At 67.6% G+C, this 230686-nt stretch carries 200 protein-coding genes, 3 tRNA genes and 13 pseudogenes (2 of these 216 running past the window's edge); 177 read left to right on the forward strand and 39 right to left on the reverse strand.

The features are described 5' to 3' along the window. Positions 1-24: the 5' end (the start) of a Na+/H+ antiporter NhaC family protein gene (locus tag ACOGXI_RS02455; protein ID WP_419937322.1), read on the reverse strand. The gene continues 1962 nt to the left of window position 1, outside the view; the window shows 24 of its 1986 coding nt (coding positions 1-24); the start codon lies at positions 22-24; its stop codon lies beyond the left edge, outside the window. On the opposite strand from ACOGXI_RS02455, the gene pyrR reads away from it, so the two are divergent. From pyrR to ACOGXI_RS02470, 3 genes are read left to right on the forward strand one after another with little or no spacing between them, the layout of a single operon-like run. After that, positions 6-752: a bifunctional pyr operon transcriptional regulator/uracil phosphoribosyltransferase PyrR gene (pyrR, locus tag ACOGXI_RS02460; RefSeq protein ID WP_419937323.1), complete on the forward strand. Its 747-nt coding sequence runs from the start codon at positions 6-8 to the stop codon at positions 750-752. The genes ACOGXI_RS02455 and pyrR overlap by 19 nt on opposite strands. Further along, on the forward strand, positions 749-1723 hold the full coding sequence (locus tag ACOGXI_RS02465; protein ID WP_419937324.1) for an aspartate carbamoyltransferase catalytic subunit: 975 nt from the start codon (positions 749-751) through the stop codon (positions 1721-1723). The genes pyrR and ACOGXI_RS02465 overlap by 4 nt, the downstream gene beginning before the upstream one ends. Then, complete coding sequence (locus tag ACOGXI_RS02470) at positions 1720-3033, forward strand: dihydroorotase (protein ID WP_419937325.1); 1314 nt, start codon at positions 1720-1722, stop codon at positions 3031-3033. Before ACOGXI_RS02465 ends, ACOGXI_RS02470 begins: the two co-directional genes overlap by 4 nt. A gap of 14 nt (positions 3034-3047) precedes the next feature. On the opposite strand, the gene rpsT is transcribed toward ACOGXI_RS02470, so the two are convergent. Further along, positions 3048-3302: a 30S ribosomal protein S20 gene (gene rpsT / locus ACOGXI_RS02475; RefSeq protein WP_419937326.1), complete on the reverse strand. Its 255-nt coding sequence runs from the start codon at positions 3300-3302 to the stop codon at positions 3048-3050. Positions 3303-3549: 247 nt separating this feature from the next. Between rpsT and ACOGXI_RS02480 the strand changes: the two genes are divergently transcribed. The 19 genes from ACOGXI_RS02480 (at position 3550) to ACOGXI_RS02570 (ending at position 22801) form a co-directional block, all read left to right on the forward strand. Then, on the forward strand, positions 3550-4326 hold the full coding sequence (locus tag ACOGXI_RS02480; RefSeq protein WP_419937327.1) for a segregation and condensation protein A: 777 nt from the start codon (positions 3550-3552) through the stop codon (positions 4324-4326). Then, a complete protein-coding gene (scpB, locus tag ACOGXI_RS02485) occupies positions 4323-4901 on the forward strand; it encodes an SMC-Scp complex subunit ScpB (RefSeq protein WP_419937328.1) in 579 nt (192 codons plus the stop codon). Before ACOGXI_RS02480 ends, scpB begins: the two co-directional genes overlap by 4 nt. A gap of 14 nt (positions 4902-4915) precedes the next feature. Continuing rightward, positions 4916-5656, forward strand: coding sequence for a pseudouridine synthase (locus tag ACOGXI_RS02490; protein ID WP_419937329.1), 741 nt, complete (start codon positions 4916-4918; stop codon positions 5654-5656). Positions 5657-5705: 49 nt separating this feature from the next. After that, a complete protein-coding gene (locus tag ACOGXI_RS02495; RefSeq protein WP_419937330.1) occupies positions 5706-6728 on the forward strand; it encodes an AAA family ATPase in 1023 nt (340 codons plus the stop codon). Then, on the forward strand, positions 6725-7657 hold the full coding sequence (locus ACOGXI_RS02500) for a DUF58 domain-containing protein (protein ID WP_419937331.1): 933 nt from the start codon (positions 6725-6727) through the stop codon (positions 7655-7657). The genes ACOGXI_RS02495 and ACOGXI_RS02500 overlap by 4 nt, the downstream gene beginning before the upstream one ends. Then, the gene (locus tag ACOGXI_RS02505) at positions 7654-8580 is read left to right on the forward strand and encodes a hypothetical protein (protein WP_419937332.1); all 927 of its coding nucleotides are present in this window, start codon (positions 7654-7656) and stop codon (positions 8578-8580) included. Before ACOGXI_RS02500 ends, ACOGXI_RS02505 begins: the two co-directional genes overlap by 4 nt. Further along, the gene (locus tag ACOGXI_RS02510) at positions 8577-9569 is read left to right on the forward strand and encodes a VWA domain-containing protein (protein ID WP_419937333.1); all 993 of its coding nucleotides are present in this window, start codon (positions 8577-8579) and stop codon (positions 9567-9569) included. Before ACOGXI_RS02505 ends, ACOGXI_RS02510 begins: the two co-directional genes overlap by 4 nt. 2 nt (positions 9570-9571) lie before the next feature. Then, complete coding sequence (locus ACOGXI_RS02515; protein ID WP_419937334.1) at positions 9572-10561, forward strand: vWA domain-containing protein; 990 nt, start codon at positions 9572-9574, stop codon at positions 10559-10561. A 10-nt stretch (positions 10562-10571) separates the two neighbouring features. Further along, a complete protein-coding gene (locus tag ACOGXI_RS02520; protein ID WP_419937335.1) occupies positions 10572-11264 on the forward strand; it encodes a hypothetical protein in 693 nt (230 codons plus the stop codon). A gap of 43 nt (positions 11265-11307) precedes the next feature. Further along, on the forward strand, positions 11308-12369 hold the full coding sequence (selD, locus tag ACOGXI_RS02525; protein ID WP_419937336.1) for a selenide, water dikinase SelD: 1062 nt from the start codon (positions 11308-11310) through the stop codon (positions 12367-12369). 118 nt (positions 12370-12487) lie between these two features. Next, positions 12488-12561: transfer RNA gene (locus ACOGXI_RS02530), tRNA-Ile, on the forward strand. 66 nt (positions 12562-12627) lie between these two features. Beyond that, on the forward strand, positions 12628-15708 hold the full coding sequence (locus ACOGXI_RS02535; RefSeq protein WP_419937337.1) for a TonB-dependent receptor: 3081 nt from the start codon (positions 12628-12630) through the stop codon (positions 15706-15708). 4 nt (positions 15709-15712) lie between these two features. Continuing rightward, positions 15713-15994 (forward strand): AbrB/MazE/SpoVT family DNA-binding domain-containing protein, encoded by a 282-nt coding sequence (locus tag ACOGXI_RS02540; protein ID WP_419937338.1) that lies wholly within the window; start codon positions 15713-15715, stop codon positions 15992-15994. After that, complete coding sequence (locus tag ACOGXI_RS02545) at positions 15991-16128, forward strand: PIN domain-containing protein (protein ID WP_419937339.1); 138 nt, start codon at positions 15991-15993, stop codon at positions 16126-16128. Before ACOGXI_RS02540 ends, ACOGXI_RS02545 begins: the two co-directional genes overlap by 4 nt. A gap of 255 nt (positions 16129-16383) precedes the next feature. Further along, positions 16384-16815 (forward strand): Hsp20/alpha crystallin family protein, encoded by a 432-nt coding sequence (locus ACOGXI_RS02550; protein WP_419937340.1) that lies wholly within the window; start codon positions 16384-16386, stop codon positions 16813-16815. 316 nt (positions 16816-17131) lie between these two features. Beyond that, on the forward strand, positions 17132-20404 hold the full coding sequence (locus ACOGXI_RS02555; protein ID WP_419937341.1) for a SusC/RagA family TonB-linked outer membrane protein: 3273 nt from the start codon (positions 17132-17134) through the stop codon (positions 20402-20404). 21 nt (positions 20405-20425) lie between these two features. After that, entirely contained in the window at positions 20426-21757 is a 1332-nt protein-coding gene (locus ACOGXI_RS02560) for a hypothetical protein (protein ID WP_419937342.1), read from the forward strand. After that, complete coding sequence (locus ACOGXI_RS02565) at positions 21754-22230, forward strand: hypothetical protein (RefSeq protein WP_419937343.1); 477 nt, start codon at positions 21754-21756, stop codon at positions 22228-22230. Before ACOGXI_RS02560 ends, ACOGXI_RS02565 begins: the two co-directional genes overlap by 4 nt. 61 nt (positions 22231-22291) lie before the next feature. Continuing rightward, the gene (locus ACOGXI_RS02570; protein WP_419937344.1) at positions 22292-22801 is read left to right on the forward strand and encodes a hypothetical protein; all 510 of its coding nucleotides are present in this window, start codon (positions 22292-22294) and stop codon (positions 22799-22801) included. A gap of 76 nt (positions 22802-22877) precedes the next feature. Here ACOGXI_RS02570 and ACOGXI_RS02575 read toward each other — a convergent pair whose 3' ends face one another. Further along, entirely contained in the window at positions 22878-25400 is a 2523-nt protein-coding gene (locus ACOGXI_RS02575) for a zinc-dependent metalloprotease (protein ID WP_419937345.1), read from the reverse strand. Positions 25401-25659: 259 nt separating this feature from the next. Here ACOGXI_RS02575 and ACOGXI_RS02580 point away from each other — a divergent pair, with 259 nt between their 5' ends. Continuing rightward, complete coding sequence (locus ACOGXI_RS02580) at positions 25660-26571, forward strand: DUF4440 domain-containing protein (RefSeq protein ID WP_419937346.1); 912 nt, start codon at positions 25660-25662, stop codon at positions 26569-26571. Positions 26572-26671: 100 nt separating this feature from the next. Here ACOGXI_RS02580 and ACOGXI_RS02585 read toward each other — a convergent pair whose 3' ends face one another. Next, positions 26672-28222 carry an SLC13 family permease gene (locus ACOGXI_RS02585; protein WP_419937347.1) on the reverse strand — a complete coding sequence of 517 codons (1551 nt, stop codon included), beginning with the start codon at positions 28220-28222 and terminating at the stop codon, positions 26672-26674. Positions 28223-28513: 291 nt separating this feature from the next. Between ACOGXI_RS02585 and secD the strand changes: the two genes are divergently transcribed. The 9 genes from secD to ACOGXI_RS02630 are packed head-to-tail and all read left to right on the forward strand — an operon-like array spanning position 28514 to position 38279. Beyond that, on the forward strand, positions 28514-30196 hold the full coding sequence (gene secD, locus ACOGXI_RS02590; RefSeq protein WP_419937348.1) for a protein translocase subunit SecD: 1683 nt from the start codon (positions 28514-28516) through the stop codon (positions 30194-30196). A 13-nt stretch (positions 30197-30209) separates the two neighbouring features. Further along, positions 30210-31142, forward strand: a complete 933-nt coding sequence (secF, locus tag ACOGXI_RS02595; RefSeq protein ID WP_419937349.1) for a protein translocase subunit SecF — start codon at positions 30210-30212, stop codon at positions 31140-31142. 16 nt (positions 31143-31158) lie between these two features. Further along, on the forward strand, positions 31159-31944 hold the full coding sequence (locus ACOGXI_RS02600; protein WP_419937350.1) for a TatD family hydrolase: 786 nt from the start codon (positions 31159-31161) through the stop codon (positions 31942-31944). Further along, the gene (mutL, locus tag ACOGXI_RS02605; protein ID WP_419937351.1) at positions 31941-33734 is read left to right on the forward strand and encodes a DNA mismatch repair endonuclease MutL; all 1794 of its coding nucleotides are present in this window, start codon (positions 31941-31943) and stop codon (positions 33732-33734) included. Before ACOGXI_RS02600 ends, mutL begins: the two co-directional genes overlap by 4 nt. A 26-nt stretch (positions 33735-33760) precedes the next feature. Then, positions 33761-34690 carry a tRNA (adenosine(37)-N6)-dimethylallyltransferase MiaA gene (gene miaA, locus ACOGXI_RS02610; protein ID WP_419937352.1) on the forward strand — a complete coding sequence of 310 codons (930 nt, stop codon included), beginning with the start codon at positions 33761-33763 and terminating at the stop codon, positions 34688-34690. A gap of 33 nt (positions 34691-34723) precedes the next feature. Continuing rightward, a complete protein-coding gene (gene bshA, locus ACOGXI_RS02615) occupies positions 34724-35881 on the forward strand; it encodes an N-acetyl-alpha-D-glucosaminyl L-malate synthase BshA (protein ID WP_419937353.1) in 1158 nt (385 codons plus the stop codon). Then, complete coding sequence (locus tag ACOGXI_RS02620) at positions 35878-36678, forward strand: undecaprenyl-diphosphate phosphatase (RefSeq protein ID WP_419937354.1); 801 nt, start codon at positions 35878-35880, stop codon at positions 36676-36678. The genes bshA and ACOGXI_RS02620 overlap by 4 nt, the downstream gene beginning before the upstream one ends. A 7-nt stretch (positions 36679-36685) precedes the next feature. Further along, positions 36686-37504 carry a biotin--[acetyl-CoA-carboxylase] ligase gene (locus ACOGXI_RS02625; protein WP_419937355.1) on the forward strand — a complete coding sequence of 273 codons (819 nt, stop codon included), beginning with the start codon at positions 36686-36688 and terminating at the stop codon, positions 37502-37504. A 4-nt stretch (positions 37505-37508) separates the two neighbouring features. Continuing rightward, complete coding sequence (locus ACOGXI_RS02630) at positions 37509-38279, forward strand: type III pantothenate kinase (RefSeq protein WP_419937356.1); 771 nt, start codon at positions 37509-37511, stop codon at positions 38277-38279. 3 nt (positions 38280-38282) lie between these two features. Here the strand turns inward: ACOGXI_RS02630 and ACOGXI_RS02635 are convergent, their stop codons facing one another. Next, positions 38283-38507: a hypothetical protein gene (locus ACOGXI_RS02635; protein WP_419937357.1), complete on the reverse strand. Its 225-nt coding sequence runs from the start codon at positions 38505-38507 to the stop codon at positions 38283-38285. Between the two features lie 277 nt (positions 38508-38784). On the opposite strand from ACOGXI_RS02635, the gene groES reads away from it, so the two are divergent. The 24 genes from groES (at position 38785) to recN (ending at position 67547) form a co-directional block, all read left to right on the forward strand. Further along, on the forward strand, positions 38785-39093 hold the full coding sequence (groES, locus tag ACOGXI_RS02640) for a co-chaperone GroES (protein WP_419937358.1): 309 nt from the start codon (positions 38785-38787) through the stop codon (positions 39091-39093). Between the two features lie 71 nt (positions 39094-39164). Further along, positions 39165-40808, forward strand: coding sequence for a chaperonin GroEL (groL, locus tag ACOGXI_RS02645; RefSeq protein WP_419937359.1), 1644 nt, complete (start codon positions 39165-39167; stop codon positions 40806-40808). Between the two features lie 115 nt (positions 40809-40923). Then, the gene (locus ACOGXI_RS02650; protein ID WP_419937360.1) at positions 40924-42819 is read left to right on the forward strand and encodes a hypothetical protein; all 1896 of its coding nucleotides are present in this window, start codon (positions 40924-40926) and stop codon (positions 42817-42819) included. Positions 42820-42971: 152 nt separating this feature from the next. Then, complete coding sequence (locus tag ACOGXI_RS02655) at positions 42972-44915, forward strand: hypothetical protein (RefSeq protein WP_419937361.1); 1944 nt, start codon at positions 42972-42974, stop codon at positions 44913-44915. Further along, entirely contained in the window at positions 44915-46774 is a 1860-nt protein-coding gene (locus tag ACOGXI_RS02660) for a hypothetical protein (RefSeq protein WP_419937362.1), read from the forward strand. The genes ACOGXI_RS02655 and ACOGXI_RS02660 overlap by 1 nt, the downstream gene beginning before the upstream one ends. Beyond that, a complete protein-coding gene (locus ACOGXI_RS02665) occupies positions 46771-47325 on the forward strand; it encodes a hypothetical protein (RefSeq protein WP_419937363.1) in 555 nt (184 codons plus the stop codon). Before ACOGXI_RS02660 ends, ACOGXI_RS02665 begins: the two co-directional genes overlap by 4 nt. A 121-nt stretch (positions 47326-47446) precedes the next feature. Beyond that, positions 47447-49390, forward strand: coding sequence for a threonine--tRNA ligase (gene thrS / locus ACOGXI_RS02670; protein WP_419937364.1), 1944 nt, complete (start codon positions 47447-47449; stop codon positions 49388-49390). Positions 49391-50061: 671 nt separating this feature from the next. Next, on the forward strand, positions 50062-52539 hold the full coding sequence (locus ACOGXI_RS02675) for a putative Ig domain-containing protein (protein WP_419937365.1): 2478 nt from the start codon (positions 50062-50064) through the stop codon (positions 52537-52539). Positions 52540-52670: 131 nt separating this feature from the next. Beyond that, the gene (locus ACOGXI_RS02680) at positions 52671-53090 is read left to right on the forward strand and encodes a hypothetical protein (RefSeq protein WP_419937366.1); all 420 of its coding nucleotides are present in this window, start codon (positions 52671-52673) and stop codon (positions 53088-53090) included. A 64-nt stretch (positions 53091-53154) separates the two neighbouring features. Beyond that, positions 53155-54129: a hypothetical protein gene (locus tag ACOGXI_RS02685; RefSeq protein WP_419937367.1), complete on the forward strand. Its 975-nt coding sequence runs from the start codon at positions 53155-53157 to the stop codon at positions 54127-54129. 271 nt (positions 54130-54400) lie between these two features. Then, positions 54401-54913, forward strand: coding sequence for a translation initiation factor IF-3 (gene infC, locus ACOGXI_RS02690; RefSeq protein WP_419937368.1), 513 nt, complete (start codon positions 54401-54403; stop codon positions 54911-54913). 66 nt (positions 54914-54979) lie between these two features. Continuing rightward, the gene (rpmI, locus tag ACOGXI_RS02695) at positions 54980-55174 is read left to right on the forward strand and encodes a 50S ribosomal protein L35 (RefSeq protein WP_419937369.1); all 195 of its coding nucleotides are present in this window, start codon (positions 54980-54982) and stop codon (positions 55172-55174) included. Positions 55175-55235: 61 nt separating this feature from the next. After that, the gene (gene rplT / locus ACOGXI_RS02700; protein WP_419937370.1) at positions 55236-55592 is read left to right on the forward strand and encodes a 50S ribosomal protein L20; all 357 of its coding nucleotides are present in this window, start codon (positions 55236-55238) and stop codon (positions 55590-55592) included. Continuing rightward, positions 55589-56623, forward strand: a complete 1035-nt coding sequence (gene pheS / locus ACOGXI_RS02705; protein ID WP_419937371.1) for a phenylalanine--tRNA ligase subunit alpha — start codon at positions 55589-55591, stop codon at positions 56621-56623. The genes rplT and pheS overlap by 4 nt, the downstream gene beginning before the upstream one ends. Beyond that, the gene (gene pheT, locus ACOGXI_RS02710) at positions 56620-59097 is read left to right on the forward strand and encodes a phenylalanine--tRNA ligase subunit beta (protein WP_419937372.1); all 2478 of its coding nucleotides are present in this window, start codon (positions 56620-56622) and stop codon (positions 59095-59097) included. The genes pheS and pheT overlap by 4 nt, the downstream gene beginning before the upstream one ends. After that, positions 59075-59335 (forward strand): hypothetical protein, encoded by a 261-nt coding sequence (locus tag ACOGXI_RS02715; protein ID WP_419937373.1) that lies wholly within the window; start codon positions 59075-59077, stop codon positions 59333-59335. The genes pheT and ACOGXI_RS02715 overlap by 23 nt, the downstream gene beginning before the upstream one ends. Then, on the forward strand, positions 59332-59637 hold the full coding sequence (locus ACOGXI_RS02720) for a cell division protein ZapA (RefSeq protein WP_419937374.1): 306 nt from the start codon (positions 59332-59334) through the stop codon (positions 59635-59637). Before ACOGXI_RS02715 ends, ACOGXI_RS02720 begins: the two co-directional genes overlap by 4 nt. A 254-nt stretch (positions 59638-59891) precedes the next feature. Next, the gene (rny, locus tag ACOGXI_RS02725; RefSeq protein WP_419937375.1) at positions 59892-61463 is read left to right on the forward strand and encodes a ribonuclease Y; all 1572 of its coding nucleotides are present in this window, start codon (positions 59892-59894) and stop codon (positions 61461-61463) included. A 76-nt stretch (positions 61464-61539) separates the two neighbouring features. Further along, entirely contained in the window at positions 61540-62457 is a 918-nt protein-coding gene (locus tag ACOGXI_RS02730) for a bifunctional 5,10-methylenetetrahydrofolate dehydrogenase/5,10-methenyltetrahydrofolate cyclohydrolase (protein WP_419937376.1), read from the forward strand. A 2-nt stretch (positions 62458-62459) separates the two neighbouring features. After that, the gene (gene xseA, locus ACOGXI_RS02735) at positions 62460-63794 is read left to right on the forward strand and encodes an exodeoxyribonuclease VII large subunit (protein WP_419940139.1); all 1335 of its coding nucleotides are present in this window, start codon (positions 62460-62462) and stop codon (positions 63792-63794) included. Beyond that, the gene (gene xseB, locus ACOGXI_RS02740; protein ID WP_419937377.1) at positions 63791-64072 is read left to right on the forward strand and encodes an exodeoxyribonuclease VII small subunit; all 282 of its coding nucleotides are present in this window, start codon (positions 63791-63793) and stop codon (positions 64070-64072) included. Before xseA ends, xseB begins: the two co-directional genes overlap by 4 nt. Then, positions 64069-64974 carry a polyprenyl synthetase family protein gene (locus tag ACOGXI_RS02745; protein ID WP_419937378.1) on the forward strand — a complete coding sequence of 302 codons (906 nt, stop codon included), beginning with the start codon at positions 64069-64071 and terminating at the stop codon, positions 64972-64974. The genes xseB and ACOGXI_RS02745 overlap by 4 nt, the downstream gene beginning before the upstream one ends. Before the next feature lie 7 nt (positions 64975-64981). Then, positions 64982-65878, forward strand: coding sequence for an NAD(+)/NADH kinase (locus tag ACOGXI_RS02750; protein ID WP_419937379.1), 897 nt, complete (start codon positions 64982-64984; stop codon positions 65876-65878). Positions 65879-65882: 4 nt separating this feature from the next. Beyond that, positions 65883-67547: a DNA repair protein RecN gene (gene recN / locus ACOGXI_RS02755; protein ID WP_419937380.1), complete on the forward strand. Its 1665-nt coding sequence runs from the start codon at positions 65883-65885 to the stop codon at positions 67545-67547. Positions 67548-67597: 50 nt separating this feature from the next. On the opposite strand, the gene ACOGXI_RS02760 is transcribed toward recN, so the two are convergent. Next, on the reverse strand, positions 67598-69259 hold the full coding sequence (locus tag ACOGXI_RS02760; RefSeq protein ID WP_419937381.1) for a hypothetical protein: 1662 nt from the start codon (positions 69257-69259) through the stop codon (positions 67598-67600). Between the two features lie 82 nt (positions 69260-69341). Here ACOGXI_RS02760 and ACOGXI_RS02765 point away from each other — a divergent pair. Further along, positions 69342-69412, forward strand: a tRNA-Cys gene (locus ACOGXI_RS02765). A gap of 58 nt (positions 69413-69470) precedes the next feature. Further along, positions 69471-70598: a calcium/proton exchanger gene (gene cax, locus ACOGXI_RS02770; RefSeq protein WP_419937382.1), complete on the forward strand. Its 1128-nt coding sequence runs from the start codon at positions 69471-69473 to the stop codon at positions 70596-70598. A 214-nt stretch (positions 70599-70812) separates the two neighbouring features. Here the strand turns inward: cax and ACOGXI_RS02775 are convergent, their stop codons facing one another. The 3 genes from ACOGXI_RS02775 to ACOGXI_RS02785 form a co-directional block, all read right to left on the reverse strand. Next, positions 70813-71241 carry a type II toxin-antitoxin system VapC family toxin gene (locus tag ACOGXI_RS02775; protein WP_419937383.1) on the reverse strand — a complete coding sequence of 143 codons (429 nt, stop codon included), beginning with the start codon at positions 71239-71241 and terminating at the stop codon, positions 70813-70815. Between the two features lie 9 nt (positions 71242-71250). Beyond that, complete coding sequence (locus ACOGXI_RS02780; RefSeq protein ID WP_419937384.1) at positions 71251-71448, reverse strand: hypothetical protein; 198 nt, start codon at positions 71446-71448, stop codon at positions 71251-71253. Between the two features lie 71 nt (positions 71449-71519). Beyond that, positions 71520-71837 (reverse strand): hypothetical protein, encoded by a 318-nt coding sequence (locus tag ACOGXI_RS02785; protein ID WP_419937385.1) that lies wholly within the window; start codon positions 71835-71837, stop codon positions 71520-71522. Between the two features lie 280 nt (positions 71838-72117). On the opposite strand from ACOGXI_RS02785, the gene ACOGXI_RS02790 reads away from it, so the two are divergent. The 8 genes and pseudogenes from ACOGXI_RS02790 (at position 72118) to ACOGXI_RS02825 (ending at position 84423) form a co-directional block, all read left to right on the forward strand. Beyond that, positions 72118-73734: an amidase gene (locus tag ACOGXI_RS02790; RefSeq protein WP_419937386.1), complete on the forward strand. Its 1617-nt coding sequence runs from the start codon at positions 72118-72120 to the stop codon at positions 73732-73734. Between the two features lie 75 nt (positions 73735-73809). Next, a pseudogene (locus ACOGXI_RS02795) lies at positions 73810-75797 on the forward strand (type I restriction-modification system subunit M). Continuing rightward, complete coding sequence (locus ACOGXI_RS02800; protein WP_419937387.1) at positions 75794-77041, forward strand: restriction endonuclease subunit S; 1248 nt, start codon at positions 75794-75796, stop codon at positions 77039-77041. Before ACOGXI_RS02795 ends, ACOGXI_RS02800 begins: the two are co-directional and overlap by 4 nt. Next, on the forward strand, positions 77038-78291 hold the full coding sequence (locus ACOGXI_RS02805; protein WP_419937388.1) for an AAA family ATPase: 1254 nt from the start codon (positions 77038-77040) through the stop codon (positions 78289-78291). Before ACOGXI_RS02800 ends, ACOGXI_RS02805 begins: the two co-directional genes overlap by 4 nt. Then, on the forward strand, positions 78288-78950 hold the full coding sequence (locus ACOGXI_RS02810) for a retron system putative HNH endonuclease (RefSeq protein ID WP_419937389.1): 663 nt from the start codon (positions 78288-78290) through the stop codon (positions 78948-78950). Before ACOGXI_RS02805 ends, ACOGXI_RS02810 begins: the two co-directional genes overlap by 4 nt. Further along, a pseudogene (locus tag ACOGXI_RS02815) lies at positions 78947-81952 on the forward strand (type I restriction endonuclease subunit R); the annotation flags it as partial. The gene ACOGXI_RS02810 and the pseudogene ACOGXI_RS02815, both read left to right, overlap by 4 nt. A gap of 120 nt (positions 81953-82072) precedes the next feature. Then, positions 82073-82498: pseudogene (locus tag ACOGXI_RS02820) on the forward strand (S24 family peptidase); the annotation flags it as partial. A 422-nt stretch (positions 82499-82920) separates the two neighbouring features. Further along, on the forward strand, positions 82921-84423 hold the full coding sequence (locus ACOGXI_RS02825) for a protein kinase domain-containing protein (protein ID WP_419937390.1): 1503 nt from the start codon (positions 82921-82923) through the stop codon (positions 84421-84423). A 425-nt stretch (positions 84424-84848) separates the two neighbouring features. On the opposite strand, the gene ACOGXI_RS02830 is transcribed toward ACOGXI_RS02825, so the two are convergent. Next, complete coding sequence (locus tag ACOGXI_RS02830) at positions 84849-86192, reverse strand: HNH endonuclease family protein (RefSeq protein WP_419937391.1); 1344 nt, start codon at positions 86190-86192, stop codon at positions 84849-84851. Positions 86193-86298: 106 nt separating this feature from the next. Between ACOGXI_RS02830 and ACOGXI_RS02835 the strand changes: the two genes are divergently transcribed. The 5 genes from ACOGXI_RS02835 to ACOGXI_RS02855 all read left to right on the forward strand — a co-directional run bounded on the left by ACOGXI_RS02835 (position 86299) and on the right by ACOGXI_RS02855 (position 94093). Further along, on the forward strand, positions 86299-87573 hold the full coding sequence (locus ACOGXI_RS02835; RefSeq protein ID WP_419937392.1) for a serine hydrolase domain-containing protein: 1275 nt from the start codon (positions 86299-86301) through the stop codon (positions 87571-87573). Positions 87574-87617: 44 nt separating this feature from the next. After that, positions 87618-87701, forward strand: a tRNA-Leu gene (locus ACOGXI_RS02840). 139 nt (positions 87702-87840) lie between these two features. After that, entirely contained in the window at positions 87841-91167 is a 3327-nt protein-coding gene (locus ACOGXI_RS02845; protein WP_419937393.1) for a VPS10 domain-containing protein, read from the forward strand. A gap of 117 nt (positions 91168-91284) precedes the next feature. Continuing rightward, positions 91285-92769 (forward strand): hypothetical protein, encoded by a 1485-nt coding sequence (locus ACOGXI_RS02850; RefSeq protein ID WP_419937394.1) that lies wholly within the window; start codon positions 91285-91287, stop codon positions 92767-92769. A gap of 157 nt (positions 92770-92926) precedes the next feature. Continuing rightward, positions 92927-94093 carry a pyridoxal phosphate-dependent aminotransferase gene (locus ACOGXI_RS02855; RefSeq protein ID WP_419937395.1) on the forward strand — a complete coding sequence of 389 codons (1167 nt, stop codon included), beginning with the start codon at positions 92927-92929 and terminating at the stop codon, positions 94091-94093. A gap of 85 nt (positions 94094-94178) precedes the next feature. On the opposite strand, the gene ACOGXI_RS02860 is transcribed toward ACOGXI_RS02855, so the two are convergent. Both ACOGXI_RS02860 and ACOGXI_RS02865 read right to left on the reverse strand, forming a co-directional pair. After that, the gene (locus ACOGXI_RS02860) at positions 94179-94523 is read right to left on the reverse strand and encodes a hypothetical protein (RefSeq protein WP_419937396.1); all 345 of its coding nucleotides are present in this window, start codon (positions 94521-94523) and stop codon (positions 94179-94181) included. A 120-nt stretch (positions 94524-94643) separates the two neighbouring features. After that, positions 94644-94952 (reverse strand): hypothetical protein, encoded by a 309-nt coding sequence (locus ACOGXI_RS02865; RefSeq protein WP_419937397.1) that lies wholly within the window; start codon positions 94950-94952, stop codon positions 94644-94646. 577 nt (positions 94953-95529) lie between these two features. On the opposite strand from ACOGXI_RS02865, the gene ACOGXI_RS02870 reads away from it, so the two are divergent. The 4 genes from ACOGXI_RS02870 to ACOGXI_RS02885 all read left to right on the forward strand — a co-directional run bounded on the left by ACOGXI_RS02870 (position 95530) and on the right by ACOGXI_RS02885 (position 100710). Further along, a complete protein-coding gene (locus tag ACOGXI_RS02870; RefSeq protein ID WP_419937398.1) occupies positions 95530-96579 on the forward strand; it encodes a hypothetical protein in 1050 nt (349 codons plus the stop codon). Between the two features lie 162 nt (positions 96580-96741). Then, on the forward strand, positions 96742-98451 hold the full coding sequence (locus tag ACOGXI_RS02875; protein ID WP_419937399.1) for an alkaline phosphatase D family protein: 1710 nt from the start codon (positions 96742-96744) through the stop codon (positions 98449-98451). A 277-nt stretch (positions 98452-98728) separates the two neighbouring features. Beyond that, positions 98729-99196 (forward strand): hypothetical protein, encoded by a 468-nt coding sequence (locus ACOGXI_RS02880; protein ID WP_419937400.1) that lies wholly within the window; start codon positions 98729-98731, stop codon positions 99194-99196. Then, the gene (locus ACOGXI_RS02885; RefSeq protein WP_419937401.1) at positions 99193-100710 is read left to right on the forward strand and encodes an FAD-binding protein; all 1518 of its coding nucleotides are present in this window, start codon (positions 99193-99195) and stop codon (positions 100708-100710) included. The genes ACOGXI_RS02880 and ACOGXI_RS02885 overlap by 4 nt, the downstream gene beginning before the upstream one ends. A gap of 514 nt (positions 100711-101224) precedes the next feature. Here ACOGXI_RS02885 and ACOGXI_RS02890 read toward each other — a convergent pair. Further along, positions 101225-101386, reverse strand: coding sequence for a hypothetical protein (locus tag ACOGXI_RS02890; protein ID WP_419937402.1), 162 nt, complete (start codon positions 101384-101386; stop codon positions 101225-101227). A gap of 247 nt (positions 101387-101633) precedes the next feature. On the opposite strand from ACOGXI_RS02890, the gene istA (ACOGXI_RS02895) reads away from it, so the two are divergent. The 3 genes and pseudogenes from istA (ACOGXI_RS02895) to ACOGXI_RS02905 all read left to right on the forward strand — a co-directional run. Continuing rightward, complete coding sequence (gene istA / locus ACOGXI_RS02895) at positions 101634-102518, forward strand: IS21 family transposase (protein ID WP_419937403.1); 885 nt, start codon at positions 101634-101636, stop codon at positions 102516-102518. 45 nt (positions 102519-102563) lie between these two features. Continuing rightward, a pseudogene (gene istB, locus ACOGXI_RS02900) lies at positions 102564-103278 on the forward strand (IS21-like element helper ATPase IstB). Between the two features lie 610 nt (positions 103279-103888). Further along, positions 103889-104239 (forward strand): annotated as a pseudogene (locus ACOGXI_RS02905) (integrase core domain-containing protein); the annotation flags it as partial. 332 nt (positions 104240-104571) lie between these two features. On the opposite strand, the gene ACOGXI_RS02910 reads toward ACOGXI_RS02905, so the two are convergent. Both ACOGXI_RS02910 and ACOGXI_RS02915 read right to left on the reverse strand, forming a co-directional pair. Beyond that, the gene (locus tag ACOGXI_RS02910) at positions 104572-105594 is read right to left on the reverse strand and encodes an IS110 family transposase (protein ID WP_419937404.1); all 1023 of its coding nucleotides are present in this window, start codon (positions 105592-105594) and stop codon (positions 104572-104574) included. A 38-nt stretch (positions 105595-105632) separates the two neighbouring features. After that, positions 105633-105758 carry a hypothetical protein gene (locus ACOGXI_RS02915; protein ID WP_419937405.1) on the reverse strand — a complete coding sequence of 42 codons (126 nt, stop codon included), beginning with the start codon at positions 105756-105758 and terminating at the stop codon, positions 105633-105635. Positions 105759-106277: 519 nt separating this feature from the next. Between ACOGXI_RS02915 and ACOGXI_RS02920 the strand changes: the two genes are divergently transcribed. Further along, positions 106278-106946, forward strand: a complete 669-nt coding sequence (locus tag ACOGXI_RS02920; RefSeq protein WP_419937406.1) for a DsbA family protein — start codon at positions 106278-106280, stop codon at positions 106944-106946. Between the two features lie 1874 nt (positions 106947-108820). Here ACOGXI_RS02920 and ACOGXI_RS02925 read toward each other — a convergent pair. Then, a pseudogene (locus ACOGXI_RS02925) lies at positions 108821-109696 on the reverse strand (transposase). A 323-nt stretch (positions 109697-110019) separates the two neighbouring features. On the opposite strand from ACOGXI_RS02925, the gene ACOGXI_RS02930 reads away from it, so the two are divergent. Next, a complete protein-coding gene (locus ACOGXI_RS02930) occupies positions 110020-110313 on the forward strand; it encodes a hypothetical protein (RefSeq protein ID WP_419940246.1) in 294 nt (97 codons plus the stop codon). Between the two features lie 45 nt (positions 110314-110358). Here ACOGXI_RS02930 and ACOGXI_RS02935 read toward each other — a convergent pair. The 3 genes and pseudogenes from ACOGXI_RS02935 to ACOGXI_RS02945 all read right to left on the reverse strand — a co-directional run. Continuing rightward, positions 110359-110940, reverse strand: a pseudogene (locus tag ACOGXI_RS02935) (transposase); the annotation flags it as partial. Positions 110941-110965: 25 nt separating this feature from the next. Continuing rightward, the gene (locus tag ACOGXI_RS02940; RefSeq protein ID WP_419937407.1) at positions 110966-111103 is read right to left on the reverse strand and encodes a hypothetical protein; all 138 of its coding nucleotides are present in this window, start codon (positions 111101-111103) and stop codon (positions 110966-110968) included. Positions 111104-113026: 1923 nt separating this feature from the next. Then, on the reverse strand, positions 113027-113977 hold the full coding sequence (locus ACOGXI_RS02945) for an IS5 family transposase (protein ID WP_419937408.1): 951 nt from the start codon (positions 113975-113977) through the stop codon (positions 113027-113029). Positions 113978-114225: 248 nt separating this feature from the next. Here ACOGXI_RS02945 and ACOGXI_RS02950 point away from each other — a divergent pair, with 248 nt between their 5' ends. Further along, a complete protein-coding gene (locus ACOGXI_RS02950; RefSeq protein WP_419937409.1) occupies positions 114226-114483 on the forward strand; it encodes a hypothetical protein in 258 nt (85 codons plus the stop codon). 307 nt (positions 114484-114790) lie between these two features. Here ACOGXI_RS02950 and ACOGXI_RS02955 read toward each other — a convergent pair. From ACOGXI_RS02955 to ACOGXI_RS02965, 3 genes and pseudogenes are all read right to left on the reverse strand, one after another. Continuing rightward, a pseudogene (locus ACOGXI_RS02955) lies at positions 114791-115618 on the reverse strand (IS3 family transposase); the annotation flags it as partial. Positions 115619-115848: 230 nt separating this feature from the next. Further along, a complete protein-coding gene (locus ACOGXI_RS02960) occupies positions 115849-116868 on the reverse strand; it encodes an IS110 family transposase (protein WP_419937410.1) in 1020 nt (339 codons plus the stop codon). 150 nt (positions 116869-117018) lie between these two features. Continuing rightward, positions 117019-117327, reverse strand: coding sequence for a transposase (locus ACOGXI_RS02965; RefSeq protein ID WP_419937411.1), 309 nt, complete (start codon positions 117325-117327; stop codon positions 117019-117021). Between the two features lie 55 nt (positions 117328-117382). On the opposite strand from ACOGXI_RS02965, the pseudogene ACOGXI_RS02970 reads away from it, so the two are divergent. From ACOGXI_RS02970 to ACOGXI_RS02980, 3 genes and pseudogenes are all read left to right on the forward strand, one after another. Next, a pseudogene (locus ACOGXI_RS02970) lies at positions 117383-117671 on the forward strand (transposase); the annotation flags it as partial. Between the two features lie 672 nt (positions 117672-118343). Further along, positions 118344-118880 (forward strand): PDZ domain-containing protein, encoded by a 537-nt coding sequence (locus ACOGXI_RS02975; protein ID WP_419940140.1) that lies wholly within the window; start codon positions 118344-118346, stop codon positions 118878-118880. An 11-nt stretch (positions 118881-118891) separates the two neighbouring features. Further along, positions 118892-119272 carry a hypothetical protein gene (locus ACOGXI_RS02980; RefSeq protein ID WP_419937412.1) on the forward strand — a complete coding sequence of 127 codons (381 nt, stop codon included), beginning with the start codon at positions 118892-118894 and terminating at the stop codon, positions 119270-119272. Positions 119273-119882: 610 nt separating this feature from the next. Here the strand turns inward: ACOGXI_RS02980 and ACOGXI_RS02985 are convergent. From ACOGXI_RS02985 to istA (ACOGXI_RS02995), 3 genes and pseudogenes are all read right to left on the reverse strand, one after another. Beyond that, positions 119883-120287 carry an ATP-binding protein gene (locus ACOGXI_RS02985; protein WP_419940141.1) on the reverse strand — a complete coding sequence of 135 codons (405 nt, stop codon included), beginning with the start codon at positions 120285-120287 and terminating at the stop codon, positions 119883-119885. A gap of 285 nt (positions 120288-120572) precedes the next feature. Next, on the reverse strand, positions 120573-120743 hold the full coding sequence (locus ACOGXI_RS02990; protein ID WP_419940142.1) for an ATP-binding protein: 171 nt from the start codon (positions 120741-120743) through the stop codon (positions 120573-120575). Positions 120744-121308: 565 nt separating this feature from the next. Beyond that, positions 121309-122064: pseudogene (gene istA, locus ACOGXI_RS02995) on the reverse strand (IS21 family transposase); the annotation flags it as partial. On the opposite strand from istA (ACOGXI_RS02995), the gene ACOGXI_RS03000 reads away from it, so the two are divergent. The 4 genes and pseudogenes from ACOGXI_RS03000 to ACOGXI_RS03015 form a co-directional block, all read left to right on the forward strand. Then, complete coding sequence (locus ACOGXI_RS03000) at positions 121977-122201, forward strand: DsbA family protein (protein ID WP_419937413.1); 225 nt, start codon at positions 121977-121979, stop codon at positions 122199-122201. The pseudogene istA (ACOGXI_RS02995) and the gene ACOGXI_RS03000 sit on opposite strands and share 88 nt — an antisense overlap. Before the next feature lie 74 nt (positions 122202-122275). Beyond that, positions 122276-122440, forward strand: a pseudogene (locus ACOGXI_RS03005) (transposase); the annotation flags it as partial. 753 nt (positions 122441-123193) lie between these two features. Next, the gene (gene ltrA, locus ACOGXI_RS03010; RefSeq protein ID WP_419937414.1) at positions 123194-124480 is read left to right on the forward strand and encodes a group II intron reverse transcriptase/maturase; all 1287 of its coding nucleotides are present in this window, start codon (positions 123194-123196) and stop codon (positions 124478-124480) included. A gap of 235 nt (positions 124481-124715) precedes the next feature. Further along, positions 124716-125360: pseudogene (locus ACOGXI_RS03015) on the forward strand (transposase); the annotation flags it as partial. A gap of 217 nt (positions 125361-125577) precedes the next feature. Here the strand turns inward: ACOGXI_RS03015 and ACOGXI_RS03020 are convergent. Together ACOGXI_RS03020 and ACOGXI_RS03025 are read right to left on the reverse strand one after the other, a co-directional pair. Further along, positions 125578-127087, reverse strand: a pseudogene (locus ACOGXI_RS03020) (IS1380 family transposase). 244 nt (positions 127088-127331) lie between these two features. Next, positions 127332-128138 carry an enoyl-CoA hydratase/isomerase family protein gene (locus ACOGXI_RS03025; protein ID WP_419937415.1) on the reverse strand — a complete coding sequence of 269 codons (807 nt, stop codon included), beginning with the start codon at positions 128136-128138 and terminating at the stop codon, positions 127332-127334. Between the two features lie 322 nt (positions 128139-128460). Between ACOGXI_RS03025 and ACOGXI_RS03030 the strand changes: the two genes are divergently transcribed. From ACOGXI_RS03030 to ACOGXI_RS03060, 7 genes are all read left to right on the forward strand, one after another. Further along, positions 128461-129711: an efflux RND transporter periplasmic adaptor subunit gene (locus tag ACOGXI_RS03030; RefSeq protein ID WP_419937416.1), complete on the forward strand. Its 1251-nt coding sequence runs from the start codon at positions 128461-128463 to the stop codon at positions 129709-129711. Continuing rightward, on the forward strand, positions 129708-131105 hold the full coding sequence (locus ACOGXI_RS03035) for a TolC family protein (RefSeq protein ID WP_419937417.1): 1398 nt from the start codon (positions 129708-129710) through the stop codon (positions 131103-131105). The genes ACOGXI_RS03030 and ACOGXI_RS03035 overlap by 4 nt, the downstream gene beginning before the upstream one ends. 13 nt (positions 131106-131118) lie before the next feature. Continuing rightward, positions 131119-134529, forward strand: a complete 3411-nt coding sequence (locus ACOGXI_RS03040; protein ID WP_419937418.1) for an efflux RND transporter permease subunit — start codon at positions 131119-131121, stop codon at positions 134527-134529. Further along, positions 134526-137630, forward strand: a complete 3105-nt coding sequence (locus tag ACOGXI_RS03045; protein ID WP_419937419.1) for an efflux RND transporter permease subunit — start codon at positions 134526-134528, stop codon at positions 137628-137630. The genes ACOGXI_RS03040 and ACOGXI_RS03045 overlap by 4 nt, the downstream gene beginning before the upstream one ends. 207 nt (positions 137631-137837) lie before the next feature. Continuing rightward, a complete protein-coding gene (locus ACOGXI_RS03050) occupies positions 137838-138386 on the forward strand; it encodes a peptidylprolyl isomerase (protein ID WP_419937420.1) in 549 nt (182 codons plus the stop codon). A 58-nt stretch (positions 138387-138444) separates the two neighbouring features. Beyond that, on the forward strand, positions 138445-139548 hold the full coding sequence (locus ACOGXI_RS03055) for a P1 family peptidase (RefSeq protein ID WP_419940143.1): 1104 nt from the start codon (positions 138445-138447) through the stop codon (positions 139546-139548). Next, positions 139545-141251 (forward strand): 4Fe-4S dicluster domain-containing protein, encoded by a 1707-nt coding sequence (locus ACOGXI_RS03060; RefSeq protein ID WP_419937421.1) that lies wholly within the window; start codon positions 139545-139547, stop codon positions 141249-141251. Before ACOGXI_RS03055 ends, ACOGXI_RS03060 begins: the two co-directional genes overlap by 4 nt. A gap of 28 nt (positions 141252-141279) precedes the next feature. Here ACOGXI_RS03060 and ACOGXI_RS03065 read toward each other — a convergent pair whose 3' ends face one another. Next, complete coding sequence (locus ACOGXI_RS03065; protein WP_419937422.1) at positions 141280-142524, reverse strand: hypothetical protein; 1245 nt, start codon at positions 142522-142524, stop codon at positions 141280-141282. Positions 142525-142720: 196 nt separating this feature from the next. Here ACOGXI_RS03065 and ACOGXI_RS03070 point away from each other — a divergent pair, with 196 nt between their 5' ends. The 21 genes from ACOGXI_RS03070 (at position 142721) to secG (ending at position 161151) form a co-directional block, all read left to right on the forward strand. Then, entirely contained in the window at positions 142721-143374 is a 654-nt protein-coding gene (locus ACOGXI_RS03070) for a lysophospholipid acyltransferase family protein (protein WP_419940144.1), read from the forward strand. 57 nt (positions 143375-143431) lie between these two features. Further along, complete coding sequence (locus tag ACOGXI_RS03075; protein ID WP_419937423.1) at positions 143432-143569, forward strand: hypothetical protein; 138 nt, start codon at positions 143432-143434, stop codon at positions 143567-143569. Positions 143570-143728: 159 nt separating this feature from the next. Next, complete coding sequence (locus tag ACOGXI_RS03080) at positions 143729-143980, forward strand: hypothetical protein (RefSeq protein ID WP_419937424.1); 252 nt, start codon at positions 143729-143731, stop codon at positions 143978-143980. Positions 143981-144124: 144 nt separating this feature from the next. After that, positions 144125-145249, forward strand: a complete 1125-nt coding sequence (locus tag ACOGXI_RS03085) for a citrate/2-methylcitrate synthase (RefSeq protein ID WP_419937425.1) — start codon at positions 144125-144127, stop codon at positions 145247-145249. Positions 145250-145406: 157 nt separating this feature from the next. Next, entirely contained in the window at positions 145407-146852 is a 1446-nt protein-coding gene (locus ACOGXI_RS03090) for a leucyl aminopeptidase (protein WP_419937426.1), read from the forward strand. Next, entirely contained in the window at positions 146849-148681 is a 1833-nt protein-coding gene (locus tag ACOGXI_RS03095) for a TonB-dependent receptor plug domain-containing protein (protein WP_419937427.1), read from the forward strand. The genes ACOGXI_RS03090 and ACOGXI_RS03095 overlap by 4 nt, the downstream gene beginning before the upstream one ends. Positions 148682-148712: 31 nt before the next feature. Beyond that, the gene (locus tag ACOGXI_RS03100) at positions 148713-149594 is read left to right on the forward strand and encodes a YicC/YloC family endoribonuclease (RefSeq protein ID WP_419937428.1); all 882 of its coding nucleotides are present in this window, start codon (positions 148713-148715) and stop codon (positions 149592-149594) included. Beyond that, positions 149591-150256, forward strand: coding sequence for a guanylate kinase (gene gmk, locus ACOGXI_RS03105; protein WP_419937429.1), 666 nt, complete (start codon positions 149591-149593; stop codon positions 150254-150256). Before ACOGXI_RS03100 ends, gmk begins: the two co-directional genes overlap by 4 nt. A gap of 100 nt (positions 150257-150356) precedes the next feature. Continuing rightward, complete coding sequence (locus ACOGXI_RS03110) at positions 150357-150578, forward strand: hypothetical protein (RefSeq protein ID WP_310758955.1); 222 nt, start codon at positions 150357-150359, stop codon at positions 150576-150578. Between the two features lie 16 nt (positions 150579-150594). Then, a complete protein-coding gene (coaBC, locus tag ACOGXI_RS03115) occupies positions 150595-151812 on the forward strand; it encodes a bifunctional phosphopantothenoylcysteine decarboxylase/phosphopantothenate--cysteine ligase CoaBC (RefSeq protein ID WP_419937430.1) in 1218 nt (405 codons plus the stop codon). Further along, complete coding sequence (locus ACOGXI_RS03120) at positions 151809-152600, forward strand: uracil-DNA glycosylase (protein ID WP_419937431.1); 792 nt, start codon at positions 151809-151811, stop codon at positions 152598-152600. Before coaBC ends, ACOGXI_RS03120 begins: the two co-directional genes overlap by 4 nt. Beyond that, positions 152593-153978, forward strand: a complete 1386-nt coding sequence (dnaB, locus tag ACOGXI_RS03125) for a replicative DNA helicase (RefSeq protein ID WP_419937432.1) — start codon at positions 152593-152595, stop codon at positions 153976-153978. Before ACOGXI_RS03120 ends, dnaB begins: the two co-directional genes overlap by 8 nt. Further along, a complete protein-coding gene (gene ispD, locus ACOGXI_RS03130; RefSeq protein WP_419937433.1) occupies positions 153978-154706 on the forward strand; it encodes a 2-C-methyl-D-erythritol 4-phosphate cytidylyltransferase in 729 nt (242 codons plus the stop codon). The genes dnaB and ispD overlap by 1 nt, the downstream gene beginning before the upstream one ends. 33 nt (positions 154707-154739) lie before the next feature. Beyond that, on the forward strand, positions 154740-155417 hold the full coding sequence (locus ACOGXI_RS03135) for an L-threonylcarbamoyladenylate synthase (protein WP_419937434.1): 678 nt from the start codon (positions 154740-154742) through the stop codon (positions 155415-155417). Next, positions 155414-155902 (forward strand): low molecular weight protein arginine phosphatase, encoded by a 489-nt coding sequence (locus ACOGXI_RS03140; RefSeq protein WP_419937435.1) that lies wholly within the window; start codon positions 155414-155416, stop codon positions 155900-155902. Before ACOGXI_RS03135 ends, ACOGXI_RS03140 begins: the two co-directional genes overlap by 4 nt. Beyond that, positions 155899-156786 (forward strand): shikimate dehydrogenase family protein, encoded by an 888-nt coding sequence (locus tag ACOGXI_RS03145; RefSeq protein WP_419937436.1) that lies wholly within the window; start codon positions 155899-155901, stop codon positions 156784-156786. Before ACOGXI_RS03140 ends, ACOGXI_RS03145 begins: the two co-directional genes overlap by 4 nt. After that, entirely contained in the window at positions 156783-157619 is an 837-nt protein-coding gene (locus tag ACOGXI_RS03150; protein WP_419937437.1) for a ComF family protein, read from the forward strand. The genes ACOGXI_RS03145 and ACOGXI_RS03150 overlap by 4 nt, the downstream gene beginning before the upstream one ends. Then, positions 157616-158644, forward strand: a complete 1029-nt coding sequence (gap, locus tag ACOGXI_RS03155; protein WP_419937438.1) for a type I glyceraldehyde-3-phosphate dehydrogenase — start codon at positions 157616-157618, stop codon at positions 158642-158644. The genes ACOGXI_RS03150 and gap overlap by 4 nt, the downstream gene beginning before the upstream one ends. A 20-nt stretch (positions 158645-158664) precedes the next feature. Beyond that, positions 158665-159861 (forward strand): phosphoglycerate kinase, encoded by a 1197-nt coding sequence (locus ACOGXI_RS03160; RefSeq protein WP_419937439.1) that lies wholly within the window; start codon positions 158665-158667, stop codon positions 159859-159861. Then, on the forward strand, positions 159858-160622 hold the full coding sequence (tpiA, locus tag ACOGXI_RS03165; protein ID WP_419937440.1) for a triose-phosphate isomerase: 765 nt from the start codon (positions 159858-159860) through the stop codon (positions 160620-160622). Before ACOGXI_RS03160 ends, tpiA begins: the two co-directional genes overlap by 4 nt. A gap of 58 nt (positions 160623-160680) precedes the next feature. After that, positions 160681-161151, forward strand: a complete 471-nt coding sequence (gene secG, locus ACOGXI_RS03170) for a preprotein translocase subunit SecG (RefSeq protein ID WP_419937441.1) — start codon at positions 160681-160683, stop codon at positions 161149-161151. Positions 161152-161175: 24 nt separating this feature from the next. Here the strand turns inward: secG and ACOGXI_RS03175 are convergent, their stop codons facing one another. Continuing rightward, complete coding sequence (locus ACOGXI_RS03175) at positions 161176-161826, reverse strand: ribonuclease H family protein (RefSeq protein WP_419937442.1); 651 nt, start codon at positions 161824-161826, stop codon at positions 161176-161178. A 92-nt stretch (positions 161827-161918) separates the two neighbouring features. Here ACOGXI_RS03175 and carA point away from each other — a divergent pair, with 92 nt between their 5' ends. From carA to ACOGXI_RS03190, 3 genes are all read left to right on the forward strand, one after another. Continuing rightward, a complete protein-coding gene (gene carA, locus ACOGXI_RS03180) occupies positions 161919-163055 on the forward strand; it encodes a glutamine-hydrolyzing carbamoyl-phosphate synthase small subunit (RefSeq protein ID WP_419937443.1) in 1137 nt (378 codons plus the stop codon). 111 nt (positions 163056-163166) lie between these two features. Then, positions 163167-164066, forward strand: coding sequence for a signal peptide peptidase SppA (gene sppA / locus ACOGXI_RS03185; protein ID WP_419937444.1), 900 nt, complete (start codon positions 163167-163169; stop codon positions 164064-164066). A 64-nt stretch (positions 164067-164130) separates the two neighbouring features. Further along, entirely contained in the window at positions 164131-164430 is a 300-nt protein-coding gene (locus ACOGXI_RS03190) for an HU family DNA-binding protein (protein WP_419937445.1), read from the forward strand. A gap of 24 nt (positions 164431-164454) precedes the next feature. Here ACOGXI_RS03190 and ACOGXI_RS03195 read toward each other — a convergent pair whose 3' ends face one another. Further along, complete coding sequence (locus ACOGXI_RS03195; protein WP_419937446.1) at positions 164455-165627, reverse strand: pyridoxal phosphate-dependent aminotransferase; 1173 nt, start codon at positions 165625-165627, stop codon at positions 164455-164457. Between the two features lie 93 nt (positions 165628-165720). On the opposite strand from ACOGXI_RS03195, the gene ACOGXI_RS03200 reads away from it, so the two are divergent. From ACOGXI_RS03200 to dcd, 8 genes are all read left to right on the forward strand, one after another. Next, positions 165721-165996 carry a hypothetical protein gene (locus tag ACOGXI_RS03200; protein WP_419937447.1) on the forward strand — a complete coding sequence of 92 codons (276 nt, stop codon included), beginning with the start codon at positions 165721-165723 and terminating at the stop codon, positions 165994-165996. Beyond that, the gene (locus ACOGXI_RS03205; RefSeq protein ID WP_419937448.1) at positions 165993-166247 is read left to right on the forward strand and encodes a MoaD/ThiS family protein; all 255 of its coding nucleotides are present in this window, start codon (positions 165993-165995) and stop codon (positions 166245-166247) included. Before ACOGXI_RS03200 ends, ACOGXI_RS03205 begins: the two co-directional genes overlap by 4 nt. A gap of 4 nt (positions 166248-166251) precedes the next feature. Beyond that, positions 166252-166749 carry a molybdenum cofactor biosynthesis protein MoaE gene (locus ACOGXI_RS03210; RefSeq protein ID WP_419937449.1) on the forward strand — a complete coding sequence of 166 codons (498 nt, stop codon included), beginning with the start codon at positions 166252-166254 and terminating at the stop codon, positions 166747-166749. Between the two features lie 70 nt (positions 166750-166819). Further along, positions 166820-166942 (forward strand): hypothetical protein, encoded by a 123-nt coding sequence (locus ACOGXI_RS03215; RefSeq protein WP_419937450.1) that lies wholly within the window; start codon positions 166820-166822, stop codon positions 166940-166942. 108 nt (positions 166943-167050) lie between these two features. Next, entirely contained in the window at positions 167051-168031 is a 981-nt protein-coding gene (moaA, locus tag ACOGXI_RS03220; RefSeq protein WP_419937451.1) for a GTP 3',8-cyclase MoaA, read from the forward strand. Further along, on the forward strand, positions 168031-168267 hold the full coding sequence (locus ACOGXI_RS03225; RefSeq protein ID WP_419937452.1) for a hypothetical protein: 237 nt from the start codon (positions 168031-168033) through the stop codon (positions 168265-168267). Before moaA ends, ACOGXI_RS03225 begins: the two co-directional genes overlap by 1 nt. Before the next feature lie 56 nt (positions 168268-168323). Next, entirely contained in the window at positions 168324-168653 is a 330-nt protein-coding gene (locus ACOGXI_RS03230; RefSeq protein WP_419940145.1) for a DUF423 domain-containing protein, read from the forward strand. Between the two features lie 93 nt (positions 168654-168746). Next, positions 168747-169301, forward strand: a complete 555-nt coding sequence (dcd, locus tag ACOGXI_RS03235; RefSeq protein WP_419937453.1) for a dCTP deaminase — start codon at positions 168747-168749, stop codon at positions 169299-169301. Here dcd and ACOGXI_RS03240 read toward each other — a convergent pair. Continuing rightward, a complete protein-coding gene (locus tag ACOGXI_RS03240) occupies positions 169298-170170 on the reverse strand; it encodes an alpha/beta fold hydrolase (RefSeq protein ID WP_419937454.1) in 873 nt (290 codons plus the stop codon). The genes dcd and ACOGXI_RS03240 overlap by 4 nt on opposite strands. A gap of 115 nt (positions 170171-170285) precedes the next feature. Here ACOGXI_RS03240 and ACOGXI_RS03245 point away from each other — a divergent pair, with 115 nt between their 5' ends. The 31 genes from ACOGXI_RS03245 to ACOGXI_RS03395 all read left to right on the forward strand — a co-directional run bounded on the left by ACOGXI_RS03245 (position 170286) and on the right by ACOGXI_RS03395 (position 198779). After that, a complete protein-coding gene (locus tag ACOGXI_RS03245; RefSeq protein WP_419937455.1) occupies positions 170286-170642 on the forward strand; it encodes an NADH-quinone oxidoreductase subunit A in 357 nt (118 codons plus the stop codon). A gap of 25 nt (positions 170643-170667) precedes the next feature. Further along, entirely contained in the window at positions 170668-171369 is a 702-nt protein-coding gene (locus ACOGXI_RS03250) for an NADH-quinone oxidoreductase subunit B (RefSeq protein ID WP_419937456.1), read from the forward strand. A gap of 16 nt (positions 171370-171385) precedes the next feature. Next, a complete protein-coding gene (gene nuoD, locus ACOGXI_RS03255) occupies positions 171386-173275 on the forward strand; it encodes an NADH dehydrogenase (quinone) subunit D (protein WP_419937457.1) in 1890 nt (629 codons plus the stop codon). Beyond that, a complete protein-coding gene (nuoE, locus tag ACOGXI_RS03260; protein WP_419937458.1) occupies positions 173272-173868 on the forward strand; it encodes an NADH-quinone oxidoreductase subunit NuoE in 597 nt (198 codons plus the stop codon). The genes nuoD and nuoE overlap by 4 nt, the downstream gene beginning before the upstream one ends. After that, entirely contained in the window at positions 173865-175154 is a 1290-nt protein-coding gene (gene nuoF / locus ACOGXI_RS03265) for an NADH-quinone oxidoreductase subunit NuoF (protein ID WP_419937459.1), read from the forward strand. The genes nuoE and nuoF overlap by 4 nt, the downstream gene beginning before the upstream one ends. A 3-nt stretch (positions 175155-175157) precedes the next feature. Continuing rightward, entirely contained in the window at positions 175158-176771 is a 1614-nt protein-coding gene (locus ACOGXI_RS03270; protein ID WP_419937460.1) for a molybdopterin-dependent oxidoreductase, read from the forward strand. Next, positions 176768-178027: a complex I subunit 1/NuoH family protein gene (locus tag ACOGXI_RS03275; protein WP_419937461.1), complete on the forward strand. Its 1260-nt coding sequence runs from the start codon at positions 176768-176770 to the stop codon at positions 178025-178027. Before ACOGXI_RS03270 ends, ACOGXI_RS03275 begins: the two co-directional genes overlap by 4 nt. 21 nt (positions 178028-178048) lie before the next feature. Continuing rightward, positions 178049-178525, forward strand: a complete 477-nt coding sequence (locus tag ACOGXI_RS03280; RefSeq protein ID WP_419937462.1) for a NuoI/complex I 23 kDa subunit family protein — start codon at positions 178049-178051, stop codon at positions 178523-178525. Between the two features lie 19 nt (positions 178526-178544). Next, positions 178545-179072 carry an NADH-quinone oxidoreductase subunit J gene (locus ACOGXI_RS03285; RefSeq protein WP_419937463.1) on the forward strand — a complete coding sequence of 176 codons (528 nt, stop codon included), beginning with the start codon at positions 178545-178547 and terminating at the stop codon, positions 179070-179072. Positions 179073-179083: 11 nt separating this feature from the next. Continuing rightward, the gene (gene nuoK / locus ACOGXI_RS03290; protein ID WP_419940146.1) at positions 179084-179398 is read left to right on the forward strand and encodes an NADH-quinone oxidoreductase subunit NuoK; all 315 of its coding nucleotides are present in this window, start codon (positions 179084-179086) and stop codon (positions 179396-179398) included. Beyond that, positions 179392-181488: an NADH-quinone oxidoreductase subunit L gene (nuoL, locus tag ACOGXI_RS03295; protein ID WP_419937464.1), complete on the forward strand. Its 2097-nt coding sequence runs from the start codon at positions 179392-179394 to the stop codon at positions 181486-181488. Before nuoK ends, nuoL begins: the two co-directional genes overlap by 7 nt. Continuing rightward, positions 181485-183035, forward strand: coding sequence for a complex I subunit 4 family protein (locus ACOGXI_RS03300; RefSeq protein WP_419937465.1), 1551 nt, complete (start codon positions 181485-181487; stop codon positions 183033-183035). Before nuoL ends, ACOGXI_RS03300 begins: the two co-directional genes overlap by 4 nt. 1 nt (position 183036) lies before the next feature. Then, entirely contained in the window at positions 183037-184563 is a 1527-nt protein-coding gene (locus tag ACOGXI_RS03305; RefSeq protein WP_419937466.1) for an NADH-quinone oxidoreductase subunit N, read from the forward strand. Continuing rightward, the gene (locus ACOGXI_RS03310) at positions 184563-185930 is read left to right on the forward strand and encodes a phosphomannomutase/phosphoglucomutase (protein ID WP_419937467.1); all 1368 of its coding nucleotides are present in this window, start codon (positions 184563-184565) and stop codon (positions 185928-185930) included. The genes ACOGXI_RS03305 and ACOGXI_RS03310 overlap by 1 nt, the downstream gene beginning before the upstream one ends. A gap of 65 nt (positions 185931-185995) precedes the next feature. Next, the gene (sucC, locus tag ACOGXI_RS03315; protein ID WP_419937468.1) at positions 185996-187156 is read left to right on the forward strand and encodes an ADP-forming succinate--CoA ligase subunit beta; all 1161 of its coding nucleotides are present in this window, start codon (positions 185996-185998) and stop codon (positions 187154-187156) included. Continuing rightward, positions 187156-188022 carry a succinate--CoA ligase subunit alpha gene (gene sucD, locus ACOGXI_RS03320; protein WP_419937469.1) on the forward strand — a complete coding sequence of 289 codons (867 nt, stop codon included), beginning with the start codon at positions 187156-187158 and terminating at the stop codon, positions 188020-188022. The genes sucC and sucD overlap by 1 nt, the downstream gene beginning before the upstream one ends. A gap of 47 nt (positions 188023-188069) precedes the next feature. Beyond that, entirely contained in the window at positions 188070-188513 is a 444-nt protein-coding gene (locus ACOGXI_RS03325) for an HPP family protein (protein WP_419937470.1), read from the forward strand. 13 nt (positions 188514-188526) lie between these two features. Further along, the gene (gene ndk / locus ACOGXI_RS03330) at positions 188527-188943 is read left to right on the forward strand and encodes a nucleoside-diphosphate kinase (RefSeq protein WP_419940147.1); all 417 of its coding nucleotides are present in this window, start codon (positions 188527-188529) and stop codon (positions 188941-188943) included. Then, positions 188940-189515 carry a YceD family protein gene (locus ACOGXI_RS03335; protein ID WP_419937471.1) on the forward strand — a complete coding sequence of 192 codons (576 nt, stop codon included), beginning with the start codon at positions 188940-188942 and terminating at the stop codon, positions 189513-189515. Before ndk ends, ACOGXI_RS03335 begins: the two co-directional genes overlap by 4 nt. A gap of 84 nt (positions 189516-189599) precedes the next feature. Beyond that, positions 189600-189782 (forward strand): 50S ribosomal protein L32, encoded by a 183-nt coding sequence (gene rpmF, locus ACOGXI_RS03340; RefSeq protein WP_419937472.1) that lies wholly within the window; start codon positions 189600-189602, stop codon positions 189780-189782. Between the two features lie 55 nt (positions 189783-189837). After that, positions 189838-190821 carry a phosphate acyltransferase PlsX gene (gene plsX / locus ACOGXI_RS03345; RefSeq protein WP_419937473.1) on the forward strand — a complete coding sequence of 328 codons (984 nt, stop codon included), beginning with the start codon at positions 189838-189840 and terminating at the stop codon, positions 190819-190821. Next, positions 190818-191753 carry an ACP S-malonyltransferase gene (fabD, locus tag ACOGXI_RS03350; protein WP_419937474.1) on the forward strand — a complete coding sequence of 312 codons (936 nt, stop codon included), beginning with the start codon at positions 190818-190820 and terminating at the stop codon, positions 191751-191753. Before plsX ends, fabD begins: the two co-directional genes overlap by 4 nt. A gap of 11 nt (positions 191754-191764) precedes the next feature. Beyond that, positions 191765-192508, forward strand: a complete 744-nt coding sequence (gene fabG / locus ACOGXI_RS03355; protein WP_419937475.1) for a 3-oxoacyl-[acyl-carrier-protein] reductase — start codon at positions 191765-191767, stop codon at positions 192506-192508. Positions 192509-192607: 99 nt separating this feature from the next. After that, positions 192608-192838: an acyl carrier protein gene (locus tag ACOGXI_RS03360; protein ID WP_419937476.1), complete on the forward strand. Its 231-nt coding sequence runs from the start codon at positions 192608-192610 to the stop codon at positions 192836-192838. 29 nt (positions 192839-192867) lie between these two features. Continuing rightward, positions 192868-194118: a beta-ketoacyl-ACP synthase II gene (gene fabF / locus ACOGXI_RS03365; RefSeq protein WP_419937477.1), complete on the forward strand. Its 1251-nt coding sequence runs from the start codon at positions 192868-192870 to the stop codon at positions 194116-194118. Positions 194119-194167: 49 nt separating this feature from the next. Then, entirely contained in the window at positions 194168-194572 is a 405-nt protein-coding gene (gene purE / locus ACOGXI_RS03370; RefSeq protein ID WP_419937478.1) for a 5-(carboxyamino)imidazole ribonucleotide mutase, read from the forward strand. Between the two features lie 17 nt (positions 194573-194589). Continuing rightward, the gene (gene ispF, locus ACOGXI_RS03375) at positions 194590-195078 is read left to right on the forward strand and encodes a 2-C-methyl-D-erythritol 2,4-cyclodiphosphate synthase (RefSeq protein WP_419937479.1); all 489 of its coding nucleotides are present in this window, start codon (positions 194590-194592) and stop codon (positions 195076-195078) included. After that, positions 195071-195760: a DedA family protein gene (locus tag ACOGXI_RS03380; protein WP_419937480.1), complete on the forward strand. Its 690-nt coding sequence runs from the start codon at positions 195071-195073 to the stop codon at positions 195758-195760. The genes ispF and ACOGXI_RS03380 overlap by 8 nt, the downstream gene beginning before the upstream one ends. Continuing rightward, the gene (gene xerD / locus ACOGXI_RS03385) at positions 195757-196671 is read left to right on the forward strand and encodes a site-specific tyrosine recombinase XerD (RefSeq protein WP_419937481.1); all 915 of its coding nucleotides are present in this window, start codon (positions 195757-195759) and stop codon (positions 196669-196671) included. Before ACOGXI_RS03380 ends, xerD begins: the two co-directional genes overlap by 4 nt. Before the next feature lie 9 nt (positions 196672-196680). Then, on the forward strand, positions 196681-197223 hold the full coding sequence (locus ACOGXI_RS03390) for a nitroreductase family protein (RefSeq protein WP_419937482.1): 543 nt from the start codon (positions 196681-196683) through the stop codon (positions 197221-197223). Continuing rightward, a complete protein-coding gene (locus ACOGXI_RS03395; protein WP_419937483.1) occupies positions 197220-198779 on the forward strand; it encodes a hypothetical protein in 1560 nt (519 codons plus the stop codon). Before ACOGXI_RS03390 ends, ACOGXI_RS03395 begins: the two co-directional genes overlap by 4 nt. Positions 198780-198830: 51 nt before the next feature. On the opposite strand, the gene ACOGXI_RS03400 is transcribed toward ACOGXI_RS03395, so the two are convergent. Both ACOGXI_RS03400 and ACOGXI_RS03405 read right to left on the reverse strand, forming a co-directional pair. Then, positions 198831-199841, reverse strand: a complete 1011-nt coding sequence (locus ACOGXI_RS03400) for a ParA family protein (RefSeq protein ID WP_419937484.1) — start codon at positions 199839-199841, stop codon at positions 198831-198833. Beyond that, on the reverse strand, positions 199838-201046 hold the full coding sequence (locus ACOGXI_RS03405) for an ATP-binding protein (protein WP_419937485.1): 1209 nt from the start codon (positions 201044-201046) through the stop codon (positions 199838-199840). The genes ACOGXI_RS03400 and ACOGXI_RS03405 overlap by 4 nt, the downstream gene beginning before the upstream one ends. Positions 201047-201264: 218 nt before the next feature. Between ACOGXI_RS03405 and kdsB the strand changes: the two genes are divergently transcribed. The 19 genes from kdsB (at position 201265) to ACOGXI_RS03500 (ending at position 226788) form a co-directional block, all read left to right on the forward strand. After that, entirely contained in the window at positions 201265-202008 is a 744-nt protein-coding gene (gene kdsB / locus ACOGXI_RS03410; RefSeq protein ID WP_419937486.1) for a 3-deoxy-manno-octulosonate cytidylyltransferase, read from the forward strand. After that, on the forward strand, positions 202005-203720 hold the full coding sequence (locus ACOGXI_RS03415; RefSeq protein ID WP_419937487.1) for a CTP synthase: 1716 nt from the start codon (positions 202005-202007) through the stop codon (positions 203718-203720). Before kdsB ends, ACOGXI_RS03415 begins: the two co-directional genes overlap by 4 nt. Continuing rightward, on the forward strand, positions 203717-204568 hold the full coding sequence (gene kdsA, locus ACOGXI_RS03420) for a 3-deoxy-8-phosphooctulonate synthase (RefSeq protein WP_419937488.1): 852 nt from the start codon (positions 203717-203719) through the stop codon (positions 204566-204568). The genes ACOGXI_RS03415 and kdsA overlap by 4 nt, the downstream gene beginning before the upstream one ends. Positions 204569-204597: 29 nt before the next feature. Further along, positions 204598-205152: a KdsC family phosphatase gene (locus ACOGXI_RS03425; RefSeq protein WP_419937489.1), complete on the forward strand. Its 555-nt coding sequence runs from the start codon at positions 204598-204600 to the stop codon at positions 205150-205152. Further along, the gene (lptC, locus tag ACOGXI_RS03430; RefSeq protein ID WP_419937490.1) at positions 205142-206146 is read left to right on the forward strand and encodes an LPS export ABC transporter periplasmic protein LptC; all 1005 of its coding nucleotides are present in this window, start codon (positions 205142-205144) and stop codon (positions 206144-206146) included. Before ACOGXI_RS03425 ends, lptC begins: the two co-directional genes overlap by 11 nt. Further along, complete coding sequence (locus ACOGXI_RS03435; RefSeq protein ID WP_419937491.1) at positions 206143-208047, forward strand: hypothetical protein; 1905 nt, start codon at positions 206143-206145, stop codon at positions 208045-208047. Before lptC ends, ACOGXI_RS03435 begins: the two co-directional genes overlap by 4 nt. Further along, positions 208044-208769 carry an LPS export ABC transporter ATP-binding protein gene (lptB, locus tag ACOGXI_RS03440; RefSeq protein WP_419937492.1) on the forward strand — a complete coding sequence of 242 codons (726 nt, stop codon included), beginning with the start codon at positions 208044-208046 and terminating at the stop codon, positions 208767-208769. The genes ACOGXI_RS03435 and lptB overlap by 4 nt, the downstream gene beginning before the upstream one ends. Before the next feature lie 2 nt (positions 208770-208771). Continuing rightward, positions 208772-210232, forward strand: a complete 1461-nt coding sequence (rpoN, locus tag ACOGXI_RS03445; protein WP_419937493.1) for an RNA polymerase factor sigma-54 — start codon at positions 208772-208774, stop codon at positions 210230-210232. Then, on the forward strand, positions 210229-211167 hold the full coding sequence (locus ACOGXI_RS03450) for a glycosyltransferase (protein ID WP_419937494.1): 939 nt from the start codon (positions 210229-210231) through the stop codon (positions 211165-211167). Before rpoN ends, ACOGXI_RS03450 begins: the two co-directional genes overlap by 4 nt. Beyond that, positions 211164-212411, forward strand: coding sequence for a glycosyltransferase family 4 protein (locus ACOGXI_RS03455; RefSeq protein ID WP_419937495.1), 1248 nt, complete (start codon positions 211164-211166; stop codon positions 212409-212411). Before ACOGXI_RS03450 ends, ACOGXI_RS03455 begins: the two co-directional genes overlap by 4 nt. Then, the gene (locus ACOGXI_RS03460) at positions 212408-213913 is read left to right on the forward strand and encodes a hypothetical protein (protein WP_419937496.1); all 1506 of its coding nucleotides are present in this window, start codon (positions 212408-212410) and stop codon (positions 213911-213913) included. The genes ACOGXI_RS03455 and ACOGXI_RS03460 overlap by 4 nt, the downstream gene beginning before the upstream one ends. Beyond that, positions 213910-216312, forward strand: a complete 2403-nt coding sequence (locus ACOGXI_RS03465; RefSeq protein WP_419937497.1) for a hypothetical protein — start codon at positions 213910-213912, stop codon at positions 216310-216312. Before ACOGXI_RS03460 ends, ACOGXI_RS03465 begins: the two co-directional genes overlap by 4 nt. Next, positions 216309-217310 (forward strand): hypothetical protein, encoded by a 1002-nt coding sequence (locus tag ACOGXI_RS03470; protein WP_419937498.1) that lies wholly within the window; start codon positions 216309-216311, stop codon positions 217308-217310. Before ACOGXI_RS03465 ends, ACOGXI_RS03470 begins: the two co-directional genes overlap by 4 nt. 12 nt (positions 217311-217322) lie before the next feature. Beyond that, positions 217323-218114: a polyprenol monophosphomannose synthase gene (locus ACOGXI_RS03475; protein WP_419937499.1), complete on the forward strand. Its 792-nt coding sequence runs from the start codon at positions 217323-217325 to the stop codon at positions 218112-218114. Next, positions 218114-219019, forward strand: coding sequence for an ion transporter (locus ACOGXI_RS03480; protein ID WP_419937500.1), 906 nt, complete (start codon positions 218114-218116; stop codon positions 219017-219019). The genes ACOGXI_RS03475 and ACOGXI_RS03480 overlap by 1 nt, the downstream gene beginning before the upstream one ends. After that, positions 219016-219771, forward strand: coding sequence for a class I SAM-dependent methyltransferase (locus tag ACOGXI_RS03485; RefSeq protein ID WP_419937501.1), 756 nt, complete (start codon positions 219016-219018; stop codon positions 219769-219771). The genes ACOGXI_RS03480 and ACOGXI_RS03485 overlap by 4 nt, the downstream gene beginning before the upstream one ends. A 20-nt stretch (positions 219772-219791) precedes the next feature. After that, on the forward strand, positions 219792-222104 hold the full coding sequence (locus ACOGXI_RS03490; protein WP_419937502.1) for a DUF5916 domain-containing protein: 2313 nt from the start codon (positions 219792-219794) through the stop codon (positions 222102-222104). Between the two features lie 110 nt (positions 222105-222214). Then, a complete protein-coding gene (locus tag ACOGXI_RS03495) occupies positions 222215-224509 on the forward strand; it encodes a DUF5916 domain-containing protein (RefSeq protein WP_419937503.1) in 2295 nt (764 codons plus the stop codon). Between the two features lie 125 nt (positions 224510-224634). Next, the gene (locus ACOGXI_RS03500; RefSeq protein WP_419937504.1) at positions 224635-226788 is read left to right on the forward strand and encodes a DUF5916 domain-containing protein; all 2154 of its coding nucleotides are present in this window, start codon (positions 224635-224637) and stop codon (positions 226786-226788) included. 139 nt (positions 226789-226927) lie between these two features. Here the strand turns inward: ACOGXI_RS03500 and ACOGXI_RS03505 are convergent, their stop codons facing one another. The 6 genes from ACOGXI_RS03505 to ACOGXI_RS03530 all read right to left on the reverse strand — a co-directional run. Then, entirely contained in the window at positions 226928-227623 is a 696-nt protein-coding gene (locus tag ACOGXI_RS03505) for a tetratricopeptide repeat protein (protein WP_419937505.1), read from the reverse strand. A gap of 83 nt (positions 227624-227706) precedes the next feature. Continuing rightward, positions 227707-228627 carry a DUF368 domain-containing protein gene (locus ACOGXI_RS03510; RefSeq protein WP_419937506.1) on the reverse strand — a complete coding sequence of 307 codons (921 nt, stop codon included), beginning with the start codon at positions 228625-228627 and terminating at the stop codon, positions 227707-227709. Next, positions 228624-229301, reverse strand: a complete 678-nt coding sequence (locus ACOGXI_RS03515; RefSeq protein ID WP_419937507.1) for a protein-L-isoaspartate(D-aspartate) O-methyltransferase — start codon at positions 229299-229301, stop codon at positions 228624-228626. Before ACOGXI_RS03515 ends, ACOGXI_RS03510 begins: the two co-directional genes overlap by 4 nt. Continuing rightward, positions 229283-230050, reverse strand: coding sequence for a 5'/3'-nucleotidase SurE (gene surE, locus ACOGXI_RS03520; protein ID WP_419937508.1), 768 nt, complete (start codon positions 230048-230050; stop codon positions 229283-229285). Before surE ends, ACOGXI_RS03515 begins: the two co-directional genes overlap by 19 nt. Next, positions 230047-230409 (reverse strand): MerR family transcriptional regulator, encoded by a 363-nt coding sequence (locus tag ACOGXI_RS03525; RefSeq protein WP_419937509.1) that lies wholly within the window; start codon positions 230407-230409, stop codon positions 230047-230049. The genes surE and ACOGXI_RS03525 overlap by 4 nt, the downstream gene beginning before the upstream one ends. Positions 230410-230444: 35 nt before the next feature. Beyond that, positions 230445-230686: the final stretch of an NAD(P)H-dependent glycerol-3-phosphate dehydrogenase gene (locus tag ACOGXI_RS03530; RefSeq protein WP_419937510.1), read on the reverse strand. The gene runs 769 nt beyond the window's last position; only the last 242 of its 1011 coding nucleotides appear in the window; the start codon falls outside the window, past its right edge; its stop codon occupies positions 230445-230447.

Genomic DNA, 230686 nt, shown 5'->3' on the forward strand with positions numbered 1-230686 from the left:
GCGGGATGGGGAGCGCGATCTCATTCGCATGCCCGAACCTACCGGGACGGTCTCGCGAGGGTCAACGCCGGACTCGAACGCCGGATCGAAGGCAGGACCCGGACGTTGATCGCGGCGGGGGCGCGATCTATACTCCCGCCCGACCGGGGCCGCGCAAGCGCCGAGCCGCCCGCGACGGATCGAGCGAAGCCGAGACGAAACTGACGCACAACGTCCTCGACGAGGCCGCTGCCCGAGGGCTCCTTGCCGAGCTTTCCGCGCAGCTTGACCGGGCGATCGAGCCCGACGCCCGCCTCATCCTCATCGGTATCCACCGTCGCGGCGATTCGATCGCCGCCGAGATCGGCCGTCACCTCGAGCCGACCCGCGGCCGCGTTCCCATCGGTTCGCTCGACATCACGCTCTATCGCGACGATTTCGGGCAGGTCGGCGCGCTCCCCCTGGTCGGCACCACCCGCATTCCGGAGTCCATCGAAGGCGCGCACATCGTCATCGTCGATGACGTGCTCCACACCGGACGAACGATCCGCGCCGCGCTCCAGGAGCTGTCCGATTTCGGTCGTGCCCGCCGAATCCAGCTCTGCGTCCTCGTGGATCGCGGGGGCCGCCAGCTCCCGATCCAGCCCGACTACGTGGGCCGCGTGATCGAAGTCGGACCCAACCAGGACGTGGCGGTGCGCGTCGCGGACACGGACGGCGACTGGAGTGTCGACATCGTCGCCGTCCCCGCCGCTCCGGAGGAGGGAGGATGACGACCCAGGGCCGGGAACTCGGGCTCGGCAAGGACCTCATCGGGCTCGAATCCCTCACCGGCAGGCAAATCGAGGCGATTCTCGATACCGCCGAACCCTTCAAGGAGATCAGCGAGCGCAAGATCAAGAAGGTGCCGGTCCTCCGCGGCCAGACCATCGTCAACCTCTTTCTCGAACCCTCGACCCGGACCCGCATCAGCTTCGAGTTCGCGGAGAAGCGGCTCTCGGCCGATACGGTGAACATCTCCTCCGCGGGCTCCTCGGTGCAGAAGGGCGAGACGCTCGTCGACACGGCGCGCAACCTCGAGGCGATGAGGATTCACATGGTCGTCGTGCGTCACGGATCGTCCGGGGCGGCGAAGTTCCTCGCGGACCGGATTCCCTCCAACGTCATCAACGCGGGCGACGGCCAGCACGAGCATCCCACGCAGGCCCTCCTGGACCTGCTGACGATCCGGGACCGGTTCGGGGCCATCGCGGGCCGGCGCGTCTGCATCGTCGGCGACATCCTGCACTCGCGCGTCGCGCGCTCGAACATCTGGGGCCTCCTGAAATGCGGGGCCGAGGTCGCCGTGTGCGGGCCGCACACCCTGATTCCGGCCGGGATCGAGGAGCTGGGCGTGCAACGGCTGGACTCGATCGAGGAAGCGATCGAGTGGTGCGATGTGCTCTACGTGCTGCGGCTTCAGCTGGAGCGGATGGAGGGCGGCTACGTCCCTTCGCTGCGCGAGTACAACCGCGTGTTCGGCGTCAGCTCCAAGCGCCTCGGCCGCGCCGGCGACGAGATGATCGTCCTCCACCCCGGGCCGATGAACCGGGGCGTCGAGATCGACTCCGATGTGGCCGACGGTCCGCGCTCGGTGATCCTCCCGCAGGTGACGAACGGGGTCGCCGTGCGCATGGCCGTCCTCTATCTGCTCGCGGGCGGGCGCCCGGAGTTGGCCGAAGACGCCAAGGCGGCGGGACCGTGAGCCGGTCGCTGCTCCTCGCCGGAGGCCGGGTGATCGATCCCTCCACGGGGACGGACGACGTGCGGGACGTTCTCGTGCGGGATGGACGGATCGAGACGGTCGGGCAGGGCGTCGCGGGGCCGGACGGCATCCCCCGGATCGATGCGCGGGGACTCGTCGTCGCCCCGGGATTGATCGACGTGCACGTTCACCTGAGGGAACCGGGAGCCGAGCACAAGGAGACGATCCGCACGGGGGCGCAGTCCGCGGCGGCGGGCGGCTTCACGACGATCTGGGCGATGCCGAACACGGATCCGCCCCTCGACGACCCCGCCGCGGTCGGCTTCGTGCGGGAAGAGGCGCGTCGCTGGGCCCGGAAGGGGGAGGGCGGGGCGCGCGTGAGTCCCGTGGCGGCCGCCTCGCTCGGCCTCGCCGGCAGGCAGATGACCGAGATCGGCGGCCTGGTCGAGGCGGGCGCGGTCGCGGTCACCGACGACGGACATCCGATCCACGATCCGGCGCTCATGCGGCGCCTGCTCGAGTACACGCAGTCCTTCGGGATCCCCGTCCTTCAGCACGCGGAGGACATGGCGCTCTCGGCCGGGGGGGTCATGAACGAAGGCGCCGTGGCCACGGCGCTCGGTCTCCGCGGGATCCCGAACGCTTCGGAGGCCACGATCGTGGCGCGGGACATCTATCTCGCGGAACTCACGGGCGGGCACGTACACGTCCAGCACGTCTCGACCCGTGAAGCGGTCGAACTCATCCGCCTCGCGCGCGAACGCGGTGCGCGGGTGAGCGGCGAGGCTTCACCTCACCACCTCGCGCTGACGGAAGAGGCGGTGCGCGGCTACCGGACCGAGGCCAAGATGAACCCGCCGCTTCGCTCCGAGGCCGACCGCCTCGCGGTGCGGCAGGGGCTCATCGACGGCGTGCTGGAGTGCGTGGCCACGGACCACGCGCCGCACCACTACGAGGAGAAGGAACGCGAGTTCGACGACGCGCCCTTCGGCATCGTCGGTCTTGAGACGGCCCTCTCCGTGTGCATCGGCGAACTCGTGAAGCCGGGGGACCTCACGCTCTTCGATCTCATCGAGCGGATGTCCACGGCGCCGGCCCGGCTGATGGGGATCGAAGGCGGCACGCTGCGCGCCGGCAGCCGGGCGGATCTCGTCCTCTTCGATCCGGAGGAGGCGTGGACGGTCGACCCCGCGAGCTTCCGCTCGAAGAGCCGGAACACCCCGTTCAGCGGGTGGGAGGTGACGGGACGCGTGAAGCGTACGATCGTCGGCGGCGAGACCCGGTTCCGAAGCTCATCCGCCCCGGCCTGAGCTGTCCCGGCCTCTTACGCCAGGCCGTTGAGATGACGCGCCGCCCGGGCCTTCTGGCGGGCCGCGGTGTTCGCCTTGATGACGTTGCGGCGGGTGGCTCGATCCAGAACGCGGTACAAGTCGGACAGCGCCGACGTCGCCTCTTCGCGCGATTCGGTCGCGAGGATCTGCTTGGTCCTGGTCCGGATCTCGGACCTCACGCGGCGGTTCCGGAGCCGCCGCGCGCGCGACTGTCGCAGTCGCTTCTTCTGACTCTCGTTATTCGGCATTCGCTTCCTTCTTTTTCCTCTTCCTCGGGCAGCGGTGGGTGCGGGCCACAGGCGGACCCTTCCATCCGTCCGAAAATCAACAAAGAAACATACCAGACTTACCGGATACGTCCAACCCGGCGTGAGTGGAACGCGTGTGGCGGGGGTACTCGCTGCGGGTACGCCCGTGCTACATTGCGGGCCGAACCACGCACCGACTGGCCGGCGATCCCCGGTTTCCGCCGGCCCGAGCGCGCAGGGAGGTTTCTTGACGGCGGTTCCCAACCGACTTCCGAGCCAACTGGCGGCGCAGCCCTTCGTCGTGGAACTCGACCGGTTCCAGGGTCCCCTGGATCTCCTTCTGCACCTCATCCGGTCGCAGGACATCGACATTTTCGATATCCCGATCTCCACGATCACCCGGCAGTTCCAGGAAGCTCTCAGCGACGGTCTCGACCGTCTGGAACTCGATCGCGCCGGGGAGTTTCTCGAGCTGGCCGCGACCCTCGTCCACATCAAGGCCCAGCTCCTGCTGCCGGGGCGCAGCGACGCGGAATGGGAAGATGATCCGCGGGCCGAACTCGTCCGGCGTCTTCTGGAATACGAGTTGTTTCAGGAGATCGCGCGGACTCTGGGCTCGGCGGAACTGGAACGGCGGCGGCACATGTCCAAGGGGTTCCTGCCTCCGCAACCCCCGCGCGAGGCCGACGACCGGGAATTGTCGACGACGCTCGACGACTTCCTTGCGGTTCTCGGCGATATCCGGGGTCCGGACCCCGTGACGATGCATGTCGCCCCCATCCGCATCGTCCCGGTCGAGGACAAGATCGTCGTCATCCGGCGCCTGCTGGGCGAGAGCCGACGGGTGCCGTTCAATCGGCTGTTCGATTCGTGGCAGGAACGTCAACACGTCGTCGCGGCCTTGCTCGCCTGTCTGGAGCTCGCCAGGCAGCAGCTCCTGAAGCTCGAGCAGGTGAAGCGGTTCGGTGCGATCTGGCTGTTCGGACGCCGCTCGCGGGGCGAGGGCGGAGAGGGAACCGGGTGAGCCCCGAGCAGATCGTGGAAGCCGCGTTGTTCGCCAGTCAGACGCCGCTCACCGCGCGCGAACTGGCCCGGGCCGACGATACGCTCGACGTGCGGCGCGTCCGGGAAGCGCTCGCCGCCTTGCGCGAGCACTATGACACGGACGAACGGGCTTTCCAGGTCTACCAGCTGGGGGACGGATTCCAGATTCTCACGCGTCCGGAATTCGTGCCGTACCTCGAGCGGTTCGACTCGGTGCCCCGGCCTCCGACGCTTTCTCGCGCCGCACTCGAGACGCTCGCGATCATCGCGTACCGGCAGCCCATCGGGCGCATCGAGGTCGAGGAGATCCGGGGCGTGGCGTCCACTTCGGTGCTGCGGACCCTCCAGGACTGGGAGTTGATCGAGATCGTGGGGCGGGGAGAGGGGCTCGGGCGGCCGCTTCTCTACGGGACGACGTCCCGTTTCCTGGACCACTTCGCCCTGCAGTCGCTGGACGATCTCCCGGCGCCGGAGGACCTCTCCGTCGCGCTCGTGCGCGCCGAGCCGGAGGCGTTCGCCGACGGCGCGCCGCGGGAAGAACCCGCGGCGGACTGAGGCGCGGACGGCTCATGCGACTGCAGAAATACCTTTCCAGGGCGGGCGTGGCTTCCCGGCGCAAGAGCGAAGAACTCATCGCCGGCGGTCGCGTCCGCGTGAACGGCGAAGTCGTGACGAAGCTCGGAACCACGGTGGACCCGGATGCCGAGAGGGTCGAGGTGGACCGCCGCCGCATCCGCCTGAAGCCGGTGCTTTGGCTGGTGCTCCACAAGCCGCCGGGGTACACGTGCACCCGGCGCGATCCCGGCGGGCGTCCGATCATCTACGATCTGCTCCCCGCCGATACCCGGCACCTGCCTCACGTCGGCCGGCTCGACTTCATGAGCGAGGGCCTCCTCCTCCTGTCGAATGAAGGGGACGTCGTCCATCGGCTCCTCCACCCGCGGACCGGAATCGAGCGGGTCTACCACGCGAAACTCCGCGGGCCCGTGCCGGCGGAGCTTCCGGATCGGCTGCGGGCCGGCGTGGCGCTCGAAGACGGGCCCGCGCGAGCCCGCCGCGCAGGCTGGATCACGCCGCCGCATACGTCGTCGCCCACCGTCGAGATCGTCCTGGCCGAAGGAAGAAACCGGGAGATCCGCCGCATGCTCGACGCAATCGGCGTCACGTTGCGGAGGCTGCGCAGGACATCGTTCGGGCCGATTCAACTGGGTACTCTCGCAGCGGGAGAGACCCGTGAGCTGTCTGCGAAGGAACGGGCGGCGCTCAGACGGGCGGCGGGTCCCGCTTGCTCCACGGCGGTTCGGGAGTGAACATCGGGCGGCTGGCAGACCGACCATCACCGCGACAGCGAGAAGACGCATGAATGGAGAAGCCGGGACGGCCCAACGGATCTCGGGGGAGGATCTCGAGACCCAGCAGGCTGCAATCCGGGAGGCGGGGACCTTCGTGGCCGAGGTTCGAAACGAACTGGCCAAGCGGATCGTCGGACAGCATGCCCTCCTCGACCGCGTTCTGATGAGCCTCCTCACGGGTGGCCATATCCTGCTCGAAGGCGTGCCCGGGCTCGCGAAGACGCTCACCGTCAGCACGCTCGCCGAGGCGATCCACACCACCTTCCGGCGCATCCAGTTCACGCCGGACCTGCTGCCCGCCGATGTCGTGGGCACGCTCGTGTGGGAGGAGAAGACGGGCGCCTTCACTCCGAAGCGTGGGCCCATCTTCGCGAACATCGTCCTCGCCGACGAGATCAACCGCGCCCCCGCCAAGGTCCAGTCCGCGCTCCTGGAGGCGATGCAGGAACGTCAGGTGACGATCGGAGAAGCAACCCATCCGCTCCCCGTGCCGTTCCTCGTCATGGCCACGCAGAACCCCATCGAGCACGAGGGCACGTACCCGCTTCCCGAAGCGCAGGTGGACCGGTTCATGTTCAAGACCCGGGTCGGCTACCCCACGCCCGAGGAGGAGCGGTCCATCATGCAGCTCATGGCGGGCGAGGATCCGCCGCCCGTCGAGGCCGTCGTGGAGCCCGGCCGCATCCTCGCCGCGCGCGCCATGCTTCCGGCCATCTACCTGGACCGGCGGCTCGAGGACTACATCCTCCAACTCGTGCTCGCGACGCGGGAGCCCGCGGCCCGCGGCCTGGCGCAACTCGTGGACTGGATCGAGTTCGGGGCCTCGCCGCGCGCCACCATATTCCTCGCGAGAGCGGCCCGCGCACATGCGTTCATCGAAGATCGAGCCTTCGTGGTTCCGGAGGACGTGAAGGCGATCGCCCGCGATGTCCTTCGGCATCGGCTCGTCCTGACCTTCCAGGCGCAGGCGGAACAGATCGATGCCGATCACATCCTCGACCATCTCCTGGAGACCGTGCCGGTGCCGTGAGGCTGCCCGACTTCCTCTGGCGCCCGCGGCGGCCGGCGCCGACGGCCGATTCCGCCGCCGCGTCGAGAGAGGTTCGGCGGCTGGAGTTGAAGAGCCGGCGGTTCATGGACAACCCGGCTCTCGGGCCATATCCGTCGCTCTTCCGCGGACACGGCATCGAGTTCTCCGAGGTCCGCGAGTATCAGCCGGGCGACCCTTTCCAGGCGATCGACTGGAAGGTGACCGCCCGCATGCGGCGCCCGTACGTGAAGCGTTTCGTGGAGGAACGGGAATTGGCCGTCCTCCTCATCGTCGATGTCTCCGCATCGAACGAGTTCGGTACGCGGAAGGCCCTGAAGCGCGATCTCGTCGCGGAGGTCGCGAGCACTCTCGCCCTCGCGGCGATGCGCGCCGGAGATCCGGTGGGCATGCTCCTCTTCAGCGACCGGATCGAGCAGTACGTTCGGCCGGCCCGGGGCCGCAACCGCAACCTTCGCCTCCTGCATGAACTCGTGTCCGTCCAGCCGGAGGGGAAGGGAACGGACCTTGATCTGGCCCTCGCCACCGCCGCGCGCATGCTCACGGTCCGCTCCCTCGTGTTCGTCATCTCGGACTTCGTGGGCGCCGGGGACCTGGCCCGACCGTTGCTGGGACTGTCGGGCCGCCACGATGTCGTCGCGCTCGCAGTCGATGACCCCGCGGAAACGACGATCCCCGCATCGGGCTGGGTGGAGGTCATGGACCCCGAGACGGGGGATCGCGCCATCGTTGACCTCGGAGATGCGACGGTTCGGCAGCGGCTCGCGGAGCACTCGACCACGGGGGCGCGGGCGCTGGAACGGCTGTGTGCGCACTGCCACGTCGACCTCATGCGGCTGCGCACCGACACCCCGTACGAATCCCGGCTCTCCGCCTTCTTCGCCGCTCGCGGCCGACGGAGGCTCCGGTGAGAGGGCGCCGATGGACGGTCCGGGCCGCCCTCGGCCTGGGGTTGGGGCTGGGGGTGGGGCTCGCCCCGGGCCTCGCCGCCCAGTCCGCGGTCGACCTCGAGGCGACGGTCCTCCCGGAGTCCGTGCGGGTCGGCGAGGAGTTCACGGTCCGCCTCATCGTCGGGCAGGAGAGAGCCGGAGAGGTCCGCTTCCCCGCGCTCATCGACGGGCCGGAGTCGATGGAGCAGACGGGACCGGTCCAGATCCGGTCCGTTGAGGAGGGTCGCCGCTGGGAAGCGGAGTACACGATTCGCGCGTGGCGCACGGATACGCTCGTCATCCCGCCCGTGGAGGTGGAGCTTGCCGCGGCGGGCGGCGTCGTCCGCCGGCTGCAGCCGCCCGCGGTCCCCGTCGTGAGCGTGCTCCCGGCCGCGGAAGATCCGCTCGAGTTGAGGGATGCACGGCCTCTCCTGAGCCTGCGGGCCTTGCCCTGGTGGCTGCTCGTGCTCGCTGCGGCGCTCGCCGGACTCGCCTGGTGGACCTGGGGACGCGGCCGCGGCGCCGCGGCGGCCGCCGACGTCCCCCTCGGCCCCGGCGACCTCGCGCTTCGCGACCTCGCCCGCCTCCGCGAGGGGTGGATCGGGCAGCGGGTGAGCGGCGACCGATTCTACGATGGCTACGAGGAGACGCTTCGGCGCTACGCACATGTGACGCGCGGATGGGCGCCCTCGAAGGGACTCCTCGGGCTCGGCGGCTCCGACGCGGGGCTCGTCGCGGCTCTGCGCCATTCGATTCTGGCCCGTTTCGCGCGCACGCGGACGGAGTGGGAAGGTCCGCTCGGCGACCTGGACGTCGGCGAGGCGTTTGTGCGCGCGGACATGGCTGAGGCTGAGGGGGACGGTGTCGGCGAGGCCGACCCGGACGGGAACGGAGGCGGTCCGTGAGCGAATTCGCGCTCCCCGGCTGGCCGTTCCTCCTCCTGCTCGCGCTGCTGCCGCTGGGATGGGCCCTGATGAGTTCGGGCAGGATCCGTCTCCCGTATCCCGACATCGCCCGTCTGACCGGATCCCGGGGGCGCGGGCGCGGGCGGTTCTGGTGGTGGTTCCCGGCCGCCCTTCGCTCTCTCGCCCTCGCGCTCGTCATCATCACCCTCGTCAACCCGGTGCGGGTGTGGGAGCGCGTGGAGTCGGAGCGCGAGGGCGTGGCGATCATGCTGGCGGTCGATATCTCGAGTTCGATGCTGGCGGAGGATTTTCGGCCCGATAACCGCATCGAAGTCGCGAAGCGGGAGGTCATTCGCTTCGTGGAGGGACGGGAGTCGGACTGGATCGGCCTCGTCGCCTTCGCCGGCGAGGCCCTCACCATGGTCCCGGGGACCCTGGATCACGCGGTCGTGGGGAGTGCGGTGGAACGGCTGGAGGCCGGACAACTCCGCGACGGGACGGCCATCGGCGTCGCGCTTGCCACGGCGGCGAACCGGCTCCGCGATCTGGAGCCCGAATCCCGCATCGTCGTTCTGCTCACCGACGGAGACAACAACAGCGGCGGCATCTCGCCGGAAGAGGCGACGGCCGCGGCCGCCTCCCTCGGCATCCGCGTCTACACGATCGGCGTCGGCCGCGACGGGGTCGCCCCGGTGCCCGTGGCCCGGACCGCCTTCGGATACCAGTACGCAAATATCCGCGTGCACGTGAACGACGAACTCCTGGATCGCATGGCGACCCGCACGGGGGGGCTCTATTTCCGCGCCACGGATCCCGAGGGACTGACGCGGATCTACGAACGGATCAACGAGCTCGAGACCACCCCGATCAAGGAGGTGCGGACGGAGGAGCGGGTCGGGATGCGGCGGGAACTTCTCATCGCGGCGCTCGCGCTCGTCATGCTCGAACTCCTCGTGGCGGCGACGCGCTCTCGCCGAGTCTGGGCCTGACCGTGGCTCCGCTCCCGATCGCCCTCCTGCTCGGAGCCCTGGCCGTAGCGCTCAGGCTGCTCGCGTCGCGCCGGTCGAGCGCGGACCGCGAGAGACTTGCCGAAACGTCGCTGCTGGAGCGCTACGTGCGGCTGCCGGCCCACGCCCTGTCGCCCGTTCGCCTGGCGCTGCTCGGCGCAGGCGTCGTCGCGATCGCGCTCGCCTCCGGTTCCGGCGGGACCGAGGCCCGGCGTCTCGATGAGGGAGGGGCGGAAACGATCCTCATGCTCGACGCGTCGAACTCGATGCTGGCAGGCGACGTCGAGCCGAGCCGGCTGCAGGTGCAGCGGCAGTTGGCCGCCCGCCTGGCGACGCGCACGGAGGGTCGCATGGGCGTGGTCTACTTCGCGGGCCGCGCGTACGTGCTCTCACCGCTGACGACGGACATGAGCGCGATCGAGATGCTGGCGGAGGGCGTGCGGCCCGCGGCGGTGGGGCTGGGCGGATCCTCGCTCGCCTCCGGCCTCACGCAGGCGATCGACCTCCTCGCCGGCGGAGAGGACGGCGCCCGCAAGTCGATCGTCGTGTTTTCCGATGGCGAGGAAACCGCCGGCGCCCCCTTCGGCGAGGCGATCGGGAGGGCCCGGGAAGCGGGGATCGTCATCCATGCGGTGGGGATCGGAACCGAACTCGGAGGACAGATTCCCCTGACGCGCGAGGCGTCGCTGGACCCGACGATGGCCGCGCGACGGCGGGGCGGCGCTTCGGTGCTTCAGGGACCCGACGGCAGCCCTGTCATCACACGTTTGAACGCCGCGTCGCTGCGGCAGATGTCTCTCGGCACCGGCGGTCGCTATGTTGACGGTTCGGACGGTATCGACGCGATCGAACGGGAACTGGCCCAGGGTGGCCGGGAACCCCTGACGTCGACCGAGGATGCCGCCGTAGCGGCGTTGCTTCTGCTCGCCTTCGTCAGCCTCTGGGGAGAAGGGTTCCTGCTGCCACGTGGTTGAGTCGACACGGATGCGTACGATCTTCGGTCTGGCGGCCGCGGCGGCCTCACTCGCGGCGTTCGCCGCGGGCGACCCGCACGCTGCGCCGGGGCGGGCGGCAGGTCAGGCCGGGGCCGGCGACCCGCAGGCGTCCGAATCCGAGGCCGTCGCACGCCACCGGGAGCGAGCCGCTTCCTCCGACCGGCCGATCGACCACTACAACTACGGGACCGCCCTCCTCCATGACGGGCAGGTGGCGGAGGCGCAGGCGCCCCTTGAACTCTCGATCGGCAGCGAGCGGGACGAGGTACGCGAGAGCGCCTTCTACAACCTCGGACTCAGCACGGCTCTCGACGGCCGGCTCGCCCAGAGCGACCCCTCCGCGCGCCGGGCCGCCCTCCAGTCGGCGCGCGAAGCCTTCCGCGAAGTCCTCCGCCGTCGCGTGGACGATGAGGATGCGCGCTGGAACCTCGAACTCGTCGAGCGCTGGCTCGAGGAAGAAGGGGAGAGCGGCGGCGACGAGCAGCAGGGCGGGGAGGGACAGTCTCCACAGGGGGCGGGCGCCGGCGCGGCGGCGGCGGCCGGCTCGGGCGAGATGGAGATGCTGTCGCCCGAACAGGCGGCCGCGCTTCTCGAACAGGCGGGGGACGCGGAGGCGGCGATCCGAGACCGCGTGATGGGCCGCAACCGTTTCCAGGATCCCGTTGTGGAGCGGAACTGGTAGGAACGCCTGCGAGACGCCTCACCTTGCCGTAGCTTCGGTCGCCATGAATTCGCCTTCGGCCGAAGCGGCCCGCCTGACCCAGTATTCGCACGGAGCCGGCTGAGCCTGCAAGCTCGGCCCGGAGGATCTGGGCCGCATCCTGCAGCACGTTCCGCACGTTCCGGATGACCGGCTCCTCGTAGGACTCGAGGGTCCGGACGACGCCGCGGTGTACCTGCTCGACGATGGGGGAGCCATCGTCGCGAGCCTCGACTTTTTCACGCCGCTCGTCGACGATCCGGCGGACTTCGGCGCCATCGCCGCCGCGAACGCGCTGGGAGATCTGTACGCGATGCGGGCCCGTCCCCTCTTCGCGCTCAACATCCTGGCCGTTCCCGCCGGGACCCTCTCCGATGAAACGGTGGGGGCGATCCTCCGCGGCGCGGGTGAAGTGTGCCGCGAGGCCGGCATCGCCGTGGCGGGGGGACACTCGATCGACGACGCGGAACCGAAGTTCGGCCTGGTGGCCATCGGCCTCGGCGATCCCGACCGCCTGTGGAGAAAGGGTGGCGCGCGACCGGGGGATGCCCTCGTGCTCGGCAAGGCGCTCGGCACGGGCGTCGTCACGACCGGGCTCAAGCGCGGCGTGACCGACCCGGCCGACCTCCTCGTCGCCGTCGATTCCATGCGGCAACTCAACCGCGAGGCGGCGGCGGTCCTTTCCGGTTTCGACGTTCACGCGGCGACGGACGTCACCGGCTTCGGGCTCCTTGGCCACTTGCTCGAGATGTGCGAGGCCTCGGACGCGAGCGCCCGCATCCGGGCGTCGGCGCCGGAACTCCTCCCCGGAGCACGACACCTTGCGGGGGAGGGGTGCGTGCCGGGCGGCACGACCCGGAACCGGGACGCGTACGCGTCACAGGTGCGGTGGGATGACGCCGTCCCCGAGGACCTGCGGACCCTGTTGTTCGACCCGCAGACGTCGGGCGGGCTGCTGGCGGCCGTGCCCGCGCGCGAGGCGTCGGCCGCGTCGTCCGCGCTGGCCGCGGCGGGCTATGCGGCTACCGTGATCGGAGAGGTCATCGAGTCGGACGGGCCGTCCGGCGCCGTCGAGGTCGCACCGTGATCGCACAGTGATCGCACGGTGAGCGCGGCGCGGTAGCGTGGCGATCCCGCGACGATGCGGCGGCGGCTGCTGCGGCGTTGGTGCGGAGCGTCGCGGCGCGTACGTTTCAAGCTCCGCCGGGCCCGTAGCTCAGCCGGTTAGAGCAGGGGACTCATAATCCCAAGGTCGCAGGTTCGAATCCTGCCGGGCCCATCTTCGACAGCTTCAGCAGCCCCGAATCCCGACGCCTGTATCCACCACCAAGAGAAGGAGTTGTCCATGCGGTCATGCCGGGTTCCGGCCTCCCGACGCGGGTCCACCCTCCTGTTCGCCGTGCTCGCACTGGGCTGCGCCGCCGCGGCGGACGCGGCCGCGCAGGCCCAGGCGACCACCGGCGTCATCCGCGGGGTCGTCCGCGATCCCGTGGGAGCGCCCGTGGCCGGCGCCGCCGTGGTCATCGAGCACCGCGCGACCGGCTTCACGACGACCGTGGTGACGGGCTCGAACGGGGCCTTTGCGCGGACGCTCCTTCCACTGGGAATCTACGACGTCACCGTCCGGGCGCTGGGTCAGTTCGGCGACGAGCGGACCGAGGGGCTCGTGCTCCGCGTGGGAGAGGTCCTCGATCTCGTGCTCGCGTTCAGGCCTGTCGCGGTGTCCGAGATCACCGTGACCGCGGACCGGACGCCGCTCGTCGACACCGAGGACCCGTCGAGTACCCATCGGCTCGCCGAGGAGGTCGTCGACAATCTGCCCAACAACGGCCGCAACTTCCTCGACTACACGCTCCTCACTCCGGGCGTGTCGGTGTCGCAGGGTCCGGACGGGCAAGTCCTCAACATCGGAGGACAGCGGGGGATCTTCAACAACGTGTCCGTGGATGGCGCCGACTTCAACAACCCCTTCTTCGGCGAGCAACGGGGCGGCCAGCGTCCCGCCTTCACCTTCAACCAGGACGCGATCGAGGAACTCGTCGTCGTGAACCAGGGGGCGTCGGCGGAGTTCGGACGATCCGCCGGAGGCTTCGTGAACGTCATCACGAAGTCCGGCACGAACGAGTTCACCGGCTCCGCGCACTATTTCGGCCAGTGGGACGCGATCTCCACCGCCTACCCGAGCGAGCGCGGGGGCGGCAAGCCCGAGTTCGGACGCGGCCAGTTCGGCTTCACCTTCGGCGGCCCGATCGCGCGCGACAAGGCGTTTTTCTTCGTCGCCTACGACCAGCAGGAAGCGAGCGAGACGAAGCAGTTCGCGCGCAACGTCGTGAACCGCTCGGAACTGGCGAAGCTGGAGAACTTCCTGCAAACGCAGTGGCCCGGCCTGTTCGATGACGAGTTCGGCCCGATCCACCGCACCGACGACAACCGGGCGCTCGTCGCGAAGCTCGACTTCAATCTCAGCGACCGCCACCAGGCATCCTTCAAGTACAACTACACCTGGTCCCAGCAGGCGAACGGGACGTTCGACGTGGATTCCTGGGGGCTCAGCGCCAACGGCCTCGAGGAGGATTTCTCCCACGCGATCAACGCGAGCCTCCGGTCGCAGCTCTCCAACACCATCTCCAACGAGTTTCGCGTCCAGTACGCGCGCGAGGACCGGCCCCGGGGATACGACGGACCCCTGATTCCGGGCTCCGCCCCGCCGCCGCAGCCGGCCTTCGGCGCGATCGGCGGCCGCCCTTTCCCGGACATCGCGATGGACTTCGCGGACGGGTTCCGCATCGGGATGCCCTTCTTCCTCCCCATCGACCCGGGCTACGACCACCGGATCCAGCTCGTCGACAACCTCTCCTTCCTGGCGGGGGACCACCTGCTCAAGGTCGGGGCGGAGTACAATCGGACAGGGGTCGGCCAGCAGTTCATCGGGTTCGCGAACGGCCTCTACAAGTTCTCCTCCGTCGACGGATTCATGAACTTCGTCACGCAGGGGAACCGATACGTCACCTGCTCCGACGGTTCCGACAGCACGGAAGGCGTCTGTCCGCCGGGAACCGTGATCACCGGCCCCGTGCTGCTCTACCTGCAGGCCCTCACACTGGGGAATACGCCCGCCGATCAGCTGGGACTGCAGGACTTCTCGATGCACGAACTCGGACTCTTCATCCAGGATACGTGGCGCCCGCGCGACAACCTGACGCTGAACCTCGGCGTGCGCTGGGAAGGGTCGTGGCACCCCGGGATGTTCATCGATCCGGCGGACACCTTCTACGGACCGTGGATCGGGACGTCGGGCTTTCCGTCGGACGGGACGATTCCGGACGACCTCGACAACTTCCAGCCGCGTTTCGGGCTCGCGTGGGATCCGGGGGATGATGGGCGCACCCTCGTCCGGCTGAACGCGGGCTCCTACTTCTCGCGCATTCCGATGCTCGTGTTCGCGCAGCACCGCACGACGAACGGCGCCTTCCAGGGGACGCAGTTTGCGGCCAGCGACGCGACCTTCCTTCCGCCGCCGCCGCAGATCGGCAAATTCCTGACGCCGCCCCCGCCGGGGACGCCCCCCTTCCAGCCCGGCGTCAACATTGCGGACCGCAACCTCGAACTGCCGCGGACCTGGTCCTTCAACGTCGCCGTCGAGCGGGCGCTGAGCGAGAACACGGCTGTGACGGTTTCGCTGCAGCACGCCCGCACGGACAACCTGTTCCGCTTCGTCGACCGCAACGCGGCGGAACTCGGCGCGCCCTTCGCGGAGGGAGCGAACGGACTGGGGACGGTCACCGTGACCGAGAGCAGCGCGCGCTCCCGTTACAACGCCATCACGCTGGGACTGCACGGGGACGCCGCGCTCGACGGGAGGCTGAGTTTCGAAGCGAACTACACGCTGGGGTTCGACCGGTCCGATGATGATAACGAACGCGATCCCTTCAACTTCTTCTACGCGACCGCAACCGATTTCGAGCCGGAATACCACTGGTCGATCCGGGACCGAAGGCACCAGATGACCGGGTTCCTGCTCTTCAACCTGGGTCGCGGAGTCGTCCTCAACCACGTCTTCAGGTATCTCTCCGCCTCGCCGATGTCGGAGAGTTGCGGCCCGACCGCGGCGAACCCGCTGGCTGCCCCGGCGGGCCAGCGCGCGGGCGCCCCGGCGGACCGCGTGTGCGCCGATGGTTCCGTCCTCAGGCGCAACACGCTCCGGCGGGAGAACGACTTCTTCACGTGGGACCTGCGACTCTCGAAGGCCTTCGACATCGGAGGCGGACGCACGCTCGAGCCGATTCTCGAGGTCTTCAACCTGACCGGCGCCGACAACTTCCTGGACACGGCGCAGACCGGACTCCTGTTCAACTTCGACGGCACGATCCGCAGCGGCCTCGGCGACACCCGCCGCGCCCAACTCGGCGTCCGCGTCCGCTTCTGACGTCGTGTCGGCGACAACGCGCCGAGTTGACGGACCGTCGTCCACCAAACTGTCCTCGAAGGGTCAGGTCGTCATTCCGGAGCCGATCCGGCGACGTCTCGGACTGGAGGCCGGAACCGAGTTCGTCGTCCTGGGCGAAGACGGCACCGTAGTGCTCAAGGTGGTCGACCCACCTTCCATGCGTGAATTCGATGGCATCGTAGCGCGCGCCCGTGAAGACGCGCGCCGCGTCGGGCTCCGCCGCTCGGATATTTCCGCTGCGATCGAGGCCGTGCGATCGGCGTGAGGGTCGTCCTGGACACAAACGTTTTCGTGTCCGGTGTGTTCTTCGGTGGCCATCCCGGCAGCGTCCTGGAAGCGTGGCGGGACGGTCGCGTCGAAGTCGTGATTTCCGGGTCGTCGTTCCTCCCCGCGTCCTGATCGAAGCGCTCGCACAGGATTGACGCTGCCGATTTGGCAGGCCACGGAGAAACCTCCGGCAGGTTCGGTCCGGGCGGCAGTATCCGCGATCGCGGTCCTGCAACGATGGCAGCCATCGCCCCGATGATCGGACTCGCGAGCGGGCACGGCGGTTGCAGTTCCTCTCCAGTGCCGCGGTCCGGCATCCAGGCGCCGCCGCGGCGAGTCACGGAAGACTGTTCCACAGAACACGGAAGAACACGGAGGAAGATCGCCATGCTACCGACCATCATTCATCGCGCCCCGAGCCGGCGTCGCGGAGACTTCGACTTCGACCGCCTGTTCAACGGCCTGCTCGACCTCGACCGCGCAAACCGCTCCGTGGCGGCCGCGGATCTGTACGAGACCGAGGAGGGCTACGGTCTCGAACTCGAACTGCCCGGGTTCACGGAGGCCGAGATCGACGTCACGGTCGACCGCGGTGTGCTCACGATCTCGGGGGCGCGTTCCGAGGAGGAAGAGGAGGAAGGGCGTACGTACCACGTGCGCGAGCGCCGCAACGAGCGGTTCACGCGCAGCTTCTCGCTGCCGGCCTCCATCCGCGGCGAGGATGTCGAGGCGCGTCTCGACGCGGGCGTGCTCACGGTCGAGTTGCCGAAGTCGCCGGAGGCGAAGCCGCACCGAGTCGCGGTAGGCCGCGCAAAGTAGAAGCCTCCGCTCGGCGCCCTCCACCGGGGCGCCACGGCGCGGGAAGAGGGCCGGGGACACCCCCCGGCCCTTTTTCTTGTTCTGCTTTCGTGCCGTCGAAGGTCCACCAACCCGAGTAACTCCCCTGTCCGCAGTGTGATGTGCGCTTCATTCATCTCCCCCTAAAACAGGGGGTAATCTCCCCAAAAATGAAGCTTGCGATACGGGGAATGGATTCGTAAGTGACGCGACCAGCGGAGTTGACTATCAGGAAGAGCTGACGGATCGGAAGCGGCTCGTCTGGCCGTTTCCGCCCATCCAGCCGAAGGAGCGCCGCATGAAACGCATCGGTTTTCGCACCATTGGAGCATGGGGAGCGGCCGCGGTCGCGCTCGCCTGCCTTGCACCGGGCCTGAGCGGCCAGGGCGCGGGCAGTATCGCGGGCCGAGTGACGGAAGAAGGCTCCCTCCGACCCCTGTCGTCCGTCCAGGTGTTCATCGAAGGCATCGGCGTCGGGACCTTCACCAACGCCAGCGGAGACTTCGTGCTGCTCAACGTACCCGTCGGCGAGCAGACGGTCGTCGCCCGCCTCGTCGGTTACCGCGAGGCCTCCGAAACCGTGACCGTCGCGGCCGGGGAGACCCTGACGCTCGACTTTGCCCTCAACGTCACCGCGGTCCAAATGGACGAAATCGTCGTGACGGGGACCGGCGTCGCAACCGAGAAACGCAAGCTCGGCCACACGATCGCGACCCTGAACACCGCGGAGCTCGAGAACGCGCCCATCTCCGACTTCAGCCAGCTCATCGCGGGCCGCGAACCCGGAGTGGTGGCGCTGCCCTCGTCGGGTTACACGGGCGAAGGCGCCCGCATCCGCATCCGCGGGTCGGCGTCGCTGTCGCAGCTGAACGAACCCATCGTCTACGTTGACGGAATCCGCGTGGATCGCTCAGCCGTGCAGAGCTTCAACGGGCAGGGCAGCCCCTCCCGCCTCGACGACATCCCGCCCGAGTCCATCGAGCGCGTCGAGATCGCGAAGGGCGCCGCGGCCGCGACCCTGTACGGGACGGAGGCCTCGAACGGCGTGATCCAGATCTTCACGAAGCGCGGCAGTGCGGGAGCCCCGCGCTTCACGTTTCGCACCGACCTGACCGCGATCTCCGTGCCGACCAACCGCATCCTGCCGGTCGCCGACTTCGCCGGCCGAGTCTGCTCCAGTCCCGGATGCACGGGAGAAGGCGACGCGCAGCGGCTGGCGGACGCCGTCAACGTGATGTCGACGCGCTGGGGACAGCCTGTGTCGCCCTGGGATCCGGTCGAGCGCGACCTGATTCCCGATCTGCTCACCACCGGATTCGGCCAGACCTACTCCGGATCCCTGCAGGGTGGGTCGAGCGTGTTCCAGTACTTCGCCTCCGGGCGCCTCGCCACCGAGGACGGGCCCTACGACGCGGCGCGGAACTTCGAGGCGGTGGAAGGGCTGGACCCCGAGAACGACACGAACCGCCGCGCGTCGCTCCACACCAACTTCACGCTGATTCCGAGCAGCGATCTGCGCATCGGCGTGACCACGCTCTATTCGGACATGGAGCACCACACGCCCGACAACTCGAACAACATCTACGGCGTGTTCTCATCGGCGCTCATGTCGCAGCTTCGGCTCGCCAACGCCGACCCGGAACTCGGGCAGATCAACTACTACGGCCAGCCGGCGTTCGCCACTCTGCGCGAGAACGCCTACCAGCTGAACTTCGTGAACTCGCAGCACTTCGCGGGATCCACGAACATCGACTTCTCGCCGTCCGACGCGTTCACCCTCGCCGGAACCTTCGGAATCGACTTCACGTCCGACGACGCGGTCAGCTTCCGGCCCTACCGGTGGAACGTGGACGGTTTTTCGGGCTCGACCCCCGACGGGAACAGGAACGTCAACGAGAACCGCAGCCGGGAGATCACGGCCGACATCAGAGGGTCGTACCTCTTCAACACCGACCGGCTCGAGAACACGCTCCTGTTCGGCGGTCAGGGATTCCTGCGCCAGGCGCAGTCGGCGGGGGGCAGCGGACGCGACTTCCCCGGTCCCGGCCTGGAGACCCTTTCGGCGCTGGGCTCCGAGTCCTCGTTCGAAAACTGGCTCCGGGTGACGCAGATCGGCGGCTACGTGCAGGACCAGATCGGATGGGACAACTGGCTCTTCCTGACCGTGGGCGCTCGCTGGGACGCCAACTCGGCGTTCGGCGAGGCGTTCAACACCGCCCTCTACCCCAAGGCCAACTTCGCCATCGTGCCGAGCGAACGCTGGGACAGCGAGCTCTTCTCGTCGATGCGGATCAAGGGGGCCTACGGCACGTCCGGGTTGCAGCCGGGCGCCTTCGACAAGTTCACGACCTTCTCGTCGCTGGGCACCGAGGTGGGTCCCGGCGTCCAGCCGTCGAATCTCGGCAACGAACAGTTGAAGCCCGAGGTGTCCACGGAATTGGAGTTCGGAATCGACCTCGGCCTCTTCAACGACCGGTGGTCGGTCGAGGCGACCTGGTGGGACCGGGTGGTCACCGACGCCATGGTGGCGCGCCAGTTCCCGGTGACGGGCGGCTTCACGCAGACGCAGCTCGACAACATCGGCGAGGTCACGGCCCGCGGGCTCGAGTTGGGTATCCGCGGCAACCTGATCCAGGCGCGGGACATCTCGCTCAACGTCTTCGCGAACACCGCCTTCCTGTCCGAGGAGATCACGGACATGGGAGGCGCGCCTCCCCTCAAGACCGGCGGCAGCTATCCGCGCTACCGCAACTATCTGGTGGAGGGCTTCACGCCGGGCGCCTTCTTCGGTGCACAGGTCGCCGATGTGGCGATCCCGCTGAACATCCTCGATCCGGTTGACGGCCAGTGCGTCGTGCCGACGCGCGATCAGGCTCTCGCGTACTTCAGCCAGCCGCGCAACCCCAACAGCTTCAAGCCGCTTGCGATCGGAAACGAGGATTTCGGAACGCCCAACGGCGAGCTGGCGTCGCACAACTGCGGGACCGGATTGCTCGACACCCACCTCGGCAATCCCACCCCGGACTACGCGGGCTCCTTCGGCTTCGACCTCGCGTTCCTGGGCAACTTCCAGCTGACGTCGCTCATGGAGTACAAGATCGGTCACCAGGTGCAGGATCTTTCGGGCATGTTCCGGCGCGCCAACAACTTCATCGGGCGCAACACGCCGCGCTCCGCCGAGCTGTACTCCGCGATGCTGAACCCGGGGTCCACGGCGGAGCAGCGGCTCGATGCGGCGGTCGCGTGGGCCCACGAGGTCGAGGGTCTCTCGCCGATGTCCGGCATGAACGGGGTCTACGACGCCGACTCGATCCATTGGCGCGAGCTGTCGCTCAGCTATCGGGTACCGTCGTCCGTCATCGAGCGCTGGGGTTTCTCGGCCGCCACGGTGAACATGGGCGTGCGCAACCTGATGCTGTTCATGCTGGGCGACTATCCCGGCATGGACCCGGAGGGCAACGTCCTCGGGCGCTGCAACGGAGGCCTCAACTGCAACTTCCTGAATTCGACGGAAGGCTGGGGCATTCCGATCCCGCGGCGCTTCACGATGTCCGTCCGGCTCACCCTCTAGATCCAAGCGGGAGACCATACCATGAGGAATCGAAATATGAAGGCCCGGTTGGCCACACCTCTTCTGGCTGCTTTCGCGCTCGGGTGCGGCGACCTGCTGGACGTCAACAACCCCAACGATCTGGTCGAGGAGGACATCCGCAAGGAAGCCGCCGCCGCCGCCGTCGTGAACGGCACGCTCACGCTCGTGGCGTCTTCCGTCTCGCAATCCTGGCAGCCGTACCTGGTGGCGTCCGACGAGATGCGCTGGATCGGCTCCAGGGATGCCTGGCTCTCGCTCGATCTCGGATTCGTGGATGATCCGCTGAACGAGTTCATCGATGGTCCGTTCCCGGCCATGGGACAGGCCCGGTGGATGAGCGACGAAGCCATCGAGATCCTGCAGGGGCATCACGACAACAACCCATCCAATTCGATCAAGACCGATCTGGCGCGCGCCTACATGTACTCCGGCATCATCTACATGGTGATCGGGGAGATCCAGGAGGATTACGCGTTCTCGGACAAGACGGAGAGCGGACCTCCGGTCGGGCCGGCCAACATGGCTCAGGTCCTGGACGGTGCGATCGACAGGTTCTCCTCGGCCATCTCCGGCTTCAACGAGGTCGGCGCCACCGACATGGCGACACGGGCCAGGGCTCTCCGCGCCCGCGCCCGACAGTCGCGCGCGATATGGGATGCGATCAACCCATCGCCATCCGGGAATGGGCTAGTGTCCTCCGCCGAGGCCGGGGCGGACGCCAGTGCGGTCCTGGCGAGCGTCAGCGGGGACTGGACCCACAACCTGACGTTCTCGAGCGCCAGCGTCGCCAACTCGATGGCGTCCTGGGTCAACGACCGCAAGGAGAACCAGATCGACCTCTCGATCGCCACGGTGGACGACCAGAACGACATCAACGGGATCGCGCTCAAGGATCCCATCGATGGCGTCGACGACCCGGCCGTCATCAAGTGGCTGAATCAGTGGAAGGGCGGCGACTATCTCGACAAGGGCGGGATCTATCCGCCCCTGACGCTTGCCTCGGCCCGGATGATGCACCTGATTCTGGCCGAGAACGCGCTGGCGGGCGGGGATTCCAATGGCTTCGCCATGCACATCAATCACATCCGCGCGCTGGACGGCGTGACCCCGTACGATGGTCAGATCCCCGAGATGGAGATGCTCCAGCACACGCGCCGGGTGAACGTGCTGCTGCAGGGCCTGCGGCTGGCGGACATGTACAGGTGGGGACTCACGGATCCCCAGTGGCAGGGCGCTGCGGCCGCGATGTCCGCGCCGGGCACGATGCTCCCGATTTCGATCATCGAGCTGCGGGCGAACTGCCACCTGAACGGCTTGGGTTGCGGAGGTTGATCCGGCGGGGAAGGCGGCGGTTCCCAGCCGCCGCCTCCCCCCCCGTTACGGGGCTCTCGCTCCTGCTGGCGGCGGTCTCCCTTGGCGGCTGCTCGGCGGTTTTCGATGACCCCACGCCCGAAAACATCTATTTCGAGATGCGGGGCGATGCGGGCGACCGGGTAAGGGTGATCTACTCCACGCAGTTCGTGGCCGGCCTCAACGAGTTCGGCGTGACGCGGGTGCAGGTCGTCCGGTCGGATACGGTCGTGCACGAGATCCCCTTCGAGCGAACGACGGATATCTCCATCGACCGGCGGTGGTTCGTGCAGGCGGAGCCACTGGGCGCGGATACTCTTTCCGTCCAGGTCATCGTGAACGTGGACGACCGGGGTCTTGTGAACGAATCCGGGGGGATCTTTCCTGACGAGCCCTGGCACTTCGTCTACTCGTTCAACCAACTCCTGACGCGAGATCTCGATGTTGCCTTCTGAGTCGCCTTCCGAGTTGCATTCCGACTCCCCGCCGGCGGGCGGATCGCGGCGCCGCCGGGCCGTGGCCTTTCTGCTGGTCGGGCTCACGGCCTCGGGGTGCTACTCCTACCGGTTCGCCGAAGACGCTCCCGTGGGCGCCGTGGCCAGGCTGCGCGTGCCGATCCGGTCCGCCATCGTCGATCCCAACTCCCCTTCCGAGACGGTTGCGGTCGAGGGGAAGATCGTCAGCGTGGGAGATACGATCTGGTTCGAGGCGAGCACGCGGCATACTCTCGGCCTGTTCCGCGACGTGGTGCAGTACGACACGCTGCGCGTGGCCCGGGATGGAATCGCAAGCATCGAGGTGCGCGAATTCTCGACGACGAAGAGCGTCCTGCTCGGGGCCGGACTCGTGGCGGGAACGGCGGCCCTGGCTGCCGCTGCGGCGGGGGCCGGCGGAGGTCAGGCCGGCGCGGGGCCGGGCGGAGACGCCCCCCAGACCTCCACCGCAGTGATCGTTTCGGTGCCGGCGGGCGGGATCGGACAATGGCTCGGGCGCGTGCTACCCTCCATCCTGGGACTGAGGCCCTGACGGCGCCCGCCCGCTGAGACGCTGAGACCTTGAGGCGGCCGGCCCGCTGAGACCCTGACGGGCCGGCCCGCACGGCTCAGTCGGGGTCGAGGATGTCGTCGATCCTGGCCAGGGCGTCGCGAAGGTGCAGTTCCGTCGTGCGGTCGAGCCGCCGCCGGAGCACGCGTTCGATCGCATCCCGGAGCCCGTGGAGTTCGCCCCGCACGAAGGCGCGGATGTCCGACTGGGACACGTCCACCGAGGTGAAGAAGTCGGAGAGGCCGGCGAAAAAGAAGATCGGGAGCGACAGTTCCTGCGTCATCAGATACTCGAGCCTCTCCAGGTGTCCCCGCTGGAGATTCCGCCGGTAGACCCCGATCGGGGCGCCGGTGTCCAGTTCGCCCCAGATGGAGCCGCGCAGGTCCTCGAACAACTCGCCGAGGCTGTAGTGGTCCCCCCCGTTCCGGACTTCCGCTTCGATCAACCGCTGCATGCGGCCCGGGTCGAGGATCATGTTCACGACCCGAACCTGAATGCTCCGCATCCGGTCCACGGTTGACGGGTTTTCGATCTTCGCGAGGATGTCCTCGTCGACCATCCACGTCGGCGGGTCGAAGGCCTGCCGCGCGAAGAAGTCCATCGCCCGCCGCTGCGTGGCCTCGTCCACGAACTCGTAGACGGCGCCCTCCTGGCCGACCCGCTTCCGCGTGCGCGTCACGCCGCCGACCACGGTCCCGACGTGGCCCATGTAGCGGTTCCACTGGCCGATGAGGTTGTTGTAGAGTTCCGCCAGCTCCTCGTAGTTCTCTCCCTCACGCCCGTCGCTGCTCCACTCGACGAGTTGGGGGAGAATCCGCTTCAGGTTCTCGATCCCGAGGTCGCTCGCCTCCATGGCGTCGGAGCCGATGGCTTCCGTCTGGGCGCTCGGGTCGATCGGCGTCGCGCTGCCGAAATAGTAGACCGGGTCGTCCTCGACCTCACGGATCCACGCGTCGAGCGTCGGGCGCTCCTCGTCCGCGTCCGCACCGAGGATCGGGCGGTAGGCCCAGTTGATCGCGAAGCGGTCGTATTCGCCGATCCGCGGGTCCACGCACGCGCCCTCGTCCTCCGGTTGCGCGACGTAGTTGAAGCGCGCGTAGTCCATGATCGAAGGCGCGACCCCTTGCCGGCACACGAAGCCCGGGGCCCGCAGCGAGTCCACGGGGAAGGCGGAACTCGACTTCATGTTGTGCTGGAGTCCGATGGTGTGTCCGACCTCGTGCGCGGCGACGAAACGGATCAGCCGGCCCATCACCTCGTCGTCGAAGAGCGCGCGGCGCGCCGCCGGATTTACGGCCGCCGTCTGAATCAGGTACCAGTTCCGCAGCAGGTTCGCGACGTTGTGGTACCACTGGATGTCGCTCTCGAGGATCTCTCCCGTTCGCGGGTCGTGTACATGCGGCCCGGACGCGTTCTGAACCTCCGACGGGAGCCAGCGGATCACGGAATAGCGCACGTCCTCCGGGCTGAACTCGGGATCCTCCTCGAAGGAGGGCGGCATCCGCCCCTGGATCGCGTTGCTGAAGCCTGCCGCCTCGAAGGCTTCCTGCCAGTCCTCGATCCCCTGGATCAGGTACGGGCGCCACTTCTCCGGCGTGGCGGGATCGAGGTAGTAGATGATGGGCTTGACCGGGTCGACGAGTTCGCCGCGCCGGAAGGCCGCGGTGTCGCTGGGCTCGAGCCGCCACCGCGTCACGTAGGTGCGCGTGACGACCTTCTGGTCGCTGCGGCCGTAGTCGACCTGGCTCACGTTGAAGAAGCCCACCCGCTCGTCGAAGATCCGCGGCTCCATCGGCTCGTCCGGCAGCAGGATCATCGACTGGTTCATCTCGATGGAGATCGAGTTCGTGCTCGCGTTCGACGGGGGCGTCTGCGCGTTGTAGGTGAGGACATGCCGCACTTCGACATTGCGGGGGAAGCTCTTGACCCAGTCGACGTAGGTGCGGTTCGAGTCCAGCGAGCGCACCCGGTACGCGTCGCGGCGTCCCTGGCTCAGCCCGAACATGGGGATGTCGGACTCGAACAGCGGCGTGGCGTCGATGACGACGCTCGTCGAGTCGTCGTTCAGCGCTTCGATGTCGAAGGCGCGCAGGATCGGCTCGAAGTTCGCGCCCCGCACGGCCCGCGCCACCGGAAGGGCCTCGTCCGCCACGTTCGTGTGTCTCACGACGCGAAGGAAGATCCGCTCGTCGTCGGGCCCGTTCTTCTCCCAGCGAATGACCTGCGTATTCGCCTTCTGGCCGCCGTAGCCCATCCCCTCGGGAACCGACGCCAGCCGGCTCACGAGCAGGATCTCGCGTCCCAGAATCTCCTCCGGAATCTCGAACAGCCATCTGTCGTCCACCCGGTGGACGTGGACCATCCCCGAGTCCGTGACCGCCTCCTCCGTGACGACTTCGGAATAGGGCTCCGGCCCGTCTTCGTCATCCCCGCCGCCGCGGGGGCCGGATTCGGCCTCGCCCGAAGCGGACGGGGCGGGAGTCGGCCGGGCAAAGGGCCGGATGCAGCCGGTGACCGCGATCAGGAGCGAGAGCGAAAGGATGAGGGCGAGAGGACGTGTGCGACGCACGATCTGGACCATGCTGTTGGCTTCCCGGTTCGGAGGTGGTGTGTGCGGGTCTCGGCGGCCGTCGACCCGGGCGCCCAACGTAAGCGGGGGCGGAATGACGGGCCAACCTCGGCGGTCCATCCGTTGCCGCGGACCGCTGGCCCGCCGCATTGACGGATCCGCCTTGAAACGCGTAGCGTTCCGACAGTTACGCCTTGTCTCGTCGACGATCCCCGCAGTGAAAGGCACGCGTGCGGAGGGCGCGACGTTTTATTTCCGAAGGAGGTACCCGATGCGCATCCGCACCCTGGCTCCCTTTGCCCTGGCTCTGACCATCGCCTGCGGCGGGGCGGAAACGGAAGAAGCCGCAATGACGGAGGAAATGGCGGAGGAGATGACGGAGGCGATGGACGCCCCCGCCATGCCCGACGCCGATGCGGCGATGGCGACGATCACGGACTATTGGCAGACCCACTACAACATGGGTCACGGCAGCATGGTCGCGAGCAAGTTCGCCGAGGACGGAGTCCTCTGGGGCAGCTCGGGGGCCATGCTCTACGGGAGGGACGCGATCGGCGAAGGTCTCCAGTCGCGGATGGACGCGGGGAGTTCGGAGATCGCGATCCACCCCGGCGCGGCGATGGCGTTCGGCGACCAGGTCGTCGCGCGCGGACACTACGTGCTGACCGGCGGAGATGCGCGCAACTCCGGCTACTACATGGCCGTGGCCGAGGACGCCGACGGAGAGTGGGCGCTGAAGGGCATGGTGGCCAATCTCGACACGCCCGATCAGACCATGTCGGCCGGCGCGATGATGGACATGCCGGAGGGAATGGGCGGCGATCTCATCCAGGCGAGTGGCGACTACTTCGTCACGCACTACAACATGGGGCACGCCTCGATGGTGGCGAACACGTTCACCGAGGACGCCGTGGCCATGCTGCCCGGAGAGGGGGCCCGTGAGGGCCGCGCGGCCGTCGAGGAGGGACTGCAGGCGCTGTTCGACGCCGGCGTCACGTTCAGCGGCATGTCGGCATGGTCCGCGCACGACCTGGACGATGGACACGCGGTGGGCATCGGCACGTACGGCACCGAGGGCACGGACGGGGCCGGCGGGGGGCACTACGCGGCGCTCTACTCGCGCGGCGAGGACGGGAGCCTGATGATGCACTGGTTCCTGATGGGCGCACACCAGGGGATGTAACCGCCTGCGGACCGGTCGGGTCGTCTCCGCGGGCGACGCGACCGGATCCCCTCTTCCCGGCCCCCTCGGCGGCCTGCGCGCGGGGTTCGTACGGCCTTCGCTAGGGGGTCGGCGCCGCCCAGTCGGGGAGGACGCCCGGTTCGATCCCGAACAGCAGCGGCCCGAGGGCACGGAAGATCAGCGTGATCACGACCGCGCCGATGAGGTTGAGGAAGAGTCCCGCCCGCGCCATCTCCGCGATCCTCACGCGGTTGCTCCCGAACACCACGGCGTTGGGCGGGGTCGCCACCGGCATCATGAAGGCGCAGGACGCGGAGAGCGTCGCCGGGACCATCAGCAGGAGCGGGTGAACGCCTGTCGCGACGGCCACGGCCGCGAAGATGGGGAGCACCATCTCGGTCGTGGCCGTATTCGACGTGAGTTCGGTCAGAAACGTCATCGCGAGGCAGATGACGAGGATCAGCACGAGCGGCGGCACCGCCGACAGCCCGCTGAACCCCTCGCCGATGAACCGCGCGAGTCCCGTGGCCTGGAAGCCGTGGGCGAGGGCGAAGCCTCCCCCGAACAGGAGCACGATGTTCCACGGCAGCCGGCGGACCACGTCGGGTCCCATGATGGTGGCGGACTTCGCGCCGGCCGACCTCGTCGGGATCAGGAAGAGGATAGAGGCCATCGTGATCGCGACGGTCCCGTCATCGAGCAGGTCGCCGTACGGCAGGAGCGCGGACCAGCCCGGCACCGTGAGCGGACCGATCTCGATCGGCGCGCGAAACACCCACAGCACGGCCGTCGTGGCGAAGACGGCGAGGATCGCCCGTTCCTCGAAGCCGACGGGACCGAGCTTCCGCATCTCCGACTCCACCACTTCACGGTCGACGGAGACGTCCTCCGGCACGCGGAAGAAGACACGCGTGATCAGTATCCACGCGAAACCGAGCATGAGCGCCGCGATGGGCAGCGCCATGACGAACCACACCCCGAACGAAATGTGCGGCGCGTCCGGGAACGTGATCGCGAAGATCCGCTGGAGCGAAAGGTTCGGCGGCGTGCCGACCAGCGTCGCGATCCCGCCGGCGGAACAGGCGTAGGCGATGCCCAGCATGATCGCCACGGAGAAGGCGCGCGTCCGGTCGCGCCCGAACTGCTCCTCCATGCGCAGGATCACGGCGAGTCCCACCGGGACCATCATGATCGCGGTCGCCGTGTTCGAGATCCACATGGAGAGGAAGGCCGCCGCCAGCATGAAGCCGAGCACGATGCGGGCGGGGCCGCCGCCCACCGCGCGGATGACCCAGAGCGCGATCCGCCGGTGTACGTCCCACTTCTCCATCGTGAGCGCGATCATGAAGCCGCCGAGGAAGAGGACGATCGTGCTGTTGAAGTAGATGGGCGCCGTCTCCCCGGTCCGTCCGATCCCGAGGATCGGAAACAGGAGCAGCGGGAGCAGCGCGGTCGCGAAGAGCGGAATCGCGTCGGTGATCCACCATGTGGCCATGAGGACGGCGACCGCCGCCATGCGCGTGACCTCGGGCCGGCCCGGCTCGAGGTCGAGCAGCAGCATCAGCAGGAAGAGGAGCGGTCCGAGCCACAGCCCGATGCGCTGGCCGCGCGAGCGCGTCTCGGATCGGTTCTCCGAACGGTCATGTGCCATGCGTTTCCTCGCCGCTCCGGGCCCCGGATTTCGGCCCCGCCCGCGCGGGCCCGGCGCGCGTCGCCCGAGATGGCGCGGCGCGGCGGAGGAACGTACCATCCGGCGCGAGACGCCGCGTAGACGCCGCGTAGTTTCCTCTCGCGCGCCGCTGGGCTAGTTTTGCGTCCCTTTGCCACTTCGCAGCGACGGTCCCCGGCTCGGCCGGCGTCGCTCGGGCCCCGACGCGGGCCGCGATCACGAGACCCACGAAGAACGGTGACAATCTAGATGTTCGGTTCGGTACGATGGCGATTGATCTGGATCGCCGTTCTGGTAGCTGTTTGCGGTTTCGCCCTGGTGCCCGAGACCATCGTGGACGAAGTGACGGGCGAATCCGAGCGGGTCTGGCCGCTCAAGCTCGGCCTGGACCTGCAGGGCGGCATGCACCTCGCGGTCGAGATCTACGATCCCGAGAACACCCTGAGCGGGCAGGACCTCGACGACGCGGTCGAACGCACGCTCACCACGATTCGGAACCGGATCGACGAGTTCGGCGTCCGCGAGCCGACGATCCAGCGCTCGGGCAACCGCATCATCATCGAACTCGCGGGGGTCGACGATCCGGAGCAGGCGAAGCGGATCGCCACGGAGACCGCGTTCATGGAGTTCAAGATCGTCACCGACGGTCAGGAGTTCGTGGACGCTCTGGAACGGATCGACCGCGCGATCGTGAACGAGGTGGGCATCGAGAACCTTCGGGTCACGACGCTCGAGACCGAGCCGGAAGTCGACCTCAGCGACATCCTCGGTGGCGCCGCCGATTCCGCCGCCGCGGCGGATCCGGTCGAAGAAGGGGACGCGGCCGAAGAAGCGGACCCGGCCGCCGATTCCCTCGCGACCGAAGAAGACGACGCGGCGGACGGGGTGGACGAGACCACTGCGCGGCCGCTCTCGGCCCTTCTGGGGCAGGGACGGATCCTCGGCGAGTATCTCGTCCCGCAGGAGGATCAGCCCACCGTGGCGGCGTGGCTGGCACTCGAGAGCGTCCGGGACGCGCTCCCCAGGGGCGTTACGCTGCACTGGGGCGTGGAGCAGGTCGGAGCCGGCGCGGGATCCTACGTGCCGCTCTATGTGCTCGAGTCGGAGCCGCTCATCACGGGCGACATGCTTCAGGACGCGGGGCCGGCGAACCGCGACCCGACGTTCAACCAGCCGATCGTTCCCTTCGAGACGACCCGGCGCGGCTCGCGGGTCTTCGAGCGCGGTACGGCGCGGAACATCGGCGAGAACATGGCCATCGTCCTCGACGGCCGGGTCCAGAGCTACGCCGTCATCCGCAGCGTCCTGAGCCGCCGCGCCCAGATCGAGCTTACGCCCGGAGCCTCCTTCCAGGAGGCGCAGGAACTCGCGCTCGTCCTGCGGGCCGGCGCGCTGCCGATGCCGATCGAGGTGGTCGAGGAGCGCAACGTGAGCGCCTCGCTCGGCGAAGACTCGATCCGCCAGGGCCGCACCGCCTTCATCATCGGGATCGTCGGCGTGATCATCCTGATGATGATCTACTATCGGGCGGCGGGAGTACTCGCCGTCGGGGCGCTGCTCACGTACGTCGTTTTCATGCTCGGGGGCCTGGCCGGCCTCGACGCGACGCTCACCCTGCCGGGCATCGCGGGTCTCATCCTCTCCATCGGGATGGCGGTGGACGCGAACGTCCTCATCTTCGAACGGGTGCGCGAGGAACTCGCGGCCGGGAAGACGCCGCGCACGGCGGTGGACGCGGGATTCGGCAACGCGCTGTCGGCGATCGTGGATGCGAACCTCACGACGCTCATCACCGGGATCATCCTCTTCCAGTTCGGGACCGGCGCGGTGCGGGGCTTCGCGGTCACGCTCTGCATCGGGATTCTCGCGTCGTTCTTCTCCGCGATCTACGTGACGCGGACGCTCTTCACCATGTACCTGAACCGACGAGGCTCCCGGGAGTCCGTGAGCATATAGGAACGAAGTCATCATGAGGGTCTTCCAGAACGCGAGCTACAAGTTCCTTTCCATGCGCCGGCCGGCGTACTTCGCGTCGGCCGCGATCATCACGATCGGTCTCCTGTCGATCATCTTTCGCGGCGGGCTGCGGACGGGCGTGGAGTTCACCGGCGGCGTGCTCCTCGAGGTCCAGTTCTCGCAGACGACCGACGTGGGCCAGATCCGCGACGCACTGACGACCGGCGGCACGACGGGCGTCCAGATTCAGCAGCTGCGGACGGTCGGAGCGGAGACATTCGACTTTCTGCTGCGCGTTCCGGTCGGGGAGGATGAGGACCAGAACGCGATCCGGGACCAGATCCGGGCGAGCCTCGAGACGCAGTACTCCGCGGGAAGCTTCGAGATTGCGCGCGGCGATACGCTGAGCGCCAAGGTGGGCGACGAGTTCCAGCGCACCGCGGTCATCGCCGTGCTGCTTTCCTTCCTCCTGACCCTGATCTACCTCGCCTTCCGCTTCGAGTGGCGGTTCGGCGTGGCCGCCGTCATCGCGACGGTGCACGACATGTTCATCACGTTCGGGTTCATCTCGCTGCTGGATATCGAGATCAACCTCGCCACGGTAGCCGCGATTCTCACGATCATCGGGTATTCGCTCAATGACACGATCGTCGTCTTCGACCGCGTGCGGGAGAACCTGAGGAAGAAGCGGAAGGAAGCGTACGACACGACGCTCAACCGCAGCCTGAACGAGACGCTGCCGCGAACGGTCCTCACCAGCGGCACGACGCTGATGGCGCTGCTGTCGCTGGTCGTGATCGGGGGCGCCGTGATTCGGCCCTTCGCCGGCGTGCTCATCATCGGAGTGCTCGTGGGGACGTATTCCTCGATCTTCGTGGCATCGCCCGTTCTCGTCGAGATTCACGACCGGGCGCGCAAGCGCGCCGCGATCGCCGCCCGCGGCTAGCCGCGGCTCGCCACGGGTGGCCGGGACCGAGCCCACGCTCTTCGATTCGCACCTCCATCTGACGGCGGCACGCTTCGGCCCCGACCTCGATGAGGTGGTGGACCGAGCCCACGCGCGGGGCGTGCGCGGCATGGTCACGGTCGCCTCGGACCCCGAGGACGCGGAGAAGGCTTCGGCGCTGGCCGCGCGGACGCCCGGCCTGTGGGCGACGGCCGGGCTCCATCCCCACTCGGCGGACCGGACCTCGGCCTCCCTCATGGGCGAGATCGAGCGCCTCGCCGAGGCCCCCGAAGTCGTCGCGATCGGCGAGACGGGTCTCGACTTTCATTACGACAACGCGGCCCGGTCGGCCCAGCTGGAGAACTTCGAGGCGCACCTCGGGATGGCGGCGCGGCTCGGCCTGCCGATCGTCGTGCATTCGCGCTCGGCGGAGGCCGAGACGGCGGAGCGGGTGAGGGAGTACGGCGACGGCGCCGCCGGCGTGCTGCACTGCTTCACGGGAGGTGAAGCACTCCTCGATGCCGCCCTGGCTGCGGACTGGTACGTCTCCTTTTCGGGGCTCATCACGTTTGTCGCCGAACTGGCCGAATGGGCCCGCGCCGTGCCGGCCCACCGGCTCCTCATCGAGACGGACGCTCCCTACCTGGCGCCCGTCCCACGCCGCGGACGCCGAAACGAACCCGCCTACCTCACGCACACGTGCGAGCGGCTGGCGAAAGTGCGCGGCACGTCCTTCGAGGAAGCGGCGGCGCTCACGGCCCGCAACGCGCGCCGCTTCTACGGTCTGGAGGACGCGGCATGAGCCCCTCTGCGGCCGGTGGCGTGCGGATCCTGCCCGACCATGTCGCGAACCAGATCGCGGCCGGCGAGGTCGTGGAGCGTCCCGCCTCCGTCGTCAAGGAACTCGCCGAGAACGCGGTCGATGCGGGGGCGCGGCGCGTCGAGGTCGCGCTCCGCAACGGAGGGAAGACCGAGATCCGGGTCTCGGACGACGGGAGCGGGATGAATCGCGAGGACGCGGTGCTCGCTCTGGACCGGCACGCGACGAGCAAGATCCGCAGCGTGGATGATCTGCGGAGCGTCCGCTCCTTCGGCTTCCGGGGCGAGGCGCTGCCCTCCATCGCGGCGGTCAGCCGTTTCGAACTGCATACGGCGCTGAGCCCGGAAGAGGGCGTGCGGGCGCGGGTCGATTTCGGGCGCATCCGCAGCGTCGATGACGTGCCGCGCCGGCGCGGCACGACGGTGACGGTCCGCGCGCTGTTCCACGATCTGCCGGCGCGCGCAAAGTTCCTCGGGAGTTCGGCCGCCGAGTCCCGGGCCGCGGGCGAAGCGCTCGTGCTCCTCGCGCTTGCGAACCCTGCCGTCGGCTTCCGGCTCGAGTCGAACCGCCGCGCCTCCATGGATCTCACCCCCGCGCGGGACTGGCTCGAACGGATCGGCCAGCTTTGGGGAGACCTCGCCCCCACGCTCATTCCCGTGGAAGATGCGGGCGGCCCCGTGCGGGTCCGAGGCTTCGTCCAGCGGCCCGATGCGGCGCGCGCGAGGGGAGGGCGCCGCTACACGTTCGTGAACGGCCGCCCCTTTCGGGATCCCGCGCTCCTGCGGCTGGTGGATGACGCGTTCCGGACGACGGTCGTGGAGGGCGTTCGGCCGAGTCTCTTCCTGCGGATCGAACCGCCGCCCGCATCGGTGGATGTCAACGTCCACCCGGCCAAGGCGGAGGTGCGGTTCCGTGACCGCGAGAGCGTCGAGACCGCCGTGCACGATGCGGTACGGGCGGCGCTGGCGCGGCTCGATTCGACGAAACCGATGGGAGTCCCCGGCGACGCGCCCGACCCGGAGCGAGCCGATCGAACGTCCTCCCGCGGCCGTGCCCGGACACCCCGCGGCGAGCCGCCCGCGGAGATGCCGCAGTTCGCGCTCTTCGTCTCGGGGCGCGACGACGCGGGCGCGCCGCCCGAGCCGGGGGGCGAAGCCGGCGCGAGCGGGGAGGGGGGCGCGGCGGAGGCTCCGTTCGTCGGCCCGGAACTGTGGCAACTCCACGACCGTTACATTCTCGCGGCGACCCGCGACGGGCTCCTCATCGTCGACCAGCACTCGGCGCACGAACGCGTGCTCTACGAGGAGATCATGGCGCGGTTCGAGGCGGGGGGCGGCACCTCCCAGGCGCTCCTCTTTCCGGTCACGATGCAGTTCTCGCCTCCGGAAGCCGAGGCGCTCGAGGATCTCGCCGGATTGCTCGTCCGGCAGGGCTTCGAGCTGGAGCCGTTCGGCGAGCGGACCTGGATTCTGACGGCGGCCCCGCAGCCCCACGCCCGCTTCGACGCGGAACGCTGCCTGCGCGAGATGGTGCGCGAACTGGCGGAGGGATCCCCGCTGGTGAATACGGCGCGCAGCCAGCACGAGCGCCTCGCGATGAGCATGGCGTGCAAGGGCGCGATCAAGGCGGGCGCGCACATCTCGCCGGAAGAGGCGAGGGAACTCTTCGACCGGTTGTTCGCGACCCCGCTGCCCGGACACGACGTCCATGGCCGCCCGACGATCGTGCGCCTGAGCGTCGAGGAGCTCGACCGGCGGTTCGGCCGCGGGTAGGCGCCGGGCCCGTGGGGAGTTCACCCGTGCCGGCCATCGCGGGCCCTACCGCCTCGGGCAAGACGTCCGTCGCCATCGAGGTGGCGCGCCGGCTGGACGGCGAGATCATCTCCATGGACAGCCGCCAGGCGTACCGCGGCTTCGTCATCGGGACCGCGGCCCCCTCCGCCGGGGAACTCGCCGCCGCGCCGCACCACGGCGTCGGCTTCCTCGACCCGCGCGAGCGCTACGGCGCGGGTCGCTTCGCGCGCCTGGCGGCTCGCTGGCTGTCCGAGATCCGGGCTCGGGGGCGCGTCCCCATCCTTGCCGGCGGCACCGGGCTGTTCCTTCGTGCGCTCACGCACCCGATGTTCGAGGAGCCTCCGCTCGACCCGGCGCGCCGCGCGGCGCTGCACGCCCGGCTGGACCGGCTCGAACGCGAGGAACTGGTGCGCTGGGCGGCCCGCCTCGATCCGGTGCTGGCTGCGCGGCGCCGCCCGCTCGACCGGCAGCGAGCGGCGCGCGCGGTGGAACTGGCGCTCCTGACGGGTGTGCCGCTGACCCGCTGGATGACGAGCGCGCCGACCGAGCGTCCGCCGCTGCGGACCGCGACCTATGTGCTGGATTGGCCCGCGCCGCTGCTCCGAGAGCGGATCGCCCGCCGCGCCGAGGCGTTGATCCGGGGCGGCGCCTGGCCGGAGGAGGTGCGCGACCTCCTGGCACGCGGCCTCGATGGCTCGCGCGCCTTCGACGCGCTGGGCTACGCGGATGTCGCGTCGCTCGTCCGGGGCGAGGCCGGCGTGGACGAGACGGTCGATCGCGTGTCGAGGGCCACCTGGCGCTACGCGCGCCGGCAGCGGACGTGGTTCAGGCACCAGATCCCCGAGGACGCGGTCGTGCTCGATTCGCTGGACGGGTCGACGACACCGGGGCAACTTGCGCGCCGCATCGCAAACGACTGGCGCGAATCAGGATGAAGATGGGACGGTGAAGACGATGACGAGGGGACGATGAAGATCGGGATCACGTGCTATCCGACATACGGAGGCTCCGGGGCGGTCGCCACCGAGCTGGGGCTGGGCCTCGCCCGAAGGGGGCACGAGGTACACTTCATCTCCTATGCGCAGCCGTTCCGTCTCATTCACTTCATCGACGGCGTCTACTTCCACGAAGTCGAGGTCAACCGCTACCCGCTGTTCGAATACCCCCCCTATTCGCTCGCGCTTGCCGTCACGATGCACGAAGTCGCACGGCGCGAGGCACTCGACCTCCTCCATGTGCACTACGCGATCCCCCACGCCACGGCTGGATGGATCGCGCGCGACATGCTCCGGGACGGAGGCCGCGACGTGAAGCTCGTCACGACCCTGCACGGCACGGACATCACGCTCGTCGGCCAGGATCCGTCCTACTGGTCGATCACCCGCTTCTCGATCGAGAAGTCCGACCGGATCACGGCCGTCTCCGACTGGTTGCGCGAGCGGACGCACCGCGACTTCGACTGCGAACGCTGCGCGATCGAGGTCATCCCGAACTTCGTCGACCCGAAGATCTACGACCGCGACCGCTACCGGGGCCGGCACCTGCTCGCGCGGGCCGGAGAAAAGGTCGTGATGCACATCTCCAATTTCCGGGCCGTGAAGCGGATTCCGGACCTCATGCAGGTGTTTGCCCGGGTCGCGCACGCCGTGCCGGCTCGCCTCATCCTCGTGGGAGACGGTCCGGAGCGGCAGCGCGCAGCGGAGATTGCCGCGGACCTGGGTATCGCGGAGCGCGTCGTCTTCCTGGGCAAGATCGATTCCGTCGCCGAACTCCTCGCCAGCGCCGACCTCTTTCTTCTCCCGAGCGAGCAGGAATCCTTCGGTCTCGTGGCGCTGGAAGCGCAGGCGTCCGGCGTTCCCGTGGTGGGGTCCGCCGGGACGGGTCTCGACGAAGTCGTGGAGCACGGCGTGACCGGCTACCTGCATCCGGTCGGAGCGGTCGAAGCGATGGCGACATCGGCGATCTCGGTGCTGAGCGATGAGGCGCGCTGGGACGCGTTCTCCGGCGCGTCGCGGGATCGGGCCCTCGAGCGCTTCACGATCGACCGCATCATCCCCCGCTACGAGTCGCTCTACCGCAGAGTCCTCGCCGAAGGGGATGACGACCCGGGGGAGCCGACGGCGTGAACCCGTTCGAAGCCCTTGTCCTCGGCGTCGTCCAGGGCCTCACGGAGTTCCTGCCCGTGTCGAGTTCCGGGCATCTCGTGCTCGGGCAGGCGCTGTTCGGGGTCGAGCTCCCCGGGGTGGTGTTCGAGGTCACCGTCCACGTCGCGACGTTGTGCGCCGTGTGCTGGGTCTATCGCGGACGCCTCGCTGCGCTGGTGCGGGGCGCGTGCACGGCGGATCGTGCGAGCATGAGGGATGTCGGACTCCTGGCCGTGGCCACGCTCCCGGCCGCCGCCGTCGGGGTCGGCCTGCGGGACGCGCTGGAGCCCATGTTCGAGCGGCCGGTGCTCGCGGCGACGATGCTTCTGGTCACGGGCGCCGTCGTCTGGTCGATCCGGCGCCTGTCTCGCCGGGCAACTGGCGCGCGGCCGACGGCCGGCGGGGCGCTGGCGATTGGTCTCGCGCAGGCCGCCGCCATCCTGCCCGGCATTTCGCGTTCGGGGAGTACCGTGGCTGCGGCGGCCGCCGCCGGCGTCGAACCCCGCCGCGCGGCCGAGTTCTCCTTTCTCCTCTCCATCCCCGCGATCGGAGGGGCGGCGGTGTTGCAGGCGCCGGATCTCGGGGAGGCGGGACTCGCGGTCGGGGTTCTGCCCCTCGCGGTCGCCTTCGCAGCTTCGGCCCTGTCAGGGGTCTTCGCCATTCGTATCTTCCTGAGGATGCTTGAGCGGCGCGTATTCCACCGCTTCGCCTGGTACTGCTGGTTCATCGGCGGGGGGTACCTTGCGGCGGCCGCGATCTGGCCGGCGCTTCGCGGATGACCGCTGAATGACTGACGTCGGAGCGACGATGCTCGCAGAAGAGGCAGAAGGCTGGGCCGGGGAGCCCGTCGCCGCGCTGCGTGAGCGCTGGGACCGGGAGTCGGTCTTCGCCTTCGACCGCATCCCTTCGACGAACGATCTCGCCCGTGAACTGGCGGAAGCCGGGACGCCGTCCGGCACGATCGTGCTCTGCCACGAGCAGACGGCCGGGCGGGGAAGGGCGGGCCGGAATTGGAGGTCACCGGCGGGAGCGGGCCTCTATCTCAGCATGGTGTTTCGCCTGAGCGCGGCCGCGGTGCCGCCGCTCGTCACGGTCGTGGCCGGCGTCGATCTCGCGCGCGAACTGAACCGGCGCTTCCCGGGCCTCGGCTCGGCCGTGAAGTGGCCCAATGACCTCATGGCGCGGGAGCGGAAGCTCGGCGGCATCCTGGCGGAGACGACCCGGGACGGCGGCAGGGATGTGTTCCTCGTCGTCGGCGTCGGCGTCAACGTCGAGGCCGGCCGGCTGCCGGACGATGTCGACGGAGCGGTGGCCCTGGCCGACTGCGTGGATCCGGCGCCTCTCGTCGACGTCGCGGATGCGGTCGTGGCGGGACTCGAGCGGCGGCTCCCGCGCGTGCCGACTTCGCTCGACGCGGCGTCGCTCGATGAACTCGACCGTCTCGACTGGTTGAAGAATCGCTGGGTCGAGCACCGGCTCTCGGACCGCGAACCCGCCATCGGCCTCGCAGCCGGGATCGCCCCGGACGGCGCCCTCCTGCTGCGGCCGCGCGGGGGCGCCCTGCGCCGCGTCGTCGCGGGCTCCATCGCTCTTGGCGGAAGCTGATCTCATGCTCCTCACCGTAGACATCGGGAATACCGAATCCGTCCTCGGGTGGTTCGAGGATCTCAGCCCCGTGCACACGTGGCGGATCTCGACGGACCGGCGTCGAACGGCCGATGAGATCGGCTTCCAACTCCGGGGGCTCCTCGGAGCGCGGGAACTCCCGGCTCCGGAGCGGATCGTCGTCGCTTCCGTCGTCCCCGCGCTGCACCGGGTCTGGCTGGCGGCGGGAAAAAGCCTCGACGCGCCGCTGCGCTTCCTCAACGGCGGATCTCCGATCCCCGTCCGGCTGGATGTCGACCACCCGCTCGAAGTCGGCGCCGACCGCATCGCGAACACGCTCGCCGCGGCGGAACTCTACCGTCGCGACACCGTCGTCGTGGATCTCGGGACGGCGACGACGTTCGATTGCATTACGGCCGATGGCGTCTTCGTGGGCGGAGTCATCGCGCCCGGTCCCACGGCCGGCACGGACCAGCTCGCGCGCGCGACGGCGCAACTCCCCCAGATCCATGTGGAGAAGCCGGCCCGGGTCATCGGCCGCAACACGCAGGACTGTCTGTTGAGCGGCGGGTTCTACTCGGTGGTGGAAGGGATCGACGGCATCGTGGCGCGGATCGTCGAGGAATGGGAGCGCGAGCCGCTCATCGTCGCGACGGGCGGACTCGCGCGGGTCGTGGGGCCGCACTGCCGCACGGTGGACCGCATCGAGCCGGCGCTGACGATCACCGGCCTCGCGATCGCGGACCGATACCTGTTCGGGCCGCCCGCCGGCTAGCGGCTAGCTTCCGGATCCGCGGAAGAAAGCGGCGCCTCCGCAGCACTTCTCCTTCATCTTTTCCGCGAACTCAGGGTTGATCATCCGCACGATCAGGTAGAAGATCGCGACGAAGAGCGCGACCTTCACGACCATCCACACGAGGGGCAGGACGACGGAGAAGAGGATTCCCGTCACCCACAGACCCACCGCGCCCGCGGCCACAAGCACTGCTGCTGTACGAAACATGTCGACCTCCCTTTCTGGCCCGCACGTACGATAGGTGTACGGGGCGGGTTTCATAACCCCCGAACCGGTTCCGCGGCCGGCCCGCCGCCCGATGCCGCCGCCGCTCTTGCCGCCGCTCCCGCCGACCGGTCGCAGCCTCTTGATCGGAACGGTGGCCCCGCATATGTTCGGCTCGCCTTAGCACTCGTTGCGCCAGAGTGCTAACAGCCGCGGGATCCCTCGCGGCTTTCATCGGAAGGATCACCCAATACCGAAGGTCCAAGGAGGGACAGGCAAGATGGCAACCGCCTCGAACACGAAACTGAACATCTCCCCCATGGCCGACCGCATCGTCGTCGCGCCGCTCGAAGAGACCGAGGAGATGCGCGGTGGTCTGTACATTCCGGACACCGCCAAGGAAAAGCCGCAGCAGGGCACCGTCGTCGCCGTGGGTCCCGGCCGCATGAACGACGACGGCGAACGCATCCCGATGGAAGTCGGCACCGGAGACCGGGTTCTCTACGGCAAGTACGCCGGGACCGAGGTTTCGCTGGATGGCGACGACTACCTGATCGTGAAGGAAAGCGACGTTCTGGCCGTCCTCTAGCCGCTGAAGCGGGAGACGGCGGGTCAAACCCGTTGACTGATGTGCCCGAATAACCGGGCGAAGGAGACGAAATGGCGAAGGAACTTGAATTCGATACCGCGGCACGGCAGCGCCTGAAGGCGGGCGTGGACAAGCTCGCGCGCGCGGTCAAGGTCACGCTCGGCCCCAAGGGGCGGAACGTGGTCCTCGAGAAGAAGTTCGGCAGTCCGACGATCACGAAGGACGGCGTCACGGTCGCGAAGGAAATCGAGCTGGATGACCCGGTCGAGGATCTCGGCGCGAAGATGGTGAAGGAAGTCGCGACCAAGACGTCCGACGCGGCGGGCGACGGCACGACGACGGCGACGGTGCTCGCGCAGTCGATCTTCACCGAGGGCCTCAAGAGCGTGACGGCGGGCGCGAACCCGATGGCGCTCAAGCGCGGCATCGACAAGTCCGTCGAAGCGATCGTCGCGAACCTCCACGCGATCTCCGTCGAAACCTCGGGCAAGACGGAAATCGCCCAGGTCGCCGCCATCTCGGCGAACAGCGACCAGGAGATCGGCGAACTGATCGCCGACGCGATGGAGAAGGTCGGGAAGGACGGCGTCATCACGGTCGAGGAGGCCCGCGGCCTCGAGACCGATCTGGAGACGGTGGAGGGGATGCAGTTCGACCGCGGCTATCTGTCGCCCTACTTCGTCACGGATCCGGACAAGATGGAGGTCGTCCTCGACGAGCCGATCATCCTGATCCACGACAAGAAGATCTCGGCCATGAAAGACCTGCTGCCGGTCCTCGAGAAGGTCGCCCAGATGGGCAAGCCTCTCCTGATCGTGGCCGAGGACATCGAGGGCGAGGCGCTGGCCACGCTCGTCGTCAACAAGCTGCGTGGAACGCTCAAGGTCGCGGCCGTCAAGGCTCCGGGCTTCGGCGACCGCCGCAAGCAGATGCTGCAGGACATCGCGATCCTCACGGGCGGCCAGGTGATCTCCGAGGAACTCGGCTTCAAGCTCGAGAACACGGTGGTCGGCGATCTTGGCCAGGCCAAGCGGATCGTCATCGACAAGGACAATACGACGGTCGTCGACGGCGCCGGTGACACCGACCGGATCCAGGGCCGCATCAGCGAGATCAAGGTCGCGATCGACAAGTCCACGTCCGACTACGACCGCGAGAAGCTGCAGGAGCGGCTGGCGAAGCTGGCCGGCGGCGTGGCGGTCATCAACGTGGGCGCCGCGACCGAGACCGAGATGAAGGAGAAGAAGGCTCGCGTCGAGGACGCGCTGCACGCGACCCGCGCGGCCGTCGAGGAGGGCATCGTGCCCGGCGGCGGCGTGGCGCTGCTGCGGAGCCAGGCGGTGCTGGACGGCGTCGAGGGCTCGGACGCCGACGAGACGATCGGCATCCGCATCGTGCGCCGCGCGGTCGAGGAGCCGGTTCGCACGATCGCCTCGAACGCCGGGGCCGAGGGTTCGATCATCGTCGAGAAGGTGCGCGAGGCCGAGGGCCGGAACACCGGCTACAACGCGGCCACCGACGAGTACGAGGACATGGTGAAGGCCGGCGTGATCGACCCGACCAAGGTCACGCGGACCGCGCTCCAGAACGCGGCCTCGATCGCGGGTCTGCTTCTGACGACCGAGGCGGTCGTGGTGGAGCGTCCCGAGGCGGAGGATGCCGCGGCGGCGGCCGCCGGCGGGATGCCGGGCGGCGGCATGGGCGGGATGTACTAGCAAGCCCGTGATGGGGACGGGAAGCCGTCCCCGCCGTTTCCGGCGTTGGAAAGCACGAAAGGCCCGGCTTCGGCCGGGCCTTCGCGCATCCGCCCCCCGCGGTTAGGATGTCGCGATGCTGTTGCCCAGATTCGACTCCGGACCTCCCATGGCTCGCGCGGGTGTCGCGCGGAGGGCGCTGTGGATCGTCGCCCTGGCGCCGCTGGCCTGCACGGATGCGACGGGCCCCGACGGAGACCTCTGTCCCGCCGTGGCGGGGCGCGGCGCCACCCGCGTCACGCTGGCTCTCGCGGCGGGGGAGATGTGCGTGCTGCCGGCGGCAGGCGTCCAGGTCATGGAGATCGGGGCAGCCAACGCCTCGGCGCGGTATGTGATGGTCGTGCAGAGCGGCCTGCGCACGCCGGGGGCGACGACGCGCCTCCGGCTCGACGCCCGGGCGAGGGCGGCGGCGGCCGCACGGGTCCCCCCGCTCATCGCTCCGGCACGGGCGCTGCCGGTCGACCTGCTGGGCTTCGATGACGACAGACTCGGCCTCGCGGAGGCGTCGCGGGCCGAACTCGCCTTCCGGGCGAATGCCCGCCGCGCCGTGCTCGGCGCGCGCCCGCTCCGCCAGGTGCCCGCCGGGGCGCGGGACCCGGGCATGGCGCGCGCGAACGCGGCCCTCGCCGCCCCGACGGCCCCCTCGGTCGGCGACACGGTGATCTTCAGCAACGCGGTGCATCCGAATCTCGACGTGGACTGCGATGGGATCCACGACGTGACGGCGGTCGTCCGCGCGGTGGGCCCGACCTTCGCGGTCGTCGAGGATCTCGATGGGGCCGGCGTCTTGAGCGGCGACGGTTACGATGCCGTTCTCGAATCGCTCGAACGATCGGTCTTCCCCGTGCTCTCGGCGTATTTCGGCGAACCTGCGGATATCGACGGGAACGGCGTCGTCTGGGTCCTGTTCACGCCGGTCGTGAACCGGACCACGCCTCGCGGCAGCGACACCAGGATCCTGGGGTTCTTCAATCCGGCCGATCTGGCCGATCCCGAGGACTGCCCGGCGTCCAACGGCGGGGAGATCCTCTACCTGCTTGCCGCCGATCCCGACGGCCGGTTCTCGAAGCCCGTACCCGCGAGTTTCGCGACGACCGGGGCGATCGGCGTGGCCGCGCATGAACTGGCGCACCTCGTCTCGGCCGAACGCCGCACGGTGCTCGCCTCGGGATCGTTCGCATCCCTCGAGGTCACCTGGCTGAGCGAGGCGCTCGCTCATTCGGCGGAGACGTTCGTCGGGATGTCGGGCGCGTCCCTGCGCCCCGGCGGCAACTACGGCTTCGCGCGACTCTCCGCCAATTCCGACCGCTTCAAAGCCTACCACTTCCCGAACTTCCGACGCTCCGCAATCTACCTGCTCGGTCCGCACCGGACCCCCGCGCTGGGTGACGCCAGGGCGCGCGACCCCGCAGGAGTGTCCTCGCTCGCGATGCGAGGCTTCGGGTGGCTCTTTCTGCGCTGGCTCGCGGATCAGTACGCGACGGAGGGCGGCGGACTGCTCGGCGGAGCGGCGGAGGAGGCCATCTTCCACGACCTGGCGGGAGGGGGGAACGGACGCGCGCGGGGCGTGGAGAACGTCGAGCGGGTCGCGTCGGCGCACGGCGGGCCGGCCACGTGGGAAGACTTGCTGGCGGCCTGGGCCGTGGCCCCGATCGCCGACGATCAGCCCGGCGCTCCCCCTTCGGCCCAGGTGAAGACATTGCATCTTCGGGATGTGTTCGCCGCCCTGCACCGGGAACTGGACGGGAAGGCTCCCTTTGCGAGCGCCTTTCCGCTCCGGGCGATGGACGTTCCGCTCGCCGCCGGGACGGATGCCCGGATCGACTTCGAACTCGGCGCCTCGACGGGATATTATCTGCAGCTTGAGAGCGAGGGGCCACACCCGGAGATCCGCCTGGAGCTCACGACCCGGGCCGGGCTTTCCATCCCCTCTTCCGAGGCCGTCCGCATCGTCGTGCTCCGAACTCGTTGACCTCCCGGCGGCTGCAGGGGGCGGACGGGAACTTCGGCCGCCTTGCCGGGCACGGATCCTGAAGGGCGGGTATCTTGGCTTCGGGAGGCCGACCGGTCCCGGGAGTCGGCCGTCGCATGGACCGTGGCAGGGAGACCGACTGTGAGACACGCATGCTGAAACTGCGCGGCAGGGCACCGCGTCCGGGTGTCGCGATCTCCGGTCTCGCGCTCGCGGCTTGCGGCGGCGGCACGACGGACCCGCCACCGCCTCCCCCTCCTCCTCCGCTCGCCACGGGGTGCGGAGGGGCGGCCACGCCGTCCGTATCCGTCACGCTGGACCTGGCCCCCGGCCAGCACGCCACGCTCGACAACCCCGGGGATGTGCGCGCCTTCAGGCTGGCGGGCGGCGACTCGCCCCGCGACTACCAGGTCATCGTGCAGAGCGCTTCCGAAGCGCCCGGTCAGCGCGTGGACGGCTGCATACGGGTTCGCGCCGAGCGCGCCTCCGGGAACGTGACCCCGCCCCGAGCGCCCCGTCTCGCGCCTGCGAGCGGAGACTTGAGCCGCGACCTTCGCCGACGGGCGTCCTGGTTCGCGCGAGAGCGCATTCTTCGGGAGCGGGATCTCCAGGAACTCGCCGCGGTCGGCGCCCAGCCCGTCAGGCCCGGAACTCGGGGGCTCGATCCTCTGAAGCTGGCCGATGCGCTACAGCCGCCGGGACTCGGAGACACCCTGTCCTTCAGAGTCGGGGTAGGGGCGGACCTGGTCGTGAACTGCCGCAATCCGACGATGGTCACGGGCGAGGTCAGGTACGCCGGAGAGCACTTCACCATCGTCGAAGACCTCCAGTTCCACGATCAGCCGGACAGCGACCGGTTCTCGCCGGACGAGTTCGAGGCGATTGGCCGGCAGCTGGACGACGTCGTGTATCCGATGGACGTCGCCTACTTCGGCGAACCCGCGGACATCGACGACAACGGCACCGTCTTCGCCCTCATCACGGCCGAGGTGAACAAGCTCACCCCCGCCGGAGAGGCGAGCGTCGTCGCCGGTTTCTTCCTGGCGCGCGATCTCACGGCGAGATCCAGCTGCGAGGCCTCGAACGAGGGGGAGATCTTCTATCTCGTGGGTCCGGATCCGGACGAGGACTTCGGCGCGGACATCAGCCTCAGCTTCGCGAACGCGCTCGCGCGGTCGACCGTTGCGCACGAGTTCGCGCACCTCCTCAACACCCAGCAGCGCGTCACGCTCGGGGGCGGGAACATCTTCGGCGATCGAGAGGTGGCATGGCTCGATGAAGGCATGGCCCACCTTGCCGAGGAGATCGCCGGCCTCCGCGCCGCGGGCCTCGGGACGAGGGCGAACCTCGATCTCGACATGATCACGACGAGCGAGGAACAACTCGCCATCTACAACCATTATCACGTCGTGAATCAGATTCGCCTCGGCCGCTTTCTGCGAGGCGGCTGTCCGACGCCGGATCCCAACGGTCCGGCGGCGACCCGGGTGCTCGGGGACGCCGCCGGCGAAGATCCGGGAGGAGTGGAATCCCTCGCCTTCCGTGGCTTCGGGTACGGCTTCGCACGCTGGCTGGGCGACCAGTTCGGGGCGTCCGGGAGTGGGGGAGCGCTGCCCGGCGGCAGGGAGGAGGAACTGTTTCGGTATCTGGCCTCGGGCGGGCCCGCGCACTTCAAGGGCATCACCAACGTCGAGCGTGCGCTCCAGGCCGTGGCCGGCGTGGAGATGGAGTGGGACGAACTCCTCTCGCTGTACCTCACGTCTCTCATCGCGGACGACCGCGCGCCGGCCGCCGCGGATCCCCGGACGCAGTGGAGGACCTGGAATCTCCCGGCGCTGTACCGGCAGCTGAGCGAATCCAATCTCGGAGACAGCTGCCCGTTCACCCGCGACTTCCCGCTCACGCCCTCGAGGGTGAATGTCCATGTGTCGACGAGCAGCTCGACCGAGTTCACCGTGAACTCCTCCACCGGGCGCTACTTCTCGCTCGTGAGCTCGGGCGCGACGCCCGGCCTGGTCGTCGAGGTCATGGACCCGGCCGGAGCCAACCTCCCCGGACGTGCGCGGGCGCAGGTCACCGTACTGAGGACGCGCTGATGGTCTGTCGCGTATCTGGAATCCTCCTCGCCGTGGCCTCCGCGGCGGCGGTCGGGGGCTGCGGCGGCGAAGGGGGACCCACGTCTCCTCCACCGCCCGGACCGCCGCCTCCGCCGCCCGGACCGACGATCGGAGCCTCGCTCAACCTGCGGCCGGGAGAGGTCCACGTACTCTCCGAACGCGACGCGATCCGTGCATTCGAGATTCAGGGGGCGGCGGAAGGGCGCGAGTACCAGGTGATCGTGATGAGCGCGTCGCTTTCGGAGGGACGCACGACTCCCCTGCGCGTCAGAGCCCGAGCGGACGACGTGAGCCCGAACGTCGTCCCGAACGCGCGGACGAACCGCAGCGGAAGGGATGCCGCGATCCCGCCGGCTCGCGGGCTTGCCGGCGAATTGCGCCCCGACCGGGACTGGCATCTGCGGCAGATGATCGAGACCGAACGCGAGTTGCGCCGCCTCCGCGCCCGCCCCGCCGAGGGGATCGGCCGGGCTTCGCGCGGGCTCGCGGCGGCCGTCTCCGACGTCCCCCGGGTGGGTGACACGCTCACGGTCAGATCCGCCATCGTGCCCGGAGGGGGCGTCCAGTGCACGGCGAACACGCCCATCAAGTCGACGGTGCGGACCGTCGGCGAGCACTTCATCATCGTCGAGGACGATCGACTCGCCGGTCGATTCACGGAGGAGGACTACGCCGACCTCGACCGGGAACTCGATGAATTCATCGCCCCGGTGAGCCACGAATACTTCGGCGAGCCGGACGATCTGGACGGCAACCAGCGCGTCATCGCCTTCTTCACCGGAGAGGTGAACCGTCTCAGCGAGCCCGAGAGCGGGAGCGTCGTCATCGGCTTCCACTGGATCGGGAATCTCTTCGAGCGCGAGAACTGCCCGGCGAGCAACGAGGCCGAGATCGTCTGGCTGATCGGTCCGGACCCGGATGCCGAGTTCGGCATCGAGATCGGCGTGGATTTCGTGAAGCGAGTCGCCCGCAGCCTGGTCGCGCACGAATACCAGCACCTTCTCAACGCCTCGCAGCGCCTGGGGGGGCAGCGCGGCCAGGACACGTGGGGTAACGCCGACCTGTGGATCAACGAGGGCCTGTCGCACGTGGCGGAGGAAGTCACCGGCTTCTACCGGCAGGGACTGCGCGTACGCGGGAACTACGGGTACACGGAACTGATCGCCGGCGATCCCGACCTTGTGGCGTTCCGCGATTTCTTCGAAGGCAATCTGGAAAACGCTCGCGAATACCTCTCCGCCACGACCGAATTCAACCCGCTCGCGCTGAACAACAACACGCTCGACTTCGCGACGCGCGGCTGGGGATATGTCTTCGTGCGCTGGTTCGGCGACCGTTACGGGCCGGCCGGACCGGGCGGGATCGTCGCCGGGTCGGGCGAGGCGGCCCTCTACCGGGAACTCGCGGTCGGCGGCCCCGGCTATCTGTTCGGATACGAGAACTTCCTCCGCGCGGCGGAGGTGGTCGCAGGCGAGACGACGACTTGGGGCGACGTTCTGGCCGAGCACTTCGCGGCTTCGGCGGCGGACGACGCACACGAGGCGCTCCCGGACGGGGCCCAGTTCTCGACATGGAACTGGCCGCGACTGTGGGAGGAACTGCGGACTGCGGGGGTCCGGGGATTGACCGGAGGCGACCCGCTCCGGCGCCGCATCATCCAGATGGGGGCGGGCGTGTCGTCGACGGACGAGTTCGACCTCGGTTCCTCGACGGCCCGTTACTACCATCTGCGGGCGGCGGGGGGCCATCCCTCGATGATCGTGGAGACGACCATCGCCTCCGGCGGCAACGTTCCCAACAGCGCGGAGGCGCGCATCATCGTCGTGCGTACGCGTTGATCCGCCCGGACCGGCGCGGCGTCCGTCATCTCCTGGCCTGTGCGGTCGCGAGCGGGGTGATCGGGGCCTGTGCGCCCGGCGCACGTTTGGCCAAAGCCGTGGACCGGGTGGGCGAGGTCGGTCCCGAGTCGTTCGTGGGGACGGTGCGCGTCGTGGGGAGCGAACCCTTCCCGAATACGATCGTTCAGGCGGAGGACGGCCGTTCCCTGATCGCGTTGGGTGTCTTGCGGGACGATATCCGGAGGCTCTCCGGTGCGAGGGTCCGGATCACGGGCCACTTGCGGCAGGGCGAGCAGCCCGCGGCGGCTCTCGACGTGTCTTCATGGGAGGTCGTGTCGGTAGACGGAGAGCGGCCTCTGGTCGGGAGACTCGAGGGGGAGGCGGAACAGTTCCGCCTCGTGCGTCCCGGAGGCGCAGAGGTCCCGCTGAACTTCGTTTCGGGCCCGCTCGCCGAGGGCGTGGGTTCGCTCGTCTGGATCCTGCTGGACGAGCGCGGGGGCGTGGCCGGTTACGGCATCATCCGCGAACCCGACGGAGGCCCGTCCGGCTGAGACTCCGGTACGCAGCCGGATCGCCCGCAAGCTCGCGTTTGGCGATCCGCGGACCCCACCCTAGCTTCCGCGTCCACCGAGAGTCAGAGTCCAACCGAATCGTGCATCGACGGGTAGGCCGATGAACGAACCCCAGATTTCCATCACGCTCCCCGACGGTTCCTCGAAGCGGCTCCCCCGCGGATCGAGCGCCGCCGATCTTGCCGCGGCGATCGGTCCGGGGCTGGCCCGGGCGGCCGTGGCCGCGCGCGTGAGCGGCGTCCTCACGGATCTTTCGGCCCCCCTTCCGGATGGGGCGGAAGTCGCGATCGTGACGCGCAGCGACGAAGACCCCGACGCGCTCTACGTCCTTCGGCACTCCGCGGCGCACGCGCTCGCCACCGCCGTACGCGAACGGTATCCGGGCGCGGGGATCGGCTTCGGCCCTCCGATCGACGATGGCTTCTACTACGACTTCGAGGTTCCGGCGCCCTTCACGCCGGAGGACCTGGAAGAGATCGAGCGCGCGATGGCCGAGGTCGCGGGGGCGGACGATCCGTTCGAGCGCCGCGAGGTCACGCGCGATGAAGCTCTGGAACTCTTCTCGGACGACCCGCTCAAGCTGGAGCGGCTGGCCGAAATTCCCGAGGGCGAGGCGATTTCCGTCTATCGAAACGGGCCGTTCCTCGACCTGTGCCGCGGGCCGCACGCTCCCCGCACGGGTGAGATCCGACACTTCCGGATTCTCAGTGCGGCGGGGGCCTATTGGCGCGGCGACGAGCGGCGGCAGATGCTCCAGCGCATCTATGGCACGGCCTTCTACTCCCGGGAAGCGCTCGAGGCCTACATCACCCGCGTCGAGGAGGCGCGCAAGCGCGACCACAGGAAGCTGGGCAGGGAACTGGACCTGTTCTCGATCCAGGACGAGATCGGGCCCGGGCTCGTGTGCTGGCACCCCAAGGGCGCGCGCGTGCAACTCGAGCTGAGGCGCTGGATCGAGGACTTGCAGGAGGCGCACGGCTACGAATTCGTCTACACGCCGCACGTCTCCAGCGAGGCGCTCTTCCGGCGCTCCGGGCACCTTCCGAACTACGCGGAGAACATGTACCCCCGGATGGAGGGCGAGGACGGCGAAGCGTTCCGCGTGAAGCCGATGAACTGTCCGGGACACATCACGATCTACGCGGCGCAACCCCGCAGCTACCGCGACCTTCCCGTGCGGTTGTCCGAGGTCGCGAACGTGTACCGCTACGAGCGGTCCGGGACGCTCCACGGCCTGCTGCGCGTGCGCATGCTCACCATGGACGACGGGCACGTCTTCTGCACGCCGGATCAGATCGAGGACGAGATCTTCATCTGTCTGAAGCTGGTCGACATCGTGATGACGACGCTGGGCCTCGACTACCGGTTCGATCTCTCGACGCGACCCGATGGGGACAAGCGGATCGGCGGCGACGAGGTGTGGGATGTGGCCGAGGGCGCCCTGCGCGACGCGCTGGAGCGCGGAGGACTCGACTACGAATTGGACGAGGGCGGGGGCGCGTTCTACGGTCCCAAGATCGACATCAAGTACAGGGACGCGATCGGTCGCGAGTGGCAGGGCGCCACCATCCAGCTCGACTTCAACCTGCCTGACCGCTTCGAACTCGAGTACATGGGGACGGACAACAAGCCGCACCGCCCCGTGATGATCCACCGCGCGATCTTCGGCACCCTGGAGCGCTTCACGGGCGTGCTCATCGAGCACTTCGCGGGCGCCTTCCCGCCCTGGCTCGCGCCCGTACAGGTGCGAGTCCTGCCGATCACGGACGCCCACGCGCCGGCGGCAGGGGACATCCGGGACTGCCTCGCCGCCGAAGGCCTGCGCGTGGAACTCGACGCCCGCTCCGACACCCTCGGCTACCGCATCCGCGACGGCGAACTGCAGAAGGTCCCCTACCTGCTCGTCGTCGGCGACCGCGAAATCGAGGCCGGCACCGTCGCCGTCCGCGCCCGCGGCGCCGACCGGAAGCAGGAGGTCGTCCCCCTCGACGACTTCGTATCCCGCGCTCGAACCCGAGTGGAAGGAAAAGCCCTCACCGCCTGATGGGGGGCGGGGCGAGGCCGGAGACTCGCTCGGCAGCGGCCTGGCAGGTGATTGCCGTGGGCCTCCGGGGGCACGCCGCCCCCCAAATTGGAGGCATATCTTCCCGAGAGTCCAACGGGTATCATCGCGGCCGCCCCCCATAGATCCCGCCGTATGATAGGCAACCGAGGAGCGTCGAGTTGGCCAAGGCTCATCATTCAGACGGTCTCCGCCCGGTGTGCGGCAGCGATTACCCGAGCCGCGGATGGACGGACGGCGAATCACGGATTCGCCGGACGCTTGCCTACGTAGGAGTGATCCTCATCGGCGGTTCGCTTTCGACGTGCGGCGGCGGGGAACCGACCTCACCGAGCCGGCCGCCTCCGCCTCCGCCTCCCCCGCCGAACCGGGCTCCGGTGGCGGTTGGAACCATACAGGCGTTGGAGCTGGCCGTGGGTGATTCCGCGGCTGTGCAGCTATCGGGCTTCTTCCGTGATCCCGATGGCGACGCTTTGGACTATTCCGCCAGCACATCGAACGCCGGAGTGGTTACGGCTGCAATCTCGGGCACGGTGGTGACGGTCGTTGGCATGGGCGCCGGAACGGCAACGGTAACCGTAACGGCTACGGATCCCGGTGGTCTCGCGGCACAGCAGAGTTTCGCGGCAACCGTGCCCAACCGGGCACCGGAGGTGACGGACACGATTGCCGACCTGGAACTCGCGGCGGGTGATTCTGCCACCTTCAACTTGGAGGAGTACTTCCGCGATCCCGATGGGGACACGCTCAGCTACGCGCCGGAGTCATCGGACGAAAGGGTGGCCGCCGTTTCGGTGTCGGGCTCGACGTTGACCGTCCGCGCGCTTGCCAAGGGTCGCGCCACGATCTCGGTGACGGTGGCGGACCGCAGCGGACTTTCGGTCGGTGACAGCTTTGACGTGACCGTACCCAACCGGGCGCCGATCGTCACCAATACGATCCCGACCCAGCGGCTGACCGTGGGAGAAGCGAGCGAATGGATGGGATCAGAGTACTTCGCTGACCCGGACGGGGATGCCTTGACCTACGCGGCGGGCACGACGGACGCGTCCATCGCCCTCGCCATCGTGTCGGGCGGCGACTTCGGCATCGTCGCCGTGGCGCCCGGAACGGCAACGGTCACGGTCACGGCCACCGACGGCGACGGTCTAAGCGCCAGTCAGGGCTTCCAGGTGACGGTGCAGGCGCAGGGGGCGGTCATCATCACGCAGGTTGAACCCACGGTGTTGCTCGAGGGCGCGCCCGCCACCATCCGCGGCTCCGGTTTCTCCAGTATCCCCGGCAACAACACCGTGTTGATCGATGGCCTGGCCGCGACCGTGACCGCGGCGAGTTCCACGAGCCTCTCCGTCACCGTCCCCCACGCCGACTGCCTGCCGCCCCGGCAAGCCGAGCTGCGCGTGACGGCATCCGGCAGCAGCGCTGCGGTCTCTGTCGGCGTGACCCCGGCGCGCGAGGAGGATCTCGCGCTGCCGGCCCACTGGTATCGCTACACGTTTTCCGGGAACGGGTGTCTCCACCTGCCGCGTTCCGCGACCGGTGGCGAGTACCTGATCGGCGTCGTGTCGACCTCGGAGGCACCGTCCTCGCTGACCCGGGTCACAATGACGAGCGTGCCGGGCGATCCAACCGTGGCCGCCGAGGGCCGCGGCGGGACGACCGACCTCGTCGCTGCCTCGATGGCGCTCGCCCCTGCGGAGCCTGGTGCAACCCGCATGCCGCGACCGGCGGCACCCGTCGGAGGTGTGTCGTCGGGTCTCGCCCAAGAGGCTCTCGACCCACTGCGCGACCGGCGGCGGCACGACGAGATCATGGAGCGCAATCGCAGTCTGGTGCGACAGTTGGGGCGATCCGATTGGCCGGCTAGAACGGTGGACGCGCTTGCCGACACCGTCAATTACGCACGCGGCGACACGGTGACCCTCTACGCCGACCTCGACCGCACCTGCCAGCAGTCCGGCCAGGTTCGTGCCGTCGTCCGGCTCGTGGGAGATAACGGCATCTGGCTGGACGATGTCGCCAATCCCAGCGGGACGTTCACCGACGCCGAACTTACCGGTTTTGACGCGTTCCTGACTCGGCACACGCGACCGGTGCATGACAGCTACTTTGGCCGTCTGTCAGATGTCGACGCAAACGAACGGTTGCTCATCCTCATGACCCGGGAGGTGAATCGCATCGACAATCTGGCCGGCTGGGTTTCATGGTATGATCTCTACCCGGCCTCCCAGTGCGCGACCAGCAACGAGGCGGAGATCACGTACCTCTATGTACCCGATCCGGTGGGTACGGTTGGAGAAGCGAGGACAAAGCAGCGCTTGCTTGATTACTACCCGCTCCTGCTGACCCACGAGATAACCCACTTGGTGCAGGCAAATGCCGAAGTGCTCGGCTCGGCCGACTTCAAGACGAGTTGGGAGCATGAAGGCGGAGCCAGCTTGGCGGAACAGCTGGTCGCCTACCAGCTGTTCGGGCACGGATCGAACCGGGATCTGGGCTATGAGGAGTATCGGGCCGGGAGCTACTGGTATTGGAATGCGTGGGTCTTCGACATGGCCGCCTTCTTCGGGTGGGACGGGAGCGGCGACGGTAGGGGTCGCATCGCAGGTGCCCCCGAACAGTGCACCTGGATCGGCCTGGCCAGCGAGGGGAACGAAGGCCCATGTCTGGGGAACCCGGCGTACGGCGTGTCCTCCATGGTGTTCCGCTATGCCATGGACCGCTGGGGTAGCGACTATCCCGGTGGCGAGATGGCGTTGATGAGACGGCTTACTCAGTCTCCCCACAGGGGGTTCTCGTCTCTTGAGGATGTCAGCGGCTGGCGCATCGAGGCGATCCTAGCGGATTTCTACTCGATGCTGTGGGCCGATGGTCGCATTTATGACGCGAATGGTATGACATCTTGGAACCTTTACGAGACATTCAGCCGATTCGACACCAGCCGCCATCTCCTGCCGTGGACATCCTCGCACGCCGCCTTCGAGGGTTCGTTGAACGTCCGTGCCGGTTCTTCCGTCTACCTCCACTGGACGCCGAGGGGCGGCGTAGCGCCGACCAGTCTCAAGGTGGCGTCCGTCGGCGGAGGACGCGTTCCGGACCACATCTCAGTCTGGGCGCTCAGAATCCGCTGACCGGTCCCGGGGGCTAGGGGGCTGATCGCCTCCCGGTCCGGCCTGGCCGGTGGGACTTGGCCCCCCAGACCGCTTTGGCGGGCAGTGTCAATCCATGGAAAACCTCGCAAGCCTTCGCAGGGAGTGCTCAGATGAAAAAGATCGTCGGCCTCGCCCTCCTGGCGGTCGCCTGCGGCGGTGAGACGACCGCGCCGGTCGCGCCTCCCCCTCCACCTCCGCCTCCGAACCCGGTGGGGACATACAATCTCACGACGATCAACGCCGTCCGCCTGCCGGTCACGGTTACACTCGAAGGGGTAACCATCGTGATTACGTCGTCCGTCCTGAACATCCGCAGCGGCAACACCTACTCGGGCAACGTGACCGGCCACGATCCGATTACGGGGATTGGCGTGACGGTTGGGGCAACGGGTACATGGACACAAGCGGGGAGCACCATCACCATGCGTGGCGACTCCGGTGGCTGCACCGACCTCGCCATTATCGAAGGCCGAACCCTGCGAATCGCGCGCGATTGTGCGTACGGGTGGGAGATGGTGTACCAGCGGTGACCGGCTCGACTACGCGGCGGCGTCCGCTGTGCCGAATGGAGGCGAACGACTTGAGAACGACCGGATGGCCACGCCGGTGGTAGCGCCGACGGTGGCGGCGGGATCTGGATCTTCGGTCGAGAAGATTCGCGGCGCGCGCAGTGCGGGATGGGCAACGGTTGCCGGGAAACGCCTCGGCATGGGTGCCGAGGATCCGATGAGGCGGTACGCCGACCCGTTCGAGGCGCTGCACGCGGGGCTCACGGTCGAGCTGATCCAGACTCCGCGCGGCGATCTCGAAACGTGTGGTCCCCAGGAGAAAGCCGCCGATGTTCTGGATCGCAACAAGGCCGGAAACGGTGCACGAGGAGAGACCTACGACTACCTGCCGGTGGTGGACAGTAACGAGATCGTCGGACTCTTCCGCACGACGTGCCGGGACAAGAATCCGCCAACGGAGGGGCAGATCGTCGAAACGCTCATGGATCCACTCTCGCCGCGGAATCTGATCGGCAGCGATGGCACCATCCTCGACTTCCTGAGGGAGGTCGACGACAAACCCTATCGTCTCGTGGTTTCGGGTAACGGAATCTCCGGACTCGTCACGTGGTCCGACCTTCAGAAACTCCCCGTTCGAACCGCGCTTTTCGGATTGATCACCGGACTTGAACTGGAAATGACCCATGCGATCAGACGCAGCTATCCTCAGGCCGATGACTGGCTGAGATACCTGCCACATCGGGCCAAGAAGCGCGTCAAGTCCTTGATCAGTAAGGCCGCCAAAAACGACAGCGCGGTAGATTCGTTGCTCTTCACGATGTTCTGGGACAAAGCGTCGATCCTGCGAGGGGTCGATTGTCCCGGTTCTTGGGCCAGATCGGAGCATGAGGAGGAGTTCAAGACGATCCGGCAACTCCGAAACGCGGTCGCTCACGCCCGAGATTATGTCGCTTCACGAGAGGATGTGAGGCAGCTCCAAGGGACGATCCACAGCCTGCTGTCGCTCCGGGACAAGGTGGCGGCATGGCCACCCGGGGACGGGAACGAGATGGGCGCGTAGACACCGCCCGGCCCGCGCTCCAACGCCGTAGCAATCCGACGTGCGCTTCCACCCCGCCACTTCGGCGACTGGTCGTCGTTGACAGGAGGGCCTCCCGGGGGCACTTTCCACGACGTTGAAAAAACAGGCAAGCGGGGCCGCGATGCCCCCACCCTATCGGCGCACGGAATCGTGCTGCTGCCGGGTCGATGGCGCACTTCCCGAGAGGGATGTGCCTTCGCGCCCGGTCGGCCATCGCCGATGCGGGCTTTCTTATTTCTTATGAGGTGCAGTGAACGGAGATCCCAGAGTCAACGACAAGATCCGGATCAGCCCGATCCGGCTCATCGACGAGGAGGGCAACCAGCTCGGCATCGTCGCGACGGACGAAGCTCGCGCCCTCGCGACCGAACGCGGGCTCGACCTCGTGGAGGTGGCGCCGGGCGCGCGACCGCCCGTCTGCCGGCTCATGGACTTCGGAAAGTACAAGTACGCGCAGGCGAGGAAGGCGCGGGAGGCGAAGAAGAAACAGCACATCATCCACGTCAAGGAAGTGAAGCTGCGGCCGAAGATCGAGGCGCACGACATCGACTTCAAGATGCGGCACGCGCGCAGGTTCCTGAACGATGGCGACAAGGTGAAGTTCACGCTCATGTTCCGGGGACGAGAGGTCACCCACCCGGAGCGGGGAAGGCGGATCCTTGAGATGGTGAAGGAAGAGTTGGAGGACCTCGCGGTGGTGGAGTCGGACATCTCCCATGAGGGTCGCACGATGACCATGCTGATGGGACCGCACCGCACGTAGCAGACTCCAGAACGACGACTCCGTCCCGGACGGCCGCGGACGGAGCTGAACCGGAGCATACGCAAGATGCCGAAAATGAAGACGAACCGGTCCGCCGCGAAGCGGTTTCGAAAGACCGGCAGCGGGAAATACCGCCGCCGGCGTGCCTACCACAGCCACATCCTGACGAAGAAGAGCCCCAAGCGTAAGCGTCGGCTCCGTCAGGGGACCCTTGTGGCGAAGGCGGACGAGAAGCGGGTGAAACGACTCCTGGGCGAATAGCCGCCCACTCCCCCACAGTACCCCCGGACAGTCCCGGTATCAGGAATCAGGAGGTGCGGTCATGCCACGCGCGACGAGCAGCGTTGCACGTAACCGTCGAAAGAAGAAGGTCCTCAAGGAAGCCCGCGGCCAATTCGGAGCCCGGTCGAAGCTCTATCGCACAGCGAAGAACTCCGTCGAGCGCGGCTGGGCCTATGCATACGTCGATCGGCGCAAGAAGAAGCGCGACTTTCGCCGACTGTGGATCGCCCGCATCAACGCTGCGGCCCGGCAGAACGGAATGTCCTATTCCCGCTTCGTCAGCGGGCTGAAGGGCGCCGGCGTCGACCTGAACCGCAAGGTGCTCGCGGACCTCGCCATTCGGGATCCGGCCGCCTTTACCAAGCTTGTCGAGGTGGCCAAAGCGCACGGCCCATGACCCCGGCCGGAGCTTCTCTCCTCGATCGGCTCGCCGCGATCGAGGGGCAGGGGCTCGCCGCGATCCGGGAGGCGGCGGACTCCGCCGCGCTCGAGTCCGCCCGCGTCGAATACCTGGGCCGGAACGGCCAATTGGCCGATGTCATGTCCCTGATCGGCACCGTCGAGGCCCCGGCCCGACGCGACGTCGGACAGCGCGCCAACGCCGTGAAGACGGTGCTGCGCGGAGCCCTCGAAGAGCGCGCGAAGGCGCTGGAGAGCGCGACCCGCGGGCCGCGCGCCCGCATCGACCTGACCCTTCCCGCCCGCGCGCGCTGGGTCGGCGGCGTGCATCCCGTTACACGGGTCATCGACGAGATCTGCGACATCTTCGCGGAACTCGGCTTCACGCGCGTGCTCGGCCGCGAGATCGAGTCCACGTGGTACAACTTCACCGCCCTCAACATCCCGCTCGATCACCCCGCCGCGGACATGATGGACACGTTTTACCTGGATGAGGATGTCGTGTTGAGGACGCACACCTCGCCGGCCCAGGCGCGCGTCATGGAAGCCTTCCAGCCGCCCGTCCGCGTCGTCGTGCCGGGGCTTGTGTACCGGCGTGACTCCTTCGATCCCTCGCACGCGCCCGCCTTCGAGCAGGTCGAGGGTCTCGCGGTCGACGAAGGCGTGGATTTTGTCGAGTTCCGCGCCGCGATCGAACACTTCGTGCGCCATTTCTTCGGTCAGGGGACGAAGAGCCGGTTTCGACCGTCCTTCTATCCCTTCACCGAGCCTTCGGCGGAGGTGGACGTGGCGTGCACGGTGTGCGGCGGGGGCGGGTGCTCCACCTGCAAGCGCACGGGGTGGGTCACGATCATGGGAAGCGGGATGGTGGACCCCGCCGTCTTCGAGGCCCTGGGGTACGATTCCGAGCGCTATACGGGCTATGCATTCGGGATGGGATCGGCGCGCATCGCGATGGTGCGGCACGGCATCCCGGACATGCGGCTCCTCTACGAGGGGGAGATGAGCTTTCTGCAGCAGTTCGCATGAACATCTCGTTCAACTGGATCGACGAACTCGCCGGACTGCGCGGGGCGTTGCGCGACCCGCGGGTTCTGGCCGAGCGCCTGACCATGACCGCCGCCGCGGTGGAGAAGATCGAAACCGTGGGCGCGGGGCTGGACGGGATCGTCGTGTCCCGCGTGCTCGAGACCCGTCCGCACCCGAACGCGGACCGCCTTACCCTGTGCAGGGTGGACAGGGGCGCCGGCGAGGCGCTCGACGTCGTGTGCGGGGCTCCCGTCATCGCCACCGGGGGGTTCTATCCGCATGTCGCGCCGGGGGGCAAACTCCCCGCCGGCTTCCGCATCGAGAGCCGGAAGATCCGCGGCGAGTTGAGCCACGGCATGCTGTGCTCGGAGGCCGAACTCGAGCTGGGCCGCGACAAGGGGGGCATCATGCGCCTCGCCGACGGGCTCGAGCCGGGAACGCCGCTCGCGGCGGCGCTGGGCCTGCCCGACACGCGTCTCACGCTGGACCTGAACCCGAACCGGGTCGATCTCGCCTGCCATGTGGGGGTCGCGCGGGAAGTGGGGGGGCCTCCGGCGCCGCGCGACTTCGGAGGGCCGGGATGGTCGCCCGAGTGGCGGGACGGCGAGTCCGAAGCGAGCGGAGCCGGGGTCACCGTCCGTATCGAGGACCTCCACCGATGTCCGCGATACATGGCCGCCGTCATCCGGGGGGTCAGGGTCGGACCGTCGCCGGCGTGGCTCGCGGGCCGGCTGCTCGCGGTGGGCGCACGTCCGATCAGCAACGTCGTCGACGCGACGAACTACGTCCTCCAGGAATACAACCAGCCTCTCCACGCCTTCGATCTCTCGCGGCTGTCCGGAGCGGAGATCCGCGTGCGCGCGGCCGTGGAGGGCGAACGGCTGACGACGCTCGATGGCCAGGAGCACAAGCTCACGCCGGCCCAGACGGTGATCGCGGACCGCGATCGCGCGATCGCCTTCGCGGGTGTCATGGGAGGACTCGACACGGAGGTGGTCGGGGACACGGTCGATGTGCTCATCGAGTGCGCGTCGTTCGACCCGGCCGGCGTACGGCGGACCCGGACCGGCGCGGGGCTCTCCACCGACGCCTCCTACCGCTTCGAGCGCGGGATCGATGTCCACGCCCAGGAGCGGGCGCTCGCGCGGTGCGTGGAACTCATCCTCGCGACGGCCGGCGGCGAGGCGGATCTCGTCGCCCTCCGCGCGGGTCCGGCGCCGGCTCCCATGCCGTCGATAGACGTCCGCGTACGTCGCGTGGATCAGGTGCTCGGCTTCGGGCTCGACCGGGCGGAGGTCCTCGCGGCGCTCGAGCCGATCGGCTTCGAGGCCCTTCCCGGCGTGAAGGGTGACCTGCTGCGCGTCTCCGTGCCCGGATGGCGCACCGACGTCACGCGGGAGATCGATCTCGTCGAGGAAATCGCGCGTCGCGTCGGGTACGACGCCGGGGCAGGCCAGGACCGCAGATTCCGGCCCAGCGCGGTGCCCGCGGATCCACGGGTCGAAAAGGCGGCCAGAGTGCGGAAGATGCTCACCGGACGCGGACTCCTCGAAGCTCGCAGCCTGAGCTTCATGCCGAAGGATTACCGGGGGAATCGCGCCGTCGTCGCGGTGCCGAACCCGCTCTCGGCCGAGGAGAGCTGCCTTCGCTCCGCCATGGTCCCGGTGCTGCTTCGGCGGCTGGAACACAATTATGCGCGCGGCAACCGCAACGTGCGCCTGTTCGAACTCGGCACTGTGTTCGGGTACGCGGCCGGCCCGAGCCCGGGAGAGGAACCGGAAGGGAAAGCGGACGCAACCCGTCGTTTCGAGGAGTCCGGACGAGTGGGGGCCGTCATCGCCGGGACCCGGCGTCCGGATCACTGGTCGGGGCCGGCGCTCGACTTCGACCTGTGGGATCTCAAGGAGATCGCCGGGTCGTTCGCGGATCATCTTTGCGGGGCGACGCTGGAGCCGCTCGAGGGCGCCGTGGCTGCGGATTCGCCGGAGAGCGGAGCGTCTCTCGCGGGGCCATGGCTCTCCCCCGGCGGGTTCCGCGCCGTGAAGGACGGTCGCGTGGTCGGCGTCGCGGGCGCCGTGGACGAGGCGTCTCTCGACGGTCCGCCGTGGGCCGCGCCCGCGTTCGGGCTCGAGTTCGATCTCGCCGCCGTCGAGGGGCGGACCGCGCCCGCCTATCGGAAGACGTCGCCGTTCCCGGCCGTGCGCCGGGATCTCTCGATGACGGTGCCGCGAGGCGTTCCCGCCGCGGACATCGAACAGGCGGTGCGGGAAGCGACGTCCGATCTCCTGCGCGACGTACGCCTCTTCGACGTTTACTCGGGCGACGAGATCGAAGGCGGCCGCCTCGGACTCGCATGGACGTTTCGCTTCCGGGCTCCCGACCGTACGCTCACGGACCGGGACGTCGAGTCGGAGATGTCCGCGCTCTCTACCGCCCTGGAGGAACGGTTCGGTGCCAGAATCCGAAAGTCCTGACCGGCAACGGGAAGTTGAGCGACTGCTCGACCGCCTCTCCCGGGCGGCCGGCAGGATCGAGACTCGCTGGGAGAAACCCCGGATCGCGGGCGCGCGCGGACCGGCGATTCCCGGTATCGAGGAGCGGCTCGAGGCGGTGACGGCCGAGAACCGTCGGCTGCGGGAGACGCTGGCCGAGGCCAGGGCAAAGGCCGTGCGACTCCGAAACCGACTCGCTCATGTGGAGGATGAGGTATGACTTCAACGGATGATTCGCCTCCGGTCGGCGTGACGATCTTCGGCGATCGATACCGGATCCGGACCGACCGGGGCGACGCGTACACGCGGGCTTGCGCGAAGTACGTGGACGACGCGGTTCAGCGTGCGCACATGACGGGCGTGGCCGAGCCCCATCGCGCCGCGATCCTCGCCGCGCTCGAGATCACCGACGAACTCCTCCAGGCCCGCCGCGAGGTCGAGCAACTCACGGCCGCCGTCGAGGCGCGAGTCACGGAAGTGACCGAACGGCTCGAGTCCATCGGGGGCAACACCGCGCGATAAGGTCTCGCCGTCCGCTTGCGGCGTTCAAACTCCCGAGCAACGTTTCCGGGCGCAGGTTGGATGGATGCAGGGTGGAGGGATCAGGAGCAATCGGTGTTGTGCTGTCCGTAAGGTGGCTTCGCACGAGCGCGGCCCCAGCTTCAGATAGATGATCGAACGGCGCGCATCGTTCCGTTCGATCTGAGCGGCATGCACCGGTGGACGAGTCCGCCGGTTTTTTTGTTCATAGATGGTTCGAGGATCGGAGTCTGGCCGTGCTGGAATCCATCACCGTGCCGACGATGCTGTTGGCGATCGCGGGTCTCGTGGCGGGGGGCCTTGCAGGGATTCTGATCGAGCGACGCGGTCTGCGCCGGGCGCGCAGCCGCCTCGAGATCGACGGGCGGGACATCGTCGAGTCCGCCCGGCTCGAGGCGGGCAGCCTCCGCAAGGCGGCGGAACTGGCGGGGCGCGAAGAGGCACAGCGTCTCCGGGAGGAATCGGCCAGAGAGGCGGAGCGCCGGCGCGCCGAGTTGGAGCGGCTGGAGCAGCGCACGCTCGAGCGGAGCGAGACGCTCGAGCAGAAGCTCGAAAAGATCGATCAGCGGCAGGAGCGGCTGGATCGTCGCCGCGAGCAGATCGAGGCGGAGCGCGGCCAACTCGACACGCGGGCGAAGGAACTCGTCGACCGCGAGCGGAAACTCGGAAAACGCCTCGAGGAAATCGCGGGCATCAGCCGGGAAGCCGCGCGCCGCGAGCTGATCGGCCAGATTCGCGACCAGGCGCGGGCGGACGCCGCCCAGCACGTGCGGGAGGTGGCCGAGCGTGCCCGAAACGAGGCCGAACGGGAAGCCCGCAAGATCATCTCCCAGGCGATCGAGAAGCTCTCCGTAGATCATTCCTCCGAAGCGGCCGTCTCGGTCGTCACCCTTCCCAGCGATGACATGAAGGGCCGAATCATCGGTCGCGAAGGCCGGAACATCCGATCCTTCGAGGCGGCCACCGGCGTCGACGTGGTCGTGGATGATACGCCCGAGGCCGTGATCCTCTCCTGCTTCGATCCCGTCCGGCGCGAAGTCGCCCGGCTGGCCATGGATCGCCTCGTCGGCGATGGCCGGATCCACCCGGGCCGCATCGAGGAGGTCGTGGAGAAGGCACGGGAAGACGTTCAGGCCACGATGCGACAGGCCGCTGACGAGGTTCTGTACGAACTCGGCATCCACGACCTGCACCCGAAACTCCGCGAAGTCCTCGGTGTCCTCCGCTTCCGGACCAGCTACGGGCAGAATCAGTTGCAGCACGCGCACGAGGTCGCGCTCATCGGAGCGACGATGGCGGCGGAGTTGTCGCTCGATGCGCAGTTGGTGAAGCGGATGGGTCTGCTGCACGACATCGGCAAGGGACTCACGCACGAGAAAGAGGGGAGCCACGTCGAGATCGGTTACGATCTGTGCAAAAAATGTGGAGAGAAGGACGGTGTGCTGAACGCGATCCGCGCGCACCATGGCGAAGAACCCGCCCGTTATCCGGAAACCTTCCTCGTGACCGCGGCGGACGCGATCTCGGGCGCCCGTCCCGGGGCGCGGCGGGAGTCGTTTGAGCACTACGTGAAGCGACTGGAGAAATTGGAGGAGATCGCGAGTTCCTGGGATGGGGTCGAGAAGGTCTATGCGATCCAGGCAGGGCGGGAGATCCGGATCATGGTGACGCCCGACAAGATCTCGGACGAAGAGATGGCGCGGCTGTCGGAACGGACGGCCCGCCGCATCGAGAACGAGTTGCAGTATCCGGGCCAGATCAAGGTCGTCGTCGTGCGCGAGTCCCGAACCGTGGATTTCGCACGCTGACAACCACGCGTACCACCATGCGTAGCACCATGCGTAGCACCATGCGTAGCACCATGCGTAGAACGGAGAGAAACGGATGACGGCACAGCTCATCGATGGGAAGCGGATCGCGGCCGAGATCCGGGCGGAAGTGGCGGAACGGACGCGGCGCCTTGCCGAGCGGGGGATCCGGCCCGGCCTCGGCGTCGTCCTCGTCGGCGATGATCCCGCCTCGCACGTTTACGTGCGGATGAAGACGCGGGCCTGTGACGAGGCCGGAATCCATGCCCGCGACATCACGCCGCCCGCCGACATCGGCCGCGAGGAACTCCTCGGCATCGTCGATGAGCTGAACGCCGATCCGGCCATCCACGGGATTCTCGTACAGCTCCCCCTGCCTCGACACCTCGATGAGCGCGAGGTGACGGAGAGGATCGATCCGGCCAAGGATGTCGACGGATTCCACCCCGTGAACCAGGGCCGCATGTCCCAGGGGGACGCGAACGCGTTCCGGCCCGCCACGCCCGCCGGCGTGCAGGAACTCATCCGGAGGACGGGCGTCGAGACCTCCGGCGCGCACGTCGTCATCGTCGGCCGCTCGAACATCGTCGGCATGCCGATGTCGCAGATCATGCTCCAGAAGGAACCCGGGGCGAACGCCACCGTGACGGTGGCCCACAGCCGGACGGCGGACCTCGGCGCCGTGACGCGCCAGGGCGAGATCCTCATCGTCGCCGTCGGCGTCCCCGGCATCGTTCGCGGCGACATGGTGCGCGAGGGGGCCGTGGTGATCGACGTGGGAGTGAACCGGGTCGAGGATCCGACGACCGAGCGCGGCTACCGGCTCGTGGGCGATGTGGCGTTCGACGAGGCGGTGGAGCGGGCAAGCTGGATCACTCCGGTTCCGGGCGGCGTGGGGCCCATGACGATCGCCATGCTGCTCCGGAACACGGTGACTTCGGCGGAGCGGACCGCCAGCCTCGTGGCGGCGGGGGCGGTGGCGGCGTCGGGTTGAACGTGACGCGTCAGGCCTCGCTGTTCGGCGCTGCGGAGGTCCGCGATGGCCGCTCCCCGGAGGGCGCGATCACCGTGTCCGATCTGAACGCAGCGGCGCGCGGCACGCTGGAGAAGCGGTTCGGCGACCTGTGGGTCCGCGGCGAAGTGACGAACTGGACCCGTTCCTCCGCCGGGCACCGCTATTTTTCGCTTCGGGACCAGGAGCGGGACGCCAGCGTCGCGTGTGTGTTCTTCCGGGGAGATGCATGGCGCCTGCCGGCGGATCCGGAGGACGGCATGGAAGTCTTCGTCCACGGCCGTCCGACCCTCTACGCCCGGCAGGGACGGTTCCAGTTGCGCGTGCGCGCCATTGAAGCGGCGGGCGAGGGGCTGTGGAGGATCGCCTTCGAGCGGCTCCGCCGGGAGCTGGCGGCGGAGGGCATGCTGGACCCGGAGCGCAAGCGCGCGTTGCCCGCGTTCCCGCGCCGCGTGGGCGTCGTCACGTCGCGCAAGGGCGCGGCCCTTCACGACATCATCACGGTGCTCAAGCGGCGGGCCCCCTGGGTCGGGATCGTGGTTAGCCACTGCCGCGTGCAGGGCGAAGGCGCGGCCGGCGAAGTGAGGGCGGCCCTCCAGCGCCTCGCGGATTGGGGCGCGGGCAGTCCGGACCGGAAACTCGACGCGATCATCCTCAGCCGGGGCGGTGGGTCCATGGAGGATCTGTGGTGCTTCAACGAGGAGATGGCGGTTCGAGCGGTGGCGTCGAGCCCGGTCCCCGTGATCTGCGCCATCGGGCATGAAGTCGACGTGACGCTGTGCGAGTTGGTTGCCGACGTTCGGGCGCCGACGCCGTCCGCGGCGGCGGAACTCGCCGTGCCGGATGTCCGCAGCGTCCGCGTCTCGCTCGACACGGCGGGAAGAGGTCTGGCTCGCGGGTTGCGCCGGCTCATCACGCGCGGGAGCGATCGCGTGGAAGCGGTGGCGCAACGCCTGCCCGTTTCCGCGGGACACGCGCGCGATGTCGCGAAGCTGCGCCTCGCCACCATGGCGGCCCGCCTCCCGGCGGGAATGGAGCGCGTTCTGGCCCGCTCGCGCACGCGGCTCGCCGGACTGGCCGCCGCGCTCGACGCGCTGAGCCCGCTCGAGACGGTGGCTCGCGGCTACGCCGTCGCGACCGACCTCGAAGGACGCCGGCTCACGCGGATCGACGACTTCACGCCGAGACAGCGCTTCCGCCTGCGGGTCGAGGGAGGGCAGGTCGCGGCGACGGCGGACGCCGTGGAACGTGACGCGGTGGAACCCGCCGCCGTACAGCCGGACGCAGGGCAACCGGACGCAGTGGAGCGGGGCCCGTGAGCGAGCCTTCGACGGAGTTCGAATTCGAGGAGGCGATGCGGGAGCTGGAACGGATCGTCGCACGCCTCGACCGGGAGGGCGTCGGCCTGGACGAGGCGGTCGCGCTCTTCGAGCAGGGGATCGAGCGTCTCGGCAAGGCTCGGCACTGGCTCGAGACGGCGAGCGGCCGGGTCGAGGCACTCATCGCGTCGTCCACGGGAAAGCTGGAAGCGACGCCGTTGGAAGGGGTGGAAAACTCGGGCGGCAAGCCAGAGGACCAGTCGGACGGCGAACCGTGACCCCGACGCTCGATGAGCTGCGCGCCGCCATCGACGCGGAGCTGGAGGGCTGGCTGTCCGAGACGTTGCAGGGGACGGGCCCGATCGCGGAACCCATTCGGTACGCCGTCCTCGCAAAGGGGAAGAGGATCCGGCCCCTCCTGTTCGTCGGGGCCTGGGAAGCCGCAGGCGGCGTCAGGGGGCCGATCGCGGCGAACGGCGCCTCCGCGCTCCATCGCACGGCGCTGGGGCCCGAACTCGTCCACACGTATTCCCTGGTCCACGACGATCTCCCGTGCATGGATGACGACGACCTTCGCCGGGGGCGGCCGACGGTGCATGTCCGGTATGGGGAGCGCGCCGCGGTCATGACGGGAGCGGCGCTGCTTCCGCTCGCGATCCGTGCCGTAGCCGAAGGGGCTGCGGGTCTGGGGCTGCCGGACCCCGTTGCGGGCCGACTCATCGGGATTCTCACCGCGGCGGCCGGCAGCGACGGAATGGTCGGAGGCCAACTCCTCGACCTCCTCGCCGAGAAGAAGCGCGTGAGCTTCGAAGCGCTCGCGCGGATCCATCTCGGCAAGACGGCTCGCCTCATCGCGGCCTGCTGCACCATGGGCGGCGTCGCGGCCCGCGCGCCCGAGGAGACCGTCGATCGACTGACCCGCTTCGGGATCGCGATCGGGCTCGCATTCCAGACGGTGGACGATATCCTCGACGTGACGGGCTCCTCGAGCCGCATGGGGAAGATCGGCGGACGGGATGAAGCCCTGGGAAAGGCGACGACGCCATCGATCCTCGGCCTGGAGGGTGCAAGAGCACGCGCGGAACAGTTCGGCCGGGAGGCGCTCGGCGAGATCGCTCCGCTCGCCGAACCGGGCCGGCTGCGCGAAATCGGACGCCTCGTCCTCGACCGCGACCGTTGAGCGGCCGGTGACGTTCTTCATCATCGGCAACGCCGATCACCCGGAACTGGAGCCGCTCCTCCACCGCGTCGAGCGGAGAGCGGACGAACTCGGCGTCTCTCTCGTCTTCGAGCGGTCGCTCGCGCTGAAGGCCGGACGCGACTCCGCCTCGCTGGAGGAGATTGAAGGCGAGGTCGCACTCGTGCTGGTCCTCGGCGGGGATGGGACGTTGCTGCGGGCGGCTCGTCTGGCGGCGCCCCGCGGGATTCCCGTGCTGGGTTGCAACCTGGGCCGGCTGGGGTTTCTCACGATGGTGTCGGAGGATGAACTCGAGGCGGCGATGTCGATGGTGGCGAGCGGGGACTACGCGCTCGAGAAGCGGATCGCCCTCCGCATCCGGGTGGTTCCGAACGGATCCAACGGGCCGGACGAGCGGAGCTTCTACGCGATCAACGACGCGGTCATTCACAAGAGCGGCTTCGCCCGCCTGATCGGGCTGCGCGTGCTGGCCGACGACGATGAAGTGGGACACTACAGCGCGGATGGCATCATCCTCGCCACAGCCACGGGCTCGACCGCCTACAGCCTCTCCGCGGGCGGCCCCATCGTCTCCCCGACGATGGATGGCATCGTCGCGACGCCGATTTCGCCGCACACGCTCGCCGTGCGCCCGGTCGTGTTTTCGGGAGACACGAGGATCTCCGTCGAACTCCTCTCGGGCGACCACGACCTGCAACTGACCGTCGACGGACAGCCGGGTTGTCTTCTTTCGGTCGGGGACTGCGTGGAAGTCTCCCGCTCGCGGCACGCCGTGGGTCTGGTCCGGCTGCCCTGCCATTCGTTCTTCACCGTACTCAGGCGGAAGCTGCGGTGGGGCGATGTCCGCCAACACCCAACGCCCCCGTCCGGGGAGGAAGAGGAATAGCAGGGTGTTGAGGGAGCTTCGGGTTCGGAACTTCGCCGTCGTCGAGGAAGCCACGCTTGAATTCGGACCGGGCCTCAGCGTGCTCAGTGGCGAGACCGGGGCGGGGAAATCCATCCTCGTCGAAGCGCTCGCGCTCCTCGTCGGGGGGCGACCGTCCCAGGACATGATCCGGGCGGGAGCCGGAACCGCCCGCATCGAGGGCCGCTTCGAGATCGAGGACGTCGACGGACTGCGGGCGCTGTGCGAGGACGCAGGTGTTGACCGGGAAGATGGCTGGCTCATTCTGTCTCGCGAGTTGCGTCGCGAGGGGCGGCATCGGGCATGGGTCAACGGCTCACCGTCCACCACAGGAAGGCTGCGTGAGTTCGGGGTTCGGCTTCTCGACCTCCACGGACAGCACGATCACCAGCGGCTCCTGGACCGCGCGTGGCAGCGGCGAATTCTGGACGCCCATGGCCGGCACGAGGCGCTGGCCGAGCAGACGGTGGCCGCCTACGGAGGTTTGCGGGCCATCGAGGGACGCCTCGAGGACACGCGCCGCGCCGCGCGCGAGGGGCGTGAACGCGCGGACTACCTGCGCTTCAAGCGGGACGAGATCGCCGGGGCCGGGCTCGATCCGCACGAAGATGAGGCGCTCGAATCGGAAGCCCGCCGCCTCTCGCATTCCGAAGGGTTGATCGAACTCTCGGGTTCGCTCCACCACGGGCTGTACGAAGGCGAGGGGTCGATCGTCGACCAGTTGGGCGAGTTCGCGGCCCGGCTCGAGGCGCTCGTCGCGATCGACCGCGAGGCGGGTCCCTTCCGCGACCTGATCGAGGCCGCGCTCCGCAACGTCGAGGAACTCGGGCGGAACCTGGCTCCGTACCGGGACTCGATCGAGCACGACCCTCGACGGCTCGACGAGATCCGCGTCCGGCAGGATCTCCTCTACCGGCTCAAGCGCAAGTACGGCGGCACGCTGGAAGAGGTGATTGGCGCGGGCGAGGAAGCCCGGCGTGAGTTGGAGACCGTGCGGGGAGCCGATGATGAGATCGAGCGCCTCGAAGCGGTGCGGGAGGCCGCGTCCGTCGAACTGGCCGCGCTGGCGTCCGAACTCTCCGAACGGCGCCGCGAATCGGCCCGCGCGCTCGCCGAAGCGGTGACGGCCGCGCTCCCGGAACTCGGGCTCCGGGGGGGCCGACTCGAGATCAGGCTCGACGCCTATGGCGAGATCAGGGGGACCGGCGCCGAACGGGTGGAGTTTCTCGTCTCCCTGAATCCGGGTTTCCCTCCGGCGCCGCTGCGGCGCGTCGCCTCCGGGGGCGAGATGAGCCGCCTCATGCTCGCGCTCGAGACCGCCCTCATCGAAGTGGACGACTTGCCGGTGCTCGTGTTCGACGAGATCGATGCGGGGATCGGGGGCGAGGTGGCGCACCGCGTGGCGGCCCGGCTCGTGCGGCTTTCGGCCGCGCACCAGGTGCTCGTCGTCACGCACCTCGCGCAGATCGCGGCGCGCGCCGATGCCCACTACTCCATCGGCAAGGTCACGGAAGCCGACAGCGCGCGGACGTCGGTCCGGGTGCTCACCGGCGGGGAACGCGTCCACGAAGTCGCCCGCATGCTCGGAGGCGACCCCGCCAGCCGCGCCTCACGCGCCCATGCGGAGGAGTTGCTCGCGGGCCAGTTGTGACGGCAGCCCGGCCCGGGCCCTGCCCGACCGGGATGGCGGGAAGGTGCTGGCTAGAAGATGTTGATCGGGAAGCGGAGTTCGGCCCCGTAGCGGAATGAGGCCGGCGTTCGCCCCCCGGAGCCCGAGATCGCGCGGCGCAACGAGATGCCGAACTGCCATGCTCCGCGCACAGGTTTTGCCCCCTCATGCAGTTCCTCGACGCCCCCCGCTTCGGACAGGTCGATGAGGAACCCGATTCCCAGCCGATGGCGGGTTTGCGCTCCCTCCGCCGCTACCGTGTTCGGGTCCAGCCCCTCGATCGGCCCGACGAACTGGTAGGTCGGCGCCTGCAGCCGGAAGTAGTCGTACTCGATCCCCACGCTGAGGGCGGCGTTGAAGCGAAGGGAAGGGCGAACCAGAACCGCGAGGTAGTCTCCCAGATCGCGCCGCATCAGCGCTACCAGGTCTTCCTGGCCGTAGGGGCGATCCGGAGGGTTGAAGCGGATCACCGCCTCGTCGGGGCGCTGCAGCCCGTAGCGGGCGGAAGCGCGGATCATTAAGAGGCTCCCGAGGGCGATGTCCTGGTACAGCGCCAGTTCGATGTCGGTTTGGCCGTCCCCGATCGGCAGGTCCGACGAGTTCGACGGGTCTCCGAAGATCGTGAGGTTGCGGTTTCGGATAGGGAGTCGGGCGAGTCCGCCCACGCTCGTGCGGAACCGAATGCCGCGTTCCGAAGCCGCGCCGGGATCGGACCCCGCTTCCGCACCCCCGGCCGGCCCCGGGATCGGCGTTCGGCGCGTGATGCCGTCGATCAGGTTCACGCGCACGAAGACTTCGACCTCTCCCAGATCGAGTTCGTTTCTGCTGTCTCGCGGCAGTCGATCGGCGAGGCCCTGACTCAGGAACAACGTGTTGAAGTCGTCCTCGGTCGCGAACTCGGGCAGGGAAAGCTCCGGCAGAGCCAGGCCGAGGGCGTCGAACGCCGCCGCGAAGTCCGAGAATCGCCGCGCCATCTGGGTCCCCGCCACGCTGGAAGCGGTGGGAATCAGGCTTCCGGCTGCGGCCCGCTGCCGCAGCGTGTTGATGAAGTTCCGCGTCGCCTCCCGGAGCGCGATCGCTTCATCGAGGGCGGTCCCCGTCAGAGAGCCGCCGTCGATCAGCGAACCGAGACCGTCGAGCGCCGACCGCGAATCCAGGACAAAGGGCGCACCGGACTCGAAGGCCGCGCCGTTACCGGTCACCGTCGCGGTGGAATCGAAGGCGAAGCCCACGGTCATGTCCGTGAGAGTGAAGGGAACCCGGGCTCCCACGCTGACCCAGTCGAGGACACCCACCTCGACGCCGAGCCCGAGCCGGCGCACCTGCGCCCGCATCGCGGAAAAGCCCAGCCCGCCGAACGAGAAGTCGTCCTCGGTCACGGGGTCGAAACCGAGCGCCTCCGCATCGTCGTTGAGTCCCTGGATGAGAGCGAAGGGGGGAGGGAACATGCGGCGGGCGAGCGGACCGTCGAAGTGGGCGGCAAGCGGCTCGCGCTCGCCGTCGACGATCCCCGCGCTTGAGTCGAGGGCGAACTGCTCGGACCAGTTCAGCAGGGTCGGCTGAACGGTGAGCCACAGATTCCCCTTCCGCGGCAGTCGCGCGTCGCTGAACTGCCCGGCCAGATGGACGGGAGCCATGGCCGTGGCGACGAGGGCGAGAAGGACCGGAAGGGCGCGTCGGATCTGCGGGAGCATCGCGCGAGTATAGCAGTCCGGGGCGCGATGGAGAACCTTCACTTTCCCCCATGTGGTCGCTCCATTAGGCTGTGCGAACTCCGGCGCCGTGGCCGAGTGGTTAGGCAGGGGCCTGCAAAGCCCCCTACTCCGGTTCGAATCCGGACGGCGCCTTTTTCCTGGCGGCTTTGCCGGCTGCCATGCTCTCCGGCGAGAACGGGAGGAGAATGGGTTGGCTCTCAAGCTGAAAGCGGACCAGGCTCTCCTGCTCCTTTTGGTCTTCGTTCCCATCACGCTCGTTCTCGAGTACGTCTTCCACGCGTCGGGGACCACGCTCTTTCTTACCTCCGCGGTCGCGATCGTTCCCCTCGCCGGGATCATGGGGAAATCCACCGAGATGCTTGCCGAGCACGTGGGTGCCGGTCTCGGAGGGCTGCTGAACGCGACGTTCGGGAACGCCGCGGAACTCATCATCGCGATCTTCGCCCTCAGGGCGGGCCTGTACGACCTGGTGAAGGCGTCGCTCACGGGCTCGATCATCGGGAACATCCTCCTCATCTTCGGGCTGAGCGCGCTGCTCGGCGGCCTGAAATTCCGCAAGCAGGTCTTCAACCGGACGGCGGCCAAGCTGGGCTCCACGCTCCTTCTCCTGAGCGCGGTCGGACTCGTCATTCCGTCGCTGCTTCACTTTCTCCGGGACGGGGCGGAATCGGGGGCGGCAGCGGGCGCGGCAGCGGCGACGGGGGCGGGAGCCGGATCGGGCTCGCTGAGCCTCGAGATCTCCGTCGTCCTCATCGTCTGCTACGTCCTCTCGCTCGTCTTCGCGCTGCGGACGCACGCGGAACTCTACCAGGGGACGGCGCACGCCGACGGCGAGACGCACGCGGCGGCCGCGTGGTCGAAGCGCAAGTCGTTCGCGGTCCTCGTCGGGGCGGCCGCCCTCGTGGGCTGGATGAGCGAGATCCTCGTCGGCGGGGCGGAGGAGGCGGCCCACGCCCTGGGGATGACCGAGGTCTTCGTCGGCGTGATCGTCGTCGCCCTCGTCGGCAACGCGGCGGAACACTCGACCGCGGTGCTCGTCGCGCTTCGGAACAAGATGGACCTGTCGATTCAGATCGCGGTGGGGTCGTCCCTCCAGATCGCCCTCTTCATCGCTCCGCTCCTCGTCTTCCTTTCCTACGCGATCGGGCCGGCGCCGATGGACCTCGTCTTCTCCCCGCTCGAAGTCGTGGCCGTCGCGGTCTCCGTCCTCGTGGTTGGACAGATCGCCGATGACGGCCAGACGCACTGGATGGAGGGCGTGCTCCTCCTCGCCGTGTACGTCGTGCTCGGGTTCGCCTTCTTCAACCTCCCCGGCTAGCACCCGCGGCCTCGGCCTCGCCGCCGGGCCTGACGCAAAGCAACGATTCTCCAACCTGTCGCGTCTCAGTGTTGCGGAACCGCGGAACTTTCGACCGTTCCGCGGGGTCGGGTATGACGGGAGCACTGAAGCCGGGGCGGCGGATCACCCTCCTGTGGCAGGGACGACGTAGGGATGAAGCGGTAGTACCGAAGTGGTCGCGCGCGCCCCGGCTTCACTCCACGACGGGAACGAGTTCCAGCTGGTCGCCGAAGTGTCGAAAGTCCCTTTCGTTCAGCGTGAGGAGCCTCCGCTCCCCATAGGCCAGCATGGTCGCCGCGATGTTGGCGTCATGGACCTGCTTGCCGGCCAGGGACACCTCACGGCACAGCTCCTCCAGAAGAGCCATGACTCGCGGACCATCTTCGAGGATCTCGAACTGTTGCAACATCCGCTCCGCGTCGCGCAAAGCCACCGCCATATCGAGGGGCGAGGACCAGTTCTGCGGTCGAGTCACGGCTGCCAGGTATTCGCGGACCACCTGACGGCTGATCCGGAGCCGCTCGCCGCTGGCGAACGCTCTGGTGATCGCGGTGCGGGCGACATCGAATTGGGGCGCTTCCGGCACGCGGACGGCGACGAGCACGTTGGTGTCTATGAACAAGAGTGAGTTCTATCGCCCGTCGTTGCCGTAGATCTCCTCACGGCTGCATCGGAATCCTTCGGGCCATGGCCCGAAGTCGTGCGGCGTGAAGATGTCGTCGATGGACACGGGCAAGACCGGTTCCGTCTCGATCGCGGCACGGGTGGTGTCGCCGTCCGCCGGCTCCGAATCTCGCACGAAGGTCAGGGTTTCTGCTTCCAGATTCACGGATTTCGTCCTCCATCCCGCTGCCGTCCAGGCAAGGGCGTGGCTGTCACAAGCGATCGTGCGTCGCGGGATTACTCCCCCATGCGGCCCGAAGTGCCCTCGGGGTCTCCCTGACGGTGCTCGAGGAGTTGTTCGGTGAACGCCTGTCGCTCGGCAATCTGTCCCACCTGGTCCTGCAGGTCGGAAAGCGTCTGGAGGAGACGGTCGTTCGCCGCCGCACCCGGCAAGGCCCCCTTCACCCCGCTGGCGAGCCGGTCCGCCCGCTCTCGCGTGGCCTGTTCGAGGAAGTAGCCCAGCTTGCGAGAGATCGGGAAGAGTACGATGCCCCCGGTGATGATCAGCACGATCGTGGAGACGAACGCGAAGACGACGACCAGGTCCAAGTCCATGCCAGGTCTCCTGGATCTCGGGTGAAGGTTCGGGCCGGTATCCGCCCGCGATGCAACATGTGACGTGGACGGATACGGTGCTGACGGGAGAACGACGGTCGGAGTTTCGCGGGAGCGGCCCGTAATGGCCAGGCGTTACGGACTCGGGAGGTGTGGGTATGGCTTGTCGGCCCGTGAATCACCCCGCAGTGTGATCCTCTGACGTGAACCCGGCCAGGAGGCGAGCGTGTCGGACGACTTCGGAAGGACCGGAAGGAAAGGCGCGGGGGCGGAGGGCGGGATGCGGCGACGAGGCTTTCTGAAGGCCGCGGCGGCGGCGACCGCGGCGGGGGCTCTGAATCCCCGGACGCTCGTCGCCGATCCCACACGGACCTCCCCCGCCCCCGGCGCGACGGGGCTGCGGGAACTGCGTGAAGCCGCTCAGGAGGAGGTCATCCCCCTCGGCAACGGGGAGCCGCCGGCCCTCCAGTTCCAGGCGTATCCGGGCGGAACGGGCGCGCTGCTGGAGAAGTACTGGCGCGCCGGGATGAATCCTTTCGAGAAGACATCGATCGATGTCGAACCTTGGGAGGGACCCGTACCCTCGACGGAGGAGGAGATCGCCTTCCTCCCGGTGCACCGGCTGTCGGCTCTCGTGAAGGAGCGCCGGGTCTCGCCGACGGAACTGTTCGACATCTACATGGAGCGCATGAAGCGGTACGACCCCGTGCTGCTGTGCGCGGTGACGATCCTCGAGGACCGGGGCAGGGAAGAGGCGGAGCAGGCGGAAGCCGAGATCCGCGCGGGCGAGTGGCGCGGCCCCCTGCACGGGATCCCCTACGGCGTGAAGGACCTCTTCTCGACTGTCGGGGCGCGGACGACATGGGGCTCGGCGGCCTTCCAGACGCAGATGATCGAGGAGGATGCGGAGGTCGTGCGCCGGTTGAACGCCGCGGGCGCGGTGCTCATCGCCAAGCTCGCGACGGGAGAGTTCGCGCGGGGCGACCGCTGGTACCGCGGCCGGACGCTGAATCCGTGGAACCTGGCGTGGGGTTCGAGCGGGTCTTCGGCCGGGCCGGGGTCGGCGACGGCGGCGGGCTGCGTCGCGTTCTCGATCGGGACCGAGACGCGCGGTTCCATCGTCTCCCCGAGCCGCCGCAATGGGCTGAGCGCCCTCCGTCCCACCTTCGGGCGCGTGAGCCGCTACGGGGGCATGGTGCTCTCGTGGAGCATGGACAAGACGGGCCCCATGTGCCGCACGATCGAGGACTGCGCGCTCGTGTTCAACGAGATCCACGGCGCGGACGAGAAGGACCCCGCCTCCCTCACGACGCCGTTCCGTTTCGAGCGGAACCCGGACCTGGGCGCGCTCTCGATCGGGTACACGGAGGACGCGCCGCACTCCTTCATCGAGAAGCTGGAGGAGCTCGGGGCGCGGCCGCGGCTCATGCGCGAACTGCCCGCCCAGTCGGCGAGTGCGCTGGGCGCCGAGTCGTCGTCGGCCTTCGACTTCCACGTGGCCCCGGGCGGGGAACTGCCCCCGGTGCCGGAGGGGCTCAGCGAGGCGGAGGAGCGTGACTTCACGCGCTTCCGGCGGGGGCGTGAGGGTCTGGCGATGGACTACGTGCACGCGCAGCGGCGGCGCCACATCGTGATGAAGCGCATGGCCGAGGCGATGGAGGGCTTCGACATGTTCGCCACCGGGTCGGGGGAGGTGGGACTCACGAACGAGACGGGACACCCCGCGGCGGTCGTCCAGTACGGCTTCGGCCCGCTCGGGCCCGAGGGCGAGGAGGCGGAACAACCCCTGACGACGACCCTGATCGGCGACCTGTTCGCCGACGACAGGATTCTCAGCGTCGCGCACGCCTTCCAGGCGGCGACGGACTGGCACACGCGCCACCCGGCACTCGACTGAGCCCCGGAGGCGGATGTCCGTTATCTTTCGTTCGCTTGCGTTCACCGGCGTTCTGGAGACACCGACACGTTACGGATGCCTGACCACACATACTTCTCAAGCCTGATCTGGCAGATTGCGGACCTGCTGCGGGGCCCCTACCGGCCGCCGCAGTACGAGCGCGTCATGCTGCCTATGACCGTGCTGCGTCGCTTCGACTGCGTACTCGCTCCAACGAAACCCGCGGTGTTGGCCGAATACCGGCGGCTCCGGGGGAGCAAGATCAAGGGCGACGCGTTAGACCGCCGGCTGAACCGTATCGCCGGGGAGCGGTTCCACAACCATTCCGATCTCGACTTCGAGAAGCTCAAGGGCGACCCGGACAACGTCCACGACCACGTCGCGAGCTACATCCAGGGTTTCTCGCGAAACGTACGCGAGATCTTCGAGTTTTTTGAGTTCGAGAACGAGATCGACCGCATGCGCGAGTCGAACATCCTCTATCTCATCGTCTCGAAGTTCTGCGATGTCGACCTGCATCCGAACGCCGTTCCCAATGAGCAGATGGGACTCGTCTTCGAAAACCTGATCCGGCGCTTCAACGAACTGGCTAACGAGACTGCGGGCGATCATTTCACGCCGCGCGAGGTCATCAGGCTAATGGTGAACATCCTGTTCATCGAAGACGACGAGCTGCTTGCGACCCCGGGCACCGTTCGCAAGCTGCTCGACCCCGCCTGCGGCACCGGAGGAATGATGGCGGAGGCGCAGAACTATCTGCGCGACCACCACCCCGCCGCGAAGCTCTTCGTCTACGGACAGGACTACAATCGGCGCGCCTTCGCCACCGCCGCATCCGACATGCTGATGAAGGATGTTGATCACAACGGAACCGACGACAGCGTCCAGTTCGGCGACTGCCTTACCGACGACCAGTTCGGCGATGAGACCTACGACTACTTCCTCACGAACCCGCCGTTTGGCGTGGATTGGAAAAAGCAACGGAGAAAGGTGAAACAGGAGCACGACAAGCAGGGGTTCGAGGGACGCTTCGGTGCAGGGCTGCCACGCGTGAACGATGGCTCGCTTCTCTTCCTGCTGCACATGTGGGACAAACGGGAACCCGTGCGGCCAGCGGAGCACAAGCATGGCTCACGGCTCGCCATTGTCTTAAGTGGTTCGCCGCTCTTCACCGGCGGCGCAGGTTCCGGCGAGAGCAACATCCGCAGGTGGATCATCGAGAATGACTGGCTCGAGGCCATCATCGCCCTGCCCGAACAGATGTTCTACAACACGGGTATCGGCACGTACATCTGGATCGTCACGAACCGGAAGGCCGAGCGGCGGCGGGGGAAGATTCAACTCTTGGATGCGCGCGACATGTGGACTGCAGGTGGGAGCGAAGAGAGCAAGAGGAGTCTCGGCGACAAGCGCCGCCACCTCACAGGCAGCCAGATCGACGATATCGTGAAGCTATACGGCCAGGAGGCCGGCGGCGAGAGGTCCAAGGTCTTCGACAACGCCGATTTTGGCTACACGCGTGTGACCGTTGAGCGCCCGCTGCGCCTGCGTTACCAGATGACTCCAAACGAGAAAGTTCGCTTCCTCGATGCTTGTCCGTACCTGCTGGATGACGTAGAAGCTATCGACACGGCGTTGGGGCGCGAGCCCATGAACGATTGGAATGCCGTGTGGGGCCGCATCGGCACGCTGCTGCACTCGCGCAAGTCCCGTTGGACCGCTCGCGAAAAGAAGATCTTCCGCAGCGTTTTCACTAGCACCGACCCTGAAGGTCGCCCAGTCGCTCGGAGTGGGCGCGCTACCGGATATGAGCCAGATCCCGCCCTGCGGGATTTTGAGAGTGTGGCCCTTACGGACGACATCGACGCGTACCTTGAACGCGAGGTATTTCCCACATGCCCGATGCATGGGTGGACCATACCAAGGATAGGGTGGGGTACGAGATCAACTTCCACCGCCACTTCTACAAGTACACGCCGCCACGTCCGTTGGAGGTGATCGATGCGGAGCTGAAGCAGGCCGAAGAAAGGATCATGCGTCTCTTTCGGGAGGTGACGGAGTGATTTCCGGAACAAAACCTGAACGTCGCCGGCTCAAGTACGTCGCAACAATTAACGACGAGACCTTGGGCGAAGAAACGGATCCTTATTATGAACTGAAATATGTAGACATCGGCAATGTTGACTCTTCGGGTAAGATAAACGTGATCACAACGTACCGCTTCGGAGAGGCTCCAAGTCGAGCGCGCCGACGCGTGCGCGATGGCGACGTGATCATATCGTGTGTCCGCACTTATCTTCAAGCAATTGCAGCTATCCAGAATCCGCCGGACAACCTTGTCGTGTCTACCGGCTTTGCGGTGATACGGCCACGTCCCAGCGTCATGGACAGCAGCTTCGTCAAGTATGCCCTACGTGAACCTTCGTTCTTGGCTGAGGTGGAAATCAGGTCGCTTGGCGTTAGCTATCCGGCCATCACCGCTTCGGCCCTCCGTGACATGCCGATCTGTGTACCGCGGCATCAGCATCAAGGCCACCTAGCTGAATACTTGGACCGCCAGATGGCACGGCTGGACACCTTGACCGCCGAGAAGGAGCGGGTGCTCAGCCTCTTGGCGGAAAAGCGCCAGACGCTCATCAGCCACGCCGTCATGCGCGGTCTTGATCCGGGTGCATCCCTCCGAGATTCGGAGCTGCCATGGATCGGTGAGATACCGGACAACTGGGAAACGCGGCGCATCGCTTGGTTGTTTCGGGAACGTGACGAGCGCGGAGATCCGGACCTTCCGCTGCTGGAAGTTTCCATCAAGTATGGTGTATCGGTGCGTGAGTTCTCCGGTGACCGAATCGAGACTACGGCCGCTGACTTCAATACGTACAAGATTGCCCGGCGGGGCGACGTTGTGTTCAACAAGATGCGGATGTGGCAGGGTGCGGTTGGCGTCGCCCCGCAAGATGGCCTCGTCAGCCCGGACTATGTTGTGGCAGCTCCGACAGGTTCGTTGTTACCTCAATATGCTGGCTTGCTCTTCCGAACGGACAGATTCAGCGCTGAGTGCGCACGGAGGTCGCACGGTATCGTTTGGGATCGCTTGCGGCTCTATTGGGGAGGTTTCCGAGACATCGAGGTGCCTCTCCCACCCGTTAGGGTCCAGCAGTTGATCACCGATCACGTGGTAGAGGCTACTAGGAGGATCGATGAGCTTGTTGGCGCCGCTAAGGCCGCCATCGCTTTGCTTCGGGAGCGTCGGGCGGCTCTCATAGCGGCGGCGGTGACGGGCAGCATCGCTGTGGGAGGTGCGCCATGAGAGTCACGCTGCTAACGCTCGTAAACGTCCGTGCCATCGGAGTAGCTGAGTTTCGATTCCAGCCGGGATTCAATCTTGTTGTCGGCGAAAACGGTGTGGGTAAGACGAGCGTGTTGCACGCGCTAAGAGTGAGCCTTTCGGCAGTCGTAAAGCATGCGAACACGCACCGGTCAGCTGTTTGGAACTTCGCTTCTGACGATATCCGAGTTGGGGCAAACGCGTTGACGGTGGAGTGCTCCACGCGTTTAGGAGGTGCCGAGTATCGATATCTGATCCACAAACCTCGCGAGGAGAGCGCGATTCGAGCGGAGAAGGCCGGTTCGCCCCGAGAGCAGATGCACGAGACGCCGGGCCGTGCCGGTTTTCTGGGAGAATCGCCAATGCGGATGGGCGGAAGGGAAGGCGAGGGACGGCCGTTGGCAGTCCTGTTTTCGACGCTCCGGTCTAGACTGCACGCCCGCGCACCGAGTAAGCGGGCGGCTGCTGGTGGACCGGCAGCGGCTTTCGCAGATGCATTGTCGCGGCGCGCGTTCCGGTTTGGAGAACTTGCAGCGTGGATGCGGAGCCAAGAGGCCTTACGACCAACACACGCTTCGGCGGGGCGGGCGCTTGCTGCCTTTGAAACTGCGGTTTCCCGGTTTCTCCCAGGGTATTCGAATCTACGGCCGCACGGCACGGAGGAGCATGACCTGCTGATAGACCGGGACCGCAGCAGCTTGGCCGTGAGGCACATGTCGTCGGGTGAACGCGGTGTCTTGGCCTTGGTGCTCGATCTTACCCGGCGTCTCGTCCAAGCCAACCCAGATATGGCGGACCCGATCGCCGAGTCGGAGGCGGTCGTGCTGATTGACGAGTTGGAGCTTCATCTGCATCCCAAGTGGCAGCGACAGATTGTCCGGAAGCTCGAGAAGACGTTCCCGCGCTGCCAGTTCATCGCCACGACCCACTCTCCACAGATAATTGGGGAGGTGCCGCATGATCGGATCCAGATCATGACGGATCGCGTAGTCTACTCCCCGACGCACGCTTTCGGTGTGGATTCCAGCCGTGTGCTTGAAGAGATCATGGACGCCTCCCCACGAAACCAGGAAGTTGAGGAATTGCTGGCTAAGACGTCAGGTGAAATCGGCGGGCAGCGATACGAGTTGGCCAGGAAATCGCTAGCGAAACTCGCAGGCCGTCTGGGCGAAAACGACCCCGAGGTGACTCGAATCAGAACGCTTCTCGATTTCGTGGAGGGTGATGATTGAGAGCGATCACTAAGGGGCGGGAGCCAGAGAGCCTGACACTGCACCGCAAGAGCCCATACAGCAGCTACGACAACTACGGAGAGAAGCAGGACCTGCGAGAGGCGCTTGTCGCGGAGCAGCGCGGCCTGTGTTGTTACTGTATGGGTCGCATCAGACCAACGCGGCAATCCGTCAAGATCGAACACTGGCGGTGCCAGTCGAACTACCCGGATCGCCAACTCGACTACCGAAACCTGCTCGCTGCTTGTCAGGGGCGTATAGGTTATCTAGGCGGCCAACCGACTCACCTCCAACACTGCGATACGAAGAAGGGCGATAGCGATCTACAGTGGAACCCTGCGGACCCCGCCCATCGTGTAGAGACGCGGATCCGGTACCGAGTGGATGGTTCGATCTGCTCCGATGATGTGACCTTCAACGACGAACTAAACGAAGTGTTAAATCTCAATCTTCCTCTGCTCAAGAACAATCGTGTGGGGGTGCTCGATGGCGTTCTTGGTTGGTGGAAGAAGACGAAGGCAGAAATCCGTGGCCCGGTGCCACGCGATCGATTCATTCGCGAGCGAGACAGGCAGGTTGGTGGCGACGGGGATCTAGCGGAGTACTGCCAGGTCGCCGTGTGGTGGCTCGAACAAAGGTTGGCCAGGATGGAGGCATGAGCGTGGCTCCGCGCTTTGAGGTCGACTTCGAGTCCGTCATCGAGGCTGATCTGCTCGGGCACGGGTTCACGTCCGTCGCGGGCAAGGGCTTCGATCGAGAGCGTGCGATTTTCCCGGAGATGGTTCTTGCCTTCATCTCCAAGACCCAGCGGACGGAGTGGGCGCGGCTCAAGACGCTTCTGGGCGCCAGAACGGTAGAGCAGGTCCTCGGGGACCTGTGCAAATGGATGGATGTGCACGGCTCGCTCGCGACGCTGCGACATGGATTCAAGTGCTACGGCCGAACGCTACGGGTGGCGTATTTCAAGGCGGCGCACGGGCTGAACCCCGAGCTTGAGAGCCGTTACGCAGCCAACTGCCTGGGGTTCACGCGGCAGCTTCACTACTCGCCACGCTCGGAAAAGTCTGTCGATGTTACGCTTAGCCTGAACGGCATTCCCGTCGTCACCGTGGAGTTAAAGAACTCCCTCACTGGCCAGTGGGCCGAGGATGCGGTCCAGCAGTATAAGGGTCGGGATCCGCGCGAGCCGATCTTCGAGTTCAAGCGGCGTGCGCTGGTTCACTTCGCTGTAGACACCGAGTCCGTGCTCATGACGACGCGCCTTGCGGGCAAGGCGACGCACTTCCTTCCCTTCAACCAGGGATGCGACGGAGCCGCCGGCAACCCACCGGATCCCGAGGGTCGGACCTACCGCACGGCCTACCTGTGGGAAGAGGTACTGGAGCGTGACAGCCTGCTCGACATCCTCGCCCGCTTCATCCACCTGCAGATCGACGAGAAGCGAGACGACCGCGGGCGGAGGGTCAAGACGGAAACCATGATCTTCCCGCGCTACCACCAGCTGGAGGCCGTACGCGTCTTGGTGGACGCCGCCCGCAGCGAAGGCGTGGGGAACAATTACCTCGTCGAACATTCTGCGGGAAGCGGCAAAAGCAACACGATCGGTTGGCTGACCCACCGGCTTGCTTCCCTGCACGATGCCAGGAACGCGCGCGTCTTCGACAGCGTCGTCGTGGTCACGGACCGGATCGTGCTCGATCAGCAGCTTCAGGACACCATCTACCAGTTCGAGCACAAGCGCGGCGTCGTGCAGCGCATCGACAAGAGTTCGAAGCAGCTTGCCGCGGCGCTCGAGAATGCCGTACCGGTGATCATCACGACCCTCCAGAAGTTCCCCTTCGTTACGCGGCGGCTGCTCAAGATGGCAGAAGAGCGCGGCGCTACGAGTACGGGTACGCTCCCTACCCGGCGCTGCGCCGTCATCATTGACGAAGCACACAGCTCGCAGGGCGGGGAAACTGCGACCGATCTGAAGGAGGTGCTTGGCGGAGAGGAGCTTCGCGAACAAGCCCGGAAGCGTGCGGCCGAGGAAGGGCGAGAAGACATGGCGGAACTCTTCCGCAGCATGGCTAAGCGCGGCAGGCAGGCGAATCTGAGCTTTTTTGCCTTCACGGCCACGCCCAAGCACAAGACGTTCGCCGTGTTCGGGCGCGATGGACGGCCGGCGCACCGCTATACCATGCGGCAGGCGATCGAAGAGGAGTTCATCCTTGATGTGTTGAAGCACTACACCACGTACGGAGCGTACTTCAAGCTGCTCAAGGCCTGCGAGGACGATCCTAACGTCGAGCGCAAGAAGGCCGCGCTGGCGCTGGCGAGATTCATGAAGCTCCACCCACACAATATCGCGCAGAAGACTGAGGTCATGGTCGAGCACTTCCAGGCCGCGACGCGACACAAGATCGGCGGTCGCGCCAAGGCGATGGTGGTGACCGGATCGCGCTTGGAGGCCGTGCGCTACAAGCAGGGTTTCGACCGCTACATTCGCGAGAAGGGCTACGCCATCAAATCGTTGGTGGCCTTTTCGGGCACCGTAACCGACGACCAACTCCCGGATACGACCTACACCGAACCGGGCATGAACGACGGGATCTCCGAGAAGGAACTGCCCGAGAAGTTCGCAACGCAAGAGTATCAGGTGCTACTCGTCGCGGAGAAGTATCAAACCGGTTTCGATCAACCGCTCTTACACACGATGTTCGTCGACAAGAGGCTTGCGGGCATTCAAGCTGTCCAGACCCTCTCCCGCCTGAACCGCACGCATCCGCTCAAGGAGGATTCGTTTGTCCTTGATTTCGTGAACGACCGGGAGGGAATCCGAGAGGCGTTCAAGACTTATTATGAGGGTGCCGAAATGGGCGAGGAGGTCGATCCCGTCCGCATGTACGCGATCAAGAGCGAGTTGGATGCCTCCGGCGTCTATCTCGACGAGGAAGTCGAGCGCTTCAGCGCCGTCTATTTCACGCCGAAGCGACGCCAGAGCGCGCTCGATCACCGAACGATGAACGCCGCGCTCGATCCTGCGGTATCCCGGTTCGAGGTTCGTCGGGACGACGAAGAGGAGGAAGCGGAACATTGGCGCGGCAAGCTGCACGCGTTTCTGAACCTCTACGGGTTCCTGAGTCAGGTCATTCCGTACCAGGACTCGGACCTGGAGCGGTTGTATGTGTTTCTCCGCCATCTCGCAACAAAGCTGCCGCGTCGCAAGAGTGGCCCAGCGTACCAGTTCGATGACGACGTGCGACTTGAGTACTACCGACTGCAGAAGATCAGCGAGGGGTCCATCTCGCTTCAAGACGGTGAGGCACGACCGCTCGACGGCCCAGCAGAGGTGGGGAGTGGCTTGGTGCGATCAGACCCCGTGCCGCTCTCGCAGCTCATCGACATCGTCAACGACCGTTTCGGTACGGACTTCAACCAGGCCGACCAGCTCTTTTTCGACCAGATCGTGGAAGCCGCCATGACCGACGACGGCTTGCGGCAGGCGGCCGCGGTGAATCCCGGCGAAAAGTTCGAGTTGGTGTTCAAGAATCTCTTGGAGAACCTGTTCGTCGAACGCATGGACCAGAACGAAGAGATATTCGTCCGGTTCATGAACGACGCGGCGTTCCAGAAGATCGTAACGACTTGGATGGCATCGGAAGCCTATCGGCGGCTGAGGAGAAACCAGGAGGGGAGCGCGATGCCTACGGGGTCTGGCGCGCTGCCTCCCCGCCTGCGGATCGTCGAGCCTACTCCGGAAGACCGCTATGTAACCTGCGTGCCGCTCGTTCCTCTCAAAGCTGCGGCGGGTGCCTTCAGCGACCCGCAGCACGTCGATGACGATGACTTCGAGTGGGTGGCGGTGGAGACGAAGCGCCGACTCCGACGCGGCATGTTCGTCGCGCAGGTGGTGGGCAAGTCCATGGAGCCTGCCATCCGCGACGGCTCATATTGTCTGTTCTCAACACCCGTCGCGGGCACGCGTCAGGGGAAGACCGTGCTCGTGCAGATGCGTGACGCGGCCGACCCGGAGAGCGGCGAGCGCTACACCGTCAAGCGATACGAGAGCGAGAAGACGGGTGACGGAGACTCATGGCGGCATACTAGGATCCTGCTGAAACCGGCCAACCCTGGTTTCGAGCCGATCGTTCTCACCGGCACCGAGGATGGGCCGTTGCAGATCATCGCAGAGGTCGTCGAGGTGTTTCGCGGCCACGGTACCTGACCTCGGCGAGGCCGGGTGTCAGGTGATTATCGTGCATCTAAACACGGACGGGCATCTGTTTGTAACCGTTGTGCTTAGCATTTTTGCGGCGGCCACCACGCGGACGACGACAGGATTCTGGACGTGGCCATCGCGCGGGACCAGATGTACGAGTTGGACTTCAACACGGGTTTCGAGGTGGCACGCGCATCGGCTATCAAGCTGATTGTGCAGGGGCCTCCGCGGAATTGGAACGAAATGGTGATGGAGGGGGGAACGAGGAATCCGGGTCGCGGCTGACTAGACACCGTCGGCATACCCGCCATCCCTGGCATGCTCGGTTCATTCCGCAGGCTTGGCTGGCTATCCGTTCTCTCGCTTCGTACTCTCATGCGTGAAGCACCTTCACCGTTACACCATCGCCCCGTAGTACGCTGACCAACTTGAGACACGAAGAAACGCGTCAACGCCCGGAGCGCCCGACCGATCTTCCCTCCGCCTGGACCGTCGAAGGACGATGGACGGAGAGTGGCCAAGCCATCACCGTCCCCGTCCGGCACGAAGACGGTCGCCGCGGCGTCTATCGAGAGCTGCGGACTCCGCTCGACGACGTAGCCATACGCCGGTTCGAGAGAGAGCTCCGGCTGCTCTCACAAGTGGTTCAACACAGGTGCATCGTGACGCTCTTTGACTGGGCTGCCGGCGCGGATGCCCATTGGTACATCAGCGAGCGCGGCGACCCCTTCCCCCGCTGGTGGCGGCGGAAGAAATCGGAGTTGTTCGGAGATCCACCCGCGCTGGTCGCTGGCGCCGTGTCGGTACTGCATGATCTGTCATCGGCGCTTTCCCTCTGTCACGCGAACGGGATCGTCCACCGCGACATCAAGTCGAAGAACATCGTCGTCAAGGCGATGGAATCCGACTCGTGGCCCGTCCTGATCGATTTTGGTGTGGCGCACGTCGAGGACGACGAGCGTCTAACGCCTGTCAACGAAGCGGTGGGCAACGCACGATTCAGCCCGGACGTCATGAGACGCCGGATCTCGGACGTCGTGCCCTGGCTGGACGTCTTCAGTCTGAGTCAATTGCTCACTTGGATGTTGGATGAGGATGCTCCGAAGAGACACTGGCAGCGTCCCGTCCATTGGCAGTATGTGCAATACCCTGCCGGATTGCCGAGTGACGTGTTGTTGTCCCTCAGAGCGGTGACGGCCGCCTGTTCAAATCCGGCTGTCGCTCCCGCAGACGGCACGGAGTTGGTCGAACTCCTGGAACGTCTGTTCCCCAGCCGCGGTCGTGGCTCGGCCGGCCAAGTCGATACGGAAGCACTGGTCGCCGCGAAGATACGTGGTGAAGCGAGCGCCTTGCGTACCGAAGCGGCGCTTGAGGAGGAGATCCAGTCCTCCGCCCCACTTGCCGAGCGGGTATATGCCGAGCTGCGAGCCGTTGTGTTAGGGATCCTCGGTGACATCTCCTCGGATGAGGTCGCGACCAGAGTCATCTTGGACGCACCGTTCACCTACAGGGCCGTGGGTGCTACCGATCTTCTCTGGGTCGCCGTGGGTCCCGAAGCCTGTAGCATTCAACTGCGGCTTAAGGCGAAGATCGTGCCCTGGAGCGATCCGCTGCCGTCAGAAAGGGGGAATCGCGATTTCTGGCAGAAGCACATGCCCGAGGAGGCGATTTGCTTCACGTTTGCGCTAGAGGGCGGAGTAGTTGAAGCGTACGATACACGGTACTTGATGGGGAAGTGGATTACCGTTCAGCGGAATGGCTCGATTCGGTTGCATCCGTTGTCGGCGGCGTTCGGGAACTTCGGGAACAACGACTTGGGAGGATCAGCCGAGGGACCGGGCTTGAGCGCTTCGATGGAGGATGCCGGGAGTTTCGTAGCTTCCTTGGTGAGTCATGAGACCTATTGGGAGTACGTGGGTGCTCACGGATGAAGCGAGGGTGCCTTCGAGGCGGTAGGAAGTAGTTCGCTCCACTGCTTGGAGCACGGTAGTGCGGCGCGCCAGTAGGCCGAACCGCTTATATGCCTGGACGAGCGCGCTCCGTAGCAAGCGGCCAAGGCATGCCTCTGCGACTTCCGCCGGGACACGCGGTCGATCAGCGTGTACGCTGCCGTGACGTAACCCCAAGCGCTGGCGGACACGAACTGCGGCACCAGATCCCCCTCAACCGGGACTGCGGCGTATTTCAGACGCTCCATCTTTAGAGCGCGCTCCAGCCAAGTGAGCGCGTCGTCGGGCTGCTGTAATCCTGGTTTACTTCGGTTCTTCTCGATCACGTCACGCTCCGGCCGGGTAGGGACAAGCACGGTTCGCGCGGAAAACGTCTCGGGCGAGCCTCGATCACCGGAACTCGGCACTCATGCCTGCTCCCGGAAGTTCCGCAGCTCCTTTTCGCTCTTCGGATGGCAGTGCGGATGTACGGCCGCAAGGTTTTCAGGGATTGTCTTCCCGCCTCGCGAGTGCAAATCGATGTGATGAAGCTCAATCTGGCCTGGCCGCAGCTGCCCGGCGCACACTGCGCACTTCCCGTCTTGGCTTCGGAAGACCGTATCCTTCATGACAGGATCTGCCGTCCGCTGTGGATCCTTCGATTCCGGGGCAACGATCTCCGTCATCTTCTCCCGGAAGAAATCATACCGTGCCCGGATTGTCTCCCCCTGATCACTCGCCGTCTGCGTATGGACTCCGTAGCTCAACCAGTACGGATCCGTAGCGTCCCCCTCTCTCTTCTTCTTCCGCGCGACCGCGAAGGCATCGCGAAAATCAAGGAACGCACCGGCCAAGTTCTGCTGCCATCCCGTCACGGAATTGTCGAGCCATTCGTCCACCAGCAGCATTAGGGAGATGGCCTCGTGCGCGACGAGCCTGAATGTGAAGTGACCGTAGAGACTCCCTACCAGCGTGTTGAGAATCTTTCGGAACCGTTTCACATGCGGGTCATCGTCCGTGATCGACAGATGATCGTAGTAGAACTGATCGATCTGTCGGCGGGCGATGCCCCGATACTGCTTGGTGTCACGCCTTGCCACGAGCAACGAGAGCATCTGCGCAGCCATCTGACGACCTTCGGGCCGGCCCGGATTTCGGGCGAGCTCCCGGAAGAAGTCGTGACCCGGACAACGGTCCAGCCCCTGCTTGCCCCCGATCTGCAGGATGACCTCCGTCATTCCACCGGGCCATGCATCCCGGATCTCCTGCGGTTTCAATGGCGTGCCTCCTTGTTGCCGGATGAAAAGGTCACGCACAGCCTCCTTACTCGCGTCGGTCACCTTGACGACGATGAGCTCGGTGCCAAGGAATCGGTCACGATCTCCCTCGTCCAGATCGGCGAACGTCTTGTCTGCCCACGCACACCGTTCCTTCTTGGCCTCGTTCGTGAACAGCACACCAGGTGGCAGATCCTCCGCCGTGGGGTTGAGGAGCTTGAAGGATCCCTCGCGGAATCGGGACAGCGCCCGCAGCCGCTGTTGTCCGTCGATGACCTCAAATCTCTGGGCGATGATGCTCCCCTCCCGGTCCTCAATGAAGTGCAAATGGAAGCTTGGGATTGAGTACCCGCGGAGAACGGAGTCGATAAGTAGTTGCTGCTGTACCGGCGTCCAGACCTTCCCTCTCTGGTACTCGGTGTTCTCAAACATCATGTTCTTTTTTCGGAGGCCGAGTAGTTCCTCGACCCGCATGAACTCGGTTTCCGTCTTCACCCGGTGTACCTTCTTGTGGTGGAGGACTTCTTCTGGACGTACTCGATTGGCGGATGACCGATAGGAGACCCGCTAGAGCTAGAACGCGGGCAGGAGTATACGAGAGATGAACAGAATGCCCAAACGCCTGCTGTGGGGCGTGCTCCCGGTGGTGGTGGTCGGCGGCGCCCTCGCGGTGGGGGGCGTCCCGGGGTCGCCGGCGGCCGAGGCGGACGCGGGCCGCCTCGAGCGGCTCGGCGGCGCCCTGGCGTCCTACGTGGAGGAAGGGGAACTGGCCGGCGCCGTGGCTCTGGTCGCGCACGAGGGTGAGGTCGCCTACCTGGAGGCGGTCGGCCACCGCGATGTGGCGGCCGGCGATCCGATGGAGGCGGACGACATCTTCCGCATCGCCTCGCAGACCAAGGCCATCGTGAGCGTCGGCGTCATGATCCTGCAGGAGGAGGGCGACCTTCTCATCTCCGATCCGCTCGGCCGCTACCTGCCCGAATACATGGAGACGACGGTCGCCATCGCCGACGGAGCGGGCGGATACGAGATCGTGCCCGCGAACCGGCCGATCACGATCCGGGATCTGCTCACGCACACGGCCGGGATCGGCTACGGGGGCGGTCCCGGGGCGGAGTTGTGGGCGGAGGCGGGCATCCAGGGGTGGTACTTTGCCCACCGCGACGAGCCGATCCGGGAGACGGTGCGGCGCATGGCCGCGCTCCCCATGGACGCGCAGCCGGGCGAGCGTTTTGTGTACGGCTATTCCACGGACATCCTCGGCGCCCTCGTGGAGGAGGTGTCGGGCGAGCCGCTGGACGATTTCCTCCGCTCGCGGATCTTCGAGCCGCTGGGCATGGTGGACACGCACTTCTACCTGCCCGAGGAAAAGCGCGACCGGCTCAGCGTGGTGTATTCGGCCGGCGAGGGCGGACTCGTACCGGCCCCCGATCCGGGCGGCATGGTCGGCCAGGGCGCGTACGTCGACGGCCCGCGAACCAGCTTTTCCGGCGGCGCGGGGCTCCTTTCCACGGCCCACGACTACGCCCGCTTCCTGCAGATGATGCTGAACGGCGGCGAACTCGACGGCGCCCGCGTCCTGTCGAGCAAGAGCGTCGACCTGATGACGGTCAACCACGTCGGGGGCCGGTTCAACTGGGACGGCGGGGTCGGCTTCGGACTCGGGTTCAGCGTGCTGGCCGATCTCGGCGCGCGCGGAACCCCGGGCTCGGTCGGCGAGTACGGGTGGGGCGGGGCGTACCACTCGACGTACTGGGTGGATCCCGCCGAGGATCTCGTCGTCGTCTACTTCACGCAGCTTATCCCGACCGACGGCGTGGACGATCACGCGAAGCTGCGCACGCTGGTGTACCAGGCGCTCGACGAGATGCAATAGCCGCACGCGGCCCTCTGTTGTAGATCTGAGGGCCGCGCTCGCGAGCCGGAGTGGCGGAACTGGCAGACGCGCCGGACTCAAAATCCGGTGGGAGCAATCCCTTGAGGGTTCGAGTCCCTCCTCCGGCATGACCCCTCGGTCCGCTACGCTGAGCCCGCGCCCTCAAACGCCGGACGACGCGCGGGTGTCTTTCGTATCGTCGGGCGTGACCCTCACTTTCGACCGTGTTGCCGCGCCGAGCGCCACCATCGCCAGGAGCCCCGAACCATGCTGAAGCGCGTCGCAGTACCTCTCATCCTCACCTCCCTCCTCCTCCCGGCCCGGACGGCCGCGCAGGAGGCGGTGGCCGATGAAGACTTCATGGCCGAGATGGCATGGCGTTCCATCGGTCCGGCGAACATGGCCGGACGGGTCACGGACATCGAAGGGATTCCCGGCACCGGGACCTTCTTCATCGCCGGCGCCACGAGCGGGATCTGGAAGACGACGAACAACGGGACGACCTACCGGCCCGTGTTCGACAACGAGCGCGTCGTCTCGATGGGCGACCTCGCGATCGCGCCGAGCAACCCCGACATCGTGTGGGCGGGAACCGGCGAGGAGGACTCGCGCAACTCGATCTCGCCCGGAGGCGGCATCTACAAGTCCGTCGACGGCGGGCTCACGTGGGAGTTGAAGGGGCTCGAGGGGACACAGGCGATCGGCCGCATCGTCGTCCACCCGACGAAGGCGGACTGGGTGTACGTCGCCGCGCTCGGCCACCCCTGGGGCGCCAACGAGGAGCGCGGCCTGTATCGCACAAAGGACGGCGGCGATACCTGGGAGCGCGTGAACTTCGTGTCGGAGGACGCCGGGTTCGTCGACATAGACATGCACCCGCGGAACCCGGACATCCTCTGGGCCACGAGTTGGGAGCGCGTGCGCGGCCCGTACTTCCTGCAGAGCGGCGGCCCCGGCAGCGCGATCTGGAAGTCGACCGACGCGGGCGACACGTGGGAGAAGGTGGAGGGCAACGGCCTCCCGGAGACCATGCTGGGACGGCTCGAGATCGCCATCGCCCCGAGCTATCCCCAGGTCATGTACGCGATGGTCGAGGCGGAGGCTCCGGAGGAGGCCGATGAGGATGGCAACCGCCACGCCTCGGGACTCTACCGCTCCGCGGACGGCGGCGAGTCGTGGGAGTTCATGAACTCGAACAACTCACGGCCCTTCTACTATTCCGGCGTCTGGGTGTCGCCGGACGATCCCGATTTCATCTACTGGTCTTCTCTCTTTTTCTCGCGGGACGGGGGCCGCACGGTGGGGAACCCGGCCCAGGGCGTGCACGTGGACTATCATGCACTGTGGTGGGACTCGTCCGATCCGGACCACTTCATACTGGGCAACGACGGCGGCATCGCGATCACGTGGGACCGGGGCGGCAACTTCGAATTCCCGAACCGGATCCCGATGGGGCAGTTTTATGCGGTCAGCTACAACATGGACACGCCCTATCGCGTCTGCGGCGGACTGCAGGACAACTATACGTGGTGCGGCCCCAGCAGCCGCGCCGGCGGGTCCATCGACAATCACATGTGGTATTCGATCGGGGGCGGCGACGGCTTCTACGCGCCACAGGACCCGACGAACCCGGACATCGTGTTCGGGGAATCGCAGCAGGGACGGATCTACTGGCGGAACACGCGCACGGGCGAGCGGCACCAGTTGCAGCAGCCCGACTGGCGCGAGCGCACGCAGACGCTGCGCGATTCGGTCGCGATCCTGACGGGCGATGACCCGGACAATCCCCCGGCGGCGAACGTGGCGCAGATCGAGGAGCTGCAGGCTCTGGTCGCGCAGGACTCGGCGCTGTACGACATGCGCTTCAACTGGAACACGCCGCTCGAACTGTCGCCGCACGATCCGCAGACGCTGTACATCGGGGCGAACCGGGTCCTGAAGTGGACGTACGACACGGATGAGATGACGCCGATCTCCGACGACCTCACCTACGCCGATCCGGAGAAGATCGAGATCGCCTACAACACGACGGGCGGCATCACCCCGGACGTCACGGGAGCGGAGAACTTCGCCACGATCGTCTCGCTCGCCGAGTCGAAGCTGAACGAGGGCGAACTCTATGCGGGGACGGACGACGGACGCGTCTGGAGGACGCCGGAGGGGGCGGAGTGGATCGAACTCACGGATCGCTTCGAGGGCGTTCCGGAGGGCACGTACGTGAGCCGGATCGAGCCGTCGAGCCACGATCCGAACCGCTTCTACGTGACCTTCGACAACCACCGGCGCGACGACTACACGCCGTACGTCTACGCCACGGATGACGCCGGGGAGAGCTTCCGCTCGATCTCGTCGAACCTCCCGACCGGCGCGCCGGACTTCGTGCATGTGGTCCGGGAAGACCCGGTGAACCCGGACCTCCTCTTCGTGGGGACGGACGTGGGGGCCTATGTCTCCACGGACCGGGGCGGGTCCTGGACGCGCTTCATGAACGGGCTGCCCACGGTGCCGGTCCACGACCTGAAGATACATCCGCGGGAGAGCGAGATCATCGCGGGCACGCACGGGCGCTCGATTTTCGTGGCGGACATCTCCCTCCTGCAGCAGCTCGAGGGCGGGCGCCTGCCCGAGGCAGTGACGGTGTTCCAGCCGAAGACGGCGATCCAGTTCGGAGATTCGCCGGTCGGCGGCGAATTCGTCGCGCAGAGCAACTTCCAGGCGGACGCGGGCGACTACGGGGCGCAGATCTCCTACTACGTCCCGGAGGATGTCGCGGAAGGGCTGGCCGAGGCGGCCGCGGCAGAAGCGGAAGCGGAGGCAGAAGCAGAGGCTGAAGAGGCCGAGGAAGGAGCCGAGGAAGAAGCCGAAGAAGAGGAAGCCGCGGAGGCGCCTCGCGGGCCGCGGGGTGGAAGCGCCCGCCCGCAGGCCTCGATCGCGATCCTCAACGCCGCGGGGGATACCGTGCAGACGATGAACGGCCCGGCCACCGCCGGCGTACAGCGGGTGCGGTGGACGTTCAACCGGCGATCGGCGCCTCGGGAGCCGTCGCCGGCGGATCGGCTGGACAGCCTTCGCACCGCGCGCATGTACGAGGCGGTCGGGGACTCGCTCGTCGAGCACGAAGGGGTCGCGCGGGAGACGATGGACCAGGTGCTGTCGATGATGCAGGGCGGCAACCAGGGCGCGATCATCCGCATGTTCGGCGGCGGAGGAGGAGGAGGAGGCGGTGCCGGTGACGACTGGCAGGAGCGGCCGGCCGAGCGCTATCCGCCGCCTGGACAGGCGGGGCGGGGCGGAGGCCGGGGAGGGGGCCGCACCGCGGCCATGGCTGCCGCCGCGGCCGCCGCGAGCGGCGCCGACCCCGCGGCCATGCGCACCGTCTTCCAGCAAGTGGCCGAAGCCGTGCGCGAGCGCGGCGGCATGTCGACCTTCCGCCGCTTCTTCGGCGGCGGCGGTGGCGGGGGCGGCCTGGCCGATCCCGGCGCCTACACCGTGGCGATCACGATCGGCGACGAAACCCATACGATCCCGCTGGACGTCGTACGGAAGGAAGGCTTCGGGTTCTGGGACGAGCCCGACGGAGAGGACGACCGTTAGGAGGCCGTGGCTCCGGTGGCCCGCCGGAGCGGCAAACGTTCGCCGCTCCGGCGGTGTCGCACGACGCGGTAGCCTTCAGCGGCGGACCAGCGGACCCCCGGAGACCGGGACGGGCGGATGATGACGAACAGAGAGGGGAACAGCGCGTCGATCCTGGAGAGGATCCGGAAGCGGCGCATGGTGCAGATCGCGCTCGTGTATGTGGGCGCGGCCTGGCTCGGCGTGGAGATCACCGACTTCATCGTCGGCACCTACGCGTTCTCGAGGAAGGTCCTCGACACCGTCGTCTTCCTCGCGATCCTGGGTTTCCCCGCGTTTCTCGTCATCGGCTGGTTTCACGGCGAACGGGGACCGCAGCGCGTCCGCCGGGCGGAAGCCTGGCTCCTGGTCACGCTGGTCACGTTGGGCGCGATCGGCACCTACCGGATCGCGACCGCCGAACCGGGAGCCGGGGGCGGCGCGGAGATGGCAACGCCAGCCACCGTCGCGGATGGCGTGGACGGCCGCGGGGACGGGCTGGATTTCGCGGGTGCGACGCCCGACCTGGGGCGGAACTCGCTCGCGGTCCTGCCCTTCCGCAACAACGTGCCCGACCCGGAACTCGAGTGGCTCGGCTCCGGGCTCGCGGACCTGCTCACGACGAACCTGGCGCAACTCCCCGATTTGCTCGTGGTCGGCCGGCAGAGCCTCTACGACCTCATCACCGAAGGCGGGCTCTCCGAGGAAGACGAAATACCGGAGTCGCTGGCGCTGACCGTCGCGCGCGGGGCCGGCGCCAGGCTGCTGCTGTGGGGAAGCGTGACGGGAACCGCCGACGACATGCGCATCGACGCGCAACTGATCGAACTCGAGAACGGCACGGTCGCCTCGGCCGACTTCGCCCGGGGCAGCGACGTGTTCGAACTCGTGGACACGCTGACCGTGCGTCTCGCTTCCCACCTCTCGGATCTCTCGGGTGCGCCGCTGCCGGCCGAGGTCGCTCGCATCAGCCACCTGGGGACGCGGGACCTGGAGGCGTGGGCCGCGTTCCACCGCGGCAACTCCCTCGCGAGGGCCGGCGACCTGGAGGAGGCCGAAGCCCACTACGAGCGGGCGGCCGAGATCGACACCGCCTTCGCGCTCCCGCTACTGGCCTCGCGCGAGGAGGCCGAGTCGTGGCGGCAGTTCGGTCCGGAGTGGCGGGAGGCATGGTTCGATTTCAACCCAGAGGACGTGGATCCCGCGACGGTGGATCCGGTCGATCTCGGGCGTGCATTCGCCGCCGGCCTCGTGGACGGCGAGGCCTTCAACGTCATCGTGCAAGCGGCGGAATTCGACGAGGACGGCCTCGCCGACCTGGCGCGGGGCCGCTCGGAGGCCGAACGCCGACGCGCCGACTGGCGTGAACGGCGCACCGTCCAGCTTCTCCACCGCTTGCCGGAGGACTTGAAGCGGCAATTGGAAGGACTGAGCGGGGAAGAGTTGCGCGTCACACTCGACTCCCTCACGGGCCGCACGCGGTCTGCCGTCCGCCTCCTGTTCGGCGAACCGCCGCCCGCCGCCAGCCCGACCGACCGGCCCCCGGACCCACCGCAGCGCCGCGAACCCGGGAGACGCCGATAGCGGCGAAACGCCCGGCGTTTCGGATCGCCATGCTGGACGAATTCCGGGACAACGGCCATGTTCCAGGGGTCATTGTGGGACATGTCGTAATCGCATGCGCAGGATGGACGCGCGCCGCCTCGCGGCGGTGGCGTCCTCGACACATCAGGGAGGCCACATGAAGCGAAGGGCGTTTCTCCGAACGGGACTCACGGGCGCCGGCGTGGCCGGCATCGCCGCCGCACCCCTTGCCGCACCCCTCGCGGGCGCTACGGCGGCGCACGGCCTCGACACCATCTTCAACCCCCGCCGACCGGGACGTGACTACAACGGCCCCGTCCGGCTGAGTTCGAATGAGAACCCGCTCGGCATCGCTCCATCGGCGCGGCAGGCGATCGTCGACGGACTCGACGAGGCGAACCGCTATCCCGGCGCGACCGGCGAACTCGTGCGCGAGGCGCTCGTCGCGCGCCTCGGCGTCAAGCCCGGCCAGCTCTTCTTCGGCTCCGGCTCGACCGAGATCCTGCGCATCGCCGCGGCGGCGTGGGCAGCGCCCGGCGGACGCCTCATCTACGCCGAGCCGACGTACGAGGATGTCCCCAGGTACTCGCAGCCGTTCGCCTACGATCACGTCACGGTTCCGCTCACGAGCGACTACGCCCACGACATCGACCGCATGCGCGAAGAGGCCGCCAAGTCGTCGGCGCCGAGCGTGATCTACTTCTGCAACCCGAACAACCCCACCGGCACGCTCACCTCGACCGGGCCGATCATGGACTGGATCCGGGACGAGAGCGAGCAGCACCTCTTCCTCGTCGACGAGGCCTACTTCGAACTCGCGGACGATCCCGGCTACGAGACCTTCGTCCCGCTCATCGAGCGCCATCCGAACCTGATCGTGGCCCGCACCTTCTCCAAGGTGTACGCCATGGCCGGGATTCGGCTCGGCTACGGGATCGCGCACGAGGCCACCGTTCAGCGCGTCCTCCCGTTCGCGACGCGGAACGCGCCCAACCACGTCGCGGGCGTGGCGGCCGTCGCCTCGCTCGCCGACGAGGAGTTCTTCGCGAAGAGCGTGAAGACGAATGACGAGGCGAAGGCGATGATGTACGATGCCCTTGGCCAACTCGACATCGAGGTGCTGCCGAGCCACACGAACTTCATCATGCACCGGATCAAGGGAGAACTCGCGACCTACAACGAGCGCATGTACGAGGCCGGGTTCAACGTGGGCCGCCCGTTCCCGCCGATGACCGACTGGAGCCGGCTCTCGATGGGCCTCCCGTCGGACATGGAGAAGCTCGCCGAGGTCATGATGGACTTCCGCAAGAAAGACTGGATCTAGCTGGACTACCCCAGGTGTGAGCAACGACGTGGACGTGTGGGCGAAGGACCAGACCGCACGCGGTGTGGGATGGTGTCACGGGCAATCAATGGCGGGGGCATGCCTCCCCGGCCAGCGATGGCGTAAAGAGTACGGCCCGCGGAACGAGGCCGTCTTCCCGGATCGCGTACAATAGAGATTTGTCGCCGGTCCACCACAGCACTTCATCATGCACGGTTCGGGCAACGAGATGACCCGTGTGGACGTCGATAACCTCGATCACTCCATCCATCATCTTCTTTGAATCCAGCGGTACGAACGGCACGGGATCGGCCACGGCATCCCTCCACTCCTCGTCCGCTACCGTCGTCGTAATCCACAGAAGTCCGTCCGCGTGCTTCAAGTCGATGATGACCGACGGTGCCGGAGCCTCCAGCGGATATCCCTCCATCGGCGGGCTTGGCGTAAACCAGTCAGGCTGCCCCTCCAACCGAATGACGCCGCCCGGATCTTGGGGATCCCACGCCTCGACGGCGTACTCCGTGGGCAGTGCCCGCCACACTTTCCGTCCTCATCCGGTTGCCAGCGGCGAAGGGAAGAAGCGACGCATCGCATCGTCCTTGGGTATCGCGGCGATCATCTCGAGCGCGTTCCCATCCAGATCGATGGCTTGAGTGATCTCGGCGCGCTCCGAGTCGTCGGTGCGACCCCAGCCCGCCAACACGAACCCCGAACCGGAAGCCAGCGGCACGAAGTTAGTCGCGAACCTCGCACCGATGTCTGTCAACCGAACCGGCTCCCATGCCGCCGACAGATGTGTAATCCGCCGAATGTACGGATCCAGCACCAGTACGCCGCCGTCGGGCAGGGGCCGCAGCATGCCGTGGCCCGGCTCGAAGAACTCGCCCAGCCCCTCTCCGCCCCGCCCGAACCCCTCTCGGTAGCGGCCTTAGCCATCGTATACGAGCCTCTCCGCACCGTCCTCCGGCGTGGCAAGCACGAAATCGCCGGAACTCCCCTGATCCATCAATCTGGCGGTGGTGACTTATTCAGCCCATCCCTAGTCAACGGCGGCGCCCTGGCACGTCTACGCTCCGGGAACGACGCCGCGCTCGGCTTCCCGCCGCTTCGACTACGGGCCGACCGCTGGGGGTGGCGACGCTGACGGTTCGGGACGCAAGGACGGATCTCTTGAGAGCAAGTTCACCGCGCGGGAACTCGACCTCATGACCGTGCTGTGGGAGAGAGGGGCCTCGGCCGTCGCGGAGGTTGGCGAATCAACGCGGATTCGATTGCGACCGACACACCGGTGTTGTACGGTGCTTGATCTCCTCTGGGCCTGAGCGGGAACGATACGAATATGTTCGGACGGGCAATGCGCTCCAGCTAACGGTTGCGCAAGGGTGCGGGCGGACGGGTGTCGGAAGTAGAGGTACAAGGTAGCAAAGGAGCCACAGATGAGTCCGGGTGAAATGATGGGATGGGTGGTCGTCGTCGGTTTCGTCCTGACGATGATCGTCACCATCCTCGCGCTCGTAGGAATCTTGAACGTGCGGGAGACGTACCTGAAGCGGCTTTTTGCCGTCTTGGTGGTCGAGATGGTTGGTGCCGGGTTCTTCTTGTTCTACCAGTCGTTTGGCCGCGAGCTCGACGCCGGATTCGATCCCGAACCTTCCAGTGAAGTATACCTTTTCGACCGGTTGGGTGAACCGTTCGAGTCCGTGCTGTTGACCGGCGAGGACACAGTCAAGGCGTTTCCAGGCATCGACAGGGACGCGCTCCGTGACGTGGTTCGCAGCATCGACGTCGATGGCGACAATTTGGTGATTCGCTCGCGGGAAGGAGTGCTGCTGGGGAGGGTGCCGGAGGCGGCCGACGCCATCGGAACAGCGTTTTTTACGCCCGAGCAGCTGTTGGCGCTCGGACTACACTACGCCGAATGTGCGGTTCGAGAAGAAGGGGCTTGCGTTTCACGCCGTAGCGCCCCGCAGGCTGTGGATTACTTGCTGAAAGCCATCGCCGCGGGGGCCGAAACGTCAGTACAGGAATCAGCGGCGACGCAACTGGTGTTTCTCTTAGGATACATCAACCAATGCAGCGACTTCCGCCAGCTCGCCGACGCGATCACGCGAACACGCATGCCCCCCAGGCGATATCATGAGCTTGGGGAGATTTATCTCGCGTCTTCACGCAGCCTCGGAGTCGAGGGGGATTCGGATCGGCGGCTTGAGGCTAGGAAAGCCGCGCTGAAATACTACTTGGCATACCTTACGGAGCTTGATCCGACCGCGGCTTCGGATACCACCGGTGTGGCGATGGGCGCACGTGCCCGTGTCCGGGAATTATGGGGGCCGCTGGCAGACCACCTCCCTCAGGTGGGCGACAACGAAGCTCCAGCCTTCGAGCGGGGCGCCCGTAACGCTGCAGATCCGACGGGAATGTCCCGTACGTTGATGAGGCAGTATAGCGATGGCATTGTGCCTAACTTCACGTGCGACAATCAGTGAGTTCGTTGTTGCGAGTAAATCATCTGGATGTGATGGTGGTGCGACGCAACCGAATAGATTGTTCCGTGCATACGGTCACACACAACCTTGCCCACAAGCATGCATGATCCAAACGGTCCGCCCGTGGAGGATGGCAACGACCGGGACGCCACCGATGCCGGGGTGCACGGACCGGACTCGCTGGTCTTCAAGTCGGACCGGCCGTGGCCGAACGCCCGTCTGCGCGTGGGCGCGATCGTGGGGCACGCGACACCCGATTCGGTGCGGCTGTGGCTGCGCGCGGGCGGTCCGGGACGCTTCACGCTGCTGCTCTACGATTGCGGCGAGGCGATCGAGTCTTCTTCCGTGCGGGCGGAGCTTCGGGCCGCGCTCGGCAGGGTGCCGGTGTCGGCGGAGGAGACCGGCGACATCCTGAACGCAACGCACACCCTTCCCTTCGAGGTGGCCGGGTACGCCGACGACACCACGCGCGTGCTGGACATCGGCGATCTGCGGCCGGACACGCGCTACGGCTACGCGCTGCATTCGGCCGGCGACGGCGGCAAGGTGATCCTGGGACACAACCGCCTGCGCAGCTTTCGCACCCCGCCGCGGGAAGACGAACGGCGCCGGTTCCAGATCGCGCTCTTCTCCTGCCACATGCCGTACCGCGTGAGCGGGCTGTTCCGGAAGCGGACCGATGTGGGCGACATCGATGCCTGGGACTTCCTCGGCGCGACGCTCGAACGGCACCGCGACGACGTCGACGTGGTGATCGCCGGCGGCGACCAGTGCTACAGCGACGGGGTGGCGACGCTGGACATCTGGAAGATGCTGAACCGCGGCATGCGCCGGGAGGCGGGCGAGCTGCTGCCCGACGAGCGGTCCATGCGGAGCTGGTACCGCGACATCCACCGGGGATACTGGGGCTTCGAGGGCGTGCGCCGCGTCTTCGACGCCTACCCGACCTACATGATCTGGGACGACCACGAGATCGGCGACGGCTGGGGGTCGCACTATCTCGCCGACGATGGCCCGGACGACGGCTTGGCGCGCATTCTCCCGGACCTCGAGGAAAAGGGGCTGACCCGCGACGACGGGAGGCGCCTGGTTCGCCGCATGTTCCGCGCGGCGTGCGATGTGTACCGGGAGTATCAGCACAGCCACAACCCCCCGACCGATGCCGGCGTGTGGGACTACTCGTTCACCCGGGGCGGCGCGGCCTTCTACGTGCTGGATGGCCGCGGCCACCGCGACATCGAGCGCGACGGCTTCCGCATCCTGGGCGAGGCCCAGTTTCGCCGCTTCGAGGCGTGGGCGGAGGCGCTCGATCCGGAGGAGACCCCGTTCATGTTCGTGGTTTCGGCCGTGCCCGTGCTGCACGCGAGGTCGGCCCTGGCCAACGCGGACCTCAGGTTCCCGCTCCGCGAGGCGGGACTCGGAGACGACCTGCGCGACTCGTGGGAGCACAGCCTGCACGACGAGGAGCGGGCCGCGCTCATGGAGGTGCTGTTTCGGGCGGCGCGACGCGGCGTGCGGCCCTGCATTCTGAGCGGCGACGTGCACGTGTCGGCCGTCTTCGACATCGCCGACGATGACGGACACCGCGTCTGGCAACTGACCTCGAGCGCCGTGACCTACCACGTGCCCCGCGCGCTGGGCTGGGCGCTGCGGTTCGGAGCGGCCGACGACGGAGAGACCCCGGAGGGATACGCGTTCAGCCGGCTCGCCCTCTACACGGGCACCTCCTACGCTCTCATAGAGGTGGATCCCGACGCGGGCGAGGCATGGTTCAAGCTGTACGGCAAGCAGATCGTAGAGGAACCGACCCCGGAGCGGGGCAGGCAAGCCGTGCCCCTCAGCCACTCCGTCGCCAAGATCAGACTGTTCTGACCTATGACCGGAAGGAAGCCGATGGCCGGGAAGCGCCTCATGCACGGGGTAAACCGCCGTTGCCGTGCCGTGCCTCGTGCAAACCCAAGCATTCATAAGGATAGGTTCACCCATTCGGACAAGTATCCACACGAGGTCCGAGGCGGACACGATCTTCTCTTCTTCGTGTTGTTACATCGTCTGGAGCATTTTCTCCGCTAACTTTGGTGGCACACAGGCCACTTGGCGGCGCGCCCACGCGTGCCCAAGAGTCGCAAGAATCTTTCAACGACGGGGTATGATGATGAGCACGAGCGCGCACTTCTTCGATGATTCGGGCGCACCGTCTACGGTCCAAGCCCGCTCAAACGGATCTGCCTTTCGCCGCTTCGCTTTGATCGTTTTGGTTCTGTTCACCGGCGCTTGCTACAACTATCGATCGATCGCAGCTCAACCAGCCGGTCCAGAAGCTGTGGGCGGTAGCCGCGGTGCGGCGACGGATCCGCAACGCGACGTGGTGTGGGCAAGATGGTGGGGGCTCGTGCAGGAGTCACCACAGATAGACAACTGTAACGGGCAGCCCCTTCACGAGGTGACGGTGCGTCGCAACTTCCTTCACGCGTTGGTCACCGTGATCTCGCTGGGGAGTTTTTCGCCCGCTGTCGTCGAATGGACCTGCGCCAAACCCGCCGGTTCAGGCGTTATCCCCGACGGAAACAGCCGGACGCATACGCTTGACGTCCGGTTGTCAGGGTTGGAGTCATGAGGGCGCCCCGCGCCCACGACACCGGCCTAGACAAGTTCCAAAACTGGCACAACAACGTCAGTCAGGAGCTCCGCCGGATCGTAGACGTTTGGAACGCCCAGCCGAGTCGTCACACGTTACCGGGGTACAATCGCACCACGCGGGCGCTTCAATCGCTGATCGGCGAGTCCCTCGACGCGGGCGAAGAGATCCGAGCTCTCGGCGGCGCGTGGTCGTTCTTGCCTGTTGCCGCAACCAGTGGCACACTGATTAACACCAAGCCGCTCAACTATAAGTTCGCGATCCCCGGGAGCGCGGTGATGACCGGCTTTCAAGGGGAACGAGACAACCTCTACTTCGTGCAGGCGGGCAACTCAGTCGCCGAACTTAACTGGTATCTGTTCGACCAGGGGAAGTCCCTCCCGACTAGCGGCGCCAGCAACGGACAGACGATCTCGGGTGCGCTCTCGACTGGCACCCACGGGTCGGCCATCGATTTTGGTGCGATTCCCGAGTTCGTGAAGGCGATTCACCTCATCGTGAGTCCAACGCGGCATGTCTGGCTGGAGCCAGCGTCGAACCCCGTCGTGCGCAACAGCAGGCTCCCCGACCGGCTCGAAACGGAGGTGATCCGTGACGACGATCTCTTCCACGCCGCGCTCGTGAGCTTCGGGAGCTTTGGCATCATTCACGGCATCGTCATCGAGGCCGACGACCGGTATTTTCTGAATATGTTTCGCACGAAGCTCAAGCGAACGCCCGGTCTCAGGCGGTTCATGGAGAACCTCGATTTCACGGCCTTCCACGCGCCGGGGCCCGCGCGAGGCGCGCGGGCCCACCACTTGAGCGCGATCATTAACCCATTCGATCCCGGTCACGTGTACGTGACCGCGATGTATCGCCACCGGACGATGCCGCCGGGCTCCCGTCTTCCAGATCAGCCGTCCGGGGTCACACCGGGTGACGACGCGCTTAGTGTGATCGCCGTCCTCACGGATCGCTTCGACATCGCGCCCCTCCTCATGCGGCGCCTCCTCGACTCAGAACTGTACAACCTCAAGAACGTGGCGGGCACTCCCGGCCAGATCTTCCGCGACACGACAACGCGAGGGCGCGCGGCATCGAGCGCAGTCGGGGTCCCTCTTTCAACAGTCAATAGGGTGATCGATCTGTTTCTTGAGGCACATAGGGCCACTGAGGCACCGGCGCTTATTGCGACCCGATATGTCAAATCCACTCGCGCGACTCTTGGATTCACCAGCTTCGATGACCGCACGGCAATCGTGGAGATTGACGGACCCGATAGCGAGCGTGTTCGCGACATGCACAGGCAAGCATGGAATGCCTTGAGATCCAACGAGATCCCACACCGGTTCCACTGGGGAAAGCAGCACGATCTCACCGCCGATACATTCCGGATTGCTTACGGCGACGCCCGAGTAAGATCCTGGGTCGCATCTCGACAAGCGCTGCTCGAAAACGGGGAGTTGCGCGACGCATTCCTAAACGACACGGTTCGGGGCATTCTGGCGTAGCTTCCGGCGAGGGAGATGCTACGGGCGGCGGCGTACGCGCCTCGCGGGCGCCGGCGGAGAGGGCGCGCGACGCGTTCGATGGCCGCTACGGGGAGGCCCACCCGAAGACCGTGGAGAGTGCTCGAGGGCGACTGGGACCGGACGGCCTTCCACGATTTCTCGGAGCAGCACTGGCGGCACTTTTGCGGACAACCAACGCGGTGGAGAGCCCGTTCGCCTCGGTCCGGTGGCGCACGACCGCGGCCCCGCCCGCTCGACGCCTTCATGCTCCAGCCCTTCGCCGCTCGGTTGTGGTCCTGCAGCCGGAACGCCTCCGGCCCCAGCCGCTTCCGCGCCCGCCTGAGCAGCCGCGTCAGAACCCGCACCCCGTCGCACAGCAGCTGGCTGTCGGTGGGCGGACGGATGTGCGTCTCCGTTACCGTGCTGTCGATGCGCACCTTGCAGCCCCCGTCTCCACCTTCCCGCCGCCGGCCGTGTCCACCAGCCTTCGGCTGATCCGCTCCCATACCTCCGCCTACACCGATCCGATCGACTTCTGGAGCGCCGACTTCTTCGGCGGCCGCAGAGGATCGACCCGCGCGAAGTGCCGCGCCGAGGCCGAGTCCAGGAGCGCGAACTCCAGATTCCGGTAGTGCGATTGCCACAACTGCTTCAGGATCCCACACCTGAGAACCACTTCGCACCGAGGCCCCGACCGACCGCGTCGCGATCTCCGGCCTCGGTTCAACTCTGTCGAGATCCAGTCCAAAAACTCCGGGTGAAGATCCAGGATCGCCGATACCCGCTGTCGGTAGGGGGTGAAAAAGTGACAGGTATGGCGGCCGAAAAAGTGACACATCGGTCGTTCCCGTAGGCCGGGTGGAGCAGCCGCTCCGTCCGGGAACGCGGAACTTGGCGTCTTCCACTTCGGGATGGAGGCGCCGGTGATCGGATGGGAGCGACGCGTGCTTTTGCGACACTACCTGGACGAAGGACTGACGGTGACGGAGATCTCCCGCGAATTGGGGATCAGCCGTCAGACGATCTATCGCTGGATCAACGAAGGGGAGCTGGACCGGGACCTCGAGGAGGTCCGCTACGGTCCGCGGCCCCCGGTGCCCACGAAGCTGGATCCGTACAAGGCGATCGTGCGGGAGCGGCTGGAGGAGTACCCGGAACTGACGGCGGTCCGGCTGCTGGCGGAGATCCGTGCAGCGGGACACCCCGGCGGCTACACGCAGCCGAGGGAGTACGTCCGGAAGGTCCGGCCCCGTGCTCCGGCCGACCCTCTCGTGCGGTTCGAGACGGACCCGGGAGTGCAGGGCCAGGTGGACTTCGCCCACTTCCGCTTCCCGTGGGGCCGCCGCTACCTGCTTCTGGTCGTGCTCGGCTACTCGCGGCTGTTGTGGCTCCGGTTCTACCCGCGGCAGGACATGCCGACGCTGCTCAAGGGTCTGGAGGCGGCCTTCGGCTTCTTCGGAGGCGTGCCGCGGGACCTCCTGTTCGACCAGATGAAGAGCGTGATCGTCCGGGATCTGAGGGGCGAGGGCGGCCGCGTGACCGAGAACGCCGAGTTCCTCCGCTTCGCCGCGCACTGGGGCTTTCGGCCCAAGGCCTGCCGGCCCTACCGGGCGAAGACCAAGGGGAAGGTCGAGCGCCCCATCGGCTACGTTCGCAAGAGCTTCGCCTACGGCCGCAGCTTCGCCGGCTCGCCTCGGTGCCCCGGGTCACCATCGAACGGCGTCCCCTGGCCGAGTACGACCGCCTCGCCGCGGGGATCTCGTGACGCCCGCCAAGCGGCCAGGCCGCCGCGACCGATCGGCGCCTAGCTCGCCGACCTCAAGCTCCCCGGTGCGCTCGAGGCCCTCGACCCCATCCTATCCGGCGTCGACGGAGGCCGCTTCACCGCCGCCGAGGCGATCGAGAAGCTTCTCGCCGCCCAGATCGACCTGCGCAACAACCGCAGGCTCCAGGCCGCCATGTGCGCCTCCCGGCTCCCGGCCGTGAAGACCCTGGCCGACTTCGACTTCAGCTTCCAGCCCTCGATCAAGCGCGAGCAGATCGACTCCCTGCGCGAACTCTCCTTCCTCGACCGCAAGGAGAACGTCGTCTTCCTCGGGCCCCGGGCGTCGGGAAGACCCATCTGGCCATCTCGCTCGCCGTCGCCACCGCCGAGCGCGGACGGCGCATCTACTACGGCGCCCTGGCCGACCTCATCACCTCTCTCGAGGAGGCACAGGCCGCAGGCCGACTCCAGCAACGGCTCAAGGTCCTTACCCACCCGGCCTGTTGATCGTCGACGAGATCGGATACGTCCCCATCTCGCGCACCGGAGCCACGCTCTTCTTCCAGCTCGTCAACCGGCGCTACGAGACCGGCTCCACCATCCTCACCTCCAACCAGAGCTTCGAGGAGTGGGGGCGCATCTTCGGCGACGAGGTCATGGCGACCGCACTGATCGACCGGCTGCTCCACCACTGCCACATCGTCAACATCCGCGGTAACAGCTACCGCATGAGGCAGCACGCCGATGTCTTCAACACCCTCCGCAACAACCCCGCGACCACGGAGACCGAGACGTCACCTTGAGGCTCGTCCCCTCCGGCCGGGTGTCACCTTTTTCGGCCGCCATTGACACCCGCTCCAGCGTCCGCCCCATCTCGTGGTCTGGGTATCCCGTCTCGAACAGACTCCGCTGCGCCGCCCGCCTCCGCTGACCGTGGGAACGCTCTGCTCCCACCCATCATACTGCCGGGCATCCCGTCGGTTCAAGCCGAAAGCGATCCCCGTGGGACGACGCATCTATCATCACAGCAAATACTTGTGAGTTTACGGACAAGAACTAGCTAAGCCAACCGGCGTACATTAGGAGGATTCACCGTCGAAGCGAACCTCGTGCGACGCCTCTCTCGGATGAACTTGCAGCACCCTTGACAGAGGCCCTTCCATATCAGAACTCGCCAAGAGCTGAACAACGTCTCGAAGGCATGCCGGATCGCGGGCTACAGCAGGCAGCACTCTACGAGATCCGAAGGAACTCCAGATGTACGGGGCCGAGGGGCTGCTGGACCGCATGCCGGGGGGCTCGGGGTCCTCACCCGAAGCGCGTCGCCTCGGAGGGTGGAGGGGGCGATCCTGGCACACGCCCTCACGCACCCGACGCACGGGGGGCTCAGTGGGTGGCCGACGAGCTCATGCTGAGTACTCCGGTCGGGAGGACCGGCACCCCTACGAGCTGTTCCTCCAGATCGAGGAAATCGAGCACCGGAAGACGAAGGTGGGCCGACCGCAGTCCAACGGCTTAATCGGGCGGTTCCACCGCACGCTGCTGGACGAGCACCTCAGGGTGAAGGGACGGACGACCTGGTACGAGTCGATCGAGGAGATGCAGACGGATCTGGACGCCTAACTCGAGACCTACAACCGCAACCGTCCGCACTGCGGCCGCGGCATGGAGGGGAAGACCCCGTATCAGGTCTTCAAGAAGGGGATCCGGAAGCCCCGGAGCCCGAAGAAGTTAACCAGGAAGGAGGTGACGACCGCAGCCTGAAGCGCCGACCTCGGCGAGCCCGGGTGTCAGGTGGATACCGTATGTGGACGCCCCCATGGTGGGCAAGCGGGATTCGGAACCGAGTCGGTGGCAGTATGGTCAGGTACTGTCGTATGTCCGGCCTCTTGATGCAGCCCTTTTTTTTGGCCGCGGGCCCGTATGGTGTTCGTGAGATCGGATCCAAATCGTACTTGCGGGCTCTCAGGCCCTCCGGTAATCACTGGTTTTTCCGACCCCGTCTTGCTGACTGTGTGCCCTTACCCGTTTCTCGCGTCCTGTTGCCCACACCTCCCGGCAGCGCCTCTTGCTTCGCTTCTTCTTTCGCCGCCCGCTCAGGCGGCAGCTCGAACTCGGTAAGCCTCCTTTCTTGTGGCCAGCGCCCAGACCCTCCGCGCCGTCCTGTTGGCGAGCGCCACCGCGACCACCTTCCTTGGCTTGCGCGCCAACATCCCGGCCAGCCACGGATCCGTGATCTCGCTGCGTCGGCTCGCGTGCTGAACGACCGCCATGGCTCCCGTGACCAGGAGTCGTCTCAGGTCTCTCTGGCCCATCTTCGATATCCTGCCCAGCCTCGGCTTGCCGCCGGTGCTGTGCTGCCGCGGCACGAGGCCGAGCCAAGCCGAGAAGTCGCGGCCGCGCCGGAAGCTCTCCATCGGCGGTGCGAAGGCCTGCAACGCCATCGCGGTGACCGGTCCCACTCCGGGGATCGTCATCAGCCGCGCTGTCTCTTCGTTCTGCCGCGCGCTCGTCTGGAGTTCGCGGTCGAGCCCATCGATCTTCTCATCGAGTTCACCGATCCGCCCAAGCAGCAGCCAGCCCAGTTCGGCGACCGCCTCCGGCAGGCCACAGTCCCCGTCTTCGAGCACCGCGGCCAACTGCCTGATCCTGGCCCTGCCCTGGGGAGCGACAACGCCGTACTCGGCGAGGTGGCCCCGCAGCGCGTTGATCGTCTGCGTCCGCTGGCGCACCAGCAGGTCACGCGTGTGAAAGAGCATCCCCTGCGCTTGCTGCGCTTCGGTCTTGACCGCCACGAAGTGCATGGTCGGACGCTGCGCGGCCTCCGTGATCGCCTCTGCGTCGGCCGCCTCGTTCTTGTTCCTCTTGACGAAGGGCTTCACGTAGATCGGTGGAACCAGTCTCACTTCGTGGCCGAGCGCCCCGATCTCACGGCCCCAGTAGTGGGCGCTGGCGCACGCCTCCATCGCCACCGTACACGGCGGCTGTGAGCCGAGAAAGCCCAGCAGCTTCCCGCGGCTCAGCTTCCTGCGGTACGCAACCGACCCGTCCGCCCTCGCCCCGTGTACCTGAAAGCTGCGCTTCGCCAGATCGATCCCGATGATGGCAACCTCTTCCATGTGGATGCCTCCTCTCTCAGATGGTCGACTGCATCGCTTCAGCACCATCTTGGCACATCGCGATGCCGTCGGGAGGGGGCGTCCACTCCATCGTACTTGTACACCCCGTGTACCTGAAAGCTGCGCTTCGCCAGATCGATCCCGATGATGGCAACCTCTTCCATGCGGCTGCCTCCTCTCTCAGGTGGTCGACTGAATCGCTTCAGCACCATCCTGGCACATCGCGATGCCGTCGGGAGGGGCGTCCACTCCATCGTACTTTGTACAGGCGGCTTGCGGCGGACTTGACCGCTACACGGCACGAGCTTATCCTTCCACACTTCCACATCGTTCGCTAGCTGCAAGCACCCGTTCACGCACATGCCGCAAGGAGAGATCCACCATGAACTTCCGAATCAAATGGTCCACCCTCCTCCCGACCACCTTGACGGCTTCCGTTATTGCCCTGTTCGCGATATCCTCCGCCGCAACGCAAGGTAGCGCAACAAACACCGCAGTCTGCGGTCCTCACGAAGGCCCTTTGTGCCGTGAGTGGTGCGCGTCATTCTGCTCACCGCCAAACCAAGATATGTGTTGCACGTGGAAGTACATATACTTCGACAAAATCCAGTAACCATAATTTCCTTGCTTGTCCACGCCTAGCGTCGCCGATTACGAACTCCATTCCAATCGGAGGATTACTCGTGTCTCAATCGATAAGTGTCGGCGCCAAAATACTCTGGGTGCTCTCCTTGGGCGCGCTCCTTGCTTGGTATGGGTGGACGCGCTTAGGCGGGAGATCTGCGTCCTTCATCGTTGAGCCAGTATCCAACGAGGTGGCCAGAGTTATTCACGAGAACAATGACAGCATGTTTGCGGTGAGTACAGGCCATAGACCGGTCGTTGTTTATTCTCACTATTTTTGTCCCTTTTGCCGTGAGCTGTGGGACAGCGTAGAAAGTCTTGTGTACGACGGGACAGATCTAATATCCGTCGCCGTTTACGTGCGACATCTTGTGGAGCCAGATGATCCGACATATTATGCTGCTTTGGCTGCCGAATGTGCGGCGGAACAGGGTGAGTTTCGAAGCTACAATCGCGAGATATACGCTCAAGTGGACACCGGACAACGTCAGTTCACGCCCGAGCTGCTTCAGGAGTTGGCCGATGGCATCGTCACGGACCTGACAAAGTTCTCCACGTGCCTCAACGAAGAAGTATACAACTCACACCTCGTTACGGCAGGCGAAGAAGCGCGGTTGCTAGCCGTCCGGGGCACTCCCGTCACAGTAGTGGGCAAGCAAGCAATAACGGGGACCCCGGCGCGAAGTGCGTTGCGCAGTATGTTCGAACAAGGGAAAGAGGAGCCCTAGGCGAATGGCGACACGGCTTGGATTTCGGGCGATCGTAACCGGTCGGTCGGCGGAAGGGATTCTGCTGCTCGCCTTGACTGGAGCGATTGGCTGCGGCGAAGCGGACCTAGATGACGGGGGCGCGGGGCCTCCCGTCGGGGGGGCACGGGATCTGGATCGGGGACAAGAACAGGTCGGAGGCCTGACGGGAAATTCTGTGTGGACCCGCTCCGTACGTATCGGTCAAGCCGTAGGTCCAGATCACGATGTACTTTACCGAGTAAGCGCGGGTTTTCGCGATAGTGACGGTCGCGTGTTCGTGGCGAACGGCGGCACGAACGAGATTCGGGTATATGCCAGGAGCGGTGAGTTTCTTAATGCTTTTGGGGGTGACGGTGATGGTCCGGGAGAGTTCAGGAACCTAAGAGATGTCGTGGCATTTGGTGTAGATTCAATCCTTGCCTTGGATTCTCGTGGCGGGCGCTTAACGGTATTCGCAAAGGACGGGGGGTACGGTCGCTCATTCAGCGTGTCATTACCTGATCAGCATGCCAACATCCGACGCGTCTGGGTTGTTGGCGAGAGGAACAATATACTGCTCGCGATCAATGCCGGCGTAGACCCACGACGGATTGCCTTCGCGCGCGATTCGATACGCATCTTGAGAATCCCCAATGACTCTTCGGAGGTGCGAGAGGTACTCACCGTGGCTGACCGATGGTGGGAAAGTTATCGTACTGCGACAGCATTTGGCCTTCGCGCTGCCGCCGCCGGTCCAGCGGGGGTTGTGTCTGTGGGGGAGACCCGGATTGCGTCAACCTCTAATGACGAAGCAAGAATTGACCTCTGGACGATTGCGGGGGGGTACCTAGGACGCTGGGATGATCGTGACCATCCTCGTTGGGGTCGACACTTCGGCAGTTCGGTACAATCTAGGGAGGACGCTGATCGTCGCGGTCGTTTCTATGCGCAGTTGCTGTGGAGTGACGCAGAGGAGCTGTGGATGGGCGATCAATCGGACGACGGGACTGGTCTGCGTATTTGGACTATCGTCGACGTCAACGGGGCGGTGACGGGGACGGCTGCTCTGCCGTCGAATGCGCGTTTGTTGCACGTGGGAGAAGACTTCCTGCTCCTCCGCAGCATTGACGCCGCCGACGTGGAACGAGTAGAAGTATGGCGGCGAGCGCCACCTTCACCGTGAAAGGGCTACAGGCGATCTTGGATGTGAGGGGTAGGGGTGTGTTTGCCGACGACGCCCCGCCTGTTGTAGGGTGTCGACGACGCCCCACCGTAACGTAGTGCGTGGTCTTAGGGGATTTGCAAAGCAGAAAGGAGATGCGCTGTCAGTTTGCTAACGTTAGTCGTCAGTGCCAGTCGGAGGGGCAAACAAGTAGGATAATGAGCTCTGTGAGTGTGTTGCGATGACACCAGAGCGGAACCAAAGGAGCGAGACCTGATGATGTCCTGGAAGAGATTGGTAGTTCGATCAGTCTTTCTCGCGATCGTTGCGGGGGTGTTTATCAACGTGTTCGCAAGCCGGGCGGCTGCCTCGTCAACGTGCGGCTGGGGTAATGGGCAGCTGTGCCAAACTTACTGTGCGAAGCCTTGCCCGGACGGTGAACAGTGTTGTGACAAGTATTACTTTTATTACTACACGGCCACGGAGTAGAGGTATAGCGCATCCGGTGTTTCGGGAGACTTGTTTAGCGCGAATCAACTCTATGGGGTCGCGGAGAGAGGGGAGGCGAAGATGTCGGAGAGGCCGACGGAGCCCCAAGGCCCGCCGAAGCGCTTGATCGCGCCGGAAGTTGGAGGTTGGGTTCCGCGGTCTGTTTGGGGGAGGAGACAGCGGTGAGGTGAGCGAAGTCGAGTCAATAGGTGTGTAAACGTCATCAGTCGGCGATCCTCTCCTGACCCTCGGGGACGGGCTTTCCGTCCTCGAACCTTCTTCCCTCGTACACGTCCCGCATCAACTCCGGGGTGTTGAGCTTCCGGAAACCGCTTCTCGGCCACGATCAGGAGCCGCCAGAGCAGGGCGGTAGCGTTGTCGCCCCGCTTGAACCGCTTCGCCGCGGTCGTAGGCAGCGGGACCGAGGCGAACGGGCTTTCCACGACGTTGGTCGTCCTCATGTGCAGCCGGTGCGACTCGCGGTAGCCGGGCGTGACCGCCAGGGATCTCCTTCGTTTTGTCCCTCATGGCCCCGATGACGACCAGCAGCGCCGCCTTGTCCTTCTCGAGACCCGCCTTCACGTAGATCCCGTCGGCCCACGCGTACACCGGTTCGCGGTGGTCCAGCGGCCGACGGCTCCACGCCTCGTGCTCCGCCGTCCACTTCGCTCTGAGCCGCCCCACCGAGGACTTCGACAACGGTGCCCCGTCGCCAGGAAGGCCCCGCAAGGCCAGCTCGAAGTCGCCCTCGGCCAGCCCACGCAGGTACGGCTCCGGGATCAACTTCCCCACCTCACGCGTCCGGCGCTGGAACAAGGGCAGCACCGGCTCTCGCACCGCTCCTCCAGACCCCGCACCCGGGGCCGGCGCACCTCGATCGTCCCCGAACTCATCGCCAGCCGGGGCGACTTGCCGTAGCCGGTCCGGTAGCCCGGAGGCGCGTCCACCGCCGCTCGCCGCTCCGACTTCATCCGGCCCGGAAGTTCCGCGACCTCCTCCTCCAGCGCCTGCTGGATCATGTCAGCGCCTGATCCCGGACCCACGCCTCCAGGGTATCCCACGCTGGCCCGGCGTACCTCTCCCGCGTATCGTTGCCCATGAGGCGACGTCTTTTCTCCGGGTCTCACCCCGGATCCGCAGTTAGTGGTCAGCTGAAGGGTACGTCGCCTCCCTTATACCCCGGATCCTGCGTTGGCGCATAGTCGGGCGGCCGGAGGCGCGATTATGACCGGCGGTTGTAGCGACGTGGCGCGGGCGTTGAGGTTTTCGGGGTCGCGCCGGGTCTCGGCGGAGGGCCGGCGGGGCTCGGGAGGGGTTCCAAGGGGCTCGCGGAGACACGGGGAGTGGGCGCCGCGGCGCGGCGCCTCCGGAAGGCCGGGTCCGGGACCGTTCAGGCGGGCGCGGGCGGGGAGACCGGTCCCGATGGTCCGGAGCGTCCGCCGCAGGAGAGCCGAGGGCGGGTTCGCCACGCGCGAACTGGAGCGAGGTTCGGCGGACGTGGGAGGTGATCCTGGCAGGGGCGCGCAGCAGGCGCAGCCGGATTCCGCGCGGCTGCACGGAGCGCCAGCGGCCGCCGAGGCAGTTCGCGCGCAAGACGTGAAGAAGCTGGTAGGCGAGCGCGGCGAGGTCCCACGGAAGGGCGTTGCCGCGGTGCGCCCGACCGAGAGCCGACCCAACTCGCAGATCCGCTGCTCGACGACCGCGCCCGCGTTGTAGGCGGGCCACGCCTCGACGGGGCCGGTGTCCTCGATGTCGGCCAGCACGTCGGCGCTCATCATGGTCTCCCACGCCGCGAGGTCGAGCTCCCCCTCCTCCGGCCCGGTCCGTCTCCGCCCTCTCGACCGAGAGAAGCCGCGTCCCCCACAGCTCGCAGGAGGCGGTCCTCAGCTCCCGGTCCCCGGCCCCGTCGGCGGCGGCGGTCTCCCAGGCGCCCCGGAAGCCGCCGAGCCACGCGTACCGCGGCACCTTGAGCAGGTAGGACACGCCGAGCTCCTCCATGCGCGCGACGATGGACTTCGAGAAGAACCCCTTGTCGAGGCGCACGGTGATCCGCCGCACCCCCGCCCCTCTCAGGCGGGCCACCAGCCCGGCCAGCCACGCCTCCGCTCCCCGGGCCGTGTGGGCGTTGCCCGGCCGCCAGCGCACACCGAGGCAGTCGCCCGTCTCCACGACGTAGGCCAGAAGCGGGTAGTGCGAGGGACGGCCCGGCTTCTTCGGATTGTAGCCCCGCTCCGCCCGGCCTGCCTCAGCCCGTAGCGCACCACGATGGTCGAGTCCATCACGACCGTCGCACTCCGGGGCGCCCCGCCCGCCATCTCCCAGCGCCGCCGCACCATCCGCCACAGCAGATCGTCGAGCAGGGGGGACATCACCGGGCCAAGCACCGCAGCCAGCGCCCGAACGTGGCCGGGTGCGGCACCCGCGTCCAGGCGAAGATGCGGCGCACGCCCCGCCGTTCCAGAAGCGGCAGGTCGTCCATCGCCCCGCCGCCGTACAGGAGCAGCACGACCTACAACTCGACCATCAGCGATGGCCGGTAGCGGCCGGGGACGCTCCGGGCCCGGCCATCGATCCACCGGCCCAGCCCCAGCGCGTCCCACAGCTTCCGGACCACGACCAGGCCGCCCGCGTCGGTCAGCCGCCCGTCGCCGCCGCCGATCCTTGCACGTGCGGGCGCCGTCCGGTATAGTCGCTTCCACGCACCATTCGGGTGTCCTCCGTGACGCGGTGAACCTTCGTCAGTCCACCCTGAACGTAGGACCCCGGATGGTGCTTTTCCCATAGTCCGAAACTATGATCACACTATCGTCCAGGCTTCCCCGGCCCGGCTACGGCCGCTCTCCCGGACGAGCCCCGCGCCCACGATCGCAGGATCCGGGTTTACACACCCTTTGGTCCTACCTCAGGTGAGCCGGGATATCCGGTTGCCGCGGTCGGCGTGGGAGCACCGGCGTCCCACGTCGGCGTATGTGGGCGTACTTACAAACTGCGGCTCGCTCCGCCAACGGTAACGGGTACCGAACTCTTGGCCCGCGCCCGGGAAAATCTCAGCAGCGGGGCGGCGTGACGGGTTGAGCGGTCCCGCTGTTCAGAAAGTCGGCACCACTAACTAAAGCTGCTAGAACTTGTCCAGGAACTGGGCAGCGCCGGACCTCGGGCTGCAGGCGGCCGCAGTTACTACGACGTCCGGAACTTCCAGATGTACGGAGCGGGGGGGGGGCTGCCGGAGCGCATTTCAGGAGTTCGTGGCCTTCAACCGACCGGTGTCGCCTCGGAGGTCGAGGAGGCGATCCTGGCCCCGGCGCCGCGGCCCACCCGACGGACGGAGCGCAGCGGACGGCCGAGGAGTTCATGCTCAGAGGCGTACAGGTGAGGTCGGGCGGCGTGCGGGGTTATGGATCCGGAACGGGCTGAAGACGAGGCACGAAGCGCTCCTTAGGCTGGAGAAGCCGGTCCGGGAGCGCGAGTTCGAGTTGACCGAGGAGCAGATCCTGCCGCTGGAGCGCTTCGACCCGGAGTTACTGGCAGATCCCGGAGCGGGAGGCCGACAGCATCGCCCCGTCCGACGAGGTCGTCGTCGAGCGCCGCCTCGACGGCGAGGTCCGATTCCGCTTCGGCGACCGCTACCTCGACGTGCGGCCCGCGGACGAGCGACCCGCCCCGGCGACGCCGCCCCCGCCAAGCCCCCCAAGCCGAAACCGGCGCCCCCGAAGCCCGGCCCGGACCACCTATGGCGAAAGCACTTCGAGGCGAGCATCCGGCGGGCCATCCCCCCGGTGGGATCACCGCCGTGAGAAGGAAGCGATGTCTAACGGAAACGAACCGTCCCGCTCCCCCGAACCGGCCCGGGGGCGGGGCAAAACCCGAGCCGCCGGGGAGGACATTTCTATTGCGGTTTGACAGCACAGAGGAAGAACCCTTGATCTTCAATTGAGATTGCCGCATGTTGCTCAACGTGCCCGGAGAAACCGCTCCTACCTCGCCTCCCCTTTCGACGAGGAGACAACATGAACGTGCGGATCAAGTGGTCCACCCTACTCCCGACGACCTTGGCAGCGTCCATCGTCGCTCTGCTCGCGATATCTTTCGCAGCGACGCAAAGTAGTGCAACTAGCACCGAAATTTGCGGTGCCTACCCTGGCCCTTTGTGTTCTAAGTCGTGCACCCAACCTTGCCCGGTTCCACACCGGGACTACCCTTGCTGTGCGTGGGAGTATCAGTACTATGACATAATCCATTAGGAACCCGTTCGGTCGAACCTCTAGGGAAGATCTGAACAGGCCCACAGATCGGCCGGTGTTGGGCTGAATGACGCCGATTTGGTCGTCTGCCGGTCCCTGGAGGGGCTCCGAGAGGCCGAGAACGGGAGTTTTGGGCCCTGCGACCCCCCGCTTCCGTCCGACCGGGACGGATGTCTCCCGCCGCGGCCCTACGCCGTCGCATAGCGACCCGCGATCAGCAGGTTCGAGAAGCCGAGCAACAGCGCGATCCGCTCGGTGTTCTTCGCCAGCCCCCGGTAGCGGACCTTCCGGTAGCCGAAGTGACGCTTCAGGTACAGGAACGGGTGCTCCCCCTTGGCTCTGACCGAGGCCTTCGCCCGCTCCCGCCGCCACTTGGCGCCGTCCGGGTCCAGGAGGCGCCGCCGCCCCGGGGCCATCGCCACCGTCCACTTCACGTCCCGGCCGCCCGTATCCACCCAGCGCTCGATCCCACGGTAGCCCGAGTCCCCCCACACCTCCGTCTCACCCCCGTGCAGCAGAGCCCCCGCCTCCCTGAGGTCGTGCGTGTTCGCCGGCGTCGTCCGCACGCTGTGCGTCAGACCCGTCTCCGCGTCCACTCCGATGTGCGCTTTCATCCCGAAGTGCCACTCGTTGCCCTTCTTCGTCTGGTGCATCTCCGGATCCCGCGCTCCCTCACGGTTCCGCGTCGACGACGGCGCCGCGATGATCGTCGCGTCCACGATCGTTCCACGCCGTACCCGGTAGCCCCGGCCCGCCAGGTGCGCGTTGATCTCCTCGAACAGACCCCGTCCCAGACCGTGACGCTCCACAAGGTGACGGAAGTTCAGGATCGTCGTCTCGTCCGGGATCGGTCCCGACAGCCTCAGGCCCGCGAACCGGCGCACCGACTCCACCTCGTAGAGCAGATCCTCCATGCCCGGATCGCTCATGTCGTAGAACAGCTGCACGCAGTGGATCCGTAGCATCACCGACAGCGGATACGGCCGCCGGCCACGGCCCGCCTTCGGATAGAACGGTTCGATGCGCGCCTCCAGACGCTTCCAGGGGATCAGCCCGTCCATCCGCTCCAGGAACACCTCCCGCCGCGTCTTCCGCTTCTTCCCCTCGTACTCCACGTCCGAAAACGTCACCTGATCCATCGCCCCACCCCCGAGCCGACTGGTCCGAACCGCCCCATCAACTCCCCTGGCCCATCAATCTGGCCGTGGTGACTTGTTCGTGCGACGGGGGTGAGGGTTCTAACTCGGCTGCTGTTGCGGGCGCGGAAGCAACTGGGGGCGGGAGCGTTCCGGCTCCACGACCACAACCGTGCGGCGAAGCGCTGGAGCATGAAAGCGTCGAGTCACGGGGCCGCGGGCGGGAGGAGTCCTACCGGAAGCTGCTGGCGGTGGTACGGAAGACGCTTCGGTACGTACCGAGGGCTCTGGCGGCGGCCGATGAGTCCGGCGAGCCGTGGGTGCGGGCGTGGCGCGAGGACATGGTCGGCTACCGGGAGCTCGTTGAACGGGTCATCGATCAGACGGAGCGGCGTGTGCTCAAGGGCGAGAAGGTGCCGGCCGGGGAGAAGGTGCTGAGCCTGTTCGAGCCCCATACCGACATCATCAGCAAGCGGGGCCGCGTCAGTACGGGCACAAGCTCAACCTGAGCGCAGGTGCGAGCGGCCTGGTCCTGGACGCGGTCATCGGGCGCGGGAACCCGACCGACAGCGGGCGTCTGATCCCGATGATCGAGCGCCACCGCGAGTTCTACGGCTCGGTGCCGGAGAGCAGGCGGCGGACGATGCGGCGGTATACGTGAGCACGCCGCCATCGGGATCGCGGAAATGGACTTACCCCGTTTCAGTGGACAGGTGAAAGTGGTGGTTTCCTCCTTTCTCGCCACCTCGCGGGAGAGAAGGGCGGTCGCCGCGCCGAAGGCGTGGCGGACCGTGGGAGAGGGACGCGGCCCGGGGGTCACGCCGCCTCTCCCTTCTCGCGCGCCTCGAAGCTGGCGGGCGACTCGTAGCCGAGGCTCGAGTGCCGCCGGCGCGGGTTGTACCAGCCCTCGATGAACCGGAACACCTCCCGCCGGGCCTCGCCGGGCGTCCGGAACGAGCGCCGCCAGATCAGTTCGCACTCAAGCGTGGCGAAGAACGACTCGCACATGGCGTTGTCGTAGGCGTCGCCCACCGAGCCCATCGAGGGCCTGACCCCGGCCCTCCGGCAGCGGCCGCCGAAGGCGTAGGACGTGTACTGGCTGCCTTGGTCGCTGTGGTGGATCACCCCCTCGGGGCGCCGCTGCGCCAGCGCCATGTCGAAGGCGTCCAGCACCAGCGACGTCCTCAGGTGCGTCGCCATCGACCAGCCCACGATGCGGCGGCTCCAGGCGTCGAGCACGACGGCCAGATACAGCCAGCCGGCCCAGGTGGGCACGTACGTGATGTCGGCCACCCACAGCTCGTCGGGCCCGGAGGCCGAGAAGTCGCGCTCCACCAGATCCGGCGCGGGCTTGGACTTCGCGGCCCGCTTCGTCGTCCCGCCCTTCCGGCGCCGACTTACCCCTTCGATCTCCGCCGCCCGCATCAGCCGCGCCACCCGGCCCACGCTCGCCTCGCGGCCTCGCGCCTTGAGTTCCGCATGGACCCGCGGCGCCCCGTACGTCCCCCCGCTCATGGCGTGGATCTCGACGATCTCCGCACTGAGCGCCTCGTTCTCCCGCGCCCGCCGAGACGGCTCCCGCGTCCGCCACGCATAGTACCCGTCTATGGACGCCCCCGTTGATGCAAGCCGTCTGTAGACCGGCTCGGGTGCGGGTTGGTCGGGTGCTGTCGTCTATCCGGCCTGTTCATGCGGCCTGCCGCCGCCGGCCCGTATGGAGGTACGCGGATCAGGTCCATATCGCTCGGACAAGCTTGCGAGCTTTCGGGTACTAACTGGTTTTCCCGATCCCGTCTCATCGACCGTCTGCCCCTACCCGTTCTTACGTCCCGCTCACATCCCCGACTGCTGCCCGCCCTTAGGCCCGGTGGCCGTCAGGTTAACGAAGGGCGATAACTCTCCTTGTGCGTCGTCACGGCCCAGGCGGTGCGCGCCATCTTGTTGGCCAGCGCCACCGCGACCAGCATTCTCGGCTTCCGCGCCAACATCCCGGCCAGCCAGGGATCGGTCGTTCCGCCGCCCCGGCTCGCGTGACGGATGACCGCCATGGCGCCGGTGATCAACAGCCGCCCGAGATCGCGCTGGCCCATCTTCGATATCCGGCCAAGCCTCGGCTTGCCCCCGGTCGTGTGTTGCCGCGGCACCAGGCCAAGCCACGCGGAGAAGTCGCGCCCCCGCCGGAAGCTCTCCATCGGTGGCGCGAAGGCCTGGATCGCCAGCGCGGTGATCGGTCCGATCCCCGGGATCGTCATCAGCCGAGCCGCCTCCTCGTCCTCCCGCGCGCTTGCCCCGACCTTCCCGTCCAGTCCGCGGATCTTCTCATCGAGCTCACCGATCCGCTCGAGCAGCAGCCCGCCCAGCTCGACGACCGCCTCCGGCAGGCCGGAGTCCGGATCCCCGACCACCCGGGCCAGGCACCCGACCCGGGCCGTGCCCTGAGGAGCCACGACGCCGAACTCCGCCAAGTGGCCCCGAAGCGCGTTGATCGTCTGCGTGCGCTGGCGCACCAGAAGGTCGCGTGTGCGAAAGAGCATCCCCCGCGCCTGCCGCGCTTCCGTCTTCACCGCCACGAAACGCATGGTCGGCCGTTGCGCCGCTTCCGAGATCGCCTCCGCGTCCGCCGCGTCGTTCTTGTGCCTCTTGACGAACGGCTTCACGTAGACCGGCGGCACCAGCCTCACGTCGTGACCCAACCCCATGATTTCCCGAGCCCAGTAGTGGGCGCTGCCGCACGCCTCCATCGCCACCGCACAGCCCGGCTGCGACGCGAGAAAACTCAGCAGCTTCCCCCGGCTCAGCTTCTTCCGGTACGCCACCGACCCGTCCGCCCGCGCGCCATGTACCTGAAAGCTGCGCTTTGCCAGATCGATTCCGATCACGCCAACCTCTTCCATTGGATGCCTCCTCCCTCGGATGGTTCGGAACTGCTCGGAACCATCGTGGCACACTGCGATGCCGTCGGGAGGGGGCGTCCACTCCATCGCTCGGGGAGAGACCCAGCAGGCGGCACATCACGCGCACGGGATACATGGCCTGGTGATCGCTCACGAACCGGAACCCCCTCGGGGGATCGATCCGCTCTCCTTGGCGAACCAGGCCGTGGCTTTTGCGAGGATATCGCGCTCGATCTTCACCCGGCGAAGTTCGCGCTTCAGTTCCCGGACTTCCCTGCGCTCGGCCGTCGTCGGACCGTCGGTGCGAAGTCCCTCGTCCAGGTCGGCCTGCTCCACCCAGCGCCGGATCGCCGTCGCCGAGGGCTCGAACTCACGAGCCAGCTGGTCCGCGCTCCGTCCCGCACGGACCAGTTCCACCATCCGCGCCTTGTACTCCGGCGCGTATCTCCGTCCCGACATGCGACACCTCCTCGTTGTGACCAACGCTCAAAGGTGTCCACCAACTCGGGGTAACTCCAAGGCGAACCTGAGCGGGGCGAAGGCGCTGGGCGTCCGTGACATGGTGTTCCACAAGAAGCAGGGGCTGAAGACGCTGGACATGGCATCCTCGGCGGGCGCCTACGGCCGGCTGCGGAGATTCCGGGCCGGGATGGAGGCGGCCATCTCGTATCTGAAGCGCTGCTTCGGCCTCAGGCGGTGTAACTGGCGGGGCCTGGAGCACTTCCGGGCGTGTGTGGTCGGCCATCGTCACGCACAACCTGGTCGTGCTCGCCCGGAGCGAGCTGAGACTGAAACCCGCCTAGCGGCAGGATGGGCCCGGACGGGACCGCTGCGAGGCCGGCTCACGGGAGCCGGGAGCTTGCTGGTCGCCGCAGGTCACGCGGACGTCGGTCAGAACTCCCGGCGAGCCCAAGAACGCGATCACGGGCCAAGATACTGGCCTCATATCGAGGAAGACATCGCATTAAACCACTGCTGAAACGCGATTTATGGACGGGAACTAGCTAGGGGTTGCGATGTTCTACCGCTCCATGTACCATTTGCTTCGTTCCGATTCAACCGTAGTCCACCGTTCGGAGGCGTCGATGCTCGCCGGGAATCGTGGCGGCCGTTTACGTAGGATGGGGTGAGTGTGGCGATGAAACAGCTGGAAATCGACATTGAACCTCGGCCTCCGTTTTGCTCCAGCGTGGCGGCGGGACATTCGCGAACTCGGCGAGCCGTCGGAACCAGCAGCCATCTCCCGGCTTCTCGTTGATGCGGACGGGCGGATTTGGGTACAGCGCGACCGCCCGTTACCTGGTGCAGACGACGCTTCGGGACGATCAGAGGTTGCTCGAAGCGAGAGGCCGCAGGGTATGGACGCTCCATGTCGGCGGCCTTGACGAGTCCTCGATCGTAGCACTCGAAATCCAAGGGATTTGAGGATGATAATGGACACCCGCATGGTTGGACTTTACTTCGGGTTAGGTGTGATGTTGACGCTGACGGGCTCTCAATCGGCTTACGGACAAGCTTTGGGGGACCCCCGCGAACCGGACCCGTCCCGTGGCGTCACCGGAATAGCCTACAATCCCTTTCCTGGCGGGTTGCTTCTTGACGACAAGGGCAACTCCGTCATTGTTCCGCCATCCGAGCGACCTTATCCGATAATCGTCAGGATCCATCCCTGTTCCCCGGCCGAGGAGGCCGGCCTCTTGGTCGGAGACAGACTCGTTCGTATCAATGGACGGGATGCACGGGAACTCCCGACTCCGTGGCACGGGGGAAAGCCCGGCGCGATAGAGGAAATCGAAGTTCACCGGGGTGAAAAGTTAATCGAAGTATCTGTTGCACGAGTCGCCTTGGCGGAGTTGAGCACGGGATGCCCGAATGCCAGATCTCGTAATCGCTTCAAACGCGACCTGTCAACGGGCAGTGCTGAGGCATCGGACCTCTGGGTCCATCGCCCCTTCGGCGCCGTGATACGGGGTCTATCCTTGGCGCGACATGCGAATTTACTACTAGGTTGAGGAGAGAAACGATGCTTCATTTGTCGAGACGTAACATTTTGCTGGGGACGGTGCTTGCCATAACTCTGGCGGCACCCAGCCATATTGTGGCCGCGAATCAAGATGTGGTCTCACGTGCAGTCCATTTGACTGCCACTCAGGTATCAGGACTGTCGATAGCGGAGGGCTTCAAAAATTACGAATCCATCGACATGGAGATGTCCTTGCCCCTCGGTGCATTCGGTTGTGATACATCGGCGAGCAGCGTCAATGAGTGCCCGGGTTGGGCCGTAGATATGGCATGGGACGTTGCCATGGACAATTGCGACTACTCTGTGGCCATGAATTGGATCACTTGTACTGAGCACCTCGGGGTATGGTATATCAACTTTGATTTCCTGTGCTACGTTTGAAGTGGCTGTGCTGGAAGGTGATTGAGAAGTGTGGCGTGGCGCCCTCGTGCGGCAGTGTAGCAGTGTAGTTGTCGCCTGAAGAACGATGTAGAGCATTGTGGACGACGTACTAACCCTTTGGTGCAGGATAGACCCCAGATCTTGGACCATGGCCCTTTGTGACGTCTGACCGCCCGGGGCCATTACTGGCTCGAGGGTAGGCGCACTTGGCAGATCGGAATGGAGGATGTGGGCCCATGGTCTGGCGGTACGCACTGCGACAGTTCAAGGTGGAGTATGCCGGCGATCTCAGCCGGTGCACGCATCTATTACCGGCGAGGATTTCAGATGGTTTCGGCAAGTCGAAGGTTGCCGGCCTCGCCGAGGTTGACTTCTTCGGGGTCTTGGGCTTTCGGATAACCTTCTTGAACCCGTGATAGGGGGTCCGCTGCTCCATGCCGCGCGTGCCCCCGGTGCGGGTGGTTCCGGGGTGTAGGGATCTAGATTCTGCTGCTGAGGCGGCACGCCGATGTCTTCAGCACCCTCCGCAACAACCCCTCGACCACGGAGGCGGAGACGTCACCCTGAGGTCCCCTCCGGCCGGGTGTCACTGTTTCACTCGCTGCATATGTCACATTTTCGCCCGCCATTCACACGGACCACCTGGTACCGAGTCAGTCAGCGAGCACATGTGGTAGCTGTTACCGCGGATGTTGAGGATGTGGCAGTCGTGGAGCAGCCGGCCGATCAGTGCGGTGGCCATGACCTCGGCGCCGAAGATGCGGCCCCACTCCTCGAGGCTCTGGTTGGATGTGAGGATGGTGGAGCCGGTCTCGTAGCGCCGGTTGACGAGCTGGAAGAAGACGGTGGCTCCGCCGCGCGAGATGGGGATGTATCCGATGTCGTCGACGATCAACAGGGCCCGGTGGGTGAGGACCTTGAGCCGTTGCTGGAGTCGAAGGACAACAGCGCGACACGACGGACCGCAAGGTCGTGGACATCGTACGCGAACTCGCAGCCATGGTCCGGGACGGATAGATCGCCCGGATCCTGAACCGCCTCGGACTCAAGACGGGCCGAAACAACAACTGGACGGCGGGGCGGGTCACCAGCCTGCGCCACTATCACGGCGTCCCCGTCCATGACCCCGCGACCTACCAGCGCGGGAGGAGCTGCTCACCCTGCAGGAGGCAGCCGCGTCCCTGGACGTCAGCCCACCGGTCGTTGGCAGGCTCCTCTGCAGGGGCATCCTTCCGGGACGGCAGGTTGTACCATATGCCCCGTGGACCATCCGGCTCCGCGAACTCTGGACCCGGATCAGCTAACTATTGACACCGTAGTCACATAGAAAGGTGGTGCAGTATGTCACTGGATCGGTGGGCCCGAGGAAGACGACGTTCTCCTTGCGGTCGAGGAAGGAGGGTTCGTGCAGGGAGTCGATCTGCTCGCGCTTGTTCGAGGGCTGGAAGCTGAAGTCGAAGTTGGCCAGGATCTTTCACGGTCGGCAGCCGGGAGGCGCGCATGGCGGCCTGGAGTCTGCGGTTGTTGCGCAGGTCGATCTGGGCGGCGAGGAGCTTCTCGATCGCCTCGGCGGCGGTGAAGCGGCCTCCGTCGACGCCGGAGAGGATGGGGTCGAGGGCCTCGAGCGCACGGGGGAGCTTGAGGTCGGCGAGCTGGGCGCGGATCGGGTCGCGGCGGCCTGGCCGCTTGGCGGGCCTCACGAGACCCCCGCGGCGAGGCGGTCGTACTCGGCCAGGGGACGCCGTTCGATGGTGACCCGGGGCACCGAGGCGAGCCGGCGAACCGTCTCGGCCTCCCGCTCGGCGGGCAGCGCGAGCGAGTGGTAGGGCCTGTGAGCGAGCGGCCTGAGCACATGGCGCTCGTCGCGTTCGAACCGTTCGGCGGGCAGCTCTCGCGTGGTGCCGTGGATCCGGACCTTGGCCACGCTCCCGAGCCACCACTCGGCCTGCGCGTTCAGGTCCGCGTCGCCGGCGAAGCTGCGACCGTAGGTGAAGCTCTTGCGAACGTAGCCGATGGGGCGCTCGACCTTCCCCTTCGCCTTCGCCCGGCAGGCAGCCCCGGGGCCGGAAGCCCCAGTGCGCGGCGAAGCGGAGGAACTCGGCGTTCTCGGTCACGCGGCCGCCCTCGCCCCTCAGATCCCGGACGATCACGCTCTTCATCTGGTCGAACAGGAGGTCCCGCGGCACGCCGCCAAAGAAGCCGAAGGCCGCCTCCAGACCCTTGAGCAGCGTCGGCATGTCCTGCCGCGGGTAGAACCGGAGCCACAGCAGCCGCGAGTAGCCGAGCACGACCAGAAGCAGGTAGCGGCGGCCCCACGGGAAGCGGAAGTGGGCGAAGTCCACCTGGCCCTGCACTCCCGGGTCCGTCTCGAACCGCACGAGAGGGTCGGCCGGAGCACGGGGCCGGACCTTCCGGACGTACTCCCTCGGCTGCGTGTAGCCGCCGGGGTGTCCCGCTGCACGGATCTCCGCCAGCAGCCGGACCGCCGTCAGTTCCGGGTACTCCTCCAGCCGCTCCCGCACGATCGCCTTGTACGGATCCAGCTTCGTGGGCACCGGGGGCCGCGGACCGTAGCGGACCTCCTCGAGGTCCCGGTCCAGCTCCCCTTCGTTGATCCAGCGATAGATCGTCTGACGGCTGATCCCCAGTTCGCGGGAGATCTCCGTCACCGTTAGTCCTTCGTCCAGGTAGTGGGGCCGTATCCTTGGGGATTCGCGACAGGGAGGGGTTTGCCCGTTGCTTGCAAGACCCGGATACAGTCCGCCGCATCGAGGAAGACATGCGGCTGGCAGCCCGGTTGGGCGTTACCGGTACGCCTGCGTTCGTGGTCTTGAACGGCGTGTTCTCCGGGGAACTTCGAGGGCGCGATGGAGAGCCTTGCCCAAACCGTCGGTTAGGATACCACAGAGCAAGAAAGACGATCCTCTGAGTTGGACGGGCGCGACGTCGATCCCTTGCAGCCGCCGCGTCTTCGGGACGGCTCTCCTTTGGCCCGCGGAGACGTACGCGAAGCGCAAGTGGATCGCGGAGGTTCCGAGGGGCTGGATCAAGGAGGCGATGGGGTTCAGGAGGTTCAGCCTGAGAGGCTTGGAGAACGTGCGCGGCGAGTGGGATCTGGTGTGTCTGGCGCTCAACGCGCGGCGCCTCCACATCCTTCTGGCCGCGTGAGGGGCGAAATCTTCGCGCCGGAGGGCTCCCGGGCCCGAAAGGCGGTCGGATCCACGCGCAAACGGCGCCTGCGCGGCGGCTTCGCCCGCGCGACGGCGGCTCCCGCCGACAACCGGCGCCCCTCAGCTCCCGGGCGGCCGCGCTTCCCGGGATCCGCCGCCCTTCGCGACCGTTCTACCGCGCAAGCTCCTAGCCCGGATTTCTCAGTGCGCCGTGGAAAGGCGCGCTTTCCTGGTGGGTGCGAATCCCACCCAGCGACTGTCGCTCCAGCTGGTAGCGGCCAGAGCGGTTCGCGGAGGTAACGACATGGACTGAAGCACTCTGGCGAAAGGGTCGCCTTGGGCGGCTCAGCGACCACGCGGGCCGGAACGCGAGTGAACGCCGAGCAGGCCTCGAAACGGGCGTTGCGGAAGCCGACCCTCCTGAGAATAGGGGAAGGCCGCCGGCTGGCCGGGAAGAGAGCGACGAGGGCACCGGCCGGCTTCCGCCGGGGTAGTGGCGCCGGCACGTATGGAAAGATGGAAGGCGCAGCAACACGGGAAGCCCTGCCGGTGCCGGGCACATGGCAACCGGAACCCCGCGAGGGGCAGGCCGGGCCGGGCAGGGTGGCGGATGGGCCCGTAGTACCGGGGACGCGGGGTAACGCCCGCCGAGGGAAGGGGCCCTGAGTTGGGAGCGGTACGGAAAGGGGGCAGGGACATGACCACTGGCGAGAGCCTAAGAGGGTCGGCAAGCGTTCGGAAACTCCGGACCGTGCTACATGCGAAAGCGAAGGAGGAACCCGGACGGCGCTTTCACGCCCTTGCCGACAAGGTATGGCGGGAGGACTTCCTGCTGGCGGCGTGGGGGATGGTCCGACGCAACGGCGGAGCGGCCGGAGTCGATGGTGAGACGGTCGCGGATGTCGAGGCTCGCGGAGTGGAGCGCTGGGTCGGGGAACTGTCGCGGGACCTGAGGGAGGGCACCTACGAGCCGCGTGCGGTGCGACGGGTGCTCATCCCGAAGAAGCAGCCGGGGAAGTTCCGTCCCCTGGGCATCCCGTGCCTGAGGGACCGGGTCGCGCAGACGTCGGCGATGATGGTGCTGTCGCCGATCTTCGAGGCGGACCTGGAGCCGGAGCAGTACGGATACCGGCCGGGACGAAGCGCCAAGGACGCGGTCAGGCGGATCCACCGTCTGCTGCGCGGGGGCCGCAACGAAGTGGTCGATGCGGACCTTTCGAACTACTTCGGCGAGATACCGCACGCCGAGTTGATGAAGAGCATCGCGCGGCGCGTGAGCGACGGACGGATGCTTGGACTCGTCAAGGCGTGGCTGGAAATGCCGGTGGTCGAGGAGGACGGGAAGGGCGGCACACGCCGCACGAACCGGGCGCGGAAGGAACGAAAGGGGACGCCGCAAGGCGCTCCGATCTCGCCGCTGTTGAGCAACATCTACATGCGGCGGTTCATCCTTAGCTGGAAGGCGCTGGGCCATGCCCGGCGCTTCGGTGCGGAGATCGTGAACTACGCGGACGACTTCTGTGTGCTCGGCAAGGCCCCGGCGGCGGAGATGCTGGCGGCGGTCAACCGGCTCATGGAACGACTGAAGCTACCGGTCAACGCGCGGAAGACCCGCTGCCTCCGATGCCCCGAGGAGTCCTTCGAGTTCCTTGGATACCGCATCGGCTGGAACCATCGCCCCACGGACGGGGGCCGGTACATCGGTACACGACCGAGCAAGGCGAGCGTTCAGAGCATCTGCCGCCGGATCAGCGAAGAGACGAACCGCGGACGCGGATGGCTGGAAGCCGAGGAAGTCGTGGGACGCCTGAACCGGATGATATCGGGGTGGGCGAACTACTTCGATCTCGGGCAGGTCAGCCCGGCCTACGCGGCTGTGGACCGACACGCGATCCGGCGGCTGCGACAGTGGCTCCGGCGGAAGCACAAGGTGCGGTCGGGAAGATACGTGCGCTTCTCCGACGAACGGCTGTGGCGCCGCTACGGCCTGACGCGCCTCGAGCCGACGACCGGAGACCTTCCGTGGGCGAAGGCATGATCCCGGCTGAGAGCCGGATGCGGGAAACCCGCACGTCCGGTTCGATGAGCAGGGGAGTGGAAACGGACCTAAGGGAGCCGGACTGAGTACCGAAGCGAAAGCGACGGACAACGCACCGGACCCTACGGGCACCGCGCCACCCCCTGACTCTACCAGGATGAAGTAGGCACCGGCCTCCAGTAGTCGCTAAATTGTTATTCCCCAATAACATGGCGGCTACACAAAAGGAGGACCGGTGCCGACACAGCGTAAGCCCATCTCGTTCGCCTTTCAAGGCTGTCAGGGTCGCAAGGTCACGGCCGCATTCAACGGCGGCACGATCACCTCCCACGCCGGGGCGCTGCTGCTCAGGGAGAGCGGGCGAGCGATCGGCCTGTTCGACCGCGTCGCCGCCTGCTTCACCGACCACCGCGATCCGCGGCTCACGGAGCACTCCGTCTCCACGCTGGTGGCCCAACGCATCGTGGCCCTCGCCCTCGGCTACGAGGATCTGAACGACCACGACCAGTTGCGGCACGATCCCGTGCTGGGCCTTCTCGGCGACAAGACCGGGGCCACCCGGAAGGACTGCGCCGCCCTGGCCGGCAAGAGCACGCTCAACCGGCTCGAACACGCGCCCCGAGGTGGAGAGCCGGGCCGGTACCACAGGATCAGCCACGACCCGCAGGCGATGCAGGCCCTCCTCACCGAGTTGTTCATCGAGTCACGGACCGGCCCGCCCCCCGCACGCCTGGTCCTCGACATCGACTGCACCGACGACGAGACGCACGGAAGGCAACAGGGCCGCTTCCTCCACGGCTACTACGGCCACTACTGCTTCCTGCCGCTGTACGTCTTCTGCGGACACCACCCGCTCGCCGCCGTCCTCCGGCCCGGCAACAGCGAGTAGGGCCGGCGGGGCGTCACTGTGACTTCGGGTCGCGGATTTATGGCTCTGAGAGCCGGTCGGGAAGCCGTTTTGGAGGCGCCGGGGCGGGATGCGGGATCCTTTCGTCCGGGTGGGTGGAGGGGTGTGGGGCCGGTGCATGGAGCGGGGAGACACTGGTCCCGGCGGAGTCGGAGTCGGCGTTGAGGGAGCGGGAGCACCGGGAACGGCGTCAGCCGAAGCCGGTCCGCTCGATGGTGCGCCAGATGCTGAACAGGCGGTCGGTGGCGGGTTGCCAGCCGATGATCCTGAGCGTGGTGCGCCGTGCCCGGCGGATGACCTGGCAGGGCAGGAGGATCATCTCGCGGACGAAGCGCCGGAACTCCATGGCGGCGTACTTCCGGCGGTCGGTCTTGAGGTGCATCATCATGGCCAGGAAGCTCTTCAGGTTCCACGCCAGGGCCGCCATCACCATGTAGGCCAATTGCTCACCAGGTCGTAGACCGGCACCCGGAGCGCGTTCACCCCGTTCTTGAGTTGCGCGATCACGTTCTCCTGGTCGGCGCGGGCGTTGGCCAGCCGGACGACCTCGGCCGCGCTCAGGTCCCTCCGGGTGGTGACGTAGAAGAAGTGGCGGATCTCGTCGACCAGGGTGAGTTCGCCCTTCATCCGGCTGATGTTCTTGCGCACGACCACCATCCGGTACGTCCGGCGGCACTTGGCCGGCCGGTAGTCGTACTCGGCCACGTCCTCGAAGTTGAGCCGCTTGTTCACGTAACCGCGCTCGCGCACGATCCGTCCCTTCTCGTCGGGCCGCTTGCTCCGCGTCTTCCCCGTCCGGGACACGTGGCGCGGCTTGCGCTCCAGAGGCTTCCACTCCTCCGCCCCCAGCGCCTCGGCCTGCTCGATGATCGCCGGCTGCGCGTCATAGCCGAAGATGAAGTCAGCCCGCTCGCTCCAGCGGTCGCAGTTGACCGTCAGCGAGAAGTCGGTGTCCCCGCGCACGCACACCCGCTCCGCGTGCGGCGCCACCAGGTCGAGGGCCCGGTCGACCCCTCCGCCGCCCCCTAGTGGCTCACCGCGTTGCCCGGCCGGTTGACCACGTAGAGCACCTCGGCCGTGTTGGCCAGCGACACGACCAGCGGGTGATAGCCCCACACCTTCTTGTAGGACATGTCCATGCCCGCCTTCTTGCGGCCCAGCGTGGGTGCCAGCGTCCCGTCCATGTCCACGTACGCCACCGGCCCCGGCAGATCCCGGCCCCGGCCCCGCCACAGCTTGGGCCTGACCGCGTTGACGCACTCCATGAGCTCGATCACGTCCGACTAGGAGAAGCGTCGCGTGAAGTCGCCCGCCGCCGTCGGACTCGGGATCGTCTCCGCGCCCAGCGCGTCCATGTAGGCCGCGTCGTGGCGCAGGCCGTTCAGATCCTCCAGCCGCGCGCCCCCGCGCAGCAGGTTGTAGGCGATGTTCGGCACATGGTCCGACTCGTGGTACGGCAGGTGCCGCTTCAGAAGCTCCAGGCGCCGGTCGACCTCCCGCGCCAGCCCCAGCCTCGACACCAGCCGCCGCACGGCGCCGATGCCCCCGAAGCTCTTGGCGCTCGTCCGCGCCCCGATCTCGTAGTGGAGCCCGCCCGCCGAAAACACCGGCTTCGGTCGGGAGCCCCGCCGCCGCGCCCTCGCCTCCCGCTTCCGCCGGGCACTGTTCATCCTGCTCTTGTGATGCGATATTCCGTTCACCGCAAAGGCCTCCTGGTTGGGACCGGGCGTCCATCGCTCGAATCCGCTATCGACAATCAGGATAGGCCTTTCCGGTATTCTTTAGCAGAGCCCCGCGCGTGGATCGCGCTTGCCTTAGGTCTAGCGCCGAGAGCCGGCGCCCGTTCCACGAAGCAACTTGCGCTTCTTCTACACGGCGTCGGTCTCCTGTCCGTCCCGATCTCATGCCTTGCATGTGGCTCTGGCAACGCCGAACTCCGGGGTGCTAACCCACGGTATCCGGGGTGTCCGCCGAACGGCCCTCCCGTGTCTTCCGTCGGTGCGCCGTCGAGGAGCGGCCCAGCGTCCGCTGCAGGTAGCCCCGGATGTGTTCGAGCGTGTCGTCCGCGGCCCAGATCGACCGGAGTTCCGGCTCCAGATCGATGGCATCACCCGCGGCGGACGCGAACTGCCGCTTCGTCAGGCTGTAGGCGGCGGCCGGGATCGAGGCCAGGTCAAGCGCGATCTCCCGCGCCCGCCCGAGCAGTTCGGCCGCCGGCACGATCTCGTCCACGAGGCCGCGTTCCGCCGCGCCTTCGGGACCGTAGAGGCGGCCGAGCAGCATGACCTCCCGCTGATGTCGCTGCGGGATGGCGCTTCGCACGATGTCGGAGGCGATCGCGGGGAAGGGGACTCCGACCTTCAGTTCCGGCAGCCCGACGCGTCCTCCGCCCGCCGCCATGATGCGGTAGTCGCAGGCGCAGGCGATGACGCCGCCGCCCGCGACCGCGTGGCCGTTCACGGCCGCGACGAGCGGCTTCGGGAAGGCGCGCAGCATCGAGAACAACGCCCCGAGGCCGTCCAGTAGCGCCTCGACGTACGCGGGGCCCTCATCGACGACGCGAAAGAGTTCGACACCCGCCGAGAAGGCGGACCCCGTGCCCGTCAGCACGACGGCCCGCACCGAGTCGTCCCTCCGGGGACCTTCGAACTCCGTGGCCAGCGCGTCGGAGAACTCGACGGTGAGGACGTTCGCCGGTTCGTGCGCCATTCGGATCTCGGTCGTGCCGTTCTCATGCCTGCTCTGGATCATGTTTTCTCCTCACCGCTCTCGCTTTGGTTCTACTAGCAAATTAGTTGACCGGGCGTCCTCGCCCGCCTAGGCTCCGCCCCCGGGTTGTGACCGTCGGTCCGCGGGACCGTACAACGGTTCGGGTGCGTCCCGGTGTCAAAGCCGCGATCCCTGATGTTGATAGACGGTTGACAGTCTTGCGATAGATTCAGCTTGCCGCGACCACTCGGACCGACGTTCGGTGACGGATACCCGGCGGTCGACGACCTCGGGAGACGCTCGAGGGGACGGCTTGAACATCGACGGGCGAAGAACGCGCCCCGAACACAGCGGTGCGAAGCTTATGAAGGCACGTCATTGGGTCACGTTGATCGTCATGCTCATCGCGGGTGCGGCTGTCGTCGGCATCTTCATGCGGCTGAGCGAGGACGAGGAAGAGGGGCCGGAGACCTTCGGCGACCCCGCCGCGGACTCGGTGGCGGAGGCGGTGCGGGGGACGGCCTCCGCCGCTGCCTTCGCCACGGATATCTTCCTTCCCGTCGAAGGGGCCGTCATCCAGCGCGATACCTTCGTGCTCTGGGTTACGGCGAGCGGGCGCGCCGCGTCTCTCCGCCGCGCGCCGCTCCATGCCGACGTCCAGGGGCCCGTGACGGCGGTGCCGGTGCAGGAAGGGGAGCATGTGCGCGCAGGACAGCTCCTGGCGCGGATCGACCCGACGCTCTACGAACTCCGGGCGCAGCGGGCGGAGGCCGGAGTGGCGCGCGCGCAGGCGGAATATCTGGACCGGGTGCTTTTCGATGAGGAACTGCCCGACTCGGTCCGGCTGGCTCGTGCCGAGCAGGCTCGCATTCGGGTGAGCCTCCCCGATCAGGAGGCGCAACTCGCGGAAGCGCGCTACGAACTGGAGAAGACCCGCATCGTCGCTCCCTTCGCCGGCCTGGTCGCGAACCTCGCGGTGGCGCAGGGGAGCCGGGTCCGGGCGAACGACTCGATCGCGACCATCGTGGACCTGTCCGAGATCGACATCGACGCCGGAGTCCTCCACTCCGAACTCCCCCTCATTGAAGTGGGACGGGAGGCGACCGCGACCTTCCCGGCGCTTCGCGGAGAGGTTTTTCAGGGGCGCGTCGTGAGCGTGAACCCGCTGGTCGATCCCGAGACGCAGACGGCGCGGGTCACCGTGCGCCTGTCGAACCCAGAAACCCGCATCGTCCCGGGCATGCCGGGGAATGTGCGGATCGCCGGCCGTCAACTCGCGGACCGGACGTTCGTGCCGAAAGAAGCCGTCGTCGAACGGAGCCGGCGCCAGGTCGTGTTCGTCTTCGAGCCGGGGGCGCCGGGTTCGGAGACGGGTCGCGCGCAGTGGGAGTACGTGACGCTGGGCCTCGAGAACGACACGCAGTTCGAGATCATCCCCAACCCGGACGGCGACGACACCTTCGTGCCGGCGGGGGGCGAAATCGTGCTCGTCGACGGCCACGCCACGCTCACGCACGACGCCCAGGTGCGGATTGACAACCACAGCGAACTCGATACCGCTCCGGAGCCGCCCGCCGACAGCGCCGAGAACGGCTCGACGGACGGCTCGCGGTGAGGCGCGGAGCCGGAGGCTGCTCGCCGCAGGTCCGCGGTGTGGTCGCCCTCGTACCCCTGCTGATGGCCGGAGGACTTGGGGTCGCGGTGCCGGCGGAGGCGCAGGGGCCGACACTGCCGGACACGCTCGATATTACGAGGGCGATCCGGATCGCCATGAGCGAGAGTCCCGTGCTGCGGGTGTCCCGGACGCAAGCGGATCGAGCGGGTGCCGATCAGCTGGCGGCGTGGGGGGCGTTCCTCCCGAGGGCTGGCGTTGACGCCAGTCTCAGCCGGTCAAGTTTCTCTCGGACCACGTTCGTTGGCGAGGAGGGGCTGTCCGAGACGCTCCCGCAGACCCTCAGCTCTTCGAGTCAGGGAGCGAGTCAGGGGATCAACCTCAATTGGACCCTGCTCGACGGCGGACGGCGGTTCTCCGAGATCTCGCGGTCTGCCGCAAGCCTGCGGGCCGCACACCGGCGATATGACGACCAACAGCGCACTGTGGTTCTGGCGGTGCGCCGGGAATTCCTGGAAGCACTGCGGCGCCAGGACCTGCTGGAGCTTACCCGAGATCAGATCACCGACCGGGAACTCGAACTTGATATCGCTCGCCGGCGATACGAGATCGCGGCTGTGGAACGCACCGATGTTCTGGCCGCCCAGTCGCAGCTTCTCGATGCCCGAATCAGGCTGCTCTCGGAAGAAAACCAGCTGCGAAATGGCCTGAGGCAGTTGGTCGTATCGATGGGCCTCCCACCGGAAGCCGGCGATGGTCTCGTACTTGCGGGCGACGACGGGATGCCCCAGGGGGTGCCGAATATCGACGTGATCGTGGAGACGGCTGTCACCTCCGATCCCGGATTGCTGGCCCTCGACGCCGAGCGGTCCGCTGCCGCGGCATCGTTGTGGTCCGCGCGCCTGAACTACCTGCCCACCATCACCCTCGGGCTGGGCTGGGGGCGCGGGGAGAACTTCGGTCCCGAGGATTCGTTCTGGCAGTTCGACCCGGGAGACACGAGTCACAGATTCAGTATCAGCGCCTCCTGGAATCTCTTCGATGGCTTTCGCCGGGAAGTGCAGAACGCCCAGGCGTCGGCCGCCAAGCGACAGGCCGAGGAGGATCTGCGGAGCCGGCGGCTGGAAATCGAACGCGATGTCCGTCGCTTCGGATCGGAAATCGAGGAGTGGGCGCAGACGCTGGATCTGCTGCGGCAGCAATACGCGATCTCCCGTGAACGCCTCGACATGGAACAGGAGCGCTATCGGCTCGGCACCGCGAGTTTCCTTCAGCTTCAGAGCGCGATCGATGCGGTTCAGCGTGCCGAGACGTCGCTGATCCAGAACCAGTACAATTACCTGATCGCCTGGGCGAACCTTTCCGAGTACATGGAGGGCAGGCCCGGCAGCCCATGACGAAACCTCGCTAATGGCGCTTCCCGACGTCTCCCTTCGGCGGCCGGTGGCTACGGCGATGCTCTATGTGGGCATCGGCGTGCTGGGCGTGGTGTCGTTCCTCCGTCTGCCCATCGATCTGTTGCCGGATGTCGCCTTTCCGACCCTCTCCGTTTGGACGACGTATTCGGACGCGGGACCCGCCGAAGTCGAACGCTTCATCACGGAACCCATCGAGCAGCGCTTGTACTCGATCCCGGGGGCGCGCCGCATATCCTCACGGTCGCGGGAGGGACAGTCGCTCGTGCAGCTCCAGTTCGCGTGGGGCACGGACATGGAGTTCGCGACCCTCCACACCCGCGAGAAGCTGGACAACCTGTCCGACCGGCTCCCGGAGGGCTCGGAGCGGCCCACGATTCTGAGATCGGATCCGACCAGCGATCCGATCATGACGCTGGCGGTGAGCGGGACCGACCTGCGCAGCCTGCGCGATATCTCCGAAGTCGTCTTCAAGCGCCGTCTGGAGCAGTTGGACGGGGTCTCGCTCGCCGGGCTGACGGGCGGACCCGAGCGGGAGCTGCGGGTCATCGTGGACCCGGAGTACCTGGACGTGCACGAGGTCTCGATCAACGAGATCTCGAACGCGCTCGACCAGGCGAACTTCAACGCCCCCGGGGGCACGATCCAGCGGGGCCGTTTCGAGTACAGCCTGCGCACGCTGGGCCAGTTCCGGGAGGTGGGGGAACTGCTCGACGTCGTCATTTCCCGCCCGACGGGGCCCGGAGCCCGTCCGGTGCGGCTGAGCGACGTCGCCACCGTCGCCGACACGATCGCGGATCTCGAGACGATCGCCCGCTTCAACGGAGAGCCGGCGGTCGGGCTGCAGGTGTTCAAGGAGGCGGGGACGAACACGGTCCGCGTGGCGGATGGGGTGCACGAAACGCTGGCTCAGCTGGGCGAGGAGTTCCCCGAGGTATCGATCGAGGTCGCCTCCAGCCAGGCGGCCTTCATCCGGGACGCGATCTCGAATGTCGTTTCCGCGCTGCTGCTCGGCGGCGCGCTGGCGTTCCTCGTGCTCTTCCTCTTCCTGCGCGATCCGAGGTATCCGCTCGCGATCGGGCTCGCCATTCCCATTTCGGTCATGGCGGCGTTCGCCCTCTGCTACGCCTTCGATGTCAGTCTCAACATCATGTCCCTCGGCGGTCTCGCGCTCGGGGTCGGCCTGCTCGTCGACAACTCCATCGTGGTGCTCGAGAACATCTTCCGGCACCGCGAGGAGTCGGGCGGGAGCGCGAGGGAATCGGCCGGGCGGGGCGCCCGGGAAGTGGCGGCCGCGATCACGGCCTCCACGCTCACCACGATCGCGGTGTTCGGTCCGGTGCTGTACGTGGAGGGCGTGGCGGGCGCGCTGTTCGGCGATCTCTCGCTCGCGGTGACCTTCTCGCTGCTTGCCTCGCTGCTCGTCGCGCTCACGCTGCTTCCGGTGTTGGCGGCTCAGGTGGCCCGGGGGAAGCGGGGAGAGCCAGCGGCCGACGTCGAGAGCGAGACTTCCGCGTCAGAGCAGCTCGAGGCTGCGCAGACCGAGCGGCCGGGCCGCGTGCGTCGGGCCGGCCGAGCCGTTCGGGCAGGCGCCGTCGCGTCCGTGCGAGGCGTCGGGGGCGGGGTCGCCTACGTGGGGCGCTCCGTCCGGCTCACCGGCGTCGATGTCGCGACGGGCGGCGGCAGGTTTCTGGGCCGGGTCTTCGGTCCCTTCCTGCGGGCCTTCGAACGCGGGTTCGTCCGTTTCGCGGGCCGGTACGAGCGGACGCTCGAATGGGCACTGGAACACCGGCTGCGGGTGGTCGCGATCGCCGTCATCGCGCTCGCCGGCGCGGTCGTGCTCGCGGCGTCGCTTCCGCGCGGACTCATGCCGAACGTCGACGAGCGGCAGTTCTGGGTCGAGCTCAACCTTCCGCAGGGGACGCCGATCCGCACCACGGACGAGGCGGCCCGGAATGTGGAGCGGCTCCTCCTCGACATGCCGGATGTCTCGGGCATTTTCACCCGGGTGGGCCGCAGCCGAGGCAGCGAACTCGCGGCGCGCGACCTGACCGGACTCAACAACGCGGCCCTCGATGTGCAGCTCGCCGGATCGTCCCGGCCGACGCCCGAAGCCATCGCGGAACTCCGCGAGCGGCTCCCGGGAAGCGGACTCGATCCGGCCTTCGTGACGATCGAGACCGGGCGGGCCACGTCGCTCGGCAGGGCGCTGGCGATCGGGGAGGCCGATCTCGCGGTGAAGGCGCAGAGCGGGGAACTGGATGAACTCGTGCCGGTCGCCGAAGCGATCGAGACCCGGCTCGAGGGCATCTCGACGCTGGCGGATGTTCGGCTCGACTTCCTGCGCACGCAGCCGGAACTCGTCATCGAGGTCAACCGGGAGGTGGCGGCCCGGCACCAGATCACCGTGACGTCCGTCGCGACCGCGATCGAGGACTACCTGCGCGGTTCTGAAACGAGGAACGCGTACTCGGTATTCGCCGACAAGATCGACATCCGGGTGACGATCCCGGAGGCGGCGCGGCGCGAACTCGACCGCGTGCTCGCGCTTCGGCTTCAGGGCGTGCCGATCGGTGAACTCGTGACGGTTCGGCAGGGGTTCGGGCCGGTGGAGATCCGGCGGGAGGACCAGAATCGCACGATTCAGGTGCTCGCGGACGTGGCCGACGGCGGACTGCGGACGGCGGTGCAGGAGGTGGAAGCCGCCATCGCGGATATCCCCCGTCCGGCGCTCACGACCGTACGCGTGGGCGGCGAGAACGAGGAGATGCAGGACAGCTTCCGCTCGCTCACCTTTGCCTTCGCCCTCGCCCTCGCGCTCGTCTTCCTCATCATGGCTGCGCAGTTCGAGTCGCTCGTGCAGCCGCTCGTCGTCCTCACCGCGGTACCGCTGGCCGCCATCGGGGCGGTGACGGCGCTCTGGATCGCCGGGGACGGCGTCAACGCGATGAGCGGGATCGGACTTGTGATCCTCATCGGCATCGTCGTCAACGACGCGATCGTGAAGGTCGACTTCATCAATCAGCGGAGAAGATCCGGCCTGACGAAACGGAATGCGATCCTTGAAGCGGGCCGGCTCAGGCTCCGTCCCATCGTGATGACGACCATCACGACCGTGGTCGGACTCCTCCCGCTCGCCGCCGGGCTGGGAGCCGGGGCCGACCTCCGCGCGCCGCTGGCCATCGCGGTGATCGGCGGTCTCATCTCCGCGACGTTCCTCACGCTCATCGTCGTGCCCGTGGTATACTCGATCATGGTCGAACCATCCGTGTCGGTGGGACGGGACCCGGACCCGCGGCCCGAGCGCCGCGATCCGGCTGCGCCCCAGCCGCAGCCGGCGTACGGCCTCGGCGGCCGCTCGGGACCGGCCGCTCCGGGCATGGCGAGAGGGAGCGTGGAACCATGATCGATCTGGCCATCCGCCGACCGGTGGCGACCGCGGCGATCTACGTCGCCCTCTTCGCGCTCGGCGTGACGAGCTTCCGGCTCATTCCGGTCGAGGACCTGCCCGAAGTCGAGTTCCCCCGCCTCACGGTCACCGCCATTTGGAACGGCGCCTCGCCCGAGGCGTTGGAGGCGTTCGTGACGGCGCCGCTGGAGACGGTCATTCAGCAGGTCGGCGGGGTGGAAAAGGTCGTTTCGGAGTCCGCCGCCGATGCGCGCGGGACGGGTTCCAGCGTCCGGATCGACATCGATTTCGAGCGCGAGACGCGGATGGAGTTTGCCCGCCTCGAGCTGAGCGAGCGGATCAACTCGATCCGGGATGAGTTGCCCGAGGGCGTGATGCCCGGCATCTCCGAGTACGTGCCGCAGGAATTCGCGGAGGAAGAGGAGCAACTCCTCACCTTTTCGCTGACAGGCCCCTATACGTTCGCGCGCCTCGGGGAGATCGCCGAGGAGGAGATCGAGCCGTTCGTGCGGGGACTGCCGGGCGTGTCCGCGGTGGAGGTCTACGGGGCCGAACGCCGCGAGATCGCCGTCGAACTCGACCGGGGCCGGCTGGAGGCGCTCGGGCTGCGGCCGGAGCAGGTCAGCGACCGGATCGTCGAGCTTTCCGAGCCGAAAGCTCCGGGTTCGGTCGAACTCGACGGACGGCAGTTCGCCATCGCCGTCCGCACCCGGGCGCTCGAGGTGTCCGACATCGCGGAGATGATCGTCCTCACGCGGCCGGATGGACCCATCCGCGTCGGGGATCTGGGACAGGTGCGCGACCAGACCGAAGATCCGATGTTCTTCTGGCGCATCAACTCCCAGCCCACGATCTCGATCAACGTGTACCGCCAGTCGGGCACGAACGTGATCCAGGTCGCGGACGACGTGAAGGCCGAGATGACCGAACTGGCGTCCGCCCTCCCGGCGGGCGTGGCCCTCGAGTTGCTGCGCGATCAGAGCGAGAACATCCGGGAGCAGATCACGGAGCTTCGGCTCCGGGCCATCGCGGCCGCGATCGTAATCTTCATCGTACTCACGATCTTCCTGCGGTCGCTCGGCGCCGTCCTCGTCGTGTTTGCGACGATCGGCTTCAGCATCCTGACCGCGGTAAACTTCCTCTACATCGGCGGTTTCTCGCTGAACCTGCTCACGCTGTGGGGCCTCGCGTGGGGGTTCGGCCTCGTTGTCGACAACGGGATCGTCGTGCTCGAGAACGTCGAGCGTCACCGTCGGGGGGGTGCGGGTCCATCCGATGCGGCGCGCCGCGGGGCGCGCCAGGTCGTCCTGCCGGTCCTCGCCGCGACGATGACGACCGCGATCGTGCTCGTACCCTTCCTCTTCCTGCAGGGCGAGTTGCGCGTCTACTACCTCCCGCTCTCGTTCGCCGTGGGCTTTTCGATCATCGCGAGCCTTTTCGTCGCGTTCACCTTCGTCCCGGCCCTCGCCTCGCGGGTCGCCCGCATGCGGGACTCCGCCGGGGCCGTGGTCGATCCGGCCGTGACGACCGGGGAGGCCGCGTCGGCGCCGACGCGACGGTCCGAACCGTTCTACATCGCGGGATATCGGTCGCTCCTCGGGTTCGCGCTGCGGCACCCCGTCGTCATCGCGGCCATCTGCCTCGGGAGTCTCGCCGGGAGTTGGTATCTGTTCGACGAGCACGTGAACACGGGGAGCTACTGGAGCGGATTCGGCGGGCGTGGCAGCGGCATCACGATCACGATCAGCTTCCCGCGCGGCGCCGGACTGGAGCGCACGGACGAACTCGCGCGCTCCTTCGAGGCGAAGCTCGCCACGATCGATGAAGTGGAACGCTTCGAGGCGCGGGTCCAGCCGAACTACGCCCGCATGCGCGCGGAATTCACGGAGGAGATCGAGCATACGTCGATCCCGGTGGCCATCAAGGACCAGATGGTGGCCTACAGTTACGGGTTCTCGGGTGTCGACGTCTTTGTCCGGGGATACGGTCCCAGCTTCTACGGCGGCGGCTCGAGTCCGCCCAACTACAGTCTCCAGGTGCTCGGGTACAACTACCTCACGGTGCAGGAGATCGCCGAGGAGATCGCGTCGCGGCTGACGCGATTCTCCCGCATCCGCGACGTGGACCCGAACGCGAACAGCTCTTGGTACCAGAACGACAAGGAATTCGAGTACTACGTGGAGCCGGACCGGGAGGCGCTGGCCGCCTACGATCTCCCCGTTGAGCAGCTGCTCGATTACGTGTCGCGCAACATTGAGGGCCGTCCGTCCGGGAGCCGGATCCGGGTGGGCGGAGAGGAGGTCCAGTACGCCGTCAAGGTGGACGGGTATCGCGAGTTCGACTTCTACGATCTGAGCGACCTGCGGGTGCCGATCTCCTCCCGCGAGGAACTCCGGCTCGCCAGCGTGGCCGAGGTGGGGCGCCGGCAGGTCCTGGCCAGCATCCGGCGTGAAGACCAGCAGTACGAGAGGACCGTGGCCTGGGAGTTCAGGGGGCCGGCAAAGCTCGGCGACGTGGTGCGCGACGCGGTGGTGGACGCGATGGAACTGCCGCCGGGATACAGGATCGAGGAGTCCCGTTTCGGGGGCTGGACGACGGAGGAGACGACGCAGATGTGGGTCGTCCTCGCCTTCTCCATCCTCCTCATCTACATGGTGACCGCGGGGCTGTTCGAGTCGCTCGCGGCGCCGTTCGTCGTGCTCTTCTCGCTGCCGTTCGCCCTCATCGGCGTCTTCCTCATCTTCTTCTATACCGACGCCACCTTCACCCGCACCGCGTTCATCGGCACGATCATGATGGGCGGCATCGTCGTGAACAACGCCATCCTCGTGGTCTACCACATCGGCGAGGTGCGCAAACGCATGCCGACGGGCGCGGCGATCGTGCAGGGGACGCTGGAGCGCGTGCGCCCCATCCTCATGACGACGCTGACGACGGTGTTCGGACTCCTGCCTCTCGTCCTCTTCGCTCCCTCCCAGGATCAGAACATCTGGAACGCGCTCGCGCTGGCGACCATCGGTGGGCTGATCTCGAGTACGTTGTTCGTACTCGTCGCAATTCCGGTCGCATATCGTTACATCGTGGCACGCCGTATCTGACGGCACGCCCGGCGGCAGGCCTCGGTCTGCCGGGGCGCACAAGACACACAAAAGCTGACGGGGGTCGAGATGGTACGGTCGCGTCTATCCAGGTCCGGTTTCAGGCCGGGTTGGTTGCTCCTCGGGTGTCTGGTGGCGGGAGTCGCCTGTGAGGGGGGTGGAGGGCCGAGCGAATTCCTGCGGAACCCGGCTTTGGCAGAGGTGAACATGACGGCTCCGGAGACTTTTCAGGCTCGTTTCGAGACTTCGAAGGGAACGTTCGTGGTGGAGGCGCACCGCCAGTGGGCCCCCAACGGCGTGGACCGCTTCTACAACCTGGTGGAGAACGGGTTCTTCGACGACGTGAGGTTCTTCCGCGTGATCGCCGGTTTCATGGCGCAGTTCGGGATCAACGGAGACCCGGAGATCCAGAGCGCGTGGCGGGAGGCGAACATCCAGGATGACCCGGTGGTAACGGGGAATACGCGCGGGCGGGTGAGCTTTGCCCAGACGTCGATGCCGAACAGCCGGAGCACGCAGCTCTTCATCAACTTCGGCGACAACTCGCGTCTCGACGGGATGGGGTTCGCGGCCATCGGCGAGGTGATTTCGGGTATGGATGTCGTCGACGCGCTGTATTCCGGGTACGGCGAGGGGGCGCCGGGCGGGAGCGGGCCGAGCCAGGGGCGGATTCAGGAGGAAGGGAACGCCTACCTGGAGGCGGAGTTCGCCGAACTGGACTACATCGAGCGGGCGACGATCAGCGGTGGGAATTAGCAGGACGGGCAGCAGGACGGGCAGCCGGACGGGGTCGGCGGCGCTCGTCCTCGCGGCCATGACGGTGCTGCCGCCCACGGACGCCAGCGGTCAGGAGGCGGGGCAGGTCGGCGGGGAGCGGCCGCGCGCGCGGGATGCGGGCGTGCTCATCGGGAGGCTGCCGGCGGGACCGCTGAACGCGATCACGGACGTGCCCGGGGTGCGGGTGGGCCACCGCACGGTGTGGGTGGGCGACTCGATCCGCACCGGAGTCACCGCGATTCTCCCGCACGGGGACAATGTCTTCGAGCGGCGGGTGCGGGCGGCGATCGCGGTCGGGAACGGCTTCGGCAAGCTCGTGGGGCTGAGCCAGGTCAACGAACTGGGCGAACTCGAGACGCCGATCCTTCTCACGGGGACGCTGAGCGTGTTCCGCGCGGCGGATGCGCTCCTGGACACGCTCCTCTCGCTCCCGGCGAACCGCGACGTGCGGTCGATGAATCCGGTCGTCGGGGAGACGAACGACGGATACCTGAGCGACATCCGCGTGCGCCCGATCCGGCCCGAGCATGTGCGCGAGGCGCTGCGGACCGCGGCGAGCGGCCCCGTGGAGGAGGGGTCGGTCGGGGCCGGGACGGGGACGATCGCATTCGGCTGGAAGGGCGGCATCGGGACCTCGTCGCGCCGGTTCGAGATCGGCGGGCGGATCGTGAACGTCGGCGTGCTCGTGCAGAGCAACTTCGGCGGCTCGCTGCGGATCGATGGCGTGCGCGTGGGAGAGAAGCTCGCCGCGGCCGGCCTGCGCGGAGGGCGCGACCAGGGGGATGGCGACGGTTCCGTGATGATCGTGATCGCGACGGACCTGCCGCTGGCGCACCGCGAACTGGACCGGGTGGCCGACCGCGCGTTCATGGGGATCGCCCGCACGGGGTCGTACATGTCGCACGGCTCGGGCGACTACGCGATCGCCTTCTCGACTGACGAGGGGGCTGCGATCCGGGACGGCCGCTCGTTGTCCCGCGTCTTCGAGGCGGTGGTCGAGGCGACGGACGAAGCCGTCATCAACTCCCTGTTCGGGGCGACGTCGGTGACGGGGCATCGGGGGCGGACGGTCGAATCGCTCCCGCTCGAACCCGCGCTGCGGCTGCTCCGCGAGGCGGGCGTCCTCGGGACGCCGCGGTGAAACCGCTGATTCCCGCATCCGAGCAGCCGCCGCTGCCGCGGGGGCGCCTCATCGTCGAAGGGGACCCCGACTCGGAGGCCGTGCCGCTTGATGTCCTGTTCGTAGGTGGAGGTCCCGCCGGGCTGGCTGGCGCGATCCGGCTAGCTCAGCTGGCGACGCGCGACCGCGCGGAGGGCGGGCCCCTCGCCGACCTCGAGATCGGCGTGCTCGAGAAGTCGCGTGAACTCGGGGAACACTGTCTCTCCGGGGCGGTCGTGAACCCGGAAGCCTTTCAGATGCTCTTTCCGGACCTCGGCGAGGCGGATCTTCCGCTCCGGGGCCGCGTGGCGGGCGACCGGGTGCTGCTCCTCACTCAACGCGGAAAGGTCCGGGTCCCGACCCCGCCGTCGATGCGGAACCACGGCCATCATGTGGGCTCGATCTGCGAGATCGTGCGCTGGCTGGGTGCGAAGGCGGAGGAGCTCGGGGTCAACGTATTCACGGGGTTCCCCGCCGAGGCGCTCCTCATGCGCGGAGGGCACGTCCTGGGCGTCCGCACGACGCCGGCCGGCCTTGACCGGGAGGGGAATCCGGCGGGCGGCTACATGCCGGCCACGGACCTCTCCGCGCGGGCCACCGTTCTCGCCGAGGGGACTCGCGGGCCTCTGAGCCAGGCCTGGCTCGAGCGAGAGGGCGTCGGCTCGGCCAACCCGCAGATCTTCGCGCTCGGAGTCAAGGAACTGTGGGAGGTCGCGCAGCCGCCCGATGCGGTCACACATACGATGGGCTGGCCGCTTCCGCGGGATGCCTTCGGGGGCAGTTTCATCTACCCCATGGGTGGAAATCTCGTGTCGCTCGGTCTCGTCGTGGGTCTGGACGCGCCCTACGTCGACCTCGACGTGCACGCGCTGTTGCAGCGCTTCAAGCAGCACCCGTTCGTGCGCAGTATCCTGGATGGCGGCGAACTCGTGGAGTGGGGAGCGAAGACGATTCCGGAGGGCGGATACCACGCCATCCCCGACCGCCTGAGCGGGGATGGGTTGCTCATTGCGGGAGATGCCGCGGGACTCGTGGATGTCGCGTCTCTGAAGGGCATCCACTACGCGATGCGGTCGGGAATTCTCGCGGCGGATGCCATCGGCCGGGCCTTGTCGGACGGGCACGACGGAGCGGAGAGCGCGCAGGGCGCTGTCTCCGCGGCTCGACTGGCGTCCTACGACGCGGCACTGAGGGAGAGCCTCATCCGGGACCCGCTGTACCGCAACCGAAACCAGCGGCTCGCCTTCAAGTCCGGATTCTTCTCGGGCGGCGTCAAGGCAGGGATCATGCAGGCCACGGGTGGCACGTTCCCCGGCGCCCGCATCCGGAGCGAGCCCGATGCGGCGCGCCCTCGCCGCAAGCGACTGGACCTCAAGTCGGTGTACGAAGGGGAGCACGCCGTCGCCAAGGTCGACGCGGTCTTCCGCTCCGGCAACGCGACCCGGGATGACATCCCCTCGCACCTCGTCATGGGGGAAGAAGAGGGGGAAGAAGCGGGAGAAGCCGTATCGCCGGAGATGGCGGAGTTGTACGAGAGCCTTTGCCCGGCGGCCGTGTACGAGCGCGATGGCGACCGCCTGGTCGTGAACGCGCCGAACTGCATCGACTGCAAGGCGACGGATGTCCTGGGTCCGCGCTGGACGCCGCGGGAGGGCGGCAGCGGACCGGTCTACAAGAGGATGTGAGCCCGGCGGGCCGACACGGCCTGCCGGGTCAGCGCGTCCCGGTCGCCCGCGCGGCGTTCCAGCCGAGGAGCGAGAACGCGTCGGCGACCTGCTCGTACCCCGTCCGCATCAGGAAGGCGGAGTTCTTGCCGAAGCTCTTCGCGCCCAGGATGAAGAAGCCCGGTTCGGGATTCCTCAAGGTCTCGGGTCCGAGCGTGCCCTCGGCGATGCAGCAGTCGGCGGGCGCGCCGTCCGGCGCGCCCTGAGCGGCGAGAAGCGCGGCGGAGACGCCCATGGGGCCGAGGGACGCGTAGCAGGCGTGCATCTGGAGTTGGCGATAGAGGCGGTCGTCGGGCTCGTAACCCACGTTCGCCACGATCCGGTCGAAACGGTCGCGCCGTATCTGCCCGGCGATCTCCAGGTCGACCTCGAGTCCGCTCGAATCGATTTGCGTCACGGCGAGCAGCCGACTTCGGGAGAGCCACTCGCAACCGGGCGGCGGTTCGGCGGCGATCGCGTTGGCGCGGCGCGTGAGCTTCACGCGCTCGGGAAGCGGGTCGTCCGCGATCGCCTGCAGCGGGGCGCTGCGAGCCTCGCGGCTGGCCCAGGTGAACCGCGTCCCCGGGACGGCGCGGGCCAGGGCCCCGAGGGCGCAGGCCGTGGTGGCGGCGGAATGTCCGCTGCCGAGGAGCAGCGTGCGCCGTGCCGCGTAGCGCTCGCGGTGGGCGCCGAGCGCATCCGGGACGTGGTATTCGATCGCCTGTCGCGCGGACCGCTCGCCGATGGCGGGGGCGCCGCCCGGGCCCGCCCGGTTGGGCTGCCCGTAGGTCCCCGAGCAGTCGAACACGGTCCCGGCGAACACCTCGGTCTCCGCGCCGTTCTCCTCGAGAAGAAGCCGGAAGGGCTGGTCGGCCCGGGCTGCGTCGCCGAGCGCCTCGCCCTTCAGCCAGTCCGCCCGGGCCACGTCACGCACGCGCGCACCCTTGCGGACCTCCACGCGCGGCTGCAGGGCCGCGGCCAGGGGCAGGAGATAGTGCGCCCGCAACTCCGAGCCCGTGAGCAGCGCCCCCGCCGCCGGCAGGTCGACCCCGCGGCCGCGCAGAATCTCCAGCCCGACCGGCCCCGCGTTCCACTCGAAGGGGGAGAAGAGTCGCAGCCAACCCCAGGCGCGGACGTGATCCGCCACCGTCCCGGCGTCGACCAGGACCGCCCGGAGTCCGCTGCGGGCCGCGCGGGCCGCGGCCTCGAGCCCGATCGGTCCGGCTCCGATGATCGCAAGATCCATCGCTTGCACGGGTGCTGGCTCCAAATCCTCTGGTTCGCTGACGTCTCGACCGCCCGGTCTTCCCGCTGATTCCGTGGCAACCTACTCTCAGGCGATGATGGATCGCGAGAACCCGAAGCGGGCGAGCGCATCGCCTCCGGATTGGGCCCCGGGCCCCATCACGCGATGGCTGACACCGGTCACTCGCTGGATCATCACGAATCTCGTGGCTCCGCCCTGCGTCTTCCTTCTCTTCGGTGTCCTCAATCGAACGCGAGTCTACGGGCGCCGACGAATGTCCCACGTCCCGAACACGCTCATCCTCTCGAATCACCAATCGATGATCGACTCGTTTCCGATCGCCTACTACCTGTTTTTCCCCGAGAAGACGTTCAGACCCCACCTCGCGCCCTGGAATGCGGCCGCGGCGGAGAACTTCTTCAAGAACCCGCTGTTCGCATGGGTGTTCCACCAGTTCAAGTGCATTCCGGTGCGGCGCGGCCGCCGCGATCTGAGGGCGATGATTCGCTCGGCAAGCGTGCTTCGAACGGGGACGCTCACGCTCTTCCCGGAGGGTACGCGTTCGCGGAACGGCAAGGTCGGACGGGGTCGGGCCGGCGCGGGCATGGTCATTCTCCAGAACCGCCCACAGGTGGTCCCGATCACGCTGGAGGGGCTGGACCGCGTCCTTCCCATAGGCGCCCGCCTGCCGCGGGTCGGGCAGCGCGTTTCGATCTACGTGGGTCGGCCCGTTCCGTACGACGACCTGGCCGCCGAAGGCCGTTCGCGAAAGAGCGCCCAACAGATCGTCAATCGCGTGATGGAACGGATCGCCTTCCAGCAACGCGTTCTCCGGCGGCTGCGCCGCGCCCGCGCGTAACAGGCCAAGGCGCGCCGGGCGCTGGACATCCGCGGTCGGATCCGACATTCTTCCCACATGACCATCACACTTTATTACGTCCTCGTGACGATTATGCTCGGACTGCTCGTGGGTCTGCTCATGGGCGGTGGTTTCGCGTTCGCATGCCGGCTCCGTGAGCTCGATGCGCCGGACGGGGAGGTCCCGCCGGGCTGACCGCACCAGACCGCATTCGCCGATCCCTCCGAACCGCGCACCTTCTTCCCGATTTCGTGATCGCGCGCTACTTTACTTGGCTGCGAAGAGTGCGTATTCAGGCCGGAAACGTCGCGCTGCCCGTTTGCGAGCGGAGCGTCCCGGCCGTCAGAGGTGGAAATGACAAAGACCTTCCAGGATGACGACGGGCGCCGGTGGAAAGCATGGCTCGCTTCGCGCGAGGTTTTCTGGCCGGACCCGAACGAAAAGGCTCCGCCCGACGATTTCGAGGCGGTCGTGTTCGTTTGTTTCTCCGACCCCCACCAGACCCAGCGGCGGCTTCGGCTCCCGCAGGGTTCGTTCGAGCAGCTCAGTCTCGATGATCTCAAGAAGCACTTCAAGAAGGCGAAACTCGATCCTGCCATCCGGTAGCCGTCCGTACGCACCCCCGCGTCCCGGCCGAAGGCGGCCGCGCGGGGGGCTTGCCGCGGACCTGGAACGGGTTTGCGCCTCCCGACCCGGGCGCCCGGGACTCCCTCCGATGTTTACACCGATACCGAAAGGCCTCGTGACAGAATGACCGCCGCCGCCGGAAAAGGACTGGAAGGCGTCGTCGCCTCGCAGACTTCACTCAGCTTCATCGACGGGCTCAAGGGCATCCTCGTCTATCGGGGCTACAACATCCACGAACTCGCTCCGAACGTTTCGTTCCCCGAGAGTGTGTTCCTGCTCTGGAACGGACGGCTGCCGAGACGTACGGAACTCGACGAGTTCGAGTCGGCTCTCGCCGCCCAACGCGCTCTGGATCCGCGAACCGTGGAAGGCCTGAAGGGTCTCCCGACGGAGACTGTCCCGATGTCGGCGCTTCGGACAGGAGTCTCCCTCGAGGGCGTGTACGATCCCGATGCCGAGGACAACTCACTCGAGGCAAACCGGCGCAAGGCGGAACGGCTCGTGGCGCGGACCCCGACCATCATCGCGGCGATACACCGCATTCGGCAGGGGCTGGAGCCGCTGGAGCCCGACCCGACGCTCTCGCTGTCCGCCGACTTCGTGAGGATGGCGAACGGCGAGCCGGGCACGGAGGAAGCGGTCGAGGCGCTCGACAGGACGCTCCTCCTCTACCTGGACCACGGGTTCAACGCATCCACGTTCGCCTGTCGCGTCATCGCCGCCACGCTCGGGGACATGCATTCGGCCGTGACCGGCGGTGTCGGGGCGCTCAAGGGCGAGTTGCACGGCGGAGCGAACGCGAGAGCCATGCACACGCTGCTCGAGATCGGCGACCCGGACAACGTCGGGCTGTGGCTCGACAGGGCGTTCGCGGAGAAGCGGAAGATCATGGGCTTCGGCCACCGCGTCTACAAGACGGAGGATCCGCGGGCGACGCATCTTCGGGAGATGTCGCGCGTGCTCACGCAGCAGGCGGGCCTCGAAAAGTTCTACGAGATGTCCCGCAAGCTGGAAGACCGGATGATCTCCGAGAAGGGGATCAATCCGAACGTCGACTTCTACTGCGCCACGGTCTACTACGCGCTGGGCATTCCGATCGACCTCTACACGCCGCTGTTCGCGATGGGGCGGATGGGCGGCTGGACGGCGCACGTCATGGAGCAGCACGCGGACAACCGGCTCATTCGGCCGCGTGCGGAGTATGTGGGTGAGATGGACCTGCGCTGGGCGCCGATGGACCAGCGCTGAGCCGAAGCCGCGGCAAGGGCCGGAGCGGGCCGGAGCCTGCCGCGTCCGGCGCCGGCCATCACGCCAACGGAAGCGGGCCGCAGGCCTCCACGGCTGCCGAGCCCGCTTCTTTCGTTGAGACAAGCTCGAGAACAAGGTCGAGACAAGGAAGGTGTCGATGGAGATACGCTCGGGGATACCTGTCGACCGGGAACTGGATGCTCTCGTGGTCCCATGGTTCGATGGCGCGGACGCGACGGGAGAGTGGTGGGAACACCCCGCCGCTGCCTGGCTGGAGGGCCGTGGAGGCTCCGGGGAGATGTCGGGTTGGGTGCGGCTCGGGGCGCCGGAGACCCCGGATGTCTTCGTCGTCCGCCTGGACGCCGGAGCGAGGCCGGTGGCCGAGTCGTGCCGGCGCGCGGCGGGGGCCGGGGCCAGAGCGGCTCGCGAGCGCGGCCTCGGGTCGGTCGGATTCCGCGTCCCGGAGACGGCGGACGGCGCGGTGTGGCAGGCGTCCGCCGAGGGACTCGCGCTGGGGGACTGGCGTTACGACGGGCTCCGCGACACGGAGGGCCGGGCCGGCGCACCGGAAGAACGGGTCCTCCTCGCGGGGGGTGAAGCCGGCCGGGATGCCGAGGCCGCGGTGCGGCGGGGGTGTGTGCTCGCCGCGGCGCAGAACGCCACGCGCGAACTCGTAACGCTGCCGGGCAACGTGGCGACCCCGCGGTACCTCGCAGCCGAGGCGGAGCGCCTGGCGGGAGAGCATGGCTTCCGGGTTGAGGTGCGGGATCGGGAGCGGCTGGAGGAGGAAGGATTCGGGGGTCTCCTCACCGTGGCCCGCGGGTCCGTCGAGGAGCCGCGCTTCATCGAGATGGAGCATGAGGGCTCGGGAGGAGATCCGGTCGTCGTGGTCGGCAAGGGCGTGACGTTCGATGCGGGAGGGATCTCGCTCAAGCCCGCCTCGGGCATGGAGGACATGAAGTACGACATGGCGGGCGCCGCGGCCGTGTTCGGGATCATGATCACGGCGGCGCGCCTCGAAATCCCGCAGCGCGTGATCGGCCTCGTGCCGGCGACGGAAAACCTTCCGGCTGGGGATGCCGTGAAGCCGGGGGATGTGATCCGCGGGCTCTCGGGCAAATCGATCGAGGTCATCAACACGGACGCGGAGGGTCGCCTCATCCTGTCGGACGCACTCACGTACGCCCAGCAGTTGGATCCGGTGGCGATCGTCGACATGGCCACGTTGACCGGGGCCTGCGTCATCGCCCTCGGCCATCACGCGGTGGCGGTGCTCGCGAACGACCGGGGTATCGCGGACGAGTTGTCGGAGGCCGGTGAAGCGACGGGTGAACGGACGTGGCCTCTGCCGCTGTGGAAGGCGTATCGAGCCCAGCTCGACTCCGACATCGCGGACATCAAGAACATCGGTGGCCGAGGCGCGGGCACGATCACCGCGGGCTGGTTCCTGCGCGAGTTCGTGTCGGACGACGTGCCCTGGGCCCACCTCGACATCGCGGGGACGGCATGGGCGAAGGAGGCGCGCGGCTGGCAGCCGAAGGGTGCCACCGGGGTTGGCGTCCGGCTCGTCCATGAATGGCTGCGCGTGCGCGAGCGAGGGTGACGAAGCTCTTCGTCCGCGCCCTCGGCGCGCTGCTGCTCGCGGTTGGGGGCGCCTCTGCGGCCCACGCCCAGGAGCCGCCGGTCTCGGACAGCCTGGAGGTCGTGCCGGATTCGGTCCTCGCGGCGTTCGCCGACACCACGCCGCGACGGGCACAGAGCTTTCCGGGGCGGCTGACGGGCCTGCGCGGTCCGACGCACGAGATCTTCGACTGCGACCGGGAGTGCGTGCATGCGTCGCCGTCATTCACTCTCCTCGAACTCCTTCTCGAGCGCGTTCCGGGAATCACGGGGGTTCGCGGCGAGTTCTACCAGGGGCCCCACCATGTGTTCGACGGCGGCTTCGGACCCGGGTTCGCGACCCTCTACATCGACGGCCGCGAAGTCCTCTCCCTCTCCCGGGCCCAGGCCGACCTCCGGCGCGTGTCGCTGAACTACGTCGACCGGGTGCGCGTGTATCGCGGCGCGGACGGGCTCGTCATCGATGTCGACCTCATCCGTCACGACGGGGTCCAGGCCTACTCGCGCGTCAGCGGAGTGACCGGAGATCCCCGCTCCGAGATCCTCGACGCCGTCTTCGCCAACCGGTTGGGAGGGGCGTCGAACGTGGAAGCCTCGTTCGAGCGGTACGACGTCCAGGACCGGCAGAACAATCAGGACCGATTCGCGGTACAGGGCCGCTTCTCGTGGATGCCGCGCTCGAACGATTTCGGGGCTCAGTTCGAGTATCGTTCCGAGACCATCGACCGCACCGGGCTCGACACGCTCGAGTTCTCGCGCCGGGAATTCGTGCTCCGGACGCGGGCGAACCTCGGGGAGCGGGCCCAGGTTGAAGCCTACGGGCAGGCCACGAGCTTCACGGATGTCGTCGACAACCTCCCGGACAGCATATCGCCGCCCCAGCGGGGCGCGGATGGCGTCGGCCTGCGATTCTCGGCGCGACCCGGATCGGGGGCGGTGTCGATGGGCCTCCGCTTCGCCGGGCGCGACGCCTACGCATCGCGCCTTGCGGACTTCTCCGCTTGGCAGCCCATCGGTCCCTTCGCGCTCGAAGGCGGAGCGGAACTCGCGAGTTGGAACGAGTTTCCCACGAAATCATGGCGGGCGGGGCTGGCCTTCCGGGAGACGCTCCTCTTTCCGATCGAGCTGAGGGCGTTCACGGCGGAGGGCGCGCGCGGCATCGGCTTTCCCCAACATGCCATGCTCGACAGCCTCGAGACCTCGGAATTCGTGCTCGCGGACAGCGTCCGGTTCGACTCCCGCGGCGCCTCGGCGGCCTTCGCGATCGGGCCGTTCAACCTTTCCGGGCGCTACTCGGAGCAGCGGATGGACCGGCAGTTCGGCTTCGGCGCGCCCTTCGACCGGCTCGTCGTCGCGGACACGGGGGAGGTGGACGTCACATCGCTGGAGGCGCGCTTCGACGGGCCGGTCGTGCCGCTCGGCGTGCTGCTTCGGGGCGTGGAGCCGATCCGCCTGCGCGCTTCGTGGCGGAAGTTCGATTCCCGTGGCGCCGAGACCCTCTTTCTCCCCGAACGCCTGTTCCGCACGGAGCTATACCTGTACGACACCTTCTTCGAGGAGAACCTCCGAATCTGGGTGTCCGTGTTCATCGACCGGCGGGGCGCGCGGCTGGTCCCGGTGCCCGGCTCGCCCGACCCGGCGATGCTGGACGCCGACAGCTGGATGGGGGGGCACCTGATGTTCAAGATCGGCGACTTTCGGTTCTTCTGGCGTTTCGGCAACCTGGGCGGGGACGAGATCGGAGATTTCGAGGGAGCACTGTTCCCCCGGCGGCTCAACGTGTTCGGTCTTCGCTGGGAGTTCTTCAATTGATCCACCGGGCGCCGCTTCGGGAGACATCGACGTGATTCGCAGCATGACCGGCTACGGCTCGGCGACCGTGACGGGGGAGAGCGGGGCGGTCACGGTCGAAGCGCGCTCGGTGAATTCCCGGGGGCTGAAGGTCGTGGTGAAGGCGCCCCCCGGAGAAGAGCGCTGGGAAAGCGAGCTTCGCGCCCTCGCCGAAGCCCGGGCCCGCCGCGGCCGCCTGGACCTGTTCGTCCGGGTGGAGAACATGCCGGACGCTGGAGGCACGACCCTGGATGAGGCGCGCGTGCGGGAAGTACTCGATGCGTGCGCCCGGCTCCGGGATGACTTCGGCGTGTCCGGCGAACCGGACATGGCTTCGCTGCTGCGCGTGGGCGGCATCTTCCGGAAGGCGGGCGGTGAGGGCACGGAGTTCGAACCGGACGTGGACGATGTGAAGCAGGCCGCGGCGGACGCGCTCGACCTGCTGGTGGAGATGCGGGATCGGGAAGGGGCTCGGCTGGAGGTCGATCTTCGAGGGCGGCTGGCGGGCATCCGGAGCGCCGTCGATGGTGCGGAGGCGCTGGCGCCGGAACGCCTCGAACGTGAACGCCGCCGGCTTCGCGATGCGGTCGACGGCCTGGTCGGAAAGAGCCTGGATGAGGATCGGCTGACGCGCGAGATCGCGCTCATCGCCGACCGCTGGGAGATCAGCGAGGAACTGGTGCGGGCCCGCTCGCATGTGGAGGCCTTCGAAGAGTTTCTGGAGGCCCCGGTCGACGAGCCGGTGGGACGGCGGCTCGGCTTTCTCGTTCAGGAGTTGCAGCGCGAAGTCAACACGCTGGGCGCAAAGGCGAACGACCCCCGCATCTCGCGACTCGTGGTGGAGGCCAAGAACGAGATCGAGAGGCTCCGGGAGCAGGTGGAGAACGTCGAGTGAGCCCCGCGGCATCCGGGGCCGGTACCCTCTTTCCCGTCATTCTCTCCGGACCTTCCGGAGCCGGGAAGACGACGATCCGCGATCGGTTGCTCGCCGACGCCGGCTCCCCCGGATTCCTGTTCTCGGTCTCGATGACGACGAGAGCGCCGCGTGCGCGAGAACGGGATGGCGTGGACTACCGGTTCGTCTCGCGGACCCGGTTCGAGGCGCTGGTGGACGCGGGGGCGATGCTCGAATACGCGACCGTCCACGGTGAACGCTACGGGACGCCGCGCGACAATCTCGAGCGGGCGCGGAACGCGGGCGCCCATCTCCTGCTGGACATCGACGTGCAGGGGGCTCGGCAGGTGTGGGAGGCCGTCGCGGACGTCCTCTCGATCTTCATCGTCCCACCCACGGGGGAACGGATTGCGCGGCAACTGCGGGGGCGGGGCAGCGAAAATCCGGAGCAACTTCGGCGCCGGCTCACGAACGCGCGTTCGGAGCTGCGCGCCGCGGAGGAGTTCGATCGTCTCGTCGTCAATGACCGGATCGAGGACGCGGTCGCCGAAGTGTCGGCGCTCGTCGCGAAAGGACTCGTGCCCCCTCACCGCCTCGAGTCGGCAGAGCGGCGATACGTGAAACGCATCATCGGGGAAATCGGGGAGTTGGATACCCTTTGACGCATGTGGTAGATTCCCGAACGGGCGCGGTCCGGCCGGGACCGCCGCGCGGAATGCCATGGACAGCGCTGGACCCTGAGGGTCGAGGGAGAGAAATAGAATGAAGGTGTTTACGCCGGACGCCGTGGCGAAGGCGGCGACCAACAAGTATCTGGGCGTACTCGTCGCCGCGAAGTATGCGCGCGAACTCAACGCCCTCCCGTTGGAGCGCTCGCCATACGGCGCGGAGAAGCTGACGACGGTCGCCGCGGACGCGCTGACCTCGGAAGAAAAGAAGCTGCAATACCGGCTCGTCCGGGCGCGCCCCACCCTGATGCCCTAGCGCACCCGGCGCCTCCGTGCGGCCTTTCGATGGTCGTCGCGTGTTGCTCGTCGTGTCCGGCGGGATCGCCGCGTACAAGAGCGCGATCCTCACCCGCCGCCTGATCGAGGCCGGCGCCGGGGTCGAGGTCATCCTGACCGCAGCGGCCGAGCGCTTCATCGGACGCGTTACTTTCGAGGGGATGACCGGCCGCCCGGCACACGCGTCGCTGTGGGACCGGCCCATGGCGCATCTGGATCTCGGGCTCGAGGCCGATGTGGTCGTGGTCGCGCCCGCGACGGCCAACCTCATCTCCCGGCTGGCGGCCGGCGCCGCGGACGACCTGGCGACGACCGCCGTGCTGGCTTCGCCGGCTCCGGTGATCGTCTGTCCCGCAATGAACACGCGGATGTGGGAGCATCCGATCACGCAGGCGAACGTCGCGCGGCTGGCCGAGGTCGGCTACGCGATCGCCGGGCCGGCCGATGGGCCGCTCGCGGAAGGGGAAAGCGGGCCGGGGCGGCTGCTGGAGCCGGAGGAGATTCTGCCGCGCATCGGGCGGGCGCTGGAGACGGCGACCGGTCTGCGCGGGCGGAAGGTCGTCGCCACGGCGGGGCCGACCAGAGCCGCGCTGGATCCCGTCCGCTTCATCTCGAACCGCTCCTCGGGCCGCATGGGGTTCGCGCTCGCCGCGGCGGCCTGGCGGCGTGGGGCCGAGGTCACGCTCATCAGCGGGCCCGGCCGGATGCCGCGACCCCCGGGGCCCGGCGCGGTGGAGGTCGAGACGGCCGGCGAGATGCTGGCTGCGCTGGAGACGGCGTTGACGGATGCCGACATCCTTCTGATGGCTGCAGCCGTCGGCGATTTCGAGCCCATCGACCCGGCGCCCTCGAAGATCAAAAAAACGAACCGGACCGGGAACGCGTTCGATCTCGCGCTCCGGGCGGGACCGGATTTGCTGATGGAGACGCGGACGTTCCGCGAACGGAAGGGCATCTTTACTCTGGGTTTCGCGCTCGAGACGGAGGATGCTGTTGCCCGCGGCCGAGAGAAGCTCGAGCGGAAGGGCATGCATCTCGTTGCGGTGAACTCGGCCGTGGAGCCCGGCGCGGGATTCGAGTCCAAGACGAACCGCATCACGCTGATCGACCGGAGCGGCAGGGTCGAGGAGTTGCCTTTGGCGGAGAAGACCGAGTTGGCGGACGAGTTGCTCGATCGGATCGAAGCCGCGTTCCCGGCGGCGGTAGAGGGGTGAACCCGCCGGATGCCGGGGCCCGGGCGCTCGCGCAGGCTTTTCTGGAGCAGACGCTCTCCGCGGAGGGGAATGCGCTCATGCTGGAACATGCGACGCGCGAAGAGGTCGTCCGCCGTCTGGCCTCCGCCGGGCGCGCGGCGCGAGGGGGCGCTGTCACTCCGGGCGCGAGGACGAGCCCCGACGCCGCGGCAACGGGGCCGAAGATCGCGGAGGCGCCGGATCTGGAGACGCTGGCCGCACTCGTCGCCTCCTGCTCTCGCTGCACGCTTCATGAATCGCGAAAGAACCCGGTCTTCGGGGAGGGGGCGGCGGACGCCCGCGTCGTGTGCGTGGGGGAGGCGCCCGGGGCGCGAGAGGATGAAACCGGCCGCCCCTTCGTCGGCCGGGCGGGCCACCTGCTCGACCGGCTGCTGATGTCGATCGGGCTTCCGCGAACGTCCGTGTACATCTGCAACGTGCTGAAGTCCCGACCGCCCAGGAACCGCGACCCGCTCCCCGAGGAGGTCGCAGCCTGCGCTCCCTACCTCCTGAGGCAACTCGCGCTCATCGAACCCGAGGTGATCATCGCCTTCGGCGCCTTCGCCGCCCGCACGCTGCTCGAAACGAAATCCGCGCTGGGCCGGCTCCGAGGCACCGTTCATCGCTATTCCGGGTACCCCGTCGTCGCCACGTACCACCCGGCGGCGTTGCTCCGCAACCCGGCCTGGATCCGGCCGACGTGGGAGGACCTGCAGATCGTGCGCGGCATGCTCGATGGCGTGGAAGATCGCGAGGCCCGTATTGGTTGAGACGGCGATCAGTCTCCCCGGCGACGCGATCGAGGCCCGACGCACGCCCTGGTCCGAGGAAGCCGAGATCTCCGTCCTCGGGGCGATGCTCATCGACGGCGACGCCGTGGCGACCGCCCTCGAGCGGATCGACGATTCCGCCTTCCACCGGGAAGGCAATCGCCGGATCTTCCGCGCGATGGTGCGTCTGTACGGCCGCGGCGACGTGATCGATGCCGTCACGCTCGCGGACGAACTCCAGACCGCGGCGGAACTCGACGGTGTCGGAGGGATGGCGTACCTCGCCAAACTCGTGGACGCCGTGCCCACCGCCGCCAACATCGGCTACCACTGCCGGATTCTGCGCGACAAGACGGTGCTTCGGCGGCTCATCTCCAGCGCCACCGAGATCATCCAGGACGCCTACGAAACGGGGTCGGGAGAAGTCGACGAGACGCTCGACCGCGCCGAGCAGAGGATCTTCGAAATCTCGCAGGCGGAGCAGCGCGGGACCTTCGTCCGCATCAAGGAGGTCCTGCGCTCGACGATGGACCGGATCGACGAACTCGTGCGGAACCCGGGCTCGATCACCGGCGTCGCGTCGGGCTTCCCCGACCTCGACCGGATGACGGCGGGGTTCCAGCCGGCCGATCTTGTCGTCCTCGCCGGGCGCCCCTCGATGGGCAAGACGGCCTTCGCGCTGAACATCGCCCAGCATACGGCGATCGCCGGGGATGTTCCGGTGGCGATCTTCTCGCTCGAAATGTCGAGAGAGTCGCTCGTCCAGCGGATGCTGAGTGCGGAATCCAAGGTGGATTCGAGCCGCCTCCGGACGGGGCGATTGAATTCCGACGACTTCACGCGGCTGGCGAGCGGAGCCGGACACCTGAACACGGCCCCGATCTGGATCGACGACACGCCCGCGATCTCGCCCATCGAACTCCGTGCCAAGGTGCGGCGCCTCCACGCGGAGGTCGGAGTCGGGCTCGTCGTGCTCGATTACCTGCAGCTGATGTCCGGCGGAGCGCGGGTCGAAAACCGCCAACAGGAAATCAGCGCGATCTCGCGGTCCCTGAAGGCGATTGCCAAGGAGGTCGGCGTGCCGCTCCTCGCGCTCTCCCAGCTCTCGCGAGCGCCGGAACAGCGCGAAGGGAATCGTCCGCGGCTCTCGGACCTGCGCGAATCGGGAGCGATCGAACAGGACGCGGACGTGGTCCTCTTCATCTTCCGTGAGGAGATGCACCGGAAGCCGGAAGAGGTGGAGGAGCGGGGACTGGCGGGGAAGGCCGAACTCATCGTGGGCAAGCAGCGCAACGGGCCGACCGGAACCGTCGAACTCTATTTCCACAAGGCCTTCACGGCGTTCGAATCCGTGAGCCGCCGTCCGGAACCCGACTAATGCGGTCGCGAGGCCCGGCGGCTCCCCGCGGCGTGGGCGCCATCGTCGTCGCGGCGGGGCAGGGGCATCGCTTCGGCGCCTCACGGCCCAAGCAGTTCGTCGATCTCTGCGGCATGCCGGTTCTCGCCTGGTCGGTACGGACGTTTCTCGACCATCCCGACATCGACCGGGTCGCGCTGGTGCTTTCTCCGCCGCGGGCGGCGTCGCCCCCGGCATGGCTTCCGGATGGGATTCTCGTCGTGCCGGGTGGCGTGTTTCGGGCCGATTCCGTGCGTGCCGGCATCGAAGCCCTGGCGGGGGACGTCGAGACCGTGCTCGTGCACGATGGGGCGCGTCCGTTCGTGTCGGCCGAGCTCGTTTCCCGCGTCGTGAACGGAGCGCGGGGCGGCCCGGTGGTGCCGGTGATCGCCGTGGAAGACACGGTGAAGCGGGTGGACGAGGGAGGATGGATCGAGGAGACCGTGCCACGCGAGCAGCTCCGCCGCGTACAGACGCCACAGGGGTTTCCGGCCGAGGTCCTGAACCGTACTCACGCACTCGAGGATGCGGGTGCGTGGGAGGCGCAGGACGCCGCGGCGATCACGGACGACGCGTCGCTGTGCGAGCGGCTCGGCATCGACGTTGCCACCGTGGAGGGGGATCCGGCGAACCTGAAGATCACGACCGCGCGCGACCTCGCGCTGGCGCGCGCCATGGTTGAGACCGGGTTGATCGCTGCGGGGAACTAGTGTCATGGAGACGGGAGCGGGAACGGTATCGACGTGGTGAAATGGCGCGAGTGGGCGGGCGCTCCGGGGTCAACCGGACCGGGCCGGGCGCCGGTGGCCGAAGATGACGCGCTCGACCGGGCGGTGGCGCTGCTCGACGCCGGGGGGGTCGTGGCTCACCCGACTTCGACGGTATACGGGCTGGGTGGCCGTCCGTGGCCGGAGGTCGACGCGCGGATTGCCGCGATCAAGCGGCGGCCGCTTGGGCCGCTGATCCGGCTTGCCGCGAGCCGTACCGCGCTCGTTGAGGCGCTGCCCGGGACACGGTGGACGGAGGCGGCGCGCCGGATTGCCGACGCCTTCTGGCCGGGACCGCTCACTCTGGTGCTGGAGGACGGGAGCCGCACCGGGGTTGCCGTGCGCGTCGACCCTCATCCGGTCGTGCGACGCCTCCTCGATCGAGCCGGCGGGCTGATGACATCAACGAGCCTGAACGTGACGGGGAGACCCCCCGCGAGGACGGGCGGGGAGGTGCGGGCCGTGCTGTCGAGGGTCGGATCCGATGCGGGAACCGTGGGTTGGCTCGACGTGGGCGATCTCGCCGGCTCGACTCCGTCGACCCTCGTGCGCGTGACGGGGGAAGCGGTCGAGATTCTGCGGCAGGGCGCCGTGCCGGCGACGGACATCACCCGGGTCCTCTCGCCGCATCCTCTCGGAAGGCCGTCCCCATGAACCTCCTCTTCGTCTGCACCGGCAACATATGTCGCAGTCCTCTGGCCGAGGTGATCGCGGGGGCGGAAGCCGACGCGCGGGGGTGGTCGGAGGTCTCGTGCGCATCGGCGGGGACCTTCGCCTTTCCCGGCCGGCCGGCCTCCGGTCCCGGGATTGCGGTCGCCGCCGCGCACGGACTGGACCTCGCGGGACACGCCTCCCGGGAACTCTCGCCGGAACTGGTCGAGTGGGCCGACGTGATCATCGGCATGGAGGCGTCGCATGCCGGGGCGGTCGCACGCCTGGCTCCGGACGCGGCCGTCCACGTCATGACGGATTTCCTGCCCCCGCGCCACAGCCGGCGCGAAGGCGGGGTCCCGGATCCGTATGGCGGAGATATCGAGACGTACGAAGCGACGCGGGAGTTGCTGACGCGGGCCATGCGGGGGCTCTTTGACGCGCTCGACGAAGACGAACGAGGAGGAGGCGTAGGAGCCGGGTCGTGACGCTCCGCTTCGTGCTCCTCGGGGATCCCGTGCGGCACTCGATTTCACCCGCGATGCACCGCGCAGCTTTCGAGATCCGCGAACTCGACGCGGAATACACCGCCCGGCGGACCGCTCCCGGCGAAGTCGGATCGATCATGCGGAGTGCGGGTCTGGCCGGCGGAAACGTGACGCTCCCGCACAAGCTCCGGGCGGCCCGAGCCCTCACGCGACCGAGCGCCGCGGTTCGCGCGACCGGGGCGTGCAACTGCTGGTGGCGACGCACGGATGGTGAACTCGCGGGCGACAACACGGACGTCGGCGGGCTCCGCATCGCCCTTTCCCGTCTCGGCTTCCAGCCGCAGGGCGGGCGCGTGCTCCTCCTGGGCGCCGGGGGCGCGGCCCGGGCCGCGGTTCATGCACTGCTCGAAGGCGGAGTGTCGTCCGTCGAGATCCTCAACCGGACGCCGGCACGTGCACACGCGCTGCGAGATCGGGCGCTGGCCCACGCGACCGACGCCGCCCGCGCGGCGGACGCCGTGCGTGTAGCCGCGGCGCCGCACCCCGGCGCGACGTACGATCTCGTGCTGAATTCGACGAGCCTTGGGCTTTCGCCCGGGGATCCGTTTCCCCTCGACCTGGGTCCGGGAGGGCACGGGGGGCGGTTCGGCGCAGCCGTCGACATGGTGTACGCCGCGGGAGGGACGGCGTGGATTCGACACGCGCGCACGCTCGGCATCCGGGCCACGGATGGACTCGACATGCTCGTGGGCCAGGCGGCGCTCTCGCTCGAGCGCTGGTTCCCCGGCCTCGAGGCCCCGTTCGAGGCGATGCGAGAGGCAGCTGTGGCTGAACTCGCAGCGCGGTCGGGGCCGGAATCGGGGGATGGATCGGGCACCGGGTGAGTGCCGCGGCTCGTGCCGGCCGGCTCCGTCTCATGGGCCGGGCGGCCGCCGCGGCCTTCGATGCGCTCGTGCCCGCGGCGTGTGTGGGCTGCCGCCGCGGCGTCGCTCCCGATGGCCCGCCGCTGTGCGCCCTGTGTCGGTCACGATTCCCGCGGCTGGCGAATCCCCGCTGCCCCCGCTGCGCTCAGCCGCTCGGCAACATCGCGGCCGCGGCCGGGGAACTCGTGCGGTGCGGCACTTGCGAGGAGTGGCCCGACGTCCTGGCGGCGGCCGACGCGCCCTTCGCCTTCGAAGGTCTGGCCGCCCGGACGGTGCGCGCCCTGAAATACGACCGTTGGCGTGCACTCGCTCCGTGGATGGCCGCCCGCATGGCTCCCGGCGCCGAAGCGATGGCGTCCCGGATCGGCGAAGGCGCGCCGTGGCTGGTCCCGGTGCCGCTCGCGCCCGCCCGGCAGCGGGAACGGGGATTCAATCAGGCGGGGGAACTGGCCCGCGCGCTTGCCGACCGCGGTGTCGGGCCCCTGGGATTGTTCCTCGCCCGCCGGCCGGGAGGCGGTCGCCAGGCCGGCGTCCGCGGGGCTCTGCGCCGCGCGAACGTACAGGGCCGCTTCCGGTTGCGCGCCGGCCTCCCTCACGAGCGCCGGAGCGCCATGATCGTCGATGATGTGCTCACCACGGGAGCCACCGCGATCGCCTGCGCCGAGACGCTGGCCGAGGCTGGATTCCGCAACGTGGCCACCGTTAGTTTTGCGCGCACCTTGCGTCCCCTGGACAGGGACGAGTCACCGACCGGGCGCTTCGCCCCTGATCCTTCCCGAGAGGAATCCGAATGAGTGTGAGGGTTGCCATCAACGGTTTCGGCCGCATCGGCCGGAATATCCTCCGAGCGGCGCTTCAGAGCCCGCGCGGAGACCTTGATTTCGTTGCGATCAACGATCTCACGGATGCGGCGACGCTCGCCCATCTGTTCAAGTACGACTCCGTGCATGGGCGCTTCCCCGGCGACGTGCGCGTGGACGGGGGAGAACTCATCCTGGGAGAGGAGCGTGTGCGCGTCTTCTCCGAACGCGACCCGGCCAACCTTCCCTGGGCGGAACTCGGCGTGGACGTCGCGATCGAATCCACCGGGATCTTTCGCAAGAAGGAAGATGCGACCCGGCACATGAGCGCGGGCGCGAAGAAGGTCATCATCTCCGCCCCCGGCGTCGAACCGGACATCACGCTGGTCCTGGGCGTGAACGCGGATGAATACGACCCGGCGAAGCATGACGTGATCTCGAACGCGAGCTGCACGACCAACTGCATCGCTCCGGTCGTGAAGGTCCTGCTGGACCGCTTCGGCTTCGAACGCGGTCTCATGACGACCGTTCACGCGTACACGAACGGCCAGCAGCTCCTCGACCTGCAGCACAAGGATCTCCGGCGTGCCCGCGCCGCCGCGCTCTCGATCATCCCCACGACGACGGGCGCGGCGAAGGCCGTGGGTCTCGTTCTTCCGGAGGTGAGTGGACGACTCGACGGAATGGCGATGCGCGTCCCGACGCCGAACGTGTCGATCGTGGACCTCGTGGCCACCGTGTCGCGGAGCACGTCGGCGGGCGAGCTCAACGCCGCGTTTCGCGAGGCTGCGGAGGGGCCGCTCGACGGCGTGCTCGAATACACCGAGGAACCGCTCGTATCCGTCGACTTCACGGGACACCCCGCCAGCGCGATCATCGACGCACAGTCGACATCGGTCATGGACGGCACGCTCGTGAAGGTCATTTCGTGGTACGACAACGAGTGGGGGTACTCGAATCGCCTGGTGGACCTGGCGAGTTTCGTCGGAGAGCGTCTGCCCGCCTCCGTCGGGGCCTGAGCGGCCCGAACCGCCCTCTCGTGGCCAGGACCCTGCGCGACCTCCCGGCCGATCTGGCCGGGAAGCGGGCACTCGTGCGAGTGGACTACAACGTGCCGCTCGACGCGGGGCAGGTTGCGGATGCGACGCGTATCGAAGCATCGCTGCCGACGCTCCGGTGGTTGCTGCGGCGTGACGCGCGGCCGGTGCTGCTCTCGCATCTGGGCCGGCCGGCCGGGCGCCCGAATCCCGCGCTGTCGCTGAAGCCCGTGGCCTCCGCGCTCGCCGACCTCCTCGGGAGCGAAGTCCTCTTTTCCGCCCCGTGCGACGGGAAGGATGCGCTCCGCGCCAGCCGCGAACTGCGGAGCGGGCAGGTCCTCCTTCTGGAGAACACGCGCTTCCTGCCCGGGGAGACGGCGAACGACGAAGCGCTCGCCGGTCGCCTCGCCCGACTCGGCGACTTCTTCGTCAATGACGCTTTCGGCACGCTGCACCGCGCGCACGCGTCGACGACGGGCGTGCCCGCCCGGCTGAACCCTGCCGCGGCGGGGTTGCTCGTCGAGCGCGAAGTGGAGGCGCTGGGCGCGCTCGACCGACCGCGCCGCCCGTTCGTCGTCGCCTTCGGAGGGGCCAAGATTGCCGACAAGATCGAACTCATGCGCCGCTTCGTGGAACGCGCCGATCTGATCCTCGTGGGCGGCGCCATGGCGAATACGTTCCTCCGTGCACAGGGGATCGAGACCGGAGCCTCGCTCGTCGAGGAGGCGGCGCTCGACCTCGCCCGGTCCATCCTGTCCGCAGGGGAGGAACGCATCCGGCTGCCGACCGACGTGATCGTCGTGGACCGGTCGAGCGGGGCGGGGGAGAGCGTCGCGGACGTGCGGGTCGATGCGATCGAGCCGGGGATGGCCGCCCTGGACATCGGACCCGAGTCTCGCGGTCGCTACGCCGAGGCGCTGCGCGGGTGCGCCGCCTTCTTCTGGAACGGTCCCATGGGCCTGTTCGAAGACCCGCGGTTTGCGGCGGGGACGCTTGCCATCGCGGAAGCCGCCGCGGAGGTGACGGCGACGGGCGGGTTCACGGTCATCGGGGGCGGCGACTCCGCGGCGGCCATTCGCCGGGCCGGGCTTCTCGACCACGTATCGCATGTCTGCACCGGGGGCGGAGCCGCCCTCGAGTACCTGTCGAGCGGGCGCTTGCCCGGACTCGATGTTCTCGTCGAAAGGAGGCGTCCGTGAGTCAGCCGCGTACCCCCGTATTCGCCGCGAACTGGAAGATGTGCCACGGCCCCGATGAGACCGGGACGTTCGTGGAACGGTTCGCGGCGCGCCACAGACGCCGCAGCGACGCGACGGTGGTCGTGTTCCCCCCCGCCATCAGCCTGACGGCCTTTGCGGCGGCGGCCTCCGGGCGTCCGGATCTGGAGTTCGGCGTGCAGGACGTACACACCGAGGTCCAGGGTGCGCACACGAGCGGCATCTCGGCGGGCATGGTCCCCGCGACGGGCGCCGCCTGGGCACTGGCGGGCCACTCGGAACGCCGGCGGGAGTTCGGCGACAGCGATGCGGACGTGGGACTCAAGCTGGTTCGCATTCTGGAGGCCGGACTCCGTCCCGTCCTGTGTGTGGGCGAGACGCTCGAGGAGCGCGAGTCCGGACGGCTGGCGACGGTGCTCGAAACGCAGATTCGGGAAGCCCTCCGCCCACTCGACCAGGAGGACCGAACCCGTCTCGTATACGCCTACGAGCCCGTCTGGGCGATCGGCACCGGGCGTACGGCGAGCCCCGCCGATGCCGCGGAGGCCCACGCCATCGTCCGTGACCGGCTCGCGCAGGCGGAGGGATGCGACGCCGAACGGGCGGTGATCCTCTACGGCGGAAGCGTCAAGCCGGCCAACATCGAGGCGCTCCTCTCCGCCCGGGGGGTGGACGGCGTACTCGTGGGGGGGGCGAGTCTCGATCCCGACAGTTGGGCCTCGATCTGCGCGGCGGGCGCATAACTGGCACGGTCTTGGCGGCCACTCTAGTTTGAGCGACTGATCCAACCATAGCGGGTAGATGATGTTCACGTTCCTGATCGTATTGATTTCGCTGATCGCGCTCGTGCTGTGCGTGATGATCCTCATCCAGTCCGGCAAGGGCGGCGGGCTCGCCGCCTCCTTCGGCGGAGCCTCGTCCTCCACGGACTCCTTCATGGGCGGTCGGCAGGCGGCCAACGCGTTGACGAAAATGAGTTGGTACGGCGGGGGGAGTTTCCTCCTCCTCGCGCTCGTGCTGACCGTCCTCTCGGCCCGTCCGGATGCAGCGCCCGAGTCGATCCTGCGTCAGGGACTTCCCGGTCAGCAGAGTCTCCCTGAAGCGCCGGCTTCTCTGCTGGAGCTTTCGCCCGACCTCGAAGGAGGTCTCGAAGAAGGCGCCCCGTCCGACGAAGGCGCCACGCCCGGGTCGGAGGAGGGCGCCGCGGGTTCGGAAGGGACGGAAGGCGACGACGGGAATCCCGATTCCGGAAGCGGGAACCCCGGCCAGTAACCCGCCAGCGGCGGGGACGGGTCGTCAGTCTCTGTCGGCCATGCCCGGGGCGGGAGGTCGAGGGTCCTCCGCGAACGCGTCGCTCGGCAGATCCGGAAACTCGACGTACCGCTCCCTCTCCTGCGCCTCCGCGAGCCACCGCTCGAACCCGGACGGGACGAGTCCATCGGTGCCGCATCGATCTCGCGCCGCCGTCACCGCAAGGTGGTCGGCGTAGGTGTTCTTCACGTCTCCGGCGTGTCCCCGAGTCCAGCGCCACTCGACGCGATGGCGCGCGGCGATCCGGACGAGTTCCCGCCACAGCTCGAGGTTTTCGATCGGCCCGCCCTTCCGGCGCCAGCCGCGGCGGGCCCAGCCGTGTACCCACTCCTTCATTCCGCGGATGAGATATTGGCTGTCGCTCGTGAAGACGACGCGACACGCCTGCCGCAGGGCGCCGAGCCCGACGATGCCGGAGGTGATCGCCATCCGGTTGTTCGTCGTATCCGGATCGAAGTGGGCGAAGTCCCGCCGGTACCAGCCGCGCCGCTCATCGAATCGTTCGATGAGGCCGGCGGCGGCCCCCGGATTCCTGCGATTCTCGAACTGGTTGCCGAGGCAGGACTCGTCGGCGAAGATATGAACGAGCGGAGCATCGGTCCCGCTCTCCCGCCCGGGTCCGGAGTCGGTGGTCAACGCGCCTCCCGAAGCTTGGGTTCGCGAGGTGCGCGGGCCGCGAGCCGATGCCCGGGTCCCCGCACCTTCAACCGCCACATTGGACGCGCCCCGTGAGCGAGACGCAAGCACGCCCCGGATACCTCCTGCTCGAAGACGGCCGCCGATTCGACGGCGCCTATGTGGGCCCCGAGACCGAGACCGCCGGCGAAGCCGTCTTCACGACGGTGATGACGGGATACCACGAAGTGCTCACGGATCCTTCATTCGCCGCGCAGATCGTCGTCATGACCGCGCCCATGCAGGGCGTCTACGGCATTCGCGATCCCGACGTTCAATCGCGGCGGCCCTGGGTCGCGGGCTTCGTCGTGAGGCACCTTTCGCACGAGATCGGGTCCGGGCCGGCGGATTCCACGCTGCCCGAGTACCTCGCCTTGCACGGGATTCCGACCTTGATCGGCGCGGACACGCGGGCGTTGACGCGCCATATCCGCGATGCGGGCGCGATGCGTGCGGTCGTGGCGCACGATGGGGTGGCGCCGGAGCGGGCCGCGGAGCGTCTGGCCGCCGAGCCGGCGATGTCCGGTCGCGACCTCGCGACGGCCGTCTCGACGCCCGACCCGTACGAACTCGATCCCCTCGACGGGTCGACCGAACGCGGCCTCGTGCTTTGCCTGGACTATGGAGTCAAGACGCGCAGCCTCGATCTCTTCCGCCGCGAGGGATACCGCGTGCGCGTCGTCCCGTGCGACACGGACGCCGAAACGATGCTGTCCGCCAGTCCGGACGGCGTCTTCGTCTCGAACGGACCGGGCGATCCGGAGGCGGTGCCGGGCGCGGTCGAGCGCATCCGCGCGCTCAGCGACGCGGGGGTCCCGCTGTTCGGCATCTGCCTCGGACATCAGCTCATCGCGCGGGCCTTCGGGGGCACGAACTACAAGCTGCCCTATGGGCACCGGGGCGGGAATCACCCCGTGCTCAACCATGCCACGGGCGCCGTGGAGATCACCTCGCAGAATCACGGTTTCGCAGTGCTGGAACGAGAGGGGCGGATCCAGGGTGGAGACGAGCTCGAGGTCACGCACCGAAATCTGAATGACGGCACCGTGGAAGGGTTGGTCCACCAGGAGCGGCCGGTGTTCGCGGTACAGTACCACCCCGAATCGGCTCCGGGACCTCACGACAGCCGATACCTGTTCAACCGCTTCGTCGAGACGATGCGGAATTGCGGAAGCCCCGCCTCGGGTTGACTCTGCGCTGCGCGTCGGCACTACGCGTTGAACGTTGACGATATGTTGTCTAGGTTGCGACGGGCATCCCCCAAGGATCCACAGACCCACTTTCACGGACCGTCGCGTGACGTGACCCACGACAAGCGAAACACGGTGATCGCCCTCCTGGCGCTGTTCGGCCTCTTCGGCGTGGGCGCGATCCTGTCGATCTGGTGGACGGTGGGGAATACGTCGTTTCTCGCCGGGGGACGGGTCGCGGTCGTCCCTCTGCGGGGCGTGATCGCGGACGAAGCAGGGTTCACGAAGGCGCTCAACGGTTTTCGCGAAGACCCCAGCGTGCGCGCTTTCGTGATCGAGATCGAGTCTCCGGGAGGTACCGTGGGGGCCTCGCAGAGCATCTTCGAAGCCATTCGCGATCTGCGGGACGACGACGACCGGCCCGTCCTCGCCTGGATGGGCGATGTGGGAGCCTCGGGGGGGTACTACGCCGCAGTCGGGGCCGACAGCGTGTACGCGCTGCCCGGCACGATGACCGGATCCATCGGCGTCATCATGGAATTCCCCAACGCGGAGGAGTTGTTCCGCAAAGTCGGCGTCGGCTGGGAGGTCGTGACAAGCGGCGCGCACAAGGATCTGGGTGGCCTCGCGCGCGCCCTTTCTCCCGAGGACCGCGAGATCCTCGAGGAAATCGTGCGCGACGTACACGAGCAGTTCGTCGAGGTGGTGTCCGAAAACCGGAGCCTGGACCGGGAGACCGTCCTCGGGCTGGCGGACGGCCGGATCTTTACGGGCCGGCAGGCGAACGAACTCGGACTCGTCGACGGCCTCATGACCCTGACGGAGACCATCGCACTCGCCGGTCGGATGGCGGGCCTGGGAACGGACCCGGCGATCGTGCGGCCGCGCGAACCGACCATCGGACTGTTCGATCTGCTCGGCGGGCTGAGCATCGGCGATGCACGGACGTGGATCGGATCGGTGGCGCCGCTGCGCCCGGGGGCGCCGAGACTCCTCTTTGAACTCAGATAGGTGCTCCCATCCCGGAGCAAAACGCCAAATACACAGGGTTGCACAACGCTCGGAGGAGAGGGAGATGACGAAGGCGGATCTCATCGAACAGGTCCACGAGGCCATCGGCCCCGGCGTGACGAAGAGGGACTGTGCCGCGGTGGTCAACGCGTTTCTGAACGCGGTCAAGGGAGCCGTTGTGCAAGGCAATCACATCGAGATTCGCGGCTTCGGGACGTTCAAGGTACGGGAGCGCCGGACCCGCATGGCGCGCAATCCGCGCACGGGCGATCCCGTTCGCGTCCCGCAGAGGAAAGTGCCCGTCTTCAAGCCCTCGCGCCTGCTGCGCGACGAGGTGGCGGCGAGCCTGGAGGACCGGAGCTGAACCGCCCGCACCAGGGGGGGGCGGTCAGCCGAAGAAGTCGGCGATCCGTTCCAGTCCCTCTTCCAGGACTTCGCGTTCCACGGCGAAGTTGAAGCGCAGGTGCCCCGGAGAGCCGAACGGCTCGCCGGGCATGCATGCCACCTGGGCATCGGCGAGCAGCCGCTCGGCGACGTCGAGCGATGTAGCGCCGCGGTCGGTGAGCCGTCCGTAGAAATACAGGGCGCCGTCCGGCTGGAACGCCTCGATCCCGTCGATCTTCGCGAACCTCGAGAGCCCCAGTTCCCGGAGTTCCGAGAGCCTGGACAGGAGATCCGTGACGAACGCCTCGCGGGGAGCGCTCTCGCCGAGCACGGCCGCGGCGGCGTGCTGGGAGGGGCCGACGGCCCCGGACGTGGTCTGTCCCTGCAGATCGGCCATCTTGCGGACGACGTCCGGCGGCCCCACGGCATACCCGATTCGGAACCCCGGCATGCAGAACGCCTTCGAGACGCCGTCGAGCAGGATCGTTCTCTCCCCGCGCTCCGCGATGTCGAATACGGACGGCGCGGGGGCCGCGTAGGCGAGCCGGCGGTAGATCTCGTCGGACAGTACCCAGAGCCCGTGTCGGTCCGCCCACGCCATGATCCCGCGCAGCAGATCGGTCGGGATGACGGCCCCGGTCGGGTTTCCGGGACTGTTGAGCATGAGCCCTCGGGTCCGCCGCGTGCGGGCAGCCTCGAGATCCTCGACGGTCGGCGCGAACCCCCCGTCCCACGTCGTCTCCACGATGACCGGCTCCGCCCCCGCGAGTCGGACGATCGTCGTATAGCTCGGCCAGTAGGGGGAAGGCACCAACACTTCCTCGCCGGCGCCGAACAGGGAGTAGCAGCAGTTGAACAGCGACTGCTTCACGCCCGCGCTCACGATCACGGAGTCCGGACTCACCGTCTCCGCGGCCGTCGTCTCGCGCAGGTAGCGCCCGATCGCCTCGCGCAGTTCGGGAAGCCCTGACGTCGGAGGATATCCCGTCTTCCCCTCTTCGACCGCCCGAATGCCGGCGCGTGCCGCGAACGCCGGTGCGGGATACTGCGGCTCGCCGGCCGAGAGGTCCACGACCGGAACCCCCGCCGCCCTCAGTTTCCGGGCGCGGGCGGCGAGCACCAGCGTGGCCGAGGCTTCGAGCCGGGCGACGTTCGGGGAAAACTGCGTAGGGGGCACGGGCGGGCACTCTTGTCGAAGGGGTTGGTCGGATTTGAGAGAGGGCTGCCGCACCCCTATCTTACGGCTGCTGATGGTACGCGGGGAGAGTCCATGACGACAGAGACGGCAAGCGCGTTGGCCCCGGCGGCCGTGTTGGCCGCCACGCGAGAGTTCTTCCTCGGAGACGACCGGATGGTTGACGCCTGGGTCGATACCGAGAGCGATACGCACATCGCGTTCTGCACCTTCAGGGGCAACCTCGCGGTTGCGGCTTTCCCGGATCCCGAGGGGCATGACGGGACGCGGGTCCGGGTGACGACGCTGCGCGAAGAGGGAATCGTGCCGCGGCTCCTCGCCCACCTCGCGCTGGCGAACGCGCGCCCATGATGGATCGGATTTCGGTTCGCACCCTCTTTTTCGGCGTGTATGGCGAACTTGCCGCACGAAGAGAGGGCTCGGCGGAACTCGCGGCGGACAGCACCGTGGCGGACCTCGTCGATGCCCTGCGCGGGCCGGGGGGCCTGGACTGGCTGCCGGATCGGGTCGTCGTCGCCGTCAATCAGAATTACGCGGACTCCGGCACGACCCTCTCGGATGGGGACGAGGTCGCCCTCATCCCTCCCGTGGCGGGCGGCTGAGCCGATGTCACAGGGGTCGCGTGACCGCGTCCGGGCATGGATCACGGGCGAGAGTCTGGACGATTTTGCTCTGTTCGAGGATATTGTCGGAGACATCGGGTCCGTGGCGGACGGCGCGCTGCTCTTTTTTCAGGGGCGGGTCCGCGGCACGAACCGCGGCCGTGCGGTGTCGCGTCTTTCCTACGAGGCGTACGGCGAGATGGCGGAGCGGGAACTGTCGGCCATATGCCACGAGGCGCTGGAGAAGTTCGCGGTGGGCTCCGTCGCCGCGGCCCATCGCGTGGGAGAACTCGCGCTGGGAGAGGTGAGCGTGGCGATCGCGGTCACGTCGGAACACCGCGACGATGGGTACCGGGCGTCGCGCTGGATTATCGAAACGATCAAGGTCAGACTGCCGATCTGGAAGCATGAACACTACGAGGATGGTGAGTCGCACTGGGTGGGAGCCCCGATGCAGGGGGCGGAAGCCCTGCCCGGGGGGTCACGGCAGAAGAAGGTCTGATCAAGGGCCGCCTGATGGCGCCGGAGGCAACCGGCCTTCGGGCACAGGCGCCCAAATCGAGGAGGACGCCATGTTCAAGATGGTCCGCAACCTGCTGGTCGTTGCCATGATCGCGACGGTCTCTTTCGCCGGAGACTGTGGCGATGACGACGACAACATGATGATGCAGGAGAACGTCTCCGCTATCAGCTAGCGGTCCGTAGCGGGGCTCCGCGCTGCTGGAACGTGGCGCGGAGTCCCGCCACTCGCCGCTCTCGGCTGGAGGGCGGCGAGGCTCCTCCCAACCCTCACTACCGGTGCCATGAGAGATCAGTTCGGCCGCCGTATCCGGTATCTCCGGATCTCGGTCACGGATCGGTGCAACCTTCGGTGCACGTACTGCATGCCGGAGGAGGGACTGGCCTGGATCCCCAAGCCGGAGATGCTCGCGTACGAGGAGATCGCCGAGATCGTAGGCCAGATGGCCGATCTCGGACTGGAGCGCGTCCGCATCACGGGCGGAGAACCGCTCGTTCGCAAGGATCTTCCGGACCTCGTGCGCATGATCTCCGCGGTGCCGGGCATCGACGACATCTCCCTCTCCACGAACGCGATCCTGCTGCCCCGTTTCGCGACGGCCCTCAGGGAAGCGGGCGTCGCGCGCGTGAACGTCAGCCTCGACACGCTCGACCGCGACCGCTTCGAGGAGATCGCCCGGCGCCCGGCGCGGCGCTTCGATGAAACGATGGTGGGTCTCCGCGCCGCGGAAGAGGCGGGTTTCGCTCCGATCAAGATCAACTGCGTCATCATGCGGGGCCTCAACGACCATGAGGTCGTGGACTTTGCGGAGATCACGCGAGAGCGGCCGTGGCATGTGCGCTTCATCGAAGTGATGCCGGTGGGACAGAACCTTCATCTCACCGACCGTTTCATCTCGGCGGACGAAGTGCTCGAGAAGATTCGCGCGATCGAGGATCTTGTGCCGGACCCGGGGCCGCGGGGGAACGGGCCCGCCGTGTACTATCGCTTTCCGGGCGGCGCCGGGACGGTGGGTGCGATCACGCCCCTCTCCCACAACTACTGCGAACGCTGCAACCGTATGCGGCTGACCGCCGATGGGAAGCTGCGGACGTGCCTGTTCGGCGACCACGAGGTCGATCTGAAGGGCCCGCTGCGTGAGATGGGCAGTATCGACGGTGCGGTGGCGGAGGCGCTCGCCGGTAAGCCGAAGCGCCATTATCTGGAGCTGGGGACGGCGGCCGGGAGCGGCGGGCTCGCGGCGCTGAGCCAGGTGGGGGGCTGATGAGCTACGAGGAACGACTCCGGCACAGGGATCTGCTCGAACGCGCGACGGACCTGCGCAAGCGGCTGGAACTGGAAGACGGCGGCGCGCCCATGCGGCGCGAGGAAGGCCGGGAACTGGCGGCGATTCTGGAGGCGACGCTGACCGAGATCGGCCCGGAGCGCTGGGATCGGGTGATGGAGGTCGTCGCAAGCGAAGCCGCGCGCAGGGCCGGCGCCGGGTCGATTTTCGACTGATCGGCAGAGATTCGCCGCACCGCGGGCTGCTCGCGGCCGGGTTTCTGCTCGCGGGCCTGGGGGTCGCCGCCGGAGCCTTCGGCGCCCACTCGCTCGAAGGTCGCGTTTCGGCGGATGCCCTCGCGATCTTCGACACGGCGGCTCGATACCACATGCTGCACGCCCTCGGGCTCATCCTCCTCGGCCTTGCGGCGGCGCGCTGGCCGGATGCGGCATGGAGGTGGCCCGGGCTGCTGATGCTGTGTGGCGTCGCGGTGTTCAGCGGTACGCTCTACGCCCTCTCCCTCTCCGGCATCGGCTGGCTCGGCGCGATCACGCCGATCGGGGGGGGCGCACTCATCGCCGGATGGCTCTGGGCCGGCTGGATCGCTCTCACCCGAACCTGACCCGGCCGTGTACTTGACGCCCACATAGGTTCACGCTGTAGAACGGTAGGAGCTGGCTCGCGAGCGGCCGTCCCCCGAAACCGAGAGGTCCGATTGGCGATCAAGAGCGACGGCTGGATCCGGCGCATGGCACGCGGGCAGGGGATGATCGAACCCTTCGCCGACCGCCAGGTCCGCGACGGCGTCATTTCGTATGGCGTCAGCAGCTACGGCTACGACATGCGGGTCGCCGACGAATTCCGGATCTTCCACAACGCGCTCTTCCCGGTCGTCGACCCCAAACAGTTCGACGAACGCTCCTTCCTCGAATACTCGGGCGAGGTCTGCATCATCCCGCCGAACTCCTTCGCGCTCGCGCGATCGATCGAGTATTTCCGGATTCCGCGGAGCATCCTCACGATCTGCGTGGGGAAGAGCACGTACGCGCGCTGCGGTCTCATCGTGAACGTCACGCCCTTCGAACCGGAGTGGGAGGGACATGTGACGCTCGAGATCTCGAATACCACGCCGCTGCCCGCCCGCGTGTACGCGAACGAGGGGATCGCGCAGGTCCTCTTCTTCGAGTCGGACGAGGTCTGCGAGGTCAGCTACGCGGACAAGGCCGGCAAGTACCAGGGTCAGACCGGAGTTACGCCCCCCAAGCTCTAGCCTTTCGTGGCAGGCCCCTGGCCGGGGGGCAAGCGGGCGGCGAGCTCACCCAGGAGGCGGGCCAGGAGCCGCGGATGCTGCTCGGTCAGCACGTGGCCGCCGTCCCTGGACAGCGTGAATCCACATTCGAGTCGTGCGGCGAGACGCCGCGCCGCGGCGACGGGTATCCTCGGGTCATGCGCGCCCGCGGTCACGTGCGCGGCGACCGAGCGGCGGGGCATGCGGTCCTCCAACTCGGAAGGGCGCCAGTCGCAGAGGATGCGCAGGAGCGTCCGGGCCTGGCGTGGGCTCCCCCAGGGCCGGGCGTAGGCGGCTACGAGATCCGGAGGGGCCCGGAAGGCAGGACCGCACGCCCGCCGGAGGACCAGATGGCCCAGCGGCGCGTGAAGCGGCGCCAGGAGGCTCCCGATCGCCGCCCGCACCGTGGACGACCGCAACAGCCGCAGAACGGTCGGGCTCCGGATCTCCGGCGTGACCGGGTTCGAGAGGAGGAGTCCGGAGATGGACCGTTCCGCCAGCGCGAGTGCGAGCGCGATCGCGGCGCCCTGGGAGTGCCCGGCGACGAGTCGCGGGCGGGGACCATCCGGCGCCAGCGCCCGTACGAGCTCGCGAAGTCGGCGCACCTCGTCGTCCAGCGTGTACGAGAGTCCCGGTCGCGCGTCCGATGCGCCCCGCCCCGGCAGGTCGGGGAGCCAGCATTCCCAGCCCGGATGCGCTTCGACGAAGAGTTCGGCAACCGGCCGCCATGCGCGACCGTGGGCACTGATCCCGTGCAGGAAGAGGGCGGGGCGTCCCCGGCCCAGAACTGCAACACGCGCCGTGCCGTCGCGGATCGCGACGTTGTGCATGACAGCCGGCTTTCGACTCACTCGCTCCCCCTGCATCGCAACCGTAACTCGCTTGCCGGTGGTACCCCTCCGCGATACCTTCGCGGCGCGGGAAAGTGAAGAAATTCACAAGCTCGCACGAGAGGAGCGAACCCCTTTGCTCGACCCATATCTCGGCATCCTGATCCTCGCGTTGGTCGGCGTGCTGAACGCGGCCGCGATGATGGGCGTGTCGCACCTCGTGGGCTCCCGTCGACCGACCCCGGTGAAGGCGAGCCCGTACGAGTCGGGGATTCCCCCGCTCGGGACGACGCGGGAGCGTTTCTCGGTCAACTTCTACATCGTGGCGATGCTCTTCATCGTCCTCGACATTGAGACGCTCTTTCTCATTCCGTGGGCCGCGATCTTCCGGGAGTTGGGGATGGTCGGGTTCGTGGAGATCACGGCGTTTCTGGCCGTGCTCGGCGTCGGACTCGTGTACGCGTGGAAGAAGGGGGCCCTCGAATGGGACTGATATCGAGACCGAGTGGAGAGGCGCGATGAAACCGCTCGACACGCTGCCCCCCGGCGCACACCCCGACCAGGGTCGGATCGACACCGGCATCCCGCACAACTGGATGACGACGAAGCTCGACTACGTGATCAACTGGGCGCGCCGCAACTCGCTGTGGCCCATGCCGTTCGGGACCGCCTGCTGCGCGATCGAGATGATGGCTTCCGCCGCGACCAAGTACGACATCGGCCGCTTCGGAATGGAGCGCATGTCTTTCAGCCCCAGGCAAGCGGACCTGATGATCGTCGCCGGCCGGGTGACCTACAAGCTGGCCCCGGTTCTGCGTCGGGTCTGGGATCAGATGCCGCAGCCCAAGTGGTGCGTGTCCATGGGCGCGTGCGCGAGTTCCGGCGGGATGTTCGACAACTACACGATCGTCCAGGGGATCGACACGATCGTGCCGGTCGATGTCTACGTCCCGGGGTGTCCGCCCCGGCCGGAAGGTCTCATCTACGGACTCCTCATGATCCAGGAGAAGATCAAGGGAGAGTCGCTGGCGGATCCCCGCGCGCGGGACGAGGCTCCGGAGGCGGTTGGACGCCCGAATCTGCCCCCCGAAACGATCGAGCTCGTCGCCCAGCCCTTCGGCAACTCGACGAACCAGAACCGCATGAGCGGGCTCGGCCCGACCTCCGCCCTGGCCCGTTCGCGCGACCGGCGCGAACGCCGCCTGGAACACCGGGATTGACCGGGGCGCTGCGCCGTTGACGACCGCGACGACGACCGCGCCTCCGCGCATGGTGCGGGTCGCGCCCCTCGGCGGGGACGCGGCGAGCCATCCCTCGGTGTGCGCCCTTCGCGAGCGCTTCGGCGACGGCGTGCGGCGGGTGGAGAGCGACGCGCTCGGCTATCCCGTCGTGTGGATGGACCCCGGCATCAACGCCGAGGCGCTCCGATTCCTCCGCGAGACCCCCGACCAGGCGTACGACCTGCTCGCGGACCTCATGGGCGCGCACGGCGGCATCGGAGCCCCGATCCAGGTGTGGTACCAGCTCTGGTCCATGGCGCACGGCCACCAGCTCCGGATCGCGTGCGAGGTGCCGATGGACGACCTCGAGCTGGACAGCGTCACCGACCAGTGGCTCGCGGCCGACTGGCTGGAACGCGAGGTGTGGGACATGTACGGCGTGAGCTTCCGCGGCCACCCGGACCTGCGCCGCATCCTCATGCCGGAGAACTACGAAGAGGGCTTCCCCCTCCGGAAGGACTTCCCGCTGCGCGGTCGCTTCAGCCGGTCCACGCAGGTGAGCCGCGCGCTCTCTCGCGACCTGCTCGACATCTATGCGGTCGAGGAACTGGAGATGGCGGGCTACGCCGTCACCGAGGACGGAGAGGTGCAGGCTCCGTCGGAGCGCGCGGCGGAAGGCGAGGCGGCGGCGGGGGGGATCCGCGACGTGAGCCCGGACGAGAAGCCCGAGGACGCGCTCGAGGGCGCACCCATCCTGATCAACATGGGGCCGCAGCACCCCGCCACGCACGGCGTCCTCCGGCTCGTACTCCAGCTCGACGGGGAGCGCGTCATACGCTGCGTCCCCCATATCGGGTATCTGCATACGGGCTTCGAGAAAACGTGCGAGTTCCGCGAGTGGAATCAGTGCGTCCCCTACACGGACCGCATGGACTACCTCGCGCCGATGCTCTACAACATCGGCTACGCCGGGGCGGTCGAAGCGCTCCTCGATGTCGAGATCACGGAGCGCTGCCGCGTCGTCCGCGTCATCCTCGGCGAGATGAATCGCATCCTCGGCCACCTCCTGTGGCTCGGGACGACGGCGATCGACATCGGCGCGTTCTCCGTCTTCCTCTACACCTTCCAGGAGCGCGAGCGGATCTACAACCTGCACGAAGCGTACACGGGGGGCCGGATCACGACCTCCGTCACCCGGGTCGGCGGGATGATGGCGGATCTGCCCGTGGGCTGGACGGCGGCGGCGCGCGACTTCGCGGCCACCTTCCCGGAGACGCTGGACGAGGTCGAGCGGCTCCTGTCGCGCAACGCGATCTGGCAGGGCCGCACGATGGACATCGGGGTGCTCTCCGCGGACAAGGCGGTGAGCTACGGCGTCACCGGACCCACGCTCCGCGCGAGCGGCGTGGCGTACGACGTGCGGAAGGCGCGTCCCTATCTCGGGTACGAGGAGTACGACTTCGACGTGCCCGTCGGCACCGCGGGAGACGTCTACGACCGTTATCTCGTGCGGCTCGAGGAGATGCGGCAGAGCATCCGCATCATCGAACAGGCGCTGGACCGGCTTCCGGGCGGCCCGATCAACATCGACGACTACCGGATCGTCCTGCCCCCCAAGGGCGAGGCGATGGGGTCGATCGACACCATGATCTCGCACTTCAAGCTCGTGATGGAAGGCGTCCGCGTGCCCGCCGGCGAGACGTGGTACTCCATCGAAAGCTCGAAGGGCGAGTTGGGGTTCGGGGTCATCTCCGACGGCGGCACGAAGCCCGTCCGCTGCCGGTTCCGCGGCCCGTCGTTCATCAACATCGCCTCGCTCCCGGAACTCGTGAGGGGCGAACTCGTCGCGGACGTCGTCGCGATCAACGCCTCGCTCGATGTCGTGCTCGGAGAGATCGATCGATGAGCCGGCGCATCCATCCCGCGGTCGTCGGGGCGCAGCCGTTCCAGCTGACGGCGAGGGAGACCTTCGACGGACCCATCTTCGAGACGGAGGAAGGGAAGCACCGGCTGGAAGCGGCCCTCTCCCGCTATCCGACGAAGCAGGCGGCGCTCCTCCCCATGCTCGGATTCGTGCAGTCGGTGAAGGGGTGGGTCGAACCCGCGGACATGGTGGAAATCGCCGAGGCTCTGGATCTGACGCCGGCCTACGTGCACTCGATCGCGACCTTCTACACGATGTACAACAGGCACCCGGTCGGGCGTCACTTCGTCCAGGTGTGCACGAACATCTCCTGCCATCTGAACGGGGCCGAGGAGGTGCTGCACGGCTTCCTTGCCGAGACGGGGACGCGGGAGGGCGAGATCTCCGAGGATGGCGAGTTCACCGTGATCGAGGCGGAATGCCTGGGCGCGTGCGGGTTTGCCACGGTCGTTCAGGTGAACGACCGCTACCTCGAGGAGGTGACGCCGGGCCGTGTGCCCGAGATCGTCGCGAAGCTGCGGGGGGCGCGCAACGGCGCCGCGACGGAGGGGTCGGGCGCGGGGGGTGGCGCATGAGCTTCCCTCACCGGAGCAATCTCGAGACGACGACCCGACTCTCGCGGCACCAGGGTGAGGCCGGGGCGCGGACGCTCGGCGGCTGGCGCGCGCTGGGCGGCTACGAGGCGCTGCGGAAGTCGCTCGACATGTCGCCCGCCCGGATCACAGAGGTCGTCAAGGCCTCGGGCCTTCGCGGGCGGGGCGGGGCGGGCTTCCCGACGGGTCTCAAGTGGAGCTTCATGCCGAAGGACGACGGCAAGCCGCACTACCTGTGCTGCAACGCGGACGAATCCGAACCTGGCGCCTTCAAGGACCGGGAGGTCATCCGCTGGACGCCGCACCTGCTCATCGAGGGCTGCCTGATCGCCTCGCGCGCCATCGGGGCGGAGCACGCCTACATCTACGTTCGGGGCGAGTTCTTCGAGGAAACGAAGGTCCTCAACGCCGCGGTCGTCGAGGCGTACGAGAACGGTCTCGCGGGGGATGGGATCCTCGGCTCGTCGTGGTCGTGCGATGTGACGATCCACGCCGGCGCCGGGGCGTACATTGCCGGCGAGGAGACGGGCCTCATGAACTCGCTCATGGGGAACCGCGCGGAGCCCTGGGCGAAGCCCCCCTTCCCGGCGCAGGCCGGGGCGTTCGGGATGCCCACGACGGTGAACAACGTCGAGACCCTCGCGGCGGTCCCCATGATCCTGGAGCACGGCGCGGACTGGTACCGGCAGTGGGGGAGCGACGAGTCGCCCGGGACCAAGCTGTGGAGCTGCTCGGGCCACCTCGTGCGCCCGGGCAACTACGAGTTTCCGCTGGGCCTGCCGCTGAGCGACATCATCTTCGAGGCCTGCGGCGGCACCCCATCGGGCAAGCCGGTCAAGGCCGTGATCCCGGGCGGGTCGTCCACGGCGTTCCTCGGCGGAGACGAACTCGACTGCGCGACGACGTACGAGGGGCTGGCGGAGGCGGGCAGCGCCCTCGGCACCGCCTCGCCGATCGTGATGGACGAGGACACGGACATCGTCGCGGCCATGCGCCGGATCGCACAGTTCTACGCGCACGAGTCGTGCGGCCAGTGCGTGCAGTGCCGCGAGGGCACGTCGTGGGTCGTCCGCATCCTGCAGCGCATCGAGGCGGGGGACGGGCGGCCGAGCGACATCGACACGCTGTACGAGCTGTGCGAGCAGATGACGGGACGCACGATCTGTGTGCTGGCGGACAGCGTCGTGTTCCCGCTCCGCTCCTCGCTCGACAAGTTCCGCGCCGACTACGAGGCGCTGATGAAGCCGACCCTGGTCGCGGCGGGCTGAGGCATGGCTGAGAACGGCGCGAAGGCGACGGTTACGCTCACGATCGACGGGGTCGAGGTCACGGTCCCGAGCGGCACCCGCGTCATCGAGGCCGCGGAGCACGTGGGCGTCGTCGTGCCCCGCTATTGCTACCATCCGGGCATCCCCACGCGGCCGGCGCAGTGCCGCATGTGTCTCGTGGAGGTTGAGGGGCGCCCCAAGCTGGAGCCCTCGTGTACGCTGCAGGCGACCGATGACATGGTCGTGAATACGGCGAGCGACACTGCCCGCACGGCCCGCCAGTCGGTCATCGAGTTCCTCCTCGTCAACCACCCGCTCGATTGCCCGATCTGCGACGCCGCGGGGCAGTGCATGCTTCAGGATTACGCGTACGTCACCAACCAGCTCGAGAGCCGGGTCGACGAGCCCAAGCGGATCATGGGGCGGGACCGCATCTCCGACGACATCCTCTACTTCGCGGACCGCTGCGTCATCTGCACGCGCTGCGTGCGCTTCATGCGCGATGTCGCCGAGGACGATTCGCTCATCGTCGCGCAGCGCGGGGACAAGGCGTACATCGACACCTTCCCCGGGCGCGAACTCGACAACCCGTTCCAGGGGAACATCGTCGACGTGTGCCCGGTCGGCGCGCTCGTGCACGAGGACTTCGTGTTCAAGGCGCGGGCCTGGGACATGGATGCGGCAGCGAGCGTGTGTCCCGGGTGTCCGACGGGCTGCAACGTCACGATCGACACCAAGGAGAACCAGATCGTACGCGTGAAGCCGAGGCACAACGCGGCGGTGAACTCGTGGTGGATGTGCGATTACGGGCGCAAGCACCTCGTGATGACGAACCGCGGCGTGCGAGCCGAGGTCCCCCTCATCCGCGACGGCGAGCAACTGAGGCCCGTCGACTGGGCGACGGCGCTCGACTGGGTGGCGGAGAAGATCGGCGGCCTCGAGGGAGCCGGCGGGAGCGCGATCGTGTCCCCGGACGCCTCCAACGAGAATCTGTTCCATGTCCGGAAGCTCCTCGAACGGCTCGGGGTCGCGGGCGCGGCTTTTCAGGTCCCGCGGGGCGAGACCGCCGCCCTGCCCACGGTGCCGACGCTCAAGCTGAGGGCGGATCGCGCCGCGAACGCGACGGGCGCCGGACTCTTCGGCGGCCATCGCGTGGACGGTCTCCCCGACGGCCCGGCGGGCGGAGCGCTGGTCGTGCTCGATGACGCCCTCGATGGAGCCGATGAGGACTTCGGCGGCGCGGCCGACTTCTTCCTCTACCTCGGCACGCGGCTTCCCGGCGCGGCGCGGCACGCGGATGCGGTGTTCCCGATCGCGACGTTCACCGAGATGGACGGCACGTTCACGAACTTCGAAGGCCGTGTGCAGCGCTTCCACCAGGCGCTGAGGCCGCCGGGGCTGGCCCGCCCGGGCTGGATGGTGCTGAGCCGCGTGCTCGCCCGCCTGGGAGACGGCGAGGCCATCAACGATGTGCGCACCGCGCTCGACCGGATGGCGGCGGAGATCCCGGCCTTTGCGGGCCTGACGTGGGACGGGATCGGGCTCAAGGGCGCCCCGGTCGCCGACTCGGCCGCGGAAGCCGTCGCCGTCGCCGATTCCGCGGAGGCCGACGCGTGAACCCGGTCACCGGCGGCGCCTTCGTGCTCGCCACCGTGGGGAAGGTCCTCGTCTTCTTCTCGGTGCTGATGCTCGCGGTGATGTTCGCCACGATCTTCGAGCGCAAGGTGTGCGGCTTCATGCAGGACCGGAGCGGCCCGAACCGCGTCGGCCCGTGGGGACTCCTCCAGGTCATCGCCGACGGGCTCAAGAATCTCCTGAAGGAAGAGACGATGCCGGAGCAGGCGATCCGGCCCTTCTTTCTGCTCGCGCCCGTCCTCGGGATCCTGCCGGCCACGATCCTCTTCGCCGTGATCCCCTTCGCTTCCCCCATGCCCACGCCGTGGGGACTTGTGGAGATGATCGTGGCGGACGTGCCGATCGGTTTCCTCTACGTGCTCGCGATCGGTTCGATCGGCGTGTACGGCGTCGCGATGGGCGGTTGGGCCTCCGGCTCGAAGTACTCGCTCCTCGGCGGGCTTCGCGGCTCCGCCCAGATGGTGAGCTACGAGGTTGCGCTCGCGCTCAGCCTCGTCCCCCTCATCCTCCTCACCGGGGATGTGCGCGCGCCCGAGATCGTCTCCATGCAGCAGACGTTCACGGCCGGGCCGGCGACGTACGCGACCTGGTTCATGTTTCCGCTCCTCGTCGGTCTCTTCTTCTTCTTCGTGTCGGGACTCGCGGAGACGAACCGCCTGCCTTTCGACCTTCCGGAAGCGGAGGCCGAACTCATCACCGGATACCACACGGAGTATTCGGCGATGAAGTTCTCGATGTTCATGATCGGCGAGTTCGCGCACGTGATCACGGTCGCCGCGCTCGTCACGGTCTTTTTCCTCGGCGGGTGGGACATCCCGTTCTGGCAGGGGGACAATATCCGTGTACTCTCCGATGGGACCGTGATCGGGGAGCCGACGTGGTGGAAGACGCTGCTAACGCTCGGCGCGTTCGGCTTGAAGACAGCGCTTCTCGTGCTCGTCTTCGTCTGGATTCGGTGGACGCTGCCGCGCTTCCGCTACGACCAGCTCATGGATCTGGGCTGGAAGTTCATGCTGGAAGCGGTGACGGTCTACATCCTCGTCATCGCCTTCGTCATCCTCGGAATCGAGGCGGTCGGCATCCCGGCCGGCGGTTGGTACGCGTTCGTTCTCTTTCTCGTGAATCTTGCACTCGCAGCGGTCCTCTTCTTCGCCATGGACCGGGGGACGCTGATCCGCGGCGGGGCGAAGGGGGCGAGGTCGACCGGCGGTGACGCCGGGGAAGGCCGGGGAGGGTAAATGCCTGGAGACGTGAAAGTTGTGGAGCGGCCGCGAGCCGAGAGTTCATACGTGCGCGCGGCGGCGAAGGGGATGTCGATCACCATGCGACACCTCCTCAGCCCGAACAAGAAGACGCAGCAATATCCCGACGAGAAATGGGAACTCGCGCCGCGGACGCGCGGAACGCACCGCATGGCGGTGCACGAGGATGGACGGGCGAAGTGCGTCGCGTGCGGCCTGTGCCCGACCGTGTGCCCCGTGAACTGCATCAAGCTGGTGCCGGCGGAGGACGAGAACGGCGAGCGCTACGCGGCGATCTACGAGATCGACGAGTTCCGCTGCATCTTCTGCGGCTACTGCCAGGAGGTGTGTCCGGTCGAGGCGATTCACCTCGGCGTGCACTACGAGAACGCGGAGTACTCTCGCGAGCGCTGGGTGTACGACCTGGAGCGGCTGGTCGAACAGGAGCACGAGGTCACGGCGCTGTGGGATCCGCAGGACCCGGCGTCGCAGTGATGACGCGATCGATGTCGAGATGATTCAGGACTTTCTCTTCCAGGCTTTCGCCGCGAGCGCGATTCTGGGCGCGGTGATCATGGTCACGCGCCGAAATCCCGTGTCCGCCGTGATCTTCCTGGTCGGCGTGTTCTTCGCCACGTCCGGCATGTTCCTCATGCTGGACGCGCACTACATCGCGGCCATCAACGTGATCCTGTACGGCGGGGCCATCATGGTCCTCTTCCTCTTCGTCCTCATGCTCCTGAACCTGGGGCACGCGGACTGGCGCGACCTGAAGGGACCGGTCGGGGGACTCATCGGCGGTTCGATCTCGATCGCCTTCCTCGGCGTGCTCACGCGGCTCTTCGTCGGTGGGACGGACGCGCGGCCCGTCGTCGAAGTCGCGGGCAGCGCGCTGCGCGAAGCGGCGGCCGAACAGGGGGTCGTCGGCGTCGTGGCCCGGCCGCTCTTCCAGGAGTACACGATCGTGCTCGAGGTGACGGGCGTGCTTCTCCTGGTCTCGATGGTGGGGACGATCCTGCTGGCCCGCAGGGAGCGGACGTGAGCGAGGCGGGCATGGCGAGCGCGCTCGGCCTGCACGGACTCATCGCCCTCTTCGTGAGCGCGATCCTGTTCTCGATCGGTGTGATCGGGGTCCTGCTGCGGCGCAACGCGATCATCGTGTTCATGTGCATCGAGTTGATGCTGAACGCCGCGAACCTGTCGCTCGTCGCCTTCTCGCGCATGCACGGGATCGAGGGCCAGATCTTCGTCTTCTTCGTCATGGCCGTCGCCGCGGCCGAGGCCGCCGTGGGACTCGCGATCATCATCGCGATCTTTCGGCACTATGAAGTCGTGGACCTCGACCGCTTCCGGCTCCTGAAGTGGTGAGTTTCGACGCCGTATCGGGTGCGGGCGCGCTTGCGTCCGGAGCGGGCGCCTTCGCGGGGCAGGAGGGCGCGGGAGCCGGGTTCCATCCGGTGCTCCCGTGGCTCATCCTCGCCCTCCCGCTGCTCGGGGCGGCGGTGAACGGCGCCGGGGCCTTCCTGTGGCGCGACGACAAGCGGATCCCGACGATCGTCGGACCCGCGGCGCTGCTCGGGAGCTTCGCGGTCGTCCTCGTCAACTTCATCGCGATGAGCGGCGCGGAACTGCATGGCGCGGAAGTGGTCCGCCTGTGGAACTGGATCGTGTCCGGGGACCTCCGCATCGGGGTCGACCTCCAGTTCGATCAGCTCTCGATGCTGATGTGCATGATCGTGACCGGGGTCGGGAGCCTGATCCACATCTATTCCGTCGGCTACATGCGCGACGATCCCGGCTATTCCCGCTACTTCTCGTATCTCAACCTCTTCGTCTTCTTCATGCTCGTCCTCGTCCTCGGGGCCAGCTTCCCGCTCATGTTCGTGGGCTGGGAGGGCGTGGGGCTCTGCTCGTACCTGCTCATCGGCTTCTGGTACGAGAACCGGGACTACGCGAACGCGGGCAAGAAGGCGTTCATCATGAACCGGATCGGCGACGCGGGCTTCCTCGTCGCCATGTTCCTGGTCTTCACGGCCTTCGGGACGCTGGATTTCATTCCCGTCCTGGAGGCGGCGGAGGGAACGCTCGCGTACGGCGGCGTTCTCGCCACCGGCATCACGCTCCTCCTCTTCCTCGGCTGCACGGGGAAGTCGGCCCAGATCCCCCTTCACACCTGGCTTCCCGACGCCATGGCGGGTCCGACGCCGGTTTCGGCGCTCATTCACGCGGCGACGATGGTGACGGCCGGGGTCTATCTCATCGCGCGCACGAGCGTCCTGTTCGCCCTCTCGCCCGTGTCCCAGGGGGTGGTGGCGGCGGTCGGGGCGGGGACGGCGCTGTTCGCGGCCTCGATCGCGATCCGGCAGTACGACATCAAGAAGGTGCTCGCGTACTCCACGATCTCGCAGCTCGGCTACATGTTCCTCGCTGTCGGCGTGGGCGCGTTCACGGCCGGCGTCTTCCACCTGATGACGCACGCCTTCTTCAAGGCGCTCCTCTTCCTCGGCGCGGGGGCCGTGATCCACGCGGTGCATCATGCGTGGGCGCACGGAGAGGACGGACACGGCGACGGGGACCACGGCGATCCGAACGACATGCGGAACCACGGCGGACTGAGGAAGTTCATGCCCCGTACGTTCGTCTTCATGTGGGTCGCGACGCTCGCGATCGCGGGCGTGCCGCCGCTGGCCGGGTTCTTCTCGAAGGACGAGATCATCTGGTACGCGGGCGCGTACGGATATCCGATCCTGTGGGGCGTGGCGCTGGCCACGGCGCTGCTCACGGCGGTGTACATGGCCCGCCTCATGGTCCTGACCTTCCACGGGGAGAACCGCACCTTCGGGCACGGCGGAGCGTCCGAGGCCGGGCGGAAACTGCACGAGGTGCCGCTCGTGATGTGGGCTCCGCTCGCCGTGCTCGCCGCCCTTTCCGTGGTTGGAGGCTGGGCCAACATCCCGGAGGCGCTGCCATTGCTGCCGGCCGTCGAATGGCTGCACCACTGGCTCGAGCCCGTGTTCGAGCCCGCGATCGCCGTCAAGGAGGCACACGGCTTCGTTGCCGAGCACCACGCGCCCGTCGGCGGCGGCGAGGCCCTGTGGGCGGGGATCTCCGCCGCGATCGCGATCGCGGCCGTCACGGCGACGGTCCGTGTCCTGTCGCCGAAGCCGGTGCCGACGGAGGCGGAGGCGGTGGCGCCGACCGGCTTCGCCCGCGTCCTCCACGACAAATGGTACGTGGATGAGCTGTACGACCGCGCCATCGTCCGCCCCTCGCTCGCGCTGTGGCGCGCCTGCTGGCGGATCGTGGATGCGGGCCTCATCGATGGCGCCGTGAACGGGGCGGGGCGGGCCGCCCGCCTCCTCGGATGGGCCGGGGGACAACTCCAGACGGGCCGCGTGACGACCTATCTCGTCGCCTTCATGCTCGGGGCCCTCCTCGTCCTCGGCGTGCTCTCATGATGGCCTTCTACGACGGGCACTGGATCCTGACCGCGCTCGTGGTCCTTCCCCTCATCGGCGGAGCCGCCTGTCTCGCCGTGCCCGAGGCGCGCGCGAAGACGGTCGCCCTGGCGACGACGCTGGTCCTGTTCGCACTCTCGCTGCCGCTCTTCTGGACCTTCGACACGGCGGAGCCGGGATTCCAGAACCTCGTCTCCGTCGCGTGGGTCGAGGCGTGGGGAATCTCCTATGCGGTGGGCGTGGATGGGATCTCGATCCTCATGATCCTGCTCACGACCTTCACGATGCCGTTGGCGGTGGCGGGTTCGTTCTCCTACATCCGGCAGCGGCAGCGAGCCTTCTACGCAATGCTCCTCTTCCTCACGACGGGGATGATCGGCGTCTTCGTCGCCCTCGATCTCTTCCTGTTCTACGTGTTCTGGGAGATCATGCTGATTCCGATGTACTTCCTCATCGGTGTCTGGGGCGGGGAGCGCCGGATCTATTCCGCCGTGAAGTTCTTCCTCTACACGGCGGTGGGCTCGCTCCTGATGCTGGTCGCGATCGTGACCCTCGCCTGGATCTTCCAGGACGGCTCGGGGGCGTGGAGCTTCGCCTACGAGGATCTCGTGTCGCTCGAACTCGCCCGGCGCGCGCAGCTCTGGCTCTTCGCGGGGTTCGCGCTCGCGTTCGCGATCAAGGTGCCGCTTTTCCCGTTCCACACCTGGCTGCCCGACGCGCACGTGGAGGCCCCGACGGCGGGCTCCGTGATCCTGGCGGGGGTGCTGCTCAAGATGGGCGTGTACGGGTTTCTGCGTTTCGGGCTCCCCTTCTTCCCGGCCGCGGCCACGGATCCCTTCGTCGTGAACACGATGCTCGTGCTGGGACTGATCGGGATCCTCTATGCGGCCTGGGTGGCGGCCGTCCAGCCGGACGCGAAGAAGCTCATCGCCTACACCTCTGTCGCCCACCTCGGCTTCGTCGTGCTCGGCGTGTTCGGGCTCACGACGCAGGGCATCGAGGGCGGCATCCTCCAGATGGTGAACCACGGGATTTCGACCGGGGCGCTCTTCCTCCTCATCGGGATGCTGTACGAGCGGCGCCACTCGCGGCAGATCGCGGACTTCGGCGGCATCGCGAAAGTGATGCCGGTGTTCGCCTTCGCGCTCGTCGTCGTCGCGCTGTCTTCCGTCGGCCTTCCGGGGACGAACGGCTTCATCGGCGAGTTTCTCATCCTCGTGGGGACGTTCAGGACGCACCCGTGGGTCGCGGCGATCGCGACGACCGGCGTGATCTTCGCGGCCTGCTACATGCTGCCCATGGTGCAGCGGATTCTCTTCAACCGCCTCGATCGCGAAGAAAACCGCACGCTCACCGACGTGAACCGCCGGGAACGCCTGATTCTCGCGCCGCTTCTCGCGCTGATCCTGCTCATCGGCGTGTGGCCGGGCCCCTTCTTGAACCGGACGCGCGCGTCCGTGGAAGCGCTCATCGAGCACGTGGAGGTGCGGTCGGCCAGCGTGCCTCCGGCGGACGCCGCGTCCGCCGAAGCCGGGGGAGGGGAGTGACGTGAGTTACTGGGTCGCGCTCCTGCCGGAAGTCATCCTGTCCCTGGCGGCCATGTTCATCCTCATGCGCGACGCCTTCGTGCACCCGGGCGAGGGCGGCGGCGACGCGGCGGCGGGAGGCGGCGCCGGCGAGCAGGGACGGATGTCCGTCGACTGCCTCGTCACGCTGTACTCGATCGCGGGCGCCCTCATCGCGAGTCTCTGGCTCATGGACGCCTCCGGTCTGCCGGACGCGATGATCGCGCTCGACGGCTTCCGCGTGGCGGCGGACGTGATCCTGCTCGGCGGGGCCCTGCTCGTGGTGTCGCTCTCGCGCGACTACCTGAGCCGGGAGGGGATGCGTTCCCCCGAGTTCCATGCGCTGATTCTCCTCGCCCTCGTCGGGATGATGGTGCTCGTCGCGGCGCGCGACCTCATCCTGCTCTTCGTCGGCCTCGAGCTGATGTCGATCTCCGTCTACGTCCTCACCGGATACGTGCGGAAGAACCCGCGCTCCTCCGAGGCGAGCCTCAAGTATTTCATCGTCGGCGCCTTCGCGAGCGCCTTCGTCGTGTACGGGATCGCGCTCCTCTACGGCGCCACCGGGACGACGCGCCTGGCCACCGCCGCCGAGCGAATCGCGGCCGCGCCAGCCGGAGGGGATCTCCTCCTCGTCGCCGGCATCGGCCTCCTGCTCATCGGTTTCGCGTTCAAGATCGCCGCCGTGCCCTTCCATATGTGGGCACCGGACGCCTACGACGGCGCCCCGACGCCGGTGACCTCGTTCATGGCGACGGGAGTCAAGGCGGCTGCCTTCATTGCCCTCCTGCGCGTGTTGACCGTGGATCTTGGGGGCGCGGCCGAAGTGTGGAGGGGCGCCGTGTGGTGGCTGGCGATCCTGACCATGATCGTGCCCAACCTGGTTGCGCTGTCGCAGCAGGATGTGAAGCGGATGCTCGCCTACTCCTCGGTGGCCCACGCCGGATACCTCCTCGTCGGCGTCGTCGCGGCCTCCGAACTGGGGCGATCCGCCTCGCTCTTCTACCTCGCGGCGTACACCGTGGTGACCGCGGGGAGCTTCGCCATCGTCTTCCACGTGGCGGGGCGCGGCGACCGGAACCAGCGCGTGCGTGACTACCGGGGACTGGGTTGGCGGCGTCCGATGCTCGGGGCCGCGCTCCTCGTTTTCCTGCTCTCGCTGGCCGGCTTCCCGCCCACGGCGGGCTTCGTCGGCAAGCTGTACCTGCTTCGGGCCGCGGTGGATGCGGGGGAGATTTCGCTGGCGGTCACGCTCGTTCTGACCAGCCTCGTCGCCTACTACTACTACCTCCGCGTGGTGTGGAAGATGTATTTCGAGGCGGCCCCGGAGGATGTCCACGCGCCGCCGTCTCCCAAACCGGGGTTCAACCTCGTGGTCGGGATCTGCGTGGCGCTGATCCTTCTCGGCGGCCTCTTCCCGGGACGCCTCATCGACCGGGCCCGCGATGCCCTCGCGGAAACGCCCGCGCCGGGCATGGTCGTCCAGGCCGAGGACCCGCCAGCCCCGTAATGCCGATACCCTCCGGAATCTTCCGCGAATACGACATTCGCGGGATCGTCGGGGACGACCTGACGGAGACGGCGGCCGAACTCGTGGGGCGCGCCTTCGGGACCGAGCTTGCCGAACGTCCGGCGCCGCGCGTCGTCGTCGGACACGACAACCGACCTTCGTCTCCGGCGCTCTCGGCGGCGTTGTGCCGCGGTCTGTGCGCGGCCGGCGTCGACGTGACGACGATCGGAACCGTCCCCACGCCGACCCTGTACTTTGCGGCCATCGAGTTCGGGACGGACGCGGCGATTCAGATCACGGGGTCCCACAATCCGCCCGAATACAACGGCATCAAGATGGTGCGGGACGGCGGGGCGCTCTACGGCTCGGCGATCCGGGCCCTCCGAGTCCGGATCGAGGCGGAGGCCTTCGCGTCGGGCCGGGGAGCGATCCGGGAAGCGGAGATCCTCGACCGCTACGTCGAGGAGATCGCCGCGCGCGGACGGGTCGAGGGCGACGTGCGCATGGTGCTCGATTGCGGGAACGGGGTGGGGAGCGTCGTCGCCGTGCGCGCCCTGACCGCCGCCGGGATCGACGTGGACGGCCTCTACTGCGAGTCGGACGGGACCTTCCCGAACCACCATCCGGACCCGACGGTGGACGAGAACATACAGGACCTCATCGCGCGCGTCCGCGGGACCCGAGCGGATCTCGGCGTCGGACTCGACGGGGACGCGGACCGGATCGGCGCGGTGACGGAGGAGGGGAAGATCATCCGCGGCGACCACCTGCTTCTCCTGTTCGCGCGAGAGGTGCTGGCGGAGCGGCCGGGGGCCGAGGTCGTGTTCGATGTGAAGTGTTCGCAGGCGCTGCCACGCGTCATTCGCGCCCACGGAGGCGTTCCCGTCATGTGGAAGACGGGCCACTCCCTCATCAAGGAGCGCATGCGGGCCGGGCGATCTCCCATAGCAGGTGAGATGAGCGGCCATATCTGCTTTGCGGACAGGTTCTTCGGGACGGATGATGCGATCTATGCGGCCGCTCGTCTCGCGGGTCTCGTGTCCCGCTCCGGGCGCCCTCTCTCCGAGTTGGCGGCGGAGATACCAGGCTACCCCTCCACGCCCGAACTGCGCCTCGACTGTCCGGAGGAGCGGAAGTTCGGCCTTGTGGCGGAGGCCGTGCGCTTCTTCCGGGAGCGTTACGAGGTCATCGACATCGACGGCGCGCGCGTCCTGTTCGACGGCGGGTGGTTGCTGATCCGGGCGAGCAACACGCAGCCGGTCGTCGTGGCGCGCGTCGAGGCGGACACGGAAGCGCGCATGCGGGAAATCGCGGACGTCGCTCGGACGTTCCTGTCCGGTCAAGGGGTCGACCTGCCGGCGGTTTGACGCGAGATTCCAAGCTCTCCGCCACACCCATGCGGGACCCGAACCGGGGGCATGACGAAGATCCGATGAACATTCACGAATACCAGGCGCGGCGGATTCTCGCCCGGCACGGCATCCCCGTGCCGGAGGCCGAGGTCGCCGCGACGGCGGAGGAAGCCGCGGGGGCGGCCGAACGCTTCGGCGGACCGGTGGTCGTCAAGGCCCAGGTCCACGCCGGAGGGCGCGGCAAGGCGGGAGGCGTGAAGCTCGCCGCGACGTCGGCCGAGGCGCGCGGCAGCGCCGAGGCCATCCTCGGGATGGAGATCAAGGGGATCGAGGTGCGGCGGGTCCTCGTCGCGCCGGCCGAGGACATCGCATCCGAGGCCTACGTCGGGATTGTGCTCGACCGCGCGCGCCAGGCGGACACGATCATGGTCTCGTCCGAGGGCGGCGTCGACATCGAGGAGGTGGCCGCGACGATGCCCGAGGCGATCCGAAAGGTCGCCGTGGACCCGCGCTACGGACTTCTCGCCCACCAGGCCGCCCTCCTCGGCCACCACCTCTACGACGACCCGCGTGCGGCGCGGCAGGCCTCGTCCATCATCGCGAAGCTGTACGAGGCGTACCGGGCGAGCGGCGCCACGCTGGCGGAAATCAACCCGATGATCGTGAACCCCGCCGGAGAGGTGAAGGCGATCGATGCGAAGATGAACATCGACGACAACGCTCTCTTCCGGCTGCCCGAAATCGCGGCGCTTCGCGACACGGGGGCGGAGAATCCGGCCGAGGTCCGGGCACGCGAGGCCGAACTCTCCTACATCCAGCTCGATGGCAACGTCGGGTGCTGCGTGAACGGGGCCGGCCTCGCGATGGCCACCATGGACCTGGTCAAGTACTACGGCGGCGAGCCCGCGAACTTCCTCGACATCGGGGGGTCCTCGAATCCCGACAAGGTCGTGGCGGCGCTCGCACTCATCACGGAGGATCCGAACGTGAACTCGATTCTGTTCAACATCTTCGGCGGGATCACGCGCTGCGACGATGTCGCGAACGGGATCGTCGAGGCGACGAGCCGCATGGAACTCGGGGTTCCGATCACGATCCGCCTCACGGGAACGAACGAGGAGGAGGGGGTCGCGATCCTCGCTTCGCAGGGCTTCGAGGCCATGGTGGACATGGACCGGGCGGTCGAGACCGCCGTCCGCCAGGGCGCGACGCGGGGGTTCGCCACGGACGGCGGCCGCTGATGGGGATCTTCATCGGCGACGATACGAGGCTCGTGGTCCAGGGGATCACGGGGCGCGACGGCTCGTTCCACACTCGGCAAATGATGGAGTACGGCACACAGGTCGTGGCCGGCGTGACCCCGGGGAAGGGCGGCCGGACGTTCGACGACACCGTGCCGGTGTTCGACACCGTGGAGGAGGCGGTGGCCGAGGCGAATGCGAACGCGAGCGTCATCTACGTGCCCGCTCGCTTCGCGGCGGATGCGGTATTCGAGGCGGCGGACGCGGGGATCGCTCTCATCGTCTGCATCACGGAGGGCGTGCCCGTGGGGGACATGCTGCGCGTGCTGCCGTACGTGCGGGAAAAGGGTGCGCGTCTCATCGGCCCGAACTGCCCGGGCCTCATCGTACCCGGCCGCTGCAAGGTCGGGATTCTCCCCGGCCAGATCGTGCGCGAGGGGCCGGTCGGGATCGTGAGCCGTTCCGGCACCCTTACCTACGAGGTCATCTTCCAGCTCACGCGGGCCGGGATCGGACAATCCGCCTGCGTCGGGATCGGGGGGGATCCGCTCATCGGCACGGACTTCGTCGATTGTCTGGCGGCGTTCGAGGCGGACTCGGAGACCGAGGCGGTCGCGGTGATCGGGGAAATCGGCGGCACGGACGAGCAGGTGGCGGCAGAATACGTGTCGCGAGAGATGAGCAAGCCCGTCGTGGGGTTTATCGCGGGCCAGACCGCGCCTCCCGGCCGGCGCATGGGGCACGCCGGCGCGATCATCTCGGGCTCCGAAGGGACGGCGGACGAGAAGATCCGCGCCTTCGAGAGCCACGGGATCCGGGTCGCCCGGAGGCCCGCCGACCTGGTCGGGCTCATAGGCGACCGCTAGCGGGCCGTGACGGAAACGCTGCGATGCAGAACCGGCAGGAGGCGGCGATGAAAGTACGTGAGATCATGACCCGCGACGTGACCACGGCCGCTCCCGGGATGGCGCTGGAGGAGGCGGCGGAGATACTCGCGCGGAGGCGGCTGCGCGCCATGCCGGTCATCGATGACGAGGGCCATGTCCTGGGGATGCTCACGGACCGCCTGCTGATCAGCCGTCTTCTGCCGGAGCTCGAGCGGGCGGATGCTGGCCGGCCGGCGGCGCGAGGCGCTCACGTCGGCGAGGTGCGCGACATCATGGAACGAGCCGTGATGTGCGTGAAGGAGGACGAACCGCTGGCCAACGTGGTTCGTCTGATGCTGGACAGGGAAATCGAACGTTTGCCGGTCGTCCGGGAGGGCCAGCTCGTCGGGTTTCTGACGCGCGGCGACATCATCCGAAGGCTCCTTCTTCGGGACGCGGCGGGCGAAGCGGAAGAAATGAAAGGGGAGTGAAGCCGTGCAGAGGATGACGCTCGCGATCATCAAGCCCGATGCGTTCGGGTCCGGGAAGGCCGGCAGGGTACTCGCCGCGCTCGAGGACGCGGGCTTTCGCATACGGGGGACACGCGTCCTGCGCCTCGGGCGCGCCGGAGCCGAGGAGTTCTACGCGGTGCACCGGGAACGACCCTTCTTCGGGGCGCTGGTGGAGTTCATGACTTCGGGACCCTGCATGGCGCTCGCGCTCGAACACGACCGGGCGGTGCCCTATCTGCGCGAGGTCATCGGCGCCACGGACCCGGCGGAAGCGGCGCCGGGCACCGTGCGCGCGCTGTACGCGGAGAGCAAGGAGCGTAACGCGATCCACGGTTCCGATTCCGACGAGAACGCGAGGGTGGAACTCGGCTTTTTCTTCGGACGGATCGACCTTATCGGCAGCGCGTGAGTCCGCGTCGCGCGTCGCGATCTCCGGCCTCGGCGGAACCCGCCCGCATCGGACTCGCGGGCCTCGACGCCGGACCCCTCGAGCGGGCGTTTCGCGTCGAGACGCCGGACGAGTCGCTCGGCCCGTTGCCGCTGCCCTTCGAGTACGTCGATGTCGAGGTCGAAGTCCGGCGCGCGGATGGGGCCGCGGTTCGCGCCCGGGGCACGCTCGGGGCGCGGGCGACCGTCGAGTGTCGCCGCTGCCTCGAGCCGACCCGGGTCGGCGTGCGGGCGACGTGGGCCGCGCTGTACCGTCCGCCAGGTCGCGTCACCCCCGGGGAAGAGGGGGTCTGGGCGCTCGACGCGGGGTCGGGCGAACTGGATCTGGCCGGGCCGATCCGTGAGGAGTTGTGGGTCAACGCGCCCGCCTTCGTGGAGTGCTCGCGCGACTGCGCGGGGCTCTGCCCGACGTGCGGCGTGCGGCTCGCGGAGCAGGCCTGTCGCTGCCCGCCGCCGGAACCCGACGCGCGCTGGGCCGCGCTGGAGGGATCGGGCGGGGGTTCGGCGCGCGTTTCGGAGGGCGACATTCCTTGACATTCCAGAGCGGAAAGCGCCAGTTGCCGTGTTCCGCTCGAACGCGGCGCACTAGCCAATGGCTGCCAGGAGTGAGTTGACGATATGGCTGTTCCCAAGAGACGGACGTCGAAGCAGCGCAAGCGCAAGCGGCGTACGCATTACAAGGCGCAGGACGACGCGCGCCAGGCATGCCCCAAGTGCGGGGATCCGAAACGACCGCATCGCGTCTGCCCGACCTGCGGCCACTACGCGGATCGCGAGGTCGTTCAGATCGACGACTTTTGAAGCCCCCGAGCGCGGCCGCCGCCGTCCGGCGGCCGGGCCGGGGGGTTGATCGCACATGATTCGGGTTGCACTCGACCTCCTGGGCGGAGACGCCGCGCCGGAGGCCGCTCTAGAGGCCGCCGCGGGAGCTCTCGAAGCGTGGCCGGACGACCTTTCTCTCCTCCTCGTGGGGCCCGGCGATCTCTTGCGTGCGGAACGGGCCCGGTTCCCGCGCGACCGGGTGGCATGGCTCGCGGCGGAGGAGTTCATCGCGCCGGCCGATCCGCCCGCTCTGGCGGCGCGGCGGAAGGCGGACAGCACCGTGGTTCGCGGGCTGGAGGCCGTCCGCGATGGACAGGCGGATGCCTTCGTGTCGGCGGGACCGACGGGGGCGACGGTCGTCGCTTCGGTGCTCACGCTCGGCTTGCTCCCCGGAGTGGATCGGCCGCCGGTGGGCGCCCTCTTCCCGACCGGGACCGGGCGGGTCCTCGTCATGGACGTGGGGGCGAACGTGGACGTTCGCCCGCGGCAACTGCACCAGTTCGCCCACCTGGGATCGACCTATCTGCGCCGGACGCTCTCCATCGGGCGACCGCGGGTCGGGCTTCTCAACATCGGGGCGGAGGGAGAGAAGGGAGGAGGCGTCATGGCGACGGCCCACGGCCTTCTCTCGGCCGACCCCGATCTCCATTTCATCGGGAACGTGGAGGGACACCAGATCGTGAGCGGAGTGTGCGACGTGCTCGTGTGCGGCGGCTTCGTCGGCAACGTGCTGCTCAAGTTCTACGAGTCGATCGCGGAATTCGTGCTCAAGATCTTCCGTGACGCCGGCGTCGGCGAGGGAGGCCAACTCGGTGAGGCGCTGCGTTTTCTCGACTATGCGGAGTACGGCGGCGCCCCCCTGTTCGGCGTGAACGGGGTCACGATCATCTGTCACGGCACTTCCCCCCCGCGCGCCATCATGAACGGAATTCGCACGGCGGCCGACTGTGCCGCCTCGGGCTTCACGTCCGTCACTCGCACCTCGCTTGCCCGGATGCGGCAGGAGAGCGGCGCGTGAGCGGGGTCGCCCTCCTCTTCCCGGGACAGGGCTCCCAGTACGTGGGCATGGGCCGGGACCTGGCGGAAGATGATGCGTCGGTGCGGGAACTCTACGAGCGGGCCGACGATACGCTCGGCATGCCGTTGAGCCGGATCTGCTGGGAGGGATCCGAGGAAGAACTTCGGGCCACGGAGAACGCGCAACCGGCGATCATGCTGCACTCCTTCGCCATCTGGCATCTCATCGCCGCGCGCGCCGGGAAGGTCGGCATCGGGGCGGGGCATTCGCTCGGCGAGCTGTCCGCGTACCTCGTGTCCGACGCCTTCGGCTTCGAGGACGGTCTCCGGATCGTGCGGGAACGCGGACGCCTCATGGGAGCCTCCGGCGCGGACCGGCCGGGCACGATGGCCGCCATACTCGGGTTGGACGCAGAGTCCGTCGCCGACGCGTGTGAGCGTGCGGCGAAGGCCGGGCGGGTTGCCGTGCCCGCGAATCTCAACGCTCCGGGCCAGGTCGTCATCAGCGGCGATGTCGAGGCCGTGGCCGCGGCGGGCCGGCTCGCTTCGGAGGCCGGTGCGCGCCGCGTCCTCCCGCTCAACGTGAGCGGCGCGTTCCATTCTCCCCTCATGGCGACGGCGGCTGACGGGCTGGCGGCGGCGCTCGAGGGGACGAACTGGGGGGAGCCGACGTTCCCCATCGTCTCCAACGCCACGGCGACACTCGTGACCGACTCGGAGGAGGCGCGGCGCACGCTCATCCTGCAACTCACGTCGCCGGTTCGGTGGATGGAGGGGATCGAGCGCATCCGCGAGAGGGGGACCGCGCGCTGGCTCGAAGTCGGACCCGGCAACGTGCTCTCGGGCCTCGCCCGTCGCATCGATCGAAGCTTGCGCGTGACCGCGGTCGGAGATTCGCCGTCCGTGGACGCCTACCTGGGATCCTCGGACTGAAGGGCGCCTGAATGAGCGAACTGACGGGAGAGATCGCCATCGTCACGGGAGCGACGCGCGGCATCGGGACCGCGATCGCAACGGAACTGGCCCTGGCGGGCGCACGGGTGGCTGTCGTCGGCACCGGGGCGGACCGCGCGCGGGCGGTCGCCGAGCGTCTGCCCGGAGACGGTCATGCGGGCTTCGGTTGCGACGTCTCCGACCCCGCGGCGTGCGGGGGACTCGTCTCGGACGTCTCCGAGAGGCTCGGCAATGCGACGATCCTCGTGAACAACGCGGGCATCACGCGCGACAGCCTCCTGCTCCGCCTCAAGGACGAGGACTGGCAGGCCGTGCTCGACACGAATCTGTCGGGGGCTTTCTATCTGATGCGGGCCGTCGCCCGCGGCATGATGAAGCGGCGCGCCGGAAACATCGTGAACATCTCCAGCGTTGTGGGCTTGACGGGAAACCGCGGCCAGTCCAACTATGCGGCGGCCAAAGCCGCCCTGATCTCGCTCACCCGAAGCGTCGCTCAGGAGCTTGCGAGTCGCGGTGTGCGGGCCAACGCTGTCGCACCGGGGTTCATCTCGACCGACATGACCTCGGGACTGCCCGAAAGCGTAAAAAAAACCATGTCGGAGAGGATTCCCCTCGGCCGACCCGGGTCCCCGGAAGATGTCGCCACGGTGGTGCGATTTCTCGTGGGTCCCGGGGCTTCGTACGTTACCGGGCAGGTGATCGTCGTCGACGGCGGGATGGTCATGCAGTCGTAGCGGCGCCGCCGCATATTCGGTCAGCGGATCAGCGAAAAAGGGATCGGGAAACGGCGGGGCCGCGGGTCGGTCCCCTTCATACAAGGAGAACACGCAATCATGGACAACGCGGCACGCGTGCGGGAGATCATCGCGCAGGAACTCGGCGTGGAGCAGGAGAAGGTGGTGGACGACGCGAACTTCGTCGATGATCTGGGCGCCGACTCGCTCGATACCGTCGAACTCGTGATGGCTTTCGAGGAAGAGTTCGGGATCGAGATCCCGGATGAGGACGCGGAGAGGATGCAGACGGTCCAGGAGGCCATCGCGTATCTGAACGAGAAGGCCTAGCGCCCGGCTGCCTCTCATTTCATGAGAACATGAGAAGACGTGTAGCGATCACGGGGGTCGGCCTCGTCACTCCGATCGGGCTCGACCCCGACTCGACCTGGAACGCGCTCCTCCGCGGCGACAGCGGCGCGGGACCCATCACCCGGTTCGATGCATCCGACCAGTCGGTTCGCTTCGCCTGCGAAGTGAAGGACTTCGACCCGACGAGATACATGGACCGGAAGGATGCCCGCCGGGCGGACCGTTTCCTCCACCTTGCGATGGCCGCGGCGGATCAGGCCGTGACCGAAGCGGGTTTCTCGGAGGGGTTCGGAGAGCTTCCGCCGGATCGGGTCGGTGTTCTCATCGGCGTCGGGATCGGCGGGCTTCCGCTCCTCGAGGCCCAGCACGAGAAGCTGCTTGACGGCGGGCCTCGGCGCGTCTCCCCGTTCTTCATCCCCATGTTCATCCCGGACATGGCTTCGGGGATGGTGTCGATGCGATACGGAGCGCAGGGCCCCAACTATGCGACGGTATCGGCCTGCGCCTCCAGCGGCCATTCCGTCGGGCTGGCCTTCCGTTCGATCCGCAACGGCGAAGCCGATGTGATGATCACGGGGGGCAGCGAGTCCACGATCACGCCACTCGCGGTCGCCGGCTTCGCGAACATGCGGGCGATGTCGACGCGCAACGACGACCCGAAGAGGGCCTCGCGCCCCTTCGACGCGCACCGTGACGGGTTCGTGCTCGGGGAAGGCGCCGGGATGTTCATACTGGAGGAACTGGAACACGCGAAGGCGCGCGGCGCGGCGATCCTCGGGGAATTGGCGGGCTTCGGGCAGAGCGCCGACGCCTACCACATGACGGCGCCGGCGCCGGATGGCTCGGGGGCGCGGCTCGCCATGGAGCAGGCCCTCGACGACGCGGGACTCGATCCGACCGACATCGGGTACATCAACGCACACGGCACGTCGACGCCCGCGAACGATGTCTCCGAGACGAAAGCGATCAAGGATGTTCTGGGCGACCATGCCTACTCGATCGTCGTGGGTTCGACGAAATCGATGACGGGACACACGCTGGGCGCGGCCGGGGCCATAGAAGGGGCGATCTCCGCGCTTGTCTGCCGGCACGGGATCATCCCGCCCACGATCAACTTCGAGCAGGCGGATCCCGAGTGCGATCTCGAATACGCCCATGGAGGGGTCCTGGAACGTGAAGTCGAGGTCGCCCTCTCGAATTCTTTCGGGTTCGGCGGTCACAACGTCTGTCTGGCCGTCCGGCGCTGGAACGGCGACTAGCGGTCTTCCGAGCGGGCAGCGCCCGTGGCGGATCGGCCGGGAGGAAGTGATGAGTTCGGTACTGGTGATGATGGGGTCGGAATCGGACATGCCCACCATGGAAAAGGGCGTGGCGATCCTGCGCGAGCACGGGGTCGACGTGCAGGTCGAGGTGAGTTCGGCCCACCGGCAGCCGAAGCGGACCGCGGAGCTGGCCGAGGGCGCGGAGGCCGCCGGCCATGCCGTCGTGATCTGCGGGGCGGGACTGTCGGCGGCGCTCCCCGGCGTCGTGGCGGCGCACACCGCGCTGCCGGTGATCGGGGTTCCCGTCTCCGCGGGTACGCTCGGAGGGCTCGATGCGCTCCTGTCGTGTGCGCAGATGCCGCCGGGCGTCCCCGTCGCCGCCGTGGGCATCGACAACGCGAAGAACGCGGCCCACCTCGCTCTCCGCATCCTGCGCGCGGTTCGGGGCTAGCCCGGGACCTTCGTCCAGTGCGAACCGGCGTTGGATACGATTCCCACCGTTTCGATGAGGCGCGGCCTCTCGTGCTGGGGGGAGTGGCGATCCCCGATGCCCCCGGATTGAAGGGACACTCCGACGGAGATGCGGTCGCGCACGCAATCACGGATGCGATCCTGGGCGCGGCGGGGCTGGGGGACATCGGCGCGCTCTTCCCGGATACGGATCCCGCGCACGCGGGCGCCGACTCCGTCGAACTCCTCGCCTCGGCCGTGCGCCGACTGCGCGAAGAGGGATTCCGGGTGGTGAACGTCGACGCGACGGTCATCGCCGAACGGCCCCGTATCTCCCCGCACGCGCGGGCCATGCGGGAACGGCTCGGTGAAGCTCTGCGTACGGGGCCGGCCGGCGTGTCGATAAAAGGCAAATCGAACGAGGGGATGGGATGGATCGGACGAGGCGAGGGCCTTGCCGCCATCGCGGTCGCGACGGTGGCCGCGGCCGCGAGGGACGGTGCCTGAGGTCCCCGGCGTTCAACCCCTCCTCGATTTTCTCCTCGCCCTCCCGGCGGTCACGGCCTATGCGCTGATCACTGCCGGGTCCGCCCTTGAGAACGTCTTTCCGCCCGTCCCATCCGACACCTTCGTCGTACTCGGCGCCGTGCTTGCGGACAGGGGATCGTTGCAGCCCCTCCCCGTCCTGCTGTGCGCGTGGATCGCGAACTCCGGCGGCGCCATGGTCGTCTTCGGGCTCGCGCGCCGGCGGGGCCGCGGCGTGTTCGAGACCCGCTGGGGGCGGCGCCTCCTGCGCCCGCACCAGTCCCGGCGTCTGACCCGCTTCTACGAGCGGCACGGGTTGTGGGCCATCTTCTTCGCGCGCTGTCTGCCGGTACTGCGCGTGATCGTGCCTACGTTCGCGGGATTCACGGGTTTGGGCGCGGTGCGGGCGATGGCCCCGGTCGTGGCCGCATCGCTGCTCTGGAACGGGCTCATGCTTGCGGGGGGGATGTTCGCCTCGCGAAACGTGGACCGCGTCATGGAGCTTCTCGGCCAGGTCAACGCGTGGCTTCTCCTCGTGGCCGCCATCCTCATCGGCGTCATCATCGGCTGGTGGGTCCGAAGCCGGCGCGACGAAGCCCCACGGGCGTCCTCGGAATCCGGTGACGACTCGGAGGGCGACGGCGGACGGAGGTCGTCGCCGTGACGGGAGAAGGCCCCGGCATCGAGCGCGCCTTCCACCTCGAGTCTTACCGCGACCATCTCGGCTTCGAGCGGGGGCTCTCTCCGCGCACCATCGACGCGTACCTCCGCGAAGCCCGGCGCTTCGCGGCGTTCGCGGTCTCGGAGGAGGTCGCCGGGCCGGGCGGGGTCACGTATCAACTGCTTCGCGACCATGTCGCGCGGCTGGCCGGCGAGGGGCGGGCGGCTTCGACTGTCGCGCGGAGCGTCTACGCGCTGCGCGGCTACTTCCGCTTCCTTATCGTCGAGGGCGCGATCGAGTCCGACCCGAGCGAACGCCTCGAAGCGCCGCGTGCGGGCCGCTCTCTCCCGGATGTGCTTTCCGTCTCCGAGATCGAGGCGCTGATCGGGGCGGTGGATCCGGCAAGCCGCACGGCGGCGCGGGACGAGGCGATGCTCGAAATGCTCTACGGGTGCGGGCTTCGCGTGTCGGAACTCCTCGCGCTGAAGGGGCGCGACCTCGACCTCGATGAAGCCCTCGTGCGCGTGCGGGGGAAGGGGGGAAAGGAGAGGTTCGTGCCGGTTGGCGCGGCTGCGCGCTCGGCGGCGCGCCGATACCTTCGAACCGTCAGACCGGCGCTCGACCGGGACCGATCCGCCGGACATGTCTTCCTCAATGCCCGGGGGCGTTCGTTGAGCCGCATGGGCGTCTGGAAGATCCTTCGCCGCCACGTCGAGCGTGCCGGCATCCTGAAGCGCGTGACGCCCCATACGCTGCGCCACAGCTTCGCGACGCACCTGCTCCAGGGAGGCGCCGACCTCGCGTCGGTCCAGGAGATGCTCGGACATGCAGACATCTCGACGACCGAGATCTACACGCACGTGGACCGGTCGCACCTGCGCCAGGTGCACCGCAGCCATCATCCGCGTGGGTGAGCGACGTCGATGAGGTTGACCCGCCTCCTCCACCTGTCGCGCAACCGGCGTCCGGTCCGGCGCTTCCGCGACCGGCTCGTCGAACCCGAGGTCGTCGACGCGGTGCTGGAGGCGGCGCGCTACGCATCGTCCGCTCGGGAGGCGCAGCCGTGGCGCTTCGTCGTCGTGCAGGAGGCGCTGGCGCGCCACAGGATCGCGGCGGCCGCCTTCAACCATCCCCATGTGAAGACGGCGCCCGTCGTTGTCGCCTGCTGCGCGCGCATCCACTCGCACGTGAGCGGCACGGGCCGCCCGAGCTTCGCCATGGACCTCGCTTCCGCGACCCAGACCATGATGCTGGCGGCGGCGGACCTCGGCGTGCAGTCGAGCTGGGTGTACGGCTTCCGGGAGGGCGACGTGCGCGCGATCCTGGGCGTTCCCGAACACATCCCGATCGTGGCGCTCTTCTGCCTCGGCTATCACGATGGGCTGGCGGAACTGCCGGAGCGGCTGCCGCGCGAGGAGGTCATCGCCTGGGACCGGTGGCGGACGGCGGCGAGGGTCGCCGAATGAAGCGCCTCGGGCTTGTCATGGCGGCGACCGCGGGGCTGGCCGCCGCGGCGCCGGCCGCCCTGCACGGGCAGGATGTGCGGCTGGCGGGGGAGCCCCGCTCGGACGCGCAGGCGGCGCTGGCGACCTTCCTCGAAACCGGCGGTTTCACGGTGTGGGCAAGGGACACGGTCCTGGCCCGGGGAGACACGGTGCCGGGACCCGTCCTCCTGCTCGAGGGCGCCGCGCGCATCGCCGGGCGGATCGAGGGCGACCTCTACGTCGTCGACGGCGACCTTTTCCTCCGCTCGGGCGGCTCCATCACCGGCAACGTGCTGGTGCTGGCGGGCGGGTTCTACGACTCGGACCTGGCGGAAGTCGGGGGCACCCTCACCTATCGTCCGAACGAACCGCTGCGCGTCCGGCCCACGCGGGGCGGTTTCGAGATCATCTCCGAAGTCGAGCCCGAGCCCGCCTTCGAACTCGACGGCACGTACGGCTTCCATCTCCCGACCTACGACCGCGTGAACGGCCTTTCGATCCCGTTCGGCGCGCTGGCCCGCCTGTCGGACATCCCGGGGCGGCCCGAACTCGCGGGCGGCGTCACCTGGATTCCGGCCCGCGAGGATCTCGACTTTCGCCTCCACAACTCCTGGCGCCTCGGCGAACGCATCCGGCTGGGCCTGTTCGCGACCAGCGCCGTGGTCAGCAACGAGGCATGGATCCGCCCCACGTGGTACAACAGCCTTGCTCACTTCGTGGCCGGCGACGATGTCCGCAGCCACTACGATTCCAGGCAGTTCGGTGTCGAGCTCGAACTGATGTCGGCGGAGCCGCCGGTGTGGGAGGATGCTCCGAGCTGGCGGATCGTCTTCTCGGGGGGGCACGCGGAGGGGGCGTCGCTCGCCGCGCGTCCGGTGACCATCCTCTTCGGAGACGAGGCGGACGAGGGGGAGCGCGTGTTCGCACGTCCGCCGAGCTTCTGGTTTGCACGCGCCGGGTTTGAATGGTCGGTGAATCGTCGCGATGGCCGGACGGCGTTCGGGGTGGCCCTCGAAGGGGGACTCCAGGACGAACTCGCTGGCAACTGCATTTTCATTTGCTCCTACGATTTCCTGCTCGTGGAAGGGCGCGCATCCGTGCGCCGGGTGACGGCGTGGGGCCATGCGGTCGATGCTTTCGCGATCGGGAGGGCGGATGTGGCGGGACACCTCCCGAGCCAGCGCTACTCGATGATCGGGGGGGTGGGGACGCTGCCGACGATGCCGCTGCGCGGCCGGTGGGAACCCCGCCTGCTTTATGCCGAAACCACCTACGCAATCCCCCTTCTCGGCGACGTGGCGCTCGGGGGGTTGGACGTGTTCGCGCGCGGCAGCGGGGCGGGAATCCATTCGCCCGGGGATGACTTTGAACTGTACGGCGCGATCCAGGGCGGATTGGCCTTGCGGCTCTGGGATTTCCGGCTCGAGTTCGGGGCCGCCGCCGGCTCCGCGGAGCCCGGCGACCCCGGTCTCATCGCCTTCCTGGATGTCCGAACCAACCGGTCCGCGCGACCCACGCGGATGCCGCCGCGCAGGTAAGCTTCACCGCTTCCGGCGCTGGCGCAGGGTTTTTCCACGGATCGCCAGGTGCTAGGCGGAGGTCCGACGGTCGAAGCGACGCGCGATTTCGTCGGCCAGTTCCTTGAAGTCCTTGAAGGCCTCCGCCGCAGCCACGGCGTGGCTGCCAATGGCGCCGTCGGCTGGCGAGAGCTTGAAGATCGGCTTCCGTGCGTCCTGCCCCAGCGGGACGAGACTGCGATAGTGCTTGATGGTCGCGATACAGTTTGCATCCGACTCGGCATTCGGAGCGACATCGGCCGGCGACTCTTCCAATACGCTGCGAGCGTATTCGGCGGGCATCCGCTTGGCCCAGCGATCATATGCCCTCACGGGGCGACTGAGCCGTACTCCATGTTGCTGAATCAGGTAGCCCAGCGGCTCCATGCTGCCCTTCGGCAACGGGAATTCCGGCTCGTTCCAATTCGTCACGCGCTTGTTCCACTCGTCTCTCCAGCGGCGCAGCGTCGGCCCGAGGTTCCGTAGTCCCTGACGAGAGAACAAATCGGCCCCCAGAGGGACGACCACGAAATCCGTGGCGATGAGGGCGGATCGGTTGATCGCCCCCAGGCTTGGCCCCACATCGACGAGGATGATATCCGCGTCGCAGCGCTCGGCTCCCCACTGCAGCACCTGCCAGAAAGCCGTAACGACCCGGAATGGACGGTACATGTTCCGGCTTCCGAGGCAATTCGGCCATTCCGCGGAGAGAAGGTCCTCGAAGCCGGAGAGCGCGAGGTCCCCCGGTATGAGGCTCAGGGTGTCGGAAAGGTGCTGCAGGTTGGGTTGGCGGATGTCGCCGACTTGTGCGAGCGGAGCGATGCACTGGGCCATCGTGTCGGTCTTCTCACCCGAGTCGTCGCGCCACAATCGCTCCACGATCTCTTCCGGCAGGAAGGCCGCCGTGAGGTTGGCCTGCGGATCCAAATCGACGGCGAGAACGCGGCGATCGAGTTCCGAGAACATCCACGCGAGGTGATAGACCAGCGACGTCTTCCCAACCCCCCCCTTGTTGTTGAAGAAGGTAAGCACAGGCGCCGTCATGGCCGAACTCTCACCGTGCAGTTCACCCAGTGCGGGTCGACGTCGAATACCGGTTCGGGTTGCCCGTTCTCGATCAGTTTCCGGCGCGCAAGTGGAATGCCGACGCCATATCGCTGGACCAGTCCCAGAGCGCGCATCGCCTCCGCCAGATTCGGATTACGATATGAAACGATACCAGGTCGACCGAAATTCTCGATGGTTACACCGCCGTACGGCCCTCCTGGATTGGTTATCTCGATGCGATCATCGAACCAGTACACGTGCACAGGTGCGTTGACGCCTTCGTAAGTCCGGTGCATCACGGCGTTCCGCACCAGTTGTTGCAATGCCGGCAAGGGGTATGTGGGGCGACGTCGATCCGTATGCCCGGAGGTGATGTCGACGGCCGTGTGATTGTAGGCCTTCAACTTCTCATCCAGGCGGCGCATCATGTGGACGACCGGCCCATCGCATCGGGCTTCGTCCACGATTTCGTCGGCCAATGTCGTTCCCGCGATGCGCAGAAACTGAATGTAGGCGTCGGGAAGGAAGTCCTGCGGGCGCGTGCCGATCACGAGCATGCCGGTGACCGTGGGCACGGGATCCTCCGCGGTGGCGACCATCTTCGTCGCCGCCAGGCGCTCCGGAACGCTGCGCTCGTTACTCTCAAGCACCTCGCGACTCACGGCCTGCGGGAGGTATTCCTCCTCGAACCGCCGCAGGTCCAGATCACCATCGGTAGTGGCGGTTGCGAGAGGCTGTGCGTCAAAAGGTGCATCGCCGTATCGCCGTTTCTCGTTGAGCATGCGCTCGTCCTGCGCCGTCGCGATGTCGCGACGCGGCCCCACGCGAATCCAGATCCGCCCTCTGAAGCGAACGGGAGGGGAGTCGGATGGCTGGACGGTGATCACTGCGATATCGGCACCGTGTAAGTTGCGGCGCTGGACCGAGAGTGTCGGTGGTGGAACCGTGTTCCCGTCGGTCTTGATGTCGGATAGCTGCTGAAGCAGTTCATCCGTGATCTCCAGTCCCGTCGGGGTTCCCTTGTCGGTCGCCCCTACGAAGACGACCCCCGGTTGACCGTGACCGGGGAGATCGTTCGCCATCGCGCATACGGCCTGCCTGATCGTCTTCCGTGCGTCTCCCGCGAGCGATTCCTTCCTTTCCACGAGGTCGGACTCGATGTCTGCCAGCATGATTTCGAGTTCGTCGTCGGAATAGGCCAAGTGCATCACTCAGGATCGAAGGGTTGTCATCGCGGGCCGGTTTCCGGCGCCACCACGATGCATCATATGCCAACGAGCCGGCCAGACGCGAGTTTGGCGGCCGCAAATCTGGAATACAACGAACGGAGCAATCTGCAGGGCCCCGATTTTGACAACCCCGGACCGCAGGTCTAGCTTCTTGCGATGCCGCTTCGGACCGACTCCCCGCCTCCCCAGCGATGGGCGTGATCTGCGTCCTTCCCGCCCGTATCTCCAGCACCCGTATCTCCAGGAAGCCCCTCCAGCCGCTGGCCGGCCGCACGCTCCTTGAGTGGTGCTGGCGCGCCGCCTCAGCGATCCGCTCCTTCGACAGAATCGTGATCGCGACGGACAGCGACGAGATCGAGGGCTGCGCGCGGGGGTTCGATGCGGAGGTCGTCCGCACGCGGTCGGATCACCTTTCCGGCACGGACCGCGTGGATGAGGCGGCCGACCTGCTCGGCGCGGAGGCGGATGACGTCGTCGTGAACTTCCAGGCGGACGAGCCGTTCGTGGATGGCCGGGCGGTCGAGAGCGCCGTCCGGAGCGCGCGGGAAGTCGCGACGATCGCGGCGCCGATCCGTGCGGATGACGAGTGGCGGTCCCCGGCCGTGGTGAAGGTCGCCCGGGCCGCCGATGGAAGGGCGCTCTACTTCAGCCGCAGCCCCATCCCGTTCTCGCGGGACGAGTCGCCGGAGTTCGGGACCCGCGTGCGGCTGCGCCACATCGGCGTGTACGCGTGTCGGCGTTCCGCTCTCAAGCGGTGGGCGGCCCTGCCCGAATCCACGCTCGAACGGGCCGAGCGGCTGGAGCAGTTGAGGGCGCTCGAGGCGGGCATGCGGATTCACGTCGAACTCGGTCCGTGGACCGAGCCGGGGGTCGATCTTCCCGCCGACATCGCGCGGGCGGAAAGAGTATTGTCCAGCAAGGAGGTGCGGGGATGACGGACGACAGGTCGCCGACGAAGTACATCTTCATTACGGGAGGCGTCGTCTCCGCGCTCGGGAAGGGGATCACCGCGGCCTCGGTCGGGCGTCTGCTCGTCGAGCGCGGCTTGCGCGTGACGATCCAGAAGTTCGACCCCTACCTCAACGTCGATCCCGGGACGATGTCGCCGTTCCAGCACGGCGAGGTCTACGTGACCGACGATGGGGCGGAGACGGACCTCGATCTCGGGCACTACGAACGGTTCATCGACGAGTCGCTCTCGCAGGCGAACAACGTCACGACGGGCCGCGTCTACCAGGACATCATCACGAAGGAGCGGCGCGGCGATTTTCTCGGCGCCACGGTCCAGGTCATCCCGCACGTGACGGACGAGATCAAGATGGCGGTGAGGCGTCTGGCGCCGGGGCACGACGTCGTGATCACCGAGATCGGGGGGACCGTCGGCGACATCGAGTCGCTCCCCTTCCTGGAGGCCATCCGGCAGTTCCGGCAGGATGTGGGGCGCGAGCATTCGCTCTTCGTCCACCTCACGCTCGTCCCCTGGATCAACGCATCCGGCGAACTGAAGACGAAGCCGACGCAGCACTCCGTGCGGGAACTCCTGAGCATAGGGATCCAGCCGGATCTGCTCGTGTGCCGGACCGAACACGACCTAGACGACGGGATCAAGAAGAAAATCGCCCGCTTCTGCAACGTCGAGGTGAACCGGGTCATCGAGTCGCGCGATGTGGCGACGATCTACGAGCTTCCGCTCACCTATCGGGCGCAGGAAGTGGACGACCGCGTCTGCGAGCAGCTCGGGTTCGACACGCCTCCGCCGAACCTCGACCGTTGGCAGGCCATGGTCGACCGGATCAAGCACCCGTCGAACGGCCAGGTCCGGATCTGCGTGGTGGGGAAGTACACGGAACTCGTGGATTCCTACAAGTCGATCGCGGAGGCGTTCATCCACGGCGGCGCCGTCAACGATGTGGCAGTGGATGTCGAGTGGCGGTCCGCGGAGGATGTGGAGGCGCGCGGAACCGATTTCCTCGAACGGTTCCACGGCGTGCTCATCCCGGGCGGCTTCGGGGAGCGCGGCATCGACGGGATGCTCGACACGATACGGTTCGTCCGCGAGCGCGAGATCCCCTACTTCGGCATCTGCCTGGGGTTGCAGTGCGCCATCATCGAGTTCGCGCGCAACGTGTGCGGCCTTCCGACTGCCCATTCCTCCGAATTCGACCTGCGGACGAGCGATCCGGTGATCTCGCTTCTGGACTCGCAGCACCAGGTGACGGACATGGGCGGCACGATGCGGCTCGGAGCCTACCCGTGTCTGCTTCAGCCGGGGTCCCGCGCGCAGGAGGTATACGGCGCCGACGAGATCTCCGAACGGCACCGCCACCGGTACGAAGTCAACCCGACCTACCGGGAGACGCTGGAAGAGCGGGGGCTGGTCTTCTGCGGCATGTCGCCGGACGGGGGACTCGTCGAAATGCTCGAACTTCCCGAGCACCCCTACTTTCTCGCCACGCAGTTTCACCCGGAACTCAAGTCACGGCCGACCAGGGCTCACCCGCTCTTCGAGGCTTTCGTCGAGGCGGCGGTGGCGCGACGGGAAGCGCTGCGAAGCGCACCCGGTGACTCGGACGGGCGGAACCAGGCGTCCGACGAGTGGGCGGACTCCGCATCGGCCCGGACGAACGGGGTCACGGTCGGGAGATGAATCCCGGCCGTCCTTCGTTTTTTTCGGGTCGCCGGCGGACGGAATCCGGAGCCCGGAAGAAGGCGTGGACATCGCTCTTTCTCATCGCGGGGCCGTGCGTGCTCGAGGACGATGCCTTGAACTTCGAGGTCGCGGATCACCTGGCGGAGCTCGGGGAACGGCTCGATCTCCCGGTGACGTTCAAGGCATCGTTCGACAAGGCGAACCGGAGTTCCGTGTCGTCTCCGCGCGGGCCGGGCCTCGAAGAGGGGTTGGCGGCGCTCGCCCGGGTGCGCGACCGCTCCGGACTCCCGTTGCTCACCGACATTCATCTTCCCGAACAGGCGGCGGTCGCTGCGTCAGTCGTGGACGCGCTCCAGATCCCCGCCTTCCTCTGCCGGCAGACGGATCTGCTGCGCGCGGCGGCCGCCACGGGACGGCCGGTGTGCGTCAAGAAGGGGCAGTGGATGGCGCCGGAAGATGTCGGCGGCGTGATCGGGAAGCTCCGCGAGGCAGGGGCGCGGGAGATGGTTGTGACGGAACGCGGGTTCGCCTTCGGCTACGGGCGGTGGATCGTAGACATGAGGAGCTTCGCTCTGATGCGCGCGACGACGGGCTGTCCGACGGTGTTCGACGCGTCTCACGCCGTGCAGCTGCCGGGCGGAGAAGGGTCGAAAAGCGGCGGGGAGCCGGAGCATATCGGGCGGCTGGCGGCGGCGGCGGTCGCGGCCGGGGCGGATGGTCTCTTCATCGAGGTGCACCCGGATCCGGCCGCAGCCCTTTCCGACGGATCCAACATGCTGCCGCTCGCCGAACTCGAGCGTGTCGTGAAGGGGGCGATGCGCGTGCGCGAAGCCGTGGCGGTCTGAGCCCGCTCCCAATGAGCCCGAGACCCCCGATGGATCGCCGACTCGCGAAGTCCGTTCGCTTCGTGTCCCTCGATGTGGACGGCGTGCTCACGGACGGTTCGATCTGGGTCGGCGCGGACTCGCCCCTCAGCGCCCCGCGGGAGCTGCGTCGCTTTCACGCCCTCGATGGCCTGGCCATCCGGATGATGCAGCGGGCAGGCCTCGTGATCGCGTTCCTCAGCGGCAAGCGCTCGGCCGCCGTCCGCCTGCGGGCGCGGGAGCTGGACATCGCGGAGGTTTCGCTCGGTTCCCGAGAGGGAAAGCTTTCGGCCCTTCGGGGTATGCTGGCGCGATGCGGTTGCACCTGGGACCAGGCCGCGCACCTTGGCGACGACCTCACGGACCTGGCGGTGATGGAACGGGTGGGGTTGCCGGCCGCCGTCGTCGGCGCCGTGCCCGAGGTCCGGGCGGGCGCGACGTGGGTGGGGACGGTGCCCGGCGGGGAAGGGGCCGTGCGCGAATTTGCGGAGGCCCTGCTCGTCGCCCGAGGGGAGTGGGATGGGCTGGTTGCGGAGTTCCGGGAAGGAGGACGGTTTGCGGGTTGAGCGGGTTGAAAGGCGGGGGCGTGCGGGCGGCGAGCGCGCGCGAACGAGCGGGACCGACACGCTGGGGGGACCGGCGCGCCTCAGCCTGTTCGCCTGGGTTTCGCTGCTGCCTTTATTCGCCGCGTGCGGGTCCGACGATGCGCCTCCGACCGCGAGCGAACCCCTGCCCGAAGGGGTGGATACCGCCGTTCGAGGGATGCGGACGTTCGTTACGCGCGATGGAATCCGGCGCGCGGTCGTGGACGCCAATACGGCGGAGTGGCACGCGGAGAACGAGATTCACCTGCGGGAGATGACGCTGACCTTCTTCGATCCGCGCGGAGTGGAATCGACGGAGGTGACCGCGGAGTTCGGGATCTTCCATCAACTCACCGGCGACCTCGAGGCCGAGGGGCAGGTGGTCGTGGAGGACCGTCTGGACGACCAGCGCCTCGAGACGGAGCGTCTCCGGTATCAGAATCTCGATGGTCGTCTGTACGGCGATACCGCGTTTCGTCTCCTGCGGGGGGTGGAGGGTCTGACCCTCGACGGGACGGCGTTCGAGTCGGATCCGTCGCTCGACTCGGTCGTCGTCCTGAATCAGGCAGGCGAGATGCGGCCGCAGGTCGTCTACTCGGAGGCGATCCCCCTGCCGGCGGATCCGGTCGGGGATACCACGGGAGTCGCCGAGGAGCCCGTCGCCGAGGAGCAGGGGGCGGACGAACCGGCGCCGGCTGACTCGACGGCGACGGAGATCGATCCGGCGGCGCCTCCGGCGCAGGATTCCGCGGCGGCGGCGGACAGCACGGCGATATCGCCCGACAGCGTGACGGCGCGCGCGGACAGCGCGACCGTGCTGCCCGACACGACGGAAGCCCCGGCGGACAGCCTGGCGGCGCCCCCCGACACGACGGAAGCGCCGCCGGACAGCGTGCCCGTGCCGCCCGACACGACGGGAGCCCTGCCGGACAGCCTGGCGGCGCCCCCCGATACCACCGCGGCGACGCGCCCGTGAGTCGCGGACGCATCAGGTTGTTGCGCTGTCTGGCGGTGGCGACATGGCTCGCCGGCCCGCTCGTCGCGCAGGAGCCCGAGGCGGGCGTCGGGTCGGCGCTCAACCGGTGCAATCTCCGATGGAGCCCGCTTGAAGCCGACACGAGGAGCGTCACGAACCGGGATGTAGCGGGGGCGCACGTCACGCATCTCAGCGGCCGATACCTGTGGACCTGCGGAACCGCCACGATGGAGGCGGACAGCGCGATAAAGCGCGATGGTCCCCGGCAGGTCGAGCTGCTGGGCGCGGTCGTCTACGCAGATTCGATACGGACGCTGAAGTCGGAGCGGCTCCTGTACTTTCAACTCTCCGATTTCATCATCGCCGAGGAAAACGTCGAACTCGTCCGTCTGACGGATCGCTCCACCCTCATCGGCCCCCGCGTGGAGTTTCTGCGAGCCGTCGCCGGCATCGATGCCGTCACGACCGCGCCCGGACGGCCGACCGTTACGTTCTATCCGACAAACACCGAGTCGCCCGAGCCGTTCACGGTCGAGTCGGAGCTGGCCATCTTCGCCGGGGAGGACGAGGCCCGCTTCTACGGGGACGCGGTGATCGTCCGGAGCGATCTGAACGCCCAGGCCGACAGCGCCATGCTCACTCGCGCCGATGGTCTCGGCGTCCTGTGGGGCGAGCCGTGGATCGAGGCCGAAGGAATCCGACTGGAGGGCGATTCGATACGGTTCGTTTCCCAAAACGAGGAACTCGAGAAGATCCACGCTGTCGGCGACGGCTACGCGTCGGGAGAGCGATTCGAAGTGGCGGCGGAGTTGATCGACATCGATCTGGAGAATCGCGAGGTCGAGCAGGTGCAGGCTCACGGAGAGGGTGTGAGCCGGGCGCTCTCCGGCAGCCACGAGCTGCGGGGCGATTCGATTCACTTCGTGATGTACGGGAGCCAGATCGACACGGCCTATGCGGTCGGCGGTGCGGTTGCGGTCCAGCGTGACTCGTCCTGGATCGTGCCGCCCGCGCAGGAGTCGGCGATCGCCGATTCGACGGCCACCGACTCGACCGCCAGCGCCAGCGCCAGCGACTCGACCGCCAGCGCCAGCGACTCGACCGCCAGTGCCAGCGACTCGACCGCCACGGACTCGACGGCTGCCGCGCAGCAGGCACCCGACGCTCCCGCCCCGACGGACTCCGCCGGAGTCAGCGCGGACACCACGGCGGGTACAGCGGCGGACGCAACGGCAGACACCGCGGAAGCGGAGGCGGAGGACGATGGGCCCGCGGAGATCGAACTGGCGACCGACGGCTCCGCGAACTGGGGGCGCGGCGATACGCTCATCGCGGTCTTCGAGCGCTCCGCCGCACCGGTGGCGGATTCTACGCCGGCGTCCGACCCCTTCATGCGGCAACTCGTGCTGGGCGGAAACGCCAGTGCCCTCTACCGGATGGTCCGGGATTCGACGACGAGCGCACGACCTTCGCTGAACTATCTCGTGGCGCGGCGCATTCAGGTGGATTTCGAGGCCGGAGAACCCACGGCGGTCGAGGGCGAACACGCCATCGGCGCCTATCTGGAGCCGCGGGAGGTGTTCGGGACTCCGTCGCCGGCGGATAGCGCGGCGGCGGCCGACAGCGCGACAGTGGCGGATAGCGCGGCGGCCGTGGCCGATAGTACGGAAGCTGCGGCCGCGGGCGACTCGCTGGGTGCGCTTCCGGACACGTCGGACGTCCGGCCCGACAGCACGACGACGCCACCCGACACGGTCGGCGCGCCTCCGGACACCGTGCGCCGGCGCGGACACTCCCGGAGCGGGGATGTGCAGCTTGCCCTGCGTGCTCGCCAACCGGGACGGGGGCGCCTCGTGGCGTCCGGCACGTCTCCCGCCCTCAGACCCAGGAGATCCTGTTGAGCAGTGTACTTCGGGCCGACGGCCTCGTCCGCTCCTTCAAGCGGCGCTGCGTCGTGAACCAGGTGGAGATCGAGGTGCGGCAGGGGGAGGTCGTCGGGCTGCTCGGCCCCAACGGCGCGGGGAAGACGACGACCTTCTACATGATCGTCGGCCTGCTCAAGGCGGATGAGGGTCGCGTCTACCTCGATGACGACGAACTCACGAGTTGGCCCATGTACCGGCGGGCGCGCGCCGGCATCGGGTATCTCCCCCAGGAGGCGTCGGTCTTCCAGAAGCTCACGGTCGAACAGAACGTGATGGCGATCCTCGAGACCATCAAAATGACGCGGCAGGAGCGGCGCGACCGCCTCGAGGAGTTGCTCGACGAATTGTCCATCAAGCACCTTCGGGCGAACAAGGCCTATTCGCTCTCCGGGGGAGAGCGGCGGCGGCTCGAGATCACGCGGGCGCTGGCGACCCGCCCCAAGTTCCTGCTGCTCGATGAACCCTTCACCGGGGTCGACCCGATTGCGATCGATGACATTCAGCGCATCGTGCGGGGCCTGAGGGACAAGGGTCTGGGGGTTCTCATCACCGACCACAACGTGCGCGAGACGCTGTCGATCACGGACCGCGCGTACCTCCTGTTCGAAGGCAAGATCCTGGTGCAGGGCGAGGCGGACCACCTCGTGAACGACCCGGAAGCCCGGCAACTGTACCTCGGGGAGGACTTCAGGCTCTGAACATGGCATCGGGACGGCCGAATCTCTCCGCGGGCCCCCACCTGCGGCAGGAACAGAAGGCGCAGCCTCGCCTCTACCAGGCGATGGACCTTCTGCACATGCCGCTGCTCGATCTTCAGGGTCACCTCAGACAGGCACTCGTCGACAACCCGTTCCTCGATCTCGTGGAACCCGGAGACGAGCCGGACGGCCCCGACGACGCGCGTGACTCCCTGGCCGATGACGCGGGCGACGACCCCGCGGAGGAGGTGGACTGGGAGGATGTTCTCCTCGACGACTTCGATGCGGGCGGGCGGCCCGAGGAATACGGCGATCGGGAGTATTACACGCCCGTGCCGGCCGCCACGCAGAGTCTCTGGGATCACCTCCACGAGCAGTTGAACCTGCTCCGTCTCGGCGAGCATCAGCTGCTGATCGGCGAAGAGATCATCGGGAACGTCGACCGCGACGGGTTCCTCTCATGCTCGCTCGACCGGATTCTCGAGGCGCTGGAGGAACGACTGGAGGAACCACCGGAGGAACGGCCGGACGCGAGGGGGGCGGTTTCGCGGGAGGACGTCGAGGAGATGCTCGCCCGAGTCCAGTCCTTCGAACCGAGCGGAATCGCGGCCCGGGACCTGCGCGAGACCCTCCTGCTGCAGTTGAAGGACCGTCGGCGGGAGGCGTCGCTGGCCTACCGTATCGTCGACGGGCACTTCGACGATCTCGCGAACCATCGGTGGCCCGAACTGGCGGAGGAATACGGAGTCACGCCGCGCGAAGTGCAGACGGCGGCCGATGAGATCGCGAAGCTCGACCCCAAGCCCGGTCTCAGGCATGCGGACACGTCGGAATCCTACGTGATCCCGGACCTGACGGTGGAGAGAGTCGAGGGGCGGTACCGCGTCTCACACGCCGACGCGTCGCTGCCGCGACTGAAACTCTCGCCCGTCTACCGGGATGTCGCCGCGGATCGCGCCCGGTTCCAGGGGAAAAACAAGGCGTTCATCTCGGAGAGGCTGAACAGTGCCCGGTGGTTGATCCAGGCGATCGAGCAGCGCCGCCGGACGATGCTGAAGGTGATGGATTTCATCGTCGAACGGCAGCACGACTTCTTCGAGAAGGGTGTCGAACACCTGCGGCCGCTCACGCTCCGCGATGTCGCCAGACACATCGAGGTGCACGAGTCCACCGTCTCTCGCGTGACCAACGGCAAATACGTTCAGACGCCGCGGGGACTCTATCCGCTCAAGTTCTTCTTTTCGGGGGGCTATTCGACGCTCGGGGGAAATGACCTGTCGTCGGAGGGAGTGCGGGTCCGGATCCGCAAGCTGGTGGCGGAGGAGGACCGCACGGCGCCGCTCAGCGACCACGAGATCACCGCCCGCCTGCAGAAGACGGGGGTCCGGATCGCGCGCCGCACGGTGGCGAAGTACCGGGACCGGCTCGGGATCCTTCCGGCGCGGCTACGGAGGCGCGTATGAGGGGTGAGGTGCGGGACCCGAGGATCTCGGTCATCGTCCCCGCGTACGACGAAGCCGAGAACATGCCTGAGCTGTTCGCGGAACTCGCGACGACGTTCAACGAGCACGACCTCGCGGCCGAGGTCGTCCTGGTCGACGATGGTTCCGGCGACGGAACGGCCGAGGCCGCCGAGGAGGCGGCCGCGCGGGCGGGGCTGGGTGGCGGGGCCATCGTGCTTCGGCATCGCGCAAACCGGGGGAAGACGGAGGCGATGCTCACGGCCGCGGCGGCCGCCCGCGGCGAGTACCTCGTCCTCTTCGACGCGGATCTGCAGCATTCCACGGAGGAGATCCCGCGCTTCGCGGCGATGCTGGACGAAGGTTACGACCTCGTCGCGGGCCGCAAGGTGGGACGCTACGAGAAGCGCTTTACCTCGTCCGTCTACAACCGGCTCGCGCGGGCGATCTTCAAGGTGCCCGTTCGCGATCTCAACTCGATGAAAGCGTTTCGGGCCGAGGTCCTCACGGGCCTCAGGCTGCGGCACGACTGGCACCGCTATTTCGTCGTGCTCGCCCATGCCCGCGGATACCGGCTCGGCGAGCTGGACATCGACCTCCTGCCGAGACGGCACGGCGAGCCCAAGTTCTCCGGGCGCCGGCGAATCCTGATCGGGATGCTGGATCTGGTCTCCGTGTGGTTCCAGCTTGTGTTCGGGCGCAAGCCGCTGCTCTTCTTCGGCACGAGCGGCCTCGCGATGATCGCGGCCGGCTGCGTCACGGGGCTCGCGGCCCTCGTGCTGCGCTTCGGGTTCGGCCTCGGGTATCGTCCGCTGCTCACGCTCGTACTTCTCCTGGTCGTGGGAGGCCTCCTCCTCTTCGTGCTCGGGTTCCTCGCGGAGACGATGGCGCAGCTGCGAGACGAGATCGAAGACCTGAAGCGCGGCGGAACCCGGTGAGGGTCGTTCATGTCGTCACGGCCTTCCCCCGCCATGACGACGACGTGATCACCCCGTGGCTCGGAAGACTGTTGCTCGGCCTGTGCGAACGGGGCGTGGACGTCGAGGTACTGGCGCCCGCCTACCGGGGTGGGGGCGCGACGGAGTGGCGAGACATTCCCGTGCGCCGCTTCCGGTACGCCCCGGCCCGGCTCGAAACCCTCACGCACGAGGAGACCGCACCGGACCGTCTTCGCCGCCGGCCGGCCTACGCCGCGCTTCTGCCGGGATACATGCTGGGCGGCAGCCTGGCGTCGATCGGTCTCGGGACGTCGTCGCCCCCGGACGTGGTCCACGTGCACTGGCCGGTTCCGCACGGCTGGTTCGGGGCCCTGGCACGCGCGTCATCGGAACGGACGGCCGTGGTCTCGAGCTTCTATTCCGTTGAAGTCCGCTGGATCGAGCGCCGTCTCCGCTGGGCCGTGCCGTTCCTTCGCTGGTCGATCGAGAGCGCCGACGCCGTGACGGCCATCTCGACCGCGACGGCTGCGGCCGTGGCCCGGTACACGTCGCGCGAAGTGCCCGTGATTCCCTTCAGCGCGGCCATCTCCGATCGATCGCTACCCGGGAGCATGACCGCCGAGGCCCGGCCGCCGGAGCGCGTGGGACCCGTGCGACTTCTCTTTGTGGGCCGCCTTGTGGAGCGGAAGGGCGTGCATATCCTGATACGGGCGCTGGCTCGCGTCCGTGAGCGCGTCGACGCGACGCTCACGGTGATCGGCGATGGGCCCCAGGCCGCCCCGCTGGAAGCGGAGGCCCGCCGTGTCGGCGTCGACGCCTTCGTGCGCTTCGAGGGCCGAGTCGGTGAAGAAGCGCTCGCCGAGGCGTACCCGGCGAGCGATCTCTTCATCCTTCCGGCGGTCGTCGATGGGAAAGGCGACACGGAGGGGCTCGGCGTGGTTCTCCTCGAAGCGCTCGAATTCGGGTTGCCCCTGATCGCGTCCGATGTGGGAGGAATCCCGGACATCGTGAGGCACGGCGAGACGGGGCTGCTGGTACCGCCCGGCGACGCCGGCGCGCTGGCGGAGGCCATCGTCCGGGTCATCGAAGACGCCGGGGCGGCACGGGAGCGGGTCGAGAGAGGAAGGGCGCACATGCGCGAGCACTTCGGGCTGCCGCGGGTGGTGGATCGGCTCGTGCGCCATTACGAGCGCGCCGTGGCCGTCCGGCGTGACATACGCCCGGGGCCGGACCACACGCGATGATGCACCGCTCCTTCGGCCTGGCTGCGCTCGGGATTGCCGCGCTTCATTTCGTCTTGGGGCTCCTGGTGTTCGAACCCATCTTGTTTCCCGGTGGAGACAACGCGGGATACCTTATTCTCGGCGACGCGCTGCGGAGCGGAGAGGGCTATCGGGATCTGCACCTGCCCGGGACTCCGCTGCATGCGAAGTACCCGCCACTACTGCCCCTCCTCCTCGCGGGACTCGGATGGTTTGGGGGGGTTGGCGTGGCGAAGGTCGCGATGCTGCTGATGACGAGCGCGACCGTGTGGGTCACCGCTCGTTTGGGGCAACGCTGGGTCGGCGACGGTCCCGCGCTGCTGGCGGCCGGAGTTCTGGCTGTGAATCCGACGCTGCTCGAATACGGTCACTACGTGCTCAGCGAGGCCCCCTTCACCCTTCTCGTGGTCCTGGCCCTCTGGTTTTCGCTGCGGGACGACGGGAAGGGGGCGACCCTGGCGATGCTCGCGGCGGTCGCGGCTTTCGCCACACGCACAGCCGGCATGGCGATACTCGTGGCGCTCCCGCTGGCCTGGTTCCTGGACGGGCGGCGGCGTCACGCGATCCGCGCCGGTGCGGCGGGGATCGGCACACTGGGCGCATGGAGCCTCTACCAGCGCTGGGCGGCGGCGGGTCAGCCCGGGTATCTGGCCGAACTTCTGCTCGTGGACCCCTACACGCCGTCGGCCGGCACGGTGGGCATCGCGGGGCTCCTCGCTCGAACGGCCGAGAACTGCTGGACCTTTGTGAGCCGGGTCGTCCCGGAGACTCTTCTCGGCCCGGGGGTTGGCGGGGACGGATTCCGCACCGTGCTGGGGCTCGCCATTGCTTCGGCCGCCCTGGCCGGGTGGGCGATCCGGTCACGTCGGGGGGTCCAGACGCCGGAGTTGTTCGCGCTCCTGTACGCCGGGCTGATTGCGGCGTGGCCGTCCGTGTGGACCGACCGGCGCTTTCTGCTCCCGCTCGTGCCCGTGATCCTGCTGCTGTCACTTGCCGCTCTTTGGCAGTTGCCGCCGAATCGCGGGCGATGGGCCAGGTGGGCGGCACCGGCGGTCATCGCCCTGTTCGGCCTGGCCTGGACGGTGAAGACGGTTCCCGACCGTCTTGCCTGCGCGGCCTCCTACCGCGCGGGCCGACCCTGCGACGCTCCTGGCAACGCGAGCCTTTACGAGGCCGCGCGCTGGGCGCGCGACAACACGCCGCCCGATGCAATCATGGCCAACCGGAAGCCGCGATTGTTCTACTGGTATGCGCGGCGGAGAGGAGACCTCTATCCGTTTTCCTCCGACCCGGCGACCGTCATGGCGGGACTGGAGGCGATGGGAGCGGACTTCGTGCTCGTGGACCAGGTCAGCGCCACGACGCACCGATACCTCGTACCGGCTATCCGGGCCTATGAGGACCGGTTCGAGGCCGTCTACGCAGGCGGAGATCCGATGTCGGCGGTATTCCGTCTGCTTGCCCCCTCGGCGAACGCCGAATGAGGGCGAATGCGACGGCAGGATGCCGAAGTTCCACCGTTTGGTGGTTCCTGGGCGCGGCGGCACTCGTCACGCTGCTCTTTTACCGAGACTTCATCTTCCACCCGGAGCGACTCCTCTTCGGGTCGGACATGCTGTTCGAGGGGATCTCGCTGCGCCGGTTTTATGTGGACGAGGTTCTGGCGGGCCGCGGCGTGCCGCTCTGGGTCCCGCACGTCTACGGAGGCATGCCGTTCGTCGCGATCCTGCCGGGGCCAATCTTCTATCCGTCGACGATCCTTTACTTCCTCTTGCCGCTGCATCGGGCCATCGGCTGGACCTTCGTTCTGCATACCTTCCTGAACGGCGCCTTCGGCTACTTTCTCGGACGTTCGTTCCGGCTTCGACCGGCCTCTGCGGCGGTGTGCGGAGCCTCTTTCCTCCTGGCGGGCTACGTCACGTCCCATCTGTTCGGAGGACAGGACGGGCGGATGTTCACCATGACGCTCATCCCGCTGGCGCTCGGCCTGCTCAATCGCGGACTCGAGCGGAACGAGTTCCGGTGGTTCGCCGGTCTGGCGTTCGTCATCGCGGCGCAGACGTTTTCGGCGCACGTGCAGATGATGTACTTCTCCTGCCTCGCCCTCGCGGCCTTCTTCGTGTATCACGTGGCCTTCCGGCTCCCCCGGCCGGCCTCGGCCGAGGCCCCCTGGAGGGCGTACGTCCGCCCGTTCGCGTGGTTCGCGCTCGCGAATGTGGCCGCGGTCCTGGTCGCCGCGCCCCAGTTCTTCCCGACGCTGACCATACTCGAGCACGTCACGCGCGCGGCAGGGGAGCGCGGTTACGAATTCGCGGCCTCGTGGGCTTTGCCGCCGCAGGAGCTTACGGCGTTTTTCCTGCCCGATCTCATCGGATCGCTTCCGGGATCCTACTGGGGACGGAACCCGATCAAGCTGCATACGGAATACCTCGGCGCCGTCCCGCTCGCGCTTGCGATTCTCGGCATCTCGGCGGGGTTCGGCCGGTCGCTGGGTCGCGACCAGAGGCGGGCCGTGTGGTTCCTCGCCGGCGCCGGCACGCTGGGCGTCCTGTTCGCGCTCGGGGCCGCGACGCCTGTGCACCGGATCGCGTATGCGCTGCTGCCCATGATGTCGAGCCTGCGGGCTCCGTCGATGATGCTGGGTCCGGTGACGGTGTTCGTCGCCCTGCTCGCCGCCTACGGCTGGGAGGCGGCGCTGAACCGTCGCGCCGCCGCGGCGGCGACATCGGACGATGAGACCGGACGGGATGCCGCGACGCGCCATTGGTCCTGGCCCGTGCTCCTCTTGGGCGGACCGATTCTTCTGCTTGGCGCGGCGGCCGTGCTCAACCCGCGTGGCTTGGCCAACTTCGCGTTGCTCTCCTGGTATCCCGACGGATGGCCGCGTCAGCCGTCAGCGGTTTCGGTCGCTGCGCTGCGTCTCAACGGCCTGTTTCTTCTTGCGGGATTCGGTCTCGCGTGGGGCGCGGCCTGGGGAGTGGCGCGCCACCGGCTAGGCACCTGGACGCTGATGGTCGTTCTCGCGTTCGGGATCATGGACCTGTGGCGCGTGGATGCGCGCTACCTGCGAGTGCAGGATGCCGACGCCGCGCTCGCGACCGACCCCGTCATCGAGGCCCTGTACGAGAACGCGGAGCCAGGAGAACGCGTCTGGGCGCCGAACTTGGCCGACCCCACACCCAACTACCGTCCGAACCAGCTGGCCTACTACGGAGTGTCGTCCGCGAGCGGCCTCCAGAAGTTTCTCCTGCGGCCGTACGCGCGACTCGTGGGTGGCATCACGCCGGACGAAGGGCTGTTGCGGCATCCAGTCGTTCATCGGTTGCTGAACGTCCACTATCTCATCACGCCCGGCGCGCAGGAAGGCCCCGAATCGATCGCGGAAGCAAACGGACGCCATCTGTACGAACTGTCCGCAGAGCTTCCGTACGCCTACTTCCCGGCCGGTATCGAGATGGTCCACGATACCGTCGCCGCGGTTACGCGAACGCTCGAGGTGTCGAATCCCGCGCGGTTGACGATCGTCGAAGCGCAGGCAGATGGCGAAGCTCCGGCGGCGGGGCAGGGAAGCGCTTCACTCGTTGACCACGAGCCGGATCGCCTAGTACTGGAGGTCGTGGCGGATCGCGGAGGTCTGCTCGCGGTCAGTGAGATCCATCACGAGCGCTGGAAGGCCTTTCTCGATGGGGAAGAGGCCGTCGTGTGGCGGGTGAACACGGCGTTCCGCGGCGTGGAAATCCCCGCCGGGAGGCATGAACTGATCTTCGAGTATCGGAGTCCTCCCTTCGGCTTCAGTGTTTGGGTCAGTCTCCTCACGATGGTCGGCCTGATCGTCAGCATCCTGGTCTCCTGGCGACGTCGGTGCCGAGGATCGGAGGCGTGACCGCAGACCCCGCCGGCGCCGCGCGGGGGCGCCGGTGGGTGGCGGTCGGAGCCGTCGCCTTTCTCCTCGCGGCTCTGGCCGCGGTCGGCTTGGCGTTTTCGGGCAGTTGGGCCGCGTGGGGGGACATCGAGGCATCGGGCATGTCCCGCTGGCGAGTGCGGCCCCTTTGGCTGGCCGCCGCGATCGGATGCGAAGTCGCGGCCCTCTGCGCGAGCGGCGGGATCTGGGCCTGGATGTTCCGGACGGCGGGTGGCAGAGTGGGCGTTCCGGAAGCGGCCGCGGCATGGCTCGGTTCCAATCTCGGCCGCTACCTGCCGGGAAAGATTTGGCAGGTCACCGGATTGGTGGCCTACGTCCGGGGTCGAGGGGATTCCGGCGCGACGGCCTTCGTCACGCTGATCGCTTTCCAGGCCGCCATTGTCGCTACGGGTGTCTCGCTGGCCTTCGCGGTGCTCGGAGCCGGTGCGTTCGACGGAGTAGGCCGGTGGCCGCTGGTCGCCGGCGGCATCGCCCTCGCTGCCGCGCTCACGCCGCCCGTCCTGCGCTTCGTCATCCGACTGGGGCGTCGCCTGTTGCGCGAGACGACAGTGGACGGGAACGCCGAACTGGGCGGGGGGATGCTGTGCCGCGCGGGGGTGGGGAGCCTGTTCGTCTGGCTCTTACACGGACTCGGTTTCTTGGCGTTGATCGAGGGGTTGGTGCTCGAAAATACGATCGGTTTCGCGGCGGCGCTGGGCGTCTTCGCCGGATCCTACGTCGTGGGCTACCTCGCCTTGGTGGCGCCGGGAGGGTTGGTCGTGCGTGAGAGCGCGATCGTCGGCCTGCTGACGGCGGTGACCGCCACCCCGGCCGCACCCGCCGCCGCACTCGCTTTGGCGGCTCGCCTCTGGACCACGGCCGCGGAGCTCGCATCCTTCGGTCTGGCCCTGGCGCTGCTGCGATCCGCGCGGGTCCAACCGGACGATTCACGGATGCGGGACCGCCCCGGGGGTCGATAGGTTGTCCGCCTGATGAGCCCCGAAAGATCCGCTGCTTCGTCCCCGGATTCCGACCGGGATCGCATCTCCGCTTCCGCTTCCGCGGGCGGCCAGCGCGGCCTCGTCATCCTGCCCACGTACAACGAGATCGATTCCATCGCCGGGATCGTCGAGCGCGTGCTGGCGCAGGACAGCCGGCTCTCGGTCCTCGTCGTCGACGACGCATCTCCCGACGGAACGGGGGTCCTCGCCGACTCCCTTGCCGCCGCGGAACCGCGCGTGAACGTTCTGCACAGGGAAGGGAAGTCGGGGCTCGGGACCGCCTACATCGCGGGTTTCCGCTGGGCGCTCGAGCGGGACTTCGAGTGGGTCTTCGAGATGGACGCCGATGGGTCGCACGACGCGCGGTATCTTTCCGACCTGATCGCGGCGACCGCCCGCTTCGATGTCGTCGTCGGATCTCGTTATACTGCGGGGGTGAACGTCATCAACTGGCCGATGTCGCGTCTGCTCCTCAGCTACTACGCGAACAAGTACGCGCGCATCGCCACGGGACTGCGCCTCGCCGACTCCACGAGCGGCTTCAAGTGCTTCGCGCGCCGCGTGCTGGAGACGATCGATCTCGACCGCGTGGGGTCGACCGGGTACACGTTCCAGATCGAAATGAACTTCCGCGCCTGGAAGAAAGGGTTCCGCGTAGGGGAAGTGCCCATCGTGTTCACCGACCGCCGCCTCGGACAGAGCAAGATGTCGGGGGCGATCGTGCGTGAGGCGGTGTGGCGGGTGTGGGCGCTGCGCCTGCGGTCCCTCATCGGGAGGCTGTGATGGCCAAGAACCGGACGATGTCGTACGTCCCATCCCGGCGGGAGCCCGAGCGTCCGGCGATCGACTACGAGAATCATCCGGTCTTCTCGACGCGACCGCGGTGGAGGTGCGAGGCCCACCGCATCATCTTCGGCAACCTGACCCGGGCCGGCCGGCTGTTCGACCTCAGCCTCATCGGCGTCATCCTCGCCAGCGTCGTCGTCGTGATGCTGGAGAGCGTGCAGGACTTCGATGTGCGCGCGCGAGGCCTGCTGTGGACGCTCGAATGGGTGTTCACCGTGCTGTTCACGATCGAGTATGCGTTCCGCCTCATCTCGGCCGAGCGAGCCACAGGATACGCTCGTTCGTTCTTCGGGATCGTCGACCTGCTGGCCGTCCTGCCCAACTTCGTGGGGCTGCTGATCCCCGGAGGGCAGGCGCTCGCCGTCATCCGCGTGCTGCGGGTGCTGCGGGTGTTCAGGGTTCTGAAGCTCGCCCAGTTCGTGGGGGGAGAGCGACTTCTGATCAGCGCCCTGCGTTCGAGCGCCTACAAGATCGCCGTCTTCATCGTCGCGGTGCTCGTCGTGGTGACGGTCGTGGGCGCGGCGATGTACGTGATCGAGGGAGCGGAGGCGGGCTTCAGCAGCATCCCCCGCGGCGTCTACTGGGCCATCGTGACCGTGACGACGGTGGGGTTCGGCGACATCACGCCCCAGACCCCGCCGGGGCAGATGCTCGCGGCGCTTCTCATGATCCTGGGGTACGGCGTGATCGCCGTCCCGACGGGCATCGTGACGGCCGAGATCACGGGTCGTGGAGCGACCCTGCGCGCCGCCATGGCGAGGATGTGCCTGCGCTGCGCCTCGCCGGGCCATGACGAGGATGCCAGCCACTGCAAGCACTGCGGCACCGAACTGCTCGAATGAGCCGTTCGTCATGGCATGCCGACTCCGCCGAACGCGACTACTACGACGATTTTCTGGCGAGCCGTGAGTACAGGGAGAGCCGGCGCCGCAAGGCGGCGGTCCTCGACACGATCGTGGGCGACAAGATCCGCGCGGCCGGCGTCGTCGGCGATCTCGGGAGCGGTACGGGCCTCCTCAAGCGTGAACTCGAGAAGCTCAGCGGGCAGCCCATTATCGGTTTCGAGCTGGACCCGCGAGTCGTGATCGAGCGCGGCCGCACCTGCGTGGCCGACGGGACCCGGCTTCCGGCCTCCAACGCGTGCTTCGACTTCCTCATTGTCAACCACCTCTACGAACACGTAGCCGACCCGCGAAGCCTCTTCGAGGAGGTGTCCCGCGTGCTCAAGCCCGGGGGCTCCGCCTATGTGAGCGCGGGAAGCCGATGGGCGTTTCTTGAGCCGCACTACCGGCTGCCTTTTCTGAGCTGGCTGCCTCGGGGGCTGGCCGACCGCTACGTTCGCTGGACGGGGCGCGCGAAGAGCTACCGCGGAATCCGTTTCCTGGGATACCGCTCGCTGCAGCGCACGATGAACGTTCCGGAACTGCGGCGTGCCGACATGACCGAACACGCGATTCGATCCGTGCTGTGCAGGGACGGGGGCGGCAAGTGGCGGTCCGTCTGGCGGATCCTCTCGGTCCTTCCCGTCAGGCTGCGCCGCGGAATCCTGCGCTGCGGGCCGCAGTGGTTCTTTCTCCTCACGCGGCGAGATTGAGCTTGCGGACGAGGAACCGCATGTCGTCCCCGCGCGTGCCGGGTGGCCCGTCGGGGGGCACCGGCCGGCTCGTGCGAGCCGTGTTCGGCGGCGCCGTGGCGGTCGTGAGCGCGGTCTCGGGGCTCGCGGCCCAGGAGACCGGCGCGGGGGAGGTCGACGTGGAGGCGCTCCGCTCGCCCGTTCCCGTGGCCATCCCGCGCATCTCGGAGGAGATCGAACTCGACGGGGTCGTGGACGAGCCCGTCTGGGACACCATCGAGCCCCTCCCGCTGTTCAACCTCTCCCCCACTCACGGGAGCGAACTGACGGAACGGACCGAGCTTCGGCTCGCGCACGACGACCGCTATCTCTACGCTTCGGGACGCATGTACGACTCGAATCCGGACGGGATCCGCGTCAACACGTTCTACCGGGACACCTACAGCGGCGACGACCTGCTCTCGTTCGTGGTCGACAGCTACAACGACTACGAGACCGCGCTCTGGTTCGCCACCACACCGGCGGGGGTCCGTCACGACCGTTCCATCTCGAACGATGCCCAGTTCTCGGGCGATCTGCCGCCGTTCAACCAGGACTGGAACGCGCACTGGGACGTGGTCACCACGAGGACCGCTGAGGGCTGGTTCGCCGAGTTCCGCATCCCGTTCTCGACGCTGGGTTTCCAGGCCGAGGGCGACGAAGTCACGATGGGGATCACCTTCTACCGCTACATCGGCCGCAAGAACGAACGTCAGGTGTACCCGGCCATCGCGCGGGAGTGGGGCCGGTTGGCGTTCATGAAGCCGTCCCAGACGCAGCGCGTGACGCTGCGCGGCGTGCGGCCCACCGCGCCGGTCTACATAACCCCGTACGTGCTCGGCGGCCTCAACCAGACGCCGGTGCTTCGGGAACCCTCCGACGCGGCCGCCTTCTGGGCCACGGAACGCGATCCGACGACGGAGCCCGGCATCGACCTCAAGTACTCGCCCTCCTCCAATCTGGCCATCGACCTCACGGTGAACACCGACTTCGCCCAGGTGGAGGCCGACGATCAGCAGATCAACCTCACGCGTTTCTCCCTCTTCTTTCCCGAGAAACGGCAGTTCTTCCAAGAGCGTTCCTCAACCTTCGACTTCGGGACGGGCGGGTTCACGGATCGCGTGTTCTTCAGCCGCCGGATCGGGCTCGAGCGGGGGGAACTCGTCCGCATCTACGGGGGCGCGAGACTCGTGGGCCGCGTCGGAGGCCTCGACTACGGCGTCCTGAACATGCAGACCGCTCCCGCCGGTGGCCGCTCGGGCGAGAACGTGGGCGTGATGCGGCTGAAGCAGCAGATCCTCAACCCGTATTCCTACGTGGGGAGCATCGTCGCGACGCGCCTCGGGGCGAACGGCCAGGACAACGTCGCCTATGGTCTGGACACACAGGTGCGCCCGTTCGGCAACGAGTACATCACCGTCACGTGGGCGCAGACGTTCGACGAGGCGGTGCGCGAGCGGAACGTCCTCGACGCGGCGCTCATCCGCGCCCGCTGGGAACGGCGAACGGATCGCGGGCTGTGGTACAACCTCTACTACCGCCGGGTGGGACCGGACTACACGCCGCGCCTCGGGTTCCAGCTGCGCAGCGACTTCACGCTCTTCGGCGGGCAGCTTGCCCACACGTGGCTCCAGGGCCCGAGCGCGTCGCTGAACACGATCACCCCCTCGGTGACGACCGAGAGCTACTACCGCAACGCCGATCTCACGCCCGAGTCGCGCTCGATCCGCCCCGAGGTTGAGTTTTCCTTCAAGTCGGGTTCGACGATCACCCCGTACTCGAACACGCAGTTCGAGGACATACGGATCCCGTTCGACATCGGGGAGCTGTCGATCCCGCCCGGCGAATACCGGTTCACGGAGGCGGGCATCGACTGGATGCTGCCGCGCACCGCGATCTTCCGGGGCGACATTCGGACGACCGTGGGACGCTTCTACGACGGGCGCCGCGTCGGCCTGATCTTCAACCCGACCTGGAGCGCATCCCGCTACCTGGAGATCGGCGGCGGCTACGAGGTGAACCGGATCGAGTTTCCCGGCCGCGACGAGGCGGCGACGACCCACCTCGGCCGCGTGAAGCTCTCCTTCGCCCTGAACCGCAGTCTCTCCCTCAGTACCTTCGCGCAGTACAACAACCTCGACGAGCGAGTCAGCATCAACGCGCGCTTCCGCTACCACTTCAGGGAGGGCACGGACCTCTGGATCGTCTATAATGAAGGGGTGAACTTCGAACGCGACCGGGGCTTCGATCCGAGGCTGCCCCGGTCGGCGGGACGGGCGATCATGGTCAAGTACTCCCATACGTTCAGCTGGTAGCCGGAACCGGAGGTCCCGCCGCCACAGGGTATTGAACCCTCCGGGTCGGGGAGGTGTTCTTTGGGTTGCACAGACCTCCCGGATCCACTCCCGACTCTGGAAGCACGCCGTTGACCCACATCTGCCGTCGACTGCAGCGACGCGCGGCCCGGTGCGCGTGGATCGTGTCGGGATGCCTGCTCGTGGCTCCCGGACTCGCCGCGCAGGCCGTGGGCTCGGACGAAGGCGATGCCGCGTCGCGCCGGTCGTCCGTGCCGGTGCCGATCCCGCGCTTCACCGGGCAGATCGATGTCGACGGGGTCGTCGACGAGCCGGCATGGGACGCGATCGAGCCGCTGCCGATGTTCATGTGGGCTCCCACCCACGGCGGCGAGATGACGGAGCGCACCGAAGTGCGAGTCGCGCACGACGACGAGTTCCTCTACCTGTCCGGACGGATGTACGATTCGAATCCGGAAGGGATCCGCTCGAACACCTTCCTGCGGGACGCCTTCAGCGGCGACGATCTCCTCTCGGTCGTGATCGACAGCTACAACGATTACGAGACCGGGGTCTGGCTCGGGACCACGCCCGCCGGCATCCGCCAGGATCGCTCCCTCTCCAACGACGGCGACTTCACGGGCGACGTGATGCCGTTCAACGTCGACTGGAACGCCCACTGGCACGTCTTCACGTCGCGCAACGAGGAGGGGTGGTCCGCCGAATACCAGATCCCGTTCTCCACGCTGGGATTCCAGGCGGAAGGGGACGAAGTGACGATGGGGATCATCGTCTACCGCTTCATCGCCCGGAAGAACGAGCGCCACGTCTTCCCGTTCATCGGCCGCGAATGGGGGCAGGGGGGGTTCCTCAAGCCGTCGCAGGGCCAGCGGATGACCCTTCGGGAGGTCCGGCCCACGACACCGGTGTACGTGACCCCTTACGCGCTCGCGGGACTCAGCCGGACGCCGGTCCTCAGGGAGCCGTCGGACGCGGCTTCCTTCTGGGGGACCGAGCAGGACCAGGTGACGGAGCCCGGCATCGACCTCAAGTACTCCCCTTCGTCGAACCTGGCCATCGATCTCACCGTCAACACCGATTTCGCCCAGGTGGAGGCGGACGACCAGCAGGTGAACCTGACCCGCTTCTCTCTCTTCTTCCCCGAGAAACGCCAGTTCTTCCAGGAGCGCTCCTCGACGTTCGACTTCGGAACGGGAGGCTTCACCGACCGCGTGTTCTTCAGCCGGCGGATCGGTCTCGAACGGGGAGAACTCGTCCGCATCTACGGGGGCGCGAGGCTGGTGGGTCGGCTCGGGGGTCTGGACTTCGGGCTCCTCAACATGCAGACGGCCCCCGCCACCGGCCGGTCGGGCGAGAACATGGGCGTCATGCGCCTCAAGCAGCAGGTGCTCAATCCGTATTCGTTCGTCGGGGGGATCCTCGCGACGCGGTACGGCGCCAACGGCGAGGACAACGTCGCCTACGGGCTGGACACCCAGGTGCGTCCCTTCGGAGATGAATACCTCACGCTGACGTGGGCGCAGACCCGGGACGAGGTGGTCAGGGAGCGCAACGCGCTTGACGCGAGTCTCATCCGCGCCCGCTGGGAGCGGCGGACGGACCGCGGGATGTGGTACAACCTCTACTACCGTCGCGTGGGTCCGGATTACGTGCCGCGCCTCGGCTTCCAGCTGCGGAGGGACTTCACGCTGTACGGCGGCCAGCTCGCCCACACCTGGCTCGGGGGCCCGAGCGCCACGGTGAACGCGGTCACTCTCCTGGTGATGGGCGAAAACTATCACCGCAACACGGACCTCACGGTGGAGTCCCGCTCGATCCGCCCATCGGTGTCGTTCGATTTCAAGTCGACCGCGAACATCACGGCCTATGCGAACGCGCAGTTCGAGGACATCGAGGTCCCGTTCCGGATCGGGGAAGTGTCGATCCCGCCCGGCGGGTACGACTTCACCGAGGCCGGGATCGACTGGATGCTGCCGCGGAGCACGATCTTCCGGGGCGATATCCGAACGACGGTGGGGAGTTTCTATGACGGGCGGCGCGTGGGCCTCATCTTCAACCCCACCTGGACCGTGTCCCGTTACCTGGAGGTCGTGGGCGGCTACGAGGTGAACCGGATCGAGTTCCCCGGGCGGGGCGAATCGGCGACGACCCAACTCGGCCGGCTGCGGCTCAACTTCGCGTTCAACACGCACCTTTCGTTCAGCACTTTCGCGCAGTACAACAACCTCGACAACCGGACGAGCATCAACGCGCGCTTCCGTTATCACTTCAGGGAGGGCACGGACCTCTGGATTGTGTATAATGAAGGGTTGAACTTCGAACGGGACCGCGGGATCGATCCGAGGCTGCCGTGGTCGGCGGGAAGAAACATCATGATCAAGTACTCCCACACCTTCATCTGGTGAATCCGCGCGCGCGGGGCAGGGAAGCGGGGGCGCGGGCCCGGGCGGCCCTGTGCCTTTGGGCGACGCTTGCGGCGGTGGCGCCCGCGGTCGCGGCCGCGCAGGACGGCGGGCGAGGGAAGCCGTCGGTGCCCCTCCACCGCCTCGAGGGCCACGGCCACGTCCACCTCGACGGTTTCGTGGACGAGCCGGCGTGGGATGACATCGATCCCGTGCCGCTCGTGATGTACTCGCCCACATACGGCGGGGCGCTCACCGAAGAGACGCGAATCCGGATCGCCTACGACGAACGATACCTGTACGTCGCGGGGCAACTGTTCGACTCCGACCTCGGCGGGATCCGGGCGAACAGCTTCATACGCGACGGGTTCAGCGGCGACGACCAGTTCTCGGTTGTGATCGACAGCTACAACGACCACGAGACGGCCGTGGCTTTCGTGGTGAACCCCAACGGCGCGCGATCCGACCGCGCGGTCTGGGGAGACGCCGAGTGGACCGCGGGCACGCGACCCTTCAACAGCGACTGGAACGCGCACTGGGATGCCGCGGTCCAGCGGACGAGCGACGGCTGGTCGGCGGAGATGCAGATCCCGTTCTCGACGCTCGGGTTTCAGAACACGGGTGGGGAAGTGACGATGGGGCTCTCCGTCTACCGCTCGATTTCGCGCAAGAACGAGCGCCACGTCTACCCTGACATCTCCCCGGAGTACGGGTTCTTCGGCTTCGGCAAGCCATCGCTGGCGCAGCGGGTCACCTTGAGGGACGTGAATCGCGCGAACCCGATCTACGTGACGCCGTATCTCCTCGGCGGGGTGACGCAGATCCCGACCCTGCGCGAGCCGTCGGATGTCCAGGCGTACTGGGAGACCACGGACGACCCCACCGGGGAGCCGGGCCTCGATTTCAAGTACTCGCCGTCGTCCAACCTGTCGATCGACCTCACCGCCAATACGGACTTCGCCCAGGTGGAGGCGGACGACCAGCAGATCAATCTCACCCGGTTCCCCCTGTTCTTCCCGGAGAAACGGCAGTTCTTCCAGGAACGGTCGGCGACCTTCGACTTCGCGACCGGCGGCATCACCGACCGGGTCTTCTTCAGCCGCCGAATCGGGCTCGACCGCGGAGAACTCGTCCGCATCTACGGGGGCGCGCGCGTGGTGGGGAGGGCCGGCGGGCTCGATTTCGGGATGCTGAACATGCAGACGGCCCCCAACGCCGGGCGGCCGGGGGAGAACATGGGCGTGCTGCGGCTCAAGCAGCAGGTCTTCAATCAGAATTCGTCGGTCGGCGGGATCGTCACGACGCGCATCGACGCGTACGGCAAGACGAACGTGGCCTATGGCGCGGACGGCGAGGTCCGGCTGTTCGGGGACGAGTACCTCACGCTGCGGTGGGCCCAGTCCTTCGACGACGATGTCGTGGAACGCAACCCGCTCGACGCGGGGACCTTCTTCGCGCAGTTCGAGCGGAGGAGGCAGGAGGGGTTCGCCTACGGCGCGCAGTATCGACGGGTGGGAGCGGACTACCTGCCGCGCCTGGGCTTCCAGCTGCGCAACGAGTTCACGCTCTTCGGCGGATCCGCCGGCTATTCCTGGTTCATGGGCGCCGACTCGAAGTTGCGCGCCGTGACGGTCAGCGGCGAGACGCAGCACTACTACAGGAACGTGGATCTCACGTCGGAGTCGCGAGTTATCGCTCCTCAGGTGATGATCGGCATGAAGTCCGGGACCTTCATGATCCTCACGTCCCGCTCAAGCTTCGAGAGCATCCGGAACCCGTTCACGATCGCGGGACTTACGGTCGATCCGGGGGAATACTGGTTCCACGAAGCCGAGGCCTCGCTCCGACTTTCCCGCGGCGGCCTCGTGCGGGGGGAGATCGGGGGTTCGGCCGGAAGCTTCTACGACGGTCGCCGCGTGAGCCTTCGCATGAGTCCGGCGCTGAATCTGTCGCGACACTTCGAGATCCGCCCGAGCTACGACATCAACCGCTTCGAGTTGCCGGGCCGCAACTTCCTGACGACGCACCTGGCGAGACTCAACCTGGACTTCTCGCTCGACACGCACCTCTCGCTGAGCACGCTCGCGCAGTACAACTCCACCACGGACCAGGTGAGCGTGAACGCCCGCTTCCGCTATCACTTCCGCGAGGGCGTGGATCTGTGGGTGGTCTACAACGAGGGCTACTTCACGGATCGCACGAACGGCGGCGTGGACCCGCGCCTCCCGTTCTCGTCCGGCCGCGCGCTCATGGTGAAGTACTCCCACACCTTGACTCTCTAGCCTGTTCCAGCCCGCGATACGCGGGGAAGGTCATATTTCCGCATAAGTTTACATAATATATCTTATGCGCCATCGGGCAATGTCACAGGAATCAAGGGGATCCGTCACCAAACGAGCTTTGGCCGGAGGGGCTCCGGGATCAGCCGCTGCCCGCGCGTTGGGCCTTGAGCTCTCCGACTCGGAGGCGGTAGACCCCTGCCTCCACCGGGTCCTCCCCGGCGGCTTCCTCGGCGATGGCGGCGAAGATCGTCTCGGCTTCCTCGAGACGACCGAGGGAGGCGAGGATTCTCGCGGCGGAAGCGCGCGCCTCGCGACGCTGGAAGGCGAAACGCGCCGTCTCTCCCAGGCCTTGCCACGTAGCGAGGGCCGTCTCCGCGTCCCCGGACGCTTCCTGGGCCGCCGCGAGTAGCGTGCGCGCGGCGAGTCCGACCGGGCGATCCGGCGCCTCTGAAATCGTGCTCGCGACCTCCGCGGCCTCCACGGAGCGCCCCGTGTCGAGATAGGTCCGCGCCAGGAGGAGCCGGCCTTCGTTCGCCGCCGCGACGCCATCGAAGCGCTCGACGTAGGTCTCCAGATCGGCGATGAGGAGTTCGGGATCGGTCGTGGTCATGCGCAGCGTCGCGAGTTCGTTCGCCGCCTGCTCGCGCACCGAAGCCTGGAAGTTCGTGTAGTACACGACGCCTACGACGACCATCGCGATGCCGGCAGCCCCGACCAGCACCGCCCGCATGTTGTTGTTGACCCAGGTGGCCAGACGGAACGTGGACCGGACGAAGGCGTCCTGTCGGCCGTCCCCTCCGTCCGGCGGCTTTCCCCTGGCGAGCGCGTCCGCCATCTGCCGTCCCCCTCGTTTCTTGCTCGGTTGTCGAACGGCGTGGAAGCTACCGGGCCCGGCGGATCGCCGCTACTTGGGTTTCGTCACGGGTGGCCGGGCCCGCGCCCGCCGGCGATGCGATCGATGGCAAGGACGGCGCCCGCCCCGAGGAGTGCGAGAGCCGCCGCCGGCCAGATCTCCTCGGCGCCCGCGGGCCAGCGGTTACCCAGCAGCCACTCGATGCGGCCGTCCCTGTGCGTGTACATCTCGCGGAGTTGCGCCTTCCAGGGCCACAGGGCGTTGAGTGAGCCAACGAGAAACCCCGTAAGCACGGCCAGCGTGGGTGTCCGGTGACGAGCGAGGAGGCGCCGCAGGACGCGACTGAACGCGAGCAGGCCGGCGACGATTCCGAGGCTCACGGCCGCCAGCCGGACGAAGTCCAGGTTGTTCAGGGCTGCGATCACGGGCGCGTATGCGCCCAGGATGAGCAGGATGAAGCTGCCGGAGATGCCGGGCAGAACCATGGCGCAGGCCGCCACGGCCGCGGCCGCCGCGAGAAAGAGGGGCGCGTCGGACCGGATGAGCGGCGGCAGCGACGTGATGGCGGCGGCCAGGGCCGCCCCGGCGGCGGCGAGGGCCCAGATGCCGGCCCGGCGATCGGTGACGCTTCGGCCGACGAGCAGGACCGACGCCGCCACAAGGCCGAAGAAGAAGGCCCACAGCTCCGCGGGCCGGTTCGCGAGCAGCCAGTGGAGCAACCCGGCGAACGCGAACACGCTCGTGCCGATGCCGGCGAGCAGCACGGCGAGGAAGCCCAGGTTGCCCGCCTGCCATACGCCCCTCACCCCCCGTTCCCGGAACGCCCCGAGCAGGCGGCCGTCGAGACCCGCGAGCGTGGCGACAAGCTCGTCGTAGATTCCAGAGATGAGGGCGATCGTTCCTCCCGAAACCCCGGGCACGAGATCCGCCAGCCCCATGGCGAGGCCCTTCGCGTACACCCCGGCCCAGGCTCCGACGGGCTTCACCGCGGGCCCTCGCCCCTCGGTTCATCTTCGATGAGCGGGACGAAGCGGGCCCCGGTGATCGTCTCTCTCGCGAAATCGTCGCCCCGTCGCGTGTAGCGTCGCAGTTCCTGCCGCCGGGTACCGACGGGCACGATGAGGCGCCCCCCATCGGCGAGCTGATTGAAGAGCGCCTTGGGCGGGCGGGCGGCGGCCGCACCCACGATGATCGCCCGGAAGGGAGCGTATTTCGGCCAGCCCAGGCTCCCGTCCCCGTGCATGAGACGCGCCTCCACGCCGAGGCGGCCCAGCGTGCGGGCCGCGGTCTCGTACAGGGACGCGATCCGCTCGATCGAGTACACCACCGCTCCGAGCGCCGCGAGGAGCGCCGTCTGGAATCCCGCCCCCGTCCCCACCTCGAGGACGCGATGGCCGGGGCGGATTTCGGCGTATTCGAGACTGAGGGCGTGGATCGTGGGGCTCGAAATCGTCTGCCCCCGGCCGATGGGGAGCGGCACGTCCTCGTATGCGCGCGCCCGCATCACTTCGGGTACGAACGCGTGCCGCGGGACGCTGTCGAACGCGTGCAGGACGGCCAGGTCGCTCACCCCCCCGTCCCGGAGCCGCTCCACGAGCCGGCGGCGGTCGCGCCGGTAGTCCGCGGCCGGGTCCCGTCCCGTCAACTTCCCAGCCGCCACGACCTCACCTCGTTCAGCAGTTCGAAATTCGTCAGGTCGAGGTGGAGCGGCGTGACCGAAACGAAGCCGGCGCGCACGGCGCGGAAATCCGAATCTCCCCGGCCGCTCCACGCCGAACGTCCCCCTCCGATCTTGAAGTACTCGTTCCCTTCCTCATCGTGCATCCGGCGGAGCGAGTCGTGGTACACCCGGCGCCCGAGCGCCGTCACCGTGATCCCCTTCACCTCATCGGCCGGCCGGTCCGGAAGGTTGACGTTGAAGAACGTCTCATCGGGAAAGGAATCCCGGGCGAGACAGCCTGCAATGAGCCGGCCGAGCAACTCCTCGTAACTTTCGAGGACACGGTCGTCGCTCCCGGTGAACGAGAAGGCGATCGCGGGCACACCGAGGATCGTCGCCTCCATCGCCGCCGCCACCGTGCCGGAGTAGAGGACGTCTTCCCCCATGTTGGGACCGTGGTTGACCCCTGACAGGACAAACCGGGGCCGTACCTCGAGGATCTCCTTCAGGGCCAGGAGAACGCAATCGGTCGGCGTCCCGTCCACCATGTAGCGTCGCGGTCCGAGCCGCGTCAGACGGAGGGGGCGGAACAGCGAGAGCGCATGGCTCGTGGCGCTCTGCTCGCGATCCGGCGCCACCGTCCACACGTCACCGAACGCGTCGGCCACGCGGGCGAGCAGCGTGAGCCCGATCGACTTCACGCCATCGTCGTTGGTGCACAGGAGGACGGGATGTTCCGCTTCGGTCACCCGGCTTCGCCGTCCTCCAGGAGCTGTACCAGCTCGTCGGCCTCCCTCCGGAGGTCGCGGATCGTCTCGCGGTCCCAGGCCACGCGCGCCTCCGCCGCCAGTTCCCCGCCCGCGCGCAGCTGATCGAGCTTCCGCTTCGCGCCCTCGATCGTGTACCGCTCGGTGTAGAGGAGGTGCCGCAGGAGCTGCACGAGCTGAATCTGCTTCGGGCGGTATACCCGGTTGCCCGCCCGGTTCTTCGCCGGGCGAAGCGTCGAGAACTGCGTTTCCCAGTAACGGAGGACGTGCGGCTTGAGATCCGCGATCTCGCACACGTCTCCGATCGAGTAGTATTCCTTCGGGGCGATGCGGTCGGACACGCTTTCCCCTTCCCTTGCTTCCCGGCGGTTCGCGACTAGCCCCAGCGCTCGGGTTTCGGCTCTCGGGCCATCAGGCGGGCCAAAGCCTCCCGGGGCGCAACATCCTCGTACAGGATCGAATATACACCGCTCGTGATCGGCATCTCCACGCCCAGATCCCGGCTCAACTCGTACGCGGCGCGCGCCGTCCGCACGCCTTCCACGACCTGGTCCATCTCCCGTACGGCTTCCGAGGGTCGGCGGCCCGCTCCAATGGCGAGTCCGGCGGATCGATTCC

Source organism: Candidatus Palauibacter sp., from assembly GCF_965208055.1.
Classification (GTDB): domain Bacteria; phylum Gemmatimonadota; class Gemmatimonadetes; order Palauibacterales; family Palauibacteraceae; genus Palauibacter.

What these genes read in the sequence shown, in the direction of transcription:
- pyrR (WP_419937323.1), top strand. Translation starts at nt 6, where the DNA reads ATGGGGAGCGCGATCTCATTCGCATGCCCGAACCTACCGGGACGGTCT.
- ACOGXI_RS02465 (WP_419937324.1), top strand. Translation starts at nt 749, where the DNA reads ATGACGACCCAGGGCCGGGAACTCGGGCTCGGCAAGGACCTCATCGGG.
- rpsT (WP_419937326.1), bottom strand. Translation starts at nt 3,302, where the DNA reads ATGCCGAATAACGAGAGTCAGAAGAAGCGACTGCGACAGTCGCGCGCG.
- ACOGXI_RS02490 (WP_419937329.1), top strand. Translation starts at nt 4,916, where the DNA reads ATGCGACTGCAGAAATACCTTTCCAGGGCGGGCGTGGCTTCCCGGCGC.
- ACOGXI_RS02495 (WP_419937330.1), top strand. Translation starts at nt 5,706, where the DNA reads ATGAATGGAGAAGCCGGGACGGCCCAACGGATCTCGGGGGAGGATCTC.
- ACOGXI_RS02520 (WP_419937335.1), top strand. Translation starts at nt 10,572, where the DNA reads ATGCGTACGATCTTCGGTCTGGCGGCCGCGGCGGCCTCACTCGCGGCG.
- ACOGXI_RS02535 (WP_419937337.1), top strand. Translation starts at nt 12,628, where the DNA reads ATGCGGTCATGCCGGGTTCCGGCCTCCCGACGCGGGTCCACCCTCCTG.
- ACOGXI_RS02550 (WP_419937340.1), top strand. Translation starts at nt 16,384, where the DNA reads ATGCTACCGACCATCATTCATCGCGCCCCGAGCCGGCGTCGCGGAGAC.
- ACOGXI_RS02555 (WP_419937341.1), top strand. Translation starts at nt 17,132, where the DNA reads ATGAAACGCATCGGTTTTCGCACCATTGGAGCATGGGGAGCGGCCGCG.
- ACOGXI_RS02560 (WP_419937342.1), top strand. Translation starts at nt 20,426, where the DNA reads ATGAGGAATCGAAATATGAAGGCCCGGTTGGCCACACCTCTTCTGGCT.
- ACOGXI_RS02575 (WP_419937345.1), bottom strand. Translation starts at nt 25,400, where the DNA reads ATGGTCCAGATCGTGCGTCGCACACGTCCTCTCGCCCTCATCCTTTCG.
- ACOGXI_RS02580 (WP_419937346.1), top strand. Translation starts at nt 25,660, where the DNA reads ATGCGCATCCGCACCCTGGCTCCCTTTGCCCTGGCTCTGACCATCGCC.
- ACOGXI_RS02585 (WP_419937347.1), bottom strand. Translation starts at nt 28,222, where the DNA reads ATGGCACATGACCGTTCGGAGAACCGATCCGAGACGCGCTCGCGCGGC.
- secF (WP_419937349.1), top strand. Translation starts at nt 30,210, where the DNA reads ATGAGGGTCTTCCAGAACGCGAGCTACAAGTTCCTTTCCATGCGCCGG.
- mutL (WP_419937351.1), top strand. Translation starts at nt 31,941, where the DNA reads ATGAGCCCCTCTGCGGCCGGTGGCGTGCGGATCCTGCCCGACCATGTC.
- bshA (WP_419937353.1), top strand. Translation starts at nt 34,724, where the DNA reads ATGAAGATCGGGATCACGTGCTATCCGACATACGGAGGCTCCGGGGCG.
- ACOGXI_RS02625 (WP_419937355.1), top strand. Translation starts at nt 36,686, where the DNA reads ATGACTGACGTCGGAGCGACGATGCTCGCAGAAGAGGCAGAAGGCTGG.
- ACOGXI_RS02630 (WP_419937356.1), top strand. Translation starts at nt 37,509, where the DNA reads ATGCTCCTCACCGTAGACATCGGGAATACCGAATCCGTCCTCGGGTGG.
- ACOGXI_RS02635 (WP_419937357.1), bottom strand. Translation starts at nt 38,507, where the DNA reads ATGTTTCGTACAGCAGCAGTGCTTGTGGCCGCGGGCGCGGTGGGTCTG.
- groES (WP_419937358.1), top strand. Translation starts at nt 38,785, where the DNA reads ATGGCAACCGCCTCGAACACGAAACTGAACATCTCCCCCATGGCCGAC.
- groL (WP_419937359.1), top strand. Translation starts at nt 39,165, where the DNA reads ATGGCGAAGGAACTTGAATTCGATACCGCGGCACGGCAGCGCCTGAAG.
- ACOGXI_RS02650 (WP_419937360.1), top strand. Translation starts at nt 40,924, where the DNA reads ATGCTGTTGCCCAGATTCGACTCCGGACCTCCCATGGCTCGCGCGGGT.
- ACOGXI_RS02655 (WP_419937361.1), top strand. Translation starts at nt 42,972, where the DNA reads ATGCTGAAACTGCGCGGCAGGGCACCGCGTCCGGGTGTCGCGATCTCC.
- ACOGXI_RS02660 (WP_419937362.1), top strand. Translation starts at nt 44,915, where the DNA reads ATGGTCTGTCGCGTATCTGGAATCCTCCTCGCCGTGGCCTCCGCGGCG.
- thrS (WP_419937364.1), top strand. Translation starts at nt 47,447, where the DNA reads ATGAACGAACCCCAGATTTCCATCACGCTCCCCGACGGTTCCTCGAAG.
- ACOGXI_RS02680 (WP_419937366.1), top strand. Translation starts at nt 52,671, where the DNA reads ATGAAAAAGATCGTCGGCCTCGCCCTCCTGGCGGTCGCCTGCGGCGGT.
- ACOGXI_RS02685 (WP_419937367.1), top strand. Translation starts at nt 53,155, where the DNA reads ATGGCCACGCCGGTGGTAGCGCCGACGGTGGCGGCGGGATCTGGATCT.
- rpmI (WP_419937369.1), top strand. Translation starts at nt 54,980, where the DNA reads ATGCCGAAAATGAAGACGAACCGGTCCGCCGCGAAGCGGTTTCGAAAG.
- rplT (WP_419937370.1), top strand. Translation starts at nt 55,236, where the DNA reads ATGCCACGCGCGACGAGCAGCGTTGCACGTAACCGTCGAAAGAAGAAG.
- pheS (WP_419937371.1), top strand. Translation starts at nt 55,589, where the DNA reads ATGACCCCGGCCGGAGCTTCTCTCCTCGATCGGCTCGCCGCGATCGAG.
- pheT (WP_419937372.1), top strand. Translation starts at nt 56,620, where the DNA reads ATGAACATCTCGTTCAACTGGATCGACGAACTCGCCGGACTGCGCGGG.
- ACOGXI_RS02720 (WP_419937374.1), top strand. Translation starts at nt 59,332, where the DNA reads ATGACTTCAACGGATGATTCGCCTCCGGTCGGCGTGACGATCTTCGGC.
- ACOGXI_RS02730 (WP_419937376.1), top strand. Translation starts at nt 61,540, where the DNA reads ATGACGGCACAGCTCATCGATGGGAAGCGGATCGCGGCCGAGATCCGG.
- ACOGXI_RS02760 (WP_419937381.1), bottom strand. Translation starts at nt 69,259, where the DNA reads ATGCTCCCGCAGATCCGACGCGCCCTTCCGGTCCTTCTCGCCCTCGTC.
- ACOGXI_RS02785 (WP_419937385.1), bottom strand. Translation starts at nt 71,837, where the DNA reads ATGGACTTGGACCTGGTCGTCGTCTTCGCGTTCGTCTCCACGATCGTG.
- ACOGXI_RS02790 (WP_419937386.1), top strand. Translation starts at nt 72,118, where the DNA reads ATGCGGCGACGAGGCTTTCTGAAGGCCGCGGCGGCGGCGACCGCGGCG.
- ACOGXI_RS02805 (WP_419937388.1), top strand. Translation starts at nt 77,038, where the DNA reads ATGAGAGTCACGCTGCTAACGCTCGTAAACGTCCGTGCCATCGGAGTA.
- ACOGXI_RS02835 (WP_419937392.1), top strand. Translation starts at nt 86,299, where the DNA reads ATGAACAGAATGCCCAAACGCCTGCTGTGGGGCGTGCTCCCGGTGGTG.
- ACOGXI_RS02845 (WP_419937393.1), top strand. Translation starts at nt 87,841, where the DNA reads ATGCTGAAGCGCGTCGCAGTACCTCTCATCCTCACCTCCCTCCTCCTC.
- ACOGXI_RS02850 (WP_419937394.1), top strand. Translation starts at nt 91,285, where the DNA reads ATGATGACGAACAGAGAGGGGAACAGCGCGTCGATCCTGGAGAGGATC.
- ACOGXI_RS02855 (WP_419937395.1), top strand. Translation starts at nt 92,927, where the DNA reads ATGAAGCGAAGGGCGTTTCTCCGAACGGGACTCACGGGCGCCGGCGTG.
- ACOGXI_RS02860 (WP_419937396.1), bottom strand. Translation starts at nt 94,523, where the DNA reads ATGGAGGGATATCCGCTGGAGGCTCCGGCACCGTCGGTCATCATCGAC.
- ACOGXI_RS02865 (WP_419937397.1), bottom strand. Translation starts at nt 94,952, where the DNA reads ATGCTGCGGCCCCTGCCCGACGGCGGCGTACTGGTGCTGGATCCGTAC.
- ACOGXI_RS02870 (WP_419937398.1), top strand. Translation starts at nt 95,530, where the DNA reads ATGAGTCCGGGTGAAATGATGGGATGGGTGGTCGTCGTCGGTTTCGTC.
- ACOGXI_RS02880 (WP_419937400.1), top strand. Translation starts at nt 98,729, where the DNA reads ATGATGATGAGCACGAGCGCGCACTTCTTCGATGATTCGGGCGCACCG.
- ACOGXI_RS02885 (WP_419937401.1), top strand. Translation starts at nt 99,193, where the DNA reads ATGAGGGCGCCCCGCGCCCACGACACCGGCCTAGACAAGTTCCAAAAC.
- ACOGXI_RS02910 (WP_419937404.1), bottom strand. Translation starts at nt 105,594, where the DNA reads ATGGAAGAGGTTGCCATCATCGGGATCGATCTGGCGAAGCGCAGCTTT.
- ACOGXI_RS02915 (WP_419937405.1), bottom strand. Translation starts at nt 105,758, where the DNA reads ATGGAAGAGGTTGCCATCATCGGGATCGATCTGGCGAAGCGCAGCTTT.
- ACOGXI_RS02930 (WP_419940246.1), top strand. Translation starts at nt 110,020, where the DNA reads ATGGTCCGGAGCGTCCGCCGCAGGAGAGCCGAGGGCGGGTTCGCCACG.
- ACOGXI_RS02945 (WP_419937408.1), bottom strand. Translation starts at nt 113,977, where the DNA reads ATGGATCAGGTGACGTTTTCGGACGTGGAGTACGAGGGGAAGAAGCGG.
- ACOGXI_RS02960 (WP_419937410.1), bottom strand. Translation starts at nt 116,868, where the DNA reads ATGGAAGAGGTTGGCGTGATCGGAATCGATCTGGCAAAGCGCAGCTTT.
- ACOGXI_RS02965 (WP_419937411.1), bottom strand. Translation starts at nt 117,327, where the DNA reads ATGTCGGGACGGAGATACGCGCCGGAGTACAAGGCGCGGATGGTGGAA.
- ACOGXI_RS02975 (WP_419940140.1), top strand. Translation starts at nt 118,344, where the DNA reads ATGTTGACGCTGACGGGCTCTCAATCGGCTTACGGACAAGCTTTGGGG.
- ACOGXI_RS02980 (WP_419937412.1), top strand. Translation starts at nt 118,892, where the DNA reads ATGCTTCATTTGTCGAGACGTAACATTTTGCTGGGGACGGTGCTTGCC.
- ACOGXI_RS03025 (WP_419937415.1), bottom strand. Translation starts at nt 128,138, where the DNA reads ATGATCCAGAGCAGGCATGAGAACGGCACGACCGAGATCCGAATGGCG.
- ACOGXI_RS03030 (WP_419937416.1), top strand. Translation starts at nt 128,461, where the DNA reads ATGAAGGCACGTCATTGGGTCACGTTGATCGTCATGCTCATCGCGGGT.
- ACOGXI_RS03040 (WP_419937418.1), top strand. Translation starts at nt 131,119, where the DNA reads ATGGCGCTTCCCGACGTCTCCCTTCGGCGGCCGGTGGCTACGGCGATG.
- ACOGXI_RS03045 (WP_419937419.1), top strand. Translation starts at nt 134,526, where the DNA reads ATGATCGATCTGGCCATCCGCCGACCGGTGGCGACCGCGGCGATCTAC.
- ACOGXI_RS03050 (WP_419937420.1), top strand. Translation starts at nt 137,838, where the DNA reads ATGACGGCTCCGGAGACTTTTCAGGCTCGTTTCGAGACTTCGAAGGGA.
- ACOGXI_RS03055 (WP_419940143.1), top strand. Translation starts at nt 138,445, where the DNA reads ATGACGGTGCTGCCGCCCACGGACGCCAGCGGTCAGGAGGCGGGGCAG.
- ACOGXI_RS03075 (WP_419937423.1), top strand. Translation starts at nt 143,432, where the DNA reads ATGACCATCACACTTTATTACGTCCTCGTGACGATTATGCTCGGACTG.
- ACOGXI_RS03080 (WP_419937424.1), top strand. Translation starts at nt 143,729, where the DNA reads ATGACAAAGACCTTCCAGGATGACGACGGGCGCCGGTGGAAAGCATGG.
- ACOGXI_RS03085 (WP_419937425.1), top strand. Translation starts at nt 144,125, where the DNA reads ATGACCGCCGCCGCCGGAAAAGGACTGGAAGGCGTCGTCGCCTCGCAG.
- ACOGXI_RS03090 (WP_419937426.1), top strand. Translation starts at nt 145,407, where the DNA reads ATGGAGATACGCTCGGGGATACCTGTCGACCGGGAACTGGATGCTCTC.
- ACOGXI_RS03110 (WP_310758955.1), top strand. Translation starts at nt 150,357, where the DNA reads ATGAAGGTGTTTACGCCGGACGCCGTGGCGAAGGCGGCGACCAACAAG.
- ispD (WP_419937433.1), top strand. Translation starts at nt 153,978, where the DNA reads ATGCGGTCGCGAGGCCCGGCGGCTCCCCGCGGCGTGGGCGCCATCGTC.
- ACOGXI_RS03140 (WP_419937435.1), top strand. Translation starts at nt 155,414, where the DNA reads ATGAACCTCCTCTTCGTCTGCACCGGCAACATATGTCGCAGTCCTCTG.
- gap (WP_419937438.1), top strand. Translation starts at nt 157,616, where the DNA reads ATGAGTGTGAGGGTTGCCATCAACGGTTTCGGCCGCATCGGCCGGAAT.
- secG (WP_419937441.1), top strand. Translation starts at nt 160,681, where the DNA reads ATGATGTTCACGTTCCTGATCGTATTGATTTCGCTGATCGCGCTCGTG.
- ACOGXI_RS03190 (WP_419937445.1), top strand. Translation starts at nt 164,131, where the DNA reads ATGACGAAGGCGGATCTCATCGAACAGGTCCACGAGGCCATCGGCCCC.
- ACOGXI_RS03200 (WP_419937447.1), top strand. Translation starts at nt 165,721, where the DNA reads ATGACGACAGAGACGGCAAGCGCGTTGGCCCCGGCGGCCGTGTTGGCC.
- ACOGXI_RS03205 (WP_419937448.1), top strand. Translation starts at nt 165,993, where the DNA reads ATGATGGATCGGATTTCGGTTCGCACCCTCTTTTTCGGCGTGTATGGC.
- ACOGXI_RS03210 (WP_419937449.1), top strand. Translation starts at nt 166,252, where the DNA reads ATGTCACAGGGGTCGCGTGACCGCGTCCGGGCATGGATCACGGGCGAG.
- ACOGXI_RS03215 (WP_419937450.1), top strand. Translation starts at nt 166,820, where the DNA reads ATGTTCAAGATGGTCCGCAACCTGCTGGTCGTTGCCATGATCGCGACG.
- moaA (WP_419937451.1), top strand. Translation starts at nt 167,051, where the DNA reads ATGAGAGATCAGTTCGGCCGCCGTATCCGGTATCTCCGGATCTCGGTC.
- ACOGXI_RS03225 (WP_419937452.1), top strand. Translation starts at nt 168,031, where the DNA reads ATGAGCTACGAGGAACGACTCCGGCACAGGGATCTGCTCGAACGCGCG.
- ACOGXI_RS03250 (WP_419937456.1), top strand. Translation starts at nt 170,668, where the DNA reads ATGAAACCGCTCGACACGCTGCCCCCCGGCGCACACCCCGACCAGGGT.
- nuoE (WP_419937458.1), top strand. Translation starts at nt 173,272, where the DNA reads ATGAGCCGGCGCATCCATCCCGCGGTCGTCGGGGCGCAGCCGTTCCAG.
- nuoF (WP_419937459.1), top strand. Translation starts at nt 173,865, where the DNA reads ATGAGCTTCCCTCACCGGAGCAATCTCGAGACGACGACCCGACTCTCG.
- ACOGXI_RS03270 (WP_419937460.1), top strand. Translation starts at nt 175,158, where the DNA reads ATGGCTGAGAACGGCGCGAAGGCGACGGTTACGCTCACGATCGACGGG.
- ACOGXI_RS03285 (WP_419937463.1), top strand. Translation starts at nt 178,545, where the DNA reads ATGATTCAGGACTTTCTCTTCCAGGCTTTCGCCGCGAGCGCGATTCTG.
- nuoK (WP_419940146.1), top strand. Translation starts at nt 179,084, where the DNA reads ATGGCGAGCGCGCTCGGCCTGCACGGACTCATCGCCCTCTTCGTGAGC.
- ACOGXI_RS03300 (WP_419937465.1), top strand. Translation starts at nt 181,485, where the DNA reads ATGATGGCCTTCTACGACGGGCACTGGATCCTGACCGCGCTCGTGGTC.
- ACOGXI_RS03310 (WP_419937467.1), top strand. Translation starts at nt 184,563, where the DNA reads ATGCCGATACCCTCCGGAATCTTCCGCGAATACGACATTCGCGGGATC.
- sucC (WP_419937468.1), top strand. Translation starts at nt 185,996, where the DNA reads ATGAACATTCACGAATACCAGGCGCGGCGGATTCTCGCCCGGCACGGC.
- sucD (WP_419937469.1), top strand. Translation starts at nt 187,156, where the DNA reads ATGGGGATCTTCATCGGCGACGATACGAGGCTCGTGGTCCAGGGGATC.
- ACOGXI_RS03325 (WP_419937470.1), top strand. Translation starts at nt 188,070, where the DNA reads ATGAAAGTACGTGAGATCATGACCCGCGACGTGACCACGGCCGCTCCC.
- ndk (WP_419940147.1), top strand. Translation starts at nt 188,527, where the DNA reads ATGACGCTCGCGATCATCAAGCCCGATGCGTTCGGGTCCGGGAAGGCC.
- rpmF (WP_419937472.1), top strand. Translation starts at nt 189,600, where the DNA reads ATGGCTGTTCCCAAGAGACGGACGTCGAAGCAGCGCAAGCGCAAGCGG.
- plsX (WP_419937473.1), top strand. Translation starts at nt 189,838, where the DNA reads ATGATTCGGGTTGCACTCGACCTCCTGGGCGGAGACGCCGCGCCGGAG.
- fabG (WP_419937475.1), top strand. Translation starts at nt 191,765, where the DNA reads ATGAGCGAACTGACGGGAGAGATCGCCATCGTCACGGGAGCGACGCGC.
- ACOGXI_RS03360 (WP_419937476.1), top strand. Translation starts at nt 192,608, where the DNA reads ATGGACAACGCGGCACGCGTGCGGGAGATCATCGCGCAGGAACTCGGC.
- fabF (WP_419937477.1), top strand. Translation starts at nt 192,868, where the DNA reads ATGAGAAGACGTGTAGCGATCACGGGGGTCGGCCTCGTCACTCCGATC.
- purE (WP_419937478.1), top strand. Translation starts at nt 194,168, where the DNA reads ATGAGTTCGGTACTGGTGATGATGGGGTCGGAATCGGACATGCCCACC.
- ACOGXI_RS03390 (WP_419937482.1), top strand. Translation starts at nt 196,681, where the DNA reads ATGAGGTTGACCCGCCTCCTCCACCTGTCGCGCAACCGGCGTCCGGTC.
- ACOGXI_RS03395 (WP_419937483.1), top strand. Translation starts at nt 197,220, where the DNA reads ATGAAGCGCCTCGGGCTTGTCATGGCGGCGACCGCGGGGCTGGCCGCC.
- ACOGXI_RS03400 (WP_419937484.1), bottom strand. Translation starts at nt 199,841, where the DNA reads ATGACGGCGCCTGTGCTTACCTTCTTCAACAACAAGGGGGGGGTTGGG.
- kdsB (WP_419937486.1), top strand. Translation starts at nt 201,265, where the DNA reads ATGGGCGTGATCTGCGTCCTTCCCGCCCGTATCTCCAGCACCCGTATC.
- ACOGXI_RS03415 (WP_419937487.1), top strand. Translation starts at nt 202,005, where the DNA reads ATGACGGACGACAGGTCGCCGACGAAGTACATCTTCATTACGGGAGGC.
- kdsA (WP_419937488.1), top strand. Translation starts at nt 203,717, where the DNA reads ATGAATCCCGGCCGTCCTTCGTTTTTTTCGGGTCGCCGGCGGACGGAA.
- ACOGXI_RS03425 (WP_419937489.1), top strand. Translation starts at nt 204,598, where the DNA reads ATGGATCGCCGACTCGCGAAGTCCGTTCGCTTCGTGTCCCTCGATGTG.
- rpoN (WP_419937493.1), top strand. Translation starts at nt 208,772, where the DNA reads ATGGCATCGGGACGGCCGAATCTCTCCGCGGGCCCCCACCTGCGGCAG.
- ACOGXI_RS03450 (WP_419937494.1), top strand. Translation starts at nt 210,229, where the DNA reads ATGAGGGGTGAGGTGCGGGACCCGAGGATCTCGGTCATCGTCCCCGCG.
- ACOGXI_RS03460 (WP_419937496.1), top strand. Translation starts at nt 212,408, where the DNA reads ATGATGCACCGCTCCTTCGGCCTGGCTGCGCTCGGGATTGCCGCGCTT.
- ACOGXI_RS03465 (WP_419937497.1), top strand. Translation starts at nt 213,910, where the DNA reads ATGAGGGCGAATGCGACGGCAGGATGCCGAAGTTCCACCGTTTGGTGG.
- ACOGXI_RS03475 (WP_419937499.1), top strand. Translation starts at nt 217,323, where the DNA reads ATGAGCCCCGAAAGATCCGCTGCTTCGTCCCCGGATTCCGACCGGGAT.
- ACOGXI_RS03480 (WP_419937500.1), top strand. Translation starts at nt 218,114, where the DNA reads ATGGCCAAGAACCGGACGATGTCGTACGTCCCATCCCGGCGGGAGCCC.
- ACOGXI_RS03485 (WP_419937501.1), top strand. Translation starts at nt 219,016, where the DNA reads ATGAGCCGTTCGTCATGGCATGCCGACTCCGCCGAACGCGACTACTAC.
- ACOGXI_RS03490 (WP_419937502.1), top strand. Translation starts at nt 219,792, where the DNA reads ATGTCGTCCCCGCGCGTGCCGGGTGGCCCGTCGGGGGGCACCGGCCGG.
- ACOGXI_RS03505 (WP_419937505.1), bottom strand. Translation starts at nt 227,623, where the DNA reads ATGGCGGACGCGCTCGCCAGGGGAAAGCCGCCGGACGGAGGGGACGGC.